Annotated in this window: 185 protein-coding genes and 21 pseudogenes (2 of these 206 running past the window's edge); 97 read left to right on the forward strand and 109 right to left on the reverse strand. The window is 65.4% G+C overall.

Annotated features, from left to right (window positions below):
* Positions 1-6,045: the final stretch of an amino acid adenylation domain-containing protein gene (locus K8O92_25555; protein ID UAK31178.1), read on the forward strand. Its footprint begins 9,288 nt before the window's first position; only the last 6,045 of its 15,333 coding nucleotides appear in the window; its start codon lies off the left edge, out of view; it ends in the stop codon at positions 6,043-6,045.
* Between the two features lie 29 nt (positions 6,046-6,074).
* Here the strand turns inward: K8O92_25555 and K8O92_25560 are convergent, their stop codons facing one another.
* Positions 6,075-7,052: a hypothetical protein gene (locus tag K8O92_25560; GenBank protein UAK31179.1), complete on the reverse strand. Its 978-nt coding sequence runs from the start codon at positions 7,050-7,052 to the stop codon at positions 6,075-6,077.
* A 638-nt stretch (positions 7,053-7,690) separates the two neighbouring features.
* On the opposite strand from K8O92_25560, the gene K8O92_25565 reads away from it, so the two are divergent.
* The gene (locus K8O92_25565) at positions 7,691-8,740 is read left to right on the forward strand and encodes an AraC family transcriptional regulator (protein UAK31180.1); all 1,050 of its coding nucleotides are present in this window, start codon (positions 7,691-7,693) and stop codon (positions 8,738-8,740) included.
* A 26-nt stretch (positions 8,741-8,766) separates the two neighbouring features.
* Here K8O92_25565 and K8O92_25570 read toward each other — a convergent pair whose 3' ends face one another.
* Positions 8,767-9,660, reverse strand: a complete 894-nt coding sequence (locus tag K8O92_25570) for an IS5 family transposase (protein UAK31181.1) — start codon at positions 9,658-9,660, stop codon at positions 8,767-8,769.
* 420 nt (positions 9,661-10,080) lie between these two features.
* On the opposite strand from K8O92_25570, the gene K8O92_25575 reads away from it, so the two are divergent.
* Both K8O92_25575 and K8O92_25580 read left to right on the forward strand, forming a co-directional pair.
* Positions 10,081-10,425 carry a helix-turn-helix transcriptional regulator gene (locus tag K8O92_25575; protein UAK31182.1) on the forward strand — a complete coding sequence of 115 codons (345 nt, stop codon included), beginning with the start codon at positions 10,081-10,083 and terminating at the stop codon, positions 10,423-10,425.
* A 50-nt stretch (positions 10,426-10,475) separates the two neighbouring features.
* Positions 10,476-11,123, forward strand: a complete 648-nt coding sequence (locus K8O92_25580) for an NAD(P)-binding domain-containing protein (protein UAK31183.1) — start codon at positions 10,476-10,478, stop codon at positions 11,121-11,123.
* Positions 11,124-11,496: 373 nt separating this feature from the next.
* Here the strand turns inward: K8O92_25580 and K8O92_25585 are convergent, their stop codons facing one another.
* Entirely contained in the window at positions 11,497-11,664 is a 168-nt protein-coding gene (locus tag K8O92_25585; protein ID UAK31184.1) for a hypothetical protein, read from the reverse strand.
* 417 nt (positions 11,665-12,081) lie between these two features.
* On the opposite strand from K8O92_25585, the gene K8O92_25590 reads away from it, so the two are divergent.
* On the forward strand, positions 12,082-12,438 hold the full coding sequence (locus K8O92_25590; GenBank protein UAK31185.1) for a hypothetical protein: 357 nt from the start codon (positions 12,082-12,084) through the stop codon (positions 12,436-12,438).
* A gap of 263 nt (positions 12,439-12,701) precedes the next feature.
* A complete protein-coding gene (locus tag K8O92_25595; GenBank protein UAK31186.1) occupies positions 12,702-13,490 on the forward strand; it encodes a LysR family transcriptional regulator in 789 nt (262 codons plus the stop codon).
* A 916-nt stretch (positions 13,491-14,406) separates the two neighbouring features.
* On the opposite strand, the gene K8O92_25600 is transcribed toward K8O92_25595, so the two are convergent.
* Positions 14,407-15,459 carry a saccharopine dehydrogenase NADP-binding domain-containing protein gene (locus K8O92_25600; protein UAK31187.1) on the reverse strand — a complete coding sequence of 351 codons (1,053 nt, stop codon included), beginning with the start codon at positions 15,457-15,459 and terminating at the stop codon, positions 14,407-14,409.
* A gap of 145 nt (positions 15,460-15,604) precedes the next feature.
* Between K8O92_25600 and K8O92_25605 the strand changes: the two genes are divergently transcribed.
* Both K8O92_25605 and K8O92_25610 read left to right on the forward strand, forming a co-directional pair.
* Positions 15,605-16,600, forward strand: a complete 996-nt coding sequence (locus tag K8O92_25605) for an AraC family transcriptional regulator (protein UAK31188.1) — start codon at positions 15,605-15,607, stop codon at positions 16,598-16,600.
* Positions 16,601-16,947: 347 nt separating this feature from the next.
* Positions 16,948-17,715 (forward strand): hypothetical protein, encoded by a 768-nt coding sequence (locus K8O92_25610; GenBank protein ID UAK31189.1) that lies wholly within the window; start codon positions 16,948-16,950, stop codon positions 17,713-17,715.
* A gap of 236 nt (positions 17,716-17,951) precedes the next feature.
* Here the strand turns inward: K8O92_25610 and K8O92_25615 are convergent, their stop codons facing one another.
* Both K8O92_25615 and K8O92_25620 read right to left on the reverse strand, forming a co-directional pair.
* Entirely contained in the window at positions 17,952-18,623 is a 672-nt protein-coding gene (locus tag K8O92_25615) for a hypothetical protein (protein UAK31190.1), read from the reverse strand.
* A 374-nt stretch (positions 18,624-18,997) separates the two neighbouring features.
* Positions 18,998-19,621, reverse strand: coding sequence for a hypothetical protein (locus K8O92_25620; GenBank protein ID UAK31191.1), 624 nt, complete (start codon positions 19,619-19,621; stop codon positions 18,998-19,000).
* 430 nt (positions 19,622-20,051) lie between these two features.
* Here K8O92_25620 and K8O92_25625 point away from each other — a divergent pair, with 430 nt between their 5' ends.
* Positions 20,052-20,273: an aldehyde dehydrogenase family protein gene (locus K8O92_25625; protein UAK31192.1), complete on the forward strand. Its 222-nt coding sequence runs from the start codon at positions 20,052-20,054 to the stop codon at positions 20,271-20,273.
* Between the two features lie 126 nt (positions 20,274-20,399).
* Here K8O92_25625 and K8O92_25630 read toward each other — a convergent pair whose 3' ends face one another.
* Genes K8O92_25630 through K8O92_25640 form a run of 3 tightly spaced genes read right to left on the reverse strand, consistent with a single transcriptional unit; the run spans position 20,400 to position 22,244 of the window.
* A complete protein-coding gene (locus tag K8O92_25630; protein UAK31193.1) occupies positions 20,400-21,296 on the reverse strand; it encodes a sterol desaturase family protein in 897 nt (298 codons plus the stop codon).
* Between the two features lie 47 nt (positions 21,297-21,343).
* Positions 21,344-22,099: a helix-turn-helix domain-containing protein gene (locus tag K8O92_25635; protein ID UAK35941.1), complete on the reverse strand. Its 756-nt coding sequence runs from the start codon at positions 22,097-22,099 to the stop codon at positions 21,344-21,346.
* Positions 22,095-22,244, reverse strand: a complete 150-nt coding sequence (locus K8O92_25640) for a multicopper oxidase domain-containing protein (protein ID UAK31194.1) — start codon at positions 22,242-22,244, stop codon at positions 22,095-22,097. Before K8O92_25640 ends, K8O92_25635 begins: the two co-directional genes overlap by 5 nt.
* Before the next feature lie 182 nt (positions 22,245-22,426).
* Here K8O92_25640 and K8O92_25645 point away from each other — a divergent pair.
* From K8O92_25645 to K8O92_25665, 5 genes and pseudogenes are all read left to right on the forward strand, one after another.
* Positions 22,427-22,819: pseudogene (locus tag K8O92_25645) on the forward strand (response regulator transcription factor).
* A 224-nt stretch (positions 22,820-23,043) separates the two neighbouring features.
* Positions 23,044-24,075 carry an alpha/beta hydrolase gene (locus tag K8O92_25650; protein UAK31195.1) on the forward strand — a complete coding sequence of 344 codons (1,032 nt, stop codon included), beginning with the start codon at positions 23,044-23,046 and terminating at the stop codon, positions 24,073-24,075.
* A gap of 194 nt (positions 24,076-24,269) precedes the next feature.
* Positions 24,270-24,542, forward strand: coding sequence for a hypothetical protein (locus tag K8O92_25655; GenBank protein UAK31196.1), 273 nt, complete (start codon positions 24,270-24,272; stop codon positions 24,540-24,542).
* Between the two features lie 346 nt (positions 24,543-24,888).
* Positions 24,889-25,791 (forward strand): HIT domain-containing protein, encoded by a 903-nt coding sequence (locus tag K8O92_25660; protein UAK31197.1) that lies wholly within the window; start codon positions 24,889-24,891, stop codon positions 25,789-25,791.
* Between the two features lie 309 nt (positions 25,792-26,100).
* Complete coding sequence (locus tag K8O92_25665) at positions 26,101-27,279, forward strand: hypothetical protein (protein UAK31198.1); 1,179 nt, start codon at positions 26,101-26,103, stop codon at positions 27,277-27,279.
* A gap of 412 nt (positions 27,280-27,691) precedes the next feature.
* Here the strand turns inward: K8O92_25665 and K8O92_25670 are convergent, their stop codons facing one another.
* Positions 27,692-27,808 carry a helix-turn-helix domain-containing protein gene (locus K8O92_25670; protein UAK31199.1) on the reverse strand — a complete coding sequence of 39 codons (117 nt, stop codon included), beginning with the start codon at positions 27,806-27,808 and terminating at the stop codon, positions 27,692-27,694.
* 1,263 nt (positions 27,809-29,071) lie between these two features.
* On the opposite strand from K8O92_25670, the gene K8O92_25675 reads away from it, so the two are divergent.
* On the forward strand, positions 29,072-29,338 hold the full coding sequence (locus tag K8O92_25675) for a hypothetical protein (GenBank protein UAK31200.1): 267 nt from the start codon (positions 29,072-29,074) through the stop codon (positions 29,336-29,338).
* Positions 29,339-29,891: 553 nt separating this feature from the next.
* Here the strand turns inward: K8O92_25675 and K8O92_25680 are convergent.
* The gene (locus K8O92_25680) at positions 29,892-30,290 is read right to left on the reverse strand and encodes a MerR family transcriptional regulator (protein ID UAK31201.1); all 399 of its coding nucleotides are present in this window, start codon (positions 30,288-30,290) and stop codon (positions 29,892-29,894) included.
* A gap of 103 nt (positions 30,291-30,393) precedes the next feature.
* Between K8O92_25680 and asnB the strand changes: the two genes are divergently transcribed.
* Positions 30,394-32,217, forward strand: a complete 1,824-nt coding sequence (gene asnB / locus K8O92_25685; GenBank protein UAK31202.1) for an asparagine synthase (glutamine-hydrolyzing) — start codon at positions 30,394-30,396, stop codon at positions 32,215-32,217.
* A gap of 179 nt (positions 32,218-32,396) precedes the next feature.
* Here the strand turns inward: asnB and K8O92_25690 are convergent, their stop codons facing one another.
* From K8O92_25690 to K8O92_25705, 4 genes are all read right to left on the reverse strand, one after another.
* Positions 32,397-33,221 carry a DivIVA domain-containing protein gene (locus K8O92_25690; protein ID UAK31203.1) on the reverse strand — a complete coding sequence of 275 codons (825 nt, stop codon included), beginning with the start codon at positions 33,219-33,221 and terminating at the stop codon, positions 32,397-32,399.
* 4 nt (positions 33,222-33,225) lie between these two features.
* Positions 33,226-34,410 (reverse strand): hypothetical protein, encoded by a 1,185-nt coding sequence (locus tag K8O92_25695; GenBank protein UAK31204.1) that lies wholly within the window; start codon positions 34,408-34,410, stop codon positions 33,226-33,228.
* A 976-nt stretch (positions 34,411-35,386) separates the two neighbouring features.
* Positions 35,387-35,752, reverse strand: coding sequence for a group 1 truncated hemoglobin (locus K8O92_25700; GenBank protein ID UAK31205.1), 366 nt, complete (start codon positions 35,750-35,752; stop codon positions 35,387-35,389).
* A 220-nt stretch (positions 35,753-35,972) separates the two neighbouring features.
* Entirely contained in the window at positions 35,973-36,170 is a 198-nt protein-coding gene (locus K8O92_25705; GenBank protein UAK35942.1) for a transposase, read from the reverse strand.
* 152 nt (positions 36,171-36,322) lie between these two features.
* Here K8O92_25705 and K8O92_25710 point away from each other — a divergent pair, with 152 nt between their 5' ends.
* From K8O92_25710 to K8O92_25730, 5 genes are all read left to right on the forward strand, one after another.
* Positions 36,323-36,574 (forward strand): hypothetical protein, encoded by a 252-nt coding sequence (locus K8O92_25710; GenBank protein UAK31206.1) that lies wholly within the window; start codon positions 36,323-36,325, stop codon positions 36,572-36,574.
* A 1,165-nt stretch (positions 36,575-37,739) separates the two neighbouring features.
* Positions 37,740-38,393 (forward strand): hypothetical protein, encoded by a 654-nt coding sequence (locus tag K8O92_25715; protein ID UAK31207.1) that lies wholly within the window; start codon positions 37,740-37,742, stop codon positions 38,391-38,393.
* Positions 38,390-38,701, forward strand: coding sequence for a hypothetical protein (locus K8O92_25720; protein UAK31208.1), 312 nt, complete (start codon positions 38,390-38,392; stop codon positions 38,699-38,701). Before K8O92_25715 ends, K8O92_25720 begins: the two co-directional genes overlap by 4 nt.
* Entirely contained in the window at positions 38,701-38,895 is a 195-nt protein-coding gene (locus K8O92_25725; protein ID UAK31209.1) for a hypothetical protein, read from the forward strand. The genes K8O92_25720 and K8O92_25725 overlap by 1 nt, the downstream gene beginning before the upstream one ends.
* A gap of 140 nt (positions 38,896-39,035) precedes the next feature.
* Positions 39,036-39,176, forward strand: a complete 141-nt coding sequence (locus K8O92_25730) for a type 2 lantipeptide synthetase LanM (GenBank protein UAK31210.1) — start codon at positions 39,036-39,038, stop codon at positions 39,174-39,176.
* A gap of 214 nt (positions 39,177-39,390) precedes the next feature.
* On the opposite strand, the pseudogene K8O92_25735 reads toward K8O92_25730, so the two are convergent.
* The 3 genes and pseudogenes from K8O92_25735 to K8O92_25745 all read right to left on the reverse strand — a co-directional run bounded on the left by K8O92_25735 (position 39,391) and on the right by K8O92_25745 (position 42,033).
* A pseudogene (locus tag K8O92_25735) lies at positions 39,391-40,403 on the reverse strand (IS110 family transposase).
* A gap of 63 nt (positions 40,404-40,466) precedes the next feature.
* The gene (locus K8O92_25740; protein ID UAK31211.1) at positions 40,467-41,459 is read right to left on the reverse strand and encodes an IS481 family transposase; all 993 of its coding nucleotides are present in this window, start codon (positions 41,457-41,459) and stop codon (positions 40,467-40,469) included.
* Between the two features lie 106 nt (positions 41,460-41,565).
* On the reverse strand, positions 41,566-42,033 hold the full coding sequence (locus tag K8O92_25745) for a hypothetical protein (GenBank protein ID UAK31212.1): 468 nt from the start codon (positions 42,031-42,033) through the stop codon (positions 41,566-41,568).
* Between the two features lie 805 nt (positions 42,034-42,838).
* Here K8O92_25745 and K8O92_25750 point away from each other — a divergent pair.
* Positions 42,839-43,990 (forward strand): winged helix DNA-binding domain-containing protein, encoded by a 1,152-nt coding sequence (locus tag K8O92_25750; GenBank protein UAK31213.1) that lies wholly within the window; start codon positions 42,839-42,841, stop codon positions 43,988-43,990.
* Positions 43,991-44,114: 124 nt separating this feature from the next.
* On the opposite strand, the gene K8O92_25755 is transcribed toward K8O92_25750, so the two are convergent.
* From K8O92_25755 to K8O92_25775, 5 genes and pseudogenes are all read right to left on the reverse strand, one after another.
* Positions 44,115-44,693, reverse strand: a complete 579-nt coding sequence (locus K8O92_25755; protein ID UAK35943.1) for an AraC family transcriptional regulator — start codon at positions 44,691-44,693, stop codon at positions 44,115-44,117.
* Between the two features lie 170 nt (positions 44,694-44,863).
* The gene (locus tag K8O92_25760) at positions 44,864-45,511 is read right to left on the reverse strand and encodes a biliverdin-producing heme oxygenase (protein ID UAK31214.1); all 648 of its coding nucleotides are present in this window, start codon (positions 45,509-45,511) and stop codon (positions 44,864-44,866) included.
* 13 nt (positions 45,512-45,524) lie between these two features.
* A complete protein-coding gene (locus K8O92_25765) occupies positions 45,525-46,667 on the reverse strand; it encodes a polyprenyl synthetase family protein (protein UAK31215.1) in 1,143 nt (380 codons plus the stop codon).
* A 419-nt stretch (positions 46,668-47,086) separates the two neighbouring features.
* Positions 47,087-48,193, reverse strand: a complete 1,107-nt coding sequence (locus tag K8O92_25770; protein UAK31216.1) for a polyprenyl synthetase family protein — start codon at positions 48,191-48,193, stop codon at positions 47,087-47,089.
* A pseudogene (locus K8O92_25775) lies at positions 48,190-48,854 on the reverse strand (BBE domain-containing protein). Before K8O92_25775 ends, K8O92_25770 begins: the two are co-directional and overlap by 4 nt.
* Before the next feature lie 1,696 nt (positions 48,855-50,550).
* On the opposite strand from K8O92_25775, the gene K8O92_25780 reads away from it, so the two are divergent.
* Positions 50,551-51,432: an alpha/beta hydrolase gene (locus tag K8O92_25780; GenBank protein ID UAK31217.1), complete on the forward strand. Its 882-nt coding sequence runs from the start codon at positions 50,551-50,553 to the stop codon at positions 51,430-51,432.
* Between the two features lie 690 nt (positions 51,433-52,122).
* On the opposite strand, the gene K8O92_25785 is transcribed toward K8O92_25780, so the two are convergent.
* Positions 52,123-54,705: an AAA family ATPase gene (locus K8O92_25785; protein UAK31218.1), complete on the reverse strand. Its 2,583-nt coding sequence runs from the start codon at positions 54,703-54,705 to the stop codon at positions 52,123-52,125.
* 725 nt (positions 54,706-55,430) lie between these two features.
* Here K8O92_25785 and K8O92_25790 point away from each other — a divergent pair.
* The 3 genes from K8O92_25790 (at position 55,431) to K8O92_25800 (ending at position 75,482) form a co-directional block, all read left to right on the forward strand.
* On the forward strand, positions 55,431-57,131 hold the full coding sequence (locus K8O92_25790; protein UAK31219.1) for a hypothetical protein: 1,701 nt from the start codon (positions 55,431-55,433) through the stop codon (positions 57,129-57,131).
* Between the two features lie 33 nt (positions 57,132-57,164).
* Positions 57,165-58,637, forward strand: coding sequence for a hypothetical protein (locus K8O92_25795; protein ID UAK31220.1), 1,473 nt, complete (start codon positions 57,165-57,167; stop codon positions 58,635-58,637).
* Between the two features lie 117 nt (positions 58,638-58,754).
* Positions 58,755-75,482, forward strand: coding sequence for a GNAT family N-acetyltransferase (locus K8O92_25800; GenBank protein ID UAK31221.1), 16,728 nt, complete (start codon positions 58,755-58,757; stop codon positions 75,480-75,482).
* Positions 75,483-75,686: 204 nt separating this feature from the next.
* On the opposite strand, the pseudogene K8O92_25805 reads toward K8O92_25800, so the two are convergent.
* Positions 75,687-76,692: pseudogene (locus K8O92_25805) on the reverse strand (LLM class flavin-dependent oxidoreductase).
* A 480-nt stretch (positions 76,693-77,172) separates the two neighbouring features.
* On the opposite strand from K8O92_25805, the gene K8O92_25810 reads away from it, so the two are divergent.
* A complete protein-coding gene (locus K8O92_25810) occupies positions 77,173-77,781 on the forward strand; it encodes a hypothetical protein (GenBank protein UAK31222.1) in 609 nt (202 codons plus the stop codon).
* Positions 77,782-78,571: 790 nt separating this feature from the next.
* On the opposite strand, the gene K8O92_25815 is transcribed toward K8O92_25810, so the two are convergent.
* The 4 genes from K8O92_25815 to K8O92_25830 all read right to left on the reverse strand — a co-directional run bounded on the left by K8O92_25815 (position 78,572) and on the right by K8O92_25830 (position 81,729).
* The gene (locus tag K8O92_25815) at positions 78,572-79,579 is read right to left on the reverse strand and encodes a hypothetical protein (protein UAK31223.1); all 1,008 of its coding nucleotides are present in this window, start codon (positions 79,577-79,579) and stop codon (positions 78,572-78,574) included.
* A gap of 346 nt (positions 79,580-79,925) precedes the next feature.
* Positions 79,926-80,147, reverse strand: coding sequence for a hypothetical protein (locus tag K8O92_25820; GenBank protein UAK31224.1), 222 nt, complete (start codon positions 80,145-80,147; stop codon positions 79,926-79,928).
* A 206-nt stretch (positions 80,148-80,353) separates the two neighbouring features.
* Complete coding sequence (locus K8O92_25825) at positions 80,354-80,995, reverse strand: response regulator transcription factor (GenBank protein ID UAK31225.1); 642 nt, start codon at positions 80,993-80,995, stop codon at positions 80,354-80,356.
* 206 nt (positions 80,996-81,201) lie between these two features.
* A complete protein-coding gene (locus K8O92_25830; protein UAK31226.1) occupies positions 81,202-81,729 on the reverse strand; it encodes a flavodoxin domain-containing protein in 528 nt (175 codons plus the stop codon).
* Positions 81,730-82,080: 351 nt separating this feature from the next.
* On the opposite strand from K8O92_25830, the gene K8O92_25835 reads away from it, so the two are divergent.
* The 3 genes and pseudogenes from K8O92_25835 to K8O92_25845 all read left to right on the forward strand — a co-directional run bounded on the left by K8O92_25835 (position 82,081) and on the right by K8O92_25845 (position 83,942).
* On the forward strand, positions 82,081-82,863 hold the full coding sequence (locus tag K8O92_25835; protein UAK31227.1) for a hypothetical protein: 783 nt from the start codon (positions 82,081-82,083) through the stop codon (positions 82,861-82,863).
* Entirely contained in the window at positions 82,863-83,339 is a 477-nt protein-coding gene (locus K8O92_25840; protein ID UAK35944.1) for a pyridoxamine 5'-phosphate oxidase family protein, read from the forward strand. The genes K8O92_25835 and K8O92_25840 overlap by 1 nt, the downstream gene beginning before the upstream one ends.
* A gap of 456 nt (positions 83,340-83,795) precedes the next feature.
* Positions 83,796-83,942: pseudogene (locus K8O92_25845) on the forward strand (IS5/IS1182 family transposase).
* Positions 83,943-83,969: 27 nt separating this feature from the next.
* Here the strand turns inward: K8O92_25845 and K8O92_25850 are convergent.
* The 4 genes and pseudogenes from K8O92_25850 to K8O92_25865 all read right to left on the reverse strand — a co-directional run bounded on the left by K8O92_25850 (position 83,970) and on the right by K8O92_25865 (position 88,716).
* On the reverse strand, positions 83,970-84,881 hold the full coding sequence (locus tag K8O92_25850; GenBank protein ID UAK31228.1) for a universal stress protein: 912 nt from the start codon (positions 84,879-84,881) through the stop codon (positions 83,970-83,972).
* A 231-nt stretch (positions 84,882-85,112) separates the two neighbouring features.
* The gene (locus K8O92_25855; GenBank protein UAK35945.1) at positions 85,113-86,858 is read right to left on the reverse strand and encodes a GAF domain-containing protein; all 1,746 of its coding nucleotides are present in this window, start codon (positions 86,856-86,858) and stop codon (positions 85,113-85,115) included.
* 479 nt (positions 86,859-87,337) lie between these two features.
* Positions 87,338-87,634, reverse strand: a pseudogene (locus K8O92_25860) (response regulator transcription factor).
* A gap of 203 nt (positions 87,635-87,837) precedes the next feature.
* Positions 87,838-88,716 carry a DUF302 domain-containing protein gene (locus K8O92_25865; protein UAK31229.1) on the reverse strand — a complete coding sequence of 293 codons (879 nt, stop codon included), beginning with the start codon at positions 88,714-88,716 and terminating at the stop codon, positions 87,838-87,840.
* 592 nt (positions 88,717-89,308) lie between these two features.
* On the opposite strand from K8O92_25865, the gene K8O92_25870 reads away from it, so the two are divergent.
* A complete protein-coding gene (locus K8O92_25870; GenBank protein ID UAK31230.1) occupies positions 89,309-89,794 on the forward strand; it encodes a nitroreductase/quinone reductase family protein in 486 nt (161 codons plus the stop codon).
* Between the two features lie 88 nt (positions 89,795-89,882).
* Here K8O92_25870 and K8O92_25875 read toward each other — a convergent pair whose 3' ends face one another.
* A complete protein-coding gene (locus K8O92_25875) occupies positions 89,883-90,152 on the reverse strand; it encodes a hypothetical protein (GenBank protein ID UAK31231.1) in 270 nt (89 codons plus the stop codon).
* 130 nt (positions 90,153-90,282) lie between these two features.
* The gene (locus tag K8O92_25880; protein UAK31232.1) at positions 90,283-90,879 is read right to left on the reverse strand and encodes a TetR/AcrR family transcriptional regulator; all 597 of its coding nucleotides are present in this window, start codon (positions 90,877-90,879) and stop codon (positions 90,283-90,285) included.
* 76 nt (positions 90,880-90,955) lie between these two features.
* On the opposite strand from K8O92_25880, the gene K8O92_25885 reads away from it, so the two are divergent.
* The 3 genes from K8O92_25885 to K8O92_25895 all read left to right on the forward strand — a co-directional run bounded on the left by K8O92_25885 (position 90,956) and on the right by K8O92_25895 (position 93,136).
* A complete protein-coding gene (locus K8O92_25885; protein ID UAK31233.1) occupies positions 90,956-91,207 on the forward strand; it encodes a hypothetical protein in 252 nt (83 codons plus the stop codon).
* On the forward strand, positions 91,204-92,676 hold the full coding sequence (locus tag K8O92_25890) for a YbfB/YjiJ family MFS transporter (GenBank protein ID UAK31234.1): 1,473 nt from the start codon (positions 91,204-91,206) through the stop codon (positions 92,674-92,676). Before K8O92_25885 ends, K8O92_25890 begins: the two co-directional genes overlap by 4 nt.
* 175 nt (positions 92,677-92,851) lie before the next feature.
* Positions 92,852-93,136 carry a hypothetical protein gene (locus K8O92_25895; GenBank protein UAK31235.1) on the forward strand — a complete coding sequence of 95 codons (285 nt, stop codon included), beginning with the start codon at positions 92,852-92,854 and terminating at the stop codon, positions 93,134-93,136.
* 175 nt (positions 93,137-93,311) lie between these two features.
* Here K8O92_25895 and K8O92_25900 read toward each other — a convergent pair whose 3' ends face one another.
* The 3 genes from K8O92_25900 to K8O92_25910 all read right to left on the reverse strand — a co-directional run bounded on the left by K8O92_25900 (position 93,312) and on the right by K8O92_25910 (position 95,300).
* The gene (locus tag K8O92_25900; protein UAK31236.1) at positions 93,312-93,941 is read right to left on the reverse strand and encodes an SRPBCC family protein; all 630 of its coding nucleotides are present in this window, start codon (positions 93,939-93,941) and stop codon (positions 93,312-93,314) included.
* Positions 93,938-94,210: a hypothetical protein gene (locus K8O92_25905; GenBank protein ID UAK31237.1), complete on the reverse strand. Its 273-nt coding sequence runs from the start codon at positions 94,208-94,210 to the stop codon at positions 93,938-93,940. The genes K8O92_25900 and K8O92_25905 overlap by 4 nt, the downstream gene beginning before the upstream one ends.
* Positions 94,211-94,295: 85 nt before the next feature.
* Positions 94,296-95,300 (reverse strand): NAD(P)H nitroreductase, encoded by a 1,005-nt coding sequence (locus K8O92_25910; GenBank protein ID UAK31238.1) that lies wholly within the window; start codon positions 95,298-95,300, stop codon positions 94,296-94,298.
* A 139-nt stretch (positions 95,301-95,439) separates the two neighbouring features.
* On the opposite strand from K8O92_25910, the gene K8O92_25915 reads away from it, so the two are divergent.
* Together K8O92_25915 and K8O92_25920 are read left to right on the forward strand one after the other, a co-directional pair.
* A complete protein-coding gene (locus K8O92_25915; protein UAK31239.1) occupies positions 95,440-95,604 on the forward strand; it encodes a hypothetical protein in 165 nt (54 codons plus the stop codon).
* Between the two features lie 35 nt (positions 95,605-95,639).
* Positions 95,640-95,834 (forward strand): hypothetical protein, encoded by a 195-nt coding sequence (locus K8O92_25920; protein UAK31240.1) that lies wholly within the window; start codon positions 95,640-95,642, stop codon positions 95,832-95,834.
* 52 nt (positions 95,835-95,886) lie between these two features.
* Here K8O92_25920 and K8O92_25925 read toward each other — a convergent pair whose 3' ends face one another.
* Together K8O92_25925 and K8O92_25930 are read right to left on the reverse strand one after the other, a co-directional pair.
* On the reverse strand, positions 95,887-96,750 hold the full coding sequence (locus tag K8O92_25925; protein ID UAK31241.1) for a universal stress protein: 864 nt from the start codon (positions 96,748-96,750) through the stop codon (positions 95,887-95,889).
* Positions 96,751-96,764: 14 nt separating this feature from the next.
* Positions 96,765-97,673 (reverse strand): universal stress protein, encoded by a 909-nt coding sequence (locus tag K8O92_25930; protein ID UAK31242.1) that lies wholly within the window; start codon positions 97,671-97,673, stop codon positions 96,765-96,767.
* Positions 97,674-97,874: 201 nt separating this feature from the next.
* Here K8O92_25930 and K8O92_25935 point away from each other — a divergent pair.
* A pseudogene (locus tag K8O92_25935) lies at positions 97,875-98,938 on the forward strand (hypothetical protein).
* Between the two features lie 438 nt (positions 98,939-99,376).
* On the opposite strand, the gene K8O92_25940 reads toward K8O92_25935, so the two are convergent.
* Positions 99,377-100,237 (reverse strand): universal stress protein, encoded by an 861-nt coding sequence (locus K8O92_25940; GenBank protein UAK31243.1) that lies wholly within the window; start codon positions 100,235-100,237, stop codon positions 99,377-99,379.
* Positions 100,238-100,350: 113 nt separating this feature from the next.
* Positions 100,351-100,530 (reverse strand): annotated as a pseudogene (locus K8O92_25945) (DUF4389 domain-containing protein).
* 224 nt (positions 100,531-100,754) lie between these two features.
* Here K8O92_25945 and K8O92_25950 point away from each other — a divergent pair.
* Positions 100,755-101,702 (forward strand): universal stress protein, encoded by a 948-nt coding sequence (locus tag K8O92_25950; GenBank protein UAK31244.1) that lies wholly within the window; start codon positions 100,755-100,757, stop codon positions 101,700-101,702.
* Positions 101,703-102,033: 331 nt separating this feature from the next.
* Positions 102,034-102,447: a hypothetical protein gene (locus tag K8O92_25955; protein ID UAK31245.1), complete on the forward strand. Its 414-nt coding sequence runs from the start codon at positions 102,034-102,036 to the stop codon at positions 102,445-102,447.
* 24 nt (positions 102,448-102,471) lie between these two features.
* Here K8O92_25955 and K8O92_25960 read toward each other — a convergent pair whose 3' ends face one another.
* Together K8O92_25960 and K8O92_25965 are read right to left on the reverse strand one after the other, a co-directional pair.
* Complete coding sequence (locus K8O92_25960) at positions 102,472-103,002, reverse strand: WSD1 family O-acyltransferase (protein UAK31246.1); 531 nt, start codon at positions 103,000-103,002, stop codon at positions 102,472-102,474.
* Positions 103,003-103,719, reverse strand: coding sequence for a hypothetical protein (locus K8O92_25965; protein UAK31247.1), 717 nt, complete (start codon positions 103,717-103,719; stop codon positions 103,003-103,005).
* A gap of 616 nt (positions 103,720-104,335) precedes the next feature.
* Between K8O92_25965 and K8O92_25970 the strand changes: the two genes are divergently transcribed.
* Positions 104,336-105,127: a hypothetical protein gene (locus K8O92_25970; GenBank protein ID UAK31248.1), complete on the forward strand. Its 792-nt coding sequence runs from the start codon at positions 104,336-104,338 to the stop codon at positions 105,125-105,127.
* On the opposite strand, the gene K8O92_25975 is transcribed toward K8O92_25970, so the two are convergent.
* From K8O92_25975 to K8O92_25990, 4 genes are all read right to left on the reverse strand, one after another.
* Complete coding sequence (locus K8O92_25975) at positions 105,113-105,511, reverse strand: GNAT family N-acetyltransferase (protein UAK31249.1); 399 nt, start codon at positions 105,509-105,511, stop codon at positions 105,113-105,115. The genes K8O92_25970 and K8O92_25975 overlap by 15 nt on opposite strands.
* Before the next feature lie 53 nt (positions 105,512-105,564).
* Positions 105,565-106,761 carry an IS110 family transposase gene (locus tag K8O92_25980; protein UAK31250.1) on the reverse strand — a complete coding sequence of 399 codons (1,197 nt, stop codon included), beginning with the start codon at positions 106,759-106,761 and terminating at the stop codon, positions 105,565-105,567.
* Between the two features lie 410 nt (positions 106,762-107,171).
* Positions 107,172-107,483 (reverse strand): hypothetical protein, encoded by a 312-nt coding sequence (locus K8O92_25985; GenBank protein UAK31251.1) that lies wholly within the window; start codon positions 107,481-107,483, stop codon positions 107,172-107,174.
* 1,081 nt (positions 107,484-108,564) lie between these two features.
* The gene (locus K8O92_25990; GenBank protein UAK31252.1) at positions 108,565-108,876 is read right to left on the reverse strand and encodes an EthD family reductase; all 312 of its coding nucleotides are present in this window, start codon (positions 108,874-108,876) and stop codon (positions 108,565-108,567) included.
* A gap of 155 nt (positions 108,877-109,031) precedes the next feature.
* Here K8O92_25990 and K8O92_25995 point away from each other — a divergent pair, with 155 nt between their 5' ends.
* The 5 genes from K8O92_25995 to K8O92_26015 all read left to right on the forward strand — a co-directional run bounded on the left by K8O92_25995 (position 109,032) and on the right by K8O92_26015 (position 111,754).
* Complete coding sequence (locus K8O92_25995) at positions 109,032-109,934, forward strand: LysR family transcriptional regulator (protein ID UAK31253.1); 903 nt, start codon at positions 109,032-109,034, stop codon at positions 109,932-109,934.
* Between the two features lie 218 nt (positions 109,935-110,152).
* Positions 110,153-110,428, forward strand: coding sequence for a hypothetical protein (locus tag K8O92_26000; protein ID UAK31254.1), 276 nt, complete (start codon positions 110,153-110,155; stop codon positions 110,426-110,428).
* Between the two features lie 391 nt (positions 110,429-110,819).
* Positions 110,820-111,053: a hypothetical protein gene (locus K8O92_26005; protein ID UAK31255.1), complete on the forward strand. Its 234-nt coding sequence runs from the start codon at positions 110,820-110,822 to the stop codon at positions 111,051-111,053.
* A 57-nt stretch (positions 111,054-111,110) separates the two neighbouring features.
* Entirely contained in the window at positions 111,111-111,350 is a 240-nt protein-coding gene (locus tag K8O92_26010; GenBank protein ID UAK31256.1) for a hypothetical protein, read from the forward strand.
* On the forward strand, positions 111,347-111,754 hold the full coding sequence (locus K8O92_26015) for a hypothetical protein (protein UAK31257.1): 408 nt from the start codon (positions 111,347-111,349) through the stop codon (positions 111,752-111,754). The genes K8O92_26010 and K8O92_26015 overlap by 4 nt, the downstream gene beginning before the upstream one ends.
* 265 nt (positions 111,755-112,019) lie before the next feature.
* Here K8O92_26015 and K8O92_26020 read toward each other — a convergent pair whose 3' ends face one another.
* The 4 genes from K8O92_26020 to K8O92_26035 all read right to left on the reverse strand — a co-directional run bounded on the left by K8O92_26020 (position 112,020) and on the right by K8O92_26035 (position 114,323).
* Positions 112,020-112,367: a phosphomannose isomerase type II C-terminal cupin domain gene (locus K8O92_26020; protein UAK31258.1), complete on the reverse strand. Its 348-nt coding sequence runs from the start codon at positions 112,365-112,367 to the stop codon at positions 112,020-112,022.
* A 536-nt stretch (positions 112,368-112,903) separates the two neighbouring features.
* Positions 112,904-113,239 (reverse strand): hypothetical protein, encoded by a 336-nt coding sequence (locus tag K8O92_26025; GenBank protein UAK31259.1) that lies wholly within the window; start codon positions 113,237-113,239, stop codon positions 112,904-112,906.
* Positions 113,232-113,534 (reverse strand): hypothetical protein, encoded by a 303-nt coding sequence (locus tag K8O92_26030; GenBank protein ID UAK31260.1) that lies wholly within the window; start codon positions 113,532-113,534, stop codon positions 113,232-113,234. Before K8O92_26030 ends, K8O92_26025 begins: the two co-directional genes overlap by 8 nt.
* 57 nt (positions 113,535-113,591) lie before the next feature.
* On the reverse strand, positions 113,592-114,323 hold the full coding sequence (locus tag K8O92_26035; GenBank protein ID UAK35946.1) for an MFS transporter: 732 nt from the start codon (positions 114,321-114,323) through the stop codon (positions 113,592-113,594).
* A gap of 314 nt (positions 114,324-114,637) precedes the next feature.
* Between K8O92_26035 and K8O92_26040 the strand changes: the two genes are divergently transcribed.
* Together K8O92_26040 and K8O92_26045 are read left to right on the forward strand one after the other, a co-directional pair.
* The gene (locus tag K8O92_26040) at positions 114,638-114,928 is read left to right on the forward strand and encodes a hypothetical protein (GenBank protein ID UAK31261.1); all 291 of its coding nucleotides are present in this window, start codon (positions 114,638-114,640) and stop codon (positions 114,926-114,928) included.
* Entirely contained in the window at positions 114,928-115,281 is a 354-nt protein-coding gene (locus K8O92_26045; protein ID UAK31262.1) for a hypothetical protein, read from the forward strand. The genes K8O92_26040 and K8O92_26045 overlap by 1 nt, the downstream gene beginning before the upstream one ends.
* Before the next feature lie 62 nt (positions 115,282-115,343).
* Here the strand turns inward: K8O92_26045 and K8O92_26050 are convergent, their stop codons facing one another.
* The 3 genes from K8O92_26050 to K8O92_26060 all read right to left on the reverse strand — a co-directional run bounded on the left by K8O92_26050 (position 115,344) and on the right by K8O92_26060 (position 116,482).
* A complete protein-coding gene (locus K8O92_26050; protein UAK31263.1) occupies positions 115,344-115,523 on the reverse strand; it encodes a hypothetical protein in 180 nt (59 codons plus the stop codon).
* A gap of 118 nt (positions 115,524-115,641) precedes the next feature.
* The gene (locus K8O92_26055; GenBank protein ID UAK31264.1) at positions 115,642-116,115 is read right to left on the reverse strand and encodes a hypothetical protein; all 474 of its coding nucleotides are present in this window, start codon (positions 116,113-116,115) and stop codon (positions 115,642-115,644) included.
* Between the two features lie 67 nt (positions 116,116-116,182).
* Complete coding sequence (locus tag K8O92_26060) at positions 116,183-116,482, reverse strand: tyrosine-type recombinase/integrase (GenBank protein ID UAK35947.1); 300 nt, start codon at positions 116,480-116,482, stop codon at positions 116,183-116,185.
* Between the two features lie 124 nt (positions 116,483-116,606).
* Between K8O92_26060 and K8O92_26065 the strand changes: the two genes are divergently transcribed.
* The 4 genes from K8O92_26065 (at position 116,607) to K8O92_26080 (ending at position 121,487) form a co-directional block, all read left to right on the forward strand.
* Positions 116,607-117,302, forward strand: a complete 696-nt coding sequence (locus K8O92_26065) for a CTP synthase (GenBank protein UAK31265.1) — start codon at positions 116,607-116,609, stop codon at positions 117,300-117,302.
* Positions 117,299-118,261: a LysR family transcriptional regulator gene (locus K8O92_26070; GenBank protein ID UAK31266.1), complete on the forward strand. Its 963-nt coding sequence runs from the start codon at positions 117,299-117,301 to the stop codon at positions 118,259-118,261. Before K8O92_26065 ends, K8O92_26070 begins: the two co-directional genes overlap by 4 nt.
* Positions 118,262-118,507: 246 nt before the next feature.
* Positions 118,508-120,460: a gamma-glutamyltransferase family protein gene (locus K8O92_26075; GenBank protein ID UAK35948.1), complete on the forward strand. Its 1,953-nt coding sequence runs from the start codon at positions 118,508-118,510 to the stop codon at positions 120,458-120,460.
* A 658-nt stretch (positions 120,461-121,118) separates the two neighbouring features.
* Positions 121,119-121,487, forward strand: a complete 369-nt coding sequence (locus K8O92_26080) for a GNAT family N-acetyltransferase (protein ID UAK35949.1) — start codon at positions 121,119-121,121, stop codon at positions 121,485-121,487.
* A gap of 325 nt (positions 121,488-121,812) precedes the next feature.
* On the opposite strand, the gene K8O92_26085 is transcribed toward K8O92_26080, so the two are convergent.
* The 5 genes from K8O92_26085 to K8O92_26105 all read right to left on the reverse strand — a co-directional run bounded on the left by K8O92_26085 (position 121,813) and on the right by K8O92_26105 (position 125,983).
* Positions 121,813-122,583, reverse strand: coding sequence for a GNAT family N-acetyltransferase (locus K8O92_26085; GenBank protein UAK31267.1), 771 nt, complete (start codon positions 122,581-122,583; stop codon positions 121,813-121,815).
* A 275-nt stretch (positions 122,584-122,858) separates the two neighbouring features.
* The gene (locus tag K8O92_26090) at positions 122,859-123,389 is read right to left on the reverse strand and encodes a hypothetical protein (GenBank protein UAK31268.1); all 531 of its coding nucleotides are present in this window, start codon (positions 123,387-123,389) and stop codon (positions 122,859-122,861) included.
* Positions 123,386-123,637 carry a hypothetical protein gene (locus tag K8O92_26095; GenBank protein UAK31269.1) on the reverse strand — a complete coding sequence of 84 codons (252 nt, stop codon included), beginning with the start codon at positions 123,635-123,637 and terminating at the stop codon, positions 123,386-123,388. Before K8O92_26095 ends, K8O92_26090 begins: the two co-directional genes overlap by 4 nt.
* 693 nt (positions 123,638-124,330) lie before the next feature.
* Complete coding sequence (locus K8O92_26100) at positions 124,331-125,383, reverse strand: hypothetical protein (GenBank protein ID UAK31270.1); 1,053 nt, start codon at positions 125,381-125,383, stop codon at positions 124,331-124,333.
* A gap of 207 nt (positions 125,384-125,590) precedes the next feature.
* Positions 125,591-125,983: a recombinase family protein gene (locus K8O92_26105; GenBank protein ID UAK31271.1), complete on the reverse strand. Its 393-nt coding sequence runs from the start codon at positions 125,981-125,983 to the stop codon at positions 125,591-125,593.
* 216 nt (positions 125,984-126,199) lie between these two features.
* On the opposite strand from K8O92_26105, the pseudogene K8O92_26110 reads away from it, so the two are divergent.
* Positions 126,200-126,385 (forward strand): annotated as a pseudogene (locus K8O92_26110) (ferritin-like domain-containing protein).
* A 537-nt stretch (positions 126,386-126,922) separates the two neighbouring features.
* Here the strand turns inward: K8O92_26110 and K8O92_26115 are convergent.
* The 5 genes from K8O92_26115 to K8O92_26135 all read right to left on the reverse strand — a co-directional run bounded on the left by K8O92_26115 (position 126,923) and on the right by K8O92_26135 (position 131,521).
* The gene (locus tag K8O92_26115) at positions 126,923-128,017 is read right to left on the reverse strand and encodes a hypothetical protein (GenBank protein UAK31272.1); all 1,095 of its coding nucleotides are present in this window, start codon (positions 128,015-128,017) and stop codon (positions 126,923-126,925) included.
* On the reverse strand, positions 128,014-128,640 hold the full coding sequence (locus K8O92_26120) for an MFS transporter (GenBank protein ID UAK31273.1): 627 nt from the start codon (positions 128,638-128,640) through the stop codon (positions 128,014-128,016). The genes K8O92_26115 and K8O92_26120 overlap by 4 nt, the downstream gene beginning before the upstream one ends.
* 186 nt (positions 128,641-128,826) lie before the next feature.
* Positions 128,827-130,044, reverse strand: a complete 1,218-nt coding sequence (locus K8O92_26125; GenBank protein ID UAK31274.1) for an FAD-dependent oxidoreductase — start codon at positions 130,042-130,044, stop codon at positions 128,827-128,829.
* 2 nt (positions 130,045-130,046) lie between these two features.
* A complete protein-coding gene (locus K8O92_26130; GenBank protein UAK31275.1) occupies positions 130,047-130,250 on the reverse strand; it encodes a ferredoxin in 204 nt (67 codons plus the stop codon).
* A gap of 5 nt (positions 130,251-130,255) precedes the next feature.
* Complete coding sequence (locus K8O92_26135) at positions 130,256-131,521, reverse strand: cytochrome P450 (GenBank protein UAK31276.1); 1,266 nt, start codon at positions 131,519-131,521, stop codon at positions 130,256-130,258.
* 257 nt (positions 131,522-131,778) lie between these two features.
* On the opposite strand from K8O92_26135, the gene K8O92_26140 reads away from it, so the two are divergent.
* Complete coding sequence (locus K8O92_26140; GenBank protein UAK31277.1) at positions 131,779-132,924, forward strand: LLM class flavin-dependent oxidoreductase; 1,146 nt, start codon at positions 131,779-131,781, stop codon at positions 132,922-132,924.
* A 15-nt stretch (positions 132,925-132,939) separates the two neighbouring features.
* Here the strand turns inward: K8O92_26140 and K8O92_26145 are convergent, their stop codons facing one another.
* On the reverse strand, positions 132,940-133,848 hold the full coding sequence (locus K8O92_26145) for a LysR family transcriptional regulator (protein ID UAK31278.1): 909 nt from the start codon (positions 133,846-133,848) through the stop codon (positions 132,940-132,942).
* Between the two features lie 228 nt (positions 133,849-134,076).
* Between K8O92_26145 and K8O92_26150 the strand changes: the two genes are divergently transcribed.
* The 7 genes from K8O92_26150 (at position 134,077) to K8O92_26180 (ending at position 141,777) form a co-directional block, all read left to right on the forward strand.
* Positions 134,077-135,012 (forward strand): ornithine cyclodeaminase family protein, encoded by a 936-nt coding sequence (locus K8O92_26150; protein UAK31279.1) that lies wholly within the window; start codon positions 134,077-134,079, stop codon positions 135,010-135,012.
* Complete coding sequence (gene dapA, locus K8O92_26155; GenBank protein UAK31280.1) at positions 135,009-135,938, forward strand: 4-hydroxy-tetrahydrodipicolinate synthase; 930 nt, start codon at positions 135,009-135,011, stop codon at positions 135,936-135,938. The genes K8O92_26150 and dapA overlap by 4 nt, the downstream gene beginning before the upstream one ends.
* The gene (locus K8O92_26160) at positions 135,938-136,780 is read left to right on the forward strand and encodes a fumarylacetoacetate hydrolase family protein (GenBank protein ID UAK31281.1); all 843 of its coding nucleotides are present in this window, start codon (positions 135,938-135,940) and stop codon (positions 136,778-136,780) included. The genes dapA and K8O92_26160 overlap by 1 nt, the downstream gene beginning before the upstream one ends.
* A 12-nt stretch (positions 136,781-136,792) precedes the next feature.
* On the forward strand, positions 136,793-137,302 hold the full coding sequence (locus tag K8O92_26165) for a flavin reductase family protein (GenBank protein ID UAK31282.1): 510 nt from the start codon (positions 136,793-136,795) through the stop codon (positions 137,300-137,302).
* Positions 137,302-138,552, forward strand: coding sequence for a bifunctional 3,4-dihydroxy-2-butanone-4-phosphate synthase/GTP cyclohydrolase II (locus tag K8O92_26170; GenBank protein ID UAK31283.1), 1,251 nt, complete (start codon positions 137,302-137,304; stop codon positions 138,550-138,552). Before K8O92_26165 ends, K8O92_26170 begins: the two co-directional genes overlap by 1 nt.
* A gap of 29 nt (positions 138,553-138,581) precedes the next feature.
* Positions 138,582-140,234 (forward strand): fatty acid--CoA ligase, encoded by a 1,653-nt coding sequence (locus K8O92_26175; protein UAK35950.1) that lies wholly within the window; start codon positions 138,582-138,584, stop codon positions 140,232-140,234.
* 88 nt (positions 140,235-140,322) lie between these two features.
* Positions 140,323-141,777 (forward strand): NAD-dependent succinate-semialdehyde dehydrogenase, encoded by a 1,455-nt coding sequence (locus K8O92_26180; protein UAK31284.1) that lies wholly within the window; start codon positions 140,323-140,325, stop codon positions 141,775-141,777.
* A gap of 483 nt (positions 141,778-142,260) precedes the next feature.
* Here K8O92_26180 and K8O92_26185 read toward each other — a convergent pair whose 3' ends face one another.
* Positions 142,261-143,109 carry a helix-turn-helix transcriptional regulator gene (locus tag K8O92_26185; protein UAK31285.1) on the reverse strand — a complete coding sequence of 283 codons (849 nt, stop codon included), beginning with the start codon at positions 143,107-143,109 and terminating at the stop codon, positions 142,261-142,263.
* Between the two features lie 145 nt (positions 143,110-143,254).
* Between K8O92_26185 and K8O92_26190 the strand changes: the two genes are divergently transcribed.
* Genes K8O92_26190 through K8O92_26200 form a run of 3 tightly spaced genes read left to right on the forward strand, consistent with a single transcriptional unit; the run spans position 143,255 to position 145,320 of the window.
* Complete coding sequence (locus tag K8O92_26190; protein UAK31286.1) at positions 143,255-144,043, forward strand: SDR family oxidoreductase; 789 nt, start codon at positions 143,255-143,257, stop codon at positions 144,041-144,043.
* A 2-nt stretch (positions 144,044-144,045) separates the two neighbouring features.
* On the forward strand, positions 144,046-144,480 hold the full coding sequence (locus K8O92_26195) for an SRPBCC family protein (GenBank protein UAK31287.1): 435 nt from the start codon (positions 144,046-144,048) through the stop codon (positions 144,478-144,480).
* Positions 144,481-144,522: 42 nt separating this feature from the next.
* Positions 144,523-145,320 carry an SDR family oxidoreductase gene (locus tag K8O92_26200; GenBank protein UAK31288.1) on the forward strand — a complete coding sequence of 266 codons (798 nt, stop codon included), beginning with the start codon at positions 144,523-144,525 and terminating at the stop codon, positions 145,318-145,320.
* Between the two features lie 261 nt (positions 145,321-145,581).
* Here the strand turns inward: K8O92_26200 and K8O92_26205 are convergent, their stop codons facing one another.
* Entirely contained in the window at positions 145,582-146,253 is a 672-nt protein-coding gene (locus K8O92_26205) for a LuxR C-terminal-related transcriptional regulator (protein ID UAK31289.1), read from the reverse strand.
* A gap of 750 nt (positions 146,254-147,003) precedes the next feature.
* Positions 147,004-147,744 (reverse strand): SDR family oxidoreductase, encoded by a 741-nt coding sequence (locus tag K8O92_26210; GenBank protein ID UAK31290.1) that lies wholly within the window; start codon positions 147,742-147,744, stop codon positions 147,004-147,006.
* A gap of 28 nt (positions 147,745-147,772) precedes the next feature.
* Between K8O92_26210 and K8O92_26215 the strand changes: the two genes are divergently transcribed.
* Entirely contained in the window at positions 147,773-148,441 is a 669-nt protein-coding gene (locus tag K8O92_26215) for a TetR/AcrR family transcriptional regulator (GenBank protein ID UAK31291.1), read from the forward strand.
* Between the two features lie 580 nt (positions 148,442-149,021).
* Here K8O92_26215 and K8O92_26220 read toward each other — a convergent pair.
* Positions 149,022-149,519 carry a recombinase family protein gene (locus K8O92_26220; protein ID UAK35951.1) on the reverse strand — a complete coding sequence of 166 codons (498 nt, stop codon included), beginning with the start codon at positions 149,517-149,519 and terminating at the stop codon, positions 149,022-149,024.
* A 641-nt stretch (positions 149,520-150,160) separates the two neighbouring features.
* Here K8O92_26220 and K8O92_26225 point away from each other — a divergent pair.
* Genes K8O92_26225 through K8O92_26235 form a run of 3 tightly spaced genes read left to right on the forward strand, consistent with a single transcriptional unit; the run spans position 150,161 to position 155,045 of the window.
* Positions 150,161-151,414 (forward strand): alpha-xenorhabdolysin family binary toxin subunit A, encoded by a 1,254-nt coding sequence (locus K8O92_26225; GenBank protein ID UAK31292.1) that lies wholly within the window; start codon positions 150,161-150,163, stop codon positions 151,412-151,414.
* A gap of 34 nt (positions 151,415-151,448) precedes the next feature.
* Positions 151,449-152,621: an alpha-xenorhabdolysin family binary toxin subunit A gene (locus tag K8O92_26230; GenBank protein UAK31293.1), complete on the forward strand. Its 1,173-nt coding sequence runs from the start codon at positions 151,449-151,451 to the stop codon at positions 152,619-152,621.
* A gap of 9 nt (positions 152,622-152,630) precedes the next feature.
* Positions 152,631-155,045, forward strand: a complete 2,415-nt coding sequence (locus tag K8O92_26235; protein ID UAK31294.1) for a hypothetical protein — start codon at positions 152,631-152,633, stop codon at positions 155,043-155,045.
* Positions 155,046-155,112: 67 nt separating this feature from the next.
* On the opposite strand, the pseudogene K8O92_26240 reads toward K8O92_26235, so the two are convergent.
* The 3 genes and pseudogenes from K8O92_26240 to K8O92_26250 all read right to left on the reverse strand — a co-directional run bounded on the left by K8O92_26240 (position 155,113) and on the right by K8O92_26250 (position 157,814).
* A pseudogene (locus K8O92_26240) lies at positions 155,113-155,328 on the reverse strand (IS21 family transposase).
* 678 nt (positions 155,329-156,006) lie between these two features.
* Entirely contained in the window at positions 156,007-156,942 is a 936-nt protein-coding gene (locus tag K8O92_26245; GenBank protein ID UAK31295.1) for a hypothetical protein, read from the reverse strand.
* Between the two features lie 158 nt (positions 156,943-157,100).
* Entirely contained in the window at positions 157,101-157,814 is a 714-nt protein-coding gene (locus K8O92_26250; protein ID UAK31296.1) for a hypothetical protein, read from the reverse strand.
* 579 nt (positions 157,815-158,393) lie between these two features.
* On the opposite strand from K8O92_26250, the gene K8O92_26255 reads away from it, so the two are divergent.
* The 3 genes from K8O92_26255 to K8O92_26265 all read left to right on the forward strand — a co-directional run bounded on the left by K8O92_26255 (position 158,394) and on the right by K8O92_26265 (position 161,290).
* The gene (locus K8O92_26255; GenBank protein ID UAK31297.1) at positions 158,394-158,549 is read left to right on the forward strand and encodes a hypothetical protein; all 156 of its coding nucleotides are present in this window, start codon (positions 158,394-158,396) and stop codon (positions 158,547-158,549) included.
* A 439-nt stretch (positions 158,550-158,988) separates the two neighbouring features.
* The gene (locus K8O92_26260; protein ID UAK35952.1) at positions 158,989-160,356 is read left to right on the forward strand and encodes an FAD-binding protein; all 1,368 of its coding nucleotides are present in this window, start codon (positions 158,989-158,991) and stop codon (positions 160,354-160,356) included.
* Positions 160,357-160,411: 55 nt separating this feature from the next.
* Entirely contained in the window at positions 160,412-161,290 is an 879-nt protein-coding gene (locus tag K8O92_26265; protein UAK31298.1) for a class I SAM-dependent methyltransferase, read from the forward strand.
* Positions 161,291-161,749: 459 nt separating this feature from the next.
* Here the strand turns inward: K8O92_26265 and K8O92_26270 are convergent, their stop codons facing one another.
* Together K8O92_26270 and K8O92_26275 are read right to left on the reverse strand one after the other, a co-directional pair.
* The gene (locus K8O92_26270; GenBank protein UAK35953.1) at positions 161,750-162,040 is read right to left on the reverse strand and encodes a YnfA family protein; all 291 of its coding nucleotides are present in this window, start codon (positions 162,038-162,040) and stop codon (positions 161,750-161,752) included.
* 1,235 nt (positions 162,041-163,275) lie between these two features.
* On the reverse strand, positions 163,276-163,929 hold the full coding sequence (locus K8O92_26275; GenBank protein ID UAK31299.1) for a TetR/AcrR family transcriptional regulator: 654 nt from the start codon (positions 163,927-163,929) through the stop codon (positions 163,276-163,278).
* Positions 163,930-164,157: 228 nt separating this feature from the next.
* Here K8O92_26275 and K8O92_26280 point away from each other — a divergent pair, with 228 nt between their 5' ends.
* The 3 genes from K8O92_26280 to K8O92_26290 all read left to right on the forward strand — a co-directional run bounded on the left by K8O92_26280 (position 164,158) and on the right by K8O92_26290 (position 167,923).
* The gene (locus K8O92_26280) at positions 164,158-165,285 is read left to right on the forward strand and encodes a DUF5938 domain-containing protein (protein ID UAK31300.1); all 1,128 of its coding nucleotides are present in this window, start codon (positions 164,158-164,160) and stop codon (positions 165,283-165,285) included.
* A gap of 8 nt (positions 165,286-165,293) precedes the next feature.
* Positions 165,294-166,847 carry a long-chain fatty acid--CoA ligase gene (locus tag K8O92_26285; GenBank protein ID UAK35954.1) on the forward strand — a complete coding sequence of 518 codons (1,554 nt, stop codon included), beginning with the start codon at positions 165,294-165,296 and terminating at the stop codon, positions 166,845-166,847.
* A 320-nt stretch (positions 166,848-167,167) separates the two neighbouring features.
* Positions 167,168-167,923 (forward strand): SDR family oxidoreductase, encoded by a 756-nt coding sequence (locus tag K8O92_26290; GenBank protein ID UAK31301.1) that lies wholly within the window; start codon positions 167,168-167,170, stop codon positions 167,921-167,923.
* A gap of 421 nt (positions 167,924-168,344) precedes the next feature.
* Here the strand turns inward: K8O92_26290 and ltrA are convergent, their stop codons facing one another.
* The 4 genes from ltrA to K8O92_26310 form a co-directional block, all read right to left on the reverse strand.
* Complete coding sequence (gene ltrA / locus K8O92_26295) at positions 168,345-169,739, reverse strand: group II intron reverse transcriptase/maturase (protein UAK35955.1); 1,395 nt, start codon at positions 169,737-169,739, stop codon at positions 168,345-168,347.
* Positions 169,740-170,325: 586 nt separating this feature from the next.
* Positions 170,326-170,691 carry an IS3 family transposase gene (locus K8O92_26300; GenBank protein ID UAK31302.1) on the reverse strand — a complete coding sequence of 122 codons (366 nt, stop codon included), beginning with the start codon at positions 170,689-170,691 and terminating at the stop codon, positions 170,326-170,328.
* An 83-nt stretch (positions 170,692-170,774) separates the two neighbouring features.
* Positions 170,775-171,086, reverse strand: a complete 312-nt coding sequence (locus K8O92_26305) for a transposase (GenBank protein UAK31303.1) — start codon at positions 171,084-171,086, stop codon at positions 170,775-170,777.
* A 318-nt stretch (positions 171,087-171,404) separates the two neighbouring features.
* The gene (locus K8O92_26310) at positions 171,405-172,199 is read right to left on the reverse strand and encodes a hypothetical protein (GenBank protein UAK31304.1); all 795 of its coding nucleotides are present in this window, start codon (positions 172,197-172,199) and stop codon (positions 171,405-171,407) included.
* 441 nt (positions 172,200-172,640) lie between these two features.
* Between K8O92_26310 and K8O92_26315 the strand changes: the two are divergent.
* The 3 genes and pseudogenes from K8O92_26315 (at position 172,641) to K8O92_26325 (ending at position 178,489) form a co-directional block, all read left to right on the forward strand.
* Positions 172,641-174,728 (forward strand): annotated as a pseudogene (locus K8O92_26315) (Tn3 family transposase).
* A 757-nt stretch (positions 174,729-175,485) separates the two neighbouring features.
* Positions 175,486-177,618, forward strand: a complete 2,133-nt coding sequence (locus tag K8O92_26320) for a hypothetical protein (protein UAK31305.1) — start codon at positions 175,486-175,488, stop codon at positions 177,616-177,618.
* Positions 177,619-177,916: 298 nt separating this feature from the next.
* Positions 177,917-178,489: a recombinase family protein gene (locus K8O92_26325; GenBank protein UAK31306.1), complete on the forward strand. Its 573-nt coding sequence runs from the start codon at positions 177,917-177,919 to the stop codon at positions 178,487-178,489.
* Positions 178,490-178,829: 340 nt separating this feature from the next.
* Here the strand turns inward: K8O92_26325 and K8O92_26330 are convergent, their stop codons facing one another.
* From K8O92_26330 to K8O92_26345, 4 genes and pseudogenes are all read right to left on the reverse strand, one after another.
* Positions 178,830-180,326, reverse strand: coding sequence for an ISL3 family transposase (locus K8O92_26330; GenBank protein ID UAK35956.1), 1,497 nt, complete (start codon positions 180,324-180,326; stop codon positions 178,830-178,832).
* 114 nt (positions 180,327-180,440) lie between these two features.
* Positions 180,441-180,577, reverse strand: a pseudogene (locus K8O92_26335) (IS256 family transposase).
* Positions 180,578-181,119, reverse strand: a pseudogene (locus tag K8O92_26340) (DEAD/DEAH box helicase). It lies immediately after the preceding pseudogene.
* A gap of 212 nt (positions 181,120-181,331) precedes the next feature.
* Entirely contained in the window at positions 181,332-182,192 is an 861-nt protein-coding gene (locus tag K8O92_26345; GenBank protein UAK31307.1) for a hypothetical protein, read from the reverse strand.
* Between the two features lie 105 nt (positions 182,193-182,297).
* On the opposite strand from K8O92_26345, the gene K8O92_26350 reads away from it, so the two are divergent.
* Positions 182,298-182,741, forward strand: a complete 444-nt coding sequence (locus K8O92_26350; GenBank protein UAK31308.1) for a hypothetical protein — start codon at positions 182,298-182,300, stop codon at positions 182,739-182,741.
* A gap of 745 nt (positions 182,742-183,486) precedes the next feature.
* Here the strand turns inward: K8O92_26350 and K8O92_26355 are convergent.
* Positions 183,487-184,248: pseudogene (locus K8O92_26355) on the reverse strand (alpha/beta hydrolase).
* A gap of 468 nt (positions 184,249-184,716) precedes the next feature.
* On the opposite strand from K8O92_26355, the gene K8O92_26360 reads away from it, so the two are divergent.
* Complete coding sequence (locus K8O92_26360; protein ID UAK31309.1) at positions 184,717-184,959, forward strand: hypothetical protein; 243 nt, start codon at positions 184,717-184,719, stop codon at positions 184,957-184,959.
* A 204-nt stretch (positions 184,960-185,163) separates the two neighbouring features.
* Here K8O92_26360 and K8O92_26365 read toward each other — a convergent pair.
* Both K8O92_26365 and K8O92_26370 read right to left on the reverse strand, forming a co-directional pair.
* Positions 185,164-186,080: pseudogene (locus tag K8O92_26365) on the reverse strand (IS630 family transposase).
* A 43-nt stretch (positions 186,081-186,123) separates the two neighbouring features.
* On the reverse strand, positions 186,124-187,815 hold the full coding sequence (locus tag K8O92_26370; GenBank protein UAK31310.1) for a hypothetical protein: 1,692 nt from the start codon (positions 187,813-187,815) through the stop codon (positions 186,124-186,126).
* A gap of 308 nt (positions 187,816-188,123) precedes the next feature.
* On the opposite strand from K8O92_26370, the gene K8O92_26375 reads away from it, so the two are divergent.
* Positions 188,124-189,635 (forward strand): ISL3 family transposase, encoded by a 1,512-nt coding sequence (locus K8O92_26375; protein UAK35957.1) that lies wholly within the window; start codon positions 188,124-188,126, stop codon positions 189,633-189,635.
* Here the strand turns inward: K8O92_26375 and K8O92_26380 are convergent.
* Positions 189,607-190,377: pseudogene (locus tag K8O92_26380) on the reverse strand (IS5 family transposase). The gene K8O92_26375 and the pseudogene K8O92_26380 overlap by 29 nt on opposite strands.
* A 257-nt stretch (positions 190,378-190,634) precedes the next feature.
* Between K8O92_26380 and K8O92_26385 the strand changes: the two are divergent.
* From K8O92_26385 to K8O92_26395, 3 genes are all read left to right on the forward strand, one after another.
* The gene (locus tag K8O92_26385; protein UAK31311.1) at positions 190,635-191,786 is read left to right on the forward strand and encodes a site-specific integrase; all 1,152 of its coding nucleotides are present in this window, start codon (positions 190,635-190,637) and stop codon (positions 191,784-191,786) included.
* Complete coding sequence (locus K8O92_26390) at positions 191,783-192,787, forward strand: helix-turn-helix domain-containing protein (GenBank protein UAK31312.1); 1,005 nt, start codon at positions 191,783-191,785, stop codon at positions 192,785-192,787. Before K8O92_26385 ends, K8O92_26390 begins: the two co-directional genes overlap by 4 nt.
* Before the next feature lie 279 nt (positions 192,788-193,066).
* Positions 193,067-194,023 (forward strand): alpha/beta hydrolase, encoded by a 957-nt coding sequence (locus K8O92_26395; GenBank protein UAK31313.1) that lies wholly within the window; start codon positions 193,067-193,069, stop codon positions 194,021-194,023.
* A 315-nt stretch (positions 194,024-194,338) separates the two neighbouring features.
* Here K8O92_26395 and K8O92_26400 read toward each other — a convergent pair whose 3' ends face one another.
* Positions 194,339-195,070 (reverse strand): AsnC family transcriptional regulator, encoded by a 732-nt coding sequence (locus K8O92_26400; protein ID UAK31314.1) that lies wholly within the window; start codon positions 195,068-195,070, stop codon positions 194,339-194,341.
* On the reverse strand, positions 195,036-195,224 hold the full coding sequence (locus tag K8O92_26405) for a hypothetical protein (GenBank protein UAK36104.1): 189 nt from the start codon (positions 195,222-195,224) through the stop codon (positions 195,036-195,038). Before K8O92_26405 ends, K8O92_26400 begins: the two co-directional genes overlap by 35 nt.
* Positions 195,225-195,339: 115 nt before the next feature.
* Between K8O92_26405 and K8O92_26410 the strand changes: the two genes are divergently transcribed.
* The gene (locus K8O92_26410) at positions 195,340-195,900 is read left to right on the forward strand and encodes a dihydrofolate reductase family protein (GenBank protein UAK31315.1); all 561 of its coding nucleotides are present in this window, start codon (positions 195,340-195,342) and stop codon (positions 195,898-195,900) included.
* A 125-nt stretch (positions 195,901-196,025) separates the two neighbouring features.
* Here the strand turns inward: K8O92_26410 and K8O92_26415 are convergent, their stop codons facing one another.
* From K8O92_26415 to K8O92_26430, 4 genes and pseudogenes are all read right to left on the reverse strand, one after another.
* Entirely contained in the window at positions 196,026-196,610 is a 585-nt protein-coding gene (locus K8O92_26415; GenBank protein UAK31316.1) for a hypothetical protein, read from the reverse strand.
* Positions 196,611-196,845: 235 nt separating this feature from the next.
* Positions 196,846-197,295, reverse strand: a complete 450-nt coding sequence (locus K8O92_26420) for a hypothetical protein (GenBank protein UAK36105.1) — start codon at positions 197,293-197,295, stop codon at positions 196,846-196,848.
* Between the two features lie 80 nt (positions 197,296-197,375).
* Positions 197,376-197,835 (reverse strand): annotated as a pseudogene (locus K8O92_26425) (DeoR/GlpR family DNA-binding transcription regulator).
* A gap of 228 nt (positions 197,836-198,063) precedes the next feature.
* Positions 198,064-199,086, reverse strand: coding sequence for a PTS sugar transporter subunit IIA (locus K8O92_26430; protein UAK31317.1), 1,023 nt, complete (start codon positions 199,084-199,086; stop codon positions 198,064-198,066).
* A gap of 12 nt (positions 199,087-199,098) precedes the next feature.
* On the opposite strand from K8O92_26430, the gene K8O92_26435 reads away from it, so the two are divergent.
* Both K8O92_26435 and K8O92_26440 read left to right on the forward strand, forming a co-directional pair.
* On the forward strand, positions 199,099-199,362 hold the full coding sequence (locus tag K8O92_26435) for a helix-turn-helix domain-containing protein (GenBank protein UAK31318.1): 264 nt from the start codon (positions 199,099-199,101) through the stop codon (positions 199,360-199,362).
* Positions 199,359-199,955, forward strand: a complete 597-nt coding sequence (locus tag K8O92_26440) for a TetR/AcrR family transcriptional regulator (protein ID UAK31319.1) — start codon at positions 199,359-199,361, stop codon at positions 199,953-199,955. The genes K8O92_26435 and K8O92_26440 overlap by 4 nt, the downstream gene beginning before the upstream one ends.
* Before the next feature lie 3 nt (positions 199,956-199,958).
* Here K8O92_26440 and K8O92_26445 read toward each other — a convergent pair whose 3' ends face one another.
* The gene (locus K8O92_26445) at positions 199,959-200,879 is read right to left on the reverse strand and encodes an alpha/beta hydrolase (GenBank protein UAK31320.1); all 921 of its coding nucleotides are present in this window, start codon (positions 200,877-200,879) and stop codon (positions 199,959-199,961) included.
* 304 nt (positions 200,880-201,183) lie between these two features.
* Between K8O92_26445 and K8O92_26450 the strand changes: the two are divergent.
* A pseudogene (locus tag K8O92_26450) lies at positions 201,184-201,471 on the forward strand (lipase).
* Positions 201,472-201,806: 335 nt separating this feature from the next.
* Here K8O92_26450 and K8O92_26455 read toward each other — a convergent pair.
* Positions 201,807-202,433: pseudogene (locus K8O92_26455) on the reverse strand (DUF4158 domain-containing protein).
* Between the two features lie 310 nt (positions 202,434-202,743).
* Entirely contained in the window at positions 202,744-203,640 is an 897-nt protein-coding gene (locus K8O92_26460; GenBank protein UAK31321.1) for a class I SAM-dependent methyltransferase, read from the reverse strand.
* Between the two features lie 872 nt (positions 203,641-204,512).
* Between K8O92_26460 and K8O92_26465 the strand changes: the two genes are divergently transcribed.
* The 3 genes from K8O92_26465 to K8O92_26475 are packed head-to-tail and all read left to right on the forward strand — an operon-like array spanning position 204,513 to position 205,946.
* A complete protein-coding gene (locus K8O92_26465; GenBank protein ID UAK31322.1) occupies positions 204,513-204,857 on the forward strand; it encodes a metalloregulator ArsR/SmtB family transcription factor in 345 nt (114 codons plus the stop codon).
* Positions 204,847-205,323 carry an SRPBCC domain-containing protein gene (locus K8O92_26470; GenBank protein ID UAK31323.1) on the forward strand — a complete coding sequence of 159 codons (477 nt, stop codon included), beginning with the start codon at positions 204,847-204,849 and terminating at the stop codon, positions 205,321-205,323. Before K8O92_26465 ends, K8O92_26470 begins: the two co-directional genes overlap by 11 nt.
* Positions 205,320-205,946, forward strand: a complete 627-nt coding sequence (locus K8O92_26475) for a dihydrofolate reductase family protein (GenBank protein UAK31324.1) — start codon at positions 205,320-205,322, stop codon at positions 205,944-205,946. Before K8O92_26470 ends, K8O92_26475 begins: the two co-directional genes overlap by 4 nt.
* Before the next feature lie 329 nt (positions 205,947-206,275).
* On the opposite strand, the gene K8O92_26480 is transcribed toward K8O92_26475, so the two are convergent.
* Positions 206,276-207,196 carry an alpha/beta fold hydrolase gene (locus K8O92_26480; protein UAK31325.1) on the reverse strand — a complete coding sequence of 307 codons (921 nt, stop codon included), beginning with the start codon at positions 207,194-207,196 and terminating at the stop codon, positions 206,276-206,278.
* An 82-nt stretch (positions 207,197-207,278) separates the two neighbouring features.
* Between K8O92_26480 and K8O92_26485 the strand changes: the two genes are divergently transcribed.
* A complete protein-coding gene (locus tag K8O92_26485) occupies positions 207,279-207,908 on the forward strand; it encodes a helix-turn-helix transcriptional regulator (GenBank protein UAK35958.1) in 630 nt (209 codons plus the stop codon).
* A 658-nt stretch (positions 207,909-208,566) separates the two neighbouring features.
* Here K8O92_26485 and K8O92_26490 read toward each other — a convergent pair.
* Together K8O92_26490 and K8O92_26495 are read right to left on the reverse strand one after the other, a co-directional pair.
* Positions 208,567-210,192, reverse strand: a complete 1,626-nt coding sequence (locus tag K8O92_26490) for a polyketide antibiotic transporter (GenBank protein UAK31326.1) — start codon at positions 210,190-210,192, stop codon at positions 208,567-208,569.
* The gene (locus K8O92_26495) at positions 210,189-211,118 is read right to left on the reverse strand and encodes an ABC transporter ATP-binding protein (protein UAK31327.1); all 930 of its coding nucleotides are present in this window, start codon (positions 211,116-211,118) and stop codon (positions 210,189-210,191) included. The genes K8O92_26490 and K8O92_26495 overlap by 4 nt, the downstream gene beginning before the upstream one ends.
* Positions 211,119-211,426: 308 nt before the next feature.
* Between K8O92_26495 and K8O92_26500 the strand changes: the two genes are divergently transcribed.
* The gene (locus K8O92_26500; protein UAK31328.1) at positions 211,427-212,728 is read left to right on the forward strand and encodes a hypothetical protein; all 1,302 of its coding nucleotides are present in this window, start codon (positions 211,427-211,429) and stop codon (positions 212,726-212,728) included.
* 290 nt (positions 212,729-213,018) lie between these two features.
* Positions 213,019-213,879: pseudogene (locus tag K8O92_26505) on the forward strand (universal stress protein).
* Positions 213,880-213,991: 112 nt separating this feature from the next.
* On the opposite strand, the gene nhaA reads toward K8O92_26505, so the two are convergent.
* From nhaA to K8O92_26520, 3 genes are all read right to left on the reverse strand, one after another.
* Positions 213,992-215,302 (reverse strand): Na+/H+ antiporter NhaA, encoded by a 1,311-nt coding sequence (nhaA, locus tag K8O92_26510; GenBank protein UAK31329.1) that lies wholly within the window; start codon positions 215,300-215,302, stop codon positions 213,992-213,994.
* Positions 215,303-215,750: 448 nt separating this feature from the next.
* On the reverse strand, positions 215,751-216,272 hold the full coding sequence (locus K8O92_26515; GenBank protein UAK35959.1) for a S9 family peptidase: 522 nt from the start codon (positions 216,270-216,272) through the stop codon (positions 215,751-215,753).
* Positions 216,273-216,636: 364 nt separating this feature from the next.
* Entirely contained in the window at positions 216,637-217,977 is a 1,341-nt protein-coding gene (locus K8O92_26520; protein ID UAK31330.1) for an IS630 family transposase, read from the reverse strand.
* Between the two features lie 429 nt (positions 217,978-218,406).
* Between K8O92_26520 and K8O92_26525 the strand changes: the two genes are divergently transcribed.
* Positions 218,407-218,949 (forward strand): TerD family protein, encoded by a 543-nt coding sequence (locus K8O92_26525; protein ID UAK31331.1) that lies wholly within the window; start codon positions 218,407-218,409, stop codon positions 218,947-218,949.
* Between the two features lie 272 nt (positions 218,950-219,221).
* Here the strand turns inward: K8O92_26525 and K8O92_26530 are convergent, their stop codons facing one another.
* The 3 genes from K8O92_26530 to K8O92_26540 all read right to left on the reverse strand — a co-directional run bounded on the left by K8O92_26530 (position 219,222) and on the right by K8O92_26540 (position 220,853).
* Entirely contained in the window at positions 219,222-219,482 is a 261-nt protein-coding gene (locus tag K8O92_26530) for a hypothetical protein (protein UAK31332.1), read from the reverse strand.
* Positions 219,470-219,784, reverse strand: a complete 315-nt coding sequence (locus K8O92_26535) for a hypothetical protein (GenBank protein UAK31333.1) — start codon at positions 219,782-219,784, stop codon at positions 219,470-219,472. The genes K8O92_26530 and K8O92_26535 overlap by 13 nt, the downstream gene beginning before the upstream one ends.
* A gap of 673 nt (positions 219,785-220,457) precedes the next feature.
* Positions 220,458-220,853: a hypothetical protein gene (locus tag K8O92_26540; protein UAK31334.1), complete on the reverse strand. Its 396-nt coding sequence runs from the start codon at positions 220,851-220,853 to the stop codon at positions 220,458-220,460.
* A gap of 246 nt (positions 220,854-221,099) precedes the next feature.
* Here K8O92_26540 and K8O92_26545 point away from each other — a divergent pair, with 246 nt between their 5' ends.
* Positions 221,100-222,314 carry an IS701 family transposase gene (locus K8O92_26545; GenBank protein ID UAK31335.1) on the forward strand — a complete coding sequence of 405 codons (1,215 nt, stop codon included), beginning with the start codon at positions 221,100-221,102 and terminating at the stop codon, positions 222,312-222,314.
* 85 nt (positions 222,315-222,399) lie between these two features.
* A pseudogene (locus tag K8O92_26550) lies at positions 222,400-223,751 on the forward strand (amino acid permease).
* Between the two features lie 254 nt (positions 223,752-224,005).
* Here the strand turns inward: K8O92_26550 and K8O92_26555 are convergent.
* The 4 genes from K8O92_26555 to K8O92_26570 all read right to left on the reverse strand — a co-directional run bounded on the left by K8O92_26555 (position 224,006) and on the right by K8O92_26570 (position 229,009).
* Complete coding sequence (locus tag K8O92_26555) at positions 224,006-224,506, reverse strand: hypothetical protein (GenBank protein ID UAK31336.1); 501 nt, start codon at positions 224,504-224,506, stop codon at positions 224,006-224,008.
* Positions 224,507-224,854: 348 nt separating this feature from the next.
* Positions 224,855-225,103, reverse strand: coding sequence for a hypothetical protein (locus K8O92_26560; protein UAK31337.1), 249 nt, complete (start codon positions 225,101-225,103; stop codon positions 224,855-224,857).
* A gap of 620 nt (positions 225,104-225,723) precedes the next feature.
* Positions 225,724-226,395, reverse strand: a complete 672-nt coding sequence (locus K8O92_26565; protein ID UAK35960.1) for a response regulator — start codon at positions 226,393-226,395, stop codon at positions 225,724-225,726.
* A gap of 64 nt (positions 226,396-226,459) precedes the next feature.
* Positions 226,460-229,009: a sensor histidine kinase KdpD gene (locus K8O92_26570; GenBank protein UAK31338.1), complete on the reverse strand. Its 2,550-nt coding sequence runs from the start codon at positions 229,007-229,009 to the stop codon at positions 226,460-226,462.
* A 488-nt stretch (positions 229,010-229,497) separates the two neighbouring features.
* Here K8O92_26570 and kdpF point away from each other — a divergent pair, with 488 nt between their 5' ends.
* Entirely contained in the window at positions 229,498-229,692 is a 195-nt protein-coding gene (kdpF, locus tag K8O92_26575) for a K(+)-transporting ATPase subunit F (GenBank protein ID UAK35961.1), read from the forward strand.
* A protein-coding gene (gene kdpA / locus K8O92_26580; protein UAK31339.1) for a potassium-transporting ATPase subunit KdpA crosses the window boundary here: on the forward strand, positions 229,693-230,686 show its 5' portion. It continues 677 nt past the right edge of the window; the window shows 994 of its 1,671 coding nt (coding positions 1-994); it begins with the start codon at positions 229,693-229,695; the stop codon falls past the right edge of the window.

Genomic DNA, 230,686 nt, shown 5'->3' on the forward strand with positions numbered 1-230,686 from the left:
AACCACGCGGCCGCCGAGATGAAGCTTTCCGAGGTGAGCGCCACTGTCGTGCCGACGACGACTGGCGCCGCGCGGATGGACCTGAATCTGGTCGTCGTCGAGCAACCCGATATGGATGGCTGGTCCGGTCGAATCGAATACGCCACCGATCTTTTCGACCCGGCAACAATCGACTCCGTCGTGGTTCGTTTTCTTCGGGTACTCGCCGTGGCGACAGCCGATCCGGCCGCACCTGTCGGAAAGTTCGACCTGTTGGCAGCGTCGGAGATCCGGCAGCTGGAATCCTTCGGCAACGCTCCGGCAGCTGCCGCGGCCCCCGCCGGGCGGGCATCAATACCGGAAGCCTTCGCCGCGCAGGCTTCCCGGACGCCGGACGCGGCCGCGCTCGTCTTCGACAATCGGTCGTGGACGTATCGAGAGCTGGACCGGGAATCCGACCAGTTGGCACACCGGCTGATCGATTGCGGCATCGGTGCGGCGGACGTCGTCGGGCTGCTGTTGCCGCGCACCCGACACAACTTCGCCGCGGTGCTTGCGGTTCTGAAGATCGGGGCGGCGTACCTCCCGATCGATCCCGCCTATCCCGATCACCGGATCGGGTTCGTGCTGAACGATGCCTCGGCGGCGGCGGTGTTGACAACCACGGAGTTGATCCGCCGAACAACAACATTGCTGGAATCGATCAACCGCCCGGATTATCCGGTTATCGATGTCCGCGACCCGATCACCAGCAACCAGCCGCTCACCCACCACCCGTTTCCGGATCCTGGTCAGGTGGCGTACTTGATCTATACCTCGGGTACGACGGGTGTGCCGAAGGGTGTTGCGGTGTCGCATGGGGGTGTGGTGGAGCTTGCTGTCGGGCAGGGTGTGCGATTGGGGATTGATGGGGGGAGTCGGGTTTTGCAGTTGGCTCCGTTGGTTTTCGATGCGTCGGTGATCAATATGTGGTCGGCGTTGTTGTGTGGTGCCGCCGCGGTCGCGCCTACGGAGGAGCAGGCGCGGCCGGGTGTGGGGTTGACGGAGCTTATTGCCCGGCAGCGGGTGACTCATGTTCATGTGACGCCGTCGACGTTGGCGGTGTTGTCGCCGGTTGGTTGGGATTGGGTGGAGTCGTTGTTGATGGGTAGTGAGGTGTTGTCGGCGGGGTTGGTCGATGAGTGGGCTGGGCGTTTTCCGATGGTGAATACGTATGGTCCGACGGAGACGACGGTGTATGCCACGATCACCGGTGAGTTGTCTTCGGGGACTGGTGTGCCGTCTATCGGTTCGCCGGTGTCGCATGCTGCTTTGGTGGTGTTGGATGCTCGGTTGGGGCGGGTGCCGGTGGGTGTGGTGGGTGAGTTGTATGTGGGGGGGTCGGGTGTGGCGTTGGGGTATTGGGGTCGGTCGGGGTTGACGGCGGGGCGTTTTGTCGCTGATCCGTTCGGTGGGGTGGGGGGTCGGTTGTATCGGACGGGTGATTTGGTGCGGTGGAATCGTTCGGGGGAGTTGGAGTTTTGTGGCCGGGTCGATGATCAGGTGAAGATCCGCGGGTTCCGGGTCGAACCCGGCGAGGTCGAAGCGGTACTGGCCGCGTATCCGGCGGTGGTGCAGGCGGTGGTGGTGGCGCGCGTGGACGGGCCGGGGGAGCGTCGGTTGGTCGGGTATGTCGTGCTCGATTCCGCGTCTGGTGGTGTCGATGTGGCCGCGGTGCGCCGGTTCGTGGCGCGACGGTTGCCGGGGTTCATGGTCCCGGCGGTGATCGTGGTGCTCGAGGCGATGCCGTTGACGGTGAACGGGAAAGTCGATCGGCAAGCGTTGCCGGCACCGGAGTATCGGTCCGAAGTGGAGTATCGAGCGCCGGAAACGATCCCGCAGGAGGTGCTGGCGGGATTGTTCGCGCACGTCCTGGGCCTCGACCGGGTCGGGGTCGATGACGACTTCTTCGAACTGGGCGGCCACTCACTGTCGGCGACCCGGCTGGTCAGCCGAATCCGATCGGTGATGAAGGTCGAGGTTCCCGTCCGGCAGGTATTCGACACACCAACCGTCGCGCAGTTGGTGTCGGTCTTCGATGCGAGTGTCCGGCTGCGCCCGGCGTTGGTTGCCAAGTCGCGCCCGGAACGAGCTCCGTTGTCGTTCGCCCAACGCCGCCTCTGGTTCCTTTCCCGCCTGCAAGGTCGATCGGCGATCTACAACATTCCCATGGTCTGGACACTCACCGGCCCGTTGGATATCGAGGCCCTGCGACTGGCCATCGCCGATGTCATCGCTCGACACGAGTCATTACGAACGGTCTTTCCCGATGTGAACGGCGTGCCTTATCAGAAAGTTCGCGAACCCGGCGTCGCCGCACACGTGTGGCAGGTGCTCGACGCCACCGGCTGGGACGAAAGCTGGATCGACCGCACGACCGCGGAACTGGCTGAGTTCGAGTTCGATTTGTCCGTCGACGCGCCAGTCCGCGCTACCGTTCTGCGCCACGATACCGAAAGGCATCGACTGGTGTTGCTCATCCATCACATCGCAGTCGACGGGTCCTCGATGCGGCCGCTGATGCGGGATCTGACAACTGCCTATGCCGCGCGATCGAAGAAAATTGCGCCACAATGGAGGCCGTTGCCGGTGCAGTACCTCGACTTCACGCTGTGGCAACAGGACTTGCTGGGGGCGCCGACCGACACCGAGAGCCTGATGTCGTCGCAAATCCGGTACTGGCGCGATGAGCTCGATGGGGCGCCGGCACAATTGACGCTTCCCCTCGACCACCCACGACCCCGGGTGGCCTCCTACGCGGGAGATGGACTCGCGTTCACGATCGACTCGACGCTCCAGACGAAGATTCGGCAGGCGGCCGTCCGAGAAGGGGTCACTGTGTCGATGTTCCTGCAAGCGGCGCTCGCGGTGCTCTTGCACCGGCTCGGCGCCGGCAACGACATCGTGATCGGCTCGCCGATCGCCGGACGTACGGACGAGAATCTGGATGACGTAGTCGGATTCTTCATCAACAGCTGGGTATTGCGTGTACAGCTGTCCCCGTCGATCACTTTCGCTGAGCTGCTCGTACAGGTGAGGCGAAAGGCATTGAACGCGTACGAGAACCAAGACATACCGTTCGAAGCCTTGGTCGAAGCGCTGAACCCGCCGCGCTCTACCTCCCATCACCCCCTGTTTCAAACGATGTTGGTGTTCCAGAACACGATCGAGGACGACATCAGGCTGCCAGCTCTACGATGCGAGCGGGTGTCGGTACCCAGCGGAGTGTCGCGCATGGACCTGACCTTCACAGTCGATGATCGCGTTGATACGCAGGGCTGGCCGTGCCACATCGAGTTCGCCACTGAGTTGTTCGCACGCCCCACGATCGAGTTGCTGGCACAGCGCTGGCTGCGCGTGCTCTCGGCCGTGGCGGCCGCGCCGAGCATCCCGATCGACGCGGTCGAATTGCTGGGCGAAGCTGAGAACCGGCAACTGGATACCATGGGTAACACCGCTGCGCTGCGTGCGGTGGCGGCGCCGACCGGTCCATCTGTCCTGGAGTTGTTCGCGGGACAGGTGATTCGGCGACCGAATGCCGCCGCAGTACAGGCCGATGGCGCACAGTGGACTTACGGCGACGTCGATCGAATGTCGTCACGGCTGGCGGGCGAACTGCTCGCGCAGGGGGTCCGGCCGGGCGATGTGGTCGGGCTTTTACTGCCTCGGTCCGTGTATTCGGTGACGACGGTGCTGGCGATATGGAAGGCCGGTGCGGCGTACGTGCCGGTCGACCCGGGATATCCAGACGATCGGATCCGTTTCGTGTTCGGTGACGCCCGAGTGGCAGTCGTCGTCACGACAACGGAGTTGGCCGGTCGAATCGGGCAGCCACACACCGACGGCACCTCGTCGGTGAAAGTCGTCGACGCCTGTGCTTGTGCGGGCGAGCCCCCCACCAGCATCGCATCGGTGCGATCCCCTGCGGGGAGCCTGGCCTACTTGATCTATACCTCCGGCACGACCGGGCGGCCGAAGGGTGTCGCCGTCACGCACTCGAACGTGTCGCGACTCTTCCGTGCTACGCAACCGACGATGGCGTTCGGTCCTGACCAGGTATGGAGTTTGTTTCACTCACTCGCCTTCGACGTTTCCGTGTGGGAGATGTGGGGTGCCCTGGCGCATGGCGGATGTCTGGTGGTGGTTCCCGGTCCCGTGGTGCGGTCGCCGGTTGAGTTCACGCGCCTTATTGCCGATGCGGGCGTGACCGTACTGAGCCAGACACCTTCAGCGTTCTACACGCTGCCGCCGATTCCCGGTTCAAAGTTGGATACAGTGGTTTTCGCTGGTGAACGTCTGGAGCCGGTGCGGCTGCGGCCCTGGATGAAATCTCACTCCAGTGTGCGCATGCTCAACATGTACGGCACGACCGAGACGACCGTGCACGCGTCCGTGCGGCAGATCGGGACAGATGATCTCGAATCGAGCGCGAGTCCGGTCGGGGCTCCACTGCCCGACCTCGCATTCGTTGTGTTGGACATCCATCTCCGTCGGGTGCCACTGGGTGTGGTGGGTGAGTTGTATGTCGGGGGACCCGGTGTGGGAGAGGGGTATTGGCGTCGGCCCGGATTGACGGCATCGCGGTTCGTCGCTGATTTGTTCGGTGGTGGGGGTCGGTTGTATCGGACGGGCGACCTCGCACGGTGGAATCAAATGGGAGAGTTGGAGTTTCGTGGTCGTGCCGACGACCAGGTGAAGGTGCGAGGGTTCCGGGTCGAACCGGGCGAGGTCGAGGCCGCGCTCATCGCGCACCCGCAGGTGAGTCAGGTCGTGGTCACGGCGCGTGCAGATACTCCGGCGGATCCGCGGCTGGTCGCCTACGTGGTTCCAGCACGCGCGGGCACGCTCGACACTGTGGATCTGCTCGGATTCGCAGCCCAACGTCTGCCGGGATTCATGGTGCCTGCGGCCGTTGTGGCGATCGATCGGGTGCCGATGACCGTGAATGGCAAGGTGGACGAAGCGGCGCTGCCGGCGCCAGAATACCGATCGGCGTCAGCGTTCCGAGCGCCGCAGACCGCGATACAGGCCGAACTGGCGAAGCTGGTCGCGGACATACTCGGGGTCGATCGAGTCGGCCTCGACGACGAGTTCTTCGCGCTCGGCGGTCACTCGCTGTCGGCGATGCGTCTGATTGCGGCCATTCAACGATCGTTCGGTGCCGAAATCGCCGTTGAAGCTGTCTTCGAGTCAGCGACCATCGCAGACTTGGCGGCTACCGTGGACTCCGGGCTTCGGCAGGCGACCGTCCGTCCCGTGACGACTCTCCGTGCCGGAATCGGAAATCCCTTGTTCTGCATTCACCCGGGAGTGGACACCGGCTGGGACTACCGCAATCTTGGAACATATCTGCAATGTCCGATCACGGTGATCCGCCAGCTATTTTTGCCGAACGGTGAGCATCCCCGATCTGTCCGCGAGCTGGCGGCTTTGTATGCGGATGAGATACAAGCCGTTCAAAACGTAGGGCCGTACCGACTGCTCGGGTGGTCGTTCGGTGGCGTGGTCGCCCACGAAACGGCGGTAATACTGCAACAGCGAGGTGAGACCGTTGCGAACCTGGTACTGCTCGACAGCCGGATACCTGGAGCCGAACCGCAGCCCGTCAGTGACGAGGATCTTACAAACTATATAATTCGCGGCTATCTCGCACGAATGGGTGTCTCAGCGGACCACGTGATCGGCAGGCTGGCCTATACCGATATGTGCGCGTTGGCCGAAGAGCTCGATATCTTCGACGCTATCCCCCCTGAATCTCTGCTGCGGAGGAGCGTCGAGGTAAGCCGGGCGAATCTATTGCTATTGCGTAGTCATGCGCCGTCGGCATTTTCTGGCACCATCGCGGTGGTCGCGGTCGGCGACCGGGACGGTGGTGACAGTGACGCCGCGGACTGGCGAAAGCACTCGAGCCGAGAGGTGCTCAGCTATCTGATCGACGGCGCCCACGACACGATGCTCCAGATGAAATCGGTCGACCAGTTCGGTGCATTTCTTCGCCGGATTCTGCAGGAGGGCGCAGGTCTCTAATTGGCGAATCCTGCGCACCCGGTGCGGCGCTAACCGGGCTCGGACGCTGATGCGTGTCCGCGCCGGAGTCGGCAGCCGATCACCGAGACCGTCGGAAGCGTGGGCCGGATGTCGTGTTGTACCCACTTGAGCGGACCCACTGCGGTGGCGTAGATGCCCGACGCTCGCACTATCTCTCCGCGTTCGCGATGAGCCTTGATGATCGCAGCGATACTGGTGATCAGTTCGCCGACCAGGTCGGATTCGGTGGGCGGATCGCGAACCTCCCTGCACAGCTGCGCGAGGACGAACGCTGCTTGTCCCAGATCCGGCACGTGCGATCCGAAGCTGGGCGGTCGTGTGCGGCTCCCGGCCGCGAGTGCCGACAACCCGACTTCGTGCGCGGCGACGGCGAATGGTCCTGTCGCGTCGGGTTCCATCCTCCATGACCAGATCGCCAGCACTCCGGAGACCCGGCTTGCCGCCCACCGCCATGCCGCGCGATCGATACTCCGAACACGTGCCAGCGTTTCGTTGAAACTACGAACATCAGCGAGGGCGAGTGCCCAGAACGCGGTGTCGACCGACACCACGGTTTCTCTGGCCGACGGCGCAACCGAACGCGGAAGTTTCCATTCGGTCTGTGCGTCGGCCATCGCGTGCGCGTCGTCCTCCCACCCGTCCCGCAAATCACGCAAGGTCAGGCCTGCCCCGACCTCGAGGTCGGTGATCGCGGGACCCAGGCGTCTGCTGTGGGCGTCACGCCACTGGGCGATGTAGCCGGCGACATAACCGTCGAGGACACTGACGCGTGGCTGCAGGAGGGTCCCGGTCGACCGCATCCGGCGTATCCATTCGACCTCGGAGAGGCTGACTGCGGCCGTGGCGCGCAGCGTGCGCCGCAGCATTCGATGATCCGAGCCGTCACTGTCTTCCAGCCGCTCGATCCCCGCCTGCATCTGCTGCTCGAAACTCGCACCAGGCCCGGGCAGCCTGGACCGGGAAAGGCAAAGGTCGCAACTGGTCAACGCGACATGATCCGATCAGCCGACGAACCGACGATCACCGTCGGCCGAGGGGGTGAACTTGCCACATCAAGCATCCACTCAGGCTAACCAGTCACCAACGCGGGGAAGTTCCTGCGATCGCCACTGTGCTGACAACCTGACCGTCACGAAAGTGTCTGTTGCGGAGAATCTCGTGGCGACCGCAAGGCCAGCTTCCACTCGAAAGCTGCCGGTTCCCGGTCTCGTCAACCGCCGCATCAGCTGGCGACGCACTCATCGATCTCGGTTGGCCGCACCGAGCGCACCGAGTTCTTGTCATACAACCGACCCTGGACAGTCCCCGATAATGCGGATCAGCGGAAGTCAAGTCACCAGATCCCCAGCACAGAGCGATTTCGGATACGAACGCCCCTAGTTGTCGCGCCCCGCTTTCTGCATGCCTCGAATCTCCAGGTGGCCCTGTCGGCAGCGCTGTCCGGGCTCGCCGCCGCCGTGAAACCGAATGGGTGACGGTGCCGAACGACTCCCTGCTGCCGTCCGGCTCAGCGGGTGGCTACTGACTCGTACGTCCGGCGCAGCCGACTGCCTTCAGGACCAGCGGGATCTAGAGGCACCACGCATTCCCAGTGCCGAAGAGACCTATCATCGGAGTCCGTCACATGGTGCAGTTCGGCACCGATCACGGCGTCACGGAGCGTCGGCTGCTCGCCTCGACCGGCTTGCGACCGGCTGATCTCGCTGCGGACGATCTGGAAGTCGAAGCGATCCAGGAACTCTCGGTCGCGCGCAACTTGGTGCAGACCATCGGTGACAGACCGGGACTCGGCACCGAGGTGGCGAAGCGTTTCTCATTGGCCGGCTTCGGGCTGCTGGGCTTCGCCATGCTCAGCAGCCCCACTGCAGGTGAAGCCCTGCGGGTCGCACTGCAAATACTGCGGATCGGCAACCGGTTCGTCGATATAACTGTCAGTCTCAGCCAGACGGCAGGACGGATCGAATTCCGGGACGACACCCTTCCCGCCGAGGTCCGCGCTTTTCTGCTCGAACGTGACATCGTGATCATCTTCGGTGTGATCGTGCTGCGTTGCCTCAGCCCGCGACTTGCGGACCGTCTCGGTGATGCACGCCTCGAGCTGGCATTGCCCGAGCGCAGCGTGGCCACCATGACCGCCGGCATGGCTCAGACCCTCTCCGATGTTTCGCACAACCCGGTCGACCGATTCCCGACTTTCGCCGACCGGCTGAGCACGGCCCTGACGTTTCCCGTCGATCTTCTCGCCGAACCGATGTCGATGCCCGATCCCGCTACGGCCGCGCTGTGTGAGAAGCGCTGCCTGGACCTTTTACAGCAGCGAAGAGAGCGTGGCCAACTCGCCACCAGAGTCCGCGCGGTGCTTCTCCAGCAGATCGGCACCATGCCTACGGCGGAGGACATCGCGAGGAGACTGGACATGGACCGTCGTACTCTGCACCGAAGGCTCGCCAGCGAGGGGACCAGCTTCCGAATTCTGAACGACGAAGTCCGCTGTGCACTCGCGATAGACATGCTCAGTGTCCTCGAGCTCACTGTGCAGGAGACCGCAATCCGCCTCGGAAACTCCGGTCCTGCGGCGTTCAGCAGGTCGTTTACCCGATGGACGGGCCACCCTCCGAGGTACCTACCGCCGGTGAACGCTTCCATCGAATGCCCAGATTCTCGGGTCAGCTAGGCAGTGTCTCGAAGTAGGTGTCGAGGTCACAGCCATTGGTCGATGGCGGCGATCTGGATGACGGCGAGGTAGCGGGTGGCGAGTTTCTCGTAGCGGGTGGCGACAGCGCGGTGTTGTTTGAGTCGGTTGATGCCACGCTCGATAGTGTTGCGGTGCCGGTAGATCTCACGGTCGAACGCCGGTGGTCGCCCGCCCGCGCGGCCACGATTGCGGCGGTGTCCTACTTGATCTGCCGGGACCGGGATAGTGGCGGGGATACCACGCTCGCGCAGGTAGGCGCGGTTGGCGGCCGAGGAATACGCCCTGTCCGCCAGTACCCGGTCCGGACGCACGCGTGCCCGCCCACGACCCAGGCGCGGGACCCGGATGCCGTCGAGGACCGCGGCGAACTGGGGGCTGTCACCGGCTTGACCGGCGGTGAGCAGCAGCGACAACGGACGCAGGCGGTGTTCGCAGGCCAGATGGAGTTTGGTTCCCCATCCGCCCCGAGACCGCCCGAGCGCGTGATCGGCCGGTTCGCTGTAGTGGCCGCCGGGTGGTTCGGCCTGGCGGTCGCCGTCGCGGCGGGCTCCGGCGGCGTGGCAGTGGGCACGCATGATCGTGGAGTCCACGCTGACCAGCCATCCGATCTGTTCGGCGGCGTCGGCGATCGCCTGGAGTTGCCGCAGCACATGTGCCCAGATCCCGGCTCGACTCCAGCGGCGGAACAACGCGTAGATCGCCTGCCACGACCCGTACTGCGGTGGGATGTCCCGCCACGGGCAACCGACCCGGATCCGCCAGCGGATACCGTCGAGCAGGCGGCGTCGGGTCCATCTCGAGGGACGGCCGGGTCGTTTCGGGGTGGGCAGCAGCGGCTCCAGCCGTGCCCATTGGGCATCGGACAGGTCCGCTCGCGCGGTCACCGCTAGGGTGGTCACGAGGTCTCCGGTGTTCAGTTGAATCTTGGTCGATCAACCAACTACCGGAGACCTCGCCATATCTCAAACCCCCACCCTGCCAAACAGTCTCACACCGGCGGCGCTACTTCGAGACACGCTCTAGGTGGCATCGAAGGGAGTCGAGGCCGGACAGGTGGGGGCACGAAGATGGCGTTGGACGATCACGCCGGTCCGGTACCGGTCACCGTCCAGCCGGAACCCTTCCGAACAAGCCCGTGGCGGCGCAGGCAATTCACACGTCGTAATTCGTTCGGTTCTCCGACACCCTGTCGTCCTCTGGTGGTGTGGTCCGGAAGCCCAGCGACAATCCCCCATCGGAAACCCGTCCACTCGTTACCTACTGCGCGCTGGGTAGGCTGGAGTCGCCGGATCGGTCCGCAGAATGAACGGCTCTACGCCATGAGTGAATACGACGTCTTCCTCGCCGATTGCCCCGCCCGCACCACACTGGCGCTGGTCGCCGACACTTGGTCCGTGGTGGTGATCTTCGGGCTCGGGGACGGTCCGCAGCGCTACAGCGAACTGCGGGACCGTATCGGCGGCATCAGCAAGAAGATGCTGACGCAGACACTGCGCAAGCTGGAGGCGTCACGGCTGGTCGAGCGCCGTGTCCTCGCCGCCGCGCCGCCCGGGACGGAATATACGCTCACACCACTCGGGAAGAGCCTCCTGGAGCCTGTGTCGCTGCTGGCGCGCTGGGCCGAGGAACATGCCGAAGAACTGGCATTCGGGCAGGATTCCTGATCTGTCGCTGGGCACCATCAGGTTCCCTACAGCCCCATAGCTTCGACTGCATGAGAATCGCAATCTTCGGAGCAGGCAACATGGCCGAGGCCCTGGGCGCGAAATGGGCCGCACGCGGGCACGACCTGATGATCACCGGACGGTCTCCCGAGAAGGCCGCGGCCTTGGCCCACCGGTTGGGCGTACGCGCAGGCAGCTTCGCGGAGGCGGCGCTGTTCGCCGATGCCGCTCTGCTCGCCGTGCTGTACCAAGGGATGGAGTACACCCTCGAACGCATCGGGAACGGCCTGCGCGGCAAGCCTGTCATCGACTGCAACAACCCGGTCGAAACCGAGGGATTCACCCTCGTCACCCCGCCCGGCGAGTCGATGGCGCAGCAGATCGCGAAGGCGACCAGCGGACACGTGGTCAAAGCCTTCAACCTCTGCCACGCCGATGTATGGCGCATGCCGTCGATCACTTTCGACGGCCGTCCGCTCACCGTGCCCTACTGCGGCGACGACTCGACCGCCCTGCGCGTAGCCGAGCAACTCATCGAGGACACCGGAGGGGTACCTCTGCCGACCGGCGATCTGCGGCATGCGCAGTACCTGGAGGCGAGTGCTGCGATCATCATCGCCCAACTGTACGGAGGCCTTCCCGCACGTACGGTGTTCAACCTGGTCGACGACCAGGCACCGGTCGCCCGCCAGGGTTGACGGTGCTGTCCATGACGGCCGAGGCGCTGGGACGACTCGATGCCCCTACGTGCGCTCCGGACCTCGATGCCCCGATCACGCACCCATCGTCGAATGTCGGCGGCGTCGTAAGCCTTGTCGGCATGCACCTTGCCGGGCCGACGCCAAGCGAGGCTGGACCGGCTGGACCAAGCTCGAGCGCGTGGACTCCGAGACCAGCCGGCGGACGTGGGCACGCACGGTCTCAGCGACCGAGTAAGCCTCGGATAAGCGGCGACCGCACCATGTGGCTCGGGCGAATGCTCGACGACATCAGCAGGGCGCTCTGCTCGAAACCAACCGTAAACATGACGAAAGAACTATGGCGAGAATTGGTCTCGTCCGATGTCCCGTATCAGCTGGTGTGTTCCGAGACATTGTCGAAGATCCGGCCTCCGTCCCCGACGCAGCAGAGTCCATAGACGAGATCCTCATCGGCGGGACGGACCACGCGGTTCGCGACCAGCGGTCCATCAACAAGTTCCTGCAACAGCGACTGCGGCGGGATGACCTGCGCGATCACCGCCGGCCACACTCCAGAGGGCAGTGCCAGCCAACGTTCCGAGGGGGGACGAGGACGAGCCCGGGTTCGGGCTGCCGCCACCGTCGTGACCGAGACCGCTGTCGCCCGGTCATGTCGACATCATGATGGCCATCGGCGAGGTCTTCCGAAACGGAAAAGAATGAGATGGCGGGCGCTACAATCGAATACGCGTTCCGACAGGTGCAGTGCTTCATTCCTGGGTGTTCGATGGGCCCGCGTGTGCGCCGACGGTCGTAGAGCGTAGTTCGTGACAGACCGCTGGTCGCTCGTCTCTACTCGCAAGGGAGGATGCCGTTCGCTGCATCACGATCACATCCGGCACAGGGCAACATGGCTACCAGTCCGCTCGGGATGTATCTATGTTCGGGGCGGTCTCTGTATGAAGGAGCTCGACAGATGGCGGCACGATCGTACTGGGTACGGGTATACAACTACACCGGGACCGAACTCACTCTGACGAACAAAGAACTGCAGCACGGGGTGTGGAGCAACAACGGCGGAGCCACCCCGCCCGACGTCATTCCTGAAGGTCATCGAGCAGAATGGGGCAGCGAGTCCGCTGGATTCGGCACCGGCACAGAGGGTGAGGCTATCTATGCCTCCGACGCGGGTGAATTCAAGATCTACTGGGACAACCCCTACATAGGCTCCGACCAGACCGCCGTGCGAACGCCGAAACAGTTCAGCTCCGTCAAGGAAGATAGTCGCGGAGACAACGCCACCCTCAAAGTAGCGCTCGTGCAGGAAGATTGATGCGGCGTCACCATTCACCATTGATCGGGAAGACCCTCTCTCGTTGGCGTGAATAAGTTCCGAGGCCGGGCAGTAACCCCAACGCAGAGTTCGAGAACTCGAGCACACCGCTGTTCGATGACGCCTTCGACCGCGACTTTGATGGCGTGCGCGCCGCGGCATAGACGAAGGAATCGGACACGCCTCGACGCTGAACGCCCGCATTAATGCAGTCCAATACCTATTCCTCGCTCATTGATAAGTAGCGCCGATAGGATTGCGTCATGGACTTCAACCCGCGGACGCTGCGCTACTTCCTCGCCCTCGTGCGGGAGCGTCATGTCGGCCGGGCCGCAGCCCGCGTCCATATCGCCCAACCGGCCCTGTCCCAGCAGATCAAGCAGCTGGAAACCCAGCTCGGGATCCAACTGTTCGACCGTTCGACCCGCCGCGTCGAGGTCACCCGGCGGGCGAACCCTTCACCGAGCACGCCCGGCGAATCGCGGCAGCATACGAACGCGCCACCGACGACATGGCGGCATTCGCCCGGGGCAGCGTGGGACGGGTCTCGGTCGGCTTCGTCGGCACCGCCACCTACGACGTCCTTCCCCGCCTCACCCGAACGGTCCGCACCGAACTACCCGGCATCGACCTGCGGGTGCGCGGCGAACTCCTGTCTCCTCAGCTGCTCGACGGTCTCCTCACCGGCGAATACGATCACCCACCCCTCAGGCGCAAGGTCCACAATGCACCACCTGGTGCTGGACGCGTGCGCACGCATCGGACTCCGGCCCCCCGTACTCGAAGTCAGCGAGACCGCAACCCTCGTCGTCTCCGTAGCCGCCGGCCTCGGAGTCGCTCTGGCTCCCGAACCCGTCCGCAGCCTCGGACTGGACGGCGTAACCTATTGTCGTCTCCAACATCCGGAAACCGTCGACCTCATGCTGGCCCAACGCGAATCCGAAGCCTCGCCCGGCGTGGTGGCCGTCGCCGCATTGGCCCGCGCTGCGGCCGTAAACTCCGCACAGAACCCAGCTCCGGATGAATCAGGCCAACCGCTCGAACCTCCATGAACAACAGGCTGTCCCGAACTCCCTTCTTCTGTCGGGGCGAGGGGCTATCAGCCTGCCATCCGCGTCGCACGAGAGTTCCGACGCACGATCCCGGCGACGTCGTCTGCGGCTCGGTGATGGCGACGCGCAGGAGTACCTAATCGATGACGGTCGTGACGCCGTCACCACTGCGGGGGAGACGCCGTCACCACAATCCCGTTACGTTCGGTACTGAAATGCAGCGACATGTTGTGAACCTGCAGGTGAGAAGCAGGTCAGGTGCATCGGCAAACCACTGACCAGGGCTTTTCCGGGCGGCCGGGCGGAGGGATCGGCACCCCGCTCTCGGCCTGTGGCATCGCCATGGTGGCCTCGATCTAAAGGCCACAACAGAGAGTGAGCCAGAGGCGTCTTCTGATAGACCTTGATGTACTACGACTCGGAGAGCCCAGGAAATGCGCCTCGCGCAAGTGGGTGTATTTCTCCGGTGAGGGATTGTAGTGCTCGGGCGACGTCGTAGATGCCGGGGCGGTTGTAGGGGAGAGGGTGTTTCTGCTCTCGGAACGCCGCTGAGGTGACACCGAGCTTTGCCGCCACGTGGACGAGTGCGTCTCACGCTTTCAGCGCGCCGGTCCTGCACGTCGTCCCACCCCGCGCGGTACCCATCGGCGGCGCTGCCCTTCCAGGTACCGAACAGTGCCTGAACTTTACGGTCCAACGACATCGAACCCGACCTCAGCTGCTCGGCAACGTCATAGGCGAACCTGCCGACCACCTTCACTTCCTCCGGCACCACATGCAGCGGGGTGTCGCCTGTCGTCATGGTCTCTCCCCCTCCGGCTACTGCGGACGCGTCGTGGGTATATCGACAGGCTCTGCAGTTCCTTGCCCATGGTGCCCCGAGAGCTCGAGTTCGGCTGAGGACATGACATCTGTGTCACTTCACTGTCAGGGCCGCCTCGATGGTCCAGCGGAGGTCGTGGCGGGAGAGGGTTTCGAGGAAATCGGCAGGATCGAATGCTTGCGCGGGGGTGCGTACTCCGGCGGCGGTGTCGCCTGCCGCCAATCGCCGGGCTGCTTCGACCGCGGCGACGGCGGTGGTTCCGTAGGTGTCTCGGCCTCGGATGATTCCCCGTGTCTGCTGCCCTTGGTGGTCCACGGCGTCGAGCAGGTAGGTGAATTGCTGTTCGGCGCGGTCGTGCTCGGTCGGGCCTGCGGGAAGCTGTGCGATCAGTTCCGGTGTGATGGGTGTTTCGAGGCTGGCCTTCAGGGTTGCCTCCAGCAGGCTTTCGACATGATCGACTTGCACGTGTCGGGGAATGGTGACTACCTCGCACGTCGGCAGCGCAGCCATCGCGACGGAATGGCCGTCGGGCAGGGTGATTCGGTCGCGCCGAGCCGGGATCCCGCTGTGCCAGGCACCGTCGTCATAGGTCAGCCCGCCCGACCGCATCGTGTCCATCGTCGCCGACGCCGAGCGCAGCGATCCGCGTGAGAGACCGGCAGCACCGGTGATGAAGTGGCTGACAGTGAGTTCCGCCAGCGGCCCGGTCCGCTCGGCGATCAGGTGCGCGAGCAGGTCGCCGGGCAAGCAACCGTCGTTGACTGCCGGCACTACCGTGACACCCGCACGCTCGGCGTCGCCGCCGAAGGAATCGAAAACGCCCTTCACATACAGTTGCTCGCCCGCGGTGTCGACATAGTGGGCGCCCGCGGCGATCGCAGCATCGACCATCACCGCGCCGGAGGTGGTAAACGGTCCTGCACAGTTGATGACGACATCGCTACCCGCCAAAGCAGCAACGAGAGCGGCGCGGTCGTCGAGACCGGCCACCCGGCGATCGGCGTCGGGAATTCCGACCTCGACGGCGGCGGATTGCAACCGTGTGTGATCTCGACCGACGAGCCGGACCTCCATGCCATGGCGGGACAACTCGGCAAGGGTGAGCTTGCCCTGATAGCCGTTGGCGCCGTAGACGGTGATGAGCATGTCAACTCCTGTGACCTATCGACTTCGCTGCATGATCAGCAGCAATTCGAACTTAAAGCCAACGGTCTGCGACGTTCAATGCGTCAGGCTCCAAGATTTATACGAATCTGTCTAGATCGAGTCTTGATTTGATAGTTTTGATGGGGTGGATCCTCTTTCTGACGTGGTGGCCGCGATGCGCATCGGCGAGCCTCATTCGGGCCGGGTCAGCCACCACGCACCGTTCGGCTGGCAGTTTCCCGCCTTCGATGCCGCAGGATTCCATGTGGTCCTGGCAGGCAGCTGCTGGTTCCTGCCCCCGGCCGCCGATCCGATCGCGCTGCGGCCGGGCGACATCGTCCTGCTCCCGGGAGGATGCGCCCACGGGCTGGCCGACGATCCGGCCACGCCACTACGTCCTGCTGCTGCGTCGCTGCGCCGGGTGAACCCGCGACCATCCCGACCGGACTCCGCATCCGAACCGCGACCGGAGACCGTGCTGCTTTGCGGCGCCTACCTTCTCGATCGAAGCCGGTCACATCCGATGCTCGCCGATCTGCCCGAGGTCATCCACTTGCCCGCCCCAGAAACTCGCCATACCCCGGTCGGGGCGATCATCGATCTCCTCGACAGCGAACTCGCCGTCGACCGGCCCGGTCACGATGCCATGCTTCGCTCGCTGCTGGATGCGCTACTGCTACACATCCTGCGCGGCTGGCTCGACCGCCACACCGACACCGGGTGGTCGGCCGCGCTACACGACCCAGCCGTCGCCGCAGCGCTCTCAGCGATCCACGGCTCGCCCGAGCACGGCTGGACCGTCGCCGAACTCGCCGCGCACGCCGGGGTTTCGAGAGCTGGCCTCGCCCGCCGATTCACCGACCTCATCGGCCGGCCACCCATCGCCTACCTCACCTGGTGGCGCATGACCCTCGCGGCTCGGCAACTGCGCGACACCGATACCCCGCTGTCGGTCATCGCCCGAGACTCGGGTTATGCGTCCGAATTCGCGTTCGCCCACGCGTTCAAGAACGAATTCGGTCAGCCACCAGGTCAATTCCGAAGGAAGAACCCGCCAGTTCAAACACTGTATCCGAACGCAGGACGTTCGACCGGCTACGCGACTCGCGCGGTGACACGCGCCGTCCAATCCGAAAAATAGACCCGAACACTCGGCGCCCAGGAAGCCGCACAACTTTTCGCAGACCACGTTGGCAGCCGCCCCGTTGGGAAAAGTTCACTCGGACCGGACAACCACGTTCCGCCGGCACTATCCCCAGGTCGTCGTCGAGCTCGGCGCAGTCCGGCGCGCCCGCTCTGTTGGCCTCGAGCAACCCCCTGCGGCCACCGACTATTCGCGAGTGGTCGCCCGCAATGCCCGGCTCCACCGCGACAATCGAGACCTCCGTGAACAACTCGACCTGGCCACAGTCTGCCTCGCACGGTTGAGCATCGACGGACAGGAACTGCGCAGGCAACTACAACGCATCCGGCGACGATGACGGGACCATGTGCTACGAGCTGATGACCTACTGGAGCGGGCGGCTCAGCGGCGGCGTGTTCCCGTCGATGTTCGACACCAGTAGCCATCCTGACGCGGACGGGTTCGTCGCGTCCCTTCGGGATTTTGTCGCGGCGTCCCCGGACCGGCGATACCGCGTGGCGGCCGAGCGGTTGCTCGACAGCGGAAAACCGTTTCTGTCCGTAATTCCGATGCGCGCGCATGCATCGGTGGGGGAAACGCAGGAGGCGCAGGAGTTCGTCGACTTTCCCGCCCTGTGCGAATTGACGATGCGTGAATTCACGGTGCCGGACTGCCTGGATTTGCGGCTCGAGGCTCACCGCGAGTTCTTTTGCGCTGAGCTGGTAGAAGCCGAGCCGATCAATGCGCGGGTGCAGTTCGCCGGCACCCGCCATGAGTCCACGGTGGACTTCATCTCGGTACTGAGCGCCATGATCTTTCCCGAGCTGGGCGGCGAATCGTTCCACGCGGCAGTCGGACAGGAACTTCGCAAGCGTGGTTACCAGGGGCTGGTCTTCCCGTCCGCGCGCAACGACTCGCGGGTAGTCATCGTCGATGGCACGCTGATGCAGCACAGCGGGTGGAACTTTCTCGACTACCGGGGTGCCCCACGGATCGGCAAGCGCTGCCGCCGTCGCGGCTGGCCGATCGGCCGCGTGCTGAACCGGCAGAGTCTCGGTGATCTGGGCGTGGAGGCATACATCGTCGATCGGCATCTCTGCGACGGAGTGGAATGCGACGCCACAGGTACGTAACGGAGGGCGTCGCAGCCCAGGAATGGCGGCGGATCGAGCACGAGCTCGCGCAGCTCGCTGAGGGCAAGGCCCTCGTTTGTTCTACGACCGGTTCACTTTGCGGCCGTTGCGTGAGTGATACACGCAGTCGCAGGAGTCGATCGGCGATCAGGGCGAATTGCTGGATTGATGCGGCCTGGTACCTCCAGTCGCTGATGTGACTCGCACGCTGCCGCGCTGTGGCCTGTATCGATGTGCTATCTCTGCGTCAATCCGGCCAGCGCCTTGCGGGCTTGGTTTTCGGCGATCGCCGCGAGCTCGTCGCGATCGACCGGGGGTTCGCCCTTCGCGCGCAGGACGGCGACTTCTACTCGCACCGAGACATTGCTGTCCTGCGCGCCCACGATGTAAGTCATTCCGTTGCTGGTTTCCGTGGTCGCGATATGCCAGTAGCCTTGGGCGCCGATTCCGGTGACCTCGCCCGAGGCGCGCCCCGATCCGGTGGCGCGGGTGTCGGTCTGTTTCCAATTGTCGTAGGCGGGGGCGGCGCCCGTGCCGGTGATCTGAGCCCGGAGGCCGATGCCTGCTTCGTTGACGGTGGCGTCGTCGGGAAGGGCCGAAGGGCTGGTATAGCGGATGGCGCAGTACAGGTTGCCGCCGTCGGCGGTATTGGGTGGGGATTCCCGATGCTGCGGTGCTCCGTTCGGGGTGGACGACCATCTGTGCAACGGCGTGGGATCGACAAGATCGCACGCGTTGGTGATGCCGCTTATCGAATAGATGCCCGGTGCCGGATCCCGGCGGGATGGCGTGGTCGAAGCCGCCCTGGACGAAGCCGAGGTGCTGGACGGGGTAGGAGCAGTGGCAAACTCGCTGTCTTTGTCGCCGCCGACGACGACACCGATCACCACACCGAGAGCCAGCGCCACCGCCAGGGCGAGAACCCCGGCCGCGATCAGACTCGTCCTGCCGCTACCGGTCCGCGGTGGGTAAGGTGGCGGCCCATATCCCGGACCAGGTGGGCCGTACCCGGTAGCGGGCTGAGCGAGGGTGGCCCCGGGCGGAGGGATGTACCTGCCCTGGCCCGAGGCGGTCCAGCTGCCTGCTGGCGGATCAGATTGTCGCACAGAAGGATCGGCGCTTTCCGGCGTCGGCCGAGCGTCAGGTTCGTGCTGGGAGTCGGTCATCGCCATAGCCTCTCCGGTTCCGCAACGGGCTCCCCGTCGACTCCGACCCGATCGTATTCCAGCCACGTTCGGTCGTCGGCGCCGTCTGCCTACCGCTCCGCACGAGTCGCCGGTCGCTACTTCTCGCGCAGACCGTCCAGCGCCCTGCGCGCCTGCGATCTGGCGATCGAATCGAGTTCGTCCCGTCGCACGACGGGAGAGTCCTTCTCGCGCGTGAGGGATATCCTCACCCGGACCGAGACGTTGCCGTCCTGCACACAGACGACGTAGGTCATGTCCGCAACGAGGTCTCCTATGACTTCGGAGTACCAGTAGCCCTGAGCGCCGATTCCGATGACCGCACCGGAATCCGACTCCGGCGCGGGTGTGGCGACGTCGGCGTGTTTCCAATGATCGTAGAAGGGGGGAGCCGTACCGTTGGTGAATTGGGCCTCGACGCTCATCACGGCCTTGTTCAGAGAGAACTTTTCGACGGTCGCGCTGGTGTATTCGGCATCGCACCGCAGGCTGCCGCTCGAGTGGGCGGTCGGCCGGGTTTCCCGGTGCGTAGGAGCGCCTTTGGGCGTGGGTGACCACCTGGTCAACGGCGTGGGATCGACGAGGTCGCAGGCGTTGGTGATCGCATCCATCGAATAGGTTCGGGTCTCGCTGGCAGTGTCCGAGGCACCGGCGGATTCACCGCTACGGTCGCCACCGCTGAGGACGATGCCGATAACCACACCGAGCGCGAGCATCACCACCAGCCCGAGTACACCGGCGATGATCAGACCTGTTCTGCCGTTGCGAGTCGGTGGAGGCCGATGCGACGGTGCCGGACCGGGTCCATGGCCAGGCGGCACGGGAGGCATGCCCCAACCGGCGACCGGCGGTTCCGATTGCTGTGTAGCGGGATACACGCCGCCCGGCATCGGCGGCCGATCGCCATGCCCGTGCTGGGGATCGGTCACCTCGTAGCCCCTCGATTCCGCAACGGACTTCTCCGTCGAACGGCATTCCCGAGCGGATTATATTCCGCCACCACGTCACATGTGTCCGACCCCGTTGTGAGCCGGAACGACACGGTCCTGTGCGCGCGTCACACGCCGCCGCCCATGACGATGACTGCGATGGCGATGACAGCGGCAAGGGAGCCGCCGATGATTGACTGCATAATGAATCGCCACCAACGAGATGACCATCGCCCAGGAGGAGATCTTCGGCCCGGTGGCGACGGTGATCCCGTGCGACGGCCTGGATGAGGCGCTGCGGCTGGCCAACGCGACCCCGTACGGGCTGGCGGGCGGTGTCTGGACCAGGGATCTCAGTACCGCGCACAAGGTGTCGCGGGGCATCACCGCGGGCACCGTGCGGGTGGTCTGCTACGGCGTCCTCGACCCGTTGCCAGACAGCTGACACGGCGCGCTGGGCGTGGTCATAGAATCGGCAACTCAGGAGGTATCTGCAGGGCGACCTTGGCGGAATCGGTTCTCGCCCCGAACATCCCGTTCTGCGCCGCCGCCGGAATCGGAAGAGTCGCGTCTATGTGTTCGTGGTGGTCGTCCCGCAGCCGCCCGCGGCGGTGAACGGGTGGATCAGCTGGCGGGCGTAGTCGACCGGGTAATCGGGTTTGGCCGCCATGCCGAGGTGTTCGGAGGTGAAGCGCCGGCCGGGATCGTAGGAGTAGGTGCGGTAGAGGTGGTCCCAGAGCAGGGTGAACAGCCCGAAGTTCACGTCGCCGATACCGGCCCACTTGAGGTGATGGAAGCGGTGGCCCGCGTTGAGCGCGAGGACGTATCCGGCGGGACCGACACGGTAGTCGGCATTGGAATGCTGTAGCAGCAGCTGGATCGCGACGGCGAGGGCGAGGACGGAGGCCACGTCGACGGGCAGGCCGAGCAGGATCAGCGGCGCGACGCCCGCGGCCATCTCGACGGTCTGGTGGACGGGATGTTTCATCAGGCCGTTGAGTCCGTAGAACCGGGTGACGCTGTGGTGCACGGCGTGGAATCGCCACAGCAGCCCGATCTTGTGACTGGCCAGATGCACCGTGGTGATGCCGAAGTCGGCGATCAGTACGGCAAGGAGGACCTGTCCGGCGAAGGGCAGCTCGCCGGGCCAGATCCGCGCGCTCGGGACGATCGCGGCCAGCAGCGGAATGGCGGCGACACTGATCAGGATCAGGGTTTCGTTGACCATCGCGTGGATGCGGTCGCGGCGACTGTCGCCGAGGTCGTGGTTCCAGCCCTGCTCGTACGGGATGATCCGTTCGGCCAGAAACGAGGCTGCGATCGCCGAGGCCAGGATCGCGAGGAGCCAGTATTTCGGGGCGCTGGCAGCCGAGAGGGCGATTCCGAGTCCGTTGAGCCCGAGCAGCATGAACGGTACATAGGCATACCGCGTGATCCGTTGTGCCGTCAACAGTATGGTCGTGTGCATGCGTTGAGCGTGCTGGCTCGACACCCCATCCGGCTTGAACGATTCGGCTATCGCGAATCGTTGTTCCAGGACAGGTTCCGGCTCAGCGCCGAGGGCGGCAGGCCGAAGGTCTCCCGGCAGGTGCGAGTCAGGTGCGCGCTGTCGGCGAACCCGGCGGCGTGCGCGGCGGTGGTGAGGTCCGCGCCGCCGACCACCGCGTCCCTCGCGATCATCAGCCGCAACCAGAGCACGTAGCGGCGCAGCGGCAGCCCGACCTGAGCGGTGAAAAGATGTGTCAGTCTGCTCGCCGAAATGCCAACGCGAGCGGCGAGATCGGCGGTGCGAACGGTCCCGGAGGCGACGACAACCGGCAGGCAGTGCAGCGCGGAGGCCACCGCCGGGTGACGGACGGCGTAGGAGACGGCCGTGCTGGGCGGCGCCAAGATCGCCATCAGTTCGGTGACGGCCGCGGCCACCGGCGCATCCTGATCGGGCAGGGACAGCGCCGGTCCGCCGGACCAGCCGGCGGTGTGGGCACGGTGCGTGGCGGCACGGCCGGCGGTGCTGTCCGGATCGAGGAACACCGCGATACCTGCGGGGGCGCCGCGCAGAATGCGATGCGATGCATCGGCGGGGATGATCATGTGGGTACCGGTGCACTCGGCGTGGTCGCCGGCAACGGTGATCGGGCCCGCCCCGACTATCACCTGGACGGCGTGGTGGGCGTGGGTGCCGGTCGGGCCGATCGATCCGCTGAAGGCGAGCACGCCGGGACGCAGCAGGACCTCGCCGCGCCAGGGCTGCGGGCCGGTGCGCTCGTCAATGGTGGCGTCGGGAGCCTGCGTCCCGCATGCCGCCGAACGGAGTGGTGACACCGTCGTAGCGTACGTGCAGCATCATCCCCTGTTGTGCGTGCGGCGGGTTGGTGCAGTGATTCATCCAGATGCCCGGATTCGATGCTCGAAACACGACTTCCCAGACTTCTCCGGGGCGAACATCGCGCCGCCGCGGCCGACCGGGGAATCACCGGAATGCGGGAACGCTGCCGACTGCTCGGCGGTGAACTCGAAGCCGGGGCACGTCCAGGAGGCGGTTCGACGTAAGCGCTCACCTGCCACTCGCCCCGATGGGATCGCACCGGTGAATCCGACATCTCCGCGCCCACCATCAGGGTGCTGCTCGCCGACGACGAACGCCTCGTGCGGTCCGGTTCCAAAGTTCTCCCCGATTTGGAGGACGACAGCGCGGTGGTCGGCGAGGCCACCACGGGCGCCGAAGCCGTCGAATTGGCCCGCGCTACCCGCCCCGACGTGGCTCTGATGGATATCTGCATGCCATCGCTCGACAGGATCCACGCTACGGCCCGCATCGCCGAGCCCAACGGGCTGGAACGGGTGGAGGTCCTGATCCTCACCACCTGCGACACCGACGAGAACGTTGCCGAAGCCTTGCGGGCGGGCGCGAGCGGATTCCTGCTCAAAGACGCGCGACCCGCCGAACTGCTGCACGCCATCCGGGTGATCGCCGACGGCGACGCCCTGCTGGTCGTCATCGCCTACCAGACCGGGCTGACCCAGCCCTAGCTGCGGCAGCCCGCGACGGCGATCGCATTCGTCCGGCACAACCGCCACGCGGCTCGGTCCTCGTCGATGTCCGCGCGGCTACGACCTCCCGCGCAGACGTTTGCGATCTGCGTACGCGGATCGACGTAGACAGTGCCGACCGCTGACGGGCGCGGGACGTGCCCACCGGATCGAGAATCGATGGCGTGAGAGGCAAAGTTCCACTGCGAGTTCGCATTCTGTCCGCGCTTACCACCGAGCCGGACTGGGATTCGATCACCCCCGAACAGATCATCGAGGTACGTGAGGCTCAGGCCCACAAGCGCCGCTCGGCACTGGGCAGACTGGTCACCGGCAAGCCTGATCAGCGCGCACGCATCACCACGCACACACTCGATTTCCCTCAGCGACGCGTGGACGTGCGGGTCTACCGGCCCGAACGGGAAGACTCGGCGCTGCCTTTGATCATTGCGTTCCACGGCGGCGGATTCCTCGGCGGTGCACCGGATCAGGACGATTGGCTGCTCGGGCACTTGGCGGCGAACCTTCCGGCCGTGGTCACCTCCGTCGACTACCGGTTGGCCCCCGAACATCGGATCGGCGCATTCGTCGAAGACGCCCACGACGCCGCGGTCCAGCTGGCCGAATCAGCCCCGGCGTTCTGCGCGGACCCCGCCCGAATCGCCCTGCTGGGCGCCAGCGCGGGAGCCACGCTCGCGGCGCTCACTGCGATCCACGCCCGCGAACTCGGGCTGGCGGTACGGGCGCAGGTGCTGATAAATCCGCAACTCGATTGGACCGACCGTATATTCGACTATCGCTCGTTCACCGAGAACGCGGACGCACCGAGCCCGACGCCGGCCTTCTGCCGTGCCATGCTGCGTTTCGCGATTCCCGAACCGTTCGATCGCACGACGATCACCCCCCTGCTGCGTGACGACCTCGCGGGGGCGGCCCCGGCGCTCATCCAAGCCGCGGGGCTGGACCCGCTGGCGGACCAGGCCCCGGCCTACGCCGACCGCCTGCGGCAGGCGGGCGTCGACGCGACGCTGACGCACTATCCGGAGGCGGTGCACGCCTTCCTTTCCATGCCCGGACTGGTTCCCGCGGCCCGGCCGGCCCGCGCCGAGATCCTCGGTTACCTCCGCACCCACCTGCTGGCACGGCCCGGCGAGCAGACGTGCCCGCCTCAGTCGCCGAACCCGTCGGCGATCTGGCGGGCTCACGCCGGTTCGTGAAAGGGCACCGTTCCCGTTCGGGCGAGCGGGCCGACATGCGTAGTCGCTCGTGCCCGCGAGTGCGGTGTGCCGACTCCGGCCGCCGGTTGAGGGCTATACGGCCGGTCGGCGAATCGGCCATACCCGGCACCTTCCTTTCGTCCAACCCATTACATGAGAGGCGTTCTATGCGATATACGACAACCGGTCCAGGCGTGCGGATCGCCGTACGACGCGCGATTTCGGCGCTGCTGGTCGCCGGATGCGCGGTACCGGTCGCAGGAGTGGCAGCGGCGGAGCCGGTGGCTTCGAGCGGCCCCGGAACTATCGTGTCGTCCCGCTCGCTGGAGGCGACCGAACTCATTCCCGCGGCGGGCGAGGGGTATCGGCTCGTCTGTCGAACCACCGGCCGCGACGGCGAGCCGGCGGCGCCCTTCGTGCGCGTGAGTTCTGCCTGTGATGAGCATGGCCAGCGGATGTATCACTGACCATCGAGGGCTCGACGTTGCCGCGTACACGGCACGCGCTACAGCTTCGAACTGGGGAATGACGATGCGTCCAAGACTGTTTCACGAACGTGGGTCCGCGGACACGGACACGCCACCCCCGTGAGTTCGTGCAACAGCCGAGTGGCCTACGGGCGCAATCCGTTTGCCGGCGTTACCATCACTGGCGATACATGCAGGTACGTCTCGAGGTGTAGCGTCCACGTCAGCGGGACGACGCAGTCGCCGATCGAAGGCCTTTGATTCTGGAAACCTATTGCGGCACTGGGGGTTTGATCTAAATTATCGAAGTGGGTCGTGAATATTCTGGAGTGAGGTGGTGTGTGCGGTGAGCTGGAGACTGGCGGCCTGGATCCGCGAACGCATAGCCAACACGATGGCCAAGCACGCCAATGACATTGCTTCAGTGCGGGAAGTACCGATGCGGCAGACCGCGCACGAACTGGAGCAGACCCTGATCACGACGCACGACAAGGATCTCGACGGCAGACGTCAGCTCCAAAACGCCGGTGCCGAAACAGATCACCACAGCACCGTGCCGCGTGATCCGGATACGTCCGACCAGCGGCGTTCCACACTGTCGGTGCCCGCTTGGAAATGGGATGAGAAGAACGTGATTCGGCGATGGGACGATGCGGTGGCGGTGTACCCGAACAACCCCGTCGTAGAGGGGCACGTCATGGTCGTTGCCATCGGGCCGTCGGGTGCTTCCGTCGACAAGAGAATGGTTTACGCTGCCGAACTCGCTCGCACGATGTCATCTGCCAACATCATCACCTCCCGCCGCGGGTTGAACTCCGATTTCGGGCCAATGCACGTCATCCCACGCGAATTCGGTGACGGCCTACCGCTCTGGGCCGAGGGGCACGAGGCACACCCACTCAGACCTTTGACCAAGGAGAATTGCGTATTCGATCGCATCGTCGAGGGTCGTGCGCCCGCCACCATTCTCAGACGCTGGAAGGACGCCATCGCGATCGTGCCGCTGAATCCGATCGCTGAAGGCAAGCACCAACTGATAATGCCTACTGAGCACATACCCAATGCCGCTGCGGACCCGCAGGCCGCTGGCGCCATGATGGCCCATGTGGTAGAGCAGACCCGCCACATGGAGAATGTCGACATGGTCACCTCGAAGGGAGGGCCTGCAACTCAAACTATCGACCACGAGCATCTGCATGCCCTCGAGCGTGAAGAAGGCGACGGGTTCGTGTGCATGACCAACGGCTGAGCTCGATGCACCACACTTGCCGCTCGCCAGGACGACCGGTTCGTCGTCCAATAACGCCGGGACGGCCGCACGTGGCCAGCTCAGCTACGTTCGGCCGCCTGACTCGGTTTTCATCGGCTGGGAATGAACGCCTCAGGCTTTGGCATACTCTGACACGCCGTTGATCATAGTGGGCACAAGGAAACCCGGGGCCGAACCTGCCACGCCATCGGCACGAGCGCCGCAGAACGAAGGGAACATGGTGCAGCGCAGTCCAGGGGGTATGGGCGAATCCTGTATGCCGCTACACGACACAGCGGGGTGTGTGCGGTGAGCTGGAGACTGGCGGCCTGGATCCGCGAACGCATAGCCAACACGATGGCCAAGCACGCCAATGACATTGCTTCAGTGCGGGAAGTACCGATGCGGCAGACCGCGCACGAACTGGAGCAGACCCTGATCACGACGCACGACAAGGATCTCGACGGCAGACGTCAGCTCCAAAACGCCAGTGCCGAAACAGATCACCACAGCACTGCCTCCGGCCACCCGGGTGGGTCAGGAGGCGAGGTCGTGACCTCCGGTATCACGAAGGATGACTTTCCATTCCCAGGCCGCGCGGATACTTTCGCCAGGCCGCTGAGCGAATCGGACAGGGCAGAGCTTGAGGGAAGGAAGGAGTTCGCCGGATGGCACGCTACCGCGGCGAATGCCGGGGTAGCCCGCCTGCGCGCATTGGGCCCACGACCGACCGCGGCCCAATGGCGGGCGGAGTACGGGACCTTGATCGATCAGCGAGCTGAACAAGGAGTTGCGCAATTCGGCCAGGACCACACAACTGGCAAAGAACGGTTCCAGATCCCGATCACCGACGAATCGCCGAACCGCGACCAGATCGGGAGTACCGGCAGGCTGCGCGCCGGGTCGGTGTGGAGTGACGAGGCGCAGGCGTGGGTCGGGGGAGAACCGACGCCGGCAAGCAGAACCTTCGAGGAAGCCGGTCAACGCGCGAAGGAACGGTTCGCGGCCGAGGAGGTGACCGGCGACGTGCTGCAGAATCGAGTGCGGCTTTCCGACGGGTCGGAGGTCGACGGCAACCAGATCGTCACTGGTGAGGCTGCCGAGCAGATCGCACTCGAACTCAAAGCCCAAGTTGCGGCTCGAGGCATCGACGTCAGTACATTTGAAACCAAAGGCGAGGACCTCTCGTTCACGATCACGGCAAAAGCAGCCGACCGAGAACGGATCCTTCAGGATGCGTTCGACCAGCTCGGCAGACCCGAAAAGCTGACCATCCACACGTGGGCGGACAACGCCTACAAGCTTTTCCAGGCACCCGAGAATAAGCGCGGATCCGATTCGGTTATCAGAACCTTCATAGCCGAAACCGGCGAATATGATTTGGGGCGGGTGCCGAAATTCCCACACGATATCGACCTCCGCGCGAACACGATGAGCCAATCGGACTTCGTGAATTATCTCGTGGAGTACGACGCGGAACACGGATAACGCCTCGGCCACTACCATTGCAGCAGGCCTTCCCGTTACTTCCACACAGTACCTGCCGTTGGAATGATTCGCGCGCCGCTACCGGCTAGTGCTTTGTTCATCGATGCGGCGCCGTACCCACTCAACGCCGGACCGTTCTTCACCGGAGCCGCGGCACCCCAGCGCTGCTCGCGTGGCAGGCGGATGAGGAGCGTGAATCGTGTCGACCGCTCGACGAGGGTGCCGATCGCGGAACGGCCCGTGCCGAAGCCAGCCGCTGCTGGACATGGTCACGCAGGCGGGAGGTGGTCACCAGCTTGGAAGCCATCGGGCACCGGGCGAACAACTCGGCCTTCCACTGGGCCACCGAGGCACGATAGTCGAGCTTCCCACTCCTGGTCGCGGCATTGCGCCGCAGTTCCGGCGAGATCGTCTACGGGCTACGCCCCAGAATCGAAGCGATCTGGCGGACACCACTGCCCCGGGTCCGCAACAGGGCGATCTCCTCCCGCCCGGCGAACGACAGGGACCGGCCCGACGGAGACTCCACGAATACGGCGACATCCCGCCAGCATCACGGAACCACCTCGTTCCCACCGCAGGTGAGACACCGGCCGCGACAGCGCATTCCGTCGGCAGATCACCTTCGGCGATCCTGTTTCAGAACCCACGCTCGACCACCCGCTGATACCCAGGATGCCCCGGCAACCGCATCGGCGGTCGTCCCGTCACCTCCCGCACCCAATCCGACGGCCTTCCCGCAACCCCCCTGACCTCGGATGTTGCTTCCAACGGTTGAACCCGATCAAATACACATCGGTGAAGTTCACCGAATCACTTGCATTACAAGGGTTGCCGGCGTCCAACATATTTCTCGTCTTCGGTGGGTCGTGCCAGGAAACCGACCACAAAAGATTCAACGAGCAGTCACGGTGGGGGAATGCGGTGCCGTTCGAATGTACCGCGTGATACGGCAACCGTACCCGGCGAACGCGACGGCGACCGTAGGATTGTCGATGTCAGCTAGCGTCAGGTATCGGTACTCGCAGAAACTACCGGGGCCGTATACCGTGGCGAGCTGCTTGTAGTAGAAGATCGCGGGCACTGAGAACTGAGCAGGGTTGAGTTCGAGCCCGGCGGCGCGGAGAGCGTCATTTCGAGGTGCCGGTCCGCTCCATGCTGACGCTGTCTGGCTGGGCTCCTAACCTTCTGATCCGTAGTTCTGGAGATCGGGCGGGGCGGGGTGCGCGGAGCACCGCGCCCCAGGTCTTTCGAACATGGGGGAGCCGAAACCTTCTGTCGCACTTCTAAATAGATGAAGGGTCGGACGAATCGGAAGTTCGCCCGACAACGGTGTGCCGTCGTCAGCGCGGCCCCAGATCACCAGGGATCTCAGCCCGGTTGCCGGGTCGGCGGCCGTCCGTAGCCACACCGGCCGCTTGCCCTTCATCCACGCAGCCACGAAGTCGAATACGTCGTCGGGATCGACCCCTGTTCGCGCAGCACCTGGGCGAATGCCCAGTACCACTCGATACCACAGCGCCAGTCAGACTACTCTAGAGACTACGCGTCTGGGAGTGGGCGGACCTCCCGGGTCCTCTCCAGCACCGGGTGCACAGAGACGGTCGCCATCCGTAACCCCGGAGTCGAGGCATTCTGCTGAGAAGTGCCCACCTTGGTGGGATCGAACCATGTCGAGGGTGAGCTGCCGTGCACCCTTAGTGGCCTTTCGGCGCGGTCCGGCGTCGATGAGTCTAGACAGCGTCATCACGACAGCGGGACCGCCCGCCACGCCATCCGAAGGAGCACGAACATGACCATCAACCAGCGCTCGTCTCGCCGCAGCCACCAGTTCGCACGCGCCCTGGCGATTGCCGCGGCACCCGCCCTGCTGGGCGTGGGTCTGGTGACGGCCGGAGTCGCCCACGCCGGTCAGGACCCCAACCTGCCGACCTGCCGCTGGCCCAACTTGGTGTGCGGCCCGCAGACCAATCTGACACCCGGCGGGCAAACCAACCTCACCCCTGGCGGCCAGACCAACCTCACCCCGCACCGGCCCTACTCCCGAATGATCGACTGACCGCTCCGCTCATGATCACCATGCCTGCGCGCGGCCACGCCAGCCCCGGCGGGGCCGAAGCACGCAACCCCGCGCCGTGCCCGAAACCAACAACCCAGACCTACTCGATCGACCGCCTGTGCAGTCGCCGGTGCGGTAAGACGCGACCCTACCGCTGCACATGACACGCGAGGAGGAAACCATGACAAGTTCACCAATGGTGCAGATCTGTACCAGAGCCAAGCCAAATCACCGTCCGATGAAGGTGTAGGCGAACGGTGCCGCCCGCTACCGCATATGACCTGGATCAGAATGGCCTCGGGCAGCCTGTGGCCCACTGCATTGCTCCATGGTTGATCGAACTTGCCCGCCAACCCGGTCCCGGCGAGCATCGGCACCTAGGCAGATCCGGCGGGCGACACACTCCATACCTGGCAAATGGGCGAGTTGGATCGCTATGTCGGCGCTTGTCGCAGCGCTGGTGGCAACCGGGCGATGTCAGTAGCAGTTGGCGCCGGCGAGCCGCTGAGTACCGGAGGAACGCGTCTGGATCCGGCGTCGATGATGGCGACCTTCAGCGCGCCAACCTCGCGTCGATGTCTTCGGCCAGATACGGGCATTCGGTCGCGGGATTGTCGCGGTGACATCGCAACGCGTGCTCGAGAAAATCTTTGGCAGCGATGAGTCGCTCGATCTGGGCTTCGAATGCATCGATCCGAGTGCGTATCACGTCGTGCCAGTCCCCGTTGCTGCCTCGACCGGCCAGCACCGCGGCGATATCGCTGAGGCTCATCAGCCCGGTTTCCTGCAGGTATTGGATTATCGCCAGCCTGCGTATCTCGTCCTGGCTGTAGTACCGCCGACCGCCTCTGCGATCTTCCGGTGAGATCAGTCCTTCCTTCTCCCACCAACGCAGCGTCGACGTCGCTACGCCCAACAACTCGGCGACTTCGCCGATCGACCTCGACTTCACACTGCAAGCCAAGCGCATCAAGATCCGGCCCACAACCCTTGACTTGAAGTTGACTTCAACTGTGAGGCTCGTCGTTCAAATGCCAGGAAGAGGAGGAACGACGATGTGCGGTATCACCGGCTGGGTCGATTGGGAGCGAGACCTCACCCAGCAGCGTCCGCTACTGGAAGCGATGACCGATACCCTCATTCCGCGTGGTCCCGACGCGGGTGGGGTGTGGCTCTCGCCGCGGGCGGCATTCGGTCATCGACGATTGGCGGTGATCGACATCGAGGGTGGCGTGCAACCGATGCAGGCCAGTCGAGAGGGTGAGCAGCCGTGCGTGGTGACCTACAGCGGGGAGATCTACAACTTCCCTGAGTTGCGTGGCGAGTTGCAGAGACTAGGCCACCAGTTCCGAACCCGATCCGACACCGAAGTGCTACTACACAGCTACCTGGAATGGGGCGAGCACTGCCTGCCCCGATTGAATGGCATGTTCGCCTTCGGCGTCTGGGACCCCAACCGGCAGGGGCTGCTGCTTGGACGCGACCGGCTGGGCGTCAAGCCACTGTTCTACCTGCCCTACGCTACCGGGGTGCTATTCGGCTCGGAGCTGAAAACATTGCTGGCCAACCCGATCGCTGCGGCCGAGGTCGGTATCGAGGGCCTTGCCGAGGTGTTCTGCGCCACCCAGACTCCCGGGCATGCGGTGTTCCGCGATATTCGCGCACTGCGGCCCGGCCACTACGCGTGGATCCAGCGCCGGAGCTGCCGGGAGCAACGATACTGGGCGCTGACCAGCGGTGAACACCCCGACGATCTGCCGACCACCACCGCTGCGGTGCGCGAGTTGCTGGAGGACATCGTGCGACGGCAGCTGATCGCCGACGTTCCGGTGGGCACGCTACTGTCCGGCGGCCTGGACTCCAGTGCGGTGACCGCGCTGGCCACAGGCGTGCTGAACCGGAACAGCCGCGACCGACTCGCCACATACTCGATCGACTTCGAGGGCAACCAGGATAATTTCCAGCCCAGCGCGATTCGCCCGGAACAAGACACCCCGTTCGCGCGGATGGTGGCACAGCGAGTGCGCAGCGATCACATCGAGTTGCTGCTACGCACCGACGAGGTGATCAGCGCCCGGTCCGAAGTGTTGCGTGCTCGCGACCTGCCCGGACTCGCCGATACCAACGCCGCCCAGTACTTGTTGTTCCGCGAGGTCAAGAAGCGCTCGACAGTGGCGTTGTCCGGAGAGTCGGCCGACGAGGTGTTCGGTGGCTACCCCTGGTTTTTCGATCAGCGTATGCTCGGTGCCGCTACATTCCCGTGGGCGGTCTCGGTCGCCGCGTTCGAGCCGGTACTCGACACCGAGTTGTGGCGGCTGCTGCGACCGCAGGAGTACATCGCCGAGCGCTACGCACAAACCATGGCCGAAGTGCCAGCGCTAGACGGTGAGGCGCCGGGCGACGTACGGATCCGGGAAATGTTCTACGCCAACCTAACTCGATGGCTGACCATGCTGCTGGATTTCAAAGACCGGATGAGCATGCGAGTCGGCCTCGAGGTTCGGGTGCCGTTCTGTGATCACCGACTGGTGGAGTACCTGTGGAACACCCCGTGGGCGTTCAAGACCTCCGACGGGCGAGTCAAAGGCCTGCTACGGAACGCGGTCGCCGACCTGCTGCCAGCCCCAGTGCTGGATCGGAAGAAGACCTCGTTCCCCGTCAGCCAGCATCCGGCCTACGAACAGACACTCCGGGAGGAGATGCGGGCCGAACTCGCCGACCCCAACTCGCCACTACTACCGCTGGTACGCCGAGAGGCGGTCCTCGACCTGCTGGCCGGACCGCCCGGCCAGCAGGGCATGTGGCGCTCTGCGGACACGCTGTCGTTGCTGCTACAGATCGCCGAGTGGCTGCGGTTCTATCACATCAGCATCCGATGAAACCACTGGACGCCGAGCTGAGTCATGAGGGCAGTTCAGTCCGGTTGCGTGGGCCCTGGCGGACAGAACTCCAGGACAGCCCATCGGTGAATTCGCCGCGGCTATGCGCTGTCCAGGAGCCGGAGTTCAATCTGTTGTCGACAGGCACTTTTCGCGCCGCGCACCCGCAGTCGATAATCCTAGTCAACCGAGCGCGCCGCTGGTGGCCGTGCCGCGGGTTCCAACGCATCGCGCTGTATTCGAGGCGGCATCTGTGTCATGGCCGGTGTGCTGGACTCGAAGTTGTTCAGTCCACTTCCGGGCGGCTCGGCGTCGCAATGAGGTCGCGCCTGTTCACCTCCGAGCTTGTCGATCTCGGTGAAAAGCGCCTCGATGATCGTATGCATCTGCTTCTCCGCGATCTGGGCGTAAGTGCGGATGTACTCGATCTCCGCGGGCAGGGGATCGGAAGATCCTGCTGGATCGGCCACCACGGCGGCGATGCCGTCCGCCGCGCGGGCTGCCGACTGCTGGGCCTGCCGCAGAATCTCTGCGTACTGCTCGCGGGCGTGCGCGACCAGCTCACGGGCATAGATCTCGGCTTCGGCCACCGTTGATTCCGCGGTGATCTGCGCCTGGCTGAGCATGTTCACTGCGCGTACGTTCACTCCGAGCAGATCGCGCTGGGAATCCTCGCGCAGCTGTGCGTTCTCGCGCTGCAGTTCCTCCAGCTCGGTGCGCAGGGATTCGACGGTGGAGGAATCGCCGAGCGCCGACTTGTACATCGAGACCCGAAACTCGAGATCCGCAACCTGGTGAGCTAGATAGTTGTTGTCGGCCAGCAGCGCCTTCTCGTCGCCGAAGTCCAGCTGCTGGGTCAGCCGCTTGTTCGCCGAGTTCAGCCGGGAAACCTCACGGGCTACTCGCCGGACGAATTCGTCGACGTCGCGTTCGTCGTACCCGCGGCGACCCAGTGCCGACTTCTTGAATTTCGCGTTCTCGATATCACGTGCCCTCAGCGTCATGTCGCTACCTCGTGCGCAATCTCTCCGCCGGAGCTGCGGAGGTATTCGGTGTGATGTCCTCGGGGGTGCGGCCGTCGAGGTTCTCGAATCGGATGGCCGAGTCGGGCAGGCCCGCGCGCCGCAGTTCACCGGCAGCGTGCTCCACCATCGCGGCGGAGCCGCAAATGAGCGCGGTCCTGCCCTGCCAGGGGTGGGTCTGGGCGGCCACCGTGCCGACCAGCCCCACAGCACCCGGGTAGGTCGGGTCATCGGAGACCACCGGGGTGTAGCGCAACCATGGCCTGGTCCCGGCCAGCTCGGACAGGAAGGCATGATCGTAGATGTTCCATTGAGTCCGGACCCCGTGGAAGAGATGGACATTCGTGGCCTCGCCCGTGGTGCGCCAGTTCTCGTCGAGTTGTTCGATCAGGGCGGTCATCGGAGCGAGCCCCGTACCGCCCGCCACCATCAGCAGATCCCCGCGGAAATTCGCGGGCAGGGTGAGTGCGGTGCCGATCGGCGCGCCCAGCCGCAGTGTGTCGCCGACCGTGACCGTCCGGGCGAGGGTGGCGCTGACCTGTCCACCGGCGACGATCTGCACATGCAGGTCGAGGGTTCCGTCGGGGCGGGGCGCGTTGGCCGGGGTGTAGTAGCGCCACAGCCGCGGCCGCTGCGGAACCTCCACGGCCATGGACTGTCCGGCGGCATAGTCGTAGGGCTCGGTGGGCCGGATGCGTAGCAACCCGACGTCCATTCCGCGGCGTTCGGTGGCGACGACCTCCGCCTCCCACCAGGCTGGAGTGGTTTCCTCGTCCTCCTCGGCCGCCGCCATCATGATCTGGGCGACCGAGCCATACGCCTCGGCCCAGTCGGAGGCGAGACTGTCGGTCCACGCCTCGCCGAGGAAGTACTGGAGCGTAGCCAGCAGTGACGCTCCGGCCGCAGGGTAGTGGTCGGCAACGACCTCGAATTTGCGATGGTCGCGGCCAAGTTGCCGCACAAAGGTGGGGTCGGCGGCAACACGGTCGACATTACTGACAATGCGGCCGAGCGCCACTAAGAATTTGCCGCGCTGGGCGGCCATCGACACCGGGAACAGATCGCGGACTTCGGGGTGCGTCATGAACAGATGTGAGTAGAAGTACAGAACCGCCTCGTCGCCGACCTTCTCAATCCTGAGCCAGCTGTCTCTGAGCGCTGGAACATCCATGTCCGATCACCAACTCATCTGTCGATCGATCCTGTACCGGCGCAACACCTCTCGATCCCGGATTTTCCAACGGAAACACCTCGATCCCGGGATGCCGATGATGACCCCGAACTCACTCGTACGCCCTGAACAGAGGGGCCTCATATCTGCGCCCCATGCAGGTCCTTCGAACACGGCATGAACTTCTCACGATCTGCAGCCGAACGCAAACGGGGAGAACGCCTTTGACTACAGCAGGTGACGTTGGTCAGCACCTCGAACAAAGCCTTTCGCAATCATGCGCGTCGCGCACCAGTGTCAATCGCATAGAGCTGGTCTATGGTGGCGATGTCGTTGTAGAGCCGTACCCAGCCAGGACTGCTTCGTCCCAAGCAGGTCCATGTGGTGAGCGGGCAAGCGTCTGGCATGCTTCGGCCCAGTTACCATGGCCGCCGGAACTTTCAACGCCCCGGCGTCACCGCGCGACCCCACTCGATCACTCGCGAGTGGCCCCTGTCGCCGGAGCAGCGCACCCGCGCCCCGGCTCGGTCGACCGGTCGCACTCGTCGCTTCGGCCACGCCGATTCACCCCTGTTCTTCGACCGCTTTGCCGCGCCGTTGTCGGCGGGCAGATCAGCCGCACCCATCGTCGCCATGCTCTGTATCCCTGAAGTCGCTCTACATCACGTACGGGGATATGCAGACCAAGTAGTCTTATCCGAGTCTGGCGAGTAGGGGTGAGACTTGATTCGTAAGCATTGCCATGATGAATTTCGCCAGCAGGCCCATTACATCTGAGTGTGCTTCACGCACACCGTTTGTCAATAAACTTGGATCGACTGTGCGACAACCAAGTCCCTACCGCCACCGCCGGTCGCTACATTTATGGGCGACCGTCGGAAAATGGGAGGAGTCGATCGCACGATAGGCGCGCTCGACATCCCTCCTCGGCGGTTCGCCGCTCCGATCATTTCTCGGATTCCGTAGTATCAACCGGTCATGCAGCCGAACCACTGACGATGTCTGATGCCAGATTCGACACCGTGCCGATGATCTGTTCCACGGTCTCGGCGGGCACACCCGCAGCCGCGAGAGAATCGGACAGATGCGCCGCCACGAGTTCGAAGTGGCGCATCGTAATTCCCTTACCCTGGTGGATGCGATGCATCGGGGCACCTGTGTAGGGATCGGGACCGCCGAGTGCCGCGGCGAAGAACTCCACTTGACGCCCCTGGAGCCGGGACATATTGACGCCCTTGAAGAATCCGGCCAACTCATCGTCCGCGAGAACCCGGACATAGAAGTCGGCGACAACGACCTCGAGTGCCTCGGCGCCGCCGATCCTCTCATAAATACTGCTCATTACATCTCTTATCTGCGTGTGGATCTAGGCATCCGTGCCGACCGACCCATTAAGGCGCCTCACCCAGGTGGTACGCGATCCTGTGAAACCCGTTCGGAACGCCACTGGAAACCACTGGGGATCGTACTGGGGAGAGTAGTCGCCGACAACGCGAGCTTCCCATGTCCGGAGAGACTGTCAATTTTTTAACCGCCCTGGTTCACTTCCGGTGACGCCCGGGCTATGCGAGCAGGATGCGGTGCCGAAGTAGCTGAAAATTGGCCCTCCCATACATTTGTCGCTTGATCAGTTTGGTCTTGGTGTTGACGCTTTCGATCGGGCCGTTGCTGTAGGGCCGGGCGACCGCGGCGTCGTGGTCCTGGTCGAGGCCACGTAGGAAAGGGTCGAGTTCGGTCAGCCCGGCCTCGCGAACTTTGATTCATCCACTCGTCGAGAGCGCCACCGCGACGTTCGATCAGGATCGCTGCGAACTCGCCGACGAGCCGAGCCAGGTAGGTCATCTCGGGGCGTGCCCCGAGAAGTTCGTCCAGATGAGCACGGCGTCCGGCGGGAAGATCGGTCGACCGGCTCATGATCCACGAAGTCGGCCGGCGCGGTGCGGCGGAGTACCGCGGATTCCGGGATGGTGCTTCCTGGCATCTGGGTGAGGTACTACGCCGGAATCTGGGCGGATACTGGGACCACGATCAGGAGGGGTACGAGGTCGTCAGGCAGGTCGGCGCACGTAGCCAGCTGATGTTTCCGTTCCTGGACTTGAAGCACGTGTTCGATCAGCCGGGCTACCTGGGACGGCACTACGACTATTGCGCCGTGAATGAATAGTTGTAGTCGCCGCTTCGGCAAGGAGTGCGAGGTGCGAGGCTCATGGACGACGATCCGCTGACAGAGTGGCGGGACATACTTCTGGGGGCGGTTCTTCGATCTGGACGACGACGAAGTGCTGGACGACGTCACGCTCGATGTCACCGCCTCGTCCCTGCGCGGGCTGGCGACATACGCGCAGCAGCTGGACTCCGATGATGAGGAGAGCGTGCCGGCGGTCGCGGCGTATCTCGGCGAGACACTGATGCGTGCCGGCGGAGGCTGCTGGGCATGGATCGATGAGCTGCCGCTGGTACGGCTGGACGACGGCTCGGGCAGGCACCGGTTCGACCGGTGCAGCTGGTCGAAGAGGCCGACCGGTCGTTCGAGGCCGTGCACGCGGAATGGGCAGCGGCTGCCGCCCGGGTGGCCGCGGAGCGTCCAGGCTGGCCACCGGCGAGGGAAGAGACAGATCTCGACCTACTCGACGACCCCACGCAAACGCCCTCACCCGGTGGCTTGCTGCCCGAGAGTCGGCGTTGGCCGGCGGTGCCGGGTTCGACTTTTCCCCTGAGTCGGGAAATGTGGATGGAGTTGCATGACTGCGGAGTTCGGAGGGGTGCGCACCGGCAGTGTGGGCGAACCGTTCCGGGGAGCCTCACTGCGCTGACGCCACATCGAGACGGTGTCCGTCGCTGACAGGTGGGCGCCGCGCGGGAACATGGAGGATTGCGGCTTCGGCCCTTCTCCGCAGTCGTCAGTGCCGTGCTCGTCGCGAACGCCAGGGCTCGGCCCACCTACCGTCGCGCAGGCGATAGAGGCGGCCTGGTCCGACTGCCTTGCCGTCGCTGAGCCGGTAGACCAAGAGGGGCTTCGAGCACGCTTGCGATCATGTCACGTACCGGTCGGTCTGGCGGGATAGGCTCACCGGCATGGTTCAGGTCGGTGACAGGGTGCTCTCGGTCGCGAACGGGGTCTCCGTGTTCGAGGTCCTGTCGACCGGGGGATGTCGGGGGGGTGATCAGTGGGTGGTTGCCACCAAGCGGAGGCAGCGAAACGGGGTTCGCCTTGATGCTGCGGTTCTGCATCGAGCGGAGCTGGTTCGCAGCGAGATCCTGGGTGCCGCGGTCGAGTGCGTGGCCCGCCACGTCGGATCGTGGGTGCCTGCCACAGCGGTGATGCCGGAGTGAGCAGAGGTAGCAGGAATCTTCTTGCCTGGATCACGAATGAACTGGAACGCTTGACCAGGAAAGGAACGCAAGCCTACCGAGACACTGGCAAACGCACGGCTCGCTTCATCGTGCAGGATGTCGAGGAGAAGTTGCACGTCGATCGGCGCGGTGGGCACGAGATCGAGAAAGCAGGTGAGGGACCCAGAACGCCCGAACACACCGAGGCGCCGCCTGCTGAGAATAGTCCCCCGCCGTCACGTCTGGTCGATCGGTCCGTGCCGGGTGAGCGATACTTCATACAGGACACAGCGAGCCCACGGCTCTACGCCGAGGGCACAGTCGGCCGTAACGGCGAACTTCAATTGGCCCTCCGAACCCAACTGGAAGATGGGCAACGTTCAACGCTGCTGAGGGGTGCAGAGCAGTTCCAGGCGATTCTGAGATTCTTCGAAGGGAAATTCGCGTCAATAAATGGAAGTTGGCAGTACGGCTCAAACCTCGCCCGCTTCAATGAACTCACTGCTTCAGGGGTGTCACCCGAGGTCGCGGCAGCGAGGACATGGACCGGAAGACAAGCCGATAAAGCAGGGTTCCGGACGGTAAAGATCTTGGATTCTCAAGGCGATCCTGGAAAGTACACAACCGTGAAAGTGCAGTTCACTTCATGAATAATCGCGAGCCGAAGTTCGATGATCAGGCAACCGTGCTGATAGCCCGGATGCACCAAGAGGGACGGTCTCCCTCTCAAATCCTCCGCGAGATCATAGCGCTCTATCCGGACGTATCGACGCCCGACTTGATGGAGCTGATGCAGAATGCCTTCTCTCTACCATATTCGGCAGTTCAATGCATCGGCGGCTGGTGGATGGACGGTACAGGTGAACTTTCCGATACCCAACTCGACGCCTTCTTGGTCGAAGAAATCGCGAAAGTGTCGCCACAATGGAGAAAGGGCGAGGAAGAGGCGGAGCAATAATGAGGCACCTGCTGCACCGCACCATGGTGTCGGAATTGGCGCGAGAGCGGGCTGCGGGCATCTTGACCGGCAGCACTGCCACCGAGCGCTTCGCTTGCTTCATCCAACGATTCACCGAGCCGGATCGCCGGCGAGCGCTCTATGACGAGTATCCCGCACTGGTCCGGCGCCTGACCACCGCCGCCCGCCTGTGACACGAGTACGCGGCCGAGCTACTGGAACGGCTCGTGGCCGATCTGCCCGAACTACTAGATCGGCTCGCGGCGCCGCCGGACAGCGGTGCCGTGATCGCGGTCAGGACGGGGCTCGGCGAACCGCTCGTGGTGCGCGATCGGTGGCCTTGATCGAGTTCGCTTCGGGTTGGAAAGCTGTCTACAAGCCGCGTCCATTCGACATCGACGCCCATGTCGACTTCTGCGAATTCGCCGACCCCTACGGCAACAACCTCAGCCTCTACACCGTTCACACCGCCTGACAGCAGCCGCGTCAGCATCCGTTCGCCCGAATCATCAAGGAGAGGTCACCGGTGCGTGGGATCTGCTGCCCAGACTTGCTTTCGGCGTGCAGCACACGCGCCGCGGCGGTGGCCGCCGCCCATAACCAGCTCGACAGAACACATACGCGGATTGCTCGATCGTGACCTCAGTTTCCGTCAAGCGGTGGCAGGGGACGGGGTCTGGTAGGGCTGTTTCGTTTTTGATCCGCCGGAAGGTGATCGAGATGCTGCGCCCGGGCGCCCGGGCGCCCGGGTGACGGGCGCGGTCCCGGCGTAGGCCTTCAACGCGCGGGCGTCGGCGAACCGGGTTCGGTCGTCGCCGATTTCGGCGAGGACGCGGGCGCCGGTGAGGTCTGCCAGGCGGGGGAAACTGGTGATGATCGCGTGATCAGGGTGTTCGCGGAACTCTTCGGCGCGGCCTGCTCGAGGTCGTCGGCGCCTGTGCGGGCGGCGTCGAGGGTGGCGAGCAGGGCCAGGGCTGACGGCCCATAGCCTTCTCGACCAGGTCGGGCTGGCGCAGGCCAGGACGGCGCAGCTCGGCAACGATGTCGTCGGCCAGGTCTTCGATGCCGCGTTGCAGCCAGCCCGGCGCAGCGTGGCGGCGACGCGGGCCCGGGTGAGTTTCGCTGCGAGGGCTGGGGTTGCCGCGATGGCCAGGCCAGCGCGGACCCCGGGTTTGGGGAGGTTTGTGCACCCGTTCGCCGCAGGCGGCCAGGAACATCGGGTGGTATTCGTGCAGCAGTGAGCGCAGTTCGTTGCTGGCCTTGGTGCGTCGCCAGACGGCGTCTTGCTGAGCCCGGGCCAGCACGGCGATGTCTTGGGTGAGTGCGGTGTGTGCCGGGATGGGTCGGTGCATGTGGGCGTCGACGCGCAGGATGTCGGCCAGGGTCATCGCGTCGGCGTGATCGGATTTCGACCGGGCCATGGTGTGGCGTTCGCGGTAGCCGGCGACGGCCATCGGGTGATCGCGTAGACGGTTCGGCCGGTGGCGCGGATCGTGGCGACCATCAGCCCGCGTGGGGTTTCGATCGCGACGGGGATCGGGTTCTCGGCGGTGTCGCCGGCATCGGTGAGCAGCTGGGTGAGGGCAGTGAAGCCGGCCGCATCGTCGGTGATCTGTTTCTTCGACACCAGGGTGCCGTCCTGATCGACGATGGCGATATCGTGGTGGCCTTCGGGGCAATCGATCCCGCAGTAGCGGCTCATCCGTCCTCCAATTCTCCGGATGTTTCCGCAGGTCACCAGGCGCAGGCGAGAACGCGCGACGCCCTAGGTGTACTGACCTGAGAGGTTGGGGACGCGGCTGGCTGGTGGGTGTCCGCCGAGTGCGGTGTGGCCGCGGTGGTGATTGTAGGCGTGAAGCCAGTCGGTGAATGCGGCGCGGCGTTCGGTTTCGGACCGGTAGGGGTGGGCGTAGGCCCGTTCCTCGAGCAGGGTGCGGTTGAACCGTTCGACCTTGCCGTTGGTCTGCGGCCGGTAGGGCCGTGTGCGTTTGTGCGTGATACCGGTCGCGGCCAGCTCGGCTTGCCACGGCTGTGAGATGTAACAGGAACCGTTGTCAGTGAGGACTCGTTTGACGGCGATCCCCTTGGAAGCGAAGTATTTTCGCGCACGACGCCAGAACATGACAGCGGTTTCCTTGCGTTCGTCGGGCAGGATTTCGCTGTAAGCCAGTCGCGAGTAGTCATCGACTGCGTTGTGCAGGTAGCTGCAGCCGACATGGCTTTTACCGTTGCTGCGCAGTGTTTTTCCGGGCGTACGGGTGCGGTTGCGGGCGCCGGCGCGGCGGCCGACCACACGGTGCCCGCCGCCGTCGGGGATGTTGCCGAGTTTCTTGATGTCGACGTGCACCAGGTCTCCCGGTGCGCAGTGTTCGTAGCGGCGTACCGGTGCTGCGGTGGCACGGTCGAGCCATCGCAGTCTGGCCATCCGGTAGCGGGCCAGTACGCGGTGCACTGTCGAGGGATGCAGTCCGAGCAGGTAGGCGATGCGGGCCGGTCCCCACCGGCGCAGTAGCCGGACCTTGATAATGCGGCGCTCGGTGCGGGTCGGTGTCCGGTTCGGGTTGCGGTGCGGGCGGCTGGACCGGTCGCTCATCCCAGCGGTGCCGACAGTGCGGTAGCGGCCGGCCCACCGTTTAGCGGTGGTCGCTGACACTTGGAATCGTTCGGCGGCTCGGCGCAGCGGCCAGCCATCGTCGACGACGCACCGCGCCAGACGCAACCGACCCAGTTCTGACAGCGGGGCATTACGGTGGGACACGAAGACCTCCGGCAGGTGAATGCGTTCCTAGACAGCTCGCACTTCACCCGGAGGTCTTCGCCATGTCAGCCCGACACGCCGCTACCAACGTCCGTGGTCAGTACACCTAGGCGACCGGGCCCGCATCGGTGCACCCAAGGATGCTGGCAGGGCGGTGTAGAACCGCGTCACCGAAGGATCGGACGGCATTTGCATCGCCAGTACTGGGATCTCCTCTCCGGCAATCCAGCAAGCGAACCCAAATCCCCAGAGCTTGCGGCCGGGAAGTTGGTTGATCAATCCTGCGGCGGCGTCCAAGAATTGGTGACTGCAGCGGATCGGAATCGAGGTCGACAACCATATGGGTAACATTCGCGGCGGTGTCGGAGTCGGTGCAGGCGAGACCCCATAGATGGACGGTGCGGGCCGCGCTGACGTCGCGAACCATGTCGATGCTGCGTTCCGCCATCATAGCCGGGAGAATCACTTCCAGAATCATCGATCGGCGCGGGTAGCGCGGTCGGTCACCGGCGGGGGTGCGCTTGCGGGCTGCCCGGCGGGCACGGCGGTTGTAGTACGGCTGGTTCGAGGGCACGTCGATCTCCTTCGGCGCGGTCTACGTCGACTGGACGCGGTGGGCTCGCCGGCTCGGCCCGGCGCACGCATCGACCGCAGCGAGCACCACTGCTCGGGACGGGCGATTGGCGTCGGCGGCCGGATAACGACCGCGGAATCGACGACTCGATACCAGGTCATCCGGTGTGCAACGTCCGTCTCACCGAACTACGCGGCATGATCATCGGTAGCCTCCTGTCCGAACTTGCAACCCGGCTTCCACCCGGCGCTGCCTTCGGGACCGCACGAAACGGCGTCGCACTCGCCGCGATCGCCCGAGAACTCTCGGACGAAGTCCTGGAACAGACCTTCATTGGCCGCGGATGACAACAGAGACGTACCGTGGCGGTGTCATAACCGCTGGCGATCAATCGACTGTGCCCGGAGTAGGGAGCAAGTCGGGGAACAGGACACCGCGAAATGCGACGGAACGGTCGGCTCTCGAGATCGCGACTTGGATGCCACCTCATCGGCCACCTGCCAGGTGGAAGAAGAGGTTGGCGGCCTCGTTTTCGAACGGGATGTGTCGGGTCGGTGGCAGGACGCCGTGCACCGTTTCCGGTGTCGGGTTTCCCGCCACCGCCCGCCGAACCGGACGTGCCCGTTGGCCGAGCATCCGGCTCTCCATGCGATCCGATGAGCCACCCTCATGAAACAGAAGATTCTCGCCGCCGCACGCGTTGCGGCCGAGCAGCCGACCTATTCCATCCTCGACCGCGGTATCGAGCAGGAACTCCCAGCGCTACGCCGGCGGCCGGCAGCCCATCGTGCGGCGGCCTGACCTGATGACCGTCCTGTCCTCCCGCGCGCTCAACCGGGCCACCCTCGCCCGGCAATTACTGCTCGAGCGTGCCGACCTGCCGGTGTCCGGCGCTGTCGCACATCTGTGCGGATTGCAGGCCCAGGAACCGCAGGAACCATTCGTGGGGCTGTGGTCGCGACTGCGCGCCTTCGAACCGGCGACCCTCGACGAACTGCTCACCACCCGGCGGGTGGTCCGCACCCAACTCATGCGCCGCACAGTTCACCTGGTCACCGCCGCCGATGCACTGGCCTGGCGGACCCGCCACGACGCCATGCTGCGCCAGAAGATACTCGGGTCCTACCGCCGCGAGCTCACCGGAGTAGACCTCGACGAACTCACGGCCGCGGCCTGGGAACTGCTGGCAGACGGCCGACCGCGCACCATGCCCGAACTCGGCCGGGAACTCGCCGCACGGTGGCCGACGGCCGGGCCACGGCCACTCGGCGAACTGGTGATCGCCGCTCTCGTCCCGACGGTGCAGCTGCCCCCACGCGGCTTGTGGCGCCACAAGTCCGGCGCACGCGCCGTGCCCCTTGCCACCTGGCTGGGTCGCGAGGTCGACCCGCCCGCCCCGGACGGCACCGATACGGTCGGAAAGGCGCTGGTACGGCGCTATCTCGCTGCATTCGGACCGGCCTCGGTGGCTGATCTGCGCGCCTGGTGCGGCCTCGCCGGGCTTCCCGCCGCGGTGGCCGCGACCCGCGACGAACTGCTCACCTTCCGCGACGAACAGGGCCGCGAACTCCTCGACCTCCCGGACGCACCACGCCCGGACCCGGACATCCCCGCCCCGGTGCGATTCCTGCCCGCGTTCGACAACGCGATCCTCGGCTACCACGACCGCACCCGGATCATCGACCATGCTCACCGCGGCCTCTCAATCGCCGGCGAGCGCGTCGTGCTGGTCGACGGCCGGGTCGCCGCGACCTGGACCTGCCGTGCAGACGCCCTGACCGTCACCCCGCTGCGCCACCTCTCCCGCTTCGAACACACTGCGGTCGTCGAACAAGGACAGGAACTGGCGATGTTCCTCACCGACGACGACAGCCATCCGGTACAGGTGGCGGCATCCGGCGACAACGGTGATGGCCCTTGGGGCGCCCAGCCGGACCCACCCGCCGCCCCGAGCTGAGAGCGGCCGCCCAACCTTTTGTAAGTGGTCAGCATCGCGTATTTGCCTGCACCGATCTCACTCCATGTCAAATCTCGCTCCTGGGTAAGACTGCCCGCGGGCGTGGATGGTCTTTCCGGACGGGTCACTCTGTTTCGTCGCCTGCTCGTGCGGTGAACCGGATTGCGTCTTGGCTGGGTGGGGTGCCGAACAGGCGGCGGTATTCCCGGCTGAACTGGGAGGGGCTGTCGTATCCGACGAGGTATCCGATGTCGGCGACATCTCCGGGATTCGCTGCCAGCAACAACCGCGCCTCCTGAAGTCTGATCTTCTTCTGGTATTGGATGGGCGTGGTTGCGGTGACGGCCTGGAAATTCCGATGGAACGCCGAAGGGCTCATACCGGTGCGCTCGGCCAGCTCCTCGACCCGAAACGACTCCCGATAGTGCTGCCGAATCCACTGCACCGCTTCGGCGATCGGAGAGAAGCGGGGATCGGTGAGCCCGATCCGGCGGACCGTCGGGCCGTGCTCGCCGGTCATCAAGCGCCACAGGATCTCTCGCTTGACCAATGGGGCCAGCACGTCCCGATCGCGGGGCTGGTCGAGCAGTCGCACCAACCGCACCGTGGCGTCGAGCAGCTCGACGGAGGCATCGGCGAAAACAATTGCGGGCGCGGCGTTGTCCTCGTCCTCGGGAAAGGTGCCGCGCGGGGCTTGCACCATTATCTCGGCGGGCGCAGGCACAAGCCCAGCACCGTCGGTGTCGGAGTACACCCCGAAGATGACCTGCAACTGGCTACCTGTCCTTCTCCAGCTCTACCTCGGCCAGCAGTCGCTTCAGGCGGGCGTTCTGTTCGCGCAGCTCCTCGAGCTCATACTTCGCATGGCTGCCATCACGGCAGATGTCGTTCCGCCGGGGCCGGTTCGTCGTGATCCGGCCGGGACAGTGCGGCGAGTGTTTCGGCTATCGCCCGATAGCCTTCGTCCGCTGTCGCCAGCACGCATTGCTGCAGAGGTTCGTCGACAACAGCATCGTTCATCCGCCCGGCGAAGGCCGTCCAGCGTTTCCGGTCACCGGAGTTGTAGTAGGCGATTCCGCGGCCGTCCGTCAGTCCGAACGTCGCACGGACATGTGGGGTCAGCTCCAATCCGCCCATGGTGGAGCCTTCCATCACGTACAGGAATCCGAGTGTCGAGACGGGGTTTTCGGCCGCACGGTCGCAGATCGCCTCAGCGAACCGTTGTCCCGCACCGATCGCCGTAGCCGGCACATCACCGACGGGTACGGTGTCGAAAAATTCCAGATCCCGGTCCAGCAGATGCACTTTCGCGAGGTCGGGCCGCCATACCGCGGTCACGATCGGGTCCGCCAAGCAGGCCAGCCGGGTTTCCAGGGCATCGAGAACGACCCGATAGGCCGTCAGCTGGCCCACATACCAGCTGAGCGGCAGTGTCCCGCCCAGGAGCTCGAGACTGAAGGGCGTCGTCTCCAAGGCATGGTGCCAAGCCCGGGTTTCGGCGCGCAGCCGCTGCATAATCATGGTGGCGGCCGTTCTAGGCGTTCGGGTATTGGGTGCGTACCGCGTCGAACAGCCGTTCCATCACGTGGCCCTTGCGATCGATCGTGAGGTCGAAATACGTCGCGCCGCCAGCCGATCGGCACAGCTGGTGAATCCGGCGTTTGGCCTCCTCTTTGAGATCGACCGCTTGCCCGGCGAGCTCGACGAGGGTTTTGCCGAGCCGAGGATGACCGAGCGCGAACATCTTCAACCGGTCTCCGACCAGGTCGGTGTCGGCCTCGGGCGGCGTGGATTCGACGCCGAGCAGTTCGAGATACACCCGGTTGGTAAGTCCGTCGAAGTCCTCATGGGTATTGGCTCCGCCGAACTCGGGGACGAAATCGGTGAGGTCGTTGAAAATCTGGCTCGCGAAGCCGAGCTGCCGCATCGCATCGTCGAGAACGGTCAGTTCGTCGTCCGGCACCCGCAAGGCGGTTGCGGCCGCATTCAACGGCATCCGGAACAGCGTCGAGGTTTTCAGCGTCGCGACCGACTCCCAGAACTTCACCCGATTGTCGCCGTCGGCCGCGACGATCTCGCGCCGAATCTCGGCGAGCCTGGTGGACATGTCCAGCGCCTGACCGATGAAGCCGTTCTCGACTGCGCGCACAAGATAGTTCACGACTGCGGGTGATTCCGCATGCCGCAGCGCGGCGAGCACCATCCAGGCTCCGGTGTTGAGGGCGAGCGGCACCCCGTGGGTAGTGTGCAGTGCAGGCTCGCCGTATCGGACCGCACTGCCGTCCTCGATATCGTCGAGAACGACCGCAGCCTTCAGAAGAATTCGGACCGCTACCGCCACCCGGCGGATGACGTGCAGGTCGGCACCTGCCTCCCCGGTCTTGGCGAAGCCACGGTAGTTGCGAAAGACCCAATACACGATCGATGGACGGAAGCCGGGACCGCCCGCCGCCCGCAGCGCCTCCTGCCCCACTTTCGAGCCGAGCGCGTCGGTGACCGGGTTGTGAAACGCTCGGCGCACAGCGGTGTCCAACTCCTGCGGTCCATTGGCCGAGCCGGCTACCTGCGCCGCCGAGACCGTCAGTTCGGCCAGGAAAACCCGCAAATCTGCTTCCAGCAATTCCGAGTCGCTACGCACGACGTCCATTACCTGCGTGTCATTCTCGAGGGCTGTCATTGTGGCCGCTCCTGCTGCTCGGGCCGACTGGAATACGGGACATCCCGCTCGGCCCCAGGTCATCCGGTGGAGGCCGCTCACCTAGCAACAGTGTAGTTACGGGTATAATGCAAGGTCTCCCCAGAGATGGGGAGTTTGCGCGCCAATCGCCGGGAACCATGTATCGACCAACGCTCGTATTGAGGATTCGGATGCCGCGCCGTCGGCAGAAGTACAGTCGTGGCGTGTTGAATGTTGTGCCGCGACGGACATCTCTGCGGCCGGTTCAACCACGCCGAAATTCACCGGAAACCCGGTCAGGATTCACGGAAAGCCAACGGACGTACCTTCCGACCGGCGTCGGCGCGCCGGCATGATCTAGACATCGGACTGACAGATTATCGAGGAAGCTGCGTCCTTCCCGTCATCCACATTTCTGGTCATTGCTCGCGTGGAGAAGCCGGAAATGTTGGTTCATGCATCGGGCGGCGTCGATTCCGGGCGCTAATCAACCCGTCTCGGCGAGCAATCACATTCGCCAAGGCCATAAGGTCGGCCGTCGCAAGTCCGGCGGGCAAGGTGTCGACAGCGGCCTGCACCTGGCGGTCGGCATGTCGCTGAGCCGATCGTCGTCCCCCGGCGGCGTCGACCAGTGCCATGGCCCGGGCGACCATTTCCTGGCCGAGAGCGGTGTCGGACTCATACAGTTCCGCTAGCTCGCGCGCGGCCTCGCTATTCGACAACAGGGCCGTCACAACAGGCAGCGACCGTTTGCGTCCGGCCAGATCATTGCCCGCTCGCTTTCCGGTGATGATCGGGTCTCCCCAGATTCCGATGATGTCGTCAGTGAACTGGAACGCCAGGCCGAGTTTGCGACCGAAACAGTCCATCAGCGACACCGTCTCCGGGTCTGCTCGCGCACTCAGTGCGCCGAGCGCGCAGGCGCAACCCATCAGCGCACCTGTCTTGTCCATCGCCATCTGAATGTACTCATCGAGTTCCACACGTGGTCGCGTCTCGAACGCACAGTCGTCGGACTGGCCCCGGCACATTTCGGCGACCGCGACAGCGAGCCGTCGCGAAGCTTCGACAGCCACCGGTGCGGGCAGACCCGCGACCAGAACCTGATAGGCCAGGGCATGCAGGGTGTCGCCGAGGAGAATGGCGTCGGACGTTCCCCACACACTCCACACTGCTGGGTATCCTCGTCGTGTTCGGTCCCCGTCCATGATGTCGTCGTGTACGAGACTGAAATTGTGCACCAGCTCGACCCCGACCGCGGCGGATAGCGCGGCGGCCTCACTTCCTCCACAAGCCCTGGCCGCGGCGATCACCAAGGCGGGTCGCAAATATTTCCCGGATCCAGCCTGCGTGGGTACTCCAGCGGTATCCCACCAGCCCAGATGGTAGCCCGCCATGCGACGCACTGGATTCGGTAGCGATTCGACCGACTCCTGGAGCATCGGCTCGCAGATTTCGCGGGCCCGTGTGAGGAGGTCACCGGCTCGGAGCTCGACAGCGCGTTCTGTGTGTGCACTGTCGGTCATTCGTCGACTCGCGGCGCTGCGCGCAGATCATCGGGCCGAATGTTCTTGTTGTAGCGGAACATGTTATCCGAATCCCATTCGGTTTTGGCGCGCACGAGGCGCTCGTATTTGTCGGGGTTCCCCATACTCCGCGGCGCCACGCCGGCCCATCGTCGGTGGAGGGATTTACATAGGCGTTGCTGCGCAGGTGTGGTCTGATGTCGGCGCGTGCACTGTCGAGCCAACCGTGGAATGTCCGGTCGTCTTCCGGATGGTCCCATTCGGTGACGATTTCCCAGAACCAAGGGGCGCCTTCCCGGGAAAAACGACAGCGTCCTCGTCGACCCCTTCGCTGATCGCGCTCGTCGAAGAAAATGCCGGTCAGCGTACGCTCCGGCAATTCAGGCCGTTGCCCGTAGGTACCTCCGTCGTTCACATCGTCCAGGATGAACAGCCAAGTCACCCAATCCGGCAGCAGGCAGAGATCGGCCGGATCAGCGATCGGGTAGCAATAGGCAGCGAGCGTCCCGGGCCTGGTTCTCGCCAGCCGCTGCTCCGCGCTGCCGGACTGGATCAGCTGATTTTCCTTCGCCCACCGGACCGCATGACCATCTGCCTGATCACCGAACGGACTGACTGGTGTGGCGATGCGGTCCAACCCACGCGGGATGACTGTTCTCATCGAGCACCCGGGGCCATCGCGGACGGTCGAAATGTTCTGTGCGCCATCACATCTTGTCCTGCTTGATGAACCAAACTCGATACCGAGTGGTCTGTATCTTAATCTCGACCGCTACCGAGCTGTCAATACCTAGCCTCGATTTTTCGCCGGACCTTCGGCCCGGCATGGTCGGGTGTGTTCTCGTTAGTGCCTCGCTGCCGGGGCTGTGAGGATCGGCGAAGAACACCGGAATTCCTGTCTCGTCGGTGAATACGGCGTGGCCCGACATCTCCTTACCTCGGTCCCAGGTCAGTGATCTCAACAGCGGCGGGGCATCGGTCCCAACGCCGCGGCCAGGGCGTTGTTCATCGATTCGGCTCCGTATCCGCTCAACGCGGGGCCGTTCTTCACCGGAGCGGCCGCCCTCCATCCCGGCTCGCGTGGCAAGTGGATGAGCAATGCGAACCGCGTCGACCGCTCGACGACAGTGCCGATCGCAGAACGGTCCGTCCCGATGATGAGATCGCCTTCCCAGTGGCCGGGCACCGCCGGTCCTCGGCCTCCGGCGGTCGTTCACGCAGCGGCGTCCGCGCGGTGACGTGCGCCCAGGCCGCACGCTTCGATCGTGCTCGGGGCATCCGCAGCGACCGCCGGGTGCGCAGGCACAAGATCAACTCACGCTCGAGCGCTCCACGCCCTTCGATATACAACGCCTGGTAGATCGCTTCATGGCTGATCCGCATCGACAGGTCGTCGGGGTAGTCGATCTTCAGACGCTTGGAGATTCGCTGCGGGCTCCACGCCTCCACCCATCGGCGATCAGCGCGATGGGGCTTGTTTCTGCCGGTCCACGCGGTCGTGCAGGTCGAGGGCGCAGTCACCTGCTGTGGCGGGCCGGCTCGGTGTCAGTGCGCGGGAGTGGCCGGTGTGGTCGCGATTGTCGCGGTGCGGATGCTGAGCACTGTGCAGGTCGGGGCAATGGCGATGCGCCATTCGGATTCGTCGGCGAGCCGCCCTCGTTCTCCGAGTGCTGGGTTTGTCAGTCTGTAGGGAGGCCGTGTGTGGAGCAGCATCCCTCGCGGGGCGTCGCGTGAACAGTTCATGCGACTCGATACGCAGTCGGCTACTGGCTTGTGCTGTCATCCAGACGCTTCCGGTGCTGGTCATGTGTCCGTTCCTGGTTGGGTGGGCGAGTGTCGTCAGGGCCGGGCCACGGCGGCGGTGCCGCCCCTGACGACGCGCAGGCCCTGGTGTCGGGCCGAGTTCTGGATCGCTTGCACCCACAAGCATCGCGGGCTCGTGCCGAATCAACCCAGGATTCGCACTTGCCAGGCCGATAACATCTTCGGCGACATGGATGGCTACGGTCGCTTGCCGGACCGATCGATGCTCACCATTTCGGCGCCCTACCTGTGACTTCTGCTCCAGTCCATGATGGCGAGGCGATCGGTTGCGCTGATCCGACAATCGCGGTGCCGGGATTTGTGGCGATGACACAGCGCGGGTGTGTCGTGAGTCGTCCACGGGCGGGTGCGACCGGTCAGCTCGTCACGGCCGAGCTGGGGTTCTGCGGCGGACTTGTACAACTGGCGGGCGGCCAATACTTGGTTCGGGAGCTCGAGGAGTTGCCGGTGTGTGGCGCCGAATTAACAGCGCCACAATCCCGACCCTCGAACGGCACTCGAGTGCACCCCACGCACCAAACTGCCGTTCTGGAGTGACCGGCTGGTTCGGATGGCCGATATCCGATAACGTCGCCCCAATCGAATTACGTTGTTCCGGAGGAGTGCCAATGACCGCCAAACTGGAAATCCGCGAAGGGAAGTGCCCCAACGGCCACCCCTACCTCAAGTTCGGCGACGGCGCCCCACTGATTGCCTTGCCTGGATCGACTCCGGAGAACGGCAACCTGGATGGCGGGTCGCGCAAGTTCATGATCAAGCCGTTCCTGCCGCTGGCCGCGCATCGCACGGTCTATGTCTTCAATCGCCGTCCCGGAGTGCCCGCGGGCTTGACGATGGCCGACATCGCAACCGACCTCGCTGAGGGACTCACCGGCGAATTCGACAGTGCGGTGGACGTGGTCGGCTATTCCACTGGCGGATCGGTCGCCTTGCAACTCGCGCACGACCACCCCGCAGCCGTCCGACGGCTTGTCCTCGCGAGCGCCGCGTATTCACTGAGCACGGAGGGTCGCAATGCCATGCGGCTGTTCGCCGAGCGCGCCGCCGCAGGGAAGCGGCCCGCGGTGGCGTGGGCGTCGATCGCGTCGACGTCACCTCTCGGCAGAAGGCTGATGGCCGGATTTCTCTGGATGATCGACCCGATGATGCGTCCTTCCAACGGTGACTACACCGAGGCGATTCGGGTCATCGAAGCGGAGGACTCGTTCGATTTGCGTGACCAGCTCGCCGACATCGCCACGCCCACCGTGGTGATCGGCGGCGACAAGGACCTCGCCTATCCCGTCGCCATGTTCCGTGACACCGCCGAAGGGCTCAAAGACGCCGAGCTGTTGGTCTATGCCGGGCGGAACCACAACAGCGCGATCGCCGACCGGCGGTTTGTCGAGGACGTCCTGGAGTTCCTCGAGAGGTAGCGCTGAGCGGTGGGGTTTCGACGACAGCTGCGCGGCCTGCTCGGACGGCCCGGACCGCCCTCCCAGACGCTATCGGCCATACCCAATTCTTGGTTTCGCGGAAGTACCGGCCGATTTCCACTGCGGCCACCGGAAGTTCGGGTAACTCCACGAAGCCGAAGTGACCGCGAACAGGGTCCCACGTCGACTGCGGACGCTCTACTTCGCGCAGCCCCTCCGCGAAATCGGTCGGTCCGCCTTCGAGGCCCATGGTGATCGCCGCTGCAGGAGCGAGCTCGGCGAGCAGATCGTCTGGCACGAACGGGGCCACGCACGTGCCGCGCGGTTGCGGCGCAGTAGGAGCGGGGGTGCACGGCACCTCTTCCGTGTCGACCATTCTGGCATCGAAGATGTTGCGGTGCTCGAGGATTCGCGCGATGATCCGGTAGCTGCCGGGCAGGACGGGTTCGACACCCTCGGGCGTCGGGTAGGTGGTCAGTCCGTGCAATCGCGCATATCCGGTGATCACATCCTGTGTGCCGTCGCCAGGAAGGAGTAGAGCGGCGATCCGTAGATATTCGGCCGCACGCTCCGGATCGGGTTCGACATACGTCAATCCCTAAATCCGGCTAGAATATTCGGCCAGGGGTTTGCCGGACGTTGCCGCAGCGCCGTTGCTGCGAGCCTGATCCGGCGGGAGGCCGCTGCCCGTCAGTCCTGGTGCCGCCGTCTTTCATGTGTGCGCGACGGCCGTTTTGCTGCTGCAGTTCGGATTTTGTCGAGCAGATCTTTGGGTGCGAGCTTGATGATATCTTGACGAGAACCGATCTCAAGTTTGCGGAGAACCATCGCCACTTGTGCGTCGACCGTCTTGGATGACGTACCCCGCCGGGCGGCGATCTCAACGTTCTTCCACCCCGCCGCCGCGAAGACAGAGACTTCCATTTCGGCGTCGGACAACCGACCCCAGCGCGAGGCAGTATTTTGCCGCGCGGGATGTTCCATCGGCATCTTATGGATTGCAAACGTGCCCAATGCGAGACGCTGTACTTCATCCGCCTCCGGAATCAACAGTGAACCCTGCCGGTAGGCTGCGTGGAAAGCCTCAGGCCCCAATACCCCGCGGGCGACTTCGATCGCGGTGTTGTTTTCATTCGCTATCAGAGGCAGATCGTTGAGGTCGAAACCGCGGCCTCCGCGTAACGCTACAGCCCCTCCAGCGAGTTGGGCAATTTCAGTTGCCATCGACTTGAGTCGGGTGCTGTCGTTGTTACCCGCAGCGAGCATGTCAGTGATAATCTGCGCTAGCGACCAGGTACGCACGTACACTGTGAAGGCTGCACCCCACCCATCACGCGCAGCTACCTGATTCTCTAGTGTTGCTCGCTCAACTGCTAGGGCCTGAATGGGATCACCGTGTTTGGTCAACGTCGTCGCCCACGCCAACTCGGCCCAAGCTTTTGCCCACCCTGCTCCGGACGCCCTGGCGTGATCGAGGTGCCGCATCGCTATCTCGATGGCTTCCTCTCTGGACCCAAGAAAGCACGCGGCCCATGCCTTATACAATTCGCTTCGAGCGGCTCGGCCGGAATCTCCGAGAGCTTGAAATTTTTTGCAGGCTCGTGCCAGCACTTCGATTGCGCGCGCGTCGCGGTCCAGGAACGTCAGCTTGGATCCCCACAAAAATTCAATCGGTGCCGGGAGACCAACATCAGCGTGCGGGTCTTGTCGCCAGTTCTGCCTGATCATCGCATCGTCGATGCATGTATCGATGCAGTCGTCGAGTATGCGCTCTACATCTTCGTTTCTTCCTTGGACCATCGCCAGCCACCCGATCAAGGACAGCGCGGCCACTTGGACTTCGATCCGCTGCGGAGTCGACATGCGGGCGGCTTCGAGGGTGCGCTCGGCCCAGCGGCGAATCTCTCGCGGTGATCCTTTAAAGGGTGGTAAAGCAATCAGACTCGCGCAAATTTCTAATCCGACTTCAGGTTCGCCTGCGGTCAGACTTCCCTCGATTGCGGTAACAATATTGTCCCACGCCGCGCGAGCCCAGTTTTGCTCAGCCGGGCTGAACCAATCGCGCTGCAAATAAACAGCCTTATCGCGATAGTACTGTCGGTGTCGGCGCACCAGGCGGGCCGGTTCGTCGACTTCATCGGTGCTGCGTTTCTGTAGTTTTTGCTGGGCAAATATTCGAACGCTTTCTAGTAGAGAATAGCGCACTGTATTCGGCGATACATGCAACGTGACCAGCGATTGATCGGCGAGGCGTTCGAGCAGGCCTTCGATCTCGTCCGCGGCTAGTCGAACCACCACGCCATGGTGATCAGCGGATTGCTCATCGCCGCCCCGGCTGGGGTCGTCAGAGCAGACCGTTTCGACCGCGTCCAAGTCCGCGCCGACGTCGAGGGCCGTACTGTTATCGTCTTCGGGATTCGTGTCATATCCAGCGGCGAAGACGGACAATCGGTCGAGAAGTAACTGTTCCTTCTCCTCGCATAGGTCGTAGGACCAGGCGATGGCATCAACGATCCTGCGGTGACGCGGTTCGACTCCCCTCAGGGGTCGAGGAGGCCATCCCATCCGTCTGTCGGTTTCCTCGCCAGTGAGGTCGGAAAGGATCATCGCCAACGGCCGGAGTTGCACGCGCGCCGCAGCTAATCGGATAAACAGCGGTTGATTGTCCATATGCCGACAGATTTGCGCTGCCACTGCCACGTCGTCAGGACCAACGAGGGTGTGACCGGCGAGTTGCGCTCGCTGACAGAACAGGGTCACAGCTTGTTGCTGTGTCAGTGGGGGAACTACAACGACATGCTCGTCGACCCACCCCACCGGTTCGCGGCTTGTCGCGAGGATTGTCAATCCCGGGACCTCCGCCAACAACTCCGCAATAAGGCGGCCAGAGCCGCCGCGAACATGTTCGCAGTTGTCCATCACCAGCACGGTTTGCTGGTTGCGGCCCAGCGCATCAGTCCTACTCAGCGTATCGACCAGCGCATCCCAAGTCGTGCTGTCGGGGAAGTCGGCCTCAACCACAGAACGTGCGATCTCGTCCTCGACGGCCACCGCGTTCGAGTCTCTTGCTAGGCGCGCCAACCGTACCCAATACACCGGAGCCGACCTTGGCCGGCGAAATCGGCGGAGGGCCTCGGTAGCGAGTCGCGTCTTCCCGATCCCGCCAGGACCGACCAATGTCACCAACCGCGCTTCGCCGCGCAGCAACGCATGTAGTTTCTGGAGTTCAGGATCACGGCCGACGAACTCGTCGGCGTACACCGGCTTTTCCATGCCCCGCTCTCGGCGTGTCGATGGCATATCAACTGATCCTAGTACGGCGTGTGTGGGAATGAACCGGTGTTCGGTGTCCGAATTTTCGCGGGTCGACTGGTCGATCCAGGGTCGACAGCGCCCTGTCCCGGTTCGACCGGAGGGCGCCGAACATGTCACGCCACTGGTCGTCAGGGATCTCTCGTGGCTGTTGCTTCGGCAACCTCGGGTTGTACCGAAGCCGCCCTTCCGACCGGCCGGCGCCGGTGCGACAGCGGTGGACAGCCCGCCGGGGTTCGACCGGTTCGTTTCCGCGAAGACGAACCATTCACCCGCGTGCGAGCGTGAGCGCCTCACCGGTATCAGGCCGGTGTGCTGGAGCGTTCCCAGGCTTCGATCGGGTCGCGGGAGTACCGATGTCCGGTCCATTCCCGGCCGGCGGACAGCGCCGCGTGGAACTGGCCGGCGTCGGGTAGCTCCGGGGCGTGGGCGGTGAGAACCCCGGGCCGGTCGCGGTGGAATCGGCGGGCGCGTTCGACCGCACGAGGTGGTGTTCACCGGATCTGTGGGCGTCGAGCGCGCTTCCTGCTGGTGAGAACGGTCTCGGCCGGTCGAGTTCCGCTGTCGGAGAAACTGGTTGTCTCGGCGGGACCGAAGGGAGAGGCGATGGTCGACAGGTCGACCGTGCTCGTTCGCGGCGGCCACCGGACGGTGCTCGGTCGTCGGCCGGGGGGCCGGAGGCACTGGTGAGTGAATCACTGGAGGTCGATCCGGAGGACCTGCGGGCGCGCGGGGCAGCGCTGCGAGAAATCGGCGCCGAGGCCAGGCAGGTGGTGGAACGGCTGCGTGCCGCCCTCGCCGAGGAAGGCCGGTGGTGGGGTGAGGACGAGGCAGGCAAGGCGTTCGCGGAGACCTACGAACCGGATGCGCGGGATGCACTGATCGCGCTGCGGAACTTCGCCGACAACGTGTGTCGCTTCGGCAGCGACGTGGGGCGTGCCGCGGAAGCCTTCCACACCGCGGATGAGCAGGCGGGACGGCAGGTAGCACAGGCACTCCAGCCGACAGTCCCGCCCGGCGTCGGGACCGGCAGCGGTTCGTCCGCCGAACCAGGACGTGCACCGGACCCCATCGAGATCCGCCGCTCGCCCGAGCCGATCCCCAGCATCGTGTCGCGGGCGGTGACGCCGGAGTCGGTCGACGCGCAGCCGGTGTCCGTGCCACCCAGCAGCGCTCCCTTTGCCGATGCGAGCACGGCACGCACCCCGAGTCCGGTCGGCGAAAGTCCGGGCCCGGGTCATGTCGGCACGCCGGGATCTCCGGTCGCGGCTGCCGCGAACAGCGGCGACCGCACCGTCGAGCAGCCCGGCAGCCGCCTCGCCGACCCTAGCCGGGCGCCCGGCGCTGCCCCGCCCGGTGCTCGGCAGTTCGACACCGCCGGCGACCGTCGGACGGCGGCGGAACCTGCTCGTGCCGTACCGAATACCACGGCAGCCCCTGCGCGCGGCACCCCGCGCCCGGCTGCCGTCAGCGCGCCGGTCGTCCAGCCTCCGACGCGGACGCCGTGGTCGGACGGTACGGCCTCAGCCGGTCCGCTCGGTGGACGTCCCACACCCGACCGCGCCGCGGGTAAGCCGTTCGCGGACAGAGTTTCCGCGCCACAGCGCCCACCCGGCAGGCAGCACGCCGACAGCGATCCCCCCCGGCGGCCGCGAAACCAGGGGAACACCGACAGCGCCCTGGAGCGGCTCGCCCGGGAACTGGCCGAGCGGCACGGCGTCGAGGTGGCCGGGTTCGACCTGCCCGTGACCGACGAGGCCGCCGTCCGGGAATTCGTGGCGGCGACCGATGCGGTCCTGACCAGATTTCCGGTGCTCGACGTGCGTTCCGTCGGCATCGGTGCGCTCGCGCCGCGCGAGATCGTGCGGATCGAGCAGCAATCGGCAGTGGGCACGCGGGAGCCGGTGAGCGCCTGGTCGGTGACCCTCAATATCACCCTGCTCGATGATCCGGCGCGGCTCGCCGCGGCGATTCGCGCGATTCACCGACCGGGATCGACTGTCGCACAAGCGGACACGCGGCCGGTCTATGCGACGACGGTCCGCGCGTTCGGGCGCGCCTTCGACCGCGCGGGCGGGCGACAAGCGCGTGCCGGTGCGCAGCGGGCGCTGATCGCAGAATATCTCCGAGACCGCGGCGAGCACAGCCGCGCTGGTCTGGCCCCCGTGGTGCGTAGCTACCGGCGATGGCGGGATCAATTGAGCGGCGGCAGTTTCGACAAGGGGCGCTTCGATCCCGCCGCGGCACTGGCGGACGCGCTCACCGACGTCATGCTCAACGAGGACCGGGCCGCCGAACCGGCGAAGACGTTGTGCCGACTGCTCGTCGACACCGCACGCGGGTCGGCGACGCAGGATACGGCGCATGGGCAACGCGGCCCGCTGTGATGAATCCATGGAATCAACAGCGAAAGGTATCCGATGCGGGATTCGAGAGCCGACGATCCAGCGGGATCGGATGCGCCGGGAAACAAACTGCCGTACCAGGATTTCGAGGAGCCGCTCGACACGCGGCTGCTGCGGCTGGCCCGCCGGATCGGAGCGGAGATCTCCGCCGTGGCCGCGCCGGATTGGCGGTCGTGGGATGCGGTCTTCGCGCTGACCGTCGACGAGGCCGTGGCCAACGCCGCCTGCGTGGTCGACGACCGAACGGTGCGAGTGGAGCTGCCGGAGTCGGTATCGGCGCTGGTGCGCCGACATCGGGAGTTGTCGGCGGGGCTGGATCGCGGGCCGTGGTGGCGGTTGCTGCTGTCGGCGACCGCCGACGGCGAGGTGGAATTCGACCTCGATTACGGTGACGAGCCGTTCCCGGACGGTGAAATGTTCGCGCCTGAGGCGTATCGCGCCGATCTGGTGAGGTACCCGAGGGCCCGGCTGCCGATTTGGCTGGCGGCCTACCTCGGCCACGGCGATCGGCAGACGCGCAGTCCACGCCGCGCCGTGGCGGAGGTTCGTGCCGATCACACGGCCGGGACGCGGCCGACGCCGATGACCAACGAACTGCCGGAGCTGCCGGTGCTGTGGGCGCGGTGGGCGGTGTTGTCGGCCGCGTTCGTGGCGGTCGGATCCGAGCGCGGACCGCGAATCCTGCCGTCGCTGGGCTGGTTCGAGAGCTCCAGGCGGGCCGGGTCGACGGTGTTCGTGCTGCCGGGCGACCGAGCCGTGTTGTCGGGCGGTGTGTGGCATTCTCCCGCCTTGAACGCGGTGTACAACGATGCTGCCGAGATGCCGAATTACTATGCTGGGGCGCCGGATTGGGTGGCCGATCCGGTGCTGAACCCGCGCGCGGCGACCGGGTTGCTCTCGTTCTGCTACTGGTGGGATACCGGGCAGTGGTATCGAGGTGAGTCCCCGCCGGCGGCGGGTTCGGGTTCGGCGATTCCCGGGGTGTGGACTACCGAGACGGTGATCGACATCGTGGCGAGTCTGCTGCCGGATCGGCCGCCCGCACCGGTGCGCACGGCGGCGGAGGCGTTGGTGTCCGCGGCGCAGGACGGTGTCGTGACGCGCGAACTGGTGGTAGATGTCTTCGGCGAGGCGGACCGTTTCGACATAGATGCGGCGCTGTATCAGTTCTCGATCGCCGGATCGCTCACTCGGTCGGCACGGCAAGAGATCTCGGCGGCGGACGCGATTGCCCGCGTCCGCAGTTATATCACCGATCGGCAGCTGGATACGACGGGTTACCCACTCGCACAGTTGCGCGCCGATCGCATCAACGCGGGCTGGATGGTATACGTGCCCGTGCCGCGCGGGGAGATCGCGATCGGGCGCGCGATCTTCTATGTCGCGGATGACGGCGTGGTGGAACATTCCTCGTCGTCGACGCCGCCCGCGGCCTACGCGGCCGGCTTCGAACAGCGGTATCTGCGGCGGCAGGGGGCGTCGGTCTGAGCTGGCCACGGCGCCAGGGTCAGCATTTCCAGTGGTGGGGATGTGTGGGCGCCGCCAGACCTCGGTGCGGTCTATCCTGCGGTTTCGATCGTGCTCCGCCGACCAGGGATGGCTGCCGTGACGATGACGCCGCCGCAGCAATTTCTGGACGATCTGCCGAATTGGTTGACCGACATCGTCTTCGGCAACGAGGTCCCCCAGATGCGTGGGGAGTCGGGCCGGCGGTCGAGCGCGGCGTGGGCGCAGGCGGGAACAGAGTACGACGATCTCGCGCGGCGGTTGCGCGATGTGGTCGCGGCATTGCCGGATGCGGTGCGTGGTGAGTTGGGGGACCGTATCGCCGCCAGCGCTGTCCCCATGTGTGAGGTCGCCGAGGATTCGGCGAAGTTCTGTCACAGCATGAGCCGCCATACCGATCGCAGTGCCGCCGACAGCGACAAAGAGGTGTACGTGATGTACGCCTTCGGCGCGTTGACGTTGTATCAGCTTCTGCTGGCCGGTGGTGTGCACCCGATCCGGGGGTTGCACATCCTGACAGCCGCACGGGCGAAGCATCTGGCGGCGTTTCGGGCGTTTGTCGCCAGTCGACTGGGCGCGGGCGCGGCCGCGGCGGTCGAACGAGCGGGGCCGCTGCTCGCTCAGGTGGGTGGGTTCGCGATAGTCGCCGGTGGTGTCGATCTCGGGGTACAAGCCGGGCAGATTGCGGGGACCCTGGACGGTCATCGCGACAGCGTCGACTGGAATTCGGTTCTCCTCGCCACCGCGACGGGCGGCGGTTCCGCGCTGGGTGGAGTGCTGAGCGGGTACGCCGCGCACGCGGTCGTCTCCCGTGCCAACGCTCCAGTGCTGTTGGGGCGCGCCGTTGTCGGGGTGGTATCCGGGGTCTTCGGAGTCATTGGTGGCGCGTCGACCGCCGCGGCGCTGACCGGTGAGTTCCGGCTGTCGGCGTCGGCTCTGGTCAGTGGCGTGGCGCTCGGGATGGCCGGTGCCGGCCTGCACGCGCGGGCGCGCTCCGAACCGCCGCCTTCGCTGGCGAGCCACGAAAGAGCCGGACCACTCGCGGATCTCGGCGCGCGGCCGGACGCGCTCGGAACGCGCGAACTCCGTCCGGCGGACGCCGAACCGGTGCGCAGCTCGGCGGCCGATGAGTCCGGGATAGCTGTCGGACGTCCTCCGGATCCCGCCGAATCGGTAATCGCCGGTCACGGTGACAAGGACACCTCGCGCCCAGCAGCGGACGGCAGTGCTGTGGCGGACCGGGAAAGCGCCACGGCGTCGACGGAACCGGTCGGCGATCCGAATGCGACGTTGTATGAGCGAATCAACGCGCTGCGCGATCGCGAGTTCGCCGAGACCGAAGCCGCGGCCGCCGGTGCGGTGGCGGCGCCGGCGAATATCTCCGAGAGCATCGGTGGGCGCGCGTCCGAGACGCCGACCGTTCCCGGTGCCGAGCTCCCATCTCCGTCGCCGAGGGAAACCCCTGCGGGACAATCCAGTTCGAGCGTAGCCCCGACGGCTCCCGATACTGAGATCGCCGCGTCCGGGTCGGTGGACTCACCCGCGGGTCCGGACCTGCCGGGGACTCGGCACGACACGGAGTCCGTCGCTGACCTCGCGGCGGCCGATAGCATGGTACCGCAACGGGATCCCGCCGAGGTGGATCGACTCGTGGCGGAGCGCGACGATGCGCGCGCCGAACTCGCTACGCTGCTGGGGATATCGCCGCAGGAGCTGCGCTGGTGGGGGCATGAACCGGTGGCCCGGGCCCTCGACGAGAACAACGCCTGGCAGGCGAAGCTGGCTGAGCAGAGCTCGTTTCGGGCAGAGCCCGGCGTACGGGAGCGCGAGCTGTCGAGCCTCGGCCAACGCATGGCCGTCAAGGTGCGAGCCGGCGTGGCGGAGGCGCGCGCGTTGGCGTCGGTGCTGCAGTGGGCGCAACAGTTCGAGCCGGCCGGGCAGCCGACGGGTCGCACGAACGGACAATGGCCGGCGGTGCGGGCCGCAGGTGTGGCCGAACGCGTCCCCGAAGTCGGACGCCTGTTGGACGGGGTGGAGCGGTACCGGGCCGCCGATGCCAGGGTCGCTGCCGTCGATCCGCGCGCTGCTGACGGAACATGGGATTCGGCTCATCCCCGATACCGTGCGCCCGACCCCAGGGCAGAGGTAACGGGCACCGCGCCCGCCGGGGCCGGCGCCGCAGGCCTGAACCCGACCGGTCCGGGAGGTGCGGGGGCCGGTCGGGAAACCGCGGTCGGCGCAGCGCCGAGCCGCGACGAGACTGCGGCGCGGGCCGGAGCGGACGAATCGCTCGGCGCCGATCCGGTTGTGCCGGTGCCGGAGCAGATCCAGCAGCTCGGCGCCGCCGCGTCGGCGGAGGCGGTGTCGATGGTGCGGGCCGCGGATTTCGCGGTGCTGGGACAGGAGTCGACGCGAGCGGGCTCGGCGTTGGCGCGCTGGCTCGGGTTGTCGGATACCGAGTTCTATCGAATGAGCCCGACTCGCCTGCGTGCGGCGGTCGAGTTCCAGGTGGAGCGGGCGGAGCGGTTGCCGGAATGGGGGGAGCAGGCGCGCGCGTCCGCGGGTGAATTGATCGGCGATACGGTGCGCCGGGGCATGGCGGCCGATGCCGCGAACGGGGGTGGCCCGGTGAATCCGGCACAGACACTGCCGGCGGAACTGCTCAACAGATTGCAAGAGTGGGTGGGCGAGAACGCCGCACCGATGCAGCGGTGGATGGAGGTGCACGCCACCCGCGACCGGCTGCTCGACACGCCGGCGTTGATGTTGCGCCTGGAGTCCGTTCCCGCGGATCCGGTGGCGGTGCGGGGCGAGGTCGTCCTGGATCCCGCGCTGAAGCCGGTGCGTGAGCTGCGGGATCTGGAAGCGGTCGAGACGCGGGTTGCGAGCCGGATGGCGGTGGGTGCACTGACGCCGGAGGCCGCTGCGGTGTTGGCCCGAAGTGGTTTGGCGCCAACGGTTCCGGCGGGTCCGATACCGATGTCCGTGGCGGGCACACCACCGTCCGGTGTGGCGCCCGCCACGGCCAGGGACAGTTCCGGCAGCGACGGGACCGGCCCGTATTCGGCTCCGGAGCTATCAGGTACCCGACCGGCGAGCTCGTCGAGTTCGGCGGCACTCGGACGTCATCGCGCCGATGTGCGGACGAGCGAGGTGGATCCCGCGTGGGCGGCAGCGGTGGAGCAGGTGCGCGACGCTCGGCAGCGGGAGTTGGCGGAAACTGCTGCCGCGCAGACTGATTCCCGGGACACGTCGACCGCCCGGACCGATGTGGCGCCCTCGGCGAAACCATCGGGCTCGAGCGCGGCGGCGAATTCGGTCGACCCCGCGCCGGCGAGTTCCGCGGCATCCGAATCCAGCACCGGCCACGGCGATGCCGCGGGCCGGACGAGCAGTACTGAGTCGGCATCGGCTCATGGCGACGGTCACACCGCGTCGCAGACCCCCACGCCGCCCGCGAAGGAGTCGACGACTCCATCGAGTGCCGTGATACTCGGTGCCGGCATGGCTGCCATAGATGACGATGAGTCCACCGATCCGTCTGCGCCACTGGTGGGCTCAAAGTCGGCGACCACTCCGCTGGAGCCGGTGCCGGTGCCCGCCGTGGCATCGGACGACGCCGCGAACACCGTGCCACGAGTCGCGGTGAGCACGGGCGAAGTGCCGGGCGAACCGGCGGATCTGCGCCGCTCGCACGCCGAGGCGACGGCGCGCGCGGCCGAGCTGTTGGGGGTCGCACCCCAGGAATTGAGGTTGTGGGGCCGGGAACTGCTCGAGCAGGTGATCGACCGGTTCACGGCCTGGTCGAGCCCGTCGGGTGGTGACGGCTGGAATCAGCTGAGTCCGGCTGCACAGCAGGGACTTCGGCCAGAAGTCGGCGAGTTGTTCGGCCGGCAGTTGCGCGAAGTCGCGGAAGTGCATCGCCAGGCGGCGGCCGCGCTGGATTGGTTGCGCGCGGCCGAATTGGTGCCGGATGGCACGGCTGTCCCGGTCGAACAACGGCTGGCGGAACTGCGGCGGCTGGCTGATGCGCACGGCCCCTCGTCGCCGTTGCACGAAACCGTCGACGTTCTGGATCGCTATCTGACGCTCGATGACCGGGTAGCGGCCTTGCCGCCGGAGCCGTTGATGGAACAGGCCGCAGCCTCGGACGATGCCGCCAAGACCCTGCCGCGAGATGTGCCGACGGTGCATGACGAACCGGACGAACCTGACAGACCGGTCGACGTGCGGCAGTCGCATGCCGAGCTGGCGGCGCGGGCGGGCGAGTTGCTGCAGGTGGCGCCGCAGGAGCTGCGGTTGTGGGGCCGGGCACTGCTAGAGCGGGTGATCGATCGGTTCGAGTTCTGGTCGAATCCGTCGGGGTCGGATGGGTGGAGCCAGCTCAGCCCGACGGAGCAGGCGGGGCTGGCGCAGGACCTTCCGACGCTGTTGGGTCGTTGGCTGCGCGACCTCGCCGAAGCACACCGTACGGCGGCGCCGGTGCTGGATTGGCTGCGCACGGCCGGACTGGAACCGGACGGCACGGCTGTTCCCGACGGCCGACGGCTGGCGGAACTGCGGCGGCTCGCTGCCGAGCAGGGGCCGTCGGCGCCATTGCACGAATTGGCCGACGTCCTCGACGGTTACCTGAAGATCGACGCTGAGGTCGCGGCCATGCCACCGGAACCGATACCGGCACCGGACCTTTCCGCCGATCGCTCGAATGACGTGCTGTCGCCGTCGGCCACGCCGACGAGTTCCGCCAGGCCACGTCAGTCACTCAGGGAGTCGTGGTGGTTCGCTTCCCCGCTGCGCGGGGAATGGATCGAGGTAGGACACACGCTCGGCGAACAGGCACGCACACTCGCCCGCGAGCACGGTGTCGAGGTCGATCACTGGGCATTGCGGTCCGATTCCCCAGAGCTGGCCCGGTTGCGTGCCGAACGTGCCGCGCGGACCGCGGGATTGGCTGAGCTGATCGGCATGCCGGCCGAGGAATTGACCCTGCGGCGGATCGACGAGGTACGTGCCGAGGCCGCGGCCGAGATCGAGGCCCGGTCCGCGACGCAGCCACCCGGAACGGCGGAGCGCGTGATCGACCTCGCCGAGGCGTGCTTGCTCATGGCCGCGCTGGCCGGTACCGCCGCCCGCTTCCACTGGTTGTCGTCCCGGGTGGGGGCAGCCGTCCCGGGCGGATCAGGAGACGACCAGCGCTGGCTGGCCCAGGTGATCAAGCTCGGTCCGGCCGAGCTGCACAGGCGCATGCAGGTGCTGGGCATCCCGACCCGTCCGGTGTGGTCGAGCCCGCCGGTGGCGTCGTCGATGCCACCGCGCGCGGTGTCCGCCCCTGGAACAGTGGATTCGCCTGGGCGGGTGGTGCGGCCGGACCGTCCGGGGCACCGTCCGGCTGCCGCCGGTGGACGCGGACGGCCGACTGTGGTGCATCGGCGGCCGAGCCCCTCGGACGCCCGGCCGGTGACCGCGCGAATCACACCGGGTCCCGGCCGACGGCGGCCACTGGCGCCGATCGCCGGAACCGGACTTTCCGGAACCCCGGACGGCGCGGGCGAGATTCGCCCACCGGATGTGCTGCCCGGCTCGAAACCGATCGATTGTGCGGTGCACACCTTCGGGTACCTGTCGCAGGAGAACCCGAACATCGCCGAGAACCTGGCCGGCGCCGCACCGACGCCCGATCCCGGGCTCGGGGGGACGGACGGTACGCAGCTGCTGAAGGCTTTGGGCGGCAAGCGCTGGGTCCAGTTCCGCACTTGGCTGAAGATCGTGGACCTACTCGACAACCTGGGGCCCGGCGCCGCCGCCTATGTGGTGATCGAGAGCAGGCGCGCCCGCCGTATCTCGGGCACCGGCCATGCGCGACTGGTGTTCCACGATCGGGCGCAACCTGGCGTGATCAAGTGGCGTGACCCACTGGTCGAGGGTGGCGCGAAGCAAGTGTTCGAGCCAGGAAAGTTCTTCCCCTCCGGCGACTTGCTGTTCGCCGTCGTCTACGGCGCCGACGGCGCCGTGTATTCGGTCCCCGAGGAGTCGACCGGAATCAGCGACCAGACGGGCTCGTCTCCGCGGCGCGCGGTCGCAGGCGTCGGCGACGCGAGGCACCCCGAGGGCGACCTGGGTGACCATGTGCGGTGGTTGCGCGCCGACGCGGCGGCCGAGCTCGAGCGGCAGGCGGTGCTTGCGCGGGACACGCTGTCCGATATCGATCTGACCCACGAGGTGCACGGTGTCTCGCTGGCTCGTTCGCGCGACCGGATCGAGCACATCGATGCCGTCGCCGCGGCGCTGGCCGAGGCGGCGGCGCAGCACCAGCGGGCGGCGGCCGAGCTCACCGCGCGCATCGTCGAATGCCGAAGCATGGATGACGAAGCCGGCTATCAGGGACCAGGGCAGCTGCGGGACACTCGGATGCTGCGCGACGACGTCCGGAATGTCCTGGCGTCCTTGTTGCGCCGAACGGATCGATCGGATGCCGAGGTGGCCAACGCGACGGCGTGGCTGCGTGAGCTCGACGCGGTCATCGACGCGGCCGCGGCCTACGAATACCGTGGCGACCTGCTCGAGATGTTCGAGAGAGAACTCGCGGACCTCGACCTGCGCGCGCGACTGATCCATACCACCCGGTCTGAATTCGCTGCCGAGCCCACCACCGCCGACCCGGCACCCGACCTGCTACAGCGGCTGCGCGACGAGCACACGGCCTTCGACGACCGCCTGCATGGCATCGTGCACCGCTACGTGGATCGAGGCCACGCCGACCCCGGGCGGCATGTGACACAAGCACGGCAGCAGGCCCGTTTCGACGCCGATGATCTGACCCAGTGGCTGCGGCAGTCCGCTCCATTCCGCCGATATCAGTTGTCGGACAGGGAATTCAGCGAGCTGCTGCGCCCGGATTCCGCAGCAAGGGCGCAGTGGCGACATGCCTTGATCGCCCGGCGAGATCAGTTGATCCGATCAGTGCCGTACGAGCCGGAGCCGTTCGCGAGCGAGCACGACCGCATGCGCTCGATGGCGGAGGATCTGCGCCACCGCGCGGACTTGCCGGCCGAATCCGCTGTGATGTTCGAGGATTTCGACGCTCGGTTTCTGGTGCTGAGCACACTCGAGGGTATCGACCGTGTCGAGCGTCGGGTCGAGCGCATCGACGCGCTGGGCGCTGTGTTGCGAGATCTGCGCTCATGGCTCGCCGCGGCCAGGGCACAGGGGCAGACCGCCGACATTCTGGCAGCCGAGTTCGATCGCATCGCCACCTCGGCCCATCGATTCGCTCGCTTGGCCGACGAGCAGTATCGGCTGCCGGAATCGGACGACGTCGTGTTCTCGTCGCTGGCCGCGATGCGTGGGTTCCACTATTGGCAGTTGCGGCCGGGCCGGCCGGAACACCAGCGCTTGAAACTCGACCTGGAACTGGTCCTCTCGGCGTTGATTTCGTTCGTGGGGCGAGAGGTTGAGCTCGACGAATCGGCGCGATTGGCGCAGCGCTATCGCGAGCGGTGGGATCACTCGGACCATGCCGCGAAGTGGCTGCGCACCCAACTGCGATCGGTCCTCGGACGGGCCGTCGATGGCGTCGACGGGGCCGTGCTGGCCGAGCTCGCGCAGCTGTGCCGGGACGGGACCGATCCGTTCTCCGATTCACTGCGCGATTACCTGCAGTCGATGTCGGCGCGCTGGTATCTGGATCTGCGCGCGATCGCCCGGCAAGCCGACCTGGCCGAGGAGCACCGCCGCTTGGATGCCGAGCTCGACCACGTCCTGCTCGGCGCGGTACGGCGGCTGCGTGGGGCGCGGTACGGCGACGATCGTGACTCCCGTCCGGTGGAGCGCACGTTCACGCTGGGAAAACATTTGGCCGGCGTGCGGGACACCGCGGTGCGCACCCGCGCCGCCGCTGCCCGAGTCCTTGCCGCCAGCGGGCGAGCGGTGGGCGTCGACGCGGTGTGGCACGTCACGCCCGGTTCCGAGACGCTGCGGCGGTTGGACGGCCGTCTCGAGCGCGCGCGTACGCTCCTGGCCGAGCTGTGGCAGTGTGCCCCTGCCGCGGTGACCGGTGACCTGGTCGACCAGCGATATGCGGAGCTCGAATCGATCTCGAACAGCACCGCCGAGGCCGAAGCGATCGCGGAGATCCGCGCAGTCGAGCCGGTGGTCGACGCCGCAAGGCAATTCCATCGGTACGACGCGTGGGCGCGGGCCATCGATGCCTTGGATGAGTCGATCAACGTGGCGCGCTGGGAGGAGGCGCACAGCGAAACAGCACCCGCGGACGATGCCGCGGCGCTGCGTCGGCGCGCGAGCCTGGCCGCATGGACAGCGTCGCTGATCCGCCGGGCCCACCTGCTCGATGACGCCGCGTCGGTTCGCGCGGCGGCCGTCGCCGCCGGGCGGACCGCCGAGGTCGAGTTGCGCAATAGCGACCTCGATCGGCTGCTGGATGCGGTGGCGGCGGAGATCGCCGAACGAGCGGCGCGGCTGGACGGACCGGTCGGCTCCACCCCGGACGGTTCCGCCGCGGACACGGAAGACACACCGCAGCCGTTGCCGCCGGACGCCCGGCGCGCGGTTGTTCGCAGCGTCGACCGGCAGCGCGCCGAGCTGCGCCGGCAACTCGATGACCTGCTCCGGCCGCTGGCCATCGATTCCGCCCAGCTGCTCGATATCGGCTCGCCGGTGTGGGCGCACTGGTCGGCACAGCACGGGCAGGCGCGCGATGACCTGATCAGGCTGCTGTGGCCCGAGGTCGAGCCCGGCCGGGTGGCGGACTGGTGGTTGCACCGGATGGTGCTGCATCGGCGGGAGCTGGGCGACATGCCTGCCGAACTCGCCGCGACGGCGCAGCGTTTCATCGAGTCCCACGCGGTGTCGGAGTTGCTCGACGCTATCGGACGAGCGGACCGATGGGCCCGCACGATCGAGACGGTGGAACAGGAGCTGACGTGGCGGTCCATCGAACGCCGTCGGCGGGCCGCAGCGGTGCGCGAGCTGCGCCGGGCCCCGGAAGGCCTGCGTTCACCAGGTGCGCCGGTGCCCGACATCGAGACCGCGCTGGCTTCGATGATCAAGCAGGACGACGTGTTCCAGCGGATGGACGGCCAGCTCGATCGCCTGTATCGGCTCGGCATCGCCAACGCGGATGTGCAGCGGCGGATGCGCTCGCTCGCGCCGACCCGTGCGCGATTGCTCTCATCGATGCTCGAATACGGTATGGCGGAGCCGGACTCGCGGCCGGCGATGCTGTTCGGGAATGCTCGATTGACCCACTTGGCCGCACGTCCTCGGCCGGAGCCACCGCGTGCGTCCGGCGTCGCCGGGCCGGAACGCGACCTGGGTGAGCTGCTGTGGGAGTCGAGAATGCTCGCCGGGCTGGACGACCAACTGTATTGGCTGAACGCCGATCTGGAAGCGTCCCTGGACGAGTTGACGTCGGAGCTCGCCGGTGTACCTGCCGCTGCGGCCCGGCCGCAGGGACAGGTCGTGGAGCTACCCGGCATCGGCTTGATATGGGGTGCTTTGGACTGGGTGCGCGTCGATGTCGCCGCCCGGCGTCGACTCGCTGTCGCCGCACTCACCGCGGGGCCGAGCGCGGAGTTCGGCATCGACACAACGCGACTGGACACCGGCCGCGACGGTGAGTGGGGATTGACGCGCCTGACCACGCTTCGTGCGCAGGCGGCAACCGTGCCGGCGCAGGCCGAGCAACTATCGCGACTCGATACCGCCATCGGCCTTGTGCGCACGGTGATCCGGACGACCGCCCAGGTCGACGCGATCGACATTGTGGCGGCGGCACTCGATGACGCGAACCGAAGGCTGGATCGGATCGAACATCGGTTCGCGCGCCTGTCGGCAGACCACCTCCTGCGGCACCCGCTGGATGGCCGGGCGATCCGGGCAACAACCCGAACGCAAGCGCAAGCACTGCGTGACGCCGCCTTGTGGTGCGGTCAACCGTTGGAACACGCGGGCTGGGATGTGCGCCCGGATCAGTTGCGGCAGCGAATGAATACCGCACGGGCCCAGCCCGATACGGACGTCGGCGCCAGCGAGATTCGCCTGGCCGAGGTTGCCGAGCGGTATCTCGGATTGCGCGGCCTCGAGGACGTGTTCGACGAGCGAAGTCAGCTGATCCAGTGGATCGGCAGTCTGAAGTCCCGGGTGCTCGCGCTTTACCACAACGTCGCCTTCCGACACATCGCCGAGCGATGGTCGGACATGCAGCGGAACATGCCCCGCAGACCGGCCGACACCGCCGTGGCCGAGCCGACCCGACCCGGCAGGACGCCCGATCGGCCACGGCGGCTGCGGCACATGCTCACTCGAGCCCTGCATCAACTGGTTCACACGCTCGGTCCGAATCTCGTCCACGACGTGCACAAGCAGTCCCGCGTCCCGTCCGCTCAGCTGGATATGCACCGGGTCCTGCTCGCGCTGATCGAACTCGACCGGCTGACGGTGCGTTATCCGCAGCTGGGCACCGACGCCGTGGTGCGGCGAGCCCACCGCTGCCAACGGCTCTGCCTGCTGGTCGCCGCGGCCGAACAGACTTCTTTGCTCGTCGAATCCCATGACGATGACCAGGAATTCGGCAAGCTCGTGCGGTCCACCCTCGCGTTCGCGGTCCGCCAGGGCGACGAGGACGACGATCTCCCTCCCATCACACTCCCGCCCACCGGCCACGACCTCAATCGCTGCGCGAGGCTGGTGCTGGAAATGCACCAGCACGAAACCGGTAGGCCGACGTCGGGCGATCTCAGCGATACGGGCTTGGGCGGGGTACTGGCCGGGCGCTACCTGCGCGCGCTGGGTGCCGGTCGCCCCACCCGCTATGCGATCGATCCTGATAAGCCACTGCGGCGGGTCGTGGCGGCGCTCCACGAGTTGGTGCGGGATATGTCTGCCGCGAACCGTTCCGGTGTCTCGATCATCACGATCGAGGGCACGCACGCGGCGGACGAACACGGGGTGGCCGCACACACGCGTCGCTGGGTGTACCGGTGCGACGAGCAGGGCAACAACGCCCGTATCGAACTGCAGGATCCAGGCAAAGCGCTGTTCGGCACCCCGGACGAGGACAAAACGAACGCGTCTGACCTGACCGCGATCTGGGCCGTTGCGTTCGACAAGAACGGCAATCCGTTGCCGTTGCCGGGCGGCGATGCCGAGGGACCGCCGCAGCACATGCGGGTCGGCCGAAGCGATGAGCCACCGCCGTCGGTCCGCGACGGCATCGATGGTGTGCGAGAACCCTCGAGGGCCGAGCGAGCGGCGCGGTTGGCCGAATTGCTCGCTCGGACAGAACCTCTCGACCGTGCCGAGATGGATACCGTCATCGATGACGCCTCGGTTCTTCATCCGAAGGAGTTCGGCGACTGTCTCGCTCAGTTGCCCGGCGGGCAGCGCGAGTGCTTCACCCTGCGGTACCAGGACGGACTCAGCGAAGCGGAGGTGGCGACGCAGCTACACAAGACGAGAAAAGCGGTCTGGCTCGTCGAGCGGCGCATGGTGCGGCAACTGGTGTCGTTGCTGCGTGAAGAGCTCGGGCGCGCCGGCCGATTCGCCGAGTTGCTGAACCGCGTCGGGTCGCTGAGCCTACCGGAGGCGGCGGCGTTCGTGCGTGACGCGCTGGCGCTGCATCCCGAGACGACGGACCGTTGCCTCGCCCAGCTGGGCGACGAGCAGCGCGAGATCGTGCAACCGAGGTTGCTCGACCGGCTCAGGAAAGGGCCGGTCACGCGGCTGGATAATCCGGTCGGGGACATCCGGACCGCGGCGGTGTGGCGGATGGTGGACTTGCTGCCCGCTGAGCTCGAGCGGCACGCACGTCTCGTCGAGCAGGTGAAGCAGGCTGGTTCGCTATCTATCTCGCAGGCATCGGCGTTGATCGAGACGGCGTGCGAGCTCCGTCCGAAAGCGACGACCTGGTGCCTTCCTCAGCTCGACGACGCGGAGCGCCGGTGGGTGGAGTTGCGGTATCTGGAGGGACTCGGCCGGGCGGAGGTGGCGACGCGGCTCGGCGTCGCCACTGAATCGGTCGAGCATGCCGAGACGAGCGCGGTGCTGCGCTTGCTCGAGGTGCTTCCCGGAGCGCTCGATCGGCCTGCGCGATTCGCTGAGCTGATGGTCAGGATCGACTCGTTGAGCGATGCGGAGGCTGGGACGCTGGTCCGCATCGCGCTGGACATGCACCCGGAGGCAGCCGACCGCTGTCTGGCTCGGCTGCCGGAAACGGAGCGCGAGTGCATCAGGCTGCGATTCCGGGACGAGCTCACGCGAGCAGCAGCAGCGCCGCGGCTGAAGAAGCCGAGGCAGGCGGTCGAACAGATCGAAGCGTACGCCGCGCAGCGGTTCGTCCAGCTGCTGCCCGACGAGCTCGATCAGCGTCGGCGGTTCGCCGCGATGGTGGACCGTGTGGGTTCGCTGACTCGTTCGGAGCAGTCGACATTCGTCCGCGACGCGCTCGACCTGCGTCGCGAGGCGGCGGACCGTTGTTTCGCGCAACTTCCGGCCGGGCAGCACGAGTGTGCGCGGCTTCGCTTCGTGGCGAAACTCAGCAGGAAAGAGGTGGCAGACCGGCTCGGCACGACAACGGACGCGGTCAAAAAATCCGAGGGTGCCGCGGTGTCGCGGTTGGTGCAGTTGCTGCCCGGTGAGCTCTATCCGGTTCGGCGATTGGCCGGACTGTTGGATCGGGTGGGGTCGTTGACTCTGGCGGAGGCGATGACGCTCGTCCGCGATGCGCTCGCGCTGCATCCGCAGGCGACGGCCCGTTGCTTCGCACAGCTGCCCAGCGCGCAGCGCGAGACGCTGCGGCTGCGATTCATGGACGGCCACAGCCGGGAAGCAGCGGCGGCGCAGTTGGGCCTGACGGAGGGCAGGGTTGCGCACTCCGAGACCCGAGGCGTGTGGCGGCTGGTAGCGCTGCTGCCCGGTGCGCTCGGTCGTCCGCGTCTGGCCGAGTTGCTCCTTCGCGCGGGTTCGCTGACCCCGAACGAGCGGTTGGCTGTGGTTCTCGAAGCAAATGCCGCGCATCCGGGAGTGATACGGAACGGCCTGAACCGGCTCGCCGAGGACCGCCGTCGATGCGCCGAATTGCGCATAGTGCAGAACCTCAATGACGATGAAGCGGCGGCGGAGCTGGGCACCACTGTCGCGAGCGTCATGGCCCTCTACCAGCATGCCGAGCGGCAATTGGTCGAATGGCTTGCTGCCGAGTTGATACCCGCTCCCGCGGCATTCGATTCGGCGGTCGAGTGGGTGGCAGCGATCGCTGCGTTCCATGGTGAAAGCCGCGAGAGTTTCTCGACCGCAATCGGGCGCCATCATGTGTGGCTCACTCAGGCGCTGGCCATGAACAGCGACCTCCGCCTGGTGTCGTTGCGCAAGGTGCGTGATGCCGGGTACATCTCGAATGCCATGTTGCGAGGCGCTATCGAGAATTTCTACCTGCGGCAGCAATATCGCGTTCCGGCAGAGGCCACCGAGGAGGCGAAGTTCTGGGAACTGATAGATGCGCCAGTTGGCTCGGACAAAGAAAAATCTATCCTGGATAGTATCTGTCGGAAGTTCGATGGGATCGCGATAGCCGCAGAGAGTAAATGGCGGCGGCGCTGGGACCGCGATCATGGTGAACTCGCCCAGTTCTTTCGCAGGGTTATTTTGGGGGCGGCATTACAGCATTTTCCTCCGTTCTCGTTCAGTGTGCACGCATGGGCGAGTTGCCGGACCGCCGTCAACAGGTATTACGTCGAGGTCATTTACGCGCACCTCGACTATGAGAACGCGACCCTGGTCAGCAAGGTCGACAGCTATATCAGTAAGCGGCTCAAGAAGACGGGGCATGAGCCCGACGATGAGGAGATCGCTCGGGCATTGGGTCTCACGGTGACGGACGTGGTCGACGCGAAGCGTATGGGCGCGACGTCGGAGACGTCGATCGATGCACCGGTACGGTCCGACAAGCCCAATTCGAGGGCAATCGACATCGGGGATCCGGCCCGGCCGGAGACCGACGAGGTCGAGTTCAGAGATGAGCTGTTGCTGGCTTTGGCGGATATGCCGAATCCCGCCCTGGCGGCAGCGTTGGTCGAGCTGTGCCATGTGCGCGACATCCCAGTGGCGGATGTCGCCGGCCGATTGCGGATCGACGTCACCGCCGCCCAGGCACTTCTTGCCGAGGCGGCCGAGCGGCTGCGGACCGAGGAATTCCGCGCGCAACTGGTTGCCGTGCGAACTCGGCGCATGATCGATGAGGTAGCGGACGCCTCGGTTGCCGCGGAGGCGGAAGACGGGCGGCCCCGTCATGCCGTTGACGACGGCACGGTGCCGTATCGGCGGCCGGACGGTGCGATGCACGATCAGTGTGGGCGGCGGGTGCTGGAGTTGCACGGGATGCGGACCGGCCGGTCGTTCGTGGTGCCGGAGCCGGACGGTCTCGCGGGTTCGTCGTTGAAACGTCTGCTCGATGCGGTGGGTGGTCGGCCACAGTGGTTTGCGGTCGATCCCGTGCGCCCGCGCCGGTTGATCGACCGGGCTTTGACGGAGTTGTTGAGGTCAATGGATTCCGCTGCGCGCGAGGGTGTTTCGCTGCTGGTGGCGGAGATCTGGCAGATCCCGGATGGGGACGGCGTGATGGGTCATCTCGATCGCGCCGAGTATCACTGTGCCGCGGACGGAAGCAATGGCTGGCTCGAGGAACAAGATCCGGGTAGCGGTCGGCTCGGTCGATGGGGCGATTCGGAGACAGGGACAGAGCTGGCCGGTTACGTGGTGTCGGCTTTCGACCCGCACGGTGAGCCGTTGCTGCTTCCCGGGACAGCCGTTGTCGATCTACACGATCGCTTCCGGGTCGGTCGGTCCGACGAGGAGCGGGCGTCGAACCGGGCCTTCTTCTTCCTGAAGTGGATTCGTGGATTGTCGCGATCCAGCAGTCCGAAGAAGATGGCGGACGCCACCCTGAAACGGTTGAACACCGGTTCGATCAGTTCGAACCTGACCAGCGTGGGTCTGTCCACCTACAGTCCGCTGCTCGTGCAGCAGCTGAGCAACTCGATGCAGTTGGCAGGACTCACCGCATCGGCCGGGCAATTGGTGACGTTGCTTGCCAAGCCCGCCGCCGGGTATATCGCCGATCGGTTCGATAACCGCCGCACCATCCAGATTTCGTCGACAGCCGGGCTTGCCACCTCGACAGCGGCCGGTGCGGCCGTCCTGCTGGGTCTTCCCGGTGCGGTGCCCATAGTCATCGGGTCGGCTCTCGCAGCGGCGGCGACCAACACCGTCGGGGGCGCCGCAACGACAACCTATGGCCGGCGCTTGGTGGATCAGGACCAGCAAACAAAGGCCGTGACGATCTCCCTGGTCGGCCGGCAGACATCCGCGACGGCGGGTAAATTCCTCGTTCCGGCCATCGGTAGTGTCTCGCCGGCGCTGCCCTTCTTCGCCGACGCCGCAACCTATGCGCTGTATCTGGAACGGCTGCGGAAACTTCCTTCGGTGCGGCCGGATCCGGCCGACAGGGTCGGCCTGCTCGACGGTGCGCGCGCGATGTGGGCAGATTCCTACCTGCGTGGCAATGTGCTGCTGCTGGTTCCGTGGAACATCGGAAACGCTATCGGGGCAATGCAATTGGTCGATTTCATTGCCGCGTCCGACTATGCGGCTCAGCTGGGCGGCTTGGCACCGCTGATGTCGGGTTGCTTGCTCGCCGCCGGAGCGGCGGGGACGCTGCTGGCGGTCATGACCGTACCGGAACGAATTCGCGACAAAATCAACCTGAAAGTGTCGGATCCCCTCACCATGGTGGCCGGCGGCGTACTCGCGACATCCTTTGTGCTGACGCCGAATCCGTGGGTGATCCTGCCGCTGTCGATCGCCGTCGGAGCAGGCAGCATGCTCAGCGCCGAACGCTACTTCTTGTACCAGCAGAAGATCGTGCCGCAGAAGATGATCGGCGGCGCGATGTCGGTGAACGGTGTGCTCGGCGCCGTCGGCAGCATGGTCGGCGGGGCACTGGGCGGATTCCTGCTGTCCACCGCGGGCGCCGGGATCACGGGCTGGCTGGCGGGCGGACTCTTCGCCGCAACATCAGTTGCGTCCGGGGTGCTGGCTTACGCCACTCGCGGGCGAACAGTGCACGGCGTCGGTTCCAGCACGACCGCCGATCTCTCGGCACGCGACGTTGCCTGGTGGTCGGTCGCGACCGATTCGCGGACCGGCGGCCGGATCAATTTTTGGGATTGGGAGGCGATGCGAGACGAGCTGCCTCCCGCAAAACCGGTCCAGCGGCCTCCGGTGGACATACGCCAGCTGAGGCCGGACGACTGGCGGCAGGATCGCACGATTACGCTGACAGCGCTTGCCTCGGCGCCTGAAGCGTTCGAGGCGACGGTCGAGCAGGCGCGCACGTTTTCCCCCGATGAGTGGCGCGACGGCGTGCAGCGATCGCTGGCTGCGTTCGTCGCCTTCCAGGACGGCGTACCGATCGGCAAGGTGGCCGCGACGGCGTACGACGATGCGGATACCGTCCAGCTGGCCTCGCTGTTCGTCGTGCCGGAAGCCCGCGGTCGTGATGTCGCGGACCGCTTGATCCGATCGGTGGTGGATTGGGCATGGCGGCAGGGCTTTTCGAGGGTCGCCGTGCGGGTTCGAGAAGAAGACGAGCGTGCCCAGCGGGTTTGCGGGCGGAACAACTTCGGGTGGTCGGGGCGGGAGGGGGACGGTCCGCGTGGCCGCTGGATCGAAATGCATCGTCTGCTGGGGGAGGCCAGTTGGATCGAGTACACCCCGACGCCGGTCGCCGTCCAGCCCGAACCCGATGGAAAGTAGCTCGACCGGCTCTGCCCCCCGTCGTGCCCCACGGCATCGATCGGGAACGGTCCGACGAATCGATCCAGCGCGGGGTGCGCACGTGGCGCCGCTGACCTTTGGCGCGGGGTACTCGATATGGCCGGTCGCGGGAGTGTTCCGGATCGGCCGAGCCGACCTGATGCGGGTGAGTCGGCCGGGCCGACCGGCCCGCACCAGGGGGCACCGGACCTGCGGGGCCACCTTCGCGCCGAGCAACTCGATGTTGTGCAGGACCTTCTCGTGCGGCAGCGTGCCAACGCTGGTGTGCAACACGAACCGATCGAGCCCGAGGGTGTTGCGGATGTCGGCCACCTTTTCGGCGACATAGTCCGGCGTGCCGACGAACAGCGAACCCTCCTTCGAGCGCAGGCCGTCGAAACTGGGCGCGGGTCATCGGCCGAGCCGCGTTCGCGGCCGATGATGCTCATGGCACGCGCGTACGGCTCGTAGAAATCGAGGATGGCTTCCTCGTCGGTGTCGGCGATATAGCCGTGCGCATGCGCCGCCACGGGCCGCCGCTCGTGCCCGCCCTCGGCGAGCACGCGGTGCTACAACTCGACCAGCGGCTCGAAGCGGGCGGCCTGGCCATCGATGATCGCGATGGCAAGCGGCAGGCCGAGCAATCCGGCGCGCACCACCGATTCGGGGCTGCCGCCCGCCGCGATCCAGACCGGCAGCGGCCGGTTGTCGGTGCGCGGGTACACGGTGGTCTCGCGCAGCGGCGCCCGGAATCGGCCGGACCAGGTGACCGGCCGGTCCTCGCGCAGGTGCAGCAGCAGCGCCAGTTTCTCCTCGAACGATGCGTCGTAGTCGGACAGGTCATAGCCGAACAGCGGGAACGACTCGGTGAAAGAACCGCGCCCGGCCATCAGTTCCGCGCGGCCGTTCGAGAGCCCGTCCAGCGTCGCGAAATCCTGGTACGCACGTACCGGTCGCCGGAGCTCAGCACGGTCACCGCGCTGGTCAGCCGGATCCGTTCGGTACGGGCCGCGATCGCGGCCAGCACGACGGCGGGCGCGGATGCGGCAAAGTCCTTTCGATGGCGTTCGCCGACACCGTAGACGTCGAGCCCGGCCCGCTCAGTGGCGAGGGCATCCTCGACCACCTCGCGCAGGCGCTCGCCCGCAGTCGGTGCGGGCCGATCGCCGACCGGATACAGCGCGGCGAATGTCGTGAGTCCCAGTTCCACGGTCTAGCCCCATCTCTCAGTCCGGGCGTTCGCGGCGCACAGTAGGACCAGGCCATCGAGTCCGCACTCGACAGCAGCGCCCCGTAGCGGCTCAGGCCGGTGGTCGTGACCCCGAGCCCGTGCAGCCGGATCCCGGGCAGCTCGGTGGTGAGCACGGACATGATGCGTGCGACCTCACCGGTGCAGCGCGGGACGCGGAAGCACTCGAAGCTTGTCGACGTCCATCGAACGCCGAGGCCTGCTTGCAAAGGGCCAGGAGTTGGGCAGCGCGGCTTCCACTACGGCCACGAGTGGACGCCGACGGCCGAGTAGTCGATCGACAGGGTGGCAGGTCCGCGAGGGCACCTCGGCCCCGCAGCTATGACGCAGCGCACACCGCAGGGGCGGCGCACCGAGTGAACCTATGGTCGCGACAGTTCGTAGTACAGGTGACGAGATGCAGTGTGCGCCTCGCTGAACAGCGACGAAAGGGACCGAAAGATGACCTCGGCCAGAAGATTCCAGCGTGCCGCTGTGCCGGTCGCAGCCACCGTGGTCGTATTCGCAGGGCTGCTGAGCGCCTGTGGTGGCGATGACGGGCGACCTGTTCCGGCGGCCGAGCCGGCATCGTCGACCACGGTGACCGCCGCGCTGGCGCCCGCTGCGGGGCAGGCTCCCGCGGTCGCGAAGACGCAGGGCTGGCTGAAGATCTACGTCGGAGCAGCCCCGGCCGGGACTGCGAATGCGGTGCAGCTCGATGTGACCAGCGATCCCAGTGTCGGGCAGTACGTGTCGGACGGGACGGGCCGGTCGCTATACCGGTTCGACAAGGACACCGCGAAGCCGTCGGCGTCCAACTGCGCCGGGCAATGTGCCGTGACATGGCCGCCGCTGACCGTTTCCCGCGACCAATCGGTCTACGCGTCGGGAGTCGACCCACAGCTCGTCGGGTTCATCGAACGGGCCGACGGCACATGCCAAATCACCCTCGGCGGCTGGCCGGTGTACTTCTTCTCGAAAGACAAGAAGCCAGGGGATCTGCTCGGCCAGGGCGTCGGGGGGACATGGTTCGCAGTGGCTCCGGATGGCGGCAAGGTTCTCGCCAAGTGATCCGAATGCCGCTGGATCAGCCACAGTAGGTCCAGTTGACGGGTTCGGCCCCGACCTCGTCGCCGCCGCGATGATCGACGGGGCCGAACCATCGCCGCCAGCGTCGACCTCTGGTCTCAGCGAGGCAGCCGCAACGGCGATGTGAGCAGTGAACTACGTCGACAGGGCGCCGTCGCGGACAGCCCGACAAAGCGGCCCCGCTGCCCGCCCCGGATCCCGTGGGACCCCACAGCCGACAGCGCATATGCGGACGATGGATGGGAGACCGACCAGCGGCGAATTACCCGCCCGGTCACAGAGTTGAGCACATGTCGCGCTGTCTGTGGCATGGAACGTCCGTCCGAGGCGTCGGTCGCGGCTGGGCGGACCCGCTGGGCGCGATGATGCCGTATCGGTCGACCTCGGCCGCGATGAAGGTCTGTCGACTACCAAGATGCCGGCAAGGTCGCGAAACCGGTACCCTGGCCGAACATACATGAGCCAACGTAGTTTCCGGCCGTCCGCATGGCGGTACGGTGGCTGCGGGGCCGCGCCTTGTTCGTCTTGCGACGTACCCGTACCGGCCCTGCCGCCACCGGCGGTCAGTCACAAGAGTGAAGTGCTTCACCACCACGGGATCAGGTGGTGACCGCGTCGGCGGAGCGAACAACGGCGCCGCAGCGCGATCCCTGCTTTCTCCTCGAAGCATGCCTCGATGACCGCATCCGCGAAGTTCAGACCGGTGTACGGACCGATGATCGGTGGGGCGTTCAACCTCTAGGCACAGTCGGGGCGGGACCAGGTGCCGGTATCAGTGAGGTCCGGTGACGGTGAAAATGTCAGTGATCGGTCTGCGGGGCGTGGGTGGGATCGTGTCGCTGTCGTCGGGCGCGGTCCCGATACGGATCACCACCTGCGGTGTGGCTGTGCGGGGAATCAGGCTGGTGAGCAGCGTCCGGCCGGTCGGGAGCTCGGTGATGTCGGTCAGCGCACAGCTCGCCAGTCCGGCGGCGGTGCATTCGAGCAGGACCGCCGACAAGGCCTCGCCGGTGTGCAGCCAGCAGGGCACGGAGTCGGCGTGCGTGCTGAGCACCACCAAGCGCGCACGATCTTCAAGTTGCGCGCGGCGCATCGAATGCGGGGCGGAGGGGAAGACGCGTCCGACGCCGACGCGGGCGAATTCCGCGTCGGATACCAGCGCGGAGGGCGGCACACCCTCGGGTGTGTCGGGGTGTCCGGCCCACCACTCCAGTTCGGTCCGATACAGCAGGTCGTCATGGCGCAGGGCGCCCGCTTGCGCCGACGCGGCGGCCAGGCGCGGTCGGGCGGTTTCATCGAGCACGTCCAGTTGTACCTCATGCGGTGAGCTGAGCATGCGTATGTGGGGCAGGAGGTCGGCAAAACCCTCCGGTTCGGTCATCGGCAGCCGGTCGGTGCGCCGCTGGTCGATGGCCAGCGCGCGGGTGTGGACACCGGTGGGCGGATCCGGCCACGGCCGAAACTCGATCGCCGCCAGATGGTCTGATCGTTGCGGGTCGGGTACGCGGACGGTGTCGGTGTGCCAGCCTTGGTCGGCGAAGGCGGTGCGTAGGTGGTGCAGCACGGCTCCGCAGCTGATCACCAACTGTCTGCCGAGTGGATCGGTGGAGGGCAGCAGCCGGTCGCCGTCGGTGTACAGGTGCAGGCGGGTGCCGTCGAAAACCCAGCGCCACGGCTGGGTGTTGTGCACCGAAGGCGCGCGAGCAGCCAGCCGCACCGCGGCCAGGATCGTCGACCGAGCGGGTACCGAAAGGGCAGGTGCATCATCGTGGGTGGTCATCTCTCGAGTCTTCCCCCAAGCGGCAGCCCTCGGAAACGGGCCTTCCGCCCGCACGACAGGGCCGTTGGTCACCCAGGCATCCGCACTCCACGCTGCCGACTCCAGACGTCGCTTGCTGCCGAGAAACACAATCCTCAGTTCCCCTCAGCGGACGCTCGATTCGATCACGAGCGATAGGCGGATGTGCCGCGGTGGCGGTCAGCGTGCAGCGACGCGGCTCACCAGCCGGTAGGTGTTCTGCATCGAGAAGACCGACAGCTTGGGCTCCGGTGTACTGAGGCACCGATGTCTCGGGTACGCGCATGTCGAGAATCTCGGTGAGTGGACGGCGTGGAGTCTCGGGAGTTTACTCGGCGGCTTTGGGCGCGATACCGGCCCGGATCAGGACTTGCGGCAGGCCGGAGTGCACGGTGAGCTCATGGACGATGGCGCGGCTGCGCGGCATCTCGGTCAGATGTGTCAGCGGGCAGGTGGCGAACCCGGCGAGTGCGCATTCCAGCAGGACGGTGGACACCACCTCACCGCAGGGCACCGAGTCCTCCGCGGCGTCGCTGTCGCACGACAGCACCAGGATCACCGATCGGTCGGCGGTGGTCTCGCTGCGTTGCCACGTGTGGGGAACGGGCGGTTTATCGTGAGTCGCTGTTGCTCTGGGAGATCAGGACTTCCTGAGCAATGCCGGCTCCGGCGACGGTGCGCCCGGTCCACCATTGCAATTCGGCGCGGTATCCGGCGTCGTAGCGGCGCAGCGACGCGGAAACAAGCGGGGGCCTGTCAAGATAGTCTTTCCGGCTGTTGCAGCTTCGAGGCGAGTACTGCGGCTTGAGTGCGGCGTTCGACGCCGAGTTTGGTCAGCAGTCGCGAGACGTAGTTCTTGACGGTCTTCTCCGCCAGGAACATTCGGCCAGCGATCTGCCGGTTGGTCAATCCTTCGCCGAGTAACCCGAGAAGGATGCGTTCCTGATCGGTGAGTCCGGCGAGTGGGCTACTCTGCGCCTCGGCTCGGAGCTTGGCCCTGAGCGCGGGGGCCCCACGGTCGTCCAGCAGCGATCGACCGGCGCCGACGACGCGGATGGCATCGATGAGTTCGAGGCTTTTGATGTCTTTGACGACGTACCCGCTGGCCCCGGCCAGAATGGCATCGAGCTTGGCCTGTTCGTCGGTGAAGGAGGTGAGGATCAGGCAGCGCAGGTCCAGATCGGCCGCGAGTAGTTCGCGGCACAGCTCGATTCCGTTGCCGTCGGGTAACCGCACGTCCAGCACAGCGATGTCGGGGCGGAGCGCAGGAATGCGGGCCAGTGCCTGGGAGTAGCTGCCCGCTTCGCCGACGACGTCCAGGTCGGGCTCGAGGTCGACGAGGTCCGCGACGCCGCGGCGGACGATCTCGTGATCGTCGACCAGGAACACCTTCACCATGGACAACTCCTTCGTCTGGTCACCAACAGACTACGGAGTCCCCAGTCGTGCCGTCTGGTAGTTCGGACCGCTGATCGGTGACCGGGTTCGATCGACCGATTCTGCGGCGGGTCCACGTCGGTGAATCCGCCGGGTAAGGGATGCCTTGGCGTCCGTGTCATCGAGCGCCATTCCACGGGGTGATTTCTCCGATCGGCTTGTGGGCATCAGGTGCGGTGCGCGGCCCGGTGGAGTTCGGCGGTCGCCAGCCGTTGCGCCCATGTCCGTGCTCGTTCCAATTCGCCGTCGGCAAGGGGGCCGGCGATGTCGGTGACGAGGAAATCCATCGGATCGGCGGCAAGCTCGTAACCCGATCGGCGCAACCGTCTCCCCACGCCGCGCGCGGCCGACCCGGGCAGCCAGGGCGGAGTGGCGGCTTTGGTGCCGAATGCCGCGGCCCTGCTGCCGACCGGAGCGGTGGATGCCGCATCGAGCCATTCCCTGACGCCGATGTCGACCGCCACCGGTGCTGCGGTCTGCTTGGCGGCGTCGCGCCGGGTACGTGGTCTGCTGAGGCCGAAGGCGTGGGTTGGCGCTCCGACCACCAGCAGATCCACCCGCGACAGCGCCGCGTCGGTGGAGGTAGCGACGTTCACTACCTCCACCGTCGCGAACCCGCCGAGGCCCTCGGCAATTGCTTGGGCGATGGCGGCGGTGTTGCCGAACATTGATTCATAGACGACCCGGCTCAGCATCTCGATCTCCTCTGCGCTTGTAACCGATGGCGTGGAATCGCCGACGCTACGGACCGGGGCGACGACTTCGGCAGTGCCGAAGCGACCCTCGTGCAAGGACTTTCGACCATGGGCCGCGTCGACGTGGAGGCGATCCGCGGGCGGCTCCGCAGCTGCCGCCCTCATCGGCCGGTATGGGCACCGAGTTGCGTGCACCGGAACTTTCTACATGCGCGCATATCCCAGGTGTCGGATGGTCCAGAGGCGGGGATATGGGCCCCTGCCTCGTGGACTTTTTGCTCTATGGGCCGACCGGTTGCCCTTGATGGCATGAGAGCTGACTTCGAACACCCGAGAAAGCGAGGCCGGCCCATGTCAGTGATCGAGCCGCTGTCGCCCCCGATCGATCCAGTGATAGCGATCGAGACACGGGGGAAGATGGTGGATTGTGAAACGGCTCGGTTGGCGCGCGTGCTGACCGGAGTGCTGGGACGCCACGACCTCACCACAACGGCGCGAGTTCGTCTGTCCTTGCAAGGCACGGGGGAGCCAGCCCTCGTGCAGGTCAACGTCCGATTTCTCGATGTGCCGACCCGGGTTCAGATCAGCGGCCCGCGCGGATTCGTCGCCGCCTTCGCAGCTGGGCGACTCGATCAGCAGTTGACCCGGCTGGCCGGGCAAGGAGGATCCCGGCACTGGCCCGACCCCGCTCGTCCGCCACTTGCGCTGGTATCCCGACAGCGGCCGATCGTGCGACGCAAAGTATGCGACCCGATCTGCACCAACCCGGCCGAGGCCGCCGCGATCATGGACGCGATGGACTACGACGCTCACCTGTTCGTCGATGACCACACTGGTGAGGACGCGATCGTCTTCTGGGCGGGACCGCTCGGGGTGCGGGTGGCCGGGCAACATCAGCTGCTACTCCAACGGACTACAGCAGCACCGATGTTCACCGTGCAGCCGCAGCCCGCACCGTGGCTGACCGACGAAGAGGCCGCCGCTCGGCTCTGCCGATACGGCCTTCCGTTTCTGTTCTACACCGATCCTCGCAGCCACCGTGGGCACCTGGTGTACCGCAGGTACGACGGGGACCTAGCGGTTGTCATGCCTGCGGTTTCCGAATCCGACGGTGCGGCGAAAGGGTTGTCGTGATCGAGCCAGGAACAAAAGGCGCCGCGCCGCGGGATGTGGTGGATCTCGACCGCGCCGAGGCGCTACGCCTGCTGGCGTCCACTCCGCTCGGCCGAGTCGTGTACACGCGCAACGCATTACCCGCAATACGTCCGGTGAATCACATGGTCGATCGTGGGCTGATCGTAATTCGTACTCGTCTCACCTCCCGGCTCGCCGGCGCCGTAAGCGGCAATTCTCCGGTGGTAGTCACATACGCCGCCGACGACATCGACCCGATCCTTCGCGTTGGCTGGTCGGTCTCGGTGACGGGGCTGGCGCATACGGTTACCGATGCGGAGCGAATTGCGCGATACGAGCAGTTGCTTCGGCCATGGGTCGAAGGGGTGATGGACAGTGTCATCACGATCGAGCCGACTATCGTCTCCGGCATCAGGCTCATCGAAAGACAACCAACTGTGAGTGACGTCGACGGTCCATCCGGGGTCATACTGTGAGCGCGGCGTCGCCGGTCTCGTCGTGACCGACCACGAGGTAGCGGTGGTCGTGGCGCGCTACGGCAGTAACCCGGCCGAGTACTGAGTTGCTTCCCCAACTAGCCCGGGTGGCACAAGAATCCGTCCTCGAAGCTGGCGTGATTGATGTGCTTGATTCTCGGTCGTGGTGCGTAGGCACGAGTTGACCGAAGGACAGTAGCGGATCGTCGAGCCGTTGCTGCTGGCAATGTCAACGCCTACACCATGTTCACCCAGGCCCTGGCCGGGATCTGGATGTCACCACCGGGTCGGAGTCGGCCGTCGACTCTGGCGGGTGTCGGCAGACAAGGGCTATTCGACCCAAGCGATCCGCGGGCACCTTCGACAGCGTCATATCACACCACGATCCCCTTACGCAGCGATCAGCAGGCCAACCGTCGCCGTCGGGGCAGTGCTGGTGGTCGTCCACCGACCTTCGATCGGACTGCGTACCGGCGCCGCAATGTGGTCGAACGCTGCTTCATCCCGCTCGAGCAGTATCGGGCCATCACCACCCGATGCGACAAGACCGCGATTTGTTACCGAGGCATGCTCGATCCGGCCACCCTGCTCATATGGCTTTGAGGATGTCAGTCGCAGGTTGGCGATCGGTCAGCTCGGGTGGACGACCATGACTGGGCAGTCGGCGTGCTGTATGAGCCAGTTGCTGGTGGAACCGAGGAGCAGGCCACGGAAACCGCCACGGCCGCGGCTTCCTACCACGACCAGTTGCGCCTGCTTCGACCACTCGTTCAGGCGCTCACGTGGGCCGGTCGGATAGACCTTGCGGACCACGCTGACATCCGGATACTTTTCCTGCCAGCCCGCGAGCCGCTCGGCCAACAGCGCGTGCTCGCCGATCTCGAAGTTTTCCAGCGGGCTGGTGAGGTAGGACGTTCCGGCGAACTCCCCGGCCGAGAGGCCGCTCCATGCATGGACAGCGATAAGTTCGGCGCCGCGCTCGGCCGCTCCGCTGAATGCGGCGGCGATGGCGGCTTCCCCGACTTCACTGCCGTCGACCCCTACGACAACCGGCCCGGTATCGCCGGCCTGCTTATCGCCCCGCACCACCACGGTGGCGCCATGGGCGTGTGCGGTCACCGCGAGCAGCGTAGATCCGAGATGAGCGACAGTTCCGACGCCCGGTGTGGCACCGAGGACCACCAGGTGCGCGTGCGTCGACAGCGCAACCAGCGACTGTGCCGCGTTCTGTTCGAAGAGTTCCGTGGCGATGGGCAGCGCGGGCGCCTCCGCGCGTGCCTGCCCTGCGGCTTCGACGAGAAGTTCCGCTCCTCGCGCGCGCAGCGTCTCGCTGACCGTGGGCACCATCACGTCATAGCTGCCGAGTGCCGCGCGAGTCGCGGCGAAATCGATTCCGTGCACGATCAGCAGACGGCGGCCGCGATGCGCCGCCGTCCGGGCTGCCCAACGGACAGCGGCGGTGGCCGGGGCAGTGCCGTCGGTGCCGACGACTATGGCCGCGTCGGCGAGGGTGTGCGGATGCACGTCATGCTGGTCAGTCATGGCGATGCCCTTCGGTTGCGGGAAGTCTCTTCGATAGCGTGCGTTGTCCACGACAGCTGGCTTTGGTCATCGACCGAGGAGTCGATCGGCCGTCTCAGGCCCGGGGTCGGTCGGTGAGTATCCTGCGACTACCGGACCGCTACGAATGATCCTTCCGACAAGCATCGCAAGGGAGACGATGCTCGAGTCCACAGCCTGTCGGCACTAGAGCTTCGGGCCGAGCAATCCCAATCACGGCAGTGGCGCGGACCAGCGCAGCACGGTACCGCCCTCGGGCCGGTTCGTCAGGCTGAAGCTGCCGCCGGCATTCTCCGCCCGTGCCGCCAGGTTCGCCAGTCCGCTGCGGCGGGCAATGTCTTCCGGAATGCCCGCGCCGTCGTCTGCCACTTCGATCGTGACGTCGTCGTTGATCTGCAATTCGACCGCTACGGTGTTCGCGGCCGCATGTCGGACCACGTTGCTCACCGCCTCCCGCAGCACGGCTTCGACGTCGTCGGACAGGGGTGGTGTCAGCACGGTGACCGGGCCGGCGAGCCGGATGGTGGTCCGAAGGCCGGTCTCAGCGGTCATATCGACCACGATGCCATGCAGGTATTTCCGATACTTCGACGAGTCCGCCGCCGAATTACTCTGCAGATCGAAGATCGAGTGGCGGATGTCCTGAACGATGCTTTGCACGTCGTCGATCGTGTCTATCAGCCGGGACTTGACCTCGGGAGCACGTGCCCGCTGCGCTGTGCCCTGCAGGGACAGGCCCACCGCGAAAAGCCGCTGGATCACATGGTCGTGCAGGCCGCGGGCGATGCGGTCGCGGTCGGAGAGAACGTCGAGTTCACGCATCCGCCGCTGGGTGTCGGCTAATTGCAGCGCCACGGCCGCCTGGTCGGCGAAGGCCGCCATCATGGCCTGGGTGGCGGTATCCAGCGGTGCCGCTCCCGTCGGCCGCAGAGAGCCGAGGACGCCGATCACCGAGCCACGCGCACGCAGCGGAATGATCAAGACAGGTCCGGTCTCGGGCACCATCTCGGCGAACGTCCCATCCCGCAGTTCATCGACGGAGACGGGCTGTCCTGTCCGGAATGCGTTGCCCGCATGCGACCCCTCGACACCCACGAACAAGCCGTTCATCGCTTCCGAACTCGGCCCGGCGGCGGCGGCGACCAGAAGCTCGGTCACTTCATCGTGGGGAATGTCCGGATCCTCGGGCAAAGCGAGGAATGTGATCGCGGAGTCGGTCAGCGTCAGTGCGCGCTCGGCGACAAGTTGCAGGACTTCCTCCGGTTCGCCACCGGCCAGGAGCTCCGTCGCTACGTCGCGAATAGCTTCGAGCCATTGTTGCCGGATTCGAGATTGTTCGTAAAGACGAGCGTTCTCGATGGCGATGCCTGCCGCAGCGGCCAACGCTTGAACCACTACCTCGTCGTCATCGGTGAACTCTTGCCCATCTGCCTTTTCGGTCAAGTAAAGATTGCCGAAGACTTCCTCGCGGACTTTGACCGGCACACCGAGGAAGGTGTGCATGGGCGGGTGGTGTGCGGGAAAACCCACCGAGGCGGGGTGGTCGGCGATTCTGGCCAGTCGTAGCGGCTTGGGTTCTTCGATAAGCAATCCGAGTACGCCGTGCCCGCGGGGTAGGTCGCCGATCATGACGCGGGTGCGGTCATCGATCCCTTCGTAGACGAACTCGGCCAGCTGATTGCTGGCTTCATCGGTTTCGCGGACACCGAGGGCGCCGTACCCGGCGTCGACGAGCTCGATGGCGGTGTGCACGATGGTGCGCAAGGTGTTGTCGAGGTCGAGTCCGGCGGTGACCACCAGCATGGCTTCGATGAGCCGGTCCATTCGATCGCGTACGTCGACGATCTGCGCGATCCGGTCCTGCACCTCGATGAGCAGCTCACGAAGCCGCAACTGCGACAAGGTCTCCGTCACCGAAGCCCGGCCGTTGGACCTGGGCGTGTACTGCTGGCCCTCCATGGACCGCATTCTCCCATGATCGAGCCATCCGTTCCCGCTGCGAGCGATCATCAGGACCGGGCGGATTGGCAGGGTGCTTCTCGCAGCTCGGATGCGACGTTCGACCCGAGCTCGAGTAGTAACTGCGAAGCTACACTTGCCTCGAGATTACGGAATGTCCGTGGGACCGCGGTTCCGAGTGGGACTCGCATCGGTGTCCGCGGCCCCATGACTGGGGCCTGTGCCGTACGTTCGCTGCCATTACCTGCTCGGCGAAGGGATCCGCGCTGGTCGCGTGCGATTCGCTCACCTGAGCCTAGCCTGCGATCTCCCGGTGATCGCGATCGCGGTATGGGAACTCCGCTTTCGAGAGGCCTATAGTCGGCCTGCGGTACAGGTGCCCGATGATCGCCGTCATGGCTACCAGTAGTTGCCGTTCGTCAGCTGACAACCTATCGGCCGGCCGGTGGTGGCGGAGGTGTTGCAGGGCGATCCAGTGTTCAGTAGCCGGCGTCGGGGCCGGACCGCTGTGACCGCAGTTTCGACACGTAGACGGCCGCCTGAGTTCGCCGTTCGAGACCGAGTTTGGCCAGCAATCGGGAGACATAGTTTTTGACCGTCTTCTCGGCCAGGAACATGCGTTCGGCGATCTGCCGGTTGGTCAGTCCTTCACCGAGTAGATCGAGAAGCTTGCGCTCCTGGTCTGTGAGCCCGGCCAGAGGTCCGTCCTGCTGGGTGTTCATGCGCAGCCGTTGCATCAGAGCGGCGGCGGCGCGGTTGTCCAGCAGGGAGCGGCCTCGAGTCGGGCCGTGCATTCGCAACGCCGCCGGCTGCTCAGGTCCGTCGATATCCCGGCCATGATGGGGGCGAGATTTCCGTGCCCCCGGCGCCGTCTCCGCTGGTAAATTCAGTTCTTCTCGGACAGGACGACGCCGTAAGTAACGTGCCCGCCATCGAAGTCGCCTACGAGGAAGCCCCCGACGCACCTCGATCAGGCCGGTCAGGTAGACGCCGGCGCCTCGGCTCGCAGGCTGTCCAAGGCGGCGGCCAGCCGCCGCCGCACGTCACCGGCGACCGAGCGCAGTTGCGCGCGGGCGATGATATGGACCAGTACATCGGGATCGATCACCTCGACCACTGTGCCGTTCTCGACCGAGCGCATGACCACACTGGAGGACATCACCAGGCCGGCCTGCCGGTCGGTGACCAGCGCCCGATATGCCAGTCGTGGAGCGCAGACGTTCACAATCCAGTAGTCCTCGATGTCCTCGCCGGTGTTCTCCCGCAGCATGGCCTGGACGTCGACCTCGGCCGTCACGATGAGCCCGTGGTGTCGCAATGCTTCCTTGGTACGTTCGACAGCGACGCCGAACGGTACGTCGAGACGGACCGCGATGGTTGTGGCCGGCGCGACCGGCATGCGGATCTCGGTCAGTAGACTCCGGGGATCGGTGACCTCGTCCGGGCCTATCAGGTAAGCCTCGGTCGGCGGTCCGATCGGGCGGTAGCCGCCATCGCGCATCCACTGCCGTAGCGCCTGATAGGCCGCACTCAGGTTGTGGTAGCTACCGCGGTGGCAGGTGCGGGCGACCAAGGTTCCGGCCATTACGACTACCTGCGCGCCGTAACTCGGTCCGAGGTTGGGCGCGGGCTCCACCGGGACGCCGAATTCCACCGCGATCGCCTCGTCTGCGGGCATTTCGTCGTGGAATGTGATCGTCGGCGCGCCGCTGGCGGTCAGCCCGGCACGCTGCACGATACGGGTCACCTCTCGCATGCCTTCGACGATGTCCTCGCCCAGGAGATCCGGTCGGACCTCGCGTGGCACCCGCAGCACCGCCTCCGGCGCCGACTCGACCAAGGCCACCTGGTAGTCCACTGACGCCTCCTCTGGTTTGTCCTGCCACGAGCGTGCGCCCTGACAGCTGCGGCTGCACAGGGGCGAAGGTCCTGCTCTTGTGGGTAGTACTACCGCGCTAACCCTGAGGACGGAAGTGCACTGCCGGCGGAGGTCCCCGCCCTGCCGCAATGAGCACCGCAACCGGCACCACATCCGCTTGCCGCCTGATGCTGTTGCCACCGCGCGTGGGCGGCTCGGATAGTGGCGGCTCGGCGTGCACTTGCTCGACGACGAGTTCCTCCGGCATCCGCTGTGCAGCTCGGCGTCGTGGTTTCGCAGCGCCGCGGCGGCATCATGGTGCCTGCGATCGTGGGCGTCGCCGCACTCGCTCCGCTGGCCATGATGGAGGCATTTCGCGGCGTCGTCGCCGGTACTGGCACCGCTCGGCTACGTTCCGCGGAGTGCATTAGATGATGGCAACCCCCGCCTGATTCATAACGCACCCTTGCGGGGGCGGGCCTTTGTCGACTCGTCATGCTCGCTCGGCAGGGGTAGAACGATAGTCACGCATGCTCGGTAGAAGCGCTACCGTCTTGCGGTGCTGCTGGAGCACGCGAGGAGAGTGGGTTGTATGGGCAGCGTGCGGGATCTGCTGTATGCGACGAAACGTCGGATGTATCGGGGCAACCGGCCGGGGATGCTCGCCCGGGTGCTGAACCGGGCCTCGGAGTGGATGTACTCGGCGGGTGTGCTGTCCCCGGGGTGTGCCATGACTCTGGAAGTGTCCGGTCGGCGCACCGGGCGCCCGGTGAGGCTGCCGATCGTGGTCGCCGAGTACGAGAGTCAGCGCTACCTGGTGTCGATGCTGGGCCCGGACGCCGGGTGGGTGCGTAACGTCCGCGCGGCGAACGGCCGCGCGTTCCTGCACCGGCGCGGCCGCGAAGCGGTGCGGCTCACCGAGGTGGAGGTGGGGGAACGGGCGCCGATTCTGCGCCGCTACCTCGCGGTTGCTCCCGGTGCTCGGCCGCACTTTCCGGTCGACCGCACCGCCCCGCTCGGTGAGTTCGCGCGCATCGCGGACCAGTACCCGGTATTCCGGCTCGAACCTGCAGGCTGACGAGAGTTTCGGCCACTGGTCGCAAACCGCCACCTCTCCGGCCTGCTGTTCATCCGGGCCGCGCCTGCGCTCATGAGCGGGCGCGGTGTCATGGGGTCGGTTGGCGTTCGCCGGCGGTATGGGGGTGGCGGGTGAGTAGAGCGGCGGCGCTCCAGAACGCCCCGCGCACTGCGCCGATGCCCGCGACCCCGGCCCCGGCCCGCTCGATCAGCGGTCCAGTGGCATAGGCGGTCCAGCCCAACTCCTCACACACAGCGGCGAGCACGAACGCCGCCGCGACCACCGGCGCCGCGACCACCGGCAGCGCCGCAGAAGCCGGCGCGCCGGCGACCGTCCCGGCCACGGCCTGGGCGAGCACCGGCGCAGCGATCCCGGCGATGGGTCCGCCGGCGTGCGATGAGGCCAGCTGTGGATGCGGCCAGGCGGGATGGCGGTTGAAGCCCTGGGCGTGCGAGGTGGTGCTCGACCGCTGCTCGCGGGGGCGGCGGTCAGCTGTCGAGCGCGGGAGTGGTCGCGTTGAGCAGGGAAAGCGCAGCGGCACAGGCTTGTTCGTGGGCGTTGTCGCCATCATGGTGTGCCGCGACCGCGGTTGCGCCTTCCATCAGGATGAGCAGCTGGCGGCCCAGCGCGTCCGGTGAATCGGAGCCGGCTCGATCGGCGATATCGGTGAACAGCGCGAGGCAACGGTCCAGGTGCCGTGCCGTGATCGCCCGGACCTCCGGGTCGTAGTGCTGGGTGGCGGCGTTGATCATGGCGCAGCCGCGGAAGGTCGGCTCGCGGTACCACTCGCCCAGCGCTGCGAAGACGGCCGCCAAGCGAGCCGCGGGGCCGGGCCCTGCCGCGGTGGCCGCACCGGTCAGCCAGTCGATCACGCGGTCGCTGCGTGCTTCGAGCACGGCGTGCACGAGCCCGTCCTTGGTGCCGAAGTGCCGGTACAGCGTCTCCTTGGAAATACCCAGCCGTTTGCACAGTTCGGCGACGCCGACTCCGTCGATACCGCGGTCGTAGAGCAGTGGGGTGGCGGAGTCGATGATGACGGCGCGAGTACGGGCCGGATCGATGGTGGAGCCCTTGGCTACTGGCATAGAACTGATCGTACCGGCCGGTTCTATGTGCTGTTACGATCCGATCGAACTGATCGGTTCCATCCAAAGGAGAGTCATGCCGGAAGCCGTCGGCGCCCCGCGGCACTGTGCCCGGACACGAGCCCGGATCGGCGCGTTCGATAACGGGCGATCGCCGGGTTCGTCGCCGCCTGCTGCACCGGGACCGATGCGGCAGGCGATGCGCCTGGCCTTGGTAACCGCTGCGGCGCTGGCCGCTACCGGCGGCAGCGGCAATTGTCTGTTCCTGCTGGTGACGCGCGCCGGTGCGGGCGTGGCCGGCGCGGTGGTGTTCATCAGTGGGGGGTGATCGCCTCGTACCTCGCTGTGCGGGCCGGCTCGGGTACGCCCATCATCGTGTACTTCGCCGGGACCGGGCTCGGCATCGCGCTCAGCGGAATCACTGTCCCGCAGGCAGGTGGCCACTGGCAGGCGGCGTGGTCGGGTCTGAGCATCTTCGCTGCGATGGCCGCAGTGGCCAGCTGGCGCGCCGCTGATGAACCGGTCCCGGTCACGCCCCAGGGCGGAGGGGTCCGTTTGCGGACCCTGCGCCGCACGGTGTTGGCCTACCTGCTGTTCGCCGGCGGCTACATCACCTACATCACATTCCTGTCCGCGTACCTGTTCGACCGGTCGGCGCCGACCATTCAGGTCATGGGGGTGTGGATAACCCTGGGGCTCGCGGTGATCATCGGACCCGCGCTGTGGCGTCGGCCGATCGCGCGCCGGCCCGGCCACCGGGTGCTCGCCGGGGTACTGGCCGCGCTCAGCGGTGGCGCGGCGCTCGCTCTGATCTCCTCGAATGCCGCTGTCGCACTGGTCTCTTCGGCTGTATTCGGGGCCACGTTCATGACTGTTCCTGCCGTTGTCACCGCCATTGTCAAGAAACACACCCCGGCAGCGGACTGGACCCCCACACTCGCCGCCTGCACCGTCGTTTTCGCGGCCGGGCAGACGCTCGGGCCGTGGGCCGCCGGCGCGCTCGCCGATCGCCTCGGCACCACCCGCGCCCGTGCTGTGGACTGTGCTGCTCTGCGCCGTCGCATCCATCCTCGCGGCGACGCAATCTCTTCCCGATCCCACCCAGAAGGAGAACGAACACCCATGACAACCTTCGTCCTGATTCCTGGCATGTGCCACGGCGGATGGTGTTTCGAGAACATCACCGATGAGCTGCGCGAACAAGGACATCGGGTACTTCCGTTGACGCTGACCGGTGTGGGCGAACGAAGCCACCTGCGCCACACGGTCGTGAACCTGGACACCCATATCGAGGATGTCACCGCAGTGTTGGCGGCCGAGAACGTGCACGAGGCGGTGTTGGTCGGCCACAGCTACGGCGGCATGGTGATCACCGGGGCAGCGGACCGCTCGCCGGATCGAGTCACGTCACTGGTGTACGTGGACGCCATGGTGCCCGACCATGGTGATTCCTGCTGGGATCTCGCCTCGGAGCAGGAGCATCGGTGGTATCTGGACGTGGTGGACACCGGCGATGCAGTCCGCCCGCTCCCGTTCTTCGACCCCCGTGCGACACCGCATCCCCTGGCCTCGGTGCTACAGCCACTGAAGCTCACCGGCCATCTCGCCCACATCCGCAGCCGCACCTACGTCTACGCCGCCGGATGGGAAACTCCTTCGCCGTTCACCACCGTTCACGCGCGCCTGAGCCGAGAACCCGCCTGGACGACGTATTCGCTCGATGGTGGGCACAACCTCATGCGGGACAATCCCGAAGGCCTGCTGAAGATCTTGCTCAGCACCACCAGAGCGCACTGACCGGTAGCCGGCGGTCTCGGACACGATCTTCGCGGCGCTCAATCAGGCGCAACCGAGCAGGCCCAGCAGTTGAGGCGCCAGAGTCTGGATCCGTGTCCGATTTCGGTGTTCGAATTCGTCGATCCGCTCGATCAGCCTCGAATCGAGTCCGGTGCATAGTCAGAAGGACTGCCCGGTGGTGACTTTCGCTTCTTACGCGAGCACAACGACGCAGCGAACGATGAGGGTAAATGCTGTGCCGTTGGCATGGGCTGTGTTCGCGTACTGCGCTGTGGCAGCGCTCTTCACGGCGGCATTCGATCAGCCCGCCTGGTTCGACGGCGCTTCGCCCTTCGCACATATTCCCAAGGTGCCTCTCCAAACCGCCACCGCCGCCGACATGCTCGTGATCACGGTGCCGACGGTGGCCCTTCTGGTGGTGGGATCGATCGGATTCCGCCGCCGCGACGCCGGTTACTGAGACTCTCGATTCCGTGGCATGGTTCGAGGCGGGTGGTATAACCGAGCGCGACCGGATCAGCAGTGCCAGAAGCGGCGGGTTCGTTGGCGGGGAGGGTGGTCACCCCGGGGAGTGGCCGAAGTCGTCGTAGTCATCGATGTAGCGCGGCCTTTGCGCCCGCCGGGCAGGGTCTTGGTCACATCGCTGACTGGCGCTGCTGTCCGAGTCGTTCCGCGCGCTGTTTGATTCCCAGCAGCATCTTCCGCTCCATGAGCAGACTGCCCGGTTCCATCACGAGCAGGTAGAACAGGCGAGTGAGCTGAGATGCGCCGGTCAGAGCGATGCGGTTGCGGCTGACCAGCCGGGTGGTCTCGCCCATCGGGTAGAGGCCGAACGCCCATACCCAACGTCCGTCCTTGGAGGCGAACACCAAAGCACGTTCAGGATCGAGAAGCGCCACTCGCATACGGGGCCCCGACGTGCCGAGAGCGAAGGTGTCACCGACCGTGAGGTTTTGGAATTGGGGCAGGATCTGCTGGGCGCTGTGCATATCGAGGCCCAGCAGGTTCTCGATCCAGTCGTAGGTGTACGCGCCGCCCCTGCCCGGGCCCATCTGGACCAGCCAAGGCCAGATCGCGGCGGTGCCCGTGCGGATGGTGATTGCGCGAGTCGAGACGATGTCGGCCTCGACAAGCAGATCGTCGCCGGGCATTACACGCGCGATCTCTTCACCCGCGGCTCCCCAAGTCGAAAGCTTGGTGTGCAGCCGACTTTTGCTCAGCGTGCGGGCTATCGGGGGGATGATGGCGGCAGATGTCGTGTTCATGACGTGCTATCTCTCTTCGAATTCGCGCGAGTACGCCAGAGTGTGAGGCCCCACCACCACAGCTGCAGCGCGAGACCGAGGTAGATGAGAAGAGCGGAATACACCAACTCCGGCCCGTAGTCGTGCGCCCAGCCCGGCAGCATGGTCAGCCCTACGAGCGCTCCGACCAGCATCACCGAGGCGATCAGCATCGCCGGGACCGCCAGTGGCAGGACATCTCGAGACTGTTCCTGGCGGGGTCTGCCTCTGAAGGTCGAATGGGTTGTCATCTCACACTGCCTGTTCGCGCGGCTGGGTGGAAGCAAGGCATCGATCCCGCCTGGACGGGTTGGATAGCCTGGATGCGGGTCTGGATCACTGCGTCGGGTCGATTTCGGGCATGTCGAGGATGTCGCTGAGCGGGCGGCGCGGGGTCGCGGGCGTGTTCCGATCGGACTCGGAGGCGATACCCACGCGGATGAGGACTTGCGGGAGGCCGGAGTGGCCACTCGGGCCGATCAACCCGCGCACGACCGATCGGGCGCCTGGCATTTCTGTGAGATGGGTCAGCGGGCACGTCGCGAATCCGGCGAGGGCGCATTCCAGTAACACAGTGGACAGCACTTCACCGCAGCGCAACAGGTCCTCGGGGGTGTCGCGGTCGGTGGAGAGCACGAGGATCACCGAGTGGTCCTCGGGGACCTGGCCGCGCCGGTTGCCGGTGGCAGTGGTGGGAAACTCGCGACCCACGGCCACTCGCTGCCGTTCCTCTCGGGAGATCAACGCTTCGCTCGGGATCCCTGCGTCGGCGATGGTATGTCCGGTCCACCATTGCAGTTCGGCGTGGTAGCCGGCGTCGTAGCGGCGCAGCGCAGCGCTCATCTCCGAGGCGCGGGCCAAAGCGGGACGGCTTTCGTCGCCCAGTACATCGAGTGTGGCGTCGGAGGGATCGAAGGTCGACCGCAGCACGTATTCGAAGTCGGACCATCCGGTGGGCGATCGGAACGGGAGCCGGTCGGTGTGCCGTCGCAGGATGGCGTCGGCGCGAGCACGGTCGGCTTCGGTGACGATCCGGGCCGGTTCGAAGGTGATGTCGGCCAAGTACTCGCGGCGGTTCGGGTCGGGGAAGTGGGCGACATGGACTCGCCAGCCCGCGGCGGCCATCGCGGCGCGCAGATGGTCCAGGGCGATGCCGCAGCTGACGAGCATCTGTCTGCCGGATGTGTCCGTCGCCGGGAGCATGCGTTCGGGCACGGCGAACAGCCGCAGGGTGTGGCCGTCGAAGCTCCAGTGCCAGGGTTGGCTGTTGTGCAGCGACGGCGCCCGGCCGGCGAGCAGGACGGCCTTCTCGATGGTTTCCCCGGTCGGTTGCTGGTTCATACCGTCACGGTAGGCATCCGTACCGATGCCCCGGAGGAGTCGTAGGTCCCGAATTGCACCGCAGGTGGTCCTTTCCGGGACAGCTGTTGCGGGACCTCGGCCACTGGACGGGAGTTATCAGCGCGTTCAGGCTGGATGTGTGGAGATAGCTGCTGCGGCCGGACCGCTGATCGATGCTCGCAGGCACGACGCGGTGATCTTCGATATGGATGGTGTGGTGACCGATGGTGCGTCGATCCACGCCGCGGCCTGGACGGAACTGTTCGACGCCTTCTTGCATCACCGTCCGGCCGGGACCGGATAGGAACGCTCACAGTTCACCGGGCGCGCCAGGACCGCTTGGTCTTCTGCCCGTACTGGCCCGTCTCACTGGGTGCCCTGTCGTTCCCGGTTATCTATCGCGGCCACCGGCTGACCGTGCGAGTCAGCGGGAACGGCATCGAGATCAGCTCGGATCCCGGCGCGTCGGGCCGATCGACATCACCTGCCGGGACCAGACCGCACGCCTGGCGCCCGGCGACACGGTCCGGCTGATGAACTCGATTCCGACGTCCCCGGGATGACTCGGTCGCGTCGGGTGCGGCGGTCAGCTCTGCGACCTGGCGATGATCACGGGCACCGTGGCCCCGTGCAGCACCGCCTGGCTCACCGAACCGAGAGTCATTCCCGCGAAACCGCCACGGCCGTGACTGCCGACGACGATCAGCTGTGCGTTGGCGCCCTCGGCAAGCAAGCGTCTGGCGGGGCGATCTTCGACCACGACGCGCCGAACCCGCACCTGCGGGTACTGCTCGCCGAACCCGGCCAGGCTCTCAGCGAGCGCTTCCTCGCCTTCGCTCTGCATCTCGGCGCGCGAGGCATAGCGGAAGAACTCCGACCAGGTATGGACCGCGACCACCTCGGCACCGCGGTGGTCCGCTTCGTAGAAGGCGATCTCGACCGCACGCGCACCGCACGCCGAGCCGTCCACGCCCACGACCACTGGGCCGTCGGCACGCTCGGCGTCGATGGGCACCACGGCGACCGGGCAGGCGGCGTGCCGGGCCAGTGCCGTACTCACCGAACCCAGGATGCTGCGGCTGAAGGCGCCCAGACCATGGGTGCCGACCACGAGCAACCGCGCGGACTTCGATCGGTCGCGCAAGACCGGGATCGGAGGCGCTTCGGCGAGCTCGGTGCTGATCTCCAGTTCACCGATGGGGCCGGCCGCTGTCGCGGCGGCATCTCGCGCGGCCATCAGTGCCGCCTTCGCCTGCCTGCGGTAACTGTTGTAGTCGATCTGCTCCAGTGCGACGCCCGGTCCGAAATCGGCGGGCACGGGAATCGATTCGATGATGTGCAGTGGCGCGTGGCGGCGGGCCGCGGCGGTCGCTGCGAAGCGTACGGCGGCCAGCGCGGAGTCGGACCCGTCGACGCCGACGAGGACGGGGGAATTGATATCGTCAGACATGTTTTTCGCTTTCTCTACGCTTGGTGGGCGACCATGACCGGGCAGTGAGCATGCTGGACAAGGGAATTGCTGACGGAGCCGAGCAGCAGACCGCGGAATCCGCCGCGCCCCCGGCTGCCGACCACGAGCAGTTGCGCGGACTTCGACCATGCGGTGAGCAGGTTGTATGGCCGGGCGACGGCGACCTCGCGAGTGACTTCGACCGCGGGATACTTCTCCTGCCAACCCGCGAGTTGCTCGGCGAGCAGAAGTTGTGCGGCGGTCTCCAGCTCGCGGGCCGGAAGGAGTTCGGTGGCACTGGAATGGAAGGCGAAGTCGGTGGCGACATGCACTGCGACCAACGAAGCCCCGCGGAGGTCGGCCTCGGCGAATGCGGCACCGACCGCGGCTTCGGCGGCGGGGCTGCCGTCCACTCCGACGACGACGGGTCCGTCGGTGCGCGTGCGTTGCTCACTGCCGGTGTCGTGCACGACCACGATGCCGCCGTGGCCGTGTGCGGTGACCGCGAGCAGTGTCGATCCGATGTGGGCGAGTTCGCCGCCGCGCCCGGCGCCGAGCACCATCAGGTGCGCGGATGCGGAGTGCTCGATGAGGACGGTGGCCGGGTGGGCAGGCGACAACTCGGTGTCGACGCGCAGTCCCGGATCGACGCGGCGGGCCAACCGTGCCGAACAGGCCAATCGGGCGGCGCCTTCTTCTCGCAGTCGCTGGGCGACAGCGGGGATCATCAGGTCGTACATGCCGAAGATGGCCTGGCTGGCCGCCAGGTCGAGGCCGTGGACGATCAACAGCCCGCGTCCACGCCGAGCGGCTGTCTCGGCGGCCCAGCACACGGCCAGATCGGAAGCTTCCGAACCGTCGATGCCGACGACAACCGGAGCCGATGCCAAGTGGTGCGGATTGTCCGGAGAAGAGGCGGACATGGTGGTAACCCTTTTGGAGAGTGCAGTTCCTGTACTCGAAGCGTAGGAACCGGCGCGCCCACAGACGTCTGGCGTTGGTCCCGAATTCCGAGGGCCTTCGGCCACACACTCGGACGCCCGGTCCGAGATCGACAGCGGGCGTGGCTGCGGCCGGACCTGCTCGCGGGTGTCACTGGGGCCGCTTATCTGATTCCGCAGGTCATGGCGTATGCGACCATCGCTGGGCTGCCGCCTGTGGCGGGCCTGTGGGCGGCGATCGGACCGCTGGCGGTCTACACCCTGCTGGCGACGTCGCGGCAGCTGTCGGTCGGGCCGGAGTCGACCACCGCGCTGCTGACCGCGGTCGCGCTGGCTCCGCTGGCGATGGGCGACCCGCAGCGGTACGCCGCGCTGGCGGCTGTGCTCGCGCTGCTGGTCGGTGTGCTGGCTCTGGCCGGTGCGGCGGTTCGGTTGGGGGTGCTGGCGGACCTGTTGTCGAAACCGGTCTTGGTGGGGTATCTCGCGGGAACCGCCGGGATCATGATCGTCGGTCAGCTCGGGGCGGTGACCGGTGTACCGGTAGAAGGCGAATCCATTCTCGCGGAAACGCGTTCATTCGCCGATAACCTGGACCACTGGCATTGGGTGACTTTCTGGCTCGCGGCGACCGTGCTGGCCGGGCTTCTGCTGCTGGCGTGGCGCGCTCCTCGCACGCCGGGCCCGTTGATCGCGGTATTGCCGGCGACCGCGGTGGTCACGGTGTTCTCGTTGGATCGTTTTGGTATCCGGTTGATCTGCTCGATTCCCACTGGGATTCCGGCGCCCGGCTCGGGCACAGTCACGATGACCGACGTAACCGCTCTGATCCTTCCCGCGATCGGTATCGCGGTGGTCGGATTCTCCGATTGTGTCTTGACTGCCCGGGCTTTCGCGGCGCGGCACGGCGACCGTGTGGAGGCGAACACCGAACTCGCGGCTCTCGGCGCGACCACCTCACGGCCGGGTTACTGCACGGATTCCCGGTGAGCTGTTCTGGCAGTCGAACCACGATCGCCGACGCGATGGGCGCCCGCACCCAGCTGTACTCACTCGTCTCACTGTGCGGTGTCGTGGCGGTGCTGCTCGTGGCACGAGGCGTCCTCGAAGCTCTTCCGACCGCCGCCGCCTGTCGACCAAGATCCACCAGATCGTCGATGGGCACGGACTACCGCTGGCTCGTAAGTCCGGGGCAGACGGGTGATTCGTCGGCCTTTCCGCATTTGCTCGCGCACCTTGCTGCGCAGTGACTTGGCCATACCTGGCGGACGGCCGTTCGATCCGCGAGGCCCACTGCCTTCCTGCGATGCGGCGGAAGCCGATTTCACGCGTTGACGGGTCACCGGCCATCGGATGCGGCGAGGTCAGGGTGCCGTGTCGGCCCTCAGGCACAGTGGTACAGAAGAAGAGCGGTCGCGCCTACGAAAGCCCCTGCGATGAACGGCTCCGCGGAGTCGAATCCCGCGCCCGGTACGGCGGCGCGCGCCCGGAAGACCATGTCCGACATCTACGCGAACTGATGTAGCGATCCGGCCAGCAGCAGGGCCACGATTCCTCACCGTCGGCAACGCAGTCCGCGTCGGAGCGTCTGTCCCGGTGTGAACAGCCGTCAAGTCCAGGCCAGAGCGTCGCGGTGAGGTTTGCCGTTGCCGCCGACTGTCACCCGCTACGGTTCGCGTCCGGCGGAGTCACTGCCGACGTGTGGCGATGAGGACCGGAATGAGGCTTTCCTGGAGTACTGTCTGGCTGACCGATCCGAGGGCCGCGCCCACGACGCCTCCGCGCCCTCGGCTGCCGAGCACGATCAACTGTGCTTTGCCGGACTCCTGTAGGAGCCGCTGGGCGGGAGATCCCTCGGCGACTACATGGCGGACACCGACCTCGGGGTACTTTCGCGTGAAGCCCGCCAATGTCTCCTCCAGCAACGCGCTCGCTCCTTCCTGCGCATCGGCGAGTGGGTCACGGCGCGACCAGGTGGTCACCGCTACGAGTCCGGCTTGCCGTGTCGACGCCTCGTCGAAAGCCATCCCGACAGCGAGTTCACTGCAGCGCGACCCGTCCACGCCGACCACAACCGGGCAGTGTGGCGCACGCGGAACCGATTCCTCGACATCGGGCACGACTGCCACGGGGCATCTGGCATGCCTGATCAGCCCGATTCCGACCGATCCGAGCATCACCCGCTCGAAGGCGCCGAGCCCGCGGGCGCCGACCACCAGAAGCTGGGCGGCCGCGGATCGACCGACCAGCGCGGGTACCGGAGAAGCCGACTCGACAAAGGTTTCGACCGCGGTCACGCCGACGGGTCCGGCGGCCTCCTGCACGATGCTGCGTCCCGCGCTGAGCGCGGAATCGCCCACCTTGCGCAATCCGCTCGTGTCGAACAGTAACCGGCCCAACACGGGCACAGCGTCGGCTGGGACGCCGATCGCGTGGACCAGATGCAACGGCGCGTAACGCCGGGCGGCTGTCACGGCTGCCCAACGAACCGCGGCGAACGAGGCCGCCGAACCGTCGACGCCCACGACAACAGGACGAACGGCACGCATAGTCACAACGATGTCGCCTCTCAGATCGCAGGCATTCGCCCGCGTTCGGACGTCAGCTGACTGGTGCACTGGCCGACTCGACGCTATCTGACGAGACCGATACCTGCGACTACTCAGCCTCTGGCCTGCTCTTCGGAGCTGGGGCGGGTACGGGAATCGACCGGTTCACGTGGGCCCTGATCGAGGCGGAACGGCGGGTACTCGTCTCGCATCAGCGCGGCATAGGCCAGCACCCGGTACAGCCAGCGGTTGATGCCGACGACGAAGTCGAACAACGGGCGCGGGTACCGTCCGAGCGGCCATGACCGACAGCCTCGCGGAAAATTCGTTCGCGAGCGAGAGACCTTGGGCCCGGGCATCGAGGGACCTGCGTGTCGCTTTTCCCTGTTCGTCTGAGGCCTTTCGTCCCTGTCCTCTGGGCCGATAAGCCGCATTCGCGGCTGTGGTGGGGCTCATACGGTTGAGGGGTAGCGCCCGGCCGGGCGCTACACGATCACATGGGCTCAGGAGGCATGCCATGACAGAGCGTCGGTTCGACAATCCACATCACCTCGCCACGGCGAAGGTCATCGTCGGTGTGGACGGTTCGGACGGGTCGTGGGCCGCTGTGCGGTGGGCGGCGCAGTTCGCGGCCGAGCGTGGGCGAGCTCTCGAGATCGTGCACGGCATGGATCTGGTGGGCACCGGTTGGGTGCTGGGGGACTACGAGGTCGTTGTGCCAACAGTGATCGACGCTGTGCGCGAGCAAAGCGAGGACGTAGTCGCGCGCGCCGAACGGCTGGCCCGGGAGACCGCGCCCGGACTGCGTGTCTCGACTCGTGTGTCCACCGACACCGGTAGGGAACTGTTGATCGAGCACAGCGCCGAGGCCTATGCGGTCGTGATCGGCGCGACCGGCAACACCGGCACATTCACCCATCTGGGCTCTACGCTGCTGGCCGTGACCGCACACGCCCAGGGCACGGTGGTGGTTGTTCGCACCGGCCGCGACGTCGGCGACACGACGCGGGTCTCGGGGCCGGTGGTCGTGGGCGTGGACGGCAGCGCGGTGGGGGAAGCGGCGATCGCCGCGGCGTTCACCGAAGCGGCCGAGCGTGGAGCCGAACTGGTCGCCGTACATGTGTGGAGTGATTGGGACTTCGGCTGGTTCGCCGGGCACGCCAGCTTGGGTGAGCTCGACCTCGACAGCGTCGAACGGGCGGTACTTGCCGAGCGTCTGGCGGGTTGGCAGGAGAAGTTCCCGGAAGTGCGCGTCGCCCGGAAGGTCGAGGTGGCCGCGCCGACTTCGCATCTGCTGGACTGGTCGAAGGTGGCGCAGTTGCTGGTCGTGGGCAGCCGCGGACGCGGTGGGTTCGCGGGCATGCTGCTGGGTTCGACGGCCAACACTCTGGTGCAGCACGCGTCATGCCCGGTGATGGTCGTCCATCCGCACGATGATCAGGGCGGCAGCGGACACCGCCACTGACGTCGGCGCGGCCCCTTCCGGTCGACCTGCTTGCCGCCGTGGCGGCGGATCGCGGCCCGGTCGGTTGTGGGAATGTTCCTCCAGGAAGCCGATATCCTCACACACTGCCTCGCGTCATTGGGGGTGTCGGTACCGACTACCCGCAGCACTCCCGGCGGACGTGTGACGCCCCGCGCTGGCCGGTACAGCTTCGGTGTCGGCAGCGTGGACGCCGTGTACACGATCAGAGCGACGGTCGGCGTGTATTGGGGGAGCGCGGCGGAGTGCATTTCCGCGGCTAATTGTGGCCCGGTCACTGTGGTGAGGTCCGGGCGTTGTCGGCATCGGTTAGGTGCTAGTCGGATCGCTGTGCCTCTTCCCTGAACTTGCGCCGTCGTTCCTCGCCGAGACCGCTGAAGGTCTCGATCCCGGCGTGGTCGACCGGCTCTTGCCGATGGTGGTTGTCGTCGCTGTGCTGTGGGTGATCGTCGCCGGCGCGCGACTGGTCGTGCGTGCGTGGACACTGCCGGTCACCGCGCTGTCGATCGCGGTGGATTTGCTCGCCGTCATTACGGGCGTCGCGGTCCTGGTGCACCGGCCTTACTTCACAGCCGAGTTCATCGCCGGCCTGCACGACGGCGACAAGAGCGATCTCGGCAGGGCTCTCGACATCGGGATCGGTCTCATCGCTATCGCAGCGATACTGGTCTGCGCCGCCGGAATCGTCAGCGCTGCGCGCAAACATCTCGCCTATCGCCGGAGATGAGGGCTGGCGCGGGATAGTCGACGACTACGCCTCGGCGCGCTCGAGCAGCTGTCGCACTGGCGCCGGAATCGTCTGCGCGATGAGGGTGTTATCGGGTGCACCGTCGAAATCGCCTGTGATTCCGAAATTCAGCATGCCGTGATAGCTGAGCATTGCGATGCCGATGCCGATGCGCAAGCGCATCGCGATGGGGGCCAATTGGAAGATATCGAGCACATCGGCGCCGAACATGCGCTGCGTCTGCGTCGGCCCTGCCACATTCGTCGCCAGAGCGGCGACACCGTGCTGCGGGTAGCGCAGCGCCGTCCTTACCGCCCACGCCACCGACGCGAACGGCACAAGCTTGGCCAAGGTGATCAGCGTCTGCCCCGCGTCGGATTCTCCGCCGCTCTCGAGCCTGCCCATCCGCTTACGTACCACGTTCAGCTTCTCCACCGGATCGTCGAGATCGACCGGGACCACCGGCAACATCATCGAGACCCGGTTGTCCAGCCGTCCGGATGCCCCCGCCGACCGAGTGGAGACAGGAGTGAGGAGTCGAGGGGCCGAGTCCATTCATCGGCTCTTTCCCAGCAGACGGACGAGCAACAGGCCCGATACCGCGGCCATCGCGGCTGCCATGAGCAGTCCGCCGAATACGCCGATCACCGCCACCAGTGCGGGCGACTGTTCAGGCTGCCAGAGCGGCGTGGTGAACGCGGTGAAGGCGGTCAATCCGGCCAGCCAAGCCGCGGCGGTCGCCGCAATCCAGCTCGCCGCCCCGCGCACGTACCCGCGTAGAACGACCCACTGCGCGACTCCGATGGATAGCAGGATCACCAGTCCACCTGCCACGAACGTGCCCAATTGCGGCAGCGACGTCCATCCGGACATTCCGTCGGTGAGAACGAACAACGCGCCCACCGACCAGGCGACCACCGCACCTGAGATCGTCGCCGCGACCCAGCGGCGGCTCGGCAGTCCCGGCAGAGCCGGTTGCAGCGCGCGAGCTTGGAACCACCCCAACGTTGCGCCTTCCACCGCGCCCGCGACGAGCAGCGCGGTCGCAGCAGGCAGGCCACCACGATCCGCGATCACAGCGCCCGCCGCGGCGGGCGCGAGGAAGCCGAGCGATTCACCGACGTTTACCAGCTGGAACCACCTGCGCCACAGCCGTCTTCTCGAGAAACCCGCTGCGATGTCGTCCACGCCCGCCTCATCGCTGCGCTGTTGCCGTGAGAGGCGTTGATCAGGCGGGATCGCCCGATTCCCGGCATCGGTGCTGTGCGTCATGTCTTGATGATTCGCCATCGCATGGTTTCCGTACAGGTTCAAAGGTCCCTGTCCCGCAAGGAAAAGGCAATCTTTCCGAATTCAGCGACAAAGGGGAGTGTGGACGGAAAGTTCAGGAGGGCACCTCGAGGCGAGTGGCAGATTTCGGCAACGGATGAGCGCTCGCGGTTTCCTCATGTCTGTAAACGTCGCCGAACCTTGGTTCTGGCCCATATTTCGTGATCGTTGAGGGCCCGGTCTTTCTGACCGACCGCAAGGCGAAACACGGTGTGGCCATGGACGACATCGACCCATTCACCTTGCGCTGAGCGGTTGTCGTATCGGTGGGCGGCCGAGTTGTTCGAGCATTACACGAGCGATTTCACGCGCGGACCGTTCACGCTGCCTCAGCTCCGTCGTTCGAAGCTTACGCACGCTGCCGAGGACGGGGCGTGGACACCGATGCTGATGCGGCCTGAACGGGCACGCCTCGGCGTGGTCGCTGGGAAAGCACTGGCGGCCGTCCGCCGAGGCGTTGATCGGATGGCAGGCTCAGACCGACCGAGCCCCGGCCCCGACTGCTGGGTCGTTCGATGTCATCGAGCGCTTGGAAGACAGTGACGGCTCGGATCATCGAATGCCGCGGCGCACGCTGCGCGCCGCCGCGGCGGTGAGCCTCTCAGAGGTCGAATGGATACACCGGATGCGGGCGACCGGGGCCACGCTGCAGCCACGAGTCAGTGTCGTCGACGGTCATGTCGCCGGCTACATCGCCCAGTGGCGTGACGCCCACAGCGCACGTCTCGGTCCGGCGATCACCGACCTCGAGGTCGGAGCCGGCCTGAGCCTGCCCGATCTGCGCGACGGGTGGGAGGACGACGCGCAAGCAGCGGCCGACGCGCAGACCGAATGGAAATTGCCGCGTGCGATCAAACCGTCGGCGCGAGAAACCGCGCTGTCGGCCGACCCCGAGCTCTGGGCGCATGCCTTGGCTGATGTCCGCGGCTTCAATGAGGCGTTGGCACGTGTTCCGAGCATCGAGCGCGCGGTATGGCGATGGGTGGCAAGCCGTGTCTCCGGCGTGCTGGCGGTCTGGTCGTGGCGGACGGAGCCGGACGCGAGAGGGCCGTTCGCCGTCGCCTCGCACGAATTGGGTATGTCGGCACTTGTCGTCGGGAGCCGCGCACGCCCGCTCGTCTTCCAACCGTCCACACCGGATCTGGAAACGGCAGCGTACGTTCTGGCCCAGTTATGCCGAGAAGTTCACGACCCGCCCATCGAATCCGATCTGGTCGGCGAACTGATCACTGGTGTCGCCGCGATCATCAAGGCGCATCGTGCACGGGGGGGTGTCCCTATGGTGTTGGTCAAGCTGGATCGGTCGTGGTTGGTTGCGCCGTCGTGGCGTTCGGTGTCAGTTCAGTCGTAGTAGGCCGGCGTCGGTGGTTCGGAACCCGCAGGTGTCGCGATAGAAGCTGTTGAGGTGTGGTTCGTAGTCGACGTGGAGCCACTCGATACCGAGTTCGCGAAGGTCGCTGAGAAGAGCCGCGACCAGGCTGGTTCCGATGCGCTGATACTGGAAGTCGGGGGCGACCATCGTGTCGAGGAGGAACGCATGCCGACCCCCGTCCCAGACTGCGTGCACGAACCCGACAAGCTGATCGCCGACGAACGCACCGACCCACGATCTGCTGTGCCGTTCCAGGCGTGCCTTCCAAGGGCTCGGCACGTGGTCACCGCCGAATGCGTCGGTGTGCAGCCGCGAGAGCACCTCATCGTCGACAGCGAAACGGATGCGGAGATCCGCGATCATGCGGCGTCCTCTCAGCACGGGTCGTCATGACGTGATGTCACGTGATCGTGGCATCACGTCGATGCTGGGACCAGCGGATTTCGGTAGGGCTGTTTTGTTTTGAGCATGGCGTAGAGGACATCGCAGCGGCGTCGGGCCAGGCAGATGAGGGCGGCGTTGTGTTTCTTGCCCTCGCCGCGCTTCCGGTCGTAGTAGGTGCGGCTTGCCGGGTCGTGCAGGGCGGCGAAGGCGGACAGGAACAGGGCGCGTTTGAGTTTGTGGTTGCCTGATCGAGCTGGTGATTCGCCGCGGATGGAGCTGCCGGATCGGTGAGTGACGGGGGCGATTCCTGCGTAGGAGGCGAGGTGGCCGGCCGAAGCGAAGGCCGAGCCGTCGCCAACCTCGAGCAGGATGCGGGCGCCGGTCCTGACTCCGACGCCCGGCATCGAGGTCAGGACCTTGGAAAGAGGGTGGTCATCGAGCATCCTCTCGATGTCAGCGGCGATGCTTTGTCGTTGCAGCAGGACCGTTTTGAGCGAGTCGGCGAGTTTCGGCAGCACGACCTCGGCGGCCTTCGCGCCGGGAACGGTGACGGTCTGTGCGGGCAGGGCGGCCAGGACCTCCTCGACCAGGCGTGCACCCATGCGCGGGGCGTACTTGGTGGCGATCGTGGTGAGTTTGCGTTTGCCCGCAGCTCGGATCCCTGCCGGGCCGCCGCACCGAGACAAGATCTCCAGAACCGCAGGATGTGAGATTCGAGGCCCCAACACGCGTTCGAGCCCGGGGTGGATGCTGGTCAGCAGGCCACGGATGCGGTTGCTGGTGCGAGTGGCTTCTTCCGCCAGGTCGTCGTCGAAGCCGACCAGGACGCCGAGTTCGGTGAGTGTTTCGTCGCCGGTGTCGACCCGGCGCAGCGTGTGCGGCATGGTGCGGGCGGCGTCGGCGATGATGTGCGCGTCACGGGCATCGGTCTTCGCCTGGCCCGGATAGAGGTCGGCGATGCGGCGCATCGACAGGCCGGGCAGGTAGGCCACGTCGTGGCCGCAGGCGCGGGCGACGGTGACCGGTAGTGCGCCGATGGTGTTGGGCTGGTCGACCACGATCAGCAGCGGGCCGTGGGCGGCGAGCTGGTCGAATAACGCTCGTAGCCGTGACTCGTCGTTCGGCAACGCCTTGTCGAACAACCGCTTGCCAGTCACATCGAGACCGACAGCGTGGTGTTCGCCTTTTCCCACATCAACGCCGCAGAACACGGCATATGCCTGTGCCACCTTCGTGAGTTCCTCGTCGCGTCGAAACCGGAACGGTCGCCCGATCTGGCGTCAACGCCCGGCACCCACGTTACGAAGAGACCTGCTCTCGGCCCTGTCCCCATCAGCGGTCCGTCGACGCCACCAGCACCCGGCGACACCACCCCCCGGATCATGAGAAAGACAGGGGGAAGAAGTCATACCGGGACTGGCGACCGTGGGCCCGATCTCGGGACCCACGAAAAAGGTAACGGGGGGGACGGCTCGAGCGTCAAGTATCTACGCTATGGCCGTAGGTCCCCTGAAGTGGATAGAACATGACATCCGCACCACAGTCCCGACCTCGGTGATCGGCTGCCAACTGCGGGCCGAGCACCCATCACGGCCCCAGCCCAGTTGACCGGTTGCTCCCACCCGCGCCGGCAGCAAGGTCAACCGGCAGGTCGCTCCTCGTCCGGATAACCCCATTCCAGATCGATGTCCGCCTCGGGCGCAATACCGCGAACGACATCTGTGACGTCGCGTTCGAAGGTCTTGCTCCATTCGCTGAATCCGCGGACGATGATCGGGCCGTTCTCGCTGGATGCCTTCACCCAGGGCGGGTTGTGAAAGACGCTCACCAGCATCCAGGAGTCGATTCCGTGCTCCTTCAGCACTTTGTCCAGCGCCATCTCGATGGTGTCGGCTTGTGCTGGAGAGGAGAGCTTTTCGACGTACAGCGAGAGATGAATATTCACGGACATCAGCGATACCCTCCTGCGATCCCTGTCTATCCGGACTGTATCCGCTGCCGATCCACCGCCCGAAATGCGGGTAGCTCCGAGGCGAGTAGTTCGGCGGGGCGTACGGCCGGACACGAAGCATGACCGGTGTGAACACGACGTTTCGCAATGGTGCGGTCTGCCGGTAGAGACAGTGTGCGTCGACGACGGCAGGCCGAAACGCCACACTGCGGCATGGACCGAACGCGCGTGGTACCGCACAGACTTCTAGTGGCCCAAGCCAGCGCTATCCACATTGCCCAGCGCGGGCATCACCCGGATAGTCTCACCGCGGAGCGTGCGCACCAATTGCACCGTGCAGCAGAGGGCCCGGTGTTCTCGTGAGGTTGTCGTTGGCTACTCCGTACAGGGCGCGCGCGACGCAGGCTACCTGCGCACTCGGTGACGGTGGAACCATGCGTGCAGGCCGAGACACTTGGAGGCATGAGGCAGGCCGCCGATGCGGTATGCGACATGGCGCCGCGCTAGTCGAACTGGTCCCAGCCGCGCCAGGGTGCGTCAGGGGACGACTTCACCGCGCCGCAGGCCGAGCTCGGGGAGGTAGACAGTGACGAACTGCCCGCGACCGCTCACGGTGCCGGTGTATTGGAGGTCGGTCAGGTCCACCCCGAGGGTTTGCAGGGCGTCCACCAACAGCTCTGCCGTGGGGTCGGCGTGCTCGTCGGAAATCGTGTTGCGGAAGTGCCGCTGCCACAGACCGCTTTCTGGTGTCAGCCGAGCTCGATGAGCCGGCTCGGGTCGGGCAGATCCGGATGGTGGAAGAATGCTTCGGTGGTGAGATCCCTCCTACATTCCACACGCTGACGAAACGCTTCTCATCGACCGCCGATTCCACATGGAAGATGAACTGCCCTGGGAATTTCGGTGTGTCGTGGCACAGAGCTCGCAGTGTGGCACTGAGCCGGCGGCGCAGGTCATCCCAGTCGGTGACGACGACACGGGGTTCGCGAACGGGTAGTTCCGAACGGGAACGGCGTTCCGCCGAGAGCTGGACCTGGCCGCAACGGCCGACCGAACGCGTCCCGTAGCGTTCCATCCTGCCTCAGCTGGTGCCATCCTGTACCGGATAGTCGATGATGACCGCACCGCCGGTGGCGTAGTTGGCCACATCGGCGGCCGCCCGCTGGCCTTGCTGCGACGCTGACGCCGCGGCCATGGCGGCGGCGTCAGCGTAGTCGGCTTCGAAGACCGCGAAATACGGCGATTCTCCGTTGGTCGCCGCTACGTCGAAGCTGTAGCGCCATGCAAGCAGGCCGGGGATCTTCATGACCAGTGGAAGGTGGTTGGTCACGTAGTACTCGCGAAAGTGGTCAGGGTCGGCGGGCTTGGGATATAGGACTACCAACTTATGCATGACTGCCTCCTGCGTCGCTAGGTGTGTGTGCGATGTCCGGTACCGCGGTCGGTTGAATCGTCATATGCGCAGGTTAGGGGTTGATGTGAGGTCGAGGGAAAGACCGGGACGGGATAGAATCAGAACGAATCGTTATCAATCGGCAGGGAGGGCAAGTGGCGCCGGATACGGTGAGCCTGCGGTACTTTCTGGTGCTGGCGCAGGAGTTGAACTTCACCCGCGCGGCCGCACGGATCGGTATCGCGCAGCCCGCACTCAGTGCCCGGATGCGCCGATTGGAGGCGGAACTCGGTACGAGCCTGCTGGTCCGCAACACGCGTAGCGTCGTATTGACCACGGCCGGTGCGGCTTTGGCGGAGTCCGCGCCGCCCGCGCTGGCGGCGCTGGACCGAGCATGGGACACCGCCCGTCACGCGGGGGCCGGTGAACTGGGCACGCTGCGCATCGGATACAGCCTCAGCACGGGGGCCGAGACGGCACCGGCCCTGGTGGACAGGCTCATTCGCAGCAGCCCTGGCCTCGAGGTCGGCGCGGTCCCGATGGCGACACCGGAGATCTCTCTCGCGGTCGCCGACGGCCGCATCGATGCGGGGATCACCCGCGGTGAACAGCCGGGTCGTGGCGTGCGCCGGTTCCTGCTGCGGCGCGAGCGCGTCGGGGTCCAATTGGCACAGCATCATCCGCTGGCCGAACACCCGGAGATCGAGATCGCCGATGCGGCCGCGTATCCGCTGCGACTCCCGGACCGTGCGGCCAACCCCGTGATCCACGATCAGCTGTCCGCACTGTTCCGCGACACCCGGCCGAGCCCCCGATTCCACACGCCCGCAGTCTCTTTCGACATGTCTCAGCGCGACCTGCGCGACGGGCTCACCCTCGCCCCGGCTAGTGAAGCCGCGGTCGCGGCACTACCGGCCGGTCTCGAGTGGCGACCGCTGCGGGGCGCACCCACCTTGACGATCCACCTGGTCCTCCCGCGCGTGCAGTCACCACTTCACCGCCGCATCCGTACCGTCGCCAAAACTCTCGCACACGAGCTGCACTGGCTGCCGGACTGACGCGCAGCAGGTCACGCGAGACGGACGTCAAGGGTGGCGAGGCCGACCCACAGGGGATCCGCATACTCCACAGCGGATGTACTCGACCATACGTCTGTGAGACTTCGTACGGATAGCGGATATTGATCAACCGACGACCATCCGCAATGCGGCAGAAGAGTGCGTTCGGGCGACGCCGGGATGGGCATGGCCAGTTAGTTCAGGGAAGCATGCATCAGATGCCCAGCCTCCGCGTCGCCCATGCGGGCCGCGACCGACTGGCCGAGATCACCGTCAACCTACGCGACCGCATCGCCGAGGCCAAGACCAACGGCTGGACCGGAGAAGTCGAGGGTCTGCAAGTCAGCCTTAACGCCGCAGCAGCCAAACTCTCCCACCTCGACAGAATATCCGGGCAATCGACCGGATGCCGCCTCTCCGTGTTGCTCCGGATAACGGGGCGCTTCATGTCAAGACGTGGATCGATGACACGGATGGCGGATTCGGGGTGCTGACGACCGAGTTGTGAGGAGATCACCGTAGGCGGTGTGCCGATCGAAGGAGTTGTGCCACTGCGCGCGGGTGATCGCGTTCGGATCGATTACACAAGCGCGACCGAGTGCACGATCAGCAAGCTGGTTCGGTTCGACTGACAGCGCATGGGCGAGCGCGCACAACCGTGCGTGCCTGTTTCTCGGCCCAGTACATGCGTTCTCGGGTCCACCACGTCTCGGCCAGCCAGCCGTCGACTATCTCACCGGCAGCGTTGATCGGCGGATAGCACAGCTGGTAGGAGGCCACCGGTGACCTCGCCAGCGCTTCCGAGCGGCGTCCTCTTTGCTTCCTGAAGCGGCCTTCAGGCCGCTTCAGCGTGGCTTCAGGGCCTCCCTGCCACTCTGGCCGCCGATGATCGACAACGGCGAAAGGGGAGAACAGACCATGAACCCGACAGTGCGCATCGACGGGTATCCCTACCGAGTGGTGGGCAGGACTCGCCTGACGACGGCCTCACGGGCGTGCTACGGCAAGTACCGGTTCGTCCTGCGGCGGTTGACGGACGGGTCGCTCTGGACGGTATTCGACTCCCGGGTCACATCCACGTCGGAACTGCTGCAATGCGAAGGCGAACCGCGGCGGTGACGACCCCGCCGAGGATCCGGCCGCCGTGTCCGGCGACCGGGTCCTCCGGCGGTCAGCGTGCACGAGTGGAAGCAAGCCCAGGAAGTCACCGCGGCGCTGCGCACAGGGGCGCAGGAGGGCGGCTCGCTGTTGCGGATTCGCGTTGCGGCCCGTCGGCTGGGGTTCACCGTCACGGCAGTCAGTAGCAGTCAAACGCACACGGTGTGCCGGATCGGCGGGCGGAAGGCGGTTTTGCCCACCCCGATGCCGGACATGGTCGTGCAACAGGTAATCGCCGACATGGAGAAACCGACATGAGCGACAGGATCGAGTGCCGGGCCAACAGGCGCGGTCGCGACTGGGTGGCGCACATTCCCGCGCACGGGGTGTACGGGTACCGGCGGACGCTGAAAGCGGTGCGCGAGAGCATCGAGGACGGGCTCGAGCATGTCGGCGTGACCGCCGAGGTCACCGTCATCGCAGTGACACCGGAGCTGGAGAACCTGCAGTCGGTCGAGGACACCTACATGACGGCCTTGCGCGAGGCGGTGGCTGCCCTGGCACTGGCCTCGACAACGCCAGGGGACATCGCCCTGGCGACAGGAGCGCCAACCAATCAAGTAAAGCCCTGCTTGCCGAACTCACCGTGGCTCCTAGCATGTGATGGAGTTCCCGACAGGTCTGCGCCTCAACTGGGCATTCGAGCAATTGACGTCTGTTGATCCGCATTATCGGACGTCAACCTGAAGTAGTTCCGAGAACTGGGCACCCCAAGCTGTCCCGTCTCAGTGAATATGGCCAAGTCTCATTCAATTTGGCCGTTGCACTGGTTATCTGGCCACTGTCTCAGTGTTGTTGGCCAATGTGGCATGATCTCCGGCGACGCCCCGCCGATCGGCATGTGAACCTCCCGCACGACGGCTCCGCAGGCCATACCGATCGAGACGCGGATTCCGTGGCTTGGCTCCGGTGGAATATCGCGAGCGACTATCCCTCGCGGCCGAAGTCGTCTTCGAGCCGGACGATGTCGTCTTCACCAAAATAGGTGCCAGTCTGCACCTCGACGAACACGAGATCTTCGCTGCCCGTCGCGGCGATACGGTGCGCAGTCTCCATAGGAATGTCGACAGCGTCACCGGCCTGCACCAAGCGTTCCTGGCCATCGAGGGTCACGACCCCCTCGCCCGACACCACGAACCAGTGCTCGGCACGCCGGGAGTGGCGCTGATAGCTGAGCCGCCGACCGGGGCGGACTGTGATCGTCTTGACTTTGAACGTCGGCTCCTCGGAAAGGACCTGGTAGACGCCCCACGGGCGTTCACTGCGTTCCATCACCAAGGCATTGTATTGGTGGTCCGACCAGAACCTCCTGCACATCAGGCCACCACGCCATCGGCTCCGGAACCCCGCCTGCCGAAGCGGTTCCGCGCTGGTCAGATTGAATGAGACTACCAACAATGTCTCGTCTCAATAGATCTGGCCATGAACCGTCACGGGTTCGGGACCGGCTTCCGGTTTAGACCAGCGCCGGTCGGGCGTGGTGGTTGTTGAGCGTAGTAGGCGCTCTCGTATTCGGCGGGGGCCAGGTAGTCCAGCCGGGAGTGCAGGCGGGCGTTGTTGTACCCAGTCGACCCATTCCATCCGTTCATGCCCAACTCCCGCATGATCCGATCGACCGTGCAGAACGCCGCCGCGTGGCCTTGCCGGGCTCAGCCTGTGCCTTCACGATCCATACCCGCAGCGTCTGTCGAACCCATCAGTCGCCCGCCCGGGTCCGGCGGCACTGTGCGAGCGGACGTGCGCTGACAGTGAGCGACTCCTGGGTAGGCGAACGGTCATCCCGACTGTCGCCGTCGACCGCTGAACCCGGCTCAGGATGCCTTGCGGTGCTCGTCGTTCTCGTGCTGAGCGATCACGGCCAGGAGTTCGCGCACCCACGCCGGTCGCTGCTCGCCGGTTCCGGCCTCGGCCACGTCGCGTTCGATCAGCGAGCGGATGTAGGCCGACTGCGACATGCCGAGGTTCGCGGCGCGGCGCTTGCACGCCTGGTCGAGGTCACGGGTCAGTTTCACCGACCGGGGGATGAGGACCGGTTCGGCGCCCGGGCCGGTCTCGATCGGCGGGGTGACCGGTTCATCGGTGAACTCGAGGCGCTCGGTCATCGCCGCTATCTCGGCGGGGCTCATGTTCAAGAACGGATCAGTCATTGCGGGTCGCCTCCCACTTCTCGAAGTCCGCGGCCTGGTCGGCGGTCAGGTATGCGGCGCTGTACACCTCGATGTCGCGACCGAGACGACGGGCGAAGACCGACAACGGTGTGCCGTCGTCGGCACGACCCCAGATCACCAGGGACCTTAGCCCGGTTGCCGGGTCGGCGGCCGTCCGTAGCCAGACCGGCCGATTGCCCTTCATCCAGGCATCCACGAAGTCGAATACGTCGTCGGGATCGACGCCTGTTCGCGCCAGCACCTGGGCGAGTGCCCAGTACCACTCGATCGCCACATTGTGAGACTACCCTAGGGACTACCCACCGGGGAAGATGGGAGAACCAGCACGTCATCAGAAACGACGACACATGCACCGGGCGTTGGATTTTGATTCGTCGATCGGATTCGCCGGGCGCTCCGCGGCCTCGGGCCGACATCGAGGACCGGGCTCGCGGCAGCCACCAGCGCGCCTCGCCGGAAGGGTGCAGCAGGCATCGGTCATGGTGATCGGCGGACCCGGAGTGAGTAGCGCGGCGCCCAGGTAGTCGAAGCGGTGCAGCTGTCCGGAGGCCGAGGAAGGCGGTAGTCCGGCCGTCGCGACGGCCGACGCCACCACGGCCGGTACCGCGGCGAAGACGAAGATCATGTGCCAGTCGGTGACATCGAGCAGCACGCCCGCGATCAGGGAACCGCCGGACCCGGCGAGCAGCGCGGCGCCGCTGATGAATCCGACTGCGAGCGACACCTTTCCGGGCGGCAGGGCCTCGCGGGCGAGGCCGTAGCACAGCGGCAGGATCGCGCCCGCGACGCCCTGGATGCCGCGGCCGGCGATGATCGCGGCCATCGAGACCCCGGCGACACTGACCAACGACCCCGCGGCAGGCAGCAGCATGATGGCGATGAGGACCTTCTTGCGGCCGTGCAGGTCGCCGAGGCGGCCGCCGACCAGGGCCGCGGTCGCCGCGACGAGCATGTAGGCGGTCACCGCCCAGCCGGTGGAGGCAGGCGCGCCGAAGATCTCGCCGAACCGCGGCAGCGCGATGAAGATCATCCCGGCTTCGAACGCGCTGACGCATTCGGCCATGCGGGTGTAGACCCGGAGGTACGCCAGCAGATCCGGGCCCTCGTCGATGATCGAGCCCGTCAGGCCGGGGAGCTCGGGCGCGGCGCTGCCGCGCGCCGTCAGCGGTGGAGGGACAAGTCCGCCGCCGCTGTCGCTGCCCGCGACGACGCGATCGCTCAGCGTCAGGCCGCCGCCGGCCGCGGACCGAACCCCGGGGCGCGGGCCTGCACCACCCGTCCCGACCGCGCCACCACCGCAGGACAGGGCCAGTCCCGCCCCGGACCCGCGGTCGGCGCCGGTGGACGCCGCCAGCTGCACCGCGAGGAGCTCGGACGATGACCAACGCCGACATCGACCTGCACGTCATCGCCCGCCTCGACGATACCGACGGCGCGGTCGCCGACCTCTACTCCTGCGAGCTGTTCTACAACGACGACGGCAGCATCCACGGCCGCCACGTCAGCTGCCGATGGGAATCCGTACCCGCCGAACCAGGCGCACCGGCCAGCCTCGACGCGCTGACCGCCGCCGGGTACACCCGCACCGGCAAATGGCGGCGCAAGACCACCAGCTCCGGCGCCGTGCGGTACTTCACCGTCGCCACCATCCGAATCGAGGACATCTGATGAGGACACCACAGGGAATCCAGCAGCGTGTGCTCGCTGTGTGGTGGCGCGGCCTGCGTCACGAGGTCGTGCACGCGCGGCGGCTGCGGCGGGCGTTGCTGTGCGCCGAGCTGCGCGGGCGGGGTGTGGCGCACACCAGTGGTGGGGACGCGGTCACCGTGCGTATGGACGGGCTGTGGTTCGACGTGTACGCCTGGCTCCGCGAAGACGCCAGCTTGACCTGGGTGGTCGACCACCCGCACACCGAACTCGACGACGAGTACCCCGGCCACGAGATCGGCCGTTGCCGCGGCTTCCGCTTCCCCCTCGACCAGCTGCCGGTGATGTGGGCGCGCTACCTAGGCGTCGACTGAATACCCAGTAGGCAGGGCAGCCCCGGAACACCCAACATTCCGGGGCTGCCCTGCGTACTGGGCTACTTCTTCCCGCCGCTCTTCCCGCTGCCGGACTTCGCCGCGCAGGACTGAGCACGGGATGCGAAGCCGGACTTCGCCGAGCTGCTGCCCGGGTTCTTCGCAGCTGCGGACTGGACTCGGGACGCGGCCGCGGTGGTCATCTTGCCGCCGCCGTGGCCTTTCCCGCCTGACTTCGACATGATGCACTCCTTCCAGTATCTCGGGCCCCTCTTCCGGAATACACCGGCCCGCCTTGGCCTTCACAGCAATGTGCCCCGGCGGATACGAGCCGCCGGGGCACACTCTTGTCGGATCGGGTCAGGCGATCGCCTCCGCCGTGTGGAGGATGGCCCGCAGCCGAGACCCGATCCATGTACCCACCGACGGGCTTACGGCGTTGCCGAACCCGTCGCACTGATCTCGGGCGGATCCCCAGACGATGAACTCGCCCTCGTGCCCGGGGAAGGTGGTGTCGAATCCGCAGCCCCTGCCGACCTCGTGCGGGCCGAGCATCCGGAAGAAGCAGTCCTCCACCGACAGAGCCGCCAGCGCCGCGGCCCATTCCGCGGTGAGCAGTCCAGGGATCTGCTCGGAGGTCACGGTCGGCATCGGCTCGGCGCTGAGGGTCGGGGTGGTGTTCTTGCGGAACGGAATGACACCGGACATCAGACTCAGGGTCTCCGAGGCGAGCGCCGTCGGTAGCGGCTCGGACACCCCGCGTGGGGCGCCCTGGTAGTTGTTCACCGACGCGAACAGCATCGCCAGCTCATGGGTCGAGGTGACCGTGTCCATCCGTGGTCGTGACTTGACCAGGCCGAACCTGCCAACGGAGCTCTGGGCAGCAGTCCGTCAGCGGGTCTCAACGATCCGCGAGACCGGCTGACCGCTGTCTTACTCCGCCGCCCACCACCGCAGCTGATTCGACAGATTCCTCACGGCTCGCTTGGCGGCCCTGCACGCCTCCACGATCAGGCTTTCGGCCTTCGCCGCCGGGCGGCGCAGATATCATTGTCGGCGTTCTTGTCCGCGACGGGGCATATACCTGCGTGGTCTCGGTGGAGGCGTGCCGGAGCCGCTTGCCCACGCCCTCGATGGAGACGCCGACGTTGATCAGCTCGGCCGCGTGCGAATGCCGCAGCTGATGGATGTCGATTTCTATTTGTCCGGGTCACGCAACGAGGGCCGCAGGGCCATGGGACGATGCTGGAAGTTGAGTGTCTGCTCATGGTGGTCGCCGAGTTCGGCATGGGCGGCGAGGCTGCAACTGTCGCATAGTGATCATCATGGACCGATCCCTTCTCGTCGCGGTCGTCGGTGACCGTGATCCGAACTTTGTTCCCCACGGGGCTACCGACGACGCGTTGGAGCATGCCGCGGCGCATCTTGGTATCGAGGTGGACATCCGCTGGCTGGCCACCGAACCACTGGAGGCGGACCTGGGCGAGGTCAAGACCGCCGATGTGCTCTGGTGCGCGCCGGGCAGTCCGTATCGCAGCCTGCGTGGCGCCGTCGCCGCGCTTCGTCACGGCCGGGAAAGCGGGGTACCCACGCTCGGGACGTGCGGTGGCTGCCAGCACATGGTCATCGAGTACGCCCGCACGGTGCTCGGTTACGCAGACGCCCAGCATGCCGAATACGACCCTTACGCTTCAACTCTGTTCGTGTCGGAGTTGACCTGCTCACTGGCCGGCAAAACGATGCCCGTTTCCCTGGTTTCCGGTTCTCGGGTGGCCGCGTTGTACGGAAGGACCGAAGTCGAGGAAGAGTACTACTGCAACTTCGGGCTCGACACCAACCGACAAGATGTCCTGCACGCCGGTGGGTTCCTGGTCACCGGCGTGGACGGTGATGGAGCAGCCAGGGTGCTTGAAGTCCCCGGCCACCCGTTCTACGTCGCTACTCTGTTCGTGCCCCAGGCCCGCTCACGACCCGAGGCCCCGCATCCACTGGTCGTCGGCCTGCTGCGGGCAGCACTGTGACATTCACCCAGCTCAGAATTCTGCAAGCGGTCGCGCGGACAGGCAGCATGACCCGTGCCGCCGAGGAACTGTCCACCACGCAGTCCGCGGTCAGCCATGCGCTGCGCTCGTTGGAGAATGAACTCGGCATCGCGCTGCTGGTCCGCGGCAACCACGGCGTGAGTTTGACGACCACTGGACGCGCTGTCTGCCGTCGCGCCACGCTCATCCTCACACAGGCAGAGGCGTTGAAACACGATGCGGCCACAGCACGGGAGCACGAGCGGGGGAGCTTGCGGGTCGGTGTCATTCCCAGCGCCAACACCCGACTGCTGCCACCGATCCTGCGGCGGTTCACCGGTGCGCACCCGCAGGTTCGGCTGATCGTGCTGGAGGGCTCGGATCAGGAAGTACTCGAATGGCTCCAAACAGGAGCGGCAGATATCGCCACCCTGGCATCCGGCATCGAGGGCACCACCCGGTCGTCGATCGAACAGGCAGCCGGGGTTCTCGTTCCCGCCGGACTGACAGCGTGGCCGTTCGCTGTGGATCGCATGTTGGCCGTCGTGCCGGGCGGTCACGAACTGGGCGACTGCCACTCGGTTTCAATGGCCCAACTGGCCCGTCACCCGTTCATCATGTCCGCCGGAGGCTGCGAACCGCTCATCACCTCACTCGCGCGCGCGGCAGGCGCGAACCTGAAATGCCATTATCGTGTTCGCGATATCAACACCATCCTGGCGATGGTCGCAGAAGGCCTCGGGGTAAGCATCGCCCCCGAGCTCTCGCTACCCGCACATCACACGGGCGTACACACGATCCCGCTGGACCCCACCGCCGACCGGATCATCTTTCTTGCCTTGCCCGCCGACCCCCGGCCGATGGCAATCGCTTTCGCCGAACTCGCGAGCGCACCCATTCCGCACCCGGAATCGACGGAACTCCAATCCACTGATGGAGTGCCCAATGGTGACGAGTGACACCGTGCAGCGCCCGCCGCGTCCGCAGCCAAAGAGCTCGGCGCGGCCAATGGTGACTCGGTTCGATGGTTGTTCGGCGACCGCGGTGTGCAGGTCGGCCAGCGCGCATGGGCAGCCCAGTCGGTCCGTGTCGGCCGCAGCTGATGCCGTCCGCCGCCGAGTCATCGGCGACTTGGATCGCTGCGCGATGTCTCCATCGCTGGGTGTGACAGCGCGGTGCACGAGCCCGTCGATCGCTGGGGTCGCATGATGCGAGCGCGAGCAACATGGGCCGGGCTGGCGGCAATGCTACTGGTTCTCGGGGCGGTTACCAGTTGTAGGTATGAGGAAGCGGCTGGAGTCTGCGGAACCGTCGCTGACGGTGCTACGGGGACGGGGACGGGAACGGCCGACGGGAAAACGCAGGACATCGGGACGAGTCCGGAGATTGCAACAGGGTATCGGTCGGGGATGATGCCAGTGCGATCGAAGACGTTCGCGGTGGCCACGGCGAATCCGGCAGCAACGAAGGCCGCATGTGAGGTGTTGCAGACTGGCGGGACCGCAGCCGACGCGCTGATCACGGCGCAGACCACGCTGGGGCTGGTGGAGCCGCAATCCTCAGGGATCGGTGGCGGCGCGTTCCTGATGTATTACGACGCGGCGTCCAAGTCCGAAGAGGCCTACGATGGGCGCGAAGTCGCGCCCGCGGCGGCGACGGAGAACTACCTGCGCTGGGTCAGCGATACCGATCGCACCGAACCGAAGCCAAACACCCGGGCCAGCGGCCGCTCGATCGGCGTGCCCGGTGTGATCCGGATGCTGGAGATGGTGCACCGCGAGCACGGCAAAAAGGGCTGGCGCGAATTGTTCGACCCGGCCATCGGGCTCGCCGATCGCGGCTTCCAGATCAGTCCCCGGCTTGCCGGGCAGATCACCGACTCGGCGACCGATCTCGCACGGGATGGCGGCGCTAAGGCGTACTTCCTCAATCCCGACGGCACGGGCAAGGCCGCCGATACCGTACTCACCAACCCGGCCATGGCGAAGACGCTCGGCGCCATCGCCACCGACGGCGCGCAGGCCTTCTATACCGGGGCCATCGCGCAGGACATCGTCGCCGCCGCGACCGCGGGCACCGGTGGTCGTACCCCCAGTCTCATCACGGTCGCCGACCTGGCCAACTACCAGCCGAAGAAGCGCACCGCGCTATGCACCGACTACCGCAACCATCAGATCTGCGGCATGCCGAACCCCTCGTCGGGGGGCATCACCGTCGCGTCCACCCTCGGCATCCTGGAGAACTTCGATCTCGCCGCGCTGAAGCCGGACGATCTCGGGGCCGACTCCGACACCGCCAGCAATGGCGGCAAGCCGAAGGCCGAGGCGGTTCATCTCATCGCCGAGGCCGAGCGGCTGGCCTACGCCGACCGCAACAAGTACGTGGCCGATACCGATTTCATTCCGCTGCCCGGCAACTCGCCACAGACACTGCTGAACAAGGAGTACCTGAAGCAGCGTTCGGGCCTGATCGACCGCAACCGCAGCATGGGCACCGCCCAGCCCGGCGACTTCGGCCCGGTCCCGCTCGGCGTCGGCCCACAGCCGCCGGAACACGGCACCAGCCACATCTCCGTTGTCGACCAGTACGGCAACGCGGCCGCGATGACCACCACCATCGAAGCGGCCTTCGGCTCGTTCCATCTCGTCGACGGCTTCCTGCTGAACAACCAGCTCACCGACTTCTCCGCCGACCCGATGGGCACCGACGGCATCCTGGTGGCCAACCGCATTCAGCCCAACAAGCGCCCCCGCAGCTCGGTCTCACCCACCCTGGTGTTCAGTAAGGCCGCAGACGGATCTCGCGGCCCGCTCACCCATGTCGCGGGATCAGCCGGCGGCTCGCTGATCATCCAGTTCGTTCTGAAAACGCTGATCGGCATGTTGGATTGGGGACTCGACCCACAGCAGGCAGTCTCGGCGCCCACCTTCGGAGCGAGTAACGACCAATCCACCAGCCTCGGCGGCGAACACCCCAACATCGACGCTGCCGACAACGGTGACCACGACGCATTGGTCCTCCGCCTCCGCGAACTCGGCCACCAAGTCTCAGTCGCCCGGCAATCCAGCGGCCTGACCGCCATCCGCCGAGACAGCGACGGCTGGATCGGCGGCGCCGATCCTCGACGCGAAGGTGCAGTATCCGGGGATACCCGCTGACCATGTCGGGTCGTCACGGCCCATAGTCGTTGCTGGGCGGCGGCCGGACCGAAACGGCGGACAATGACCCGCGAGACGACCACCTTGCAGCGGTGGCATGCCGTGCACGACCTGCTCGGCCAGGGAGTCGGGCTCATGGACTGCGCCCGCCGACTGGGCGTGGGCCTCAACACGGTCAAACGCTATGCCCGAGCGGCCGAACCCGAAAACTGCGCCGGCCACCGCGATACCGTGCTTGTCTGGTCGATCCCTACCACGATCACCTGCGAATACGCCGCGCTACCGAGCCCGGTGTGCTGGTCGTCGAGTTGTTCGGTGAGATCAAAGCCCTCGGCTACACCGGCAGCCTCAATTTTCTGCAGAAATACCCCACACAGGGCCGTGAGTCCGGTTCCTGCCGCCTCCGCCTCCACTTCTCGATCGCGGACAGACCGGCACTGGCCAGTTCACCGGCCGCGATCACCAGCGAGTCCAACGCCAGTTCGCGGGTAGCGTCCCAAGTTGTGACTTCGACTCTGCGTACCCAGCGTCTTGTCCTCGAGCGGTACGTCCCAGAGGACGAGGAAGGCTTCGTCGCTTTGTTTCAGGACACGAGGGTGTCTCGGTGGATGGGTGACGGCCCGTCTTCCGAAGCGGCCGACCGGGCCTTGTTCGGCGCATCTTCACCAAGGTTTATGCGGACCATCTGTTCGACGTCTGGGCCGTTCGTCAGGACGGACGCCTGGTCGGGCATGCCGAGATCAAGCCGACTGACGTCGTCGAGGGCTACGAGATCATTTACGCTTTGAGCCCACAGGTGTGGGGATGCGGTTTGGGTGTCGAGCTGGCAGAAGCGCTTGTCACCTACGGTTTCCACACCCTGGGACTGACCGAGGTGCACGCCACCGTGGCCGCAGCGAACAAGGCTTCGCTGCATGTTCTAAGCGAAGTCGGTTTCGAGCATATCCGGGCCATCCCGGAAAATGATGGCAGTACCACCCTGCTACTGACCCGGTCGATCAGTGACCACTCACCCACCGATCGATAGCAAAAACGCATCAACCAAACCCGTCACTTCCGACCGGGGCAGCTGTGTATCGCACATTCGCAGGGGCCGATACCCGGTTGTCCCGAACTGGGCCAGCTCGGCGTCGATGTCGACCTCGAAGTTTGTTGAGGGTGAGAGCTGTCGGTGTGGTCGTCTACTCAATCTCGATCCCGCATCCACACCTGTCCGTAAAACGATCGATTTGCGACGCCTGCGGGGTCCGGTGAGTTGTCCCGACCGGTGATTCAGCCCTCGTTTTCGATAGACCTATCGCAGGGGTGTCTGCACGGTCCGATGGTCTTTGCCGCAGAGGAGACGCATGGAGTCAATGCAGTTCTCGGGCCATATGAAGCAGCCCGGTTCCGTCCGGGTAGTGGCTGGGCTCGTAACCGACACGGACGAAGCCGTGTCGAGTGTAGAGGCGTTCGGCGTGAATATTGTCCTCGCGCTGAGACCGTCGAACTTGCTGGTAGTCATGTTTGCGTGCCCATTCGAGGGCCTTCGTCACCAGAAGATCTCCCGCCCCTGTCCCGCGATGCTCCGGGACGACGAACATACCGGTCAACTCCACCGCGGTTTCCCGGTCCGGGATCGCGTTGATCTGGACCTCCGCGATCGGTCTGCCCTCTTTCAGCACCATCAAGTTGGCCTTGCGCGATGCCACCAACTCACGCCAAACCCGCTCTGGCCGCGCCCGGGCTTGTTCCACCGTCGTCCTGAACGAGTCCGGCGAATCAGCAAGTTTTTGCAACACCAGCTCACGCGAGCGTTCCCAGTCGTCGGGAGTGAGGTCACGCACCGTGACAGGACCGGAGGCGATACGGGCCGCCTCTTCCCAACCCCAATCCCTGGACTGTCCACCCGAGGGGTCCTCCGGTTCACCCGACGAGGTGAAGGACTCTTCGGAACGGATTGACCCTGACGCGTTGTCGATCGCTGCCCCGGATGCCTGATCGACCTCGGTGACCTCGTGGACCATCTTTCTCAGGTGACCGCTGGCCGCGGTCGGTGGATAGCGGCCGACGCGGGACATCTTGGAAACCAAGCCGTCGGCACGCTCGACCAGCTCCGCAAAGATCTGACGCCAACCGGCCAACGAGCTCCTCCAACAGCCGCACCATCATGACTGCACTGCCCGGCTCGACGTGCGACAACAGAGCCTCACACACCACAGGCCCGACGTCACTGTCACATGTAAGAACGGCCGGCAACAAATTCGCGCCGCCGGGAGGGCTCCTTGGCCGCCGGACGAACGGATCCCGGAGTGTTGTAAAACGTTCGGTTCTCGCACACATCGTCCCAGCCGGACGAATCCCGGCACCGGAGCCCGGTCGATGTGTATGAGAAACGTGTCGGGTAGACGGGCGGCTCTCAACGCTCTGCAGAGCTGGAATTCCCCGTGTCCTCCCGGTTCTTCAGTCGGCGCCGGTAGGCGCGCTGGCGGCAGGCGTTGCTGCAATAGCGGCGGGGCCGGCCGCCAATGTCCAGATTCGGAGTAGGGGAGTAGGTGGGCAGTCGGCAGGGGCACTCGTCGCATTGCCCGTATCCGTACGGTTCTAGCCAGCCGTGCAAGTCACACCAGATCAGTGGCTGGTTCTCGCGCACACGTTGGGCGATCTGAGCCATTGTGCGGGCAAGGTCATCGTGGTGGGGCCGCTCTTCCTCGTCGAGCCAGATCTCCTCGGCCACGCTCAGGAGGAAGGAGGCGGGGACAGCGTTCTTGATGGGGCTTAGAGCCACGTGCTCGAGCTCCGCGCACATCGCCTCGAGCCTCTCCTTTGCGTAGGTGGCCGAACCGAATCTCTTGGTGGCCGCCTCGTAGAGTTCGCTGATGCTGAGATTGGCGGCGGCGTCTGCCTCCACGCGCCGCCGGTGGGCGGGGCGTCGGCCCATGTGGATCACGCTTCCTCCCCGGTCTGCTCGATCTCTATGGGCGAGATCATCTGGCCAGTATCGCGCCGTTCTTCAAGATGCCCGAGGGTTTTATGAATGCCGAAAGCCTGGGCGAACGACGCGAAGATCGCAGGGATATCCCGCTTGTCGGCACGGACGAGAGCGATAGCGGTCACGCTCGCCACCGCGAGGAACAATGACGGCCACAGGTTGGCTGTCAGCAGCGACACGACATCAGGCAGCGCAAGGGAAGACACGGCACCTCCGGGCACGAAAAAAGCCCTCAGCGTCTGCTGAGGGCTTGGATGGTATGGGTGGGGAAACAACGAAACCCCAGTCGCGAAGCGACCAGGGCTATTCGGGCACAGCCGTACCCGAGTGAGGTAATTGTAGCCTGGATCGCACCTCGGAGACAACCGCGACTCTCTGAAATAATCGCAGGTCAGTGGCTATTCGAGCTTGTTGGGAGGCAGACACGCGTTTCGTAACGCGCCCTCTGCGCGGGCGCGTATTGCAACCACATGGCCTTCACTCAACCATTGCCTGATAACTACGGGTATCAGGCAACTCGCATCGGAACCCCCCGACTGGTGCCGCTGGAGCACGTCCTTCACTCGTTGAGTTCTGGATGTACAGCTGCGATACGTGCTGCGAAGGCAGCGTAAAGAGCCGATTCCTCCGTGATGTCGCACTTCGTGAACATCAGGCGGGGTGACCCATCGGAGGTCTTAGCGCCGGATCGGGCGGATTTGCTCCTCGACTCCCTCCCCACACTCCTGGACCCCACGGGGCCGTCCGCAACGTGCGCGACCGGCCGCCCTGCAGCGACGCGCGGACCTTGGAATCAACGGGACACGCACAAGCGGATCCCCACACGCCGGAGGAACGGGAAGTGGAGTGCTCCGGCCACGGGGCTTGGCTTGTCGGCCGCCTGTATACAGATTTGCCGGTCAGCTTGGTCTCGGTAGTTCCCACGGCCGGAAGGGATTCGGTAGAAGCGGGCCTGGTCCGCACGGCCACTGGTCGCGAATCGGGTCGGGACAGAGTCTTCTGAATAAGTCGGGGATGGCCGGGATGTCGCGGCCCAGGTTGCACAGTAGGCCGCAGGTCGATATCGCGAGAGAGTGCTGGTGGCCCGCGGCGACCGCGACGTATTGCGCGCCGGGCAGAAGTGCAGGCACAACGTTGTTGTCGGGAAAGCGCCCGAAGTAGACGACTTGCCCATCCGACTGCAGCGCCACGGAATGGAAGATACCGGCGGCCACCGCGGTATAGACCACCCCGACCGGAAGCGGAGGAACATCGAGCTGGCCTTCATTGCTGACGCCGAAGCCGACGATCTGACCGTCCACACGCAAAGCCAGAGCATGTCCGAACCCGGCAGCGATACCGGTGTAGGTACGGGTGAAGTCGATGCACAGCCACGTGCAGACAGGCGGGGTTTCCGGGGCGCATGTCCGTTCGCACACACCCGGCGGCAGCGTCCCCATGCCAGCGCCGAACAGGATGACCTTGCCGTCGGTGCGCAACGCGAGGGAGTATTGGGCTCCGGCAGCTACCGCCGTGTAGGTCAGACCCGCTGGCAGCGAGGGAACGTCGGTCTGTTCGGAGCCGTTGTCACCAAAGCCGACAACCTGGCCGTCGGAACGCAACGCCAGCGAGTGCTGTTGTCCGGCAGCAACCGCCGTATATCGGGATCCAGCCGGCGACAGCGGCGCGATTGTCTCCCCGAACTTGTCACGACCGAACCCCACTACTTGACCGTCGGAACGCAACGCCAGCGAGTGGTAGCTGCCGCCCGCAACTGCCGTGTACGTGGTCCCCGGCGGCAGCGCCGGCACGTTCGTCTCCCCACCGAGATCCCTGCCGAACGCAACGACCTGGCCATTCGAAAGCAACGCCAGCGAATGCTCTTGCCCGGCGGCTACTGCGGTATATGTCAGTCCATCAGGCAGCTCAGGTACGTCGAGCTGCCCATAGGAATTGCTCTCCCCCCAAGCCACGACGCTCCCACCAGGGGAAACAGGCACACCGCTCGGGGCCGCCACCGCAGTCGCGGTCGCCGCGGCCAACGTCGCCCCCACTGTCACATACCTGCGCAACAGCGGCATTGCCACAGTCAACCATCCCGCAACCATCTCGCCCGTTCACCACACGGAGCTTTCACCACTTCCGCTACCCCGGCGAGATGGACCCGGAACCTCCGCAGGTCAAGACGTGGCGGCGTCGGCCCGCAGGTAGCTGTAGACGGTTTCGCGGCTGACGCCGAACTCCTTGGCCAGCGCCGCTTTCGACTCCCCGCCAGCCGCGCGGGCACGCAGCTGGATGGCCTGCTCGGCGGTGAGGGCGGGTTTGCGGCCGGTGTAGACGCCGCGGGCCTTCGCCGCGGCGATGCCCTCGCGCTGACGCTCGAGGATGAGGGCGCGTTCGAACTCGGCGAAGGCACCCATCACGCTCAGCAGCAAATTCGCCATCGGCGAGTCCTCTCCGGTGAAGGTCAGCGACTCCTTCACGAACTCCATCCGGACACCCTTGCCGGTCAGGGTGCGCACCAACCGGCGAAGGTCGTCGAGGTTGCGGGCGAGGCGGTCCATGGAGTGCACGCTGCATCCACATCGGTGACATCATCACCGTCTCACCTCCTAACTCCCAATAACTGTGCATTCACCGGCTACTCTCATAAGACATCACGAACACCCCCTGCCGAGCGTTCAACGGTTCATCGATCCTGGACACAAATCGATCGGACTGCTAGGGCCACCCCGACAGGACCGATCCCACTCGACGCGCGGCACGTCTCCTGCCGGCTTGCCCGCCCGCCGGTCGGTGACTACGACGAGCCGAACGTCTCCCAAGCCGTCGCCGAGGTCAAAGAACTCACCGACCCCGCCGACATCCGCGCGATCGTCGCCTACGAAGAAGCCCACAAAAACCGCCACGGCGTCGTCTCCGCCGCCCAGACCCGGCTGGCCGCGATCGCCCAAGAAGTCGCTGGCCTGCCCTGAACCGATCCCGGCGGCCACGAACGGCGACACACCCTGAGCCCCTGCGTTACCCGGACCCGCCGACCCCGCAGGCGGCTATGCATGAAGGCCCGCCCGGAAGGGTTCGCTGTGGACTGAGCGGCCCTGCCATCACCGTGTTGAGATGTGTGGATCACGGGTGTTCGTCGGCGGTCGTGCCCTTGGCGTTGCTTGCCGCGCATCGCTGGGGCGGTGGCCGTCCTCATGCGGGTCCCGGGCCAGGAGAAAGTGCCTGAGACCGCGCAGATGGTAGACGTCGCGGCCCACAGGTGCCTGAAACTTCGGTGCGTCGGGGTGACAGGTGCTGCGCCGGTGTCGAATACCCGAGTGGGTGCAATGTTGGTCACCTCCGGTGGCTGGTGCCCTGTCTCGGATATGCGCGCTGCCGCCGAACCAAGCACGCATTTTCCCTTGCCGACGGTAGCGACCCCGGACGAGCCTGTCCCCTCGACGCGGTGGGTTCGGCGAGGATGGGCCGGGTGCGGCCGCCCCAGGGCGGGTCGGCCGCACCAATGAATTCTATGTCTGATCTGCGTATTCTGCGAGATTGGTCTCGAACCCGGTCTGCGTTCCGAGTGCGAGAACTTCGCCGTTCTCTATGTCCTCCTGCCAGACGAGTGAGCCCGTCGAGGTGTGCAACGGGTGGTCCTGCACCGTGAGGATGCGTGCACCTTCGCCGCTGATGGTGTGAGCGTGGGCTGCCCATCCGGGGGCCGACAGCATGAGATCGCCAGCGGTCCAGTCGAAACGTTGACCTTCGACGATGCTGTACCCGCTGCCGGCGAAGTGATAGTTGATTGCCGAACTCATGTGCCGGTGGGTTCCGCCGGCGAAATCGCCACCGATTGCGGTGATCGTCGCAAAGAACGAGGAAGTGGTGCCGTTGAGCCGCCCGGTCGAGGGATTGTACAGGCAGTACAAGGGTCGGCCGGTGTATCCGGTCTTGAGACCGAGCACGCCACTGAGATGCTTACTTACGTCGGCCCAGGCGAACAGCAGTGGTGCATCGGTGACCGGATCCGGGTCGATGATGTGTTCGTAGGGCAATAGTTGGCTGCCGTCGTCGCCCAATTCGATCGCGGGCGCAAGATCTTTCGCACGGCGCTTGTCCGACGTTGGTGCGGCATCCGGGCGCTCGACCCTCGATCCGAGGTCTTCATAGAAGGCCGAAATAGACTCCAGCAGTGCTGCATTGGTGTATCGAAGATATCGAAACGGGGTGGAGCCGTTGTTGGACAGCGTTTCCATCGCCATCGATGGTTTTGTCCATACGTCTTGCTGGACGACGCGCATCGTGCGGTTTCCGATGTCGATAGTGCCGGCACCGGCGATGCACATCGACAGACCGGTGGTGTTGGCACGGACTGGCGTTGTGGATTCGCCAGGCAAGAGTGTACCGAGGCTGACCTGTGTTGCAGGCGCCAGTCCACGCACTCCTTGAGGGGCCTGGGGATGCACGATCAGCATTTCTCGCCGACCTCGGTCGTCGGGATTTCCCGCCTCCAACGCACTGAAAGCGGCATCGATGTCAGCGGCGCTGATCATCAGGGGCGACCACGGCTCGCGCTGGTAGCGCGGTTCGTGCCGGCTGTCGAGTAGTTGCGCGGCGGTCATTTCATCTCCTGATTCGGTTCGGGTTCGTTGGATGATTTGGCGAGTAGTGATGTCCCTGCCGTCTCTGGAGTGAATCGCATGATTGCGGCACCCAGGAGCGCGGCGAGAGCCAGGTAGCAAGTGAATACGTTGGCAAGATCGTGTCGGGCAGTCCACTGGAGTAGGTAAGGCGCGGTTCCGCCGAACGCGACGGCAGATAGCGAATAAGGAATCGCAATGCCCGCTGCGCGGACCTCCGTGGGAAACAATTCGGCGAGAACTGCGGGAAGAATCGCTGCGACGGCCGCAAACAGGATGAGTGCGATCGTCATTGCAATACCGAACTGCCAAGCGCCCTGGCTTGCGAGTCGGTTCAACGGAAAAGCGGTGACTGCTACGCCGAACCCGTAGATGTAGAAACTCCACCGTCGGCCGTATCGGTCGGATAGCGCACCGAATAGCGGCAACGTCGCGGTGCTGATCGCCAGGGCGGCAACTCCGGCCCAGAGCGCCGACGATGGTGCAACATCGGCTATCGAGATCGCCCAGGTCGGACCACTGACTGCCCATGCGTAGAACATCCCCGTTACTGCGGCCATGATCCCGAACACGGGCGCCAGCCGCTCTGTGGGCCCACGTTGCATCCTTCGAATCAAAGAACTGTTTCGCAAAGAATGGTGCGAAGACTGCATAGCAGGTCCAGTCGAACACCTCCAGTCCGTCGCCGAGGGAGACGCCGATGAGGCTGCGGAACTGTTGGCGACCGGTGGCGGACTCTGATATCTCAGGAATGGCAACGGTGAGGCTGTTGTGGTCGTCGGGTGGGGCGGTCATCTTCGGCCTCGCCGATTACTTCTCTTGGTGCGGATCTGCTCATCCGGCTCGGTGCAGTCGATAAGCTGCTTGCGGATCTTTGCGAGCGCAGATTGGGCATTGAATCCGGTTGCGCCGACGAGGACTCCGTTGCGCGAGTAGGTGAACAGGCGCCCCGTGTCCAAGAGCTTGGTCGAATGAACATCGACCGCGGCAAGATTCGGGTCGCCTACGTGCTGTATTCGTGTCTCGTACTGGTCCGACCAGACAAACGGCACTGATGTCGCGTAGCAGGGCGCGGTGAGCTGAGAGGCGTTGCGGGCAGCAACGACCGCGTGCTCACGAGCGTTTGTCCAGTGCTCGAGGCGCATCATCTGGCCGTAGCGGGGATTGAGCCACCGGGCTGCGTCGCCGATTGCAAAGACATTGGTCATTCCCTCGACTCGCAGGTCAGGGCCGCAAACGAAGCCGTTGTCGATCGGGACCGCGGAACTTGCCGCCCAGCCGGTATTCGGTTCGGTACCGATCCCGACGACGACGACGTCTGCGACGAGAGTGGTCTCGTCGTCGAGCTCGATCAGGACCGTGTTCTGGATCGAGTCGTGCGAGGCGCTGCGAACAGCGGTGCCGCACCGAACGGTCACGCCGTTGTCCTCGTGGAGTTCGGTGAGTGCTTCCGAGACCGGCTCGGGCATGACTCGCATTGCGAGACGAGGGGCGGCTTCGATGATGGTGACTTCGTGTCCGCCCTTGCGTGCGCTCGCAGCAACTTCACAACCGATGAATCCGCCGCCGATGATCACCACGCGAGACCTCCGCTGCAGCGCTCGGCGGAGTGAGATGGCGTCGGCCAGAGTCCTCAGATAGTGGACTCCGGGTATCGCCTCGAGCTGAGCTAGTCGGCGCGGCGTCGAGCCGGTCGCGAGGATTGCGCTGTCGTACTCGATGGTGCTGCCGTCATGGAGTCCGAGGGTAGAGGTGTGGGAGTTCAAGCCGACCGCAAATGTTGCACGTCTGTGGTCGATCTCGGATCCGAGGTGATCCGGGAGTAGGACGGAGGGGAGAGTCGGCTGAGTCAGCACCGCTTTGGACAGCGGTGGCTTGTCGTATGGATCCTCGTCCTCCCCGTCGACGACAACTATTCGACGGCCGGGATCGATGCGTCGGATCGTGGTGGCGGCTCGAATCCCGGCGATCGATGCGCCGACGATAACCGTGGTCGTGCGGTTGACCATAGTCAGGACTCCGACACGAGAATTGCTCGGACCGGGCAATCGGCTTCCGCTTCGAACAGGCTGTCGCGGTCGCCTTCGGCTGGACGGCCGGGCTGAGTGAAAGCGATATTGGTCTCGGGGTCGAGGTCGAAGACTTCTGGCGCTGCGACGAGGCAGTTGCCATAGCCGTTGCAGACGGCGGCGTCGATATGGGCGTGGATGGCCATGAGGATCAGCTCCTGTACGAGGGGGGAAGGAAGCCGAGCGGCAGACTGCGCAGCCCGAAATGGGTGCCTGCTTCCAAGGCTGTGAATGTGGGGTCGCCCGTCAAGGTGATCGTGGGATATCGGCACATGGTCTCGAGGAGGATCCGGAGTTCGGCCCGCGCGATGGCAGACCCGACACATTGGTGGATGCCCCACCCGAAGCTCAGATGTCCACGGGCGGACCGGTCTATGTCGAAGCTCGTAGGGTCGTCGAACTGTCGGGCATCCCGGTTGGCCGCTGCGTTGACCAGCAGCACCCACTCGCCTGCGGGTATTCGGGTACTTCCGATCTCGACAGGCCGAGTGGTTCTGCGCGCGAACATTTGTGCCGGCGTGCGCAGCCGAAGCATCTCCTCGACGTATTTCGGGGCTAGTCCCGGATCGGCCCGCAGACGCTGCTGTAGGGGCACGTTCGAGGCCAAGAGGTACAGAAGTGTGCTTACCGAGTTGAGAGTTGTCTCGTGTCCGGCGACCGCGAGAGTCAACAACACGGAATGTATCTCGTCGACGCTGATCGGGCGATCTTCTACATGCGCGTCGAGTAGCCAGGTGAGGTAGTCATCGGGTCTACGATCGCGGTGGTCTGCGATGTCGAGGTCGATCGCTTCGATCAACGCGGTACGACCGCGCAACTGGGACTCCGCAGTTCCATCGCGCCACAGATTCTCGGTCAGCTCGCGAAAACGCGCAACAGTCGACGGCGCGAAACCAACCACCTTGGTCAGAACGTGCAGCGGAATCGGCAGGGCGACGTTTGCTACAGCATCGCCCCCACCCGCACGAAAGTACTCATCGAAGACGTCGCCGATCATCGCTGTGAGCCACGGCTGCAACCCGCGGACGGTCTCAGGAGTCAGGGCCTGTGTCAACAGTGGTCGGTACAGGGTGTGCAGGGGCGGGTCGTAGTCGATCGGAATCGATAGCATCCCGTCAACCATCGGAATCCTGTGCCCCGATGCCGAGGAAAAGGTTCGGTGATCCCGCAGGGCGCGTTTGACATCTGCGAAATGACTGATGATCCAAAAGCCCCCGTGGAGCGGCGAATATCTCACGCTGTCGTCAGCGAGCATCTCGTCATAGGCGTCCCACAAGTTTGTTTCACTCCAGCGCGGGGAGAGGTGATCGAAATTCCCAGCCGGCCCCTTCTCGGTGATGGGTATCGCGCGTTCGCGTTCCGAGGTACCCGACATCGGGCACTGCGCTGCCCGATCTTCTCGACCGAAATCGGACATCGTCGTCCCCTTCCTGACTACTTGGAATCCGGTGTTCCAGGTCACAGTAGGAGGGCATGGGTTATCACACAATTGCGAGAGTTCTGATGATCCCATAACCAGGTGCTTATGTGGGGGTCCTGATCTATGGATTAGGAATCTTCTTATGGGTTTATCACTTAACTCGTAATTGCCTTATAGGGAGGAATAGATATTGTGATGGTGATCACTAGATATCCGGTGGGGTAGCCACCACGCAGCGCTCCGAGAGGACCACCATGAAGCCGAGAGCCGAAGACCCGTCGAAACTGAGTCTCGGATACTTCTTCCCGAGCGGGAAGACCAACTTCCTGTACTCGGACGAGGCAGCTCGCCGGGCACCGGCTATGACCAAAGCCAACTTGGTCGAACTCGGCAGGGCTGCCGAGCAAGTCGGGTTCGATTCGTTGTTCATTGCTGACAACTGGTCCGGCCACCAACGGGCAGCGGAGGAGTTCGGGCACCAGTCACCCGCCTACCATGCGCCGCTGCTTGCCATGGCGTTGCTGGCGACGACCGAGCACATCGGCGTCATCTCCACCTTCCACACCACTCACCACAAGCCCGCCCACGTCGCACGAATGGGTGCGACGCTGGACGCGTTCAGCGAGGGTCGCTGGGGGTGGAACGTGGTGACCGGGTTCAGTGCCGACGAAGCCGCGCTGTTCGGAGAAGAGTTCGTCGAGCACGATCAGCGCTATGTGATGGCCGCGGAGTTCGTCGAGATCGTGCTGAGGTTGTGGACCGAACAAGAACCCATCGACGTCGATGGTGACTACTACCGGGTGACCGGACGGATCAAGGCGCCGCGCCCGGCGCAACAGCCCCATCCGCTCCTGGTCAGCGCGGGGGCATCACCGGCGGGCGCCGAATTCGCTGCGAGCTTCTGCGATCAGTTGGTGACACTGGCCAACACGGAGGAGTTGGTACGTGAGGTCGACAGCCGCCTGGCGGCGCTGACCGAGAAGACACAGCGTGTGGTCGGAACCTGTCCGTTCTCGATGGCAATCGTGCGCGACGGCGACGGCGAAGCCGAGGCCGAATATGCGCGGTTGCTGAAATCGCTGAACGTGGACGCGACCAAGGAGATCGCCGCCGACGTGCTCGGCTCGATCGAATCATCGCGTTCGATGTACGCCAAGATGGGTGAGGACGAGGCCACTCGCGCGTTCGGGGGCGCTGGGTCGGTGCTGCAGTTGATCGGCACGCCCGAGCAGGTGGCCGAGAAGATCATCTCGCTGAAGCGCAACACGGCGACTACGAACCTGCTCATCAACTTTCCTCTGTGGAGTCCGCAGGAACTGGCCTCCTTCGCCCCCGTGCTCGAGCACCTGCGGGAGGCCGGAATCTGGTCGCCTCCGCAGGATCGCAAATGGTCGTGGTGATCGAGAGGCGTGGAGTCAATCCTGCCGCAGGGCGGCGCGAATCTCCTCGACTGCTGCCTGCTGGAGTGGCGAGAAGTACTTGTCACGTCGCCGTAGCATCGCGATTCGCTCGCTGAGATCGAGTCCGGGGACAGTCAACTCCCGCAGACGCCCGGCTGCGATGTCAGCGCTCACGACGTAGCGAGGGGCGAAGACCGCCCAACCATTCTCCGCCGCCGCCTGTTTCATCGGCTCGGCATGGCCGAAACGAATGATGAAGTTCGGTTCGATATCGCTGTGCCGCGCGAGTTGTTCCATCAGACTTCGCTGGTAGATCACCTCGCGCGGGGCTCCAACGAAGGGTAGCCGAATCGCCTCCTCCACGGTCAGCGTGTCCGACCGAGTCTCCAGGCTCGGCCCGGCGCACAGAATGATCGCCTCGGTACGAATGACCTCGGCGGAAATGGTGTCGGGGAGGTGTCGTTGATCCCAGCTCACGACTCCGAAGTCGGCTTCTCCTGTTTCCACGGCGCGCAACGCGTCGTTGGGCTGCGAACTGGACAACGTGATATCGGCGCCCGGGCGGCTGCGCTGAAACCGTGACAGGATCGAAGGCAGCAAGTAGCTGCCGACGGCCATGCTCGAAGCAATCGCGGCGGCCCCTCCCCGGCCGGAGGCGAGCTCTTCTACATCCCGCTTGACCTGTGCGGCCGAGGCCAGCATCTCTTTCGCCCAGAGGTTCGCGCGCTCCCCGGCCTCGGTCAACACCAGGTTGTTGCCTCGGCGGACGAACAGCTTCGCGCCCAGCCAGGATTCCAGCGCGCGCAGCTGCCCGGAGACGGCCGGCTGAGCGACCATGAGCGCCTCGGCCGCACGAGTGACGGTGCCTTCCTCGACAACGAGTCGAAATACTTCGAGTCGCTTGAGCGACAACTGCGCTTCCATACGAGCTCCTATAAGAATCTACTAATGACTATATAGAACTGTTGATATTTGCTTTATATCACGTGTCCCCTACTGTTAAGTGCATCACAGACGTTGTGGTAGTCGATGCCACCCCGGCTTGCGGGACCAAGAGGCCCGCTGCTCACGGCGCGAAACCCCGGAGCCACATTGCGCGCGTTGGGCACCACTGTGTCCGCGTCTGGACGAATACAACCGGCAAGGAATCCGATGGACATCCCGTGGATCACGGATAGGCAAGTACAAGAAGTGATCTCGCTGACCGATGCGATCGAGGCGGTAGCTCGATCGATCGTTCGCGAGACCAAAGGCAATGCCGGCGATATCGCCAAGACCATGACAACCTGGGGTCCTGCCAGCAGTGCCCACGCGCTCGGTGCCTACGACGGTGGTGCAGATCTCGTGGCCTTCAAGACCTGGGTCAACACCCCGGCCGGGGCAAGCGCGCTGATGACACTGTTCGACATGTCCGCCGGTCGTGCGAGGGCGGTGCTCGAAGCGGGCGCGCTGGGTGCATTGCGCACCGCAGCGGTGACCGGATTGGCCACTCGCTTGATGAGTGACCCCTCGGCCTCGGAACTGGCACTGATCGGCAGCGGCCGACAGGCGCTCCGTCAGGTCGAGGCAATCTGCGCGGTCAGGCCGATCCGTCGCGTTCGGGTGTGGAGCCGCTCCGAGGACCGGCGAATCGGATTCGCAGCCGCGGTGCGTGACACCCTCGGCATCGATGCGACAGCGACCGCGACACTCGCCGAAGCGGTCGACTCCGCGCCGATCGTCACACTGATCACGCGCGCTATCGAACCCTTCTTGTCACGTGGCTTGCTGGCCACGGGAACCCACCTCAACGCTGTCGGTGCGATCTTGCCCAACAACGCTGAATTCGACCCCGCGCTGCTGGAGGAGTCCGACCTCACCGTCGTAGACAACTTCGTCAACGCTCAGCGCGCATCGCGGGAACTGAACGAGTACTACGGCGTCGACTGGAGCGCGGTGAGCACCCTCGGCGACCTCCTCACCGAGAAAGCCCACCGCCCCTCACAACCTCGACTGACGGTCTTCAAAGGACTCGGGATGGGGCTGGCCGACCTCGCCGTCGCTGCGACGGCACTCGAAGCCATCACTGGACAAGGAGCACCGGCGTGAGATTTCGTACCAGCACCGCATTGATCACCGGGTCGATCGCACCGCTGATCACCCCATTCACCGACAGCGGCGACTTGGACATCGAAAGTCTTCGGCGACTCGTTGAATGGCAGATCGACGCCGGGTCGCACGGTATCTCGATCGGCGGCTCCACCGGAGAGCCGAGCGCGCAGACCATCGCCGAACGGATCGAAGCGATCCTCGCCGTTGCCGATCAGGTCAACGACAGGGTGCCGTTCATCGCGGGAACCGGCTCGGCCAAGCTCGATGAGACCATCGAGCTCACCAACGCCGCCCACCTCGCCGGCGCCGATGCTGTCCTGATCATCACCCCGTACTACGCACGACCCACCCAAGAGGCGTTGTACCGCTGGTACGCCGCGATCGCGCAGGAATTCCCGGATCTGCCGATCATCCTCTACAACGTTCCCTCGAGAACTGCGGTCGAACTCGACCCCACGACAGTCGCACGTCTGTACCGCGACTTCGACAACATCATCGGAATCAAGGAAACCACCAAGGATTTCGAGCATTTCTCGCGGGTGATCCACGAAGCCGGAGAAGACATCGGGGTCTGGTCGGGCATCGAACTGCTCTGCCTGCCACTGTTGGCACTCGGCGGCGTCGGCTTCGTCAGCGCGGTAAGCAACATCGCGCCACACACCGTCGCACGAATGTATGAGCTGTGGATCGCCGGTGACCACGACGCCGCCCGACGATTGCACTACGCCTTGCATCCACTGGTCGATCTGCTGTTCGTGGAAACCAACCCCGCCCCGGCGAAGTGGGTGCTCCACCAGCAAGGACGTATCGCTTCGCCACACGTGCGCACACCGCTGATCACCCCGACGGCTGCGGGGATCGAGCAGATCGAAGCGCTGCTGGACCGCGCGTCGGTCATCGTGAACGAAGAGAAGGCATTCTGATGCGACTGGCCACAGTGGAACTCGCGAGCGAACCGCGCACGATCGTTCTCGATCAAGGCGGCCGCGCGCGAGATGTCACCGCCGCGACCGGCGTGGTGAAGGCAGATTTCGACATCGCTGCCTTCGAGGAACTGACCGAGGCGAATCTGCAGAACTACCCGCTCGTCGAACTCGACCGGATCACCCGATGGCTTCCGCCGGTGACCGAACCCCGCCGAATCCTGTGCGTCGGGTTCAATTACCACAACCATGCTGTGGAGATGGACAAGGAGTTGCCTTCGCACCCGACGTTCTTCGTCCGGTTCGCCTCATCGATGGTCGGTCATCTGGAGCCGATCGAGCGGTGCTCCGTGTCGGACAGCCTCGACTGGGAGGGGGAGATCGCGGTGGTGATCGGCAGGGGCGGCCGCCACATCAACAGGCGTGACGCGGCCGACCACGTCTGGGGATACACCGCGTTCGCTGACAACAGTGTTCGCGAGTTCCAACTCCACGGCACCCAGGCCACCGCCGGAAAGAATTTCGACCGATCGGGGTCCTTCGGTCCCTGGCTGGTGACAGCCGACGAAGTCGATGATCCGTCGGCGATGGAAGTGCACACCTACCTCGGCCAACAGCGGGTACAAACTGGTGTCCTCGCCGATCTCGTATTCGATATCCCCGCTGTCATCGAGTACGTCAGCACATGGACGACTCTGTCACCGGGCGACGTCATCGCCACCGGCACGCCTGCCGGGATCGGCTACCGGCAGGATCCGCCCCGGTATCTACAGGCCGGCGACGTCTTGACCATCGATATTCCCGGTATCACCCGACTCGTAAACCGCGTCGCCGACGTGTGAGGAGGATTCACGATGAGTACCAGCTCGACGACGCGCACGGACATCGCGACTGCCTTGAAGGAGGCCATGGCCTCGGTCTGCACACCGGTCTCGGTCATCACAACGATGGACGGCGACCGTCCACACGGCACCACCGTCAGTGCGTTCGCGTCCTTGTCGATGCAACCGCCGATGCTCATGGTCGCGTTGGACCGGAGATCGGATCTGTTGTCGATTCTTCGGCGTACCAAACGATTCGGGGTGAACATCCTCGGTTCTGCCCAGCCCGGGACAGCCACCGCATTCGCCCGCAAAGGAACCGACAAGTTCGCTGGGATCGGGTGGGTCAACCAGTCCGGGGCCCCCCGGTTGATCGGCGCTCCGGGATGGGTGGTGTGCGATGCCGCGTCCTTCATCGAGGGCGGGGACCACATCGTCGTGTTCGCTGACGTCCGCGATGCCGATACCAACGTCGGGCCGCCGTTGACGTACTTCCGCCGCGGATTCGGCACGCACACCGTGCTCGCCTCGGAGCCACAGTGATGGCGGCCACCGGCCACGCCGTGCAGCGGGCGGTGGCGGCGCTCCGCTCCGGTGGCATGGTCGTCGTGGTCGACAGCGCCGACCGCGAGGACGAAGGCGACCTCGTGGCGGCTGCCGAGGCCGTGACCACGGAGCAGATGGCCTTCATGGTTCACCACACCACCGGCATCATCTGTGCTCCCATGACCGGCTCCCACGCCGACCGACTGGAACTTCCCCCAATGGTCGCGGACAACGGCGACCCGCATCGCACCGCCTTCACCGTCACCGTCGATCACAGAACAACCGGAACCGGCGTCTCAGCCCACGATCGTGCGACCACGGTCGCTGCGCTGGCCTCCGCGGCGAGTAGCGGTGCTGATTTTCGCCGCCCTGGCCATGTCTTTCCGCTCAGAGCTCGTCCTGGCGGCGTCCTCGAGCGCCCTGGACATACCGAGGCGGCTATCGACCTGCTGAACCTTGCCGAGCGAACACCGGTCGGTGTCATCGGAGAGATCGTCGCCGACGATGGATCGATGCGGCGTGGGTCTGATTTGCGAGCGTTCGCGGTCGCCCACGGCCTTCCCCTGATCACCATTGCCGAGCTGATCGAACATCGTCGCCGCGAGGCATTCTCGGTAACCCGTCTAGCTTCAGCGCGGATGCCCACCGCGTTCGGAAGTTTCCAGGCCACCGCCTACCGAGGCAATTCCGACAGTGTCGAACACTTGGCGCTGGTCATGGGGGATGTGCGTGCCGCCAGCGAGGGAACGGCGGGCGTGCTGGTCCGTTTGCACAGTGAATGTCTGACCGGTGACATCCTGGCCTCACAGCGATGCGATTGCGGCGACCAACTCGAGCAGTCCCTTCGCGCCGTCAGTGACCAGGGGTGTGGCGCGGTGATCTACCTGCGTGGACACGAAGGGCGAGGGATCGGTCTCGGTCCCAAGATCCTCGCCTATGAACTGCAAGACAGTGGCATGGACACCGTCGACGCCAATCTGGTCCAGGGCCTGGCTGCCGACGCACGCGACTACACCGTCGGCGCGCGGATTCTCGACGACCTCGGTATCTCGAGGGTGCGCCTGCTGACCAACAATCCTGGCAAGTGCGCTGCGTTGATCGCCGAGGGAATCGAAGTGCGTTCTCGTGTAGGCCTTCCCACCGCAGCCACCGCTGACAACCTGCGCTACCTGCGGACCAAACGTGACCGCATGGGACACGCACTCGAAATCCCCGAACGTCTCGATATCGAAAGAAGCGCGTTGTGACCGCACTGCCCTCTGGCCGGACTTCTCCCGTGCGCAGCACCATGCAGAACATCGGGCTTCAGATCCGGCGGCTACTCGATCACGGAGCGACTGTGCACGGCGCCGGCAAAGTGATCACCGCCGCCCCCGCGCCCGATCAGCCTCGCTCAGTCACCTACGCAGACACTGCTCGAAATGCTGCCAGACTGGCCTCTGCGTTGACCGCTCTGGGGGTGGCCACCGGCGATAGGGTCGCCACCTTCATGTGGAACAACCAGGAACACATCGAGGCGTACTTCGCTGTCCCTTCAATGGGGGCGGTGCTGCATCCGCTCAACGTACGCCTCGCCGGGGAACAGATCAGTTACATCGTCGGGCATGCGCAGGACAAGGTGGTGATCGTCGACCACACCCTGTTCGATACCTTTATGACGATCGTGCCGCATTTGAGCACAGTCGAACACATCATCGTCAATGGTCCCGTCGACATCGACGAACTCTCCGGTCACGGCGTCCACATCCACGACTACAGCACCCTGCTCGATGGACAGCCCGATCAATTCGCCTGGCCGGACATCGAGGAAAATCATCCTGCGGCAATGTGTTACACGTCGGGAACCACCGGAAACCCCAAGGGCGTCACCTACAGTCACCGATCGATCTATCTGCACGCGCTGGCAAGCTCGTTGCCTGACGCCTTCGACCTGTCATGTCAGGACACTGTTCTCGCGGCCGTTCCCCAATTCCACGTCATGGCTTGGGGTCTGCCGTATAGCGCCTTCCTCACAGGCGCATCGCTCGCGTTGCCGGATCGGTTCCTCGGACCAGAGCACCTCATCCACTTCATCGGCTCCGCTCGGGTCACCAAAGGCGCCGCGGTCCCCACAGTCTGGACCAGCGTGCTGAACCATCTCGACCAGAGTCCTCCGCCCGCACCACTCGCTCTCCGTGAAGCCATCGTCGGTGGCTCGGCGATGCCGGCGTCGCTGTTGCAGGCATTCGCCGAGCGCCACAGCATCACAATGGTCCACGCATGGGGGATGACAGAGATGTCGCCGCTGGGCACCGTCGCCCGCCCGCCGGCGAACGCGAGCGCGGAACAGTTCACCCGCTACCAGCTCACTCAAGGGCGTCTCCTAGCCCCTGTCGAAGCCAAACTCGTCGCCGACAACGGAAAAGAACTCCCGTGGGACAACACGGCCGTCGGCGAGCTGATCGTACGCGGACCCTGGATTACCGGCAGCTACAACGGCGACCCCGAACCGGACCCCGACAAATTCCTCGACGGATGGCTGCGCACCGGTGACGTAGGCAAGCTCAGCGCCGATGGGTATCTGACCATCACCGATCGAGCCAAAGACATCATCAAATCCGGCGGAGAATGGATCTCCTCGGTGGAGCTCGAAGGACTGCTTGCCGGCCACCCCGCGGTCCACGAGGCCGCCGTCATCGGTGTACCCGACGACAAGTGGGGAGAACGTCCACTCGTCGCGGTCGTGCTGGTGGCGGGGATTTCCGCCACCGCCGCAGAACTGCGGCACTACTTAGCCGACCATGTGAACCGCTGGCAACTGCCGGAACGCTGGTCGTTCATTGACGAAGTCCCCAAAACCTCGGTCGGCAAGTTCGACAAGAAGCTCCTGCGTGCCCAGCACGCAGGAGGTCAACTCGCCGTCGAATACACGCAACCGGCACGCGCCTGACGCCTCCACGAAAACCGCCGCCCCCACCGCGGTGAACGACCCCCGCAGTGCGAGCCCGCGCTCGCGACCATCGACGACAAGGTTCGACATGGCCCTCCCCGGCACTCTCGCTGCCCCTCATCGCATGTTCATCGCCGGACGTTGGACGACCGGCGCCGGAGGGCGATTCAGCGTCGAAAACCCCGCCGACGCCAGCACAATCGCAACCGTCGCCAACGGGGATGCCAGCGACGCCGGCCGCGCAGTCGACGCCGCGGCCGAAGCCGCAGCCGCCTGGGCACAAACCTCCCCGCGGCAACGGTCGGAGATCCTGCGCGCCGCATTCTCCCTGATGCACAGGGCGCACGGCGACTTGGCAGAACTCATCGTCGCCGAAAACGGCAAGTCCCGATCAGACGCCGACGCCGAAGTGGCTTACGCAGCAGAGTATTTGCGGTGGTTCGCCGAAGAAGCGGTCAGAAACGACGGTAGCTACACACGCTCACCTGCGGGAAACACCCGCACCATCATCCACCGCCACCCCGTCGGCGTAGCCGCACTCGTCATTCCTTGGAACTTTCCGGCGGCCATGGCCACCCGAAAAATCGGGCCTGCGCTGGCTGCCGGTTGCACCGTTGTACTCAAACCCGCTGCGGAAACGCCGCTGACTGCGCTCGCTCTTGCCCGGATTTTGTCCGAAGCGGGCGTGCCGGACGGTGTCATCAATGTCCTACCCACCACCCGTGCCGCGGAGGTGGTCACGACCTGGCTCCAGGATCCGCGTGTTCGCAAGATCTCCTTCACCGGATCGACTCACGTGGGGAAACTTCTGCTTCGCCAAGCAGCAGATCGTGTCCTCAACAGCTCCATGGAACTGGGTGGAAACGCGCCTTTTGTCGTGGCACGCGACGCTGACCTCGACAAAGCTGTCGACGGTGCCATGATCGCGAAGTTCCGCAACAGCGGCCAAGCCTGCACTGCGGCCAACCGATTCTACATCCACGAAGCTGTCCTCACGCCGTTCGTCACGCGGCTGAGTGAGCGAGTTCGAGCGTTGGCGGTCGGACCTGGCGCCGATCCCCGCAGCGAGATCGGGCCACTCATCAGTGCTGAAGCTGTCGCAACAATCGACGGCCTGGTCAACGCCGCGGTCAGCGCCGGGGCACACATCATGGCTCGCGGGGATTGCCCAGTAGACAGCAAGGGAAACTTCTATCCGCCGACGGTGCTGACCGATGTCGCCCACCACGCCGACATCGTCCGGCACGAAATCTTCGGCCCCGTCGCCCCCATTCTCGCCTGGAAGGACGAACGGGCGCTGCTCAGACACATCAACGACAGCGAAGCCGGTCTGGCCGCGTACGTCTACTCCAGAGATCTTCAATACGCCTTGCACCTCGGAGAAGCCGTCCAGGCCGGGATGGTTGCGATCAACCGCGGTCTCGTCTCGGACCCAGCGGCGCCGTTCGGCGGCATGAAGCAAAGTGGACTCGGCAGGGAGGGCGGCCGCGAAGCTCTGCACGACTACACCGAGACTCAGTACCTCAGTGTCGACTGGAATTGAGCCCGAGACCGTCCTGGAAACCCGTTCGAAGTTGGCGACATCGATGAACCGCGACGAGTTGGTCGGAGATCTACCACAGCCGCCCCCAGCCGGATGCTGCATGGGTGAAACTTTGCGTCGCAATCGTGCTGTACATCCGACGCGGCACACGAGTGGGCGGTGATCGACTGAACGAAGACGCTCTAATGATGCGCTGGTCGCATCATGCTGATCCACGGATCTCCTTTGCCCTCCGAACCGGATGTGACTGTAGGTCCGACCCCGTGACACCATTCAGGGGCATGACGGTGCGCCAGGGACTGCTGTGGGAACCGATCCGGGGTGCTGGCGGTGGCGAACAAGACGTGCCGTACGTGACCGCGGGCCTTCCGCAGCCACCTCAACGGATATGCCACCATGCAAGCTGGGGTCACGAACGTGCTCTACCTCCGGCAAGCGGTAGCGAACGAGCGGCGGCGTGTCTGGGCTCTTCCGACGCCCAGGTCACTTCGTCGAGGCGTCGAACTTTTCGGTCCCGATAGCCCTGAGCAGTGTGAGCGTGCGCGCATCCGACGATCCCGGATCGGCTGTATAGACCACAATTCGAAGGTCACTGCCTTCGACGGTGAGCACATCGCAGTCCAAAGTCATCGGACCGACCTCTGGATGCAAAATCGTCTTTCGGGTCGACTTGTGTCTGGCAATCGTGCTCCGGTTCCATAGCACATCGAAGCGCTCACTTACCTTCCGCAAGTCGGAAATCAGTGCGCGTAGTTGTGTATCGTCCGGGAACAATCCGACGGCAGCCCGAAGATCGGCGACTGCGGCAGCTTCGAATGCCGCATTCTCGCTGGCAGTCGAGACGATCCGGGACGGGAGATCGGTGAAGTGCCGCCACAGTAGGTTGCGATTGCGCGAGTTCTCGCCGGACAAATCGCCGAGCAGCGCTGAAGCCAGAGGGTTGGCTGCGACCAGTCGCCAGGTCGAGTCAAGGACCATGACAGGCACATCACCGAGGCGACTCAAGATCCGCTGAACCCCTGGCGTCAGATGGCGGTTGATACCGGTGATGTGCGGATTCGCATGGCCGGCCAGGCCGAAGAGGTATGCAGTCTCGTCATCGGTCAGCTGTAGTGCGCGCGCCAGCGCTTCCAGAACTGGCGGCGAAGGGATTCCTGCGCGTCCTCGCTCGAGACGAGCCAGATAGTCCACCGAGAGCCCCGCCAGATTGGCAACCTCCTCGCGGCGCAGTCCTGGCGCCCGGCGGAGGCTTCCAGAAGGCAGCCCGATGCTCGCCGGACCCAGACGATCCCGCCAGTCGCGCAAACAACGACCGAGTTCTTTCCGATCCATGTATCCATCCTGGCCCACATACGACCGCTGAGGGTGGCCCTACCAGTCCCAGGCAGCAGCGGCCTCTGGTCGTCGACGTGACTCACCCGGCACGGTTGTTGCAGCTGTAGCCCACACCCGTGGCCGCAGGACAAGGAGTAGGTACATGAACCAACCAGGAGGGGTGACGAGCCTCGCCGATCGGAGTCTGGCAGGAAAGGTCGCACTGGTCACCGGGGCCCCGCGCAGTATCGGGCGCGCCATCGCTGGCGCCCTCGCATCGGACGGTGCCCACATCGTCTTGCACTACCGCACTCGCGAGCGAGAGGCCCATGACGCGGCACAGGCGATCCGCCAGAAGGGCGTCGACGTCGTCGCATTCTCGGGCGATCTCAGAAGCAGCAGCAACGTCACAGAGTTGTTCGATGCCGCCGAGGAGCATTTCGGTCGCATCGACATCGTCGTGGCAAACGCGGGTGCCACCTCTCAGCTCCAACCGGTCGCCGAAATCTCCGACGCCGAGTTCGACCGCATGCTCGATATCAACACCCGCGCGGTCTTTTATGTCCTTCGCGAAGCAGCACGCAGGATCGCTGACGGCGGGCGAATCATCAACATCGGCAGTAGCTCAGTCGACAGCGCCGGAGCGGGCTTCGGCGCTTACGCCACCAGCAAGAACGGCCCCACCGCCACGATCCGCACCCTCGCCAAGGAACTGGCCGCGCGAGGTATCACCGCAAACACCATCCTTGCCGGTGCAGTCAATGATGGCTTCCTCGCCGTGGACAGCGAAGTGCTCAGCCCGGAATTGATGAACCATGTTGCCGCGTCCGCGCCCGCGGGGCGACTGGGCGCACCCGATGATATCGGGGCGGTGGCACGCTTCCTCGCCCAACCGGAAGCCGCATGGATGAACGGGCAGTCCGTGACCGTCAACGGGGGAAGCTGGATCTGACGATGGACATCACTGTCGAATACACCGCCGTCATCGACGGTGCGCCCCGCGCGATCTGGCAACTGCTCGCACAGTTCGAAGACCTGCATTGGCACCCGGAAGTGTCAACCAGCGATCTCATGTCCGGCACAGCCGGACAATCCGGCGCGATTCGGCAAATCCGACTCGCGGACGGCAGCATCATCAGCGAGCGGTTGGATCAGATCGACCACAGCCGAATGACGCTGACCTACGGGTTTGTGGGTGTACCGCCTATCCCGGTCACCGCGTCGCGCACGACAGTCTCGCTACAGCTCGCAGACGGGCAGACGGCGATCACCTGGCAAGGCGACTACGAAGTCGCCACGAGCGACGACGCGGAAGTGGTTACGCGGATCAGCCGCGAGCTCGTATGGCCGATCACCGCCCTGGCGCTCAAATCAGCCGTCAACCGCTGATTCGGTGCCTTCCCGTCTTTACACCTCAATTGGAGAAACATCATGACTGCACACCCGAATCATCACCCTGCGCCTGTCGCCATTCACGCTCGTCGCCTCGAGGACAAGGTAATCCTGATCACAGGCGCTTCCGCTGGTATGGGGGAGGCCGCGGTCAGGAGGTTCGCCGCCGAGGGCGCGCACGTTGTGGCGGGTGCGCGTCGCATTGATCGTCTCGATGCGCTGGCAGCAGAGCTTTCCACCGACGACAACCAGGTCATCGCCGTCCCACTCGACGTGACTGATGAGTCCAGCATCGAAGCAGCTGTGGCCGCTACCATCAAGCGATTCGGTCGGCTGGACGGAGCGCTCAACAGTGCTGGGATCACCAGTGACGGCACGCCACTGCACCAAAAGCCCACCGAGATGTACGACAGGGTCATGGCTGTCAACGCCAAGGGCGTCTTCCTGTCGATGAAGTACGAAATCCCAGCACTACTGGATGCCGGCGGTGGTTCGATCGTCAACGTCTCCTCCATTGGCGGAATGGTCGGCGTTGCGGGCATCTCCGAGTACGTTGCCTCGAAATGGGCCGTCAACGGCTTGAGCAAGAGCGCAGCCCTCGAGCTCGCCTCGTCCAACATCCGCGTCAACTCTCTGGCTCCAGGCTCAACACGCACCGAGATGTGGGACATGCTGCCGCTCGAGCTTCAGGAGCATTTGGCATCGATGGCACCGATGAACCAAATCGCCTTGGCCGACGACATGGCCAGAGCTGCGCTGTTCTTGCTCTCGGACGAAAGCCGTTGGACGACTGGCGCTGTCATCCCCGCAGAGGGCGGCCATCACGTCGGGCGGTAGGTCCGCCCAGCTTTTGGGTCCGGTGGACAACCGGATCCAAAAGCTGCCAACCCGTAGGATGGCGTCGAAATGCCAGTCCGGTGACCGCGAACAGGCTGTCACCGGAGAACAGCACCTCGGCTTCGGGCAAGTACAGGCACACCGCGAGCCCGCCCGCCGACATCGCCGGGCGGGCTCGCCCCTGCTCATATGGCGAGGTGAGGCCGACATCGCGACTGAGACGCGGACTCACCGCAGCCGAGCTGGATGTTGTCGTGACGATCATCGGGATTGTTGCTGTGAGTCCTCTGTTACCCAGGCTGCGATCTGTGTGCGCGAGGTGAATCCGAGCTTTGTCAAGATCTTTTCGACGTGGCCCTGGGCGGTTCTTTGCGAGATCACCAACTCGGCGGCTATCTGCTTGTTACTCAGCCCCTGGGAGACGAGCTCGGCGACCTGCCGTTCCCGCCTGGTCAAGCTCACAGACAGACCCGATATCTCGTCGTCCCGCTGCACCCCGAGTGCATAGACGACGGCGGCGTCCATGCTCATTTTCCGCCCTCGGCGGAACGCTGCCCCGAATCGACGGCTGCCGAGAGCATGAAGCGTTTCCCGTTCGCATTCGCGATGGAAGGGTGACGCCGTCGGAAAGACGGTTGTCGCGCTATTCTCCATCGGCCAGAGGCTCTGTCCGGCTCCCATGAGAATGGCAGCGCGCTCGGCGTTACCACCGGAGGCAGTGATCCATGCCATCGCGTGGAAATTGAACGCGGCGACAATCGGACTACGTAGTCGCTGATTGACCCGCACTGATTTCTGGAGCAAGTGCTCGGCGTGGTGCCGGTCACCGCGCTGCCATGCGGCGACGCCCATACCCCATAGGGCGGCGCAGCGGTAGAACAACTCGCCACACGGCTCGGTGATGGTGAGCGGTTCCGCGAAACTCTTGCTCACTCGTTCTGTGTCGCCCCCTACTTCGTAGGCCCAACTACGGGAAGCCAAAGCATCGACATACAAACTGTCCCTGCGATTCGAGCCGAGTAGCTCAACGGCACGTTCGAGCGAGGAGCAGCCGCGGGCAGGTGCGCCGCGAATGAGTTCGAGAATGCCCTTCCTCGGCGTGGGCGATCCGCGCCTTGATCGTTGGCGTCGGCTCCTGTTCGGCGAGCGCGCGCGCCTCCTCCAGAGGAGGGGACCGCAGCACGAAAGTCGCCCTGCCAGGAGGCCAATTGACTGCTTACCTGGAGGGCCTTGACACGGTCGGGTATCGGCGTGGCCTCGCTATGGGCGAGTACCCGGTCGAGTCAGGAGCGGCCTTCCCCGTACAGGCCACGAAAGGTCCAGAACTCGTACAATGCGGCGGCGGTGCGCAATTCGGTTACGGCGGCTTTTTCGGTGTCGTCGTTCAGGCAATTCTCGAGCGCTTCGCGCAGGTTGGACTGTTCGGTTTGAAGGCGGTTATCCAGTCGGGTTGTCGGTGGCTGATCCAGCCGGCCTCTGCGTCGAGCGCCAGCTTCTGGTACCAGTCGCGGTGCCGCCGGCGCAGATCGTGGTGTCAAGGGTCGGAAAACAGAGTGGACGAGACCCGCGCGGGCCCGGGCCCAGCCGGGTTCTGCGACGACCACAGCCAGCCCTGTTAGTCGCCCGTCACCGGTGCGGGTGTCCGTCTTTGTGGCCTGTCAGGTCACCCCGAGGAGCGGGTATTCAGCCCTGGCGCGTCGGTCGGATGGTCAGTTCCCCGATTTCGACGGCGTCGGGTTGATCGATCGCGAATTCGATCGCGCGAGCTACCGCCATCGGGTCGATGCCGATATCGGTCATGTTCTTCCTGACGTGCTCATGCAAGGCCGGATCGTCGATGGCTTGGTCGATGAACTCGGTGCGGACCAGGCCGGGGGAGATCGATGTCGTCCGCAGCATCCCGTCGGTGCTCTCCTGCCGCAAGCCCTCCAGGAGCGTGCGCACCGCGTTCTTCGTTCCGGCGTACACCGCTTGGGTGGGAACGATTTTCAGGCCGGAAACCGAGAGGACCGTGACGAGGTGCCCGTTGCCCTGGCGGCGGAACACCGGTAGCGCTGCAGCGATGCCGTGCAGGATTCCCTTGACGTTCACGTCGACCATCGCCGACCATCCCTCGGCGTCCAGGTCGGCGACGGGGCTGAGTCTGCTGATCCCGGCGTTGCCCACCAGGACGTCCAACTGCCCGAAGCGCTCGACGGCGAGAGTGACGAGCGAGTGGAGGTCCGCGGGATCGGTGACGTCGACCCGCGCGGCGGCCGCGGCGCCGCCAGCGGCTTCGATCTCGGCGACCAGCCGGTCGAGCCGGTCGGTGCGTCGGGCGCCGAGGACAACGGCCGCGCCGAGTGAGGCGAGGTGGCGAGCGGTTGCTTCACCGATTCCGCTGCTGGCGCCCGTGATGGCGACGACCTTGCCGTGAATGGTCATGACGATCCCCTTCAGCTAAAGTGGACATATGTCCGGTTACCCCGACGAGCTTAGCGGACACGTGTCCGCTTCTGTCAAGAGCAGCGAACCACGGCGCGCAGACGCACAACGCAACCGCGAACGGATCCTCCGAGCGGCACGAGAACTGATGCACGAGCCGGGAGAGCTGAAGCTCAACGCGGTCGCGAAAGCCTGCGGCATCGGGCAGGGCACGCTGTACCGGCACTTCCCGACGCGGGAGGACCTGCTCGCCGAGGTCTACCGCCATGAAGTGGACGAACTGGTTGCCGCGGCGGCTCGCCTGCTGACAACGCATCAGCCGCCGGATGCGTTGGCGGCGTGGTTCGATCGGGTGGCGGCCTACGCCCGGGTCAAGCGTGATGTGTTCGCCGCAGTCGAGGCGGCGACCTGGCGCGACCTCGCTGCCCACAGTCTCGGCCCGATCGGTGAGGCGGTGGAACTGCTGCTGGCGGCTGGTCGCTCGGACGGCAGCATCCGCGCCGATACCGAAGCCCGCGACGTCATCGTGCTCATCAGCTGGTTGTCGCGGCTCGACGACGCGGAGCTCGACAGTCGCGGACCGCGGTTGCTGTCGATCCTCGTCGACGGACTCCGCACACACCGCCCTCGAGCGACTACGCAGCGGCACGCTCATGATGCCAGCTGCACGGCGCGCCCTGGCCTGTCCCCTGATTGAGTAGCCGGGAGACGGCCACTGTCGCAGCGCTCGATATAGCAGGAGCACCCGGAGCGCCAAGTGGCGTATATGGTTGAAGTCGCCACCTAGCTGTTGCGGGTCGTGACGTTGGTGACGGGGTGGCGGTGGTGGTGTGCTGAGGGGCGGTTCTTTCGGCGGCAGGATGTGAAGCGCCAACTACCACGTCCGCCGCAGGCCGAAAGAACCGCCGTGATTCACCGTAATGCTCCGCTGACCGTCGAGGGCCGCTACCGGCTCGTCCAACGGTGCCAGGTGCGGCCGATCGCTCATGTTGGGGTCGAATATGGTGCGATCGCGCTGTTCCCGACCCCGAAAGCGTTGGCCGACAACACTGGCCGCTGACCAGTTCTTGTGCTACCTGACCGAATACCTGGTCCGCAATGCTGGCGGGTTGACGGTGAACGTCCCCGGCAACGGCACCTCGGTCAACGACGGGATCGGGCCGTCTGTCTGCTATGGCTACACCTCCGAGGTGGACAACCCAGTGGACATGCTGTTGCCAATAATCGAACACGGCGACGGTTTCACAGTTGACCCTCGAAACTGTGCAATCCGCAGTTCAGGATGCTGCGGCGTCGGTTCGCAGGTATGAGTAGACGATTTCGCGGCTGACACCGAACTCCCTGACCAGCTCCGCTTTCGACACTCCGGGCGGCCGCGCGGGCGCGCAGTTGGGCGGCTTGCTCGGCGGTGAGGGCGGGTTTGCGTCGGTGTAGGCGCCGCAAGCCTTCGCCGCGGCGATGCCCTCGCGCTGGCGTTCGAGGATGAGGGCGCGTTCGAACTCGGCGAAGGCACCCATCACGCTCAGCACCAGATTCACCATCGGTGAGTCCTCCCCGGTGAAGGTCAGCGCCTCCTTCACGAACTCCACCCGCACACCCTTGCCGGTCAAAGTGCGCACCAACCGGCGCAAGTCGTCGAGGTTGCAGGCGAGGTGGTCCATGGAGTGCACGATCACGGTGTCGCCGCCGCGCACGAACGCGATCAGCTCCTCCAGCTGTGGGCGTGCGGTGTCCTTCCCGGAGGCCTTGTCGGTGAAGGTGCGCTCGACGGCGATTCCGTCGAGCCCGCCAGGTCACCATGCCGCTGCAAGTCCTATTGCAATGGGACGACGAAGGAAACCGCTCGGTCTGCTGCTCGAAGGCCGGGTCCGATCGGGTCGATGAGGCGCACCGATTGTGCATCTGCACTTGCAAGCGGAGTTCTCAAGGGAAGAAACCACCCGGATGGACCTGTTCTCGGACCAGGACGTGACGCTCTTCTTCGACCGCGTGCAGGAACGAAGCCTGGCCATTCGAAACTCTGCCCATTGCAGACCCCAGGTCTGAAATAGGTGCGGCGTCAGACCGTGGAATAGTGGCGGAGTCGTTAGGACGATCATGTCGACACAACGCGTACTTTCGGCGCAAACTGAGTGGAGCCAGGACAGGGCTGTCAGCAAATCTCTCCTCCGGCAGTAACACTGGACCGGAGCAAGCGAAGGCAAATCGGACGAACCTTCTCGGGTGAAGGGCGTGAGTCGAGCGTGCGCGCACGATCGCGTACCGCCGCTAACCTCGTGCCACTGTCGGCCGCGAAATCTACGAACCTGGTGAGGCTCGAGTTCGGAAACCATCTTCCCCATCGCACCCGCCGATCGGTCGACTGGTCGCTCATTGCGTTGCGGGCATGTTGATACCGATGCTCTGACTACAGCCGGTGCCCGAAAGCGACAGAGGACATTCGCTGGTGTTATCCGGCCGGTTTCCCTCAACAAGGAGGTCATCGATGACCAGTTTGGATATCGGACCCGGAGAGTTGTCCGAGCCCGGCGTGCAGGGCGGGCCGAATTTCATTCTCAGCCGGCCCGAGTGGATCAAGATCCAGGTCTTCGTCCAGGATGCGCTCGTCCTTCCGACAACACAGACCGAGTTCAGGAACTCCTTGGGCCCGGGCGCGCCCAATGACCTGTCCGACTTCACCAAACTGATCAATGTCTATCGACTGATCAATGATGACGGCAAGAATTGGCGTGACTCGATCTATCCCAAGGCGATCAGCGTGGCCAGCAACATCCTTCAGTACGGCAGGGACAAGGTCCCGGTCTACTACCCGCCCATCAAGGACCTGGCGCAACGGCTGATGAACAATCCGAACGATCAGCAGGCGAAGAACGACTTGAAGTCGGTTCTCAAGACGTTGCGGGGCGAGGCCGACAAGCAGGTACAGTGGGCGCGCTTGGTGTCGAGCACGACATTCCAGTTCGCGTATGACATCGAAACCGACAAAACAACGTTGGTGGGGACGGACGGCAATGGCGGCCTGGTCGCGTACTACGACAAGAAATACGGTCAAGCCAGCCAGGCCGTCGCCGACGTCACGAAGCAGATCGCCGACGAGAAGACTGTGCTGAAGGCGGCGAACGACGAGTACAACCACGATGTGGTGGTGGCGTCGACAACGCCGGCCTACGCGTGGCTGGGATTGCCCGGGTTCATCGCCGGAGCGGTCGTGGCCGGTGAATACGGCGCTCGCGCTGTCGAAGCCCTGAAACGAGTGAAAGCCGCCAAGGCGCAGATCAACAAGCTGGAAGCCGAGTTGGCCGCCGACGCGAATCTGATGAACGCCGCTCGGTCCGCTCAGCAGAGTTCCTCGACGATCGCGCAGGACATCACGGCAGTTCTCCCGGTGGTCCAGAAGATCGAGGGAGTATGGGGTGCTTTGTTCGACGACCTCGGGTACATCCTTGACTTGATCGACAACAACATCGCTCAGGTCCCCCCGATCATCATGGACCTGGGCGTCGACGCGGCCATCGCCAAGTGGGCCGCGGTGGCCCAAGAGGCCGAGAAATTCCTCAGGAACGCCCACGTCAGCGAGCAGCCCGACGGTTTCGAGCAGTGGACCGTGGAGGGATGGCGGCTGGCGACCCTCATCACGCCGAACCGCGTCCTCGCAGGCGCGCTCCGGTGACTGTCACTGCAACCACCTGGAAGGAGATTCTGCGATGGCGGAGTTGAATATCGGGCCCCGGGAACTGGCAGACCCGGGCGAGCAGGGCGGGCCGGCGTTTACGCTGAGCCGGGCCGAGTGGGTCAGAATCCAGGCCTACGTTCAGGAGGCCCTTGTTCTCCCGACAACCGAGACCCAGTTCCGGAACAACTTGGGCTCGGGCGCGCCCAGCGATCTATCCGACTTCACCAAGTTGATCGACGCCTACCAGGAGATCAACAAGCACGTCACGACGTGGCGCGAGACGATCTATCCTGCCACGATCAGCCTGGCCAGCGACATCAACGATTACGGTTCGAACAAAGCGCCCATCTATTACCCGCCCATCAAGGACCTGGCGCAAAAACTGACGGACAACCCGAACGACCAGCAGGCGAAAGACAAGCTGAAGGCGATTCTGGACGTGTTGAAGAAGGACGCCGACACGCGGGTGCAGAAAGCGACCGCAGTCACCGCCCAAATCCATCAGTTCGCGAAGGACACCGAGACGGACAAGACGACGATGGTGGGGACGGGCGGTGATGGTGGCCTCGTCGCGTACTACAACGACAAGTACGGCAAAGCCAGCAAGGACGTCGCCGACGTCACGAAGCAGATCGCCGACGCGAAGGCCGTACTGAAGGCAGCGAACGACGAGTACAACCACGATGTCGTGGTGGCCGCGACGACGCCGACCTACGCGTGGCTGGGACTGCCCGGCTTCATCGCGGCATCAGTCGTGGCAGGCGTCTACGGCAGTCGCGCCGTGGAGGCCCTGCACAGGATCAATGCCGCCAAGGACCTCATCAATTCGCTGGAGGCGAAGTACGCCGCCTACGCGAACCTGATGCACGCCGTCGAATCCGCTAAGGACAGCTCCACGACGATCGGGCAGGACCTCACCGCGGTGCTGCCGGTAATCCAGAAGATCGAGGGCGTTTGGGGGGCCATCTCGAGCGACCTCGAGACGATCCGGACGATGATCGACAAGAACATCGAGCAGGTTCCCCCGCTCATCATGGACCTGGGCGTCGACGCGGCCATCCGTAAGTGGGCCGCGGTGGCCGAGGAGGCCGACAGCTTCCGCATGAATGCCTACGTCACTGAGCAGCAGCGCAACCAGTGGACGGTGGAGGCATGGCGGCTGGAGACCCTTATCACGCCGAACCTCGTCCTGGCGGGCGTGTAGGACCGCGCCATGAATGTCGTTGCGGCGCAGTCCTACGATTGGCGCACGCTCTACGGTGACATCGAACAGCAGGGCAATGTGCCCTGCTGTTCGGCCACCGTGATCGACGCCACCTACGCGGTGTTCCGGGCCATGTACCTCGACCTGGGCGAGGTACAGACCGCGTTGCACGACTCGGGTTTCGATCCTGTCCTGGTGACGCTGGTAGCCGACGTCGTGAACGTACCCGCCGGAATCTCGTGGCAGCTGAAGCGCACTGTTCTGTGGATCCAGGCGCGACGGATGCAGAGCGATGAGCCGTTCACCGTGACCCTCGATTACCGAAGCGATCACGGTGCCCGATTCGTGCTCTTCTGCGACGAGCTGGCGGGCAGCGTGCAGGGTCAGGCTGTGGTCGCCTCTCAGCAGACCATCGCTCTACCCGTCATCGATGCTCCACCGCCCTCCGGCGGTGTGCTGATCAAGTATGTCGAGGGCAGTGGTCCGGTCCAAAGCCCTCTGGACCGGGCCCAGGGGGTCGCGGCCCTGTCGGCCCCGGACTACTTCCAACAGGCGATGCGCACCGAGTTCGTGTTCGCCTCGCTGCTCTACGACACCCATCCGGACCTGGCGCTACGCCAGCTGGCATGGCTGAAGAACTGGTCGAGCTACAACGTCGAGCTGCTGGGCGTGCTCCTGCGCAGCTCCTCGCTGCTGGCACTGCTCACCGCGCAGATGAACGCGGAATCCGATGGGACAGTCTTCGTCCCGTATCTGAGTCGGCAGGTCTACACCGACCTCGCGAAGGCCTTCGTCGCCGAAGCCAAACAGTACGAGGCCGACTACCAGGCCCTCAGCACCCAGACCGTCGTCACCGACAACTTCATCCAGCTCGCCAAGGCGCTGCTGGCGAACAAGACCTACGAGACCCAATACGCCACTCAACTGCTGGCTCAGGCGAAAGACAACTTCGACAACGCCAGCGCCGCGGTCGCCGCCGCGCAGCAACGGCTGACGGCGGCTCAGGACACTGCCGAGGAGACCCAGATCGACTTCGAGGAGATCGGCGTACCCGAATGGAAGAATCAACAGATCCTCAAGGCGATCATCGACCTCAGCACCGCGGTCATCACCTTCGGCGTCGGGATCGGCGCCATGTTCGTCGGCGACCCTGCGGCAGGCGCCGCCGCCGCGGGCAGCGCGATCGAGGGAGCGGAGGCGGTGGAAGCCGCCGCCCAGGCCGGCAGTGACATCGCGAACCTGGCCGCGAGCCTCAAAGACTGCATGGGCCAGCTCAAAAAAATCGCGGAGGCACTGAAAAAGGTCTACGACCTGTCGAAGGAGATCGTCGACGCCGTCGAGAACTTCCACGACGCCGAGGAATACGCCGCCAAGCTACGGGACATGAACCTCGACACCGGCGGGGCAGATCTCACCGCGACCTTCCAGTGGCGGATCTACCAGCAAAACACCGACGCCATGCTCGCCGATCCGGTCCAGAAAGGCATCCGCTACGCACGCGAGCTCGAACTAGCCGTCGACGCCGTCGCCATCCACGGGCAGGAATTGGCTGCCGCCCAAGCGGCCGCGGTCGCGGCCGGCCAGCAGTACGCCGCGGTCAGTCTGCAAAAACAGTTGGCCGAACAGGAACAGCAGCAGCTGCAGCAGTACCTGGACTCCTTGGTCCACGGCGAGGCTCCCCTGGCAGCGCTGATGCAGCAGCTGTACCAGCGCTACCTCGACACCAAGAGCTCGCTGTTCACCGCCCTACAGGGCTACCGCGCCTCGTACTTCTACTGGGCACTGGCACCCTCGGTAGTGCGCCCACGCATTCTCGACAACATCGGCGAACTCGATGCCGGACTGACGAACCTGACAAGCATCACCATGGACTCCGCGACGGCGCTGGAACACTTCTCCCCGCCGCCGCAGGTCCTGGCCGACAAGAGATACACCATCGACAGCACAAACGCCCCCGAGGTCCTCGCCCGATTCAAGAAGACAGGGACCGCCCGCTTCGAGGTACCCCTGGACACCGACGAGTTCGCCGGTTTCGGCCGAGTCCGGCTCACCCGCGTCCGGATATGGGTGGACAAAGTCGTGCCGCGAAACGGCAGCTCGATCAACCTGACCCTCGGCAACCAAGGCAACTACCTCGATCGATATCGAGGGAAAACGTATCAATTCACTTCCAAGCCTTTGGCTCTCGACTTCGAGTACCGGGTCACCGCCAAGAAGAACGGACCACCCGACTGGAGCTTCGACGACGGAACTTACGGTTACGTCGAAGTCGACGGCGCCCTCGATCATGAGGTGAGCTACGCCTACTTCGAACCGACCCCCTTCGCCGGATGGAACATCACGGTCGACCCGTCGACAACCGACTTGTCGAACGCGACTTCGATCACCATGCAGTTCTCCGGCTCGATAATCCACGACGCGTGACAGACCGCCGCCGAGGAGGCCAGTGTCGATGCTGGTCTCTGCGCTCGCAGCGATTTCGGGGCGCACGACGGAAGGCTTGGCATTCGGCCGTGAACTCGTTGCGGCCTGCCCGCCAGCGGCCGATCGCGCCTTCACCATCCCAGACCAGAACCTTTGGCACCGAACCCAACCGTTGGATCAGCGTCCACCAGCCCGCGAACAGATCGGCATGCCGGGTCGGGACCAGCAGCGCCATCAGCCACCGCGAATACCCCAGAACCATCGTCAACACCAGGAGCTGTTTCGGCCCTCTGACCTTCTCAAACGGCGAATCTCAGCCCAATCCTCCACAGCGAGCATCCCTTCGGTTCTCCCTAGCTCGGATAGGGCCAGGGTCACCGACCAGGTGGTCCATTTTGAGCTTCGGTGGGCCGCTTCTCAAATTGCTGCGCTTTGTGTTCGACAGGGCTCTGTACTGTCGGCATCGCAGGACGCTCGTAGTTCCTGCTGGCTGAGCGAGTTGCAACTGGCCATCGAAGTGGTTGTTTCGGCTCGTTTGGGCTGGGCTGGCGGAGTCGATCCGAGCTGGAGGGCGATGGCCGCGAAAGTAATGCTGCGGCTCCAATCGCGTAAAAAAGTCGGAGCTTTCCGGTCGAGTGAAGTTCTTTTTCTTCCAGTCGGGCTTGAGGTATCCCGCTCATCTCTTCCAGCTTGCGCAACATGGCGGAAAAGGAGACATACCAGGCGTCGAACCAGTCCCACAACGTATTGTCGAGATCGGAACAAGAAGTGCGACCTTTGGCTTGTCGCTGCGCCTCATCGCCATGACAGCCGAAGGTAGTCGAGAGCTACGACATCGGTAATCCCAGCTTCAGATACGCCAAGCTCACCACAGGGCACCCGATGCCCGGGCAGAAAGGCCCCGCCAGGTGGCGGGGCCTTTCGCATCGATACCGCCGAACAGCGCTGGCGACCACGCGACTTACGAGGCTTCGCGGTACCGAGGTGTCCACTCAGCGATGGTTGGACCCAGCCGGGCCGGGAGGTCCTCGTTCTGCCACTGCTCGCCAGGGGACAGCATCTGCGCCTCGAACAGTGCGATCGCGGTTTCGGTCATCAACACAGCGCTCTTGAGCAGGTCGGCCACCAACCCGAATAGCTCGTCTTGGCTGCCGATGACGTTCAGTGTCCAGCTGTAGCCGTGGGTGAAGCTGGAGCTGATTGAGTACGACGCCTTCGTCATAAGTTCGAAGTGCTTCCCGCTGAGCAGCTCACGGGCGTGTTTCAGAGGGTTGGCGTCGATCCAGGCGGCCCCAGCTGCAGTCATCGCAGTGAACCCGGGTGCCATGATCCCGCCGCTCGCCGCCTTCGCTTTCGCGATCGCTGTCTTCAGTTCTTCCGCAGAAGCTTCGAACGTCGCCACATCCCGCCCTTCGGCCACGCTTGTAGCTCGATCCTGCTTGGCCCACTTGATCATCTCCTCCAGCTCTTTGAAGGCCTCAGCCGCGCATCGCTGTTGCCTTACATCCCGGCTGGGGTCGCCGATGAGCCAGATCGTGCGGGCAGAGGCTTCCATTGCGGATCGACACAGCACCAGCACGGACGACGGCCAAGATCGTGACGTGGCTGGCGGCGGGACTGCCCCGTTGAACCAATCCGATATGAGAACTTCGGCGGCCGCCAGATGCTCGGCCGCCGACGAAACCGGGAATCGAGCGTACTGAGCCACCGGGTAGATCCACCCCAGTTCCGGCAGGAACCCCTCATTGTCGAGCTGCATTGAGCTGCCCTGCGGCGGATCTGTCAGCGTCACCGCCCACTGGCGAAGCTCGGCGCCGCGGGCGGCCCGCTCCACGATCCGCTTCTGCGCAGGTGGCCTGAAGAGGGCGGCGAGCGCCTCTATCTCCGGTTTACTCATTGACCGATAATGCCTTCTCGGCATGACGCGAGTAGCAGGCAAGTCCACCCGCACCGCTCCAAAACGATCTTGAAGTGGGCTGGCCAACACGCCCACTTATCGGCGGTCAGGATCGGACTGGCTGTTGACCTTGATCGGCCAGACTAAGGAGGGCGGCCCTATCGGTCGCTGATAGTCGGATCGGACGCTTGGGAGGCGAGGAGCTTGTCGATCAGCTCGACTGTCGAGAGGAACCACCAGAAGACCCAGTCGAGGTAGGCCGGGTCGTAGTCGGCGCGCTGGTCGGCTCTGCGGTGGCGGATCGCGAATTTGTTGGCGATCAGGAACAGGGCGCCCTCATCGGCGCTGAGCAGTTCTTCTTTGAGTAGGGCGCGTCGCTCCTCGAGCAGGCCGGCCAATGCCACACAGGCACTGCGCTTGTCTTCCACTCCGGCACAGCGGCTGCGGAACAGGGCGATCGCGTGGGCAGTGACCGCTCGGCGTTCCGGGTCGGCTGTGGCCAGAGCGGCGTCGACCAGATCCGCGCGGGCGTTGTCGACCTCATGGACCAAGCGGCCGACATCTTCCCCGCTCTTCGCCAAGCGCAGGCCGATGCCGTTGCGTGCCAAGAGCCGGTTGACCGTCCATCTATAGAGGATCTGTGCAGGTCGTGGAGTGAACGCTGAATAGTGCCAGCCACAACCGCTGTAAGAGTGGAACCGGCGGCGCCGGGGCCGGGAGACCAGGTCGTGGAAGATCTCGACAAGGTCGAAGAAAGTGGCCTCATCCCAGGCCGCAGGACGGGGAGACCACAGGTTCTTCTTCCCGAGCCGATCTTCGATCAGAACATCGAGAACCTCATCTGGAAACGCGCCCGCGAAGTTGTCGTCCACACATGGAGCTGGGGCCACCATCCCCAAATACCCGCGTTGCTGAAGGTCGTCCACCACAGTCCGCCGGTCATGCTGCGCCGAGTCGAGATCTCGCTCTAATACTGCAACGGCACTCGAGTCGGGTAGCGTGCCTGCGTGGTTGTGAATGTCGTTGCAGCGGAGTTGGATTCGTTGCACGAGAGGATCGGTTGCCGGTTCACGCGGTGAATGAAACGGACACAGGCGGGCCCGCGGCGGTAGCGGATTTGCAGCGCCTGGCGGCAGCCCCTCCTGCGGGACTTGTCCGCCGCGACGGCGTCTTCACCTGGGTCACCGGCCCCGAAGTACAGGTGGGCGTGCCCAGTGTCGACGGGAATGTCCTGCTCGGCCAAATCCTGGCCTTTCTCGACGTCCCGAGCTTGGCTCTGCGACAGGCGCACCGAACGTCCGCTTCGTATTCGCGGTCGGTGAAACGGCGAGCAGGCGCCGCGGCGAACCCGCTTCTACCGAGGTCAGGATCGACCTCGAAGGAATCGATCGCGCGGGTGCACCGCTCAGCACGAGCCGCGCTGCCTCATCCACCCGGCGGGGCGGCGTCCCTTGACCGCACTCGGCGTCGCACTCGGGGTCGAACGACTGCTCAGCCTGCGCGGCGAGGTCGTGGCGCCGGGTATTCACACTCCCGAGGGCTTGCTCGACCCCGCCTACGCGATCGAGCGGATAGTCGAGATCGGCGCCAGCTTCCAATCGGTTTGAGCTACGGCAAATCGCCTCACTCCGCGGTGCATCGGGGTTGTCAACAGGTGAGCGACATACGGCCATGCGTCGAGTCAGATGAGGGTGCCGCTGACGCCATCGGAGGCCTGTGCTGATACGTGTCTACTGATGTGCGCAGAATACCTACGCGCCGAGAATCGGGACGTGGTGATCGGCTACGGACGAGTCACCAGCGAAATGTACAGCGTCATGGGGCATAACAGCTGACCGCGACCTGCTACGCGCTGGTACGCGGCAGCGGGCGGTCCCGCTGATGATCCAGCGTCAGCCGCATGACAGGAGCGTCAAGATGTCCACTGAGTACGATCGGCGACGTTTCCTGTTGCGTGCGGGTGTCGGAGTGGCCGCCGCGGCCGCGGTGGTGGGATTCGATCCGGTCGGTCGGCGGTGGATCGGTACCGCGAGCGCCGAGGAAGCGATGTTCGCCGATGTTCCCGCGCTGGACGGGATGTTGGTCTTCGACGACGCCACTCGTACATCGGACTCGCTCGACCAAGGCAACATAGTCAGCCGCCGCCCGACCGCGGTGTTGCGCCCGGGATCCGTCCGTGACATCGCCACCATGATCCGGTACTGCGGGCAGTACGGCATCGAGGTCGCGGCACGGGGAGCGGCGCACACGGTGTTCGGCCAAGGTTTGGTGGCCGGGCTGCTCATCGAGATGCGAAGTCTGCGGCGCATCCACTCCATCGACGCAGACACCGCTGATGTGGACGCCGGTGTGCTGTGGCGCGAACTCACGGTCGCCGCCTTCGAGCAGGCTCGGCTGACACCGCCGGTATTGACCGGATCGGTGGACCTCACCGTCGGCGGCACCTTGTCGGTGGGCGGGGTGGACGGCAATACGGGACATTTTCAGCGCGGCTTGCAGATCGACAACGTCCGCGAACTCGAGGTGGTGACCGGCTGCGGCGATATCGAGCGTTGCTCGACGGAGCGCAATCGCGACCTGTTCGAGGCCATGCTCGGCGGGCTCGGCCAATGCGGCGTCATCACCCGCGCCACGGTGGATCTGGTGCCCGTTCAGCCCATGGTCCGGGTCTACCGCATCCACTACACCGACAGCGGACGATTCTTCGCCGACCTGCGCACACTGCTGCACCGCGGCGAGCTCGACGGAATGTACAACCTGTGGATGCCCCCCGGCACCTCGGTGCTGTACGAACTCAACGCATTCGCCCACTTCGACCCGTCGCAGCCACCCGACGACCGGTACCTGCTGCGTGGTCTGGGTGTCGAGGCAGCGACACCGCTGACCCTCGATCTTCCGTACGTGGCGGCGATACAGTTCGTCGACGATGTCCTCATCGCGCCGCTGAAGGCGACACTGAACTGGGACCGGCTCGTCAAGCCCTGGTTCGATGTCTGGCTGCCCGATGAGACGGTCGAACAGTTCGTCACCGATGTCGTACCGACATTGGGTCTCGACGATATCGGTGTCGGCGGGTTCTTCCTGCTCATCCCGCAGCGGCGATCGGCAATGACCAGACCCTTCTACCGCGTCCCGAACCAGAGTTCCAGTGACTGGATCTACCTGTTCGACTTGCTGTCGGCGTCCATGACACCGGGGCCGGATCCCGCATTCGCAACCGCCAAGCTCGCCCGCAACAGACGCCTCTACGACAAGGCCGTTGCAGCCGGTGGCACACGATATCCGATCAGCGCCATCGAATTCACCATCGACGACTGGAAGAATCATTACGGTGACACCTGGCCCCGTTTTGTGTCACTAAAACACCGATACGACCCACACAATATCCTCGCACCGGGTGTCGGGATCTTCTGAGCTGCGCAGCAGTCGCGGCACATCACGGACCGACCGGGCAGATACACACAACTGGATGAAAGTCAGGGAGCGCCACCGACTTATGGACAACTCTGCGGTTCCGAGCCGCACAGCACTCATGGCCGCCGCCGCCCGCGCGGCTCATCTCCTTGTCGACAAAGAGCCGTTCATATTTCGTGATACGTTCGCCTACACATTGCTGGGATCGCAGGCCGAAGAATTGATCGGCGTTCACCGAGCGATCGACAGTCCCATTCTGGCGACGGCACGGACGATCGCGGCGACCCGCGGTCGTTATACCGAGGATGCGCTGGCACGTTCCGAGCTCCGGCAATACGTCGTCCTGGGGGCGGGGTTGGACTCCTATGCCGTCCGGTGTGGTGAATCGGATCTGCGCATTTATGAAGTCGATCATTCGGCGACCCAGTCATGGAAGCGAAAGACTTTGGAGGCGGCCGGTATTCCGCTTCCCGAAGGACTGACGTTCATCTCCGCCGATCTGGCGTCGGGATCCCTGCTGGACCGGTTGGGTGCGGCCGGTTTCGATTCGTCGTGTCCGGCGTTCGTCAGCTGGCTCGGCGTGACCGTGTACCTACCGTACGCCGCGATCGTAGACACCGTGGCTGCGATCGGGCAATTCGCTGCCGGGAGTGAGGTAGTTGTCGAGCACATGCTCCCCGCCGACATGTGCGATACCCCGGGCCGTGAATTCGCGGAGGTAGGTGCCGCGGTGGCATCGGCAAATCTCGAATCATGGCAGACCTTCCTCAGCGCGACTGAGATGGCCACGCTATTGCAGGAGTATGGCTTCGACATCGTTCGACAGTCATATCAACGGGAGATGATCGAGCCTGGCTTGTGGATCCGTTCCGATTCATTGCGCCCGGTCAGGTCGACCGCGATCAGTCATGCCCGGTTGCCTGTCCACCCATAGGCAGGACTATTTGCCCCTGCACCTTCCAGCTGTCGGTTCATCCGTCGGCCAAGCGGCGGGGAGGCGTCGCGAACGGCGCGGCTGCGAACGGATGCCCCAGGGGGCTGCCACGACACTCGCCGAATCGTTGCGTGCGACAGCCGTTGGTCACTTCGGCTGGTGCGCTGCGAAAACAAGGTCATCGCAGTGGCGAAATCCGGCGCCTCGCGTGCCGTATGTCATGCAGTCCGCTGCGCGGACCGGTATCACGACCCTGACACCGCCCAGGTTATCGACGCCGGGGGCAGAACAGGGCTGGTCGGCTCGATGCCGTGCGGATGGAAGTACACGACGGACTCCCAGCGCTCTGCGCTGGAGCGAGGCTGGTCGACCAGCGGGCGGCGTTCTTTGCACTGGTGACCACGCCCGACGTCCTGGGTGCATCGGTCGGTTGGTCGCGGATCAGGCGTGGCGGGGTGCCTACATGATGACGGAAACGCCGAGCAGGCAGATGAGAGTGCCGGTGAGATCCCAGCGGTCGGGCCGGAAGCCGTCCACGGCCATGCCCCAGCCCAGCAAGCCCGCGACGAACACGCCACCGTAGGCGGCGAGGATGCGGCCGTTCCAGCCGGAACCAGATAATTCGCTCTCCGGCGAGGCGGGTGCCTCTTTGCCAAGTCGAGGACAGGGCCGATGCCGTCGGTGCGCGGGTGGAACGAACTCGGTGAACGCTTCGACGAGTCGGGTTCGTCCGGTGGCTCGAGGATGCAATTCGTTGTGCGCGTTGCGCTTCCGCTCGGCTGGTTCGGCAGTGAACGCGTCACTGCCGAACTCGGTGCCGATCGTGCCCGGCTTATTCGGCTGAGCCGACGTCACCGCTGCTCATCGAGCGGCCGTGCCGCCACCGCCCGACAGGCTGCTGATCGCGCAGACCAGCGCCACGAACGGGTCGGTGATACCACCACAGGTCCTCAGCGCGCTGAGTGTCCGCGCGGGTGGCAGTCATCATGTAGCGGTAGACGCGGTCGTGGTGCTGGCGGTAAAGCGCTTCGAACGGTGCCCGTCCGGTCGGCTTGGCGCGGCGAAACCTCATATCACCCGCATCTGTGTGGCCGGCGGCAATACCCCCGCACCCGTGCACGGGCGCCGACCGGCGGAAACCTCGATGATGCAGGCCGACACCGACATCCCGCTGCGAGCCAGGTACACGACACGGCTGCCGTCTGCGGCTTCCCGCAGAATCATCCGTGTCTCCACGAGGCGTTGATAGCGGCGCACACAGCCGACGATGCTCAGCCAGACCCCGCAAAGCAGCACACACAGCGCACCCCATAGCGGGCCGGCGGTCTACAGCACGTGGACCCCAGGAAAGCGTCATACAAAGCAAACGGCCACCACCGGAAAGGTAAATATCCCCAGCTCAGGGTGTATCGCAGGCTCGCCGCCGCCATATGTCCCCGACCATCGACATACTAGAATCCATCCCCCACGGCATGCCTGCAACCGTCACCATTCGTCTGTCGCGTGTCGGTCATGACCGGCGGGGGAGGACCCCGCCGGGCGGGGCCGAGATCGGGCAGATCCGTATCGACGGAGACACCCCGAAGCCTCACCGGCTCGAGAGGGACACCGCGCAGCCCCTGGGGCGGCCCACCATCCAATATGCGTCGTCACCGGCCTGGAGCGGACCCGTGACGCTAAGAATCGTAGAGTCCCGCCGGTCCAGTACGGGTGACACCGCCGTGCATGCGCGTCGGAAAGTGGCGCGACAGCGTGTTCCTCGAACGCCGCAGCCCAGTGTGCTGACGGGTCGATCGTCCGCGGCTGCAGGGGGATACGGACTGTCTGAGGCCGTAGTCGTCGGCCAGTGGCGGATGGGTGTGTCGCACCACCCGGTCCGCGTCCGCGGCGTGATGATCATGCGGCACCGGCCTGCCTCGGACGAACTGCGTGATCTTTGTGTTCGCCGCGTGATCGGTCGGCGCCGAGATGTGCGCGCCAGCTGACTACCGTGCCGGTCGTGGCTGCGCGGGCGTGGCGTCGAGCATGGTGAATATCGCTTCCAGCTGGGTGCGGGCGGCGTCGATTCCGGCGGAGTCTCCCGCAAAGTGGTGCAGCAGCGCACGGTGGAAGACCCCGTCGAGCAGCACGTACGCGGCGGCTCGATCGAAACTGGGAGAGGTTCCGCGTAGCTGGCAGTAACGCGTGACCACCCGCCAGATCATCTCTTCCCGCCGCACCTCGATGTCGAGGACATCGCTGCGAAACGACTCATCGAACAGAACCTGGTTGCGCAGGTCGTACCAGAGCCGGTGAATCTGCGCGTCGGCCACCAGCGTGCCGAAATAGGTGGCGGCGAAAGCGTTGCGCAGCTCATCGGCGTCCATCGACGCCTCGACGACCTCGTCGTAGCGGGTCACACACACGGCTTCGAACAGCCGGACAGCGTGGGTGATCAGATCGAGCTTGCCGGAGAAGTAGTAGTGCAGGACGCCGTGTGAGTACTCGGAATTCTGCGCGATCTCCCGCAGGCTGGTACGCGCGTATCCCAGTTCGGCCAGCGTGTGCAAGGTGGCCTGCGCGAGCTCGGTGCGCTTGGTCTGGAACTTGTCCCGGGCGCGTTCTTCCACACGTGCACGGGCGTCAACGACTTGTGTCACGTGTCGAGTTCCTCTCCGGTGCATCCTGCGGTTCTTTCCGAGTGTAGACGGCCATCACGACCCAACTTTTGGACGACTGTCAAAAGAATTCTTGACAGTCGTCAAGACGTGACTCTAGTGTGGCGTGCAGCACATCGCGACGCGGCTGTGAGTCGCATCTCGGCGGTGCTTGTTCCAGCTGATCCGCTGCCGGGCGTGGCGGGCAGTCCCCACGAAAGGAATCTCTGCATGGCAACCGACAAGCGCGTCGTCGTCTACGGGGCTTCGGGCTATACCGGTCGACTGATCTGCGAATATCTGCGCGAGTACAACATTCCGTTCGTGGCCGCCGGGCGTGACTACCGTCGGCTGAAGAGCGTGGTCGATGCGGTTCCGGGCATCGATACTGTCGAGCACGACATCGTTGAGGTCGAGCACTCCGAATCCGCGCTTGCGGAAGCGTTCAAGGGTGCGGCCGTGGTGCTGAACACGGTCGGTCCGTTCGCGCGCTGGGGCCATCCGGTGGTTGAGGCGTGTCTGGCCATCGGCGCTCACTACATCGACACCAACGGCGAGCAGAACTGGATGATCGATGCCGAGCAACGCTATGGGGCCGACTTCGCGGCGCAGGGCCTGGTCCTGACCCCGGGGTTGGCGCAGATGTACAGCATCGGTGAGATCGCAGCGAACATCTGCCTGGAGACACCGGGCCTGGACACGCTGGATATCCAGGTGTTCTGGAAGGGCCACCCGACGGTCGCCTCGACCAACACGATCTTGACCAATGCCGCGTTCGCCAAGTCGTACTACCTGGAACAGAACGAGTACGTGGAGTGGCCAGCAGACGAGGGCCTGTACCAGGTCGTGGTGCCCGGTCAGCATGAGCTGGGGCTGGCGTTGCCGTGGGGCGGCACCTCACATCCGGTGTGGTTCAAGAACGACCCGCGGGTGGCGAACGCGCGAGCGTTGGGTGGTGTGATCAACCGCCCGTTGATGCTGGGCGTGCCGCAGTTGGTGGCGGCGGCGCTGGAACAGATGGAGGGCAAGCCGGAGGCGGAGAAGTATCAGATCATCGACACGATCTCCGCGTCGATCCGTAGCGAGACCCCGCCGCGGGAAAATCCCCGGATCAACACCTCCCTGGATTCGGTTTACGCCTCGGGTCCGCTGGGGCGGGTCCACTGCGTGATCCACGGCAACTGCAACTACAAGCAGACCGCGCTGCTCAACGCCTACGGTGCGGCCCACTTGCTGAAGGCGCCGCCGCGGGCGGTCGGGTTCGCCTCGAGCTGCCAGGCCTTCGGGCATCGAGAGCTGCTGGGCGTGCTACGTGCCTTCGGTCTCGTGCTCGACCCGATCGTCACCGCTCATAGCTGAGGCCGATGATGCGACTTTCGGACTATCTGGACAAAGGGGTCTCACTCGGGCGCGATGCGCCCTGCCTGACGGCCGGCGGCGTTACCCGCACCTACGGCGAGGTTGTCGACCAAACTGTCGCGATCGCCAGCGCTCTGCAGCACACCGGAATCGAGGCAGGCGACCGGGTCGCGGTCCTCTCGGCTAACGACCCGATAGCCTTGAACTGCGTGTTCGGCATCTCCCGGGCCGGAGCGGTGTGGTGCCCGGTCAATCCTCGCAACGAGGCCGAGGAGAACCGTCAGCTGTTCGAACTTTTCGGCTGCCGTTTCTTGTTCTTCCAGTACGCGTTCGCCGACCTGGTTATCCGAATCCGCGACCAACTGCCGCGGCTGCAGTGGCTGGTATGCCTCGACGGCGAGGTCGAGGGCGCGGTGAGCTTGCAGGACTGGCTGTCGGACCATCGCGGCGATCTCGTTCCCGACCGCCGACCTGCCGATAGGCTGTGCATGCTCGCAGGCACCGGCGGGACCACGGGTCGCCCCAAGGGTGTGCGGTTGACCGAGGACAACATGATGACCTCGACCGCTCTGGCCTTGATGAGTTATCCCTTCGGTCACCGACCGCGCTATCTGGCATTGGCTCCGCTGACGCATTCGGCAGGGGTTCTGACCTTCCCGATCCTCAGTCTGGGCGGGGAGATCGTCATCATGCCTGCCCCCGACATCGGACAGTTCCTCCGCCTGATCGAGCGCCACCGCATCACGCACGCGTTCTTGCCGCCCACCGTGATCTATGGGGTGCTCGACCACCCAGACCTCGACACCACCGATCTGTCGTCCTTGCGTTGCCTGTGGTACGGGGCCGCGCCGATGTCACCGACCCGGCTCCACGAAGCGTTGACGCGGATCGGGCCGGTTCTCGGGCAGTTGTTCGGTCAGACCGAGGCGCCGAACATGATCGCCACACTGGCTCCGGCCGATCACTTCCGTCCCGACGGGTCGATCGCGACAGAGCGCCTCACGTCGGCCGGCCGCCCGACACCGTTGACGACGGTAGCGATCATGGACGGCAACGGAACCCTGCTCGAGCCGGGGGAACGCGGCGAAATCGTGGTTCGCGGACCGCTGGTGATGGACGGTTACCATGACAACCCCGATGCCTCCGCCGAGGTGAGCGCCCACGGCTGGCACCACACAGGCGACATCGGATACCTCGACGAGGACAATTACCTCTACATCGTCGATCGCGCCAAGGATTTGATCATCACCGGTGGATTCAACGTGTACTCCGCCGAGGTCGAACAAGCGCTACTGGCTCATCCCGCGGTCAAGGAAAGCGCCGTCATCGGCCTCCCCGATGCGAAGTGGGGCGAGCGTGTCACCGCCGTGGTCCAATTGCGGCAGGGCCGAACGGTTTCCACCGAAGAGTTGATCTCGTTCGTCAAGGCCATGATCGGCAGCGTGAAAGCTCCCAAGCAAGTCGAAATCTGGGACGATCTTCCCCGATCCAAGGTGGGCAAGATCTTGAAGAGTGAGGTGCGTAGCGCCATGCGCACAGAAGTACTGAGCGCGACAGACTGACACCATCGCCTCTCACCCGAACGGCTTCGCACGCCGACGGCGTTGCCGCATCGGGAATAGACCACGGCATAGGCGTATTCCGGTCTCGCAATGGGCCGTACGAACCGGCCACCACGACCTCTACGCCGATCGATGAGAATGCGAGACGGTCGGGATCATTCCCGGTAAGCCGCCACCACCGCGGCGATGGTTCATGAATCGCGCGGTGCATACGGGCCCGCGGCGGCGGACGATCGCCGTAACCACCGTGTGCGCGCCGGGATCGCAGAGATACCGGATCTGTCGGCAACAACATCCCAACGGAAAGGAACGACAGAAAAATGGCTGAGTTGAAAGACAAGCGAGTGTTCGTCACCGGATCCGGTGCCGGAATCGGCAAAGCGATCGCCGCTCTGTTCGCCGAGCGCGGCGCTCGTGTGGTGATCAGTGACATCGACGAAGGGTCCGCGGCCCAGGCCGCCGCACAGATCGGAGCCGCCGGGATCGCCAACTGCGACGTCACCGTCGAGAGCCAGGTGCAGACCGCGATCGCTCGGACTGTCGAGATCCTCGGAGGTCTTGATGTCTTGATAAATAACGCCGGAATCGAAATATCCTCGCCACTGCTGCAACAGTCGACCGACAGCTTCGATCGCATCTTCGCCGTCAACGTTCGCGGCCCCTTCCTAGTGATGAAAGCCGCTATCGCGCCGCTCATCGCGTCGAAAGGTAATATCGTCAACATCTCTTCCATCGCCGGCATCGGCGGCAGTCCCCTGCTCGGCTCTTACTGCGCTACCAAGGCCGCGCTCATCCAGCTCACCCGCGTCGCGGCGGTGGAAATGCGGTCATCCGGCGTACGCGTCAACGCCGTCTGCCCAGGCTTCGCCGACACTGAAATGGTCGACCGGCTGATCCCGGATTTCGAAGCCGCGACCCACATGCCCTTCAGCGATCTCGTCGCTGCCAAACAAGGCCGACTCGGCACGCCCGAGGACATCGCCGAACTCACTGCCTTCCTGGCTTCCGACCGAGCATCCTGGATCACCGGCTCCCACTACGTGCTCGACGGAGGCCTCACAGCGTCGTTGGTCTGAGCGTACTCACGCGGGCTGACTGGTGCCGAGCGGGAGGCACTGCAGCGAGAGTTGCGGCCGGTGTAGTCGCAACTCACGGTCAGCACGACGAATCTTCACTGTCATCGGACCGGCGTCGTCCCACATGCATTGCGCGCCGCGTTTCGTCGGATGCATCTTCACCCGAATGGCGTCGAGTTCGACTGCATGCTGATCGCCGAACCGACAACGATCAAGTCATCGAATTACGCGCCGAGACGCTGAAGCCCGCAGCGCCGCCGAGCCGACATGCTGTCCGGCGTGTGGTGCGCGGCTCCCTCGTGGCGTGCTCGGTGTAGGGGTCGGACCGCAGCGCCCTGCCGGTCTCTCAACCGGTGGGTTTCTGCGGCCCGCCCTCCGAACCGGACGTGCGCCTCGTCGACGCATCCGGCTCTCCATGTGTTCATGCCGCTGGTGCGGGCGATCCGGTTGTCGGTGCGCTCGATGATGGTGTGGGAATCTTGGTGCCCCGGTAGCGATATCGTTCGATGACGACCGATTCCGGCCGAAACATATCGATTCCTCCGGCGCTGATCCGCCAACTGGGCAGGTAACGCCGTATCAGGGTGTGCATGTTCAGTCCGTGGTGTCGTTTGCGGAGCCAGCCGATGATCCGCCAAACGGCGTAGTGATCGATGTAGCCGAAGGTCCGCCACGACACTCCGTGACGGAAGTAGTTGCACCAGCCTCGCAGCACCGGGTTCAGCCAGCGCAGCAAGTCTGCGAGCGTTCGATTTCTCTTGCGGCGAGTCACCATTCGCACCTTGCCGATGATGCAGGACAGCGCCTTCTTCGACGGATAGGTGTAGACAGCCCGCTTGCCGGTCCGGCTTCGCCAGGCGCGGCGCTGGATGCGCCAGCCCAGGAAGTCGAACCCCTCGTCGATGTGGCAGACCCTCGTTTTCTCTTGCGACAGGCGCAAACCCATCGGGGCGAGCACCGCGCCGACTTCATCCCACAGCGCTTCGGCGTCATCGCGTTTCCCGGCGATCATGATCACGAAGTCGTCGGCATAGCGGACGAGTTTCATGACCGGTTCCCCGGCGCGACGACGTTTGGCGCGTGTCCATTCAGGTCCGAGCGCGGCCCATCGGACCGCGAAGTCCTCGTCCAACACCGACAGGGCAATGTTGGCCAGCAGCGGTGAGAGGATTCCGCCCTGGGGTGTGCCGGTGATCGTTTCCCTGTTCAGGCCCTGTTCGGTCAGGATCCCGGCCCGCAGGAACGCCTTCACCCAGCCCAGCACGCGTTTGTCCCCGACGCGTCGGCGCACCCCCTCCATCAGTGCGGTGTGGTCGATCTCATCGAAACACGCCGTGATATCGGCCTCGAACACCCACTCGTAATCGCGGGGAGGTGAACTGAGGTAATGGATCTCAGCGATCGCGTCCTGCGCCCGGCGTCTCGGGCGGAAACCGTAGGAACACGGCTGAAAATCCGCCTCGAATATCGGCTCGAGCACCAATTTCAACGCGGCCTGCACGACCCGGTCCGCGGTCGTCGGAATCCCGAGACGCCGAATCTTGCCCGACGCCTTGGGAATTGCCTTCTCCCGCACCCGCTGCGGAACAAACCGGTTCGCCTTCAAATCGTTTCGAAGACTCGCCAGCAGTTCCTCGGCACCGGAATCGACCGATCGCGGCGCGATCCCATCGACTCCGGCGGTTCGTGCTCCCTTGTTGCCCCGCACCCCCGCCCATCCCACCAGCAGGAACGCCGGGTCATAGACGAGGTTGGCGAGATCATCGAAACGGCGACCGGGATCGGCCACCGCCCATCGGTGCAGCTTCTTCTGCATCCTGAGTACCCGGAACTCCGCCTCGGCGAAAACGATTCCCGGATCACCGGTATTCACCAGTGGCCTCCCCATGATGCGTCGACGCTGCGAACACACTGGACCCCTTCGCCATGTGACCGGCTTTCCCGGCCCCGGACTACTACGGGTCCTCCGCCCCACCCCGACAGCATCGGCCGGCGATGAGCCTTCCCACCGGGCGGCTGGCGGCCGCCCAAGTCAGGGACCGCCGAGGTGGTTCCCACGTTCACTCCCGAACCCTTCGACGGGGTCGGCGCCCAGCTATGCCCCTGCAGCCTCGCCACGGTTACGCCGCAGACCTTCACCATGGCCTCCCGACCAGCGACATCGACCGATCCAGGAGTTCTCCGCACGACACCGTCGTTCGGATGCGCGCTGCTATCCAGCCCACATCCGCCAGGTTCGAGCTGGTGGCTCTCTCGAGGGGCGTTCAGCCGCTGGTTCCTCACGTACGCCTTTCCGTCTCGCTTGCCGAGCCCGGACCATCTGGCAATGCTGGCCCGCCTCGTCGTTGTCAGGACCGCTTCCCGTCCGCACCGTCATCCCACGGCGCGAACTGTCCTCAGCTTCAACCGATCGACAGCGACCGATCGGTGGCGGTGTCCTTCCACACCGCAGGGTTCAGGAACGCCTCGTGGCGCTCGATATCGGTGCACCACAGCTCGTTGGGGCCAGCTGCGGTGAAGGTCCGGTTCACCAGGTCCGCGGGAGTGCTCACTGCGAGCATCGGGTGGCCACGTCGTTTGCGTCTGGGCAGGCCGAACAGCCCTCGCTCGGCCATGATCGAGGCAACCAGCTTGTGGATGACGATCATCTCGCACTCGGCCAGCAACGCGGCCTTGATCCGGCGTTTGCCGTAGGTTCCACGGGACTGGGCATGAATCCGGGATATCTCATCGGCGACCACAATCCTGCGAATCGTTCTGGTGGACAACGGCTGCCGCCGTTGCCGCAGAAAAGTGGATCTGTGCACTCCAGCGATTCGACAGGCCGACCGCCCCGAATGTCCGAGCGCGATCAGCCCTTCGACGACCGCGATCCGCCTTTTGGGGACACCACCGCCTGCGCATCGAACAATTCGCAGGCGTCGCGAGTGAGTTTCAATCCGGCTTCCAGTGCGGAAATCCGTTTCTTCGCCGAGGCCAGCTCATCAGCTTCCACGCTCGGAAAGCCCTCGCGGACTCCCGCATCGACGAGAACCTGAGTCTTCCAGCGGAACAACGTGGCAGGCGAGATCCCCGTCTCCGCCGCAACTTCGGCAACCGGCTCGCCGGCTCGCAGTCGAGCGCACACCTGCCGGCGCATCGCCAGCGGGAAGGATTTCGGCATCGTGACCTCCTGCGGGTCAGTCTGCCTCAACTCTCAAAACCGCGGCCTCCTGAGCGGGGGCCAGATCAGGTGGACCTGCAATCGGGGCCCAGTCACAGGTAACGTTCGACGTCGAGTGCCCAATCGAGATTGCCGCGGACCACATGTCGCAGGCCCGGGAGATAGCGGCGGGTGTCGGTGCTCACACCACAGAGGTTCCGGCGGGCAGGTCGTAGCCGCCCAGTCGAGTATCGGTGGTGACTGTTCTGGTGAACAGCCAGCCGGGTGCATAGAGCCGCAGTGCTTCGCCGGCAGAACCTGTGCTGCCCGAGATGCCGATCAGGAGTCGGAGGGGATGGCGGCGAGGAGGGTGCCGCCGGCGAAGCGGCGGTAGCGGGCCGTGCCGCCGCGGAACTCGTTGAACGAGATGAAGGTGGGGTAGTGCGCGGTGCGAAGGTCGGCGAGGACGGCACCATCGGGGAGAGCGGCTGCGGCGGTCGCCAATACCGTGTCGGGGGAATGGCGGGCCGTCGGTGCTGGCATGGCGGCCGCTATCGGTGAGTCGCGGGGCGCGAGGATTTCGCCCTGGCCGGACCACCAGTCCTGGAACACCGATTCGAAGTCGAGGTCGTCCAGTTCGTCGTCGTCCAGACCCGGATCCATACCCTCGACCCGCTCGCCGGCGGCAACCCGCAAGGCCAGGTCGAGCCCGTCGGCGACGGAGGTGAACCAGTCGGCGACCGACGGCGCGACCAGGGTGGTGGAGTTGCCCTCCCAGTGGTAGAAGACCCGACCCCAGACGCCGGTCTCGGGATCGATATCGGCGTAGTAATTCTCCGCGGCGGCGTTGCGGTGCAGCGCCCACCAGGTCCCTGGTGCGCCGGCGCGGCAGAACCTGGGCTCGAAGTTCTCCGGATGTCCGAAGGTGATCGGATCGTAGTCGTCGAACCAGATTTCGCCGATCTCGCGTGCCAGGAGCCGGATGTCGGCGGGCACCGGCACCGCCCAGGTGTCGATGACGTCGTCCGGGATGCCAGGGCCCAGTCGGACCTCGCCTTCCGAGGCCGCCGCCGCGGCTCGCAGCCGGGCGATCGCGTCCTCGGCCCGCGCGAATGCCGCTGTCGGTTCGTTCATGAATCGTGACCTCCTGGGAAAGCTGTGTGGCAACTCTAATGCTGATATTTGCCACGGCGGCCGGATAGCTTCCCACTAATAACTGATGGCTGTCGAGCAGGTGAGCTTCATCGATGGCCACTATGGGCAGCCTGCCCCGCTCCACCGCTTCAGCGGCCAGCGTCTCGGCGGTCTCGGTGCCGGGACCGCGGTGTGATAGGCGGGCCGGTGCCCGAGAGAGGCGACGATGCGGTGGAGCATGCCGCGGACCCCGATCGAGGGATTCGGCAGATAGATCACGATCGGGATGGCGGCCGGCCCGGTCCTGCGACAACTCGCTCTGGGAGGCTTGGGAATCCGGATTGCCACAGTGATTCATGCCTGGCGAACCAGCCTTATCCAGTTTCAGCGGCACTCGTCCGGGACGATGGATTGTTGCTATCAAGTAGGTACTGCGTGGGAAAGTTCAGTGCCGCGGAGAACCGGATGCGCGAGGAGCTGGCCGAGCGCGGCAAGAGCGGGGAGGACCGGCAGGCGCTGCTGGATGACCTGCTGGCTATCCTCATCGACCCGCACATCCCCGATGAGGATGTCGGCGGATTGATCCGGGGTGAGGGTCTCGGGTTGGAGCGGCTGCGGGCCGCGAAAGCGCAGGCCAAGCCGCGGCTACCGCGTGATCACGGGCATCTGGTGGCTCTCGATTCGTCGTATTCGTATCTGCGGAAGTTCACTCCGGCGGTGTTGTCGGCGGTCCGGTCCGCCGGCGGCACGGCGGCGACGGAGCTGCTGATCGCGGTGGACTTGCTGCGCGAGCTGAATGCAACCGGGCGCCGCAAGGTGTTCGACGATGCACCCACGGGGTTCGTGCCGGCCAAGTGGCGCGGCTATCTCGACGAAGCCCGCAAGACCGGCAATACCGTCGCCTACCGGCACTATTGGGAACTGTGCGTGCTGCTCGGGCTGCGCACCGGGGATGTGTTCGTGCCCGGATCGCGCCACTACGCCGATCCGGCCGCCTACCTGCTCACGTCCGAGCAGTGCGAGCCGCAGCGCGGCGAATTCTGCCGCCTGGTCGACAAGCGAGCCGACCCGGCTGCCGCGTTGGTCGCGTTGACCGACGAGTGGGGTGCGGCGGTCGCCGAGCTGGAGCAGATGCTCGCGTCCGGTGACGGGCCGGTGCGGCTGGACGAGGCCGGTGATCTGGTGATCTCACCTTTGACCGCCGAAGACATCCCGACCGAGGCCATCGAGTTGAAGGCCGAGCTCACGGAAATGCTGCCGTACGCGCCGATCGTGTCGCTGCTGATCGAGCTGGACAAACGCACCGGCTACCTGGACTGCTTCACCCACGCGGGCGGTAAGCAGGCCCGCAGCCCGGAGTTGAAGCGCAATCTGATCGCGGTGCTGCTGGCCTATTCCACGAACCTCGGTCTGACCAATATGGCTGCGGCGTCGGGGATCTCCTACGACATCCTGGCGTGGACCGCGGAGTGGTACGTGCGGGAGGAGACGCTGCGTGCGGCGAATCTGGCGATCATCGGCTACCACCAGAGACTTCCGCTGACCACGGTGTTCGGGACCGGCACCCTGTCGTCCTCGGACGGGCAGCGGTTCCCCACGCGCGGCAAGTCCACCACCGCCCGCGCGGTGAATCACTTCTTCGCCGAGGAGGGCCTGTCGACCTACACTCACGTGACCGACCAGCACACCACTTACGGCACCAAGGTGATCGTCACCACCCGCCGCGAAGCCCATTACGTGCTGGACGAAATCCTCTGCAATGCAACGGATCTGCCGATCACCGAGCACGCGAGGGATACCCACGGGGTCACCCTGGTGAACTTCGCGCTGTTCGATTTGCTCGGGATGCAGCTGTCCCCGCGCATCCGGGACCTGGGCAAGATCACCCTGTACCGGCCGGTGCCGCGCGCCGAGGCCGACGCGCGGTTCCCGCACGTCGGACCGCTGTTGACCCGCAAGCTAAATCTGGACCTGATCGCCGAACACTACGACGACCTACCCCGGCTGGCCGGATCACTGAAGTTCGGGCACGCCACCGCGTCGCTGCTGGTCGGCAAGCTGTCGGCGTCGGGCCGCCAGAACGCTCCGGCCGCGGCATTGAAGGAGTACGGAGCTATGCGCCGCACCATCTACGCCTGCCGATATCTGACCGATCCCGACTACCGGCGCAAGATCTCCCGCCAGCTCAACAAGGGCGAATCCATCCACGCCCTCAAACGCGGCCCCATCTACGCCCACGAAGGCGCCTTCCGCGCCCGCCACCTGGAAGCCCAGACGGAGCAGGCCTGGTACCTGACCCTGGCCACCAACGCGGTTATCGCCTGGACCACGGAGTATAACGGGCTCGCGGTCGAGCAGATGCGCCGCCAGGGGCGTCGTATAGACACAGATGTGCTGGCCCATATCTCCCCGGCCCACTCGGAGAACATCCACTTCTTCGGCGCGATCGAGGTCGATATCGACGCAGAACTTGCCCAGCTCGGTCCCACCGGGTACAGGCCGCTACGGGTCCGCGACACCCTCTTCTGACCGGGGCGTCGGGGCGCGCTCCTTCGATGACGGACCAGCCTTCGGTGACGTGATCGGTCCGCGCGAACGGGTCCGGCCAGTGGCATGTTCGCCGTGATACCCAGCACGAATGACAAGACCGTCGGTCTGCTCTGGCGAGTTACCAGAGCCCCGAGGATCTGCCGGACTCTTGAACACGCGCGTACTTCGACTGCCCGGAACCCCCTTCGCGTTGAATATCGGGCACGTCCGGCCCATAGCCACGGTGGGCGTTGCAGAGAACTCGCAAGACCCCTATCGGTTCCCATTGCTGGGAGGTCGTGAATTTGGCCATTCCTTTTAGGCTGCGGCGAAGGCATGCGATGTGCGACGTACACGATTCAGCGAGCGGCGTCTCTCATTGCCCGTGACCGCGTGTCCGAGCCAATTATGGTCGTGTCCGGTAGGCGAAATCGGAGGGTGTGTGGCCGAACCTCATGACCGGCTGGATGAGGACTCGTGGGCGGTTCCGGCGAAATGGTGGCCCAGGGCAGCGCCTTTTCGGGGGCTGGGCCCGGCACGACAGTTGACGTTTCGGCCGCGAACGCCTGTTATGCCCACCGAGCTCGCCCCGTATCGCCAGGTGATCGAGGGTGCTCTGGCGTTCCCGCCCCGCGGTGGTGTGTATTGGCTTTCCGAGGCAGGGGCCGGGTTTCTCGATTCACGCGTATCCGCGAAAGGCGCAGCAGTTGTATGCGCTCTCGTGCACTCGGAGCCGCGCAGTCTAGCTGACACGTGGGTGGCTGAGTACGGGCTCGAATTCGCGGCGGAAGCAGCTGTGTGGATGTCCGGGGTGGGAATGTCGAGTTCGGTCGTATCGGGATCCCGGGGCGGTACGTGGAATCCTATCCATCTGACCGCGCCCGAGCCGAACGAACCAGGACCATTGCGTGCCTACAACGTGCTGCGGCGGGTCCGGGCGCACCTGGCGACTGCATCCGAAGAGCGTTACCGGACCACCGTCCAACGCCTCGGTACGCTGCGCGGCGTTGCCGGCGGTCGAGGGGCTTCCGGTCATATCGGTGACCTGTGGGTCCGGGTCGCCACGTCGTACCTGCTTCCGACCGAACAGGGTTGGATCGATGCAGATCTCGAGGCGATGCCGATCGACAAGTCGCGCAGCGCACCGCCCGAGCGGCACCTGCGCTGGTACAGCAACGATTTCGGGGCTTGGTCGGTTCCGTCTGATTCCTCGGATTCGCTTGCCCTTCTAGCCGCTTGCGCCACCACCTCTGAGCAACTCACTCGCATCACCGAAGTGGTCGAGCCAGCACGCCTTTTTCGTCATGTGTACAACATCGCGACCCAGGTAGGTCCCGCCGCCGCCGACGTCATCGCGGCGATGCTGGATGCCAGGCTTCATGCACCCTACGGTTGGGGTGCTGACCGAGACTCCACGGGCGAGCTCGCCGACATGCTGTCCCGGTTTCCGACCGATGTCGCGATGGGGCTGCTCCAGGCTCGCGCCGACAACGGGTTGGTGTTCAGTGCGCTGTCCCGATCCGCGGTCCGGTTCCCGCGCCGTGCGAGGAGGCTGTTGTCAGCCGATCCCACCCGGAGGGCGTCGGCCCATATTGTTCGGGCGCTCAAACGTCGAGAACAGCAGTTCATCAGCGATGCGTCGGCTCACCAGTGTGGTCAATCCGTACATCTACGCAACGCCGAACCGCACGAACTGCCGGATGTCTTGGCGTCGCCGCCTTGGCGTCGCGCACCTTCGCGGGCACAGCACCTTTCCCTCGAAAAACGCCCCGACCGCCCGCTGCGGCTCGACTGGCGGCCAGGTGAACGGGAGCGGTGGGCTGCGAGGCCGGTAACACGCGGGTGGTGGTATGAACACGACATGCTCGAGGTGGTCAGCAGGGCCCGGAGCATCGAGGATTACCGTCGCTCAGTGCAGGACGTCGACCAGGAGCCCTTCGTCCTCGCACTGATATCCGACGACATCGCGCATCCGATCCTGCGAGAGTTCAAAGTCCCGCGAGCAGTCCACTCGCAGGCGATTTTCCAACGCATTCTGGGAAGGTTCGGTGCCGATGCCCTTGATGCGGTCGTTGCGACGATGGCGCAACATCCGTTGCGGATGGCTCAGGTCATGGAGCCAGTCGACGGCAGTCGTGTCGCCGTGCTGATGATGCGCTGCCTCGGGTTCCGCCGGACCAATCGTACCGCGGTCGCTTGGTGGCAGCGGCATGCCGACACGGCCGTCGAAGACCTGATTCCGATTGCGCTGAGTCGGTACGGCAGCGATCGCATGCTTGCCCAGCACGCGCTACACACTATTGCCCAAATGGGTCACCGCAGCGCAATCGACAGCGCCGCAGCATATTACGGCGAGCAGAGCCGCACAGCCATCTCCGCGATGGTGGGCGACGATGCGATACAGTCTGCGCTACCGCATCGGATTCCTCGACTGCCGACGTGGCTCGTCCCTGCCCTGCTTCCTGCCATCTTGCTACCAAACGGCAGCGCAGCGCTGCCGGAATCCGCAGTGGAAGACTTCTGCACGATGCTGGCGATGTGCCGCCCCGAATGGCAATACGCCGGAGTTCGGGTTGTCGCGGAAACGGTGGATCCGACGGCGCTTGCGGAGTTCGCATGGGGCCTATACGAGGCTTGGATGTTGGCCGGTTGCCCCCACCGCGACAACTGGGTGTTGCATGCGCAGGCCTTGTCGGGAATGCAGACACGGCGCGGCGACTATGTCAGCAGATCCTCGAGGGCGGGTGGCGGATCGGAGAGTCTTCCCGCGCTGCACTCGACGCGATCACAGCTATCGGTGGTGATGAGGCGGTCACGTGTCTGCGTGCCATCGCCTCGAGCTCATCCAGTGGTTTGGCTCGCAAGGCAGGACACCGGATCCGTGAGCTGACGGAACCAGACAGCGTGCGTTGAAAAGCAGCGCGCATCGACGATGCAGGTGAGAATCGTGTCATCTGGTACATGAAGCGTCGCTGTCCGCTTGATCCCACGTTTTGGAGTGCCGGACGGTGAGGAGTCGACCGCAGCCGGAGTGGGCGGAAACGAACGTTTCCGACCCACACGAACCCTTACCCGCAGCGACCAACGAATCCGCAGGTCAGCGAACCTCGCCAGTGGGCCATAACTCGTGTGCGGAATCTACGTGACGAAAACCCGACATGTCAGCCCTTTATGGGACAGTTGCGGGCATGGCACGGTTCGGATACGCGCGGGTCTCCACCCGCGGGCAGAAAGACGACTCCCAGATCGACGCCCTCACCGCCTCCAGGTGCGAACGGATCTGGGTGGACAAGGCCTCCGGCAAACTCGCCCGCCGCCCCGAGTGGGACAAATGCTTCGAACACCTACGACGCGGTGACGAACTGGTCATCACCCGGCTGTCGCGGCCGTTCCGGTCGGTGCGGCACATGACCGAACTCGCCGCCGCACTCGACGAACGCGGCATCGACCTCATCGTGCTCAAACAAGGCATCGACACCACCACCCCCGCCGGACGGTTCCTGTTCCACGTCATCGCCGCCATGGACGAGATGACCGCCGACCTCATCAGCGAAGGAACCCTCGAAGGCCTGCAATCCGCGCGAGCCCGCGGCCGTATCGGCGGCCGACCACCCGCCCTGACCGAACTGCAGGCTCTCAAAGCCCGCGAGATGTACGACGAACTCGACCACCACGGCAAACGCAAATACACCGTCACCCAGATCGCCGACACCTTCAGCGTCTCCCGCAAGACCATCTACCGCCACCTGACCACAACCTGAACCCCGGACCCGCCCACACCAGCGACTACGGCAACCTGCCCGATATTCCGGCCAGTCGGGGACCTCGAACCGGAAACCCGACATCACTGCTGGTCAAGCCATTGTCGTTGTTTTTCGCGCGATTACTACAAGCGCCGCCAATTGCATCGGATGCGAATTCGCGACTATGTGCGCATCGACGGGTCCGATGTGCCGAATGCAGCTGCTACCAGGAGGATTCGGCTGCGGCAACGTGCCCGAGCATAGCTCAACCAATCGGGGCGAAACGGTCAGCTTGAGGCGACTACGGGTCTGTCCAGCCAACGGCTCTGTCCCATTTTCGGTGGTAGCGGAACCTCGCCTATCCCAGCAGGATTCGGTGTCGGAGTAGCCGACAGCCGGCGCGGCCGTACATCTGCCGTTTGATCAGCTTCGTTTTCGTATTGACGCCCTCGCAGGGACCGTTGGTGTAGGGCAGGGTCAAACCGGCGACGGCAGCGTCGTGGTCTTGGTCGAGGCCGGTGAGGAACGGGTTGAATTCGGTCAGGCCGGCTTCGCGGACCTGCTCGACCCAGCTGTCGAGGTCGCTGCCGCGGCGCTCGGTCATGAGTTGGGCGAACTCCCGGACGAGGTCGACCAGGGCGGTCATCTCCGGGCACGCGGCGGCGATCTCGTCGAGATGAGCGCGGCGGGGATCGGGCAGGTCGGCCGGTCGGGTCAGGATCCAGCTGGCCACGCGTTTGGGCGAGATCGCGATTCGGTCGCCGTCGAGGCGTCCCTGGTTGACGTAGCGGTAGAGTAGGTTCAGCCCTCCGGCGTAGCCGAGAACTTTGATCTCGGCGAATAGTTGCAGGACCGGTACTCCGGGGTCGGCGGCGCGGCGGGCGCGCAGGTGGTCGCGGTAGGGGTCGACCAGGCAGGGCCGGTACTGCGGCGGGCGGCGCAGACGCTGCGGCTCGGGCGCACGGGCGTAGCGTTTGACCGTGTTCAGCGACACGCCCAACCGGCGTGAGCAGTCCAGCAGTCCGACCCCTCGATCGGGCAGCTCGTGCACGGCGTGCCAGCGTTGCAGGGTGGTGGCGCCGCCCTTGACCTGTCGATACTTCGGTGCTGCGGCCGACCAGCAGGCGCTGTGGGCGACCACCGTCTTCTCGACCACCTGCGCCAGCCCGTGCCACAGGTGCCAGCGGTCGCTGACCTGCATCGCGGTGGGCAGGGCCCGGCGCACGGCCTCGGCATAGGTGGTGGAGCCGTCACGGACAACGACCTGCACGTGCGGGTGCTCGCTCAGCCACACGGCCAGGGTGTCGGCTTTCCGGTCGGCCAGCACGTCGATGCGGTCGTGGGTGACCGGGTCGATCACCACCGTGCCGTAGCGGTGGCGGCGCCGCAACGCGAAATCGTCCACGCTCACCGCGGCCGGCACCGGCCGCTCGGGCAGCGGGATACCCATCAGCACCCGCACCGCCGTGTGGCGCGACAGCCCGATTGCGAGTCGCGCCAGCAGCCGGGCTCCGGCGCGTCCGGCCAGCTCCCGCACCACCGATCGAATCTGACCGGTCAGGCGCGTGGTGCGCCGCTGGTAGCGCTCCAGCACACCGGGTACCTGCTCACGAAAGGTGTTGCGACAGCCTATGGTCGGGCACACCAACCGCCGCACCTGCACTCGCACGTGCACTGCACGGCCGTCGAGCGGCAGGTCGACGACGGTGCGCTGGTGGTAGCTGTGCACCTTGCCCGAAACAGCACCGCAGCCCGGGCAGGCCGCTGGACCACCGGGGGTCCGAGCGCGTACCCCAATCCAGGAGCCCTCGTCGCTCACCTCCTCCACCAACAACGGCGACAAACCCGAAAACATCACGCCCACAGAGACATTCACATGACCCACCGGCACATCGTGCCGTCACGCCCCTCGGGTCACCACCGAAAATGGGACCGAGCCCAGCCATCGGTGTAACTCGGTTTGATTGGGTTACTTCCGTCCAGCGCTGAGTCGGCCTTCGAAGGTGATGTCGAAAGCGTTCAACGCGGCTTTCCAGCGGGTGACCCACCGTTTCGGCCTGTTCCGGTGGGATCGAGGGCCATGATCGACAGGTAGACACACTTCAGGCGGTAGTCCGGCCGGAATTCGTGTCCCCAGTCCGAGACGCAGTGCGCCTCGTCGATCACCACCAGTCCCGCGTCCGCCGCGAGCTTCGGCAGCACCTGGTCCCGGAAATCCGGATTGTTCAGTCGTTCCGGGCTGACCAGCAACACGTCGACCGCGCCGGCGGCGACCTGCGCGTGGATCTCGTCCCATTCGGTCACATTGCCCGAGTTGATGGTGGCGGCGACCACCCGCGCTGCGCGGCCGCCACCTGGTTGCGCATCAGCGCGAGCAGCGGAAACACGATCACCGTCGGCCCGCGACCGGCCCTGCCCAGCAATTTGGCGGCGATGAAGTACACCGCGGACTTGCCCCAGCCGGTGCGCTGCACCACCAACGCGCTGCTCCGCCGCACGACCAGCGCCTCGATGGCGATCCACTGGTCCTCCCGCAGCCGCGCATCGGGCCCGGCCAGTTCGCGCAGCAGCTGCTCGGCGTGCTCGCGCAGGTTCGGGGCGGTGAGGTCGATCGAAGAGACATCGGTCGCCGCGGTCATGCGCTCCATCGTGCCCGAGGGCACCGACACATGACGCGGCCCGGTCGCTACCGCGTTCGGCTATCGCCCTGGTGTTATCGGCCTGGGGATTCATCGCAGTCGCTGGTTTGCTCGGTGCCGTTGTCGCGGCCGATCCGTTCGGGATCGTGGTCTGTTTCGGGATTCTGATGTTGGTCGTGTGGCGAGTAGCTCGCTGGCATAGGCGGTTTCGGGCCCGGCGCCTACCTGTTCGATGGCTGCCAGACGCCGACGAAGGAGCCGCATGTCACAGGTTGGCCGGAGATCCGAGCGAGTATGCCGTCCGCGATTCCGGCCGGGTCTACCACCGAAGCATCGGCCGGGACAGCAACCGGGATCGGCTTTGCCGAAGCTAGGGCGCGACTGGTGACGGTCTGGAACAAAATCAGGTAGTCGCCCTCCCGCTCGATTTTTTCGGCTGCCGCATCAAGGCGAGCGCGGCTGTCGGCGACGAGTTCTGCCGAAAGTGGCCAATCGATGGGAAAGGGGTTTCGGATGTGCAACGCCGGATAGATGAACGGATTGTCGGGCAGCACTGCGGTGCGGGACGCGGGATACTGGTCCAGGCAGCGCACAATCTGCTCGACGTATGCCGCGGTTGCCGGGTTCGTCCGGATTCCACGCATCGCAGGTATCGACTCACCGAGGTCGGCAGTCAGTTCCCTGGCCGGCAGATCACGGTAGGGGGCCTGCAGTCGAAGTTCACTCATCCAACCGAGCGTGGCAACCAACAGGATGACGGCGGCGATGCCACCGACAATGCGGGCCCGGTCGACCACAGTCGGCAGGTCCCGCACCAGCTGTTCGATGGCCAGCAGCGCGAGGCTGCCGCCGAGCAGCGTGGGTGAGGCGTATCCCCACGACAACGACACCATGTATCCGAGCAGCACCATGCCGACTGATCGCCACGGAACGCTGCGTTGCGTCGCGGCGTGGATGCCGATGGTCAGAGCAGCGGCCCACCATAGAACGATGCCCCAGTTGCCGGCCCGCTCGAGCTGTCCGTCGACAATGACTGCCCCAAGGATCAGGCAGGCGATAGCCGACGCGATACCGCGCATCATCGGCCCTCTTGTCGTCGATGCGAGTACCGCGACGGTATATACGCCGAGAATTGGTATTGCCCCTGAGATCACACCGATACTCAGCAGGCGCTGACCGGCGGTGGCATGTCCGCCGCCGAGTTGGTCGATCATTGCCCCGAAACCGCCACCCGCAGTGACGATCACCAGGTATATAGCAGAAGGGCCGATCAAAGTGGCGAGGTCGAGGATGAGCCGCCGCACCGGATGCCGACGTTGGATCAGCAGGACGACAAGGGTGACGAGGACTGCTGGTATGAACGATTGTTTGGTGACCGCTGCGAATCCGATGGCGAAAAGACCCGACCGCACCAGCCATACCCGATCGCGTTGCCGACCCATATCGAACGCGTACCAGCCCACGGCGACAAGGAATATGCCGTCGACGGTGTGCCACGCGGTCATCGCGAACAGGTGGACGTTGATCACTGCGACCGATGCAACTACCGCGGTGCGGACCAGCCCCCACCGCAGGACACCGATGCCGGTCGTCCATGCCGCCAGCACTACCGTCGCGACGATCAGCTGTAGGCATGCCACAAAGGCCGAGGACAGCAACAGCGGTCCGGGAATCACGAAGTCGATGATGTGTAGGTACGCCGAGCCCAAAGGTCGTGCCGAGATCAGATCGCGATGCGGTATCTCGCCGTGCAGTATGCGCCATGACTGAGCAACCACAAAGCCTTGGTCGGTGGGGTTGAATCCGAACCGCTCGAGGCCGATGGTCAACGCTGTCGCGAGACCGACGATCCAAGCGGTGTGCCCGAGCCGACGTCGCCACTGGCGACCGGACGTGAATGTGGGTCCAGGCGCCAAGGCTCGGGACTCGCCCGCTGCTACCCGCTGATTCTGTTCCGATTTGGTGACCACCGTGGACAGTCTATGCTCGGCACGGCGTAAACATCTGTCCGCAAGCCACTTTCAGCTCGCACTCCACAGAACTCCGAACCCGCAGAGCGGCGGCGATATCGGCGGTCTTGTCACCGGCGGCGAACCGCTCGGCCGCCGCCAAGCAAACCACCTCCCGCCGGACACGCCCCGCGGCCGGCAATCCCCCGCCCTGCCCGTATCTCACCGCACAGGTATCAACCCACAGCCCGAGTGATCACCAGCTCCGTCAACCGCAATCAACCGTCAAAGATCTGTAGGAGTGCATTTCCGCGCTGGTGCCACCGTTCTGCCCGCGCCATCGTCCCAGCGACAGGATCGCACGCTCTACGGAGTCCGCGCGAGCCGAGGCTGTGACCCGTCTTCGCGCGGGGTGCGCGGTCGTCGTGGCCAGTTCGACGAGCCGGGCCCGGACCAAGTCCGGTCGCTCTTCGGCGATGAAGTGGCCGCAGTTCTGGGCCAGTTCGAGGCGGTAGTCGTCGGCGCGCGCCGTCTTCTCGGACGCGAGCGAGGGATGGATCGCGGCGTCGTCCACCCCGAACAGGGCGCGGATCGGTACGGTCGCGCGGCGTTGTTCGCGCCGTACGGCGGACCGGGGGACTTCGCGTAGCAGGAAAGTGCGGTAGGTGTCGGCCGCGGTGCGGACGCAGAGCGGGTCGCGGAAGCGGTCGGCGTACGCGTGGATCACCTCGGGTCCGAACTCGTCGCGGTTGCGCACGGCGCCGACGAAGATGAGCTGTTCCAAGAAGCGGGTGCGCTGGTGGAGATACGTGCCGAACGCGGCGACCGGCGGCTGGTAGATCAGAAACCGCCAGGCGTGCGGCAGGAAACTGCGCGGTGTCTGCCACGGGTGGGCGATGTTCAGCGCCAGCAGCGCGTCGAATCGCTCCGGCTCCCGCAGCACGAGCAGGTGGGCGATGTAGCCGCCCCAGTCCTTGGCCCACCGGTGCGGCGCGGGTCCGGACCAGCCGTACCCGGGCAGGTCCGGCGCGATGATCCGCAGGTCGTCCGGCGGATCGGCGAGCAGGTGGCGGTACGCGTAATGGTGCTGTGGCCCGCCGTGCAGCGCGAGCACCGGACGTTTGTTCGCCGGACCCGCCTCGGTGACGTGGAAGCGGATGCCGCGCGCGGTGACGAATGAGCGCCGCACAACAGCAATCTCGGGTGGGCCCGCCGCCGGGTCCGACTCCGGACGCGGTGCGACGAACGAGGGACGCCAGCGCATACTCGATGGTATGTTCGCGCCCGTGCGCGAACGGCGCCGAAGCAATGGGTACCCATTCCGGACGAATACGACCGGATCGACCGACCAGTGGATGCATCGGGGAATGTCGTGCAGCCACGATGGGAGCAGGACGTGATTAGAAGGGGAGGCTAAGTTGCCTGTTCAGTTGTGGCCACGACGGTCGAGACGTTCGCGATTCGAGTCGATCGTCGATGATCTCGAACTGCCGCCGGATTGGACGGTGGAACCGTTCTTTGCTCGCCTGGAGCAGGTCCGCGGGCGTGAGATCGTGCATCTACCGTTGCCGGAGTATTTCCCGGTCGAGTTGTGCGGATTGTGGCTGGCCCGCTCGGTGGACGATGTCGTGCTGTATCGCCCTGGCAGGTGCCGACGATGGCGCGGCATGTGGTGGCGCATGAAGGCGCCCACATGTTGCTCGGTCACGGCAGAGACAGCACACCGGCCGAGCTGGCGGCGCTGCTGGCTGTTGTGGATTTCGACGGTTGCCCGGATGCCGACGCGTCGACAGCCAGGAAAGCTCGTGGTGCAAGTAGCTACAGTGACCGCGACGAGTACGAGGCTGAACTGTTATCCCTATCTCCCGCTGCAACTTCCCATCGGCGAGAGTGCTCATGACGAGGCGTCAACGAGGGTTCACGCAATTCACCCGCCCAGTCTTCCCCAGCCTGTAACCCCTGGATGGAACCCGAGTCCTCGGGCTTCGCACCCCACGGTTACCCATGATGCACGTCGAGGTGGGGACGATCCACACGCACGGGATCGGGAACTACGTCACCGACATCAGCCGATTCCTCCTTTTACGAGTTCCACTGTCACTCATGCGACCTCGTGTCGCACGACCTGGTTGAGCCAGGACGATCCGGGCGTGGTGAAGTGCACGTGGAACCGGGGATGACGCGCGAGCCATTCGTTGACGATCGGGGTCTTGTGGGTCGCCAGGTTGTCGCAGACCAGATGAACAGCCAAGTCGGCGGGTACTGCCTTGTCGATCGAGACCAGGAACTTCTTGAACTCCGCGGCACGATGGCGGCGGTGCAATTCCCCGACCACGGTGCCATCGGCGATGTTGAACGCCGCGAGCAGGCTCGTGGTGCCGTGGCGAGCGTAGTCGTGGGTGCGACGCTCGGGCATGCCCGGCATCATCGGCAACACCGGTTGCGAACGATCCAGGGCCTGCATCTGTGATTTCTCGTCCACGCACAGCACAACGGCTCGCTCCGGCGGATTGAGGTACAAGCCGACCACATCCACGACTTTCTCCACGAACAGCGTGTCGGTCGACAGTTTGAATCCGTCGACCAGGTGCGGTTCAGATCGAGCCGCCGCCAGATCCGCCCGATCGTCGATTTCGACAACCCGGTCCGCTCGGCCATCGATGCCCGCGACCAATGCGTGGCATCACGCGGAGTCCGCTCCAACGTCAACACCACTACCTGCTCCACCTGATCCAGCAGTATCGACGGCGGCCGACCCGGACGTGGCTCATCAGCCAGACCGGCCAGACCGTGCTCGATGAACTGGCGCCGCCACTTCGCCACAGTCATCGGCGTGACACCTACCGCAGCCGCGACATGCGCGTTCGCCGCACCCGGCTCCGCGCACCTCAGCACGATCCGGCACCGCAACGCATACGCCTGCGTCGACGTCGCCGCCCGCGCACCCCGAACCAACTCCCGACGCTGCGCCTCGGTGACCACCAAATCTGGCCCCGACCTCGGCCGCCCCGTCCTTGCCACCACCGAATCCTACGATTGACAAACGGATTTCAAGCGCGGAACACTAGGCCTCGTCGGGAAGTTCGGGTACCGCCGATCTCGATTGTGACAGTACGGTTTCTACCGCAACGGCGACAAAATCGCCGCCGATGGCGACTATTCGGTTGGTCGATCGGCTCCAGTAAAGGGCCGAGTAACTGGATTTGTCGCCGAACATTTCTGGGGGGAGGACGATGTGGGTACGGTCGTTCGGGAAGTAGAGGGCGCCGACGTTGCCTTCGTCGTTGCTGCCGAATTTGAGGAGGAGGCTGTCGTCCGGTCCCGGGCGGACGTCCATGACGTTGGTCCAGGCTTCGGCGTGCCGGATTGGTTTGCCGCCTCGATGGATCTCGTGCAGGTCGCGGCCGGACTGGTAGAAAAATCCGTCGGTGCCCGCGGGCGCCGAGGTGAAGCCGACGAAGGAGCGTTGTGCGGCCATCTCGAAGGTGCGGACGCAGCCGGTGCCTGCGGGGTCGAGTTCGTAGCCGTTGCCGTCCCAGATCAGGACGGTGTTACCGTCAGCCAGTCGCGCGGCCCCGGTGACCGGGCGGGCGGCGTCGCCGAGTGAACTCTTCACCACCGTGCCCGGTGTGATGCCCGGAATCTGTTCCCAGACACCGGAGTCCGTGAGCCACAGCGGGCCGGGCAGCGGGTCGCCGAGCTGCATACCGCCGAATCTCAGCAGGTGACTCTTCACCTCGTGCAACACCACGGGGCGCGTGCCGAGGAAGTAGCACTCGTGGGAGTAGAGGTCGGCCCCGTCCGGTCCCTTGGCCGGTAGTACCCGCGGTGCATCCGTGTCACCGTCCACCAGGATCGGCGCGAACACGCGCGGGCGTGCCTTGGTGTCGACGGTGGAGTACGCCAGCCATCCGCCCTCGGAGGCCCGTGCAGCCGCGACCCAGAATTCGTTGCGCTGCAACGCCAATCGCGGCGGCCACGACTCGAGGTCCCACAGTTCCACCTGTGGTGACTTGCCGTCGCTGTGCGACATCAGGAAGCCGTCGACAATGTCGTCGAGCACACTCGCGATGGGCGATGCCGGTGCCGTCTCCACCGCTGCGGCAGTCGTGCCGTCGTTGCCGAGGTACTGCGCCCACATCAGTTCCGGATCGCCGGGGAACTCACCCGCCGCGGGCACCGCGAGATCCGTTGCCTCCCAGTATCCGAGCTTGCGATCCACCGCCGCGCGCAGCGTCGCCACGATCCCTCGGTAGTTCCGCTGGGCACCCTTGGGCAACGGCGCGAGCTGCTCCTGCACCCAGGCCAGCACCTCGGCAACATATTCGGCGGGCACATAGAGCCCCGTCGTATAGTTCCCGCCGAACCAGCCCGAGGAGAACCGTCCCCGTACCTGCGGATGCGCCGCGACCACATCGGCGAACAGCGCGTCCGGCGCGTACTCGACTTTCGGCTCGAACACCCCGTCGGGAAACACCCGTCCCGCTTCGAATGCCAGGCTCAGCGCCAGCCCCCGCTCGTAGCGGTACGGCAGCATCGAGGCGCTGAACATGACCGCTGCCACCGACACGGCCTCCGCCGCCGCGTGCCCATCCGTCCCGAGCAACAGCTCGCGTACCTGCCGCCACACGTCCGCCGCTTTCGGATGCACTCGATCCAATGCGGTCGGCTCGGTCGAACTCCCGAGCAAGCGGGGCACGAACTGCTCCCTGATCGCGTCCTCGTCCACCAGGTGCAACGTGCAGTCGTATCCCATACGTCCTCCATCTCGTCCGCCGCGCCCCCAGATGCAACCACGCCGGGACCCGATCCCGGGGCGGCGAAGTCGTCGCCCACCACAACGACCGCGGCGGCCACCCGCGCCGAGGCAGGTTGGTGTGGATCCGCGCGGGCATCGGAACCGCATGGCCGCATCGACATGTCGGAGTCCTCGCGTTCATCCGCCGACCGGGGTCGTCGGCGGGGACTGTAAATATAAAGGCTCTGGCTCACTTCCGGTGGCTGAGCGTGGTCGCCTGACGGCACGATGCGTGGGTGGATGAGGCGGATGTTGCTGTCGGGCTGATGTTCTCGGGTTTGTCGGCGCTGGTGATCGAGGAGGTTGTCGAGGAGGGCTGGAGGCTCGTAGTGCGGGCCCGGACAGCGCCCGGCCCGGCGGTGTGCTCACGCTGTGGTGAGGAGTCGGAGAAAGTCCACAGCTACCACCACCGGACCGTCGCCGACCTGCCCGCCGACGGTCGCGTGGTGATCGTCCGGGTACGGGTTCGACGACTGGTTTGCCCGAGACCGCAGTGCTGCAGGACTTTCCGTGAACAGGTTCCCGGGCTGCTCGAACGCTACCAACGGCGAACGACCCGACTGACCGGCCAGGTGCGGGCGATCGTGAAAGAACTGGCTGGTCGGGCTGCGGTCCGCGTGCTGGCCGCGTTGCCGGTTCGATTGTCCCGACATACCGCGGTGCGGGTACTGCTGGCGATCCCGCTGCCGCACCGGCCGGTCCCGCGGGTGGTCAGCGTGGACGACTTCGCCCTGCGCCGCCGAAACCGTTACGGCACAGCGGTCATCGACGCTGTCACTCACCAACGGATCGACGTCCTGGCCGACCGCAAGTCCGAAACCCTCGAAACATGGCTGCGGAACAATCCTGGCGTCGAGGTCGTCGTCCGCGACGGATCGGCCACCTATGCCGAAGCGATCCGCCGCGCGCGGCCCGCCGCACTGCAGGTCAGCGACCGCTGGCATCTGTGGCACGGTCTGGCCCGATCGGTGAGGGAAGTCGTCGCCGCGCACGGCCGATGCTGGGCCGCGGCCGGCCCGAAACGGCAAACACTCACCCGCGAGACCACCACGTTGGAACGCTGGCATGCGGTGCACGATCTGCTCGATCAAGGTGTCGGACTGCTGGACTGCGCCCGGCGTCTGGGCCTGGCGTTGAACACGGTGAAACGCTACGCCCGCGCATCCGAGCCGGACCAGCTGCGCCGCCCACCGTATTACCGGGCCTGCCTTGTCGACCCCTTCCGCGACCACTTGCGGCAGCGTCGCACCGAACAGCCCGGTGTCCCGGTCCTTCACCTGTTCCACGAGATCAAAGCGCTCGGTTACACCGGCGGCCTGAACCTGCTGCACAAATACCTCAACCAGGGGCGCGCCGAGAGCGACCGCATCTGCCCCTCACCGCGTCGGCTGACTTCGTGGATAATGAGCCGGCCGACCGATCTCCCCTCCGGACGCCGCGCTCATCTGGACGAACTTGTCGGGGCATGTCCCGAGATGACCGACCTGGCACGGCTCGTCGGCGAGTTCGCAGCGATCCTGACCGAACGTCGCGGTGGCGATCTCGACGAGTGGATGATGCAGGTTCGCGAGGCCGGGCTGACCGAACTCGGCCCTCTCCTTCGCGGCCTCGACCAGGACCACGACGCCGCGGTCGCCGGCCTGACCGTGCCCTACAGCAACGGCCCGATCGAAGGCGTCAACACCCAAACCAAACTGATCAAGCGACAAATGTATGGCCGGGCCTGTTTTCAGCTACTTAGACGATGTCTCATGTGGCGTATTTCGTCAGCTTCTTGAAGCAGGTCAGCGCCGCGGCAAGGGTGAGGAACGCGAGGAAGTGTGTGGCTTTGCGGTCGTAGCGGATGTTGAGCCGGTGGTAGCCGGTGAGCCAGGAGATGGTGCGTTCGATGACCCAGCGGTGGCGGCCGAGGCGCTGGGAGGATTCGATGCCTTTGCGCGCGATGCGGACGGCGATACCCCGATCACGCACCCATTGCCGCAGCTCGGCGGTGTCGTACGCCTTGTCGGCATGCAGTTCGGCCGGTTTGCGCCGACGCGGACCGCGCCGCGACCGAACCGCGGGGACCGCCTTGACCAGCGGCCGCAATGCCTCGGCATCGTTGGTGTTGGCCGCCGAAACCGCCACCGACAGTGGTATTCCCGCCCGATCGGACAGTAGGTGGATTTTCGAGCCGGACTTTGCCGCGGTCAACCGGGCTCGGGCCGGTCAGAGATCCCCCCTTTTCGCCCGGACGCTTGCTGCGTCGATCACCGCACGCGACCAGTCGATCAAGCCCTCGCTGCCGAGCTCATCGAGTATCGCGCGATGTAGCCGCCGCCAGAGACCGGCCTCGGTCCACACCGTGAACCGGCGGTGCGCCGTTGGAACGGTGACCCCGAATGACGGCGGCAGCATCCGCCACGCACACCCGCTGGTCAGCACGAATACCACTGCCGTGAACACCGCCCGCTCGTCGGTCGGAGCAGTACCCCCACCCTGCGGTCGTGGCTCGAACTTCGGCAGCAACGGCTCCACCATCGCCCAAAGCTCGTCCGGAACGAGACGCTTCGACAACTTGTCCGACACGGCCGAACATCATGCACCACAACCGATCACAGTCCATCTCGACCCACCGATAACCAGTCACAGCGACATGAGACACGGTCTTAGGCACCGCATCCTGCTCGCATAGCCCGGGCACCACCGGAAGTGAGCCAGAGCCGTTGTATCTACAGTCCCGCGACTACCTGCGAATATCGCCGCGACTCGCATACGATGCGACTTTCTCGCATCTGATGCGACCGACGGAGGTGGCCGGTTTGGCGGGTTTCGGCGGTTTGGTGCCGGGTGGTGCGCGGCTGCACCTGGTCGACGGTGTCGCGCTGTTGCGGCCGGAGGAGCAAGTGTTCGAAGCGATGCTGGCGGGGTTCGCCAATCAGCAGCTCGCCCGGAATCTGGCTCGCACGACGGTGGAGGGCCGGGAGAACACGGTGAAGGCGTTCACCGCCTACGTCAACGCTTTCCCGTGGCAGTGGACCCCGGCGATGGTCGATGAATGGCTGGGTGACCTGCGGTCGTTGCGGGATCTGAAGCGGTCGACGATCCGATCCTATTGCGAGGCGGTCCGGTCGTTCTGCCATTTCGTGACCGATCCGCTCTACGAGTGGCCGGCCACCTGCGAGGAACGGCTCGGCACTCATCCGATTCAGATCGTGCACGAGTGGAACACCGCGGTCCATGCCCAGGACACCGAGTCCGACCCGAAGAAGCGGGCGTTCACCAAGGCCGAGTTGCACGCGTTCTTCGAGCACGCCGACAACCAGGTCGCGCGGATCCGTGCGTTCGGCCGCAAGGGTTGGCTACCCGCGTTCCGGGACGCGGCGCTGTTAAAAACCTCATACTCGTTCGGTTTGCGGCGCAACGAGATCCGGATGCTCGACGCGGCCGACTTCGGGGTCAACCCGCACGCACGGGAGTTCGGCCAGTTCGGTCGCTGCCAGGTGCGCTACGGCAAGGCGAAGAAGGGTTCGCCGCCGAAACGTCGTGGCGTGCTGACGGTCTGGGACTGGACTGCCGAGGTGCTCGATGAGTGGTTCACCGAGATCCGTCCGTTGTTCGGCGTCGACGGCAACCTGGCAGCCTGGCCGTCCGAGGGCGGACTGAGGATCGGCTGCCAGCGCCTGAACTCCCGCTTCGTCGCCTACCGGGACGCACTCGGCCTGGACAAGGTCCTGGACCTGCACAGTCTGCGGCGATCGTATGTGACGCATCTGATCGAGGACGGCTGGGATCCTCGGTTCGTGCAGGAACAGGTCGGCCACGAGCACGCGTCCACGACCTCGATCTACACCTGCGTGTCCTCGGACTTCCGCACCCGCACCCTGCGCCGCCAGCTCGACGCCACCATCGCCGCCGCCCTGGACTCCCGGAAGGGGATGAACGCATGAAACGAACCGTCGGCTACACCTGGCACCTGCGCGAACTGATGGCCACCCGCGGCAGGTTCAACGCCACCGAACTGTTCCCTCTTCTGCACGAGCGCGGCATCAACTTGTCCGCCTCCCAAGTCCAGCGCCTGGTCTCGGGAACACCGGAAAGGCTTTCTCTTCAGGTACTTTCGGCGCTCTGCGACATTCTCGGCTGCACTCCCGCCGATCTGGTCACCACCACCGCCGAGAACGCCGGGGTCAGCCGCACCGCCACCGACGGCCTGCCCGGCCCGGTCCCGGCGAGCGTCGCGAAGCTGCGCCCGCGGGCGGCCCGGAGCCAAACCCGCACCCTCGCCGTCGCCGAACCGCTTGCCCTCGATGGTGATGCGCTCGATCCGATCGGCGGTGGCGGCGCTCTCGTCGGATACGGGCGGGTGTCGACCAGGGGCCAGCTGCTCGACCGTCAGATCGCCGCGCTCACCGCGGCCGGATGCCAGCGGATCTTCACCGGATGCGACTCATGGAGACAGGCGGCGCAATCTCACCTGTCCGGCGCCTCAGGGCGAAATACGCTGGTGGTGTGTACATTCCGTGCGCGGTGTTCCGCCGCACCCCACTCGAACGGGCGGATCAGGATCTTGCCTGGCATCGTGATGACCAATGGTTCTTCGCGGCCGGTGCCTGCCACATCCTGGCCTACGCCTTCCTCGAAACCCGCTCACACCGGTTCACCGCGAAAGGCCTGTGGCCGGCCGATGCCGCTGATCCTGGACACGTCTATGTCAGCAACGGGACCTGGGCCTTCGACCACTGCGGCTGGACCCTGGAGCGTGAACTGCTCGCGGTCTCCCGCGTGGTTGAACCCGCGGCGAACTATCAATCTCGTGCCATCCGGATGGGGCTCGATGAGCTCTGTGCCAGGCACTGGCACCGCACTCGTGCCGAATTCCTCCACGATCCCTGGCCGCTTTCCGAAGCGCCCGCGGGGCTGCGGGGCGAGGTTCGGGAATTCGCGATAGTTGAATATGCGAGCCTGCCAGTCAGCACCATCAAAACCGCCTGGTCAGGCGCGAATTTTTTCCGGCCAACGCCGGATTCCGGCCGGTTGGACCCCACATGCCGGCTCTACCCCAGATGCACACGAGTGCGAGACATCTGAACGCCCATCGGTAACCGTGCCTAGGTGATCGCATGACCGTAGATAGGTATATGCCCGATGTCGGCCCGGTACCGATTCGATGAGGATGGTTGTCGCGCAGCGAGCAGAACACCTCCCCGCCAACGCACCGGAGCCGCTCATGTCCATCCGCACCACCATCCCCACCGTGGCCCAACGGCGTGTCACGGTCTCGACCCGAGACGGCGTCGCTCTCGCGGTTCGGGAGTACGGTCCGCGCGATGCCGACCTCACCGTCGTCCTCCTGCACGGCCATTGCCTGCGCAGTGAGTCCTGGACCTACGTCCGCGACGCGCTGCTGCGCCGATACCCCGACGCCCGGGTGGTCTGCTATGACCATCGCGGACACGGCGACTCCGCCGCAGCGTCCCGCAAGACCTACAACCTCGCCCAGCTCGGCCGCGACCTGCAGGACGTTCTCGACGCGGTCGCCCCCACCGGACCGGTCGTCCTCGTCGGCCACTCGATGGGCGGCATGACCGTGCTGACCTACGCCGCACGGTACCCGCACGAGATCGGCACTCGTATCGTGGGCGTCGCGCTCCTGGCGACCGCCGCGAGCGGGCTCGCCGACGCGGGCCTCGGCCGGCTCCTGCGTAACCCGGTCGTCTCCGCGTTCCAGGCGGCCGTCCGCCGCGCCCCGGGCCTGATGCACCACGCGAAACCTGTAGCCTGCACACTCTTCGCCCCCGTCATCCGTGCCGCCGAGTTCGGCGATCGCAAGGTCAGCCCGCGGGTGCTGGCGCTGGCCCACGCGATGCGCAACGAGACGCCGATCGTCACGATGGCGAGTTTCCTGAGCGAATTCACGGTCTACGACCGGACCGACGCGCTCGCGGTCCTCTCGCGGATCCCCACGCTGGTGCTGTGCGGCTGCAGCGACCTGATGACGCCGCCGTCGCACTCGGTCGCGATGGCCGCGGCCGTCGAGTACGCCGACCTCGTGATGGTCGAGGGCGCCGGGCACTCGGTGATTCTCGAGCAGCCCGACCAGGTCGCCGACGCCATCAACCGCCTCATGACCCGAACAGGCGATCCCGACCGGGCCGCGGCCGCTCACCTCACCCTCGTCGCCTAATGGGAATTGATCGGCGAGCCTACGACTGGGGCGGGACTGGTAAGGACCCGTACTGGCGACTCCTGAAATTATCTGCGGTAGCGCTCGCGGTGCCGCTCGGATTGATAGCCAAACCGCTTAGCGCCACTTTTCGCGAATCTGGTCCCCGCACCCCGGATAGTGCGCGTTCGAACAGCAGTTCCTCCTTGTGCCGGATCGCCGGGCTCCGCAGCGGGGCGGTGTCGATCGGTCCGCGGCGGCCGCGTACCAGCATGCTGGGCCGGGTGGGGTGTGTATGCACGACCCAGAGTCCGGCGAGGTCGAACTCGGCGAGGGTCAGAGTCCTCGGCCGGCGGGCGCCGGTAGCGATCCAGAGACCGGCACCGTAACCGGCCAGGGCGTCGAGAGGGCGACGAGGTTGGTCGGTCCGGTGGTGGCGGCGGCGAAGGCGACTTCGGGGTGGGTGGCGAGGGTGGCTCCGAGGTCGGCGAGTTTGGCGGGGTGGGACGGATAGCCACAGCATGGCTTCGCAGGTGAAGCCGAGTAGGCGGGGGTCGATGTCGACGTCGAAGAAGAGCGTGCCGGGGTGTCGGAGGTGTTCGAGGCGTCGATGGATGGTGGATTCGGATCTGCCGTTCCAGCCGGTCGCGCCGCCGAAGAACATGCGGAGGAGGCAGTGCGCGGTGACGGCGACCACTCGTGGTGTGCGGGGCAGTTTGCCCCACAGCCAGCTGTCGCGGGGCTGGTGGCCGCGGGTTCGTGTAAAGCAGACGATCTCGGTGCCGCCCGAGGTGAGGCTGACCCAGGAGGTGTCTGGGCGGCGAGCGCGGTGGCGATGGGTTCGGCCGCGCCGGGTACGCATCGCAGGCAGACAAGCCATTCGACGTGCCCGAGTCGGCGGGCGTCGGTGAGACCGAGTACGCGCAGCGCCCCGGTGGAGCGCAGTTTGCGGTAACGGCGGGCGACGGTTTGGTCGGACACGCCGAGCGCCGCGCCGATGATCGTGAACGGCGCGCGGCCGTCGAGTCGTGATCTATCTGCCGAATCCCTCGATCGGGGTCGCGGCATGCTCCACCGCATCGTCGCCTCTCTCGGGCACCAGCCCGCCTATCACACTGCGGTCCTGGTACCCCGGACCGCCGAGACGCTGGCCGCTGAAGCGGCGGAGCGGGGCAGGCTGCCCGTAGTGGCCATCGATGAAGCTCACCTTTTCGACAGCCATCAGTTAGAGGCGATCCGCATGCTCACCAACCACGACCCGGACTCTGTTTCACCGATGAGTTTTCGGCGGACCGGGCGTCTACCCGGAGAAGGGGTATTGAGACCTAGGAGGATGCATGCGGACGTTGGCGATCACCCAGAACATCACTGTCGACGGGGCGATCGAGATGCTCGGCGACTGGTTCGACCCGCAGGGACAGGGCGGTGCCGATAATTCCGATCTTCTTGCGGAGCTGCACAAACAGGACAGCGAGGCGGACGGGCTGCTGCTCGGCCGCAATACCTTTACGGACTTTCGCGGCTATTGGCCCAACCAGACCGACGACCCGACGGGCATCGCCGACTACCTCAACCAGGTGCACAAGTACGTCGTCTCGGCAACGATGACCGATCCGGGCTGGGACAACTCGACGATTCTGTCGGGCGACCTCGTCGCTGAGGTTCGCGCGCTGAAGGAGCAGGCCGGCCGCGACATCGTGGTCACCGGCAGTATCACGCTGTGTCACGCCCTGATCGCTGCGGGCGTTGTGGACGAGTATCGACTCTTCACCTACCCGACCGTGCAAGGCCGCGGCAGGCGACTGTTTCCCGACGGCGTCGAACTGCCCGCCCTGACGCTGCTCGACAGCAAGGCGTTTCGCGGGGGCGTCACCTACACCCGCTACGCTGCGGCCTGAATCCCGAAGCGCCGCGCGGTGATCGAAGGTCGGTGCGAGCCTGCCACCGAACCGCGGGCCCCACATGTCACAATCGAACACACGTTCACCACATTGGAGGTTGCCCTATGACGATCACACAAGGTTCAGCGGGTCTCTGCGAATGTGGGCGCACCATGCCTGGCCTGGGCCAGTAGATGCTGCGCTCGTACCGAAGCGGGCCCGACAGGCGAACCCGACTCGACGTCGGAGAGAATCTCGTCGGGCGGTCCTAGGTAGACGAGAGTTCGGAGCTCAATGCCCCAGTGAGCCTGCTCACTGGGGCATTGAGCTCCCCGAAATACCTGCTCGAACAAGGTGGTCGGAGAGACGGTCCGCATGCCCGGTGGTGTGAGTGGGAGGGCTGGAAGACCCTGCGGTGTTGGTGCGGCCGGGGCAAGGTCGGTCAATGCCCGCTCGTCCTCGACGCGACCGAGATCCTCCAGCACCGAGCGCTGCGATCGGGTCAGCCGCTCACGCACACCGGTCTCGATCCCAGCTCGGCCGATAGCGGTCAGCGCCCACCCGACCCCTTCCTCGGCGAAACCGTGGCCGGTCAGCCAGTCGACAATCCGCAGGACGTGCCCGTGCTGTTGACCGCATGCAGTAGCCAACTCGCCCGCAGGCCGCGCGGTCCGGGTGAGCGTACGCAAGACAGCAAGTCGCGGCAGGGTCACCCCCAGCTTCCTCATTTCGGACGACTTTTCATTTCGGACGATCAAGCTCCCTTCCCAACATTTCGAATCAGTGGATGTGGTGCTGCGTTCATCGCGAATCGTCGTTCATCGCGAATCGTCGCTGATCCATCCACGACAGCCCAGTCGGCCACGATTAGAACGACTCAGTTTGTCGGTGATGCGGCCGGATCGCTGGCGCGGGTTCGTCGGGGACGCCGTACCCTTACGGCCACGGCACTCACGAAGCTCGTCAGATACAGATCCAGCAGTAGAGGCGTTGTCCTCGCACAACCGCCCGGCTGGCCAGGCCAGCGGCCTGGCCGAGGAACCACGCGAGGCCGTCCGGATCCGGCGGTGTGGGGAACACGTCCGAGGCGGCCCATTCCCGGGCAACGCCATGCAGCGAAGCGTGATCAGCGGCGGCGAGCGCATCACGCAGGGAATCCGTCAGCGACAGACACACCAGCTCTCCCTCGTCGACGGTCGCGAGCAGGTGGCCATGCCGCGGGTCGGACCGGACAGCCTCGTCCGGCCGGCCTGTAAGGATCACTTCTGCCGGCAGCAGGTCGATAGTCGGGTCTACGCCGTTGACATCGAACCCGTCATAGCCCGTCGCGGCCGGTTCGTCGTCCTCGCGCACCACGGCCCGGATCGCGTCGTCATCGTCTGCAGCAGCGAAGTAGCCATAGATAACTCCCATGCGGTGATCTTGGCACCCACCACTGACAACCACTCTTGATCCCGGCCGGCGTCGCATCGTTCTTCCGTGCGCTGGTGAGGGTCCACGGTGGCCAGCGTGCGGCCGCGCATGCGTCCTCCGAGCAACAGAACAGTAATCCCAGCGCTGTCAGCAAGAACCTCGGCGGCGAGCAACGACGAGGTGACCACGGTCAGCTCGTGGTCGGCGATCTTCTCGGCAATGAGGCGCGGTGTGAATCCCTCATCGAGGCATATGGTTTCGGCTCCGTGCAGCAGGCCCGCCGCGGCGGCGGCAATTCGGTGCTTCTGAGCAAGGTCCACTCGGCTGCGGTAATCGACGCCCGACTCGAACGCCGCGCTCTCGAGCGGGATCGCTCCGCCGTGTACCCGTTTGACCAGCTTGCGATCAGCGAGCACTCGCAGATCCCGGCGGATGGTCTCTGTAGCGACCCCGAATTCGGAAGCCAGCGCGCCCACTTCGACCCTGCCGCTGGTCCGGGCGTATTTCCAGAATTTTCGACTGACGCGTGTCTGAATCCACGTAGGGCATTCTGCTCCATCGCCACTGGACGCACTGCAGGCCGACCGGAACCTTGAACGGGATGACGCTGGTCACGGCAGGAAAGAGAACCCGGCACCCCTCACATACGTACCGGGTTATCTGCCAAGCCTCGGTTGGCCTGGTGTCCTCTCCTGTGACATCCCCATGGCGAGCGGTCGGCGTCAGCCGACAGGTCGGCGACCACCCCGTCCTACGGGCACGTCCGCATCAATCGTGACCGGGATCGAGGACCGCTTTGACCTCATCGGTCGTCCGCGCGGCACGGAGGCGCGCAACCTGGTCCCCATCCACGAAGACCTGTGCGATGCGGTTCAGCAGAGCCAGATGATCGTCCCCGGTCGCCGCGATACCGATGACGAACTCGACCGGCTTGCCGTTCCAGTCGATGGCCTCTGGGTAGCGCAGGAGCGATATCCCCGTATGGCGAACCTCGGTTTTCGCAGCATTTGTGCCGTGCGGAATCGCAAGCCCGTTGCCCATGTAAGTGGAGATCGATCGTTCCCGCTCATGCATGGAGTCGACGTACGACGCGTCGACTGCGCCTACGGCGACCAGCAGTAGGCCGGCCTCGTTGATGGCGTCGGCCCTGGTGCCGGCCTGACCGGACAGCACAATCGAGTCGAGGGCGAGCACGTCGGTGCCTGCGGTCGGGTCTTTCTGGACCGGCTCGTCGTCCACCGGGGCACTGACCCGGTTGGCACGTGCGATCATGGCGACGATCTCGTCGTACTCGGGACTGTTCATGAAGTCATCGATAGTGACGTGAATGGCCGAGGGCGTCCGCTCCCGTGCCCGGTCGGCCAGGTCCGTGTGGGTGACAACCAGGTCATAGCTGTCGGTAAGGTTCGAGATCGCCTGGTTGACGACGCTGACCTCAGCGAATCCTGCGCTCTGGATCTTCCTTCGCAGTACGGAGGCACCCATGGCGGAGGAGCCCATGCCGGCATCACAAGCGAAAACAATGCTGGAAATAGTTGATATGGCGACCGTGTCGTTCGACGAGAGCGCGGCGGAGGCAATGGAACGCATGCCTTTCATCGCCTCCATGGCTGCGGTGGCTTCGGCCAGGTCGGGTTCGTCGGTGACGCGGTCTGTTTTCAGCAGGAGAACAGCGACCAGAAACGTCACGGTCGCCGCGCCGACGACGGACAGCGTGACTCCGAGAAAGCTGCCGCTGGCAGTCTGCGCATACACCGCAATGATCGATCCGGGCGCGGCGGGCGCGCGCAAGCCGGAGCGGGCATGGGGCGCATCGCGTTCCTGCTACTAGCATTGTTCGCGAAGATGGAACGCACCTTCACCGCCGAACGCGCCGCCCACGCCCGTGCCGTCGCCGAAGCCAAAGGCCGCCGCATCGGACGGCCCGCCGCCCATCCCGACGACAGAATCGACTACGCCCGCCTCCTGCGCGAACAAGGACGCAGCCTCGGCGAAATCGCAACCAAGACCGGGATACCGAAAACCTCCCTGCATCGATACCTCACTGCCACGACAAGCGAACGATGAGCCACGTCGTACGCCAGCACCCGAGGCAGCGACGGTCCAAGGACACCGTGGACGTGCTGCTGGAGGCCGCGGCCCAGATGTTCACCCGCGAGGGGTTGACCGCGACGACCAACCGGATCGCCGAACGCGCCGGCGTCTCGATCGGAACGCTATATCAGTACTTCCCGGACAAGCACGCGATGCTTCACACGCTGGCCATGCGGCATCTTTCCCAGGGAGGTGAGCGACTCGGTCAGGTGTCCATCAGCCTCCGGACGACCGAGCCGCCGTTCGAGGAGACCATGCGCGCGATCGTCGATGTCGTTGTCGACCTGCATCGCGACCGGCCCGCTCTGCACGCCCTCCTGCATCGGGTCGCCGCACGGCTGCCTGGGGAGCTAGCGGCCTTGCTCGCATTCGAGGACTATCTCGTTGATGAGATCGGCTATCACCTCGAGCGTTGCGGCCGTGGTGGCGACGATGCGGCGCTGACGGCACGGACGCTGGTCCATGCCGTCGATGCGCAGGTGCATCGGGTTCTCACTCGGCACGAACTCACAACCGATGAGGTGATGGTGCTCGTGCACAGGCTCACTCCCGGAATCGGGGAATGACCCTCACGCCCTCAAGTCCCTGACTCGTGCCAGTACCGACCGCAAGGTCGTGGCGAGCTGAGTCACGCCAGGTTCCTCGATCGGGAAGTGTCCGCAGTTCTCAAGTAATACCAGGTCGGTCCCGTTCGGTATCCGTTCGAGGAACCGGATGCTCAGCTCCGCTGGTGTCCAGCGGTCTGCAGCGGGATGGACCAGCGTGAGCGGTGCGGCGTGGAAGGTGTCAGGCGGTGTGTGCCGGAAGCCGAGAAAGCTGGTGAGGAAGCCGAGTGGGACCTTCACGCCGCCGCCTCGGGGATCGGCCGCGCATGCCCGGGACAGGGCCGAGTCGAGACTCATGTTGTTCATGTCGACTACCCAGCGGATCGGTACTTGGACGCGACCGAGCAACGGGTCCATCGCGCGCAGCAGAACGGGCGCGGCTGTGCCGGTGAACGACCAGCGGGTGGCCGCGCGGCAGGCAGCGGGATCGCCGGGATCGAGTAGGCAGGTCGCGACCACGTGGGCGACGGCACCGGTGCGCGCGGCGACCTCGTAGGCCAGCATTCCGCCCATGCTGGCACCGAACAGAACCAGTGGCCGGTCATCGGATTTCGTTTCGGCACGCACGAATTCGCAGAGCAGATCGATCCAATCCTCGTAGCGCACCGAACCCGGATCCGGTTCGACGGTATCTCCGTACAGCGGGAGATCCACGGCCATCACGTCCACGTCCTCCCGTGCGGCGAGTGCGGCGAGGGGCCACAGCAGACCCGAGTAGCCGCCCGCCCCGTGAATGGCCAGTGCCCGCACCCCCGCGTCACGGTTGGCGGCGCGGGCGACGTGGACGCGTTTGCCGCGCCACGACCACCACGTCGGAGTCGGATGGATCAGCGATTCCTGACGGTACTGGTCGGGGAGGAACCCCGCGTATCCGATGTAGTCCACACTCCGAGCATCGACGCGGAACTCGGCGGACACAACTCGCGTCCGCCAGGGCGTTCGAGGCTCGGGAATCACCTTTCTACCTGCGGCGATTGGTCGATGCTGCGCGCTGTGGTGCTGTCTACTCGCTTTTGACATCACCGCACTCGATACCGCGTCGGATACGGCCTCAGCCCGGGACGTGTTCCCGGGTGAGGTCCAGGCGGGTGTTCATGTCGAGTCGGAATCGGCCGTAGGGGTTGATATTGGACCAGAACAGCGGGCTCAACGCGCGGCGTTCGTTGTCACCGATCAGGTCGTGGAATGCGTGGTCGTCGGCAATCTGTTCAGCAAGCCGCTTGCGCAGATCCCCGACCTGCACGGCCTGCTCAGCCGCTACCTCGGCCTGCCCGAATCCGGTTACGACAAGCCGCTGTTCCTCGGCCAGGGCCTGCGCGGCACCGACGTGATCACGCCGGAGACGCTCCGCTTCGCCGCGGTGCTGCGGGCAAACGGTCAACCGGTGCCGCTGCACACCTACAACGACGACCACAGCGGAACGGTCAACGCGTCACTGCCCGACTCGGTGCCGTTCGTGCGCGGCCTGTTCGGCTGAGCCTGCTGCCTGCGGCCGCTCATCGAGCGGCCGCAGGAGCTGTCAGATCACGGGAAGCCAGGGCCCCGGCCGCCGGACAGGCTGCTGAGGGCGCACACCAGCGCCGCGAACGGTTCGGTGACGCCGCCACAGCTCCCCGCGACCGACTCGGCCGGTGCGATCGTCTGCGGTTCGAGCGGCAACGGCGCCGCGCCTGCCGCTCCGACGCCGGCCACGGTTGCGGCACTGATCAGGGCGGCGACGGCCAATCCACGTACTGCGAGCATTTCGAACTCCTCGTGCGTCGGGTAGATGGCCGAACCTACCCGGCAAGTTTTCATCTCACATGACCCGAATTGTGAGGTTCCCAGCGAGAGATCGATGTCCAGCAGCGCATCCAACCCCGCGCACCGCTCGAGGGTGAACTCGTGCGCCAGCCGATCATAGGTCTCGGACTGAGCCTGCTCGCGTGCATGCGCGACACGGCGAACCAGCGTGTTCGGGCCTGGCCGGATCACCCGCGCCGACACCAGATACTCGCACGCGAGCTGGAACAACAACGTCGGGGAATCATGCTCCATCGACCGCGCCAGCAGGAACTCATCCAGTTCCTTCAGCTCCATCGACCCCGGCGGCCGCCACCCCAGGAACTGCGCAACCAGCCGCAGGTGCTCAGTGCGGGTTTGTGCCCGCTTGCCGTAGGAACGGATCAGCGAAGCATCAACTTTCAGCTGCTCGGCCAACCGAGCCACCGCCACCGGCGGCGCATCAGCCACCCTGTCCGGCACGAACCCCAACCACGGCAGCGTGCACAACGCCACCGCCAAACCCAACCTTTCTCCCGGGCCACGCCCCCGCCCCGGCGTCAAAAACGCGACATCAGACGGAGTGAGCGTGAAGAACCGGAACAACTCCTCCCGGCTGATCTCCGGAAACTCCCGCAGACGCGCCAATTCCTCGTCCGCGAACACCCGCGTCGCCACGAAACCCGACCTCCAGCACACCAACCAACCTCAACGGCAGCCAAGCCAACCGCCACCCCAGCACACCCGCAGCCCAAACAAGACAACACGACATCGGTGCTGGTCCAGCCATTGTCGTTGTTTTTCGCGCGAGTTCTACCGGGACCCCTGGAAGGACCGGGACCCGACCCTGCCCGTCACCGAACTGCAAGCCGCATGGGTACCCGGCGAACCGGTGCTCTACATCGGCAAAGCCGAGCCCGGCGCCACCGGCAGACGCGGCCTACGCCAGCGGCTCGACGAATACCGCCGCTTCGGCGCCGAACTGGGCTCATGCGGGTGGCCACGAGGCAGTGACGTAGCGGGTGATGCTCATTATCAGCGCCAACGCTTCAGGCAGCTCGGCAATCGGCCGACCGAATCGGGCCGCCAGCTCCTGCGAACTGGCGGAATCCGTAGACCATTCGTGTGCAGCGAACCAGACATCGGGGTTCGTGCGGTCGTCGGTGTAGATCAAGTTCATGGGATCGTTGTCTCGGAACAGCGTGTCTTTCAGGTCGTCGCCACGACTGTCGGCAAAACGGTCGAGGGGATCGAAATCGGTAATCATGTCGCACGCCGCCCGGCTACCCGGCGCCGAGAGTCGATGGATGCGTTCGAACAGCAGATCTTGAGCAGTGCCCGGCAGATAGGGCAATAGGCCTTCCGCGATCCATGCCGTGGGAGCTGCAGGGTCGAACCCGCCCGCCAGCAGGGCTGCTGGCCAATCGTCACGCAGATCCGTCGGGATTTCGCGGCGATCTACCCCAGCGACCGCGTCGTTGTCGGTCAGCACCTGCCGCTTGAAGTCCAGCACCTTGGGCTGATCGACTTCGAAGACGACTGTGTCGGGCGGCCATGGCAACCGAAAGGAACGGGCATCCAAGCCAGCAGCCAGGATTACTGCCTGCCGCACACCGGCAACTGTGGCGGACACGCAGAAATTGTCGAAGAATTTGGTACGAAGTCCGATGGCTCCGAGCATCAAAGGTGACTTCGCCGCCGCGGCTGGATTGTCGAGCAGATGCTGCAACCCTTCATGGCCGGAGGCGGACACGAACATTGCAGCGAAATCATCCCGGACCAGTGGGTCGGGCTGCCCGGACTCCAGTGCCCGCGCAGCAGCAACACCCAGGGCAGTGACGCCGACACTGCTCACGATATCCCAAGAGTCTCCCTCGGTACGCATGGGTTCTCCACTTCTCTCAGCCGATACTTCTCGACCCTGTCTCGAAGACGACGCGAACGCGCTTCACTGGGTCGATTGGTTCGACCCTGCCTTCTCAGTAACGCCGCCGCATCAGTACCTCGGTGGTGCTACCTAAGCGAAAGATGGCAACCCGCTGCACGCGGCACCCCCACTCGTGTATCACTTTGCTCTCGGGAGGCGGGTCGAGGAGTTGTCTTCGGGGCTGTCGGGTTACCCCTGATCACATGACCACGATCGAAAATTGCTCAGAACAAGCCCCTTTCGTTCCTGGGGGCTGTCTGCGCATGCAGTTGCTCGTCACGGCCGCGGTGAGTCGTCGACGAACCCTGCCGTCCTCCACACCAACCCCGCTCACGAGCGGTCACCGTATCCGGCGATCGGCAATGTCCATGCTGTCGTCCGAGAAGGTGAGCGCGACCAGCTGTATCGGGTCCTGTGGTGGGACGGCGAAGGCAACGCTCTGATCGCCGACCCCGCCGGCTGGCTGGAAATCGCTGCCAACCGCCCCGGATTCCTGCGCCTGGAAGGACGACCACCGTCAGCAGCCGGATAAGGGCCGCGATCGGCACGTGCAACCGCCTGGGTCCACCAGGAGTTTTCCGCACGCTCGATGGAGCGTGTGTCAAAAGCTTGGCAGGATCGGGTGGCAGATCAGCATCGACTCCACGATCATGCGTGCCCATCAGCACGCGGCCGGAGCCCGCCGTGACAGCGACGCTCAGACCGAGCCACCTGGCGGACCCGGCGAGAACGAGCTTAGAGACCACGCACTCGGCCGCTCCCGTGCTGCGGCCTTGTTCTACGGGTCCGCGACTTGCGCTGTGGAGCAAGCTGGGCTAATACTTAGCCTCATGGCTAAGTATTCTGTGGTGCTGGACGACGTATTCGCCGCGCTGGCGGATCCGTCTCGCCGCGCAGTGGTCCAGCGCCTCGGGTCCGGTCCTGCCAGCGTCGGGGAGTTGGCCGAGTCCGCGCCGATCACGTTGCCGTCGTTCTTGAAACACATTCGCGTCCTCGAGTCCAGCGGGCTGATCCGGACGGTCAAAACCGGTCGGGTGCGCCGATGCGAACTGGACCGCGAACGGTTCCGGCTGGTCGAGGACTGGCTGGCCGAACAGCGCCGCGTCTGGGAAGGCCGCACCGACCGGCTAGAGCAATTCCTCACCGAAACCAAGGAGTCCACCGATGAATCCTGATCTCGACCTCACCGTCCACCGCGTCATCCGTGCGCCGCGTGCGAGCGTATGGAACGCTTGGACTGATGCGAGCAGCCTTGCGCGGTGGTGGGTTCCCGCGCCGACCCTGTGTCGCGTCGAAAGACTCGAGATCAGGCCCGCGGGTGCTTTCGTAACCACGATGAGTGACGACGGTACGGAATTCGTCCCACATCTGGACGCCTGTTTCCTGGTGGTCGAGCAGCGCGAACGCCTCGTGTTCACCAACGCGCTCGACAGCAGCTGGCGTCCGGCCACGGGGGCTCCGGTGCCGATGACAGCCGAGATCACCTTGCGCGATCACCCGGACGGCACCGACTACCGGGTACTCGTCCGGCACGGGGATCCGGCCGCGCGGGCTCGTCACGAAGAACTGGGATTCGCGCACGGGTGGGGGACGGTCACCGAGCAACTCACCGCGCTCGTCGAGAGCGAGGTCAGGGCATGAAGCTCGCGCTCATCCAGTTCGTCACCCTCGACGGAGTCAGCCAGGGACCCGGTTCACCGGCCGAGGACACCAGCGACGACTTCGATCGCGGTGGCTGGCTGGTGCCCTATCTGGACGAGATGTTCATTCAGCGCACCTCCGAATGGCTCGATGCCGCCGACGGACTGCTGCTCGGGCGCCGCACCTACGAGGCGTTCGCGCGGGACTGGCCGGCTATCACCGATCCCCGTGATCCCTTCACCGAGCGAATGAACGCACTGCCGAAGTACGTGGTCTCCAACACCCTGACAGCGGGTAGCTGGAAACCGACAACACTGCTACCCGGCGACCCGGTCGCCACCGTCGTCGACCTGAAACGTCGACCGGGCCGCGAATTGCAGATCCACGGCAGCTCACACCTCGGCGATTGCCTGCTCGCCGCCGGCCTGGTCGACATCGTCCGACTCGCTGTCGCCCCCACCGTGCTGCGAACAGGAAGACGACTACTCAGCGGCGCCGGCCCGACCACCGGCTTTCGACTCACCCGCCACGAGGCCACCAGTCGCGGCCTGCTCCTGCTCGAATACGAAGTCGGTGGACCCGCACCAATTGCGGAATTCGACGGCGTCGCCCAGTTCGTCTGAGCCCTTCCACGGCACTGCGATGTGGTCGAGGGATCGTGGCGCAAACTGCTGCGCGCGCACGCGCAGCAGTTTGCGCCTGGTCTGGTCGTCCGGCAGTACGCGCTCATGTTTCGCGCCATCCTGCCGGCAGGTCCGCTGTTCCGGGCAGAATCAGTACGCGGTTGCCGGGCGCTTCCGGTGATGGCGCCGTGCGTGCGGATCTCGATCAGCCGGTCGAGCGCGCCCGCGATGGCTTTGTCACTCAGTCCCGCAGAGGAATGCGCCGCAGCGGTTCCGTCATCGGGCGCGCCCTTCCGGGCACTGCCGTCGCGACCGAGCGGGCGAGAGGCCTATAGGCCTGTCTCACCCGCTCGACTCGCGTCTCCACGCTGCCTGGCTGCCCAGTCTCGAATCGCAGAGACGAATTCCTCGGGCGCATCGGACTCCACGTAGGTGCCCGCGCCCTCGACGATCACGGTCCTGTGGTCGGTGAACGTCGCTTCCAGGCGCTCACGCTCCTGGGAACGGAAGGCGATGTCGGCGTCACCCCACACGATCAGTGTCGGCATGTGGGCGAGGTTGGTCAGCCCGGCCTCGACCTCGGCGAAGAAGTCCCGGCTGGCGAGGACCCGCCCGGGAAGCACGGCGGAGGCCTGGCGCCGCTCCGGAGTGTCCAACGCCTGGCTGTAGTGGGTCATTTCGGCCGCGGTGGGCTTGCGCCTTCGGTGGCCTGTGGGGATGAAGGCATTGACGAGGAGGTTGAGCCGCCGGACCAAGAAGCGGACGGGGAGTCCGCCGATGATGCGACCGAAGGCCTCGAAGTGGAGAATGCCGTTGACCGGCCAGGCCCAGGTGTTGGCTAGCACCAACCGATCGAAGACGTCGGGCCGTCGCTGCACGACCGCCAGGCCGATCATGCCGCCCCAGTCTTGCCCGACCAGCGTGACGCCATCGAGGCTGAGCGCGTCGACGACCTCGGTGACTACGTCCGCGTGCTGCTCTGGCAGGTAGCGGTAGCCGGGCTTTGCCGTCGACAGACCGAAGCCCGGGTAGTCGAGGGCGATGCACCGGAAATCGTCGCGCAGTGCGCGGATCACGTCGCGCCACAGGAACGACCAGGTCGGGTTGCCATGGAGGAACAGCAGTGTGGGACCCGACCCCTCATCGACATAGTGGACGGTATGCCCGCCGATGTCGACGAATCGACTCTCGAACGGGAACAGTTCGTCATCGACCCAACCGGGCCGCACGCTCTTGGTGGTATCGGCCATGGTGGCCCCCTCAGGGCTCGGCATCAAGGTATGCTTGAGCATCTCACGCACACTTTAGAACATCAAGCGATAGTAGGAAATGATGCGTAGCTATGGCCAGTACTGCGGGCTTGCCCGTTCTCTCGAAGTCGTCGGTGACCGGTGGAACCTGCTCATCGTCCGCCAGCTCCTCGTAGCGCCCGCCCGCTACCGTGACCTGATCGAGGGCCTGCCCGGCATCGCGACCAACCTGCTCGCCGACCGGTTGCGTGACCTCGAAGCCTCGGGCGTGGTCGAGCGGCGACTGACGGGCGAGGGCAGCGTGGTCGAGTACGCCCTGACGCCGTGGGGTGCCCAGTTACGCCAGCCGATCGCGAGCTTGATTCGCTGGTCCACTCCGTTGATGGCCAGTGGGCCCGCCGATGGTGATTCCTTTCGCCCTGAGTGGCTCGCTCTCGCACTCCCGGCCTTGCTCGACCCCCGGGTCGAGGTTCGTCCCTCGGCGACGGTCGGTATCGAGATCGGTGACGCGCCTTTACAACTCCGCGCGACGAGCTCGGGCTTCGAGGTCGGCCCGCAAGACGGTCGCCATCTCGACGCCACCGTCCGCGCCGATCCTGCCTATGTCCTTGGCCTCGCCGCCGGCGCCTTCTCCCTCATCGATGCCCGCTCTCTCGGGCTGGTCGAGGTCGACGGCGACGAGTCCGTCGTCCGCACCATCTTCGCCGCCTGACAGGGTCGTTCCGCCAGCTGACCTGGGAATTATCGGTCAATCTCGACGTCACCCGGCGGCAGCGGCTCCGGCGGATCGAGCTTGGAACCTCGCGTTGGATACTTCTTACGCTCGTTCGGCCAAGCGGCGGTCGTCGCGGCTTAGACTGTGCGCCAACCGACCCCGCACTTCGTCTGCAACGCCCGACCCGACATCCCCACTCGCGCGTCACGTCGGATCGCGGCGTAGAGCTCGACCTTCGTCTGACGAGGCCACGGCGACTCCCTCCAACGCATGTGTATGGGGCGAAGCACACGCATCTTTGCACCGCAACCAAGATCACGACGTCAAAATTCGCCAACCCGAACATCTTCAGATCGAGAGTGACGTCAGGGTCCACCGATCGGTGACGTCACAGATCGCCGATAGAACCAATCTCGTGGACAACTGTTGCGATCTGTTGGGGGATGTGGAATACGTACGGCTCCTCGAGCCAATCACGGTAAAGCGATCCGATCGAAACCACCGCCCCGAAATAGGGCGTGGGCCGCGAACGCGCCGCGCGTGTCCCTGCCGTCGAACCGACGACCGCGAGAGAGGCGCGGCTGGCTGGCACGTCGGGTGACGACACCGCCCGGTGACGCACCTGCGGGACCACGGTAAGAGCTTGTTGCAGCGGTCAGCCTCTCAGGTCGCGGCGGGTGTAGCCGTAGAGTCCGATCGCTGCCATGGCGGCGGCGACGGTGGTGAGCGTGGCGCTTGCGGCCCAGTCGGGTGCGGTGGCGGGTACGGCGGCGAGGTGGGTGAACGGTGAGATTTCGCGGACCCAGGCAGGTGCGCCGATGCTGTGAGCTAGGACGTCGAGCAGGAATCCGCCGACGACGGGCACCGCGCCGATCGCACCGACGGCGTCGGGGTACCAGCCCAGTGCCAGGACCCCGGCGCCGAGCGCGAGCAGCGCTACCGGGGCGACGTTGGCGGCACCGGCGAGAGCCTCACCCAGGCCGAGCGGCGCACCGGTGAGCACCGCACCAGCCCACATCGCGACCGCGGCGGTGAACAGCAGAACTGCGAGACCGACGGCGGTGACAGCGATTTCTGTTCCCGCCGAGCGGTACCGTGACAGCGGCAGAGCGTGCAGGGCGGTCCAGCGGCGGGCCTTCTCATCGGCGGCCACGGCCGCGATCCGGATGACGGCGTAGAGCCCGGACGGGATGGCGAGCAGAGCGAACAGCGCCGCAGCGAACCCCGAAGCCGAGCCGAGACCACCGAAACCGGCCGTCGCCGCAAGCTCAGCGAAGCGGGGGTTCTTGTCGAAGAATTCGAGGATCGAGGAAATCAGCGCCCCGATCAGCAGGAAGTAGGCGGCGATCCCGACCGCCCACCCGGTGGTGGGCGCAACAGTACGCCGAACAGCGAAACCGGCCACCGATCCGAGCAGACGGGTCCGGGCTGCCCGGGTGTCGGACAGGTCGATCACGGCGCCGCCGAGGTCGCGTCCGGCGGCGGCGACGAGAGCGCACGCGGCTGGCACGAGGGCGAGCACTAGCAGGACGAACAACGGTTCGACCCTGTTGTCCGCGTACGGTGCGATGCGGGCGGCGAGGCCGAACGGGGTCAGCCACGCAGTCCAGGCGAGCGCGGCGACACCGTCGGAGAGCATCCGCAGCAGCAGGCACACCCCGAGCACGGCCGAGGCCAGCCCGGTGGCCGCCGCCCGCGACGGCAACAGTTGCGCGGCGAGCAGTCCCACGCCCGCGAAGACCGCGGTCGTGGCGAACACCGATGCCGCGTGCAGGACCGCTCCGGCGGGGTCGGTGCCGGTCACGACCAGCCCGGCCCCTACCCCGAGTGCGATCACGGTGGCGGCCAGCCACAGTGTGCCTGCGCAGCGTGCGAGCAGGTCCACCCGGCGCAGCCTGCCGCCGAGCAACAGCTCCCAATGCCCGGCCTCTTCCTCGCCACGGGTGAGCCGGGTGGCGGTCAACAGCGCCCACACGCCGCACAACACCAGCACGGGGGTGCCGGTGCGCCAGACGGTGAACCCGCCCGGATCGTCGAGGGCGAGCGGAGCGCCGAACAGGACGCGCACGGCGGGGTTCTCGGCCAATGCGTGCAGGGCATCGGAATCCATGGTGTCGGCGAAGGTGGTGCGGTACTGGGCCGCGACGAGAGCCGACAGGCCGGTGGCGGTGAGCGCGACGATCGCTGCCCCGCGCCGTGCCTGGCGTCGGGTGAGCCGGGCCGCAGCCCGCCCCGGCGCGGGGACGTTCATCGGTTGCGAGCCGGCCGTGGTGGCGGTCATTGCCGTGCCTGCCCGTAGTAGTCGAGGAAGATTTCCTCGAGGGTGGGTTCGCGTGAGGACAGTGCCGTCACTTGTGCCGCGGCGAGGGCGCGCAGCGCCGGTGCCGCGGGCCCGGATAGCGTGAACCGCATTCGGCCTTCGTCGAGTGCTTCGACGGCCTCGACACCGTCCACGTCGCTCAACGTCGGCGCCTGGCCGTGGTAGGTGATTTCCACGATGGTGCGGCGCAGCCGGCGCAGCTCGGCCAGGGTCGCGATCTCCACGAGCCGGCCGGAGCGCAGGATCGCGACCCGATCGCACAACGCCTCGACCTCGCCGAGCATGTGCGAACTGAGAAACACTGTCTGTCCGCGATCGCGGGCTTCGGCGACACAGTGCCGGAACTCGCGTTCCATCAACGGGTCCAGCCCGCTGGTCGGCTCGTCGAGGACCAGCAGCGGCGCCCGGGAAGCGAACGCCGCGATCAAGGCGACTTTCTGCCTGTTGCCGGTCGAGTAGGTCTTGGCGGGTTTGTCCACGTCGAGGGCGAAGCGGTCGATCAACTCGGCGCGATACGCCGAATCGGTGCCCGGACCTACCCGAGCGAGCAACTCGAGGGTCTCGGCACCGGTCAACGACGGCCACAGGGCGACGTCGGCGGGCACGTAGGCGAGGTGGTGGTGGGCACGTCGCACATCGGCGGCGTCGGCGCCGAACACCCGCACCGTGCCGGCGGTGGGCCGGATCAGTCCGAGAAGCAGCCGGATGGTGGTCGACTTCCCCGCCCCGTTGGGCCCGAGGAACCCGAACACCTCGCCGGGAGCGACGGCCAAGGTGAGGTCCTCGACCGCGACGGTGCGGCCGAAGCGTTTGGACAGATGCTCGATCGAAACGGCTGCGCGGGTATCGGTGGCGCGCGCGGACAGCGCCGCTGCAGCAGTGGACATGGAAGCCCTTCCAAGGTCGGCGGATATGACATGCCGACCAGACTTCCCGGCGCTCCTGAGAAGAAAGATACGCCACCGTGGCTGTCGCCGCGGACTTTCGACGGAGGGCCCGGTCGTGGCCGCGAGCGATCCCGCGTTGGGGGGGTGCCAACCGGTTCGGCCCTGTCGGAGCAGTGTGGAGGGGATCGGGAACCGACCACATGCCGCACGTTCGATACATTGCGTAGATGTTCTGCTTCAGTTGCCGTATGCAGACCATTCGCGGCAATCATTGAGGCGTGGTGCGATCACAAGCGCCTCGGGCAACTGTGAGCAGAACCGGCGAGGTCTTCGATGCGGCGACGGCCTTCGTCGCAGCGGCGGTCGCCGGGGTCACGCTGTTCTTGCCGGTCGCCGTCCGTGCCCGGCCCGCAGCGACGTCGTACCAGCTCACGGGGCTGCTCAACAACGTGCCCCGCAGCGCGGCACTGGCCGTGATCGTTGCGGTCATCGTGGCGGTCGGGATCACCACGACCGGCTGGCCGGTGCTCGGGTGGGCGGCGGCCGCGGCGGGCTCGGTGGCTCAGCTGATCAACCACCTGGCCGCACCGCAGGTGCCCTCCGCGGATCTACTGACCACGCAGAACTATCTGGACGCCCTGTGCGGCGCGGTGGTGCTCGGCGCGCTCGGGGCGGTGGTACTGCCTCGGCCGTTGCCCGCCGCGGGTTTCGCGCTGGGTGGAATCAGCTTCTTCGCGTTCGGGGGTTTGGCGCAGATGCTGGGTCTCGATCCAGATCTGCAGACGGTGTCGGAGACCCCACCTCGCTGGTTGATCTCGGCAACCGCGGCACTGCTGGTCATTGCCACGCTGCGAAATCGGGCGCCGGCCAGGGAGCCTGGGCCACCATGGATACATGGCGAGTTGCCGTTGGCGCCGATCTTCGCGGCGATCGTGCTGGCAATGGTTGTGCTGTCGGCCACCGAGTGGCTCGGCCGACAGTTCAGCAACGCCCCAGCCGACAGTCACGCGGTGCATATCGGGATAGTCGTGGCTGCGACGATCATCAGTGCGACCGTCGCAGCCGTGCTGCTACCCGGCCGCGACGGCGTCGGGGTGTACCTGGCGGTAAGCCTCACCGCCGCAGCCGACGCAATCGGTTACGCCCCCCGCCCTGGCTGGGCGGTGGCGGTGTTGATCGCTGTGGCCGGAGTCGGCATAGCCGTAGGCGACCGTGCCCGCTCCACGGCAACAGCCATCACACTCATCACAGGTATCACGATCTTCGCTCTCACCGGCGCTGCAGATGCCAACCGCGCAGGCTTCGTGGCGATCAGTATCGTGATCGCACTGACTGCGGGCTACTGCTGTGGCGTGGCAAGCCCACACGAGACCTCGAGCGGCGTGCTGGCGATTGCCGCGCTCTATCTCCCCACGGTGGTCTCGGTGTCGCCGTATGCGGTGCGGAACTGGCACGGCGAACAACCCCCGCCCAGCGCCTCGCCGGCGCTCGCGGCGCTCGCCCTCACCATCGGCAGCGCCCTCGGACTCGCCGCGCTGTACAGATTGCGGCGCAGCGGGACACCGCACCTGGGAAACGAATCCGACAGCGAACCCCCTGCTGATAGGTAAGAGCCACGCGTCAGCGATCACGCGTCACCGCCGAAGCTCAGCGAGCCGATCTACCGACACAGCCATCCCGCCGGTTGTGCGAGGGCCGATGTACCGGGAAGGAAGGGTTGCAGCGGTAAGCCGTTCCCTTCGCACGGTCGGCGACCCTGGAACGATTGACACCGTGATTTCGACGTACGCCCACATTGATCGGTATCAAGGTAGCGCCGAGCCGAACAGCCGATGAGTAGCTACCCTGCCTACCGCGCGTCTCGTCCCGCTTCGAAGGGCCACAATCTGTGACCGTGCGTCGTCCTATCGTTGTCGGTGTCGACGGCTCTCCCGCGTCGCTTGCTGCCATCCGCTGGGGTGCGGCGATGGCGGCGCGCCGTAAGGCGCCACTGCATCTTGTGCATGCCATCGGTGTACCGGTGCACGCCCTACCGGTAATCGGCTCTTTGCTGTTCGATATCAGCGCATTCCGTGAGATCGGTGAGTCCGTCCTGGGCCGCGGACGAAGAATCGTGAGCGAGTTGGATAGTTTCCCCGCCGGTGTCGAGGTTGCGACCTTTCTCGACCTACCGTCACCAGTAGCGGCCTTGGCTGCTCGCTCAGCAGCGGCCCAGTTGCTCGTCATCGGCGCTCGAGGTTTGGATCCGTTGGAGCGCGTGTTATTCGGGTCCGTCGGCGTCGGTCTGATCAAGCACGCCGACTGTCCGGTCGCTGTCATCCCGGCTGCCGCGGCGATAATGCCGCCGTCGTCACACCTTCCGGTACTGGTGGGCGTAGACGGTTCGCGCTGTAGCACTCGCGCGGTCGCGATCGCATTCGACGAAGCGACGAGCAGGAACATAGGGCTGGTGGCGGTAACGACATGGTCCGCTCGAAATGGGGCGACCACGCCGCCCGACACAGCGCAGCAGCGAGCCGAGGCGGTTCTCGACGAAGCCCTGGCGAGCTTCACCGACAAGTATCCGGATGTCTGCGTAGATCGAGTCGTCATCGAAGGCCGCCCGGCGCAGCGGCTGCAGGAAGCGTCCCGGCACGCGCAACTGGTCGTACTCGGTAGCCGCGGACGTGGCGGAATTACCGGCGCCACGCTCGGTTCGGTCAGTCAAGCGGTACTGCAAGCCAGCCGCATCCCGGTCCTCATCGCTCCATGTCGACAATGACCGCCCTCGTACGCACCACAGTCCGACACGCCGGCATGCGCTCGGACGAGAGCGAACATGTCGGGTAGTGAACGCCCGCGAGCATCGTCGCAGCAAGCTGCCCCTTCCGCCGCTATGGGTGGTGCTGGTAGACGTCGGGTATTCCGTCGTTGTCGTCGTCGCGGGTTTCTGTTTCGGCGATGCGCCGGTAGGTTCGGTTGCGTAGCCGCAACACCACCGCGGCCAGGAGTGCGGCGGTGAGGGTGCCGATGAGTACCCCGATGCGGACGTGATCCTCCCGCAGCGGTTCGCCTGCGAAGGCGAGTTCGCCGATGAGCAGCGACACGGTGAATCCGATCCCTCCCAGCAGCGCGACCCCGGCCACGTCGATCCAGCGCAGGTCGGTATCGAGTTCGGCGCGGGTGAGCTTCGCGGTCAGATAAGTGGTGGCGAGGATGCCGAACGCTTTTCCGCATACCAGCCCGACGGCGATACCGAGTGTGACCTGGTCGGCGAGGGATTCGACCAGCCCGCTCAGCCCCCCGATGGTGACCCCTGCGGCCAGGAACGCGAACACCGGCACCGCGACGGCGGCGGAGATCGGCCGCAGGCGGTGCTCGAACTGTTCGGCGAGTCCTCGGCGTGCCGGGTTTCGCGGATCGTCGTCGCGGGGTTTGTGGAGCACGGGAACGGTGAAGCCGAGCAGTACCCCGGCGACGGTGGCGTGGACGCCGGACTGGTGGACCAGCCACCAGGTGAGCAAGGCAAGTGGCACCAGGATCCAGAACGAGCGGATCCTGCGTTGCACCGCCACAGCGAAGGCGGCCAGTGGGATGGCCGCGAGCCCGAGGTAGGGCAGATGTAGTTCGTCGGTGTAGAAGATCGCGATCACGGTCACCGCGAGCAGATCATCGACCACCGCGAGGGTGAGCAGGAAGGTCCGTAATGCCGTCGGCAGATGCGAACTGACGACCGCGAGGACAGCGAGGGCGAACGCGATATCGGTAGCGGTGGGAATCGCCCATCCGTTCACCGCGCCGTCGTTGCCGAGGTTGAACGCGATGAAGATCAGGGCGGGGCCGGCCATTCCTCCGACCGCCGCCACCACGGGCAGCGCAGCGCGGCGCGGATCCCGCAGATCACCGGCCACGAACTCGCGTTTGAGCTCGAGTCCGACCACGAAGAAGAACACCGCGAGCAGCCCGTCGGCCGCCCACGCTTCCAACGGAAGATGCAAATGCAGGCTTTCGGGACCGAGCTGAAAGTCGCGCAGCCTCTCGTACGCGTCCGACCACGGCGTATTGGCCCAGATCAATCCGATGGCCGCGGCCACGATCAGCAGGACGCCACCAGCGGTCTCGGTCCGCAAGATCGCCGCGACCCGCCGCGTCTCAGGCCAGGAACCACGCGCAAACAAAGGTAGCCGGGACTCGGGGGCAGTCACGTCGAAGTTCGCCTGTCCTGAATTCCTGCGGCGGCACGTCCGCGCCACTGGGCAACCGGCCGCAGCCCCATACCGCGGCGGGGATCTACAGCAGCACAGGCAGGACCACAGGTAATGCACACGTGGGCAGCGTTGGCCGGTGGACCGGAATCAGAGACGCCACCCGACGTCCTCGAACCCGAGGTTTTGCGTCGTATGGCTCTCGCTCGCTGCAGCATCATGGTGCGCCCATCACTGGTCGGCCCGAACCCGAACCCGGGCCGGGTCTGCCGACCAGACTTCCCGGCGCTCCGCCTGTAAAGATGCCGTATAGACCCCCGGACACGCAAACCGACCCAGTTCCGTCGATCGCGCGACAACCACTGAGATGCGCCACCCCGGCTGCCCAGCTCGATGTTCGATGCCGTGTCAGCACAGTCGTGTGTCAGCGCGGACTGGTTCCCACGGCTCAGCGTAGGTACTGGACGTGGTCGAGGATCGCGGTTCGGGCGATGGCCCAGGCCGGTGAGGTGGCGTCGGTGAACTCGGCGTGGCCGGTGCCGGGCAGCACCCGCAGTTCGGCGGCATTGCCGGCGCGAGTCGCCGCGCTGATGTAGCGGCGGCTGTGTTCGAGGGCTACCACGCGGTCGGTGTCGCCGTGCACGGCGGTGACGCGCAGGCCGGTCGGCAGGTGAGCGATGGGTGAGGCGAAGTCATAGCGGTCGGGCACCTCGCTGGGTGAGCCGCCGAGCAGTTTCCGCACAAACCCATCACGCCCGTTGGTCACATCGAACTCCAGGTCCAGCACGGCGGCCATGAGGGTGACGCTGCGGATACGTATCTCTGTGGCGGTCTTCACCGACGCTGCGCCGCGCCGGCCGCAGATCCAGGCGGCCAGGTGTCCGCCGGCGGAGTACCCGCCCAGGTGGACCAGCTGCGGGTCCAGCAGGTTACCGACGCGGGACTGCGGTAGCACTGCGCGCGCCCACAGGCCCGGGTGCCGGCTGTGGAGTTTCTCGAGTCATCGTGTCCGGCTCCGTCACCCCGAGGTCTCCTGCGTGATCCTCCAGGAGGGTTCGTTCGGTGGTGTACAAGAGCCGGCCATGACAGGGCAATTCTCTTATCACGGGCAATGAAACCCGCCGACGCTGGTCATCTACTCGGGTACGCGAACGCGCGGTCGGACTGCTGCACGGCCCGCATGGCATTCTCGGGCCCTCCTCGGTGTCGGGCCCCGTCGGTCACTGCCGGACGTCGCCGCCAGCGCCCGCCTCGACCGACGGGATGCCATTTGCTTCGGGCGCAGGTTTACGGCATCTTTACTAGTGTGTCGCGCCTGAAATTAGGCCAGTAAGTTACTGTTTTGTTTTGGGGGCTGGCGGGTTGATTTTGACGAGGTAGTCGGCGAGGGATTTGAGGATCTCGTCGGCGGTCTTGGTCCAGCGGAAGGGGCGAGGGTTGTCGTTCCAGGTCTGGATCCAGTCGGTGATGTCGTCTTCGAGGGCCTTGACGGAGGTGTGGACGCCGCGGCGGATGAGTTTGTCGGTGAGCAGGCCGAACCAGCGTTCGACCTGGTTCATCCAGCTCGATCCGGTGGGGGTGAAGTGGATTTGGAAGCGGGGATGCCGGGCCAGCCAGGTCTTGATTTCGGCGGTGTTGTGGGTGGCGTAGTTGTCGCAGACCAGGTGGACGTCGAGTTCGCGGGGCACGGCCTTGTCGATGGTGGCCAGGAATTTCTTGAACTCGGCGGCGCGGTGGCGGCGGTGGAGTTCGGTGATGACGGTGCCGTCGGCGATGTTGAACGCGGCGAACAGGCTGGTGATGCCGTGGCGCAGGTAGTCATGGGTGCGGCGTTCGGGCGTGCCCATGGTCATCGGCAGCACCGGCTGCGAGCGGTCGAGGGCCTGGATCTGGCTCTTCTCGTCGACGCACAGCACTATCGCCTTCTCGGGCGGATTGTGGTACAGGCCAACGACATCCACCACTTTCTCCACGAATAGCGGGTCGGTGGACAGCTTGAACGAATCCTGCAGGTGCGGTTTGAGATCGAATTTCCGCCAGATTCTGCCGATGGTCGATTTCGACAGCCCGGTCCGTTCGGCCATCGAGGCACGCGACCAGTGAGTGTCCTTGCCGGGCAACGTTTCCAGTGTCGCGACGACCACGTCTTCGACCTGGTCGAGCAGGATCGAGGGCGGCCGACCCGGCCTCGGCTCGTCGCCCAGGCCATCGAGCCGGTCAGCGACGAAGCGTCCCCGCCACCGGATCACACTCGACTCATCCACACCGAGGTCGGCGGCGACCTGCTTGTTCGTCGCACCCTCGGCACAAGCCAGCACGATCTTCGCCCGCATGGCCAGATACTGGGCCGTCTTGGCCCGTCTGGCCCACGAAACAAGTTGCGCGCGTTCGGTATCGCTCAACACCAGTTCGGCCTTCGGCCGCCCCTCACGGCCGCGATCATGCAGCCCAGCGAAACCCTCGGCGGCGAACTTGCGCCGCCACTTCGCGACCGTCCCCACAGCCAGACCCAAATCCCGTGCCGCACCGGCATTCGACATCCCCTCGGCGCAGGCCAGCACGACCCGCGCCCGCTCGGCCTCACGCCGATCCCCAGACACCGACCTGCGCACCAGCTCGGCACGCTCGACATCCGACAGCACAATCTCGACAGCAGAAGGCCCACGATGCGACACAGAAACAGACTACATACTTACTGGCCTAATTTCAGGCGCGACGCACTAGTGGTGCGCCGGGAAGTCTGGTCGGCAACTCGACCCTGATGGTGGGTTGAGTCATACGGCGATCAGGAGCTGATTGTGCACCTGCCGGAGTCCACATCTTGATTGGACCGGGGTTTCTCGCCGACGCCATCGTCGGCTGTCCATGCTCGGGCATCGTCGCGACGGCCGCAGACGCCGCTGTCGTTCCGAGCTTCCATACGCACGCCACCATGATCACTGGCTCACGGCCATTGACCCTTACCGATGCCGCTGCCGCTGGCGCTCGACCCCGGACTCTCACCCCACAGCCGCACCAGTTCCGGCTCCCTGCCGTCTGCCCTTTCATGAGGGACCGTCCGGATATTCACGCCCGTCCCGCCGTACGCGAAGGAAACCAGGTTCATGACATCGAGTGATCACAACAGCGCACGGCTGGAGCACCTGCGCATGGCGCTGGGATGGGATCCGGTCCGGCGCAGCTGGTTCGGCTTGAACGCCAAAGACATCGACTTGAACGCGGCGGCATTGCTGTTCGCCGATAAGCAGATCACCGATGTGGTCTATCACCAGCAACTCAGCTCGCGAGACGGCTCGGTGCGCCACCTCGGTGACAGCACCACCGGGGAAGGCAAGGGCGACAACGAGGTCATCACCGTCGATCTGAGCCGCATCCAACCGCAGGTGACCGCCGTCATTTTCCTCGTCACCTGCTACACCGGGCAGACCTTCGGCCAGATCGAGAACGCGTTCTGCCGGGTGGTCGACACCATCTCCGATGCCGAGATCGCCCGTCACGACCTCAGCGCAGAGGCATCCCACACCGGCCTGGTGATGGGCAAGGTGTCCCGCACCGATGGAATATGGCACTTCGAGCCGATTTACCAGGCCATCCAGGCACAACATCCCGTCGAGGCGATCGCCCACCTGAACCGGTTCTTGACCTGATCAGCCCCTCCCCGCATGGCCGAACGAGTTCGGCCCCGAACAGGCCATGAGGCGGCGAGCGATCGAGCACCGGCGTACGCCGAACCCGACACCCGGAGGTGACAACGGATGTCCCGATTGCGCTCGATTCGGTTGACAGTCATGCAGATCAATCCCTGCAGCCCCAACCCGTTGGTGCGCGGCACCGATCGCCTGGAATCCGCCATCCGGATCCTGGCCATCCTCACATGCCTCGTCGCGATCCCGGTCGCGGCGGCAGCGGGCCACGAAGACTACACAGTGGCCGCCGAACGCATCCGAATCGACGACGCAACCAAGGTCGCAGTCACCGCGACAATCACCCTGGAACCCAGCCGCACCCGCCGGATATCGATAGCGGAAGTCGGTTGGATGCACGACGGGATGCCCGGCAGCGCCACCATCGTCGTGCCCACCACTTCGGTGCGCGGCCACTCGATAGCGATCTGGCTCGGCGCCGATGCCACTCCCACCACGCCCCCAGTCAAACCAGCACGCGCGGTCATGCGGTCCATTGGATTCCGTTGCGCAGCGGTTCTCCGCCGATGTAGTAGTGGAACGGCGAGAGATACTTCAGCCAGTCGGCATTGATGACACCGGCGAGGCTGTTGGCGGCGTAGGCGAGCACTCCGGCGCCCGCGGTTCCAGCGAGGACCGGGCCGCGCCTTCCGGTCGCGGCGCCGACCCCGATCGCCAAGGCGCCGAAGACGATTGCCAGCAGTGTCAGGTTGAGGCTTTGGGCGGCGAACTCACCGATGCTGATCGAATCGAGATCGGCTGACGAGCGAATCGCCATCATTCCGAGCAAGACCGTCACTCCGATCGCCACGGCTAGAACGCGTTTTCATCTGTCTGATGTCCCTTTGTCCCCTTATGGTGATGACACGGTCCTCGCTAATTGATGACATGGGGTCGGGAACCCCCTCCCTACGCCAGCGTGGCCTGGCCTTTTGTCGTTTGGAGTATGAGGATTCGATCCTCCGACCCCCAGTTCGGGGCAGCGTAACCGCAATCGGATTCGCGGGGTACGGCCCTCGGCATTGGAATCGATTCGGATTCGGGAGATCTTTTGTGAGCCGTTGCCTTTGATGCGTGTGCCTTCATCGCTGATGGCGAGTTGCCTCGATTCGAGTTCCTCTCCGCGCGCCTGGTTCGACAATGCGCTGCTGCGAGGGCAGCTGCGCCGCAGCACGATCCCTCGACCACGCGGAAGACCGGTACGGTCTCGCCTGGCGGACTAACGGGGCTCTGCGCCGATCCTCGTCCGGCCCCCTATGCGGGTATCGCACCGATTTCGTTGGTTGACCAGCCGGGGCAGGGCGACATGCCACGCGTCCTGAGCGGATCTCGCCCGCTCGGATTGTCGGTGCGCCTGGCCTGCGGGTTGGTAAAGTCTGTCGCCGGTGTGCCGGGAAGTCTGGTCGGCGATCGCTGAGCCTTGCCTAGTACTCCAGCCGGACTTCGTGATCGGCGTCGGTGGTAGTGCCTGCTCACGTATTGAAGCTTGCAAGGATATCGGCGCCTGTGGCGACGAGATGCGCGGTGTCTTGCAATGGCTCGGGTAGGTGCTGGCCCTGGCCTGCATCGACGAGCAGGGTCGGGCAGCCGACGGGCATGATCACCGCGCCGGCCTTGCGGGCGAATTCGACGACGAGGTCGAGCACGTCTCCGGTGCTGAAGTGGTTCAGCAGCACGCTATCGAGTCTCTGGTCGACGATCGAGGCGTAGATGTCGGCTCGGCCGCCGTCCGGGGCGTGTACCTGCCAGTATCGGTTGTCCGGCTCCGTCGTTTCGACGTGAGGACCGAAGACCTCCAGAAACGCTTCGGCCGGCATCGGCTTGGCGTTGCCGTCCCGGAATGCCTGCACGAATATGTCGAAGCTCATGTCTGGATCGTATGGATTGGAAGAGCCCGTGACCACCGGATCGACATCCAGTGCCCAAGCGTAGCGGCCGGGACGGTGGGGCGGCCACCGCGTGATCATGTCGTATTTGTGTGCGATACAACTGAATTAGCGGTGGCCGCAGGTGACAGCGTAGACCCTGACCGGTGGGAGCGGGAGTTCGATGATCTGAGGACACGTGTCGGTTCGCGGTTCTGCCGGGTCGAGACTCGCAGGACCGCGTCGAAGATGCTGGCTGGGATGATGTCGGAGCTGCCGAACAAGAACTGTTGGACACTGGCCGAGCATGCCGGCGACACGAGTCCGGATGCGATGCAGCATCTGCTGTCGGCAGCGGTGGTCGACGAGGACGGGCTGCGAGATGACTTGCGCGACTATGTGACCGAGCATCTCGGCAGCGCCGGGGCAGTCCTGGTGGTCGACGAAAGTGGCGACCTGAAGAAGGGCACCAAGACCGTCGGGGTGCAACGTCAATACACAGGTACTGCCGGACGCATCGAGAATTCGCAGGTCGCGGTGTATCTCGGTTACGCCACCGCGGCCGGGCACGCGTTCCTCGACACCGAGTTGTACCTGCCGAAGTCCTGGACCACCGACCGTGACCGTTGCGCCGAGGCCGGGGTCCCCGAGGACGTGGGCTTCGCCACCAAACCCGCGTTGGCGAAGAAGATGATCGTGCGCGCTCTCGACGCCGGAGTGGCCGCGGCCTGGGTCACCGGCGACGAGGTATACGGTGCCGACCCCGTGCTGCGGCACGAACTGGAAACCCGCGGTGTCGGATATGTCCTGGCGATCGCCTGCGATCGGCGCGTGAGTACCACGACCGGCCGCATCCGCGCCGACGACCTGGCCGCGCAGGTGCCTCGCCACGGCTGGCAGTCGCATACGACGGGTGACGGCGCGAAGGGCCCACGGGAGTACGACTGGGCCTGGATCGGCATCGACCCCGACACCGACGACGCAGCGCCTGGGCATCGGTGGTTGCTGATCCGCCGCAACCGCCGCAGCGGCGAACTGGCCTACTACCACTGCTATGCGCCCGATCCCGGGCCCCTGAACACGCTCGTCGCCGTCGCCGGGCGTAGGTGGTCGATCGAGGAAAGTTTCCAGACCGGCAAGGGCCTGTGCGGCCTGGACCAGCACCAGGTCCGCCGTTGGCGATCGTGGCGGCGCTGGACGATCTTGGCCATGCTGGCCCACGCCTTCCTCACCGTCCTCGCCGTCACAGAACCGACCCCGACCACCCCCACCGACACCCGACAACCGACCGCGGACAAGCTGATCCCGTTGACTCGCAACGAGATCCGACATCTCTTTGCCGTCCTCGTCATCCACCCCATCCGCGGTATCCGGCATCGCCTGGCCTGGTCCACATGGCGCCGCCGACACCAACACCGCGCCCGCACCAGCCACTACCAGCGACGATCCCACCTCACACCGTGAAAACGAAGTCCGGCTGGAGTACTAGTTCCCGAAAGGCCCGTCGATGAGGTCAGCCGCTAAAACGCACACCGGATTGTCGCAGTTGATGCACAGCCGCCCTGTGCTGCTGTTCGCATTCGCCTTCGCTGTGATGGCCGACCCGGTGTCTTCGGTTGCCTACGCGATCGAGGCCGCGCTGCGCGCCCTGAACGGCGACCTCGCGCTCCTGCTGCCGACGATGGGACTGGTCGTCGCGATCGTGGTGCTGGTTATCGTCAACTACCACCAATTGGTGGCCCGCTATCCCCAGGGTGGTGGCGCGGCGGCGGCCACCGGGGAGGCGTTCGGCGAGGACGTGGCGTTCGTGCCTATCGGCGCGTTGATCGTGGACTTCGTACTCACTATCGCCATCAGCTCCGCGGCCGGGGCGTCGGCGATCATCGCGTTCGTGCCCGCACTGGCTCCGCGGCGGGTGCCGATCGCGCTGCTGTTGGTGGTCGCCGTCGCCAGCGGAACCTGGTTCGGGCATGTGGGCCGTACGGTGTTCGCGGTCATGACGGTGGCGTTTATCGTGCTGGCCGTCGCGGTCCTGGGCTTCGGGCTGTTCGCCCAGCCGCACCCGTCCGGCGTCACCAGCGCCGACCCCGGGCATTCGCCGGTGCTGGCTGTGGCGCTGGCGTTTCCGGTGGCGATGGCGCTGGCCACCGGCATCGAGGCCCCTTCTTCGGCGATCGCCCAGCTCGGGCAGCTCGACGACCCGGGCCGGCGTCGCTTCGGCCAGGTGACGCTGTGGCTGACGCTGGGCGTGGTCGGGACCATCACGCTGGGACTGACCGCCCAATCGGTTTGGCTGGGCATCGGCGTCCTCCACGAGGACACCACCCAGATCACCGAACTCGCCCGCGCGGTCGCGCCGGCCTCGGTGTTCGGCGCCTTTCAGGCCATGACCGCGCTGCTGCTGCTCTCGGCGGCCAGCTCCTCGTTCCAGGCCGGCCCCGGGTTGCTCAAAGCCCTTGCGAGTCAACGTCATGCGAGCGGTGCGAGCACCGGCATCCTGCCCAGTCGGCTGGGCCGCATCAACGTCCACCACACTCCGTACTGGGGTGTGGTGGTGTTCTTGCTGGCCTCCGGCGCGGTCATCACCGCAGCCGGCGGACGCGACCAGGAACTGGTCCTGTTCTACGCCGCATCGGTGTTCGTCAGCTTCCTGTCCGGTCTGATCGCGATGTCCCGCTTCTCGCTACGTGAGCGCCGCACCGGCTTGTTCGTTGTCAACCTCGTCGGAGCGCTGGCGGTCGGGTTCACCCTGGCGGTCACCTCACCCGGGGCGGCCCGATCATCTCCATTGGCGCTTCGCTGCTCATCGCGCTGGTGTTGTACCGCCTGTGGGTTGGGTCGGGGCGTCCGCGGGGAGTCCGGAACGTCGCCGCCGACGCCGAGGCGGTCACGGAGTCGTGACAGCGCCGGTTGTCACTCCGATGACGTAACCGATCCGGTCCGGTCGGACTCTACCGGCCGGCGCCTGGCATCGGACCTGTCGTGACTTCCGTACTCGTCAACATCGCCCGCGCCCATTCGGCCTCCGTCCCGGTGTGAGCTGCCGGGACTGGGTACTCGAGCACCCGACGGGCAAGCAAGGGTGTTCCGGGACTGGCAGGACAACCCTATTTGGATGGTGGAGCTGGGCGCCGCGTCGGCGGGCGGTACCGAAATCACGTTTTCGCCTGTTGATCCGAGGCTGTCGACCCTCGACCTGAGCGGTGATTCTTGCGTCCTCGAATCCCTTGTAGGATAACAGCAATAGCGGAAAGCAGCGAGATTCCGACGGCGAGTATCGCAGACCATGTGAGGCTGTGAGTGGCGTAGGAAACTTGGCGGAACCCAGGTGCCGGATAGTTGTCGTGGCCCCTGGCCCACCGGATCAGCAATCCGACCTGGGTGCCCGGATCCCGGGCTGTCGCATAGGAAACCACTCGCGTCAGTTCATCGCCCTTGCTGTTCAGGTAGAGCGCGGTGGCGGTGGTGAAGATTGCGACGAGCGCCATGGCAACGATCACCAGGTGGGTGAGCGCCGCGGTGCGGGTCACCGTGTTGACCGCCACGCTGCACACCGCGATGATGATCGCGACGCTGGTGAGGATGCCCCACGTTCCACTGGCTTTCGGATTGGGTACCGATGTTTGCGCCCAGAGATCGACCCAGAAGGTGGTCACGTGGATCCGTCCGAAGGCGTTCGCGTGGATCACGCCGTCCGTCCCGCCGGTGCCTGTGGTCAGCCACGGCTGAAACAGAAGGACAAAGGTGATGACGCAGCCGACCGCGGCACACAGGTAGACACAGTTCCCGCGGAGTGCGGCCCCCAGCCACTTTCCTCCAAGAGTAGGCCGTAGACGTGCGCCACCCCGTCGCCGTCGTGATATCCGATCAGTCTGGTGGGGCTGTTCGAGTCGCGCTTTTCTGTTCTGCCAAGGCGTCGGGTGCACGATTTTCCAGCCTATGAGCTGGGCTGTATGGATTCCGTCAAGGACGAAAGCCCTGCGCAATAAGGATTCGTCAAACCCTCAGGGGTACAGCCACAAGTCCCAGGCCAGGCAGGCGACGGCCGCGGTCACTGCGCCGAGGCCGATTGCGCTCACGATCGCCCACACGCCACCCTCGCCGATGCCGACGAGCAACCCTAGTAGCGCGACCGCCACGGTCAGCGCCGGTGCGAGGTAGCGGTACCTGGTCAGGAATGCACGCAACTCTCGGGTCTCTGTCCGTGACGCGGGCGAGTCGTGTCCGTCGGCATGGTCGGCTCTGCGTGCCATCGGTTCCTCGGTTCTCGCCGTCCGGTCTCGGACCGACGGATTCGGCGGGTCAGGACCGGTGCCGGATTCGGCTGGCTGGTTGCCGAATCGGTGCGATGCAGGGTTTCGCCGCAGCCACCAAGACTCGCCGTCCGCAGCATGAGCCTGCACGCGTGCGAACCCGGTCACCAGTGTTGGCGCGACTGTCGACATCGTCCTGTCCGATTCCGGATCGTCGTCCGCCACTGTGCCTGCCGACGCACTGTCCGCGCAGTAATCTTGACGAAATCCTGACGCTCACCCTCGGTTCCTTGACGAGATGCCGAGGCCCGCTCGGCTGGTCGTGGCATGAGAACGGTGGGCAGCCGGGGCAGTTCGAGTCGGTGTGGGTGGGAAGGGCGGCGATTCAGATGTAGAAGCCGTCGATCTGTTGGATCGTGTCCATGAACCGGTCGAGGTCGACTGGTTTGGTGACGTAGGTGTTGGCGCGAACCGATAGCTGGACAGGATGCGTTCTTCCAGGCCGGAGGTAGTGAGAACTACGACCGGGATCGATGACATGTCGTGTCGGTTTTGATCTGTTCGAGGACCGTCGTATTTCGGCAGGTTCAGGTCCAGCAGTCGATCCGGGTTGGCAGGGATTACTCCTGGAATCGGTAGCCCATGCCCGCTTCGGTGAGCAGATGCTGGGGGTGAGAGGGGTCGTCCTCCAGTTTGCGGCGCAGTTGCGCCAGGTAGACGCGCAGGTAGTGGGTCTCGGTGGCGTAGGACGGGCCCCACACCTCTCGCAGCAGCTCCCGCCGCCCGACCAGCTTTCCCCGGTTGCGCACCAGCATCTCGAGCATGCCCCACTCGGTGGGAGTCAGGTGCACGGCCTCGCCGTGCTTGGTGACCTTCTTGGCGGCCAGGTCGACGGTGAACGATTCGGTGGTCACCACAGGAGCCGAGGCGTCGGGATCGGTGGCGCCGCGGCGGACCGCGGCGCGCAGCCGAGCCAGCAGCTCGTCCATGCCGAAGGGTTTGGTGACGTAGTCGTCGGCGCCCGCATCCAGCGCTTCGACCTTGTCGGTGGAATCCGTGCGCGCCGACAACACGATCACCGGAGCCGAGGTCCATCCGCGCAACCCGGCGAGCACCTCGATGCCGTCCATGTCGGGCAATCCCAGGTCGAGGATCACGACGTCCGGGTGCCGGTCGGCGGCCGCGCGCAGGCCCGCGCCACCGGACGCGGCGGTGATCACCTCGTAGCCTCGGACCGAGAGATTGATCCGCAACGCGCGTACGATCTGCGGTTCGTCATCGACGACGAGCACCTTGGTCGCCACCGCCTCGGGCGTCTTCGTCACAACCGCCGCCTCCTGTGTCGTCACCGGCACCTCATTCACCCGCGCTCGACGTCTCGTGCGCGATCTCGCCGCCGGTGCCGTTCGCGTTCTGCGGCTCGGCGCCGCCGGGCAAATCGACCAGCATGGTCAATCCTCCACCCGGCGTCGGCTCGGCGTGCACCGTGCCGCCCATGGCTTCGATGAATCCGCGCACCACCGACAGTCCGAGCCCGACTCCGGCGGTGTTGTCCCGGTCGCCGAGCCGCTGGAACGGTTCGAACAGCTGCTCCTCGGTGCCGTGCGGCACGCCGGGGCCGGTGTCGACGACAGCGATCGAGACCCGGTCGCCGGTGCGTTCCGCAGTGACCCGGATCGTGCCCGCGCGTGGCGCGTGGCGCAGCGCGTTGTCCAGCAAGTTGGCCAGCACCCGTTCCAGCAGGCCGCTGTCGGCGCGCACCGAGACGTCGCCGACCTCGACCCGGACCCGGTCCATCGCCGCGCGCCGCAACCCGCGCGCGCCCATCCCGACGCTCACCAGTGCTCGGTGCACCGCCTCGTCCAGGTAGACCCGCCGCGGCTGCGGCGTGATCACGCCGACCGCCAGCCGGGAGGAGTCGAGCAGATTGCCGACCAGCGCGGTGAGCTGATCCACCGATTCCTCGATCGTCTCCAGCAGTTCGGCGGTGTCCTCCGGAGAGAACTCGACGTCGTCGCTGCGCAGGCTGGACACCGCCGCCTTGGCTCCGGCCAGCGGGGTACGTAGGTCGTGGCTGACCGCGGAGAGCAACGCCCGCCGCAGGCGATCGGCCTCCAGCACGGCAGCGGCGGCGCCCGCCTCCTCGGCCAGACGCGCCTGCCGCACCAAGGCGACGGCCTGGTTGGTCACCGCGTTGAGCACCGGGCGATCGGCCGCGGCCAGTGGACGGCCCGCGAGCAGCAGCCAGTGGCGGGCATCGCCCGCTTCGACAACGGTGTCCGCCTCGGAGGGCTGCCGCGGCGGATCGGCGCCCACCTGGGCCAGCACCTGGTCACCTGCCATCAGGGCGAGCGCACGCTGCGCGAAGACCTCCCGGATCTGCTCGAGCAGCCGAGGCAGATCCGCGCCGTACAGTATCGCGCCGGAGAACATGGTCAGCAGCTCGGCTTGCCGGGAGGCCTTGCGTGCTTGACCGGTTCGCTTCGCGGCCAGATCGACCAGCGCCGCCACTGCGACGGCGACGATCAGCAGTACCACGACGGTGATGAAACTGTTCGGCTCGGCGATGGTCAGGCTGTAGTGGGGCGGCGCGAAGAACCAGTTCAACAGCAGGCCCGACAGCAGCGCCGAGAGCGATGCGGGCACGACGCCGCCCAGCAGCGCCACCGCGACCACACCCACGACGAACACCGCGCTGATGCCGCCGAGATCCAGCACTTCATTGAGGTAGGCGGCGCTGAGCGCGCAGACCAGCGCCGGCACGAGAACCGCCGCGAGCCACGCGGCCACGGGGCGGCGCGGGCGCAGCGCCGAGTACCGCAACCCGCGGTGGGCTTGTTCGTGCGTCACCATGTGCACGTCGATCTTGCCGGATCGCTGCACCACGGTGGAGCCGATGCCCTCGTCGAACATTCGCGCCCAGCGCGAGCGACGCGACGTGCCGAGCACGAGCTGGGTGGCGTTCGCCTCGCGGGCGAACTCGAGCAACGCGGTGGGCACGTCCTCCCCGGTGACGGTATGCAGCGAGGCGCCCAGACTGGCCGCCAGCTCACGCAGCCGGGCCAGCCGCTCGGTGGAAACCCCAGCCAAGCCGTCGCCGCACACCACGTGCACAACGATCAGGTCGGCGCTGGATTTGGTGGCGATCCGGCTGGCCCGGCGCACGATTGTCTCCGATTCCGGGCCGCCGGTCACCGCCACCACGACGCGTTCGCGTGCCTCCCACAGCTCGGTGATCCGGTGGTCGGCCCGGTACTTCGCCAGCGCGGCGTCGACCTGGTCGGCCAGCCACAGCAGCGCCAGTTCGCGCAGCGCGGTGAGGTTTCCCGCGCGGAAGTAGTTGCGCAGCGCCGCGTCGATGCGCTCGGCGGGATACACGTTGCCGTGGGACAGCCTGCGCCGCAACGCTTCCGGGGTGATGTCGACCAGCTCCACCTGATCCGCGCCGCGTACCACCGCGTCCGGCACGGTTTCGCGCTGCTGGATACCGGTGATCTGCTCGACGACATCGTTGAGGCTCTCGAGATGCTGCACGTTGACCGTGGAGATCACGTCGATGCCCGCGTCGAGCAATTCCGCCACGTCCTGCCAGCGTTTCTGGTGCTTGCTGCCGGGCGCGTTGGTGTGCGCCAGCTCGTCGACCAGCACCACCGCCGGAGCGCGCCGCAGCACCGCGTCGACGTCGAGTTCCGGGAAGGTGCTGCCGCGATACTCGATCGGTTTCGGTGGAATGTGCTCGATGCCTGCGAGCAATTGCTCGGTCTTGCGCCTGCCGTGTGTTTCGACCACCGCCGCCACCACGTCGCGGCCGCGCTCCAGCCGTCGGTGCGCCTCGCCGAGCATGGCGTAGGTCTTACCGACTCCCGGCGCGGCGCCGAGGTAGATACGCAGCTGACCGCGTTTCACCTGTTCATCATCGCGCGCTTAGCTTCCTCGGCCGTACCGACCGAGGTCGCTGCGGCGCGCTGTGCCGGGTGTCCGGACCGCGCCACTCGCACGTCACCGCCGCGCACGGTAAGCATCGATCACCACGATCTGGCGGGCGCGTGCCTGTTCTCGAGTTCCGAGCGCGCGGATGATCAGCGCGCAGCAGATGAACAAGACGACTACGGCTACTGCCGACATGACGATTTTCTCCTCCCACCCGCCGGGTGATTCCCGGTCGCACCGGCGTAGTCCCCGGGCCGGGTCCTCCACTTCTACCTTCGTCGCACATGCGGACCCCGATTTTTACGGGCTTTTGACGGTCTACCTCCATTCCTTGACGCGTTGCTTGCGGGCGTCGCTCCGACTGTCAACGAACCGCAAATGCCATGAACCGGGGCGTCAAGAAACCGTCAGGGAGTGACCAGCAGAGCCGAACGGGCGCTTCACTCGCTCTGTCGCGCCGAAGCATGGCGCGCGGATGGAGGTTGTCGAGTCATGTCGGTCGTCGTGTTCACCGTGCTCACCGTGGTGGCGTTCGCGCTGCTGGGGCTGGTCCAGCGCGGGGTGGAGAATTTGTGACCGCGAACCTGATCGGTCTGGTTCTCGCCGTCGGCGTGGCGCTCTACCTGGTCGCGGCGCTGCTGTTCCCCGAAAGGTTCTGAGTGAGCACGACAACCGCCGGGGTCGTCTTCGTGGCCTCACTGATCCTGGCGCTCGCGCTGGTGCACGTGCCGCTGGGCGACTACATGTACCGGGTGTACGAGGGACGTCGGCACTTTCGCGCCGAACGCCTCGTCTACCGCGTGATAGGGGCGCAACCCGACGTCGAGCAGCCGTGGCCGGTGTACGCACGCAGCGTCCTGGCCTTCTCCGCGGTCGGCATTCTCTTCCTGTTCTTCTTCCAACTCCTGCAAGACAGATTGCCGCTGCACCTGAACGATCCGGGCACCGAGATGACGCCCGCGCTGGCCTGGAACACCGCGGTCAGCTTCGTGACCAACACCAACTGGCAGAACTACTCCGGTGAGTCCACCCAGGGCCATCTGGTGCAGATGGCTGGGCTGGCGGTGCAGAACTTCGTCTCGGCGGCCGTCGGCATGGCGGTGGCGGTGGCGCTGGTGCGCGGGTTCGCCCGCAGGCACACCGGCGACCTCGGCAACTTCTGGGTGGACCTGGTGCGCGGCACCCTGCGTATCCTGCTGCCGATCGCATTCGTGTTCGCGCTCGTGCTGGTGGCGGGTGGTGCGATACAGAACTTCCACCTGCACGACCAAGTGGGGCAAACCCTCAACGGCACCCAGCAGGCCATCACCGGCGGCCCGGTCGCCAGCCAAGAGGTGATCAAAGAACTCGGCACCAACGGCGGTGGTTTCTACAACACCAACTCCGCCCACCCGTTCGAGAACCCGACCACCTGGACCAACTGGGTGGAGATCTTCCTGCTGCTGGTGATCAGCTTCTCGCTGCCGCGCACCTTCGGCCGGATGGTGGGCAGCCGTAGGCAGGGCTACGCGATCGTCGCGGTGATGGGCACGATCGCGCTGCTCAGCGTGACGTTGACCAATGTGTTCCAGCTGCGGCACCACGGCACCGTGCCGACCGCGATCGGCGCCTCGACCGAAGGCGTGGAACAGCGTTTCGGCGTATCGAATTCGG

Source organism: Nocardia asteroides (genome assembly GCA_019930625.1).
GTDB classification, from domain to species: Bacteria; Actinomycetota; Actinomycetes; order Mycobacteriales; family Mycobacteriaceae; genus Nocardia; species Nocardia sputi.

What these genes read in the sequence shown, in the direction of transcription:
- K8O92_25565 (UAK31180.1), top strand. Translation starts at nt 7,691, where the DNA reads ATGGTGCAGTTCGGCACCGATCACGGCGTCACGGAGCGTCGGCTGCTC.
- K8O92_25575 (UAK31182.1), top strand. Translation starts at nt 10,081, where the DNA reads ATGAGTGAATACGACGTCTTCCTCGCCGATTGCCCCGCCCGCACCACA.
- K8O92_25580 (UAK31183.1), top strand. Translation starts at nt 10,476, where the DNA reads ATGAGAATCGCAATCTTCGGAGCAGGCAACATGGCCGAGGCCCTGGGC.
- K8O92_25590 (UAK31185.1), top strand. Translation starts at nt 12,082, where the DNA reads ATGGCGGCACGATCGTACTGGGTACGGGTATACAACTACACCGGGACC.
- K8O92_25595 (UAK31186.1), top strand. Translation starts at nt 12,702, where the DNA reads ATGGACTTCAACCCGCGGACGCTGCGCTACTTCCTCGCCCTCGTGCGG.
- K8O92_25600 (UAK31187.1), bottom strand. Translation starts at nt 15,459, where the DNA reads ATGCTCATCACCGTCTACGGCGCCAACGGCTATCAGGGCAAGCTCACC.
- K8O92_25610 (UAK31189.1), top strand. Translation starts at nt 16,948, where the DNA reads ATGTGCTACGAGCTGATGACCTACTGGAGCGGGCGGCTCAGCGGCGGC.
- K8O92_25625 (UAK31192.1), top strand. Translation starts at nt 20,052, where the DNA reads ATGACCATCGCCCAGGAGGAGATCTTCGGCCCGGTGGCGACGGTGATC.
- K8O92_25630 (UAK31193.1), bottom strand. Translation starts at nt 21,296, where the DNA reads ATGCACACGACCATACTGTTGACGGCACAACGGATCACGCGGTATGCC.
- K8O92_25675 (UAK31200.1), top strand. Translation starts at nt 29,072, where the DNA reads ATGACCATCAACCAGCGCTCGTCTCGCCGCAGCCACCAGTTCGCACGC.
- asnB (UAK31202.1), top strand. Translation starts at nt 30,394, where the DNA reads ATGTGCGGTATCACCGGCTGGGTCGATTGGGAGCGAGACCTCACCCAG.
- K8O92_25690 (UAK31203.1), bottom strand. Translation starts at nt 33,221, where the DNA reads ATGACGCTGAGGGCACGTGATATCGAGAACGCGAAATTCAAGAAGTCG.
- K8O92_25695 (UAK31204.1), bottom strand. Translation starts at nt 34,410, where the DNA reads ATGGATGTTCCAGCGCTCAGAGACAGCTGGCTCAGGATTGAGAAGGTC.
- K8O92_25700 (UAK31205.1), bottom strand. Translation starts at nt 35,752, where the DNA reads ATGAGCAGTATTTATGAGAGGATCGGCGGCGCCGAGGCACTCGAGGTC.
- K8O92_25710 (UAK31206.1), top strand. Translation starts at nt 36,323, where the DNA reads ATGATCCACGAAGTCGGCCGGCGCGGTGCGGCGGAGTACCGCGGATTC.
- K8O92_25720 (UAK31208.1), top strand. Translation starts at nt 38,390, where the DNA reads ATGAATAATCGCGAGCCGAAGTTCGATGATCAGGCAACCGTGCTGATA.
- K8O92_25725 (UAK31209.1), top strand. Translation starts at nt 38,701, where the DNA reads ATGAGGCACCTGCTGCACCGCACCATGGTGTCGGAATTGGCGCGAGAG.
- K8O92_25750 (UAK31213.1), top strand. Translation starts at nt 42,839, where the DNA reads ATGACCGTCCTGTCCTCCCGCGCGCTCAACCGGGCCACCCTCGCCCGG.
- K8O92_25755 (UAK35943.1), bottom strand. Translation starts at nt 44,693, where the DNA reads ATGGTGCAAGCCCCGCGCGGCACCTTTCCCGAGGACGAGGACAACGCC.
- K8O92_25760 (UAK31214.1), bottom strand. Translation starts at nt 45,511, where the DNA reads ATGATTATGCAGCGGCTGCGCGCCGAAACCCGGGCTTGGCACCATGCC.
- K8O92_25765 (UAK31215.1), bottom strand. Translation starts at nt 46,667, where the DNA reads ATGACAGCCCTCGAGAATGACACGCAGGTAATGGACGTCGTGCGTAGC.
- K8O92_25770 (UAK31216.1), bottom strand. Translation starts at nt 48,193, where the DNA reads ATGACCGACAGTGCACACACAGAACGCGCTGTCGAGCTCCGAGCCGGT.
- K8O92_25785 (UAK31218.1), bottom strand. Translation starts at nt 54,705, where the DNA reads ATGGAAAAGCCGGTGTACGCCGACGAGTTCGTCGGCCGTGATCCTGAA.
- K8O92_25795 (UAK31220.1), top strand. Translation starts at nt 57,165, where the DNA reads ATGCGGGATTCGAGAGCCGACGATCCAGCGGGATCGGATGCGCCGGGA.
- K8O92_25810 (UAK31222.1), top strand. Translation starts at nt 77,173, where the DNA reads ATGACCTCGGCCAGAAGATTCCAGCGTGCCGCTGTGCCGGTCGCAGCC.
- K8O92_25815 (UAK31223.1), bottom strand. Translation starts at nt 79,579, where the DNA reads ATGACCACCCACGATGATGCACCTGCCCTTTCGGTACCCGCTCGGTCG.
- K8O92_25825 (UAK31225.1), bottom strand. Translation starts at nt 80,995, where the DNA reads ATGGTGAAGGTGTTCCTGGTCGACGATCACGAGATCGTCCGCCGCGGC.
- K8O92_25830 (UAK31226.1), bottom strand. Translation starts at nt 81,729, where the DNA reads ATGCTGAGCCGGGTCGTCTATGAATCAATGTTCGGCAACACCGCCGCC.
- K8O92_25835 (UAK31227.1), top strand. Translation starts at nt 82,081, where the DNA reads ATGTCAGTGATCGAGCCGCTGTCGCCCCCGATCGATCCAGTGATAGCG.
- K8O92_25850 (UAK31228.1), bottom strand. Translation starts at nt 84,881, where the DNA reads ATGACTGACCAGCATGACGTGCATCCGCACACCCTCGCCGACGCGGCC.
- K8O92_25855 (UAK35945.1), bottom strand. Translation starts at nt 86,858, where the DNA reads ATGGAGGGCCAGCAGTACACGCCCAGGTCCAACGGCCGGGCTTCGGTG.
- K8O92_25870 (UAK31230.1), top strand. Translation starts at nt 89,309, where the DNA reads ATGGGCAGCGTGCGGGATCTGCTGTATGCGACGAAACGTCGGATGTAT.
- K8O92_25880 (UAK31232.1), bottom strand. Translation starts at nt 90,879, where the DNA reads ATGCCAGTAGCCAAGGGCTCCACCATCGATCCGGCCCGTACTCGCGCC.
- K8O92_25885 (UAK31233.1), top strand. Translation starts at nt 90,956, where the DNA reads ATGCCGGAAGCCGTCGGCGCCCCGCGGCACTGTGCCCGGACACGAGCC.
- K8O92_25900 (UAK31236.1), bottom strand. Translation starts at nt 93,941, where the DNA reads ATGAACACGACATCTGCCGCCATCATCCCCCCGATAGCCCGCACGCTG.
- K8O92_25905 (UAK31237.1), bottom strand. Translation starts at nt 94,210, where the DNA reads ATGACAACCCATTCGACCTTCAGAGGCAGACCCCGCCAGGAACAGTCT.
- K8O92_25910 (UAK31238.1), bottom strand. Translation starts at nt 95,300, where the DNA reads ATGAACCAGCAACCGACCGGGGAAACCATCGAGAAGGCCGTCCTGCTC.
- K8O92_25925 (UAK31241.1), bottom strand. Translation starts at nt 96,750, where the DNA reads ATGTCTGACGATATCAATTCCCCCGTCCTCGTCGGCGTCGACGGGTCC.
- K8O92_25930 (UAK31242.1), bottom strand. Translation starts at nt 97,673, where the DNA reads ATGTCCGCCTCTTCTCCGGACAATCCGCACCACTTGGCATCGGCTCCG.
- K8O92_25940 (UAK31243.1), bottom strand. Translation starts at nt 100,237, where the DNA reads ATGCGTGCCGTTCGTCCTGTTGTCGTGGGCGTCGACGGTTCGGCGGCC.
- K8O92_25950 (UAK31244.1), top strand. Translation starts at nt 100,755, where the DNA reads ATGACAGAGCGTCGGTTCGACAATCCACATCACCTCGCCACGGCGAAG.
- K8O92_25960 (UAK31246.1), bottom strand. Translation starts at nt 103,002, where the DNA reads ATGGACTCGGCCCCTCGACTCCTCACTCCTGTCTCCACTCGGTCGGCG.
- K8O92_25965 (UAK31247.1), bottom strand. Translation starts at nt 103,719, where the DNA reads ATGACGCACAGCACCGATGCCGGGAATCGGGCGATCCCGCCTGATCAA.
- K8O92_25970 (UAK31248.1), top strand. Translation starts at nt 104,336, where the DNA reads ATGCCGCGGCGCACGCTGCGCGCCGCCGCGGCGGTGAGCCTCTCAGAG.
- K8O92_25975 (UAK31249.1), bottom strand. Translation starts at nt 105,511, where the DNA reads ATGATCGCGGATCTCCGCATCCGTTTCGCTGTCGACGATGAGGTGCTC.
- K8O92_25985 (UAK31251.1), bottom strand. Translation starts at nt 107,483, where the DNA reads ATGTCCGTGAATATTCATCTCTCGCTGTACGTCGAAAAGCTCTCCTCT.
- K8O92_25990 (UAK31252.1), bottom strand. Translation starts at nt 108,876, where the DNA reads ATGCATAAGTTGGTAGTCCTATATCCCAAGCCCGCCGACCCTGACCAC.
- K8O92_26000 (UAK31254.1), top strand. Translation starts at nt 110,153, where the DNA reads ATGCCCAGCCTCCGCGTCGCCCATGCGGGCCGCGACCGACTGGCCGAG.
- K8O92_26005 (UAK31255.1), top strand. Translation starts at nt 110,820, where the DNA reads ATGATCGACAACGGCGAAAGGGGAGAACAGACCATGAACCCGACAGTG.
- K8O92_26015 (UAK31257.1), top strand. Translation starts at nt 111,347, where the DNA reads ATGAGCGACAGGATCGAGTGCCGGGCCAACAGGCGCGGTCGCGACTGG.
- K8O92_26025 (UAK31259.1), bottom strand. Translation starts at nt 113,239, where the DNA reads ATGACTGATCCGTTCTTGAACATGAGCCCCGCCGAGATAGCGGCGATG.
- K8O92_26035 (UAK35946.1), bottom strand. Translation starts at nt 114,323, where the DNA reads ATGGCCGAATGCGTCAGCGCGTTCGAAGCCGGGATGATCTTCATCGCG.
- K8O92_26040 (UAK31261.1), top strand. Translation starts at nt 114,638, where the DNA reads ATGACCAACGCCGACATCGACCTGCACGTCATCGCCCGCCTCGACGAT.
- K8O92_26045 (UAK31262.1), top strand. Translation starts at nt 114,928, where the DNA reads ATGAGGACACCACAGGGAATCCAGCAGCGTGTGCTCGCTGTGTGGTGG.
- K8O92_26050 (UAK31263.1), bottom strand. Translation starts at nt 115,523, where the DNA reads ATGTCGAAGTCAGGCGGGAAAGGCCACGGCGGCGGCAAGATGACCACC.
- K8O92_26055 (UAK31264.1), bottom strand. Translation starts at nt 116,115, where the DNA reads ATGGACACGGTCACCTCGACCCATGAGCTGGCGATGCTGTTCGCGTCG.
- K8O92_26065 (UAK31265.1), top strand. Translation starts at nt 116,607, where the DNA reads ATGGACCGATCCCTTCTCGTCGCGGTCGTCGGTGACCGTGATCCGAAC.
- K8O92_26075 (UAK35948.1), top strand. Translation starts at nt 118,508, where the DNA reads ATGATGCGAGCGCGAGCAACATGGGCCGGGCTGGCGGCAATGCTACTG.
- K8O92_26115 (UAK31272.1), bottom strand. Translation starts at nt 128,017, where the DNA reads ATGACCGCCGCGCAACTACTCGACAGCCGGCACGAACCGCGCTACCAG.
- K8O92_26120 (UAK31273.1), bottom strand. Translation starts at nt 128,640, where the DNA reads ATGCAACGTGGGCCCACAGAGCGGCTGGCGCCCGTGTTCGGGATCATG.
- K8O92_26125 (UAK31274.1), bottom strand. Translation starts at nt 130,044, where the DNA reads ATGGTCAACCGCACGACCACGGTTATCGTCGGCGCATCGATCGCCGGG.
- K8O92_26130 (UAK31275.1), bottom strand. Translation starts at nt 130,250, where the DNA reads ATGGCCATCCACGCCCATATCGACGCCGCCGTCTGCAACGGCTATGGC.
- K8O92_26135 (UAK31276.1), bottom strand. Translation starts at nt 131,521, where the DNA reads ATGTCCGATTTCGGTCGAGAAGATCGGGCAGCGCAGTGCCCGATGTCG.
- K8O92_26140 (UAK31277.1), top strand. Translation starts at nt 131,779, where the DNA reads ATGAAGCCGAGAGCCGAAGACCCGTCGAAACTGAGTCTCGGATACTTC.
- K8O92_26145 (UAK31278.1), bottom strand. Translation starts at nt 133,848, where the DNA reads ATGGAAGCGCAGTTGTCGCTCAAGCGACTCGAAGTATTTCGACTCGTT.
- K8O92_26150 (UAK31279.1), top strand. Translation starts at nt 134,077, where the DNA reads ATGGACATCCCGTGGATCACGGATAGGCAAGTACAAGAAGTGATCTCG.
- K8O92_26160 (UAK31281.1), top strand. Translation starts at nt 135,938, where the DNA reads ATGCGACTGGCCACAGTGGAACTCGCGAGCGAACCGCGCACGATCGTT.
- K8O92_26165 (UAK31282.1), top strand. Translation starts at nt 136,793, where the DNA reads ATGAGTACCAGCTCGACGACGCGCACGGACATCGCGACTGCCTTGAAG.
- K8O92_26170 (UAK31283.1), top strand. Translation starts at nt 137,302, where the DNA reads ATGGCGGCCACCGGCCACGCCGTGCAGCGGGCGGTGGCGGCGCTCCGC.
- K8O92_26180 (UAK31284.1), top strand. Translation starts at nt 140,323, where the DNA reads ATGGCCCTCCCCGGCACTCTCGCTGCCCCTCATCGCATGTTCATCGCC.
- K8O92_26185 (UAK31285.1), bottom strand. Translation starts at nt 143,109, where the DNA reads ATGGATCGGAAAGAACTCGGTCGTTGTTTGCGCGACTGGCGGGATCGT.
- K8O92_26190 (UAK31286.1), top strand. Translation starts at nt 143,255, where the DNA reads ATGAACCAACCAGGAGGGGTGACGAGCCTCGCCGATCGGAGTCTGGCA.
- K8O92_26195 (UAK31287.1), top strand. Translation starts at nt 144,046, where the DNA reads ATGGACATCACTGTCGAATACACCGCCGTCATCGACGGTGCGCCCCGC.
- K8O92_26200 (UAK31288.1), top strand. Translation starts at nt 144,523, where the DNA reads ATGACTGCACACCCGAATCATCACCCTGCGCCTGTCGCCATTCACGCT.
- K8O92_26210 (UAK31290.1), bottom strand. Translation starts at nt 147,744, where the DNA reads ATGACCATTCACGGCAAGGTCGTCGCCATCACGGGCGCCAGCAGCGGA.
- K8O92_26215 (UAK31291.1), top strand. Translation starts at nt 147,773, where the DNA reads ATGTCCGGTTACCCCGACGAGCTTAGCGGACACGTGTCCGCTTCTGTC.
- K8O92_26230 (UAK31293.1), top strand. Translation starts at nt 151,449, where the DNA reads ATGGCGGAGTTGAATATCGGGCCCCGGGAACTGGCAGACCCGGGCGAG.
- K8O92_26235 (UAK31294.1), top strand. Translation starts at nt 152,631, where the DNA reads ATGAATGTCGTTGCGGCGCAGTCCTACGATTGGCGCACGCTCTACGGT.
- K8O92_26245 (UAK31295.1), bottom strand. Translation starts at nt 156,942, where the DNA reads ATGAGTAAACCGGAGATAGAGGCGCTCGCCGCCCTCTTCAGGCCACCT.
- K8O92_26260 (UAK35952.1), top strand. Translation starts at nt 158,989, where the DNA reads ATGTTCGCCGATGTTCCCGCGCTGGACGGGATGTTGGTCTTCGACGAC.
- K8O92_26265 (UAK31298.1), top strand. Translation starts at nt 160,412, where the DNA reads ATGAAAGTCAGGGAGCGCCACCGACTTATGGACAACTCTGCGGTTCCG.
- K8O92_26280 (UAK31300.1), top strand. Translation starts at nt 164,158, where the DNA reads ATGGCAACCGACAAGCGCGTCGTCGTCTACGGGGCTTCGGGCTATACC.
- K8O92_26285 (UAK35954.1), top strand. Translation starts at nt 165,294, where the DNA reads ATGCGACTTTCGGACTATCTGGACAAAGGGGTCTCACTCGGGCGCGAT.
- K8O92_26290 (UAK31301.1), top strand. Translation starts at nt 167,168, where the DNA reads ATGGCTGAGTTGAAAGACAAGCGAGTGTTCGTCACCGGATCCGGTGCC.
- ltrA (UAK35955.1), bottom strand. Translation starts at nt 169,739, where the DNA reads ATGCAGAAGAAGCTGCACCGATGGGCGGTGGCCGATCCCGGTCGCCGT.
- K8O92_26305 (UAK31303.1), bottom strand. Translation starts at nt 171,086, where the DNA reads ATGCCGAAATCCTTCCCGCTGGCGATGCGCCGGCAGGTGTGCGCTCGA.
- K8O92_26310 (UAK31304.1), bottom strand. Translation starts at nt 172,199, where the DNA reads ATGAACGAACCGACAGCGGCATTCGCGCGGGCCGAGGACGCGATCGCC.
- K8O92_26325 (UAK31306.1), top strand. Translation starts at nt 177,917, where the DNA reads ATGGCACGGTTCGGATACGCGCGGGTCTCCACCCGCGGGCAGAAAGAC.
- K8O92_26330 (UAK35956.1), bottom strand. Translation starts at nt 180,326, where the DNA reads ATGTTTTCGGGTTTGTCGCCGTTGTTGGTGGAGGAGGTGAGCGACGAG.
- K8O92_26345 (UAK31307.1), bottom strand. Translation starts at nt 182,192, where the DNA reads ATGATGCGCGGTATCGCGTCGGCTATCGCCTGCCTGATCCTTGGGGCA.
- K8O92_26350 (UAK31308.1), top strand. Translation starts at nt 182,298, where the DNA reads ATGTCCGCCGCCGAGTTGGTCGATCATTGCCCCGAAACCGCCACCCGC.
- K8O92_26360 (UAK31309.1), top strand. Translation starts at nt 184,717, where the DNA reads ATGGCGCGGCATGTGGTGGCGCATGAAGGCGCCCACATGTTGCTCGGT.
- K8O92_26370 (UAK31310.1), bottom strand. Translation starts at nt 187,815, where the DNA reads ATGGGATACGACTGCACGTTGCACCTGGTGGACGAGGACGCGATCAGG.
- K8O92_26375 (UAK35957.1), top strand. Translation starts at nt 188,124, where the DNA reads ATGTTCTCGGGTTTGTCGGCGCTGGTGATCGAGGAGGTTGTCGAGGAG.
- K8O92_26385 (UAK31311.1), top strand. Translation starts at nt 190,635, where the DNA reads ATGCGACCGACGGAGGTGGCCGGTTTGGCGGGTTTCGGCGGTTTGGTG.
- K8O92_26390 (UAK31312.1), top strand. Translation starts at nt 191,783, where the DNA reads ATGAAACGAACCGTCGGCTACACCTGGCACCTGCGCGAACTGATGGCC.
- K8O92_26395 (UAK31313.1), top strand. Translation starts at nt 193,067, where the DNA reads ATGTCCATCCGCACCACCATCCCCACCGTGGCCCAACGGCGTGTCACG.
- K8O92_26400 (UAK31314.1), bottom strand. Translation starts at nt 195,070, where the DNA reads ATGCCGCGACCCCGATCGAGGGATTCGGCAGATAGATCACGACTCGAC.
- K8O92_26405 (UAK36104.1), bottom strand. Translation starts at nt 195,224, where the DNA reads ATGGCTGTCGAAAAGGTGAGCTTCATCGATGGCCACTACGGGCAGCCT.
- K8O92_26410 (UAK31315.1), top strand. Translation starts at nt 195,340, where the DNA reads ATGCGGACGTTGGCGATCACCCAGAACATCACTGTCGACGGGGCGATC.
- K8O92_26415 (UAK31316.1), bottom strand. Translation starts at nt 196,610, where the DNA reads ATGAGGAAGCTGGGGGTGACCCTGCCGCGACTTGCTGTCTTGCGTACG.
- K8O92_26420 (UAK36105.1), bottom strand. Translation starts at nt 197,295, where the DNA reads ATGGGAGTTATCTATGGCTACTTCGCTGCTGCAGACGATGACGACGCG.
- K8O92_26435 (UAK31318.1), top strand. Translation starts at nt 199,099, where the DNA reads ATGGGGCGCATCGCGTTCCTGCTACTAGCATTGTTCGCGAAGATGGAA.
- K8O92_26440 (UAK31319.1), top strand. Translation starts at nt 199,359, where the DNA reads ATGAGCCACGTCGTACGCCAGCACCCGAGGCAGCGACGGTCCAAGGAC.
- K8O92_26460 (UAK31321.1), bottom strand. Translation starts at nt 203,640, where the DNA reads ATGCGTACCGAGGGAGACTCTTGGGATATCGTGAGCAGTGTCGGCGTC.
- K8O92_26465 (UAK31322.1), top strand. Translation starts at nt 204,513, where the DNA reads ATGGCTAAGTATTCTGTGGTGCTGGACGACGTATTCGCCGCGCTGGCG.
- K8O92_26470 (UAK31323.1), top strand. Translation starts at nt 204,847, where the DNA reads ATGAATCCTGATCTCGACCTCACCGTCCACCGCGTCATCCGTGCGCCG.
- K8O92_26475 (UAK31324.1), top strand. Translation starts at nt 205,320, where the DNA reads ATGAAGCTCGCGCTCATCCAGTTCGTCACCCTCGACGGAGTCAGCCAG.
- K8O92_26480 (UAK31325.1), bottom strand. Translation starts at nt 207,196, where the DNA reads ATGGCCGATACCACCAAGAGCGTGCGGCCCGGTTGGGTCGATGACGAA.
- K8O92_26485 (UAK35958.1), top strand. Translation starts at nt 207,279, where the DNA reads ATGCGTAGCTATGGCCAGTACTGCGGGCTTGCCCGTTCTCTCGAAGTC.
- K8O92_26490 (UAK31326.1), bottom strand. Translation starts at nt 210,192, where the DNA reads ATGACCGCCACCACGGCCGGCTCGCAACCGATGAACGTCCCCGCGCCG.
- K8O92_26495 (UAK31327.1), bottom strand. Translation starts at nt 211,118, where the DNA reads ATGTCCACTGCTGCAGCGGCGCTGTCCGCGCGCGCCACCGATACCCGC.
- K8O92_26525 (UAK31331.1), top strand. Translation starts at nt 218,407, where the DNA reads ATGACATCGAGTGATCACAACAGCGCACGGCTGGAGCACCTGCGCATG.
- K8O92_26530 (UAK31332.1), bottom strand. Translation starts at nt 219,482, where the DNA reads ATGGACCGCATGACCGCGCGTGCTGGTTTGACTGGGGGCGTGGTGGGA.
- K8O92_26540 (UAK31334.1), bottom strand. Translation starts at nt 220,853, where the DNA reads ATGAGCTTCGACATATTCGTGCAGGCATTCCGGGACGGCAACGCCAAG.
- K8O92_26545 (UAK31335.1), top strand. Translation starts at nt 221,100, where the DNA reads ATGCTGGCTGGGATGATGTCGGAGCTGCCGAACAAGAACTGTTGGACA.
- K8O92_26560 (UAK31337.1), bottom strand. Translation starts at nt 225,103, where the DNA reads ATGGCACGCAGAGCCGACCATGCCGACGGACACGACTCGCCCGCGTCA.
- kdpF (UAK35961.1), top strand. Translation starts at nt 229,498, where the DNA reads ATGGCGCGCGGATGGAGGTTGTCGAGTCATGTCGGTCGTCGTGTTCAC.